General features: G+C 55.2%; 177 protein-coding genes, 2 tRNA genes and 1 pseudogene (2 of these 180 only partly in view). 73 read left to right on the forward strand and 107 right to left on the reverse strand.

Annotation, left to right across the window (positions count from 1 at the left end):
• Positions 1–812, reverse strand: partial view of a protein arginine kinase gene (locus tag HG15A2_RS14465; RefSeq protein ID WP_145060901.1) — the 5' portion only. It extends 277 nt beyond the left edge of the window; the window shows 812 of its 1,089 coding nt (coding positions 1–812); the start codon lies at positions 810–812; its stop codon lies off the left edge, out of view.
• A gap of 45 nt (positions 813–857) precedes the next feature.
• Positions 858–1,379: a UvrB/UvrC motif-containing protein gene (locus HG15A2_RS14470; RefSeq protein ID WP_145060902.1), complete on the reverse strand. Its 522-nt coding sequence runs from the start codon at positions 1,377–1,379 to the stop codon at positions 858–860.
• Between the two features lie 350 nt (positions 1,380–1,729).
• Here HG15A2_RS14470 and trpE point away from each other — a divergent pair, with 350 nt between their 5' ends.
• The 4 genes from trpE to HG15A2_RS14490 all read left to right on the forward strand — a co-directional run bounded on the left by trpE (position 1,730) and on the right by HG15A2_RS14490 (position 8,802).
• Positions 1,730–3,259 carry an anthranilate synthase component I gene (trpE, locus tag HG15A2_RS14475; RefSeq protein WP_145060903.1) on the forward strand — a complete coding sequence of 510 codons (1,530 nt, stop codon included), beginning with the start codon at positions 1,730–1,732 and terminating at the stop codon, positions 3,257–3,259.
• A 91-nt stretch (positions 3,260–3,350) separates the two neighbouring features.
• On the forward strand, positions 3,351–3,860 hold the full coding sequence (locus tag HG15A2_RS14480) for a YqgE/AlgH family protein (RefSeq protein ID WP_218931976.1): 510 nt from the start codon (positions 3,351–3,353) through the stop codon (positions 3,858–3,860).
• Between the two features lie 239 nt (positions 3,861–4,099).
• Positions 4,100–5,500, forward strand: coding sequence for an efflux RND transporter periplasmic adaptor subunit (locus HG15A2_RS14485; RefSeq protein ID WP_145060905.1), 1,401 nt, complete (start codon positions 4,100–4,102; stop codon positions 5,498–5,500).
• A 155-nt stretch (positions 5,501–5,655) separates the two neighbouring features.
• On the forward strand, positions 5,656–8,802 hold the full coding sequence (locus HG15A2_RS14490) for an efflux RND transporter permease subunit (RefSeq protein ID WP_145060906.1): 3,147 nt from the start codon (positions 5,656–5,658) through the stop codon (positions 8,800–8,802).
• A gap of 51 nt (positions 8,803–8,853) precedes the next feature.
• Here HG15A2_RS14490 and uxaC read toward each other — a convergent pair whose 3' ends face one another.
• A complete protein-coding gene (uxaC, locus tag HG15A2_RS14495; RefSeq protein ID WP_145060907.1) occupies positions 8,854–10,257 on the reverse strand; it encodes a glucuronate isomerase in 1,404 nt (467 codons plus the stop codon).
• 162 nt (positions 10,258–10,419) lie between these two features.
• Positions 10,420–10,491 (reverse strand) — tRNA-Cys (locus tag HG15A2_RS14500).
• A 283-nt stretch (positions 10,492–10,774) separates the two neighbouring features.
• Between HG15A2_RS14500 and HG15A2_RS14505 the strand changes: the two genes are divergently transcribed.
• Positions 10,775–11,152 carry a hypothetical protein gene (locus HG15A2_RS14505; RefSeq protein WP_145060908.1) on the forward strand — a complete coding sequence of 126 codons (378 nt, stop codon included), beginning with the start codon at positions 10,775–10,777 and terminating at the stop codon, positions 11,150–11,152.
• Between the two features lie 26 nt (positions 11,153–11,178).
• Positions 11,179–11,529 (forward strand): hypothetical protein, encoded by a 351-nt coding sequence (locus HG15A2_RS14510; RefSeq protein WP_145060909.1) that lies wholly within the window; start codon positions 11,179–11,181, stop codon positions 11,527–11,529.
• A 49-nt stretch (positions 11,530–11,578) separates the two neighbouring features.
• Here the strand turns inward: HG15A2_RS14510 and HG15A2_RS14515 are convergent, their stop codons facing one another.
• A complete protein-coding gene (locus tag HG15A2_RS14515; protein ID WP_145060910.1) occupies positions 11,579–11,956 on the reverse strand; it encodes a hypothetical protein in 378 nt (125 codons plus the stop codon).
• On the opposite strand from HG15A2_RS14515, the gene HG15A2_RS24120 reads away from it, so the two are divergent.
• The 4 genes from HG15A2_RS24120 to HG15A2_RS14530 all read left to right on the forward strand — a co-directional run bounded on the left by HG15A2_RS24120 (position 11,955) and on the right by HG15A2_RS14530 (position 14,971).
• Entirely contained in the window at positions 11,955–12,104 is a 150-nt protein-coding gene (locus HG15A2_RS24120; protein ID WP_218931977.1) for a hypothetical protein, read from the forward strand. The genes HG15A2_RS14515 and HG15A2_RS24120 overlap by 2 nt on opposite strands.
• 233 nt (positions 12,105–12,337) lie before the next feature.
• Positions 12,338–12,517 (forward strand): hypothetical protein, encoded by a 180-nt coding sequence (locus tag HG15A2_RS14520; RefSeq protein ID WP_145060911.1) that lies wholly within the window; start codon positions 12,338–12,340, stop codon positions 12,515–12,517.
• A gap of 190 nt (positions 12,518–12,707) precedes the next feature.
• Positions 12,708–14,111: an MATE family efflux transporter gene (locus HG15A2_RS14525; RefSeq protein WP_145060912.1), complete on the forward strand. Its 1,404-nt coding sequence runs from the start codon at positions 12,708–12,710 to the stop codon at positions 14,109–14,111.
• 146 nt (positions 14,112–14,257) lie between these two features.
• Positions 14,258–14,971, forward strand: coding sequence for a DUF2270 domain-containing protein (locus tag HG15A2_RS14530; protein WP_145060913.1), 714 nt, complete (start codon positions 14,258–14,260; stop codon positions 14,969–14,971).
• A 294-nt stretch (positions 14,972–15,265) separates the two neighbouring features.
• Here HG15A2_RS14530 and HG15A2_RS14535 read toward each other — a convergent pair whose 3' ends face one another.
• The 3 genes from HG15A2_RS14535 to HG15A2_RS14545 form a co-directional block, all read right to left on the reverse strand.
• Positions 15,266–16,918, reverse strand: coding sequence for a DUF7453 family protein (locus HG15A2_RS14535; RefSeq protein WP_145060914.1), 1,653 nt, complete (start codon positions 16,916–16,918; stop codon positions 15,266–15,268).
• A gap of 185 nt (positions 16,919–17,103) precedes the next feature.
• Positions 17,104–19,164 (reverse strand): excinuclease ABC subunit UvrB, encoded by a 2,061-nt coding sequence (gene uvrB, locus HG15A2_RS14540; RefSeq protein ID WP_145060915.1) that lies wholly within the window; start codon positions 19,162–19,164, stop codon positions 17,104–17,106.
• A 4-nt stretch (positions 19,165–19,168) separates the two neighbouring features.
• Positions 19,169–19,606, reverse strand: coding sequence for a ComEA family DNA-binding protein (locus tag HG15A2_RS14545; protein WP_145060916.1), 438 nt, complete (start codon positions 19,604–19,606; stop codon positions 19,169–19,171).
• Between the two features lie 143 nt (positions 19,607–19,749).
• Here HG15A2_RS14545 and nadC point away from each other — a divergent pair, with 143 nt between their 5' ends.
• From nadC to HG15A2_RS14565, 4 genes are all read left to right on the forward strand, one after another.
• Positions 19,750–20,691, forward strand: coding sequence for a carboxylating nicotinate-nucleotide diphosphorylase (nadC, locus tag HG15A2_RS14550; RefSeq protein ID WP_145060917.1), 942 nt, complete (start codon positions 19,750–19,752; stop codon positions 20,689–20,691).
• Positions 20,692–21,692: 1,001 nt separating this feature from the next.
• Entirely contained in the window at positions 21,693–22,541 is an 849-nt protein-coding gene (locus HG15A2_RS14555) for a PEP-CTERM sorting domain-containing protein (RefSeq protein ID WP_145060918.1), read from the forward strand.
• 635 nt (positions 22,542–23,176) lie between these two features.
• Entirely contained in the window at positions 23,177–24,424 is a 1,248-nt protein-coding gene (locus HG15A2_RS14560) for an Lpg1974 family pore-forming outer membrane protein (protein WP_145060919.1), read from the forward strand.
• 219 nt (positions 24,425–24,643) lie between these two features.
• The gene (locus HG15A2_RS14565; RefSeq protein WP_145060920.1) at positions 24,644–25,030 is read left to right on the forward strand and encodes an arsenate reductase ArsC; all 387 of its coding nucleotides are present in this window, start codon (positions 24,644–24,646) and stop codon (positions 25,028–25,030) included.
• An 81-nt stretch (positions 25,031–25,111) separates the two neighbouring features.
• Here HG15A2_RS14565 and rpsU read toward each other — a convergent pair whose 3' ends face one another.
• Positions 25,112–25,306, reverse strand: a complete 195-nt coding sequence (gene rpsU / locus HG15A2_RS14570) for a 30S ribosomal protein S21 (RefSeq protein WP_145060921.1) — start codon at positions 25,304–25,306, stop codon at positions 25,112–25,114.
• Between the two features lie 364 nt (positions 25,307–25,670).
• On the opposite strand from rpsU, the gene HG15A2_RS24125 reads away from it, so the two are divergent.
• A complete protein-coding gene (locus tag HG15A2_RS24125) occupies positions 25,671–25,838 on the forward strand; it encodes a hypothetical protein (RefSeq protein ID WP_218931978.1) in 168 nt (55 codons plus the stop codon).
• Here the strand turns inward: HG15A2_RS24125 and HG15A2_RS14575 are convergent.
• From HG15A2_RS14575 to HG15A2_RS14585, 3 genes are all read right to left on the reverse strand, one after another.
• Positions 25,804–27,462: an ABC1 kinase family protein gene (locus HG15A2_RS14575; RefSeq protein WP_145060922.1), complete on the reverse strand. Its 1,659-nt coding sequence runs from the start codon at positions 27,460–27,462 to the stop codon at positions 25,804–25,806. The two genes, HG15A2_RS24125 and HG15A2_RS14575, sit on opposite strands and share 35 nt — an antisense overlap.
• 151 nt (positions 27,463–27,613) lie before the next feature.
• Complete coding sequence (locus HG15A2_RS14580; RefSeq protein WP_218931979.1) at positions 27,614–28,111, reverse strand: HEAT repeat domain-containing protein; 498 nt, start codon at positions 28,109–28,111, stop codon at positions 27,614–27,616.
• A 109-nt stretch (positions 28,112–28,220) separates the two neighbouring features.
• On the reverse strand, positions 28,221–29,144 hold the full coding sequence (locus tag HG15A2_RS14585) for an alpha/beta hydrolase (RefSeq protein ID WP_145060924.1): 924 nt from the start codon (positions 29,142–29,144) through the stop codon (positions 28,221–28,223).
• A gap of 204 nt (positions 29,145–29,348) precedes the next feature.
• On the opposite strand from HG15A2_RS14585, the gene HG15A2_RS14590 reads away from it, so the two are divergent.
• A complete protein-coding gene (locus tag HG15A2_RS14590; protein WP_145060925.1) occupies positions 29,349–30,755 on the forward strand; it encodes an SLC13 family permease in 1,407 nt (468 codons plus the stop codon).
• A gap of 249 nt (positions 30,756–31,004) precedes the next feature.
• Positions 31,005–32,423, forward strand: a complete 1,419-nt coding sequence (locus HG15A2_RS14595; RefSeq protein WP_145060926.1) for an alpha-L-fucosidase — start codon at positions 31,005–31,007, stop codon at positions 32,421–32,423.
• A 239-nt stretch (positions 32,424–32,662) separates the two neighbouring features.
• On the opposite strand, the gene HG15A2_RS14600 is transcribed toward HG15A2_RS14595, so the two are convergent.
• The 9 genes and pseudogenes from HG15A2_RS14600 to HG15A2_RS25155 all read right to left on the reverse strand — a co-directional run.
• Positions 32,663–35,998, reverse strand: coding sequence for a PVC-type heme-binding CxxCH protein (locus tag HG15A2_RS14600; protein WP_218931980.1), 3,336 nt, complete (start codon positions 35,996–35,998; stop codon positions 32,663–32,665).
• Positions 35,999–36,280: 282 nt separating this feature from the next.
• The gene (locus tag HG15A2_RS14605) at positions 36,281–37,531 is read right to left on the reverse strand and encodes a LamG domain-containing protein (protein WP_218931981.1); all 1,251 of its coding nucleotides are present in this window, start codon (positions 37,529–37,531) and stop codon (positions 36,281–36,283) included.
• A 188-nt stretch (positions 37,532–37,719) separates the two neighbouring features.
• Complete coding sequence (locus HG15A2_RS14610) at positions 37,720–38,400, reverse strand: PEP-CTERM sorting domain-containing protein (RefSeq protein ID WP_145060928.1); 681 nt, start codon at positions 38,398–38,400, stop codon at positions 37,720–37,722.
• A 309-nt stretch (positions 38,401–38,709) separates the two neighbouring features.
• Complete coding sequence (locus HG15A2_RS14615; RefSeq protein ID WP_145060929.1) at positions 38,710–39,423, reverse strand: PEP-CTERM sorting domain-containing protein; 714 nt, start codon at positions 39,421–39,423, stop codon at positions 38,710–38,712.
• A gap of 168 nt (positions 39,424–39,591) precedes the next feature.
• The gene (locus HG15A2_RS14620; protein ID WP_145060930.1) at positions 39,592–39,906 is read right to left on the reverse strand and encodes a hypothetical protein; all 315 of its coding nucleotides are present in this window, start codon (positions 39,904–39,906) and stop codon (positions 39,592–39,594) included.
• Between the two features lie 191 nt (positions 39,907–40,097).
• Positions 40,098–41,228: a DUF1559 domain-containing protein gene (locus tag HG15A2_RS14625; RefSeq protein ID WP_145060931.1), complete on the reverse strand. Its 1,131-nt coding sequence runs from the start codon at positions 41,226–41,228 to the stop codon at positions 40,098–40,100.
• Between the two features lie 255 nt (positions 41,229–41,483).
• Complete coding sequence (locus HG15A2_RS14630) at positions 41,484–42,812, reverse strand: PEP-CTERM sorting domain-containing protein (RefSeq protein WP_145060932.1); 1,329 nt, start codon at positions 42,810–42,812, stop codon at positions 41,484–41,486.
• A 213-nt stretch (positions 42,813–43,025) separates the two neighbouring features.
• Positions 43,026–43,958, reverse strand: a complete 933-nt coding sequence (locus tag HG15A2_RS14635) for a LacI family DNA-binding transcriptional regulator (protein ID WP_246117746.1) — start codon at positions 43,956–43,958, stop codon at positions 43,026–43,028.
• Positions 43,959–44,015: 57 nt separating this feature from the next.
• A pseudogene (locus HG15A2_RS25155) lies at positions 44,016–44,150 on the reverse strand (LacI family DNA-binding transcriptional regulator); the annotation flags it as partial.
• Positions 44,151–44,563: 413 nt separating this feature from the next.
• Between HG15A2_RS25155 and HG15A2_RS14640 the strand changes: the two are divergent.
• Complete coding sequence (locus HG15A2_RS14640) at positions 44,564–46,732, forward strand: endo-1,4-beta-xylanase (RefSeq protein ID WP_145060934.1); 2,169 nt, start codon at positions 44,564–44,566, stop codon at positions 46,730–46,732.
• An 89-nt stretch (positions 46,733–46,821) separates the two neighbouring features.
• Here HG15A2_RS14640 and HG15A2_RS14645 read toward each other — a convergent pair whose 3' ends face one another.
• Positions 46,822–47,670: a sugar phosphate isomerase/epimerase family protein gene (locus tag HG15A2_RS14645; protein ID WP_145060935.1), complete on the reverse strand. Its 849-nt coding sequence runs from the start codon at positions 47,668–47,670 to the stop codon at positions 46,822–46,824.
• Between the two features lie 66 nt (positions 47,671–47,736).
• Positions 47,737–49,686 (reverse strand): sodium:solute symporter family protein, encoded by a 1,950-nt coding sequence (locus HG15A2_RS14650; RefSeq protein WP_145060936.1) that lies wholly within the window; start codon positions 49,684–49,686, stop codon positions 47,737–47,739.
• Positions 49,687–50,026: 340 nt separating this feature from the next.
• Between HG15A2_RS14650 and HG15A2_RS14655 the strand changes: the two genes are divergently transcribed.
• The gene (locus tag HG15A2_RS14655; RefSeq protein ID WP_145060937.1) at positions 50,027–50,236 is read left to right on the forward strand and encodes a hypothetical protein; all 210 of its coding nucleotides are present in this window, start codon (positions 50,027–50,029) and stop codon (positions 50,234–50,236) included.
• A gap of 267 nt (positions 50,237–50,503) precedes the next feature.
• Here HG15A2_RS14655 and HG15A2_RS14660 read toward each other — a convergent pair.
• The 3 genes from HG15A2_RS14660 to rho all read right to left on the reverse strand — a co-directional run bounded on the left by HG15A2_RS14660 (position 50,504) and on the right by rho (position 53,106).
• Positions 50,504–50,585: transfer RNA gene (locus HG15A2_RS14660), tRNA-Ser, on the reverse strand.
• Between the two features lie 12 nt (positions 50,586–50,597).
• A complete protein-coding gene (locus HG15A2_RS14665) occupies positions 50,598–51,761 on the reverse strand; it encodes an acyltransferase family protein (RefSeq protein WP_145060938.1) in 1,164 nt (387 codons plus the stop codon).
• Positions 51,762–51,807: 46 nt separating this feature from the next.
• On the reverse strand, positions 51,808–53,106 hold the full coding sequence (gene rho / locus HG15A2_RS14670; protein ID WP_145060939.1) for a transcription termination factor Rho: 1,299 nt from the start codon (positions 53,104–53,106) through the stop codon (positions 51,808–51,810).
• Positions 53,107–54,371: 1,265 nt separating this feature from the next.
• On the opposite strand from rho, the gene HG15A2_RS14675 reads away from it, so the two are divergent.
• Complete coding sequence (locus HG15A2_RS14675; protein WP_145060940.1) at positions 54,372–55,907, forward strand: thioredoxin family protein; 1,536 nt, start codon at positions 54,372–54,374, stop codon at positions 55,905–55,907.
• A gap of 259 nt (positions 55,908–56,166) precedes the next feature.
• Here the strand turns inward: HG15A2_RS14675 and HG15A2_RS14680 are convergent, their stop codons facing one another.
• Together HG15A2_RS14680 and HG15A2_RS14685 are read right to left on the reverse strand one after the other, a co-directional pair.
• Complete coding sequence (locus HG15A2_RS14680) at positions 56,167–59,292, reverse strand: right-handed parallel beta-helix repeat-containing protein (protein WP_145060941.1); 3,126 nt, start codon at positions 59,290–59,292, stop codon at positions 56,167–56,169.
• A gap of 195 nt (positions 59,293–59,487) precedes the next feature.
• Complete coding sequence (locus HG15A2_RS14685) at positions 59,488–60,201, reverse strand: tetratricopeptide repeat protein (RefSeq protein WP_145060942.1); 714 nt, start codon at positions 60,199–60,201, stop codon at positions 59,488–59,490.
• Between the two features lie 144 nt (positions 60,202–60,345).
• Between HG15A2_RS14685 and HG15A2_RS14690 the strand changes: the two genes are divergently transcribed.
• Positions 60,346–61,470: a hypothetical protein gene (locus HG15A2_RS14690; protein WP_145060943.1), complete on the forward strand. Its 1,125-nt coding sequence runs from the start codon at positions 60,346–60,348 to the stop codon at positions 61,468–61,470.
• Here the strand turns inward: HG15A2_RS14690 and HG15A2_RS14695 are convergent.
• From HG15A2_RS14695 to HG15A2_RS14710, 4 genes are all read right to left on the reverse strand, one after another.
• The gene (locus tag HG15A2_RS14695) at positions 61,467–61,769 is read right to left on the reverse strand and encodes a polyhydroxyalkanoic acid system family protein (protein ID WP_218931983.1); all 303 of its coding nucleotides are present in this window, start codon (positions 61,767–61,769) and stop codon (positions 61,467–61,469) included. The two genes, HG15A2_RS14690 and HG15A2_RS14695, sit on opposite strands and share 4 nt — an antisense overlap.
• Positions 61,770–61,852: 83 nt before the next feature.
• Positions 61,853–62,068: a hypothetical protein gene (locus HG15A2_RS14700; RefSeq protein ID WP_246117747.1), complete on the reverse strand. Its 216-nt coding sequence runs from the start codon at positions 62,066–62,068 to the stop codon at positions 61,853–61,855.
• Between the two features lie 117 nt (positions 62,069–62,185).
• Positions 62,186–62,968, reverse strand: a complete 783-nt coding sequence (locus HG15A2_RS14705; RefSeq protein WP_145060945.1) for a (5-formylfuran-3-yl)methyl phosphate synthase — start codon at positions 62,966–62,968, stop codon at positions 62,186–62,188.
• Positions 62,965–63,546 (reverse strand): hypothetical protein, encoded by a 582-nt coding sequence (locus HG15A2_RS14710; protein ID WP_145060946.1) that lies wholly within the window; start codon positions 63,544–63,546, stop codon positions 62,965–62,967. The genes HG15A2_RS14705 and HG15A2_RS14710 overlap by 4 nt, the downstream gene beginning before the upstream one ends.
• 351 nt (positions 63,547–63,897) lie before the next feature.
• On the opposite strand from HG15A2_RS14710, the gene HG15A2_RS14715 reads away from it, so the two are divergent.
• A complete protein-coding gene (locus HG15A2_RS14715; RefSeq protein WP_145060947.1) occupies positions 63,898–65,460 on the forward strand; it encodes a sodium:proton antiporter in 1,563 nt (520 codons plus the stop codon).
• Positions 65,461–65,670: 210 nt separating this feature from the next.
• Entirely contained in the window at positions 65,671–66,861 is a 1,191-nt protein-coding gene (locus HG15A2_RS14720; RefSeq protein WP_145060948.1) for a ribonuclease D, read from the forward strand.
• A 28-nt stretch (positions 66,862–66,889) separates the two neighbouring features.
• Here HG15A2_RS14720 and HG15A2_RS14725 read toward each other — a convergent pair whose 3' ends face one another.
• On the reverse strand, positions 66,890–67,171 hold the full coding sequence (locus HG15A2_RS14725) for a hypothetical protein (protein ID WP_145060949.1): 282 nt from the start codon (positions 67,169–67,171) through the stop codon (positions 66,890–66,892).
• A gap of 448 nt (positions 67,172–67,619) precedes the next feature.
• Here HG15A2_RS14725 and HG15A2_RS14730 point away from each other — a divergent pair, with 448 nt between their 5' ends.
• Entirely contained in the window at positions 67,620–68,453 is an 834-nt protein-coding gene (locus HG15A2_RS14730; protein WP_145060950.1) for a hypothetical protein, read from the forward strand.
• 86 nt (positions 68,454–68,539) lie between these two features.
• On the opposite strand, the gene HG15A2_RS14735 is transcribed toward HG15A2_RS14730, so the two are convergent.
• Entirely contained in the window at positions 68,540–71,104 is a 2,565-nt protein-coding gene (locus HG15A2_RS14735; RefSeq protein WP_145060951.1) for a COG1361 family protein, read from the reverse strand.
• Between the two features lie 117 nt (positions 71,105–71,221).
• Positions 71,222–72,271: a biotin synthase BioB gene (bioB, locus tag HG15A2_RS14740; protein WP_145060952.1), complete on the reverse strand. Its 1,050-nt coding sequence runs from the start codon at positions 72,269–72,271 to the stop codon at positions 71,222–71,224.
• Between the two features lie 209 nt (positions 72,272–72,480).
• Between bioB and HG15A2_RS14745 the strand changes: the two genes are divergently transcribed.
• Positions 72,481–73,026: a PSP1 C-terminal domain-containing protein gene (locus HG15A2_RS14745; protein ID WP_145060953.1), complete on the forward strand. Its 546-nt coding sequence runs from the start codon at positions 72,481–72,483 to the stop codon at positions 73,024–73,026.
• 41 nt (positions 73,027–73,067) lie between these two features.
• Here HG15A2_RS14745 and HG15A2_RS14750 read toward each other — a convergent pair whose 3' ends face one another.
• The 8 genes from HG15A2_RS14750 to HG15A2_RS14785 form a co-directional block, all read right to left on the reverse strand.
• The gene (locus HG15A2_RS14750; RefSeq protein WP_145060954.1) at positions 73,068–73,400 is read right to left on the reverse strand and encodes a tetratricopeptide repeat protein; all 333 of its coding nucleotides are present in this window, start codon (positions 73,398–73,400) and stop codon (positions 73,068–73,070) included.
• Between the two features lie 56 nt (positions 73,401–73,456).
• A complete protein-coding gene (locus HG15A2_RS14755) occupies positions 73,457–74,575 on the reverse strand; it encodes a hypothetical protein (RefSeq protein ID WP_145060955.1) in 1,119 nt (372 codons plus the stop codon).
• 88 nt (positions 74,576–74,663) lie between these two features.
• Entirely contained in the window at positions 74,664–75,251 is a 588-nt protein-coding gene (gene leuD, locus HG15A2_RS14760) for a 3-isopropylmalate dehydratase small subunit (protein WP_145060956.1), read from the reverse strand.
• A 60-nt stretch (positions 75,252–75,311) separates the two neighbouring features.
• Entirely contained in the window at positions 75,312–76,721 is a 1,410-nt protein-coding gene (gene leuC / locus HG15A2_RS14765; protein ID WP_145060957.1) for a 3-isopropylmalate dehydratase large subunit, read from the reverse strand.
• Between the two features lie 224 nt (positions 76,722–76,945).
• Positions 76,946–78,667 carry a serine/threonine-protein kinase gene (locus tag HG15A2_RS14770; protein ID WP_145060958.1) on the reverse strand — a complete coding sequence of 574 codons (1,722 nt, stop codon included), beginning with the start codon at positions 78,665–78,667 and terminating at the stop codon, positions 76,946–76,948.
• 164 nt (positions 78,668–78,831) lie between these two features.
• Entirely contained in the window at positions 78,832–80,601 is a 1,770-nt protein-coding gene (locus HG15A2_RS14775; RefSeq protein WP_145060959.1) for a DUF1559 domain-containing protein, read from the reverse strand.
• A gap of 149 nt (positions 80,602–80,750) precedes the next feature.
• On the reverse strand, positions 80,751–82,547 hold the full coding sequence (locus HG15A2_RS14780) for a glutamine--tRNA ligase/YqeY domain fusion protein (protein WP_246117748.1): 1,797 nt from the start codon (positions 82,545–82,547) through the stop codon (positions 80,751–80,753).
• Positions 82,532–83,044 (reverse strand): TspO/MBR family protein, encoded by a 513-nt coding sequence (locus HG15A2_RS14785; protein ID WP_145060960.1) that lies wholly within the window; start codon positions 83,042–83,044, stop codon positions 82,532–82,534. Before HG15A2_RS14785 ends, HG15A2_RS14780 begins: the two co-directional genes overlap by 16 nt.
• Positions 83,045–83,347: 303 nt before the next feature.
• Between HG15A2_RS14785 and HG15A2_RS14790 the strand changes: the two genes are divergently transcribed.
• From HG15A2_RS14790 to HG15A2_RS14800, 3 genes are all read left to right on the forward strand, one after another.
• Positions 83,348–83,668: a YbjQ family protein gene (locus tag HG15A2_RS14790; RefSeq protein ID WP_145060961.1), complete on the forward strand. Its 321-nt coding sequence runs from the start codon at positions 83,348–83,350 to the stop codon at positions 83,666–83,668.
• Between the two features lie 51 nt (positions 83,669–83,719).
• On the forward strand, positions 83,720–84,184 hold the full coding sequence (locus HG15A2_RS14795) for a YbjQ family protein (RefSeq protein ID WP_145060962.1): 465 nt from the start codon (positions 83,720–83,722) through the stop codon (positions 84,182–84,184).
• A gap of 101 nt (positions 84,185–84,285) precedes the next feature.
• A complete protein-coding gene (locus HG15A2_RS14800; protein WP_145060963.1) occupies positions 84,286–85,086 on the forward strand; it encodes a PrsW family glutamic-type intramembrane protease in 801 nt (266 codons plus the stop codon).
• Positions 85,087–85,095: 9 nt separating this feature from the next.
• On the opposite strand, the gene HG15A2_RS14805 is transcribed toward HG15A2_RS14800, so the two are convergent.
• The gene (locus HG15A2_RS14805) at positions 85,096–85,767 is read right to left on the reverse strand and encodes a DUF2238 domain-containing protein (protein WP_246117749.1); all 672 of its coding nucleotides are present in this window, start codon (positions 85,765–85,767) and stop codon (positions 85,096–85,098) included.
• Positions 85,768–86,409: 642 nt separating this feature from the next.
• Here HG15A2_RS14805 and HG15A2_RS14810 point away from each other — a divergent pair.
• Positions 86,410–89,820, forward strand: a complete 3,411-nt coding sequence (locus HG15A2_RS14810; RefSeq protein ID WP_145060964.1) for a S8 family serine peptidase — start codon at positions 86,410–86,412, stop codon at positions 89,818–89,820.
• Between the two features lie 51 nt (positions 89,821–89,871).
• On the opposite strand, the gene HG15A2_RS14815 is transcribed toward HG15A2_RS14810, so the two are convergent.
• The 12 genes from HG15A2_RS14815 to HG15A2_RS14870 form a co-directional block, all read right to left on the reverse strand.
• Positions 89,872–90,819, reverse strand: coding sequence for a transketolase family protein (locus tag HG15A2_RS14815; RefSeq protein WP_145060965.1), 948 nt, complete (start codon positions 90,817–90,819; stop codon positions 89,872–89,874).
• On the reverse strand, positions 90,816–91,649 hold the full coding sequence (locus HG15A2_RS14820) for a transketolase (RefSeq protein WP_145060966.1): 834 nt from the start codon (positions 91,647–91,649) through the stop codon (positions 90,816–90,818). Before HG15A2_RS14820 ends, HG15A2_RS14815 begins: the two co-directional genes overlap by 4 nt.
• Positions 91,650–91,658: 9 nt before the next feature.
• Positions 91,659–92,654, reverse strand: a complete 996-nt coding sequence (locus HG15A2_RS14825) for an aldo/keto reductase (protein WP_218931984.1) — start codon at positions 92,652–92,654, stop codon at positions 91,659–91,661.
• The gene (locus tag HG15A2_RS14830) at positions 92,651–93,286 is read right to left on the reverse strand and encodes a sugar transferase (protein WP_145060968.1); all 636 of its coding nucleotides are present in this window, start codon (positions 93,284–93,286) and stop codon (positions 92,651–92,653) included. The genes HG15A2_RS14825 and HG15A2_RS14830 overlap by 4 nt, the downstream gene beginning before the upstream one ends.
• A complete protein-coding gene (locus HG15A2_RS14835) occupies positions 93,283–94,182 on the reverse strand; it encodes a TylF/MycF/NovP-related O-methyltransferase (protein WP_145060969.1) in 900 nt (299 codons plus the stop codon). Before HG15A2_RS14835 ends, HG15A2_RS14830 begins: the two co-directional genes overlap by 4 nt.
• Before the next feature lie 114 nt (positions 94,183–94,296).
• Entirely contained in the window at positions 94,297–95,580 is a 1,284-nt protein-coding gene (locus HG15A2_RS14840; protein ID WP_145060970.1) for a glycosyltransferase family 4 protein, read from the reverse strand.
• 31 nt (positions 95,581–95,611) lie between these two features.
• On the reverse strand, positions 95,612–96,607 hold the full coding sequence (locus tag HG15A2_RS14845) for a glycosyltransferase (RefSeq protein WP_145060971.1): 996 nt from the start codon (positions 96,605–96,607) through the stop codon (positions 95,612–95,614).
• A 237-nt stretch (positions 96,608–96,844) separates the two neighbouring features.
• Positions 96,845–98,155, reverse strand: coding sequence for an O-antigen polymerase (locus tag HG15A2_RS14850; RefSeq protein ID WP_145060972.1), 1,311 nt, complete (start codon positions 98,153–98,155; stop codon positions 96,845–96,847).
• A gap of 9 nt (positions 98,156–98,164) precedes the next feature.
• A complete protein-coding gene (locus tag HG15A2_RS14855) occupies positions 98,165–99,574 on the reverse strand; it encodes a lipopolysaccharide biosynthesis protein (protein ID WP_145060973.1) in 1,410 nt (469 codons plus the stop codon).
• Between the two features lie 233 nt (positions 99,575–99,807).
• Positions 99,808–100,965 (reverse strand): DegT/DnrJ/EryC1/StrS family aminotransferase, encoded by a 1,158-nt coding sequence (locus HG15A2_RS14860; RefSeq protein ID WP_218931985.1) that lies wholly within the window; start codon positions 100,963–100,965, stop codon positions 99,808–99,810.
• Positions 100,962–101,576, reverse strand: coding sequence for an acyltransferase (locus HG15A2_RS24965; RefSeq protein WP_145060974.1), 615 nt, complete (start codon positions 101,574–101,576; stop codon positions 100,962–100,964). Before HG15A2_RS24965 ends, HG15A2_RS14860 begins: the two co-directional genes overlap by 4 nt.
• Before the next feature lie 52 nt (positions 101,577–101,628).
• Positions 101,629–102,627: a Gfo/Idh/MocA family oxidoreductase gene (locus HG15A2_RS14870; protein ID WP_218931986.1), complete on the reverse strand. Its 999-nt coding sequence runs from the start codon at positions 102,625–102,627 to the stop codon at positions 101,629–101,631.
• A 406-nt stretch (positions 102,628–103,033) separates the two neighbouring features.
• Between HG15A2_RS14870 and HG15A2_RS14875 the strand changes: the two genes are divergently transcribed.
• The 4 genes from HG15A2_RS14875 to HG15A2_RS14890 are packed head-to-tail and all read left to right on the forward strand — an operon-like array spanning position 103,034 to position 111,153.
• The gene (locus HG15A2_RS14875) at positions 103,034–104,119 is read left to right on the forward strand and encodes an SLBB domain-containing protein (protein WP_218931987.1); all 1,086 of its coding nucleotides are present in this window, start codon (positions 103,034–103,036) and stop codon (positions 104,117–104,119) included.
• 51 nt (positions 104,120–104,170) lie between these two features.
• Positions 104,171–106,528: a polysaccharide biosynthesis tyrosine autokinase gene (locus HG15A2_RS14880; protein WP_145060976.1), complete on the forward strand. Its 2,358-nt coding sequence runs from the start codon at positions 104,171–104,173 to the stop codon at positions 106,526–106,528.
• A gap of 18 nt (positions 106,529–106,546) precedes the next feature.
• Positions 106,547–109,246: an O-antigen ligase family protein gene (locus HG15A2_RS14885; RefSeq protein WP_145060977.1), complete on the forward strand. Its 2,700-nt coding sequence runs from the start codon at positions 106,547–106,549 to the stop codon at positions 109,244–109,246.
• A 50-nt stretch (positions 109,247–109,296) separates the two neighbouring features.
• On the forward strand, positions 109,297–111,153 hold the full coding sequence (locus HG15A2_RS14890; RefSeq protein WP_145060978.1) for a polysaccharide biosynthesis protein: 1,857 nt from the start codon (positions 109,297–109,299) through the stop codon (positions 111,151–111,153).
• Here HG15A2_RS14890 and HG15A2_RS14895 read toward each other — a convergent pair.
• Both HG15A2_RS14895 and HG15A2_RS14900 read right to left on the reverse strand, forming a co-directional pair.
• Positions 111,142–113,052 carry a DUF389 domain-containing protein gene (locus tag HG15A2_RS14895; RefSeq protein ID WP_145060979.1) on the reverse strand — a complete coding sequence of 637 codons (1,911 nt, stop codon included), beginning with the start codon at positions 113,050–113,052 and terminating at the stop codon, positions 111,142–111,144. The genes HG15A2_RS14890 and HG15A2_RS14895 overlap by 12 nt on opposite strands.
• Positions 113,053–113,126: 74 nt before the next feature.
• Positions 113,127–114,725, reverse strand: coding sequence for a sugar porter family MFS transporter (locus tag HG15A2_RS14900; protein WP_145060980.1), 1,599 nt, complete (start codon positions 114,723–114,725; stop codon positions 113,127–113,129).
• 397 nt (positions 114,726–115,122) lie between these two features.
• Here HG15A2_RS14900 and HG15A2_RS14905 point away from each other — a divergent pair, with 397 nt between their 5' ends.
• Complete coding sequence (locus HG15A2_RS14905) at positions 115,123–116,319, forward strand: nucleoside monophosphate kinase (RefSeq protein ID WP_145060981.1); 1,197 nt, start codon at positions 115,123–115,125, stop codon at positions 116,317–116,319.
• Positions 116,320–117,047: 728 nt separating this feature from the next.
• Here HG15A2_RS14905 and HG15A2_RS14910 read toward each other — a convergent pair.
• The 4 genes from HG15A2_RS14910 to HG15A2_RS14925 form a co-directional block, all read right to left on the reverse strand.
• Positions 117,048–117,659 (reverse strand): carboxypeptidase-like regulatory domain-containing protein, encoded by a 612-nt coding sequence (locus HG15A2_RS14910; RefSeq protein WP_145060982.1) that lies wholly within the window; start codon positions 117,657–117,659, stop codon positions 117,048–117,050.
• Between the two features lie 251 nt (positions 117,660–117,910).
• Positions 117,911–118,465 carry a carboxypeptidase-like regulatory domain-containing protein gene (locus HG15A2_RS14915; RefSeq protein ID WP_145060983.1) on the reverse strand — a complete coding sequence of 185 codons (555 nt, stop codon included), beginning with the start codon at positions 118,463–118,465 and terminating at the stop codon, positions 117,911–117,913.
• Between the two features lie 298 nt (positions 118,466–118,763).
• A complete protein-coding gene (locus HG15A2_RS14920) occupies positions 118,764–119,594 on the reverse strand; it encodes a hypothetical protein (protein ID WP_145060984.1) in 831 nt (276 codons plus the stop codon).
• The gene (locus HG15A2_RS14925) at positions 119,594–120,388 is read right to left on the reverse strand and encodes a tyrosine-protein phosphatase (RefSeq protein ID WP_145060985.1); all 795 of its coding nucleotides are present in this window, start codon (positions 120,386–120,388) and stop codon (positions 119,594–119,596) included. Before HG15A2_RS14925 ends, HG15A2_RS14920 begins: the two co-directional genes overlap by 1 nt.
• A gap of 475 nt (positions 120,389–120,863) precedes the next feature.
• Between HG15A2_RS14925 and HG15A2_RS14930 the strand changes: the two genes are divergently transcribed.
• Positions 120,864–121,211, forward strand: coding sequence for a carbon storage regulator (locus tag HG15A2_RS14930; RefSeq protein ID WP_145060986.1), 348 nt, complete (start codon positions 120,864–120,866; stop codon positions 121,209–121,211).
• A 19-nt stretch (positions 121,212–121,230) separates the two neighbouring features.
• On the opposite strand, the gene HG15A2_RS14935 is transcribed toward HG15A2_RS14930, so the two are convergent.
• Positions 121,231–122,352 carry a DegT/DnrJ/EryC1/StrS family aminotransferase gene (locus HG15A2_RS14935; RefSeq protein ID WP_218931988.1) on the reverse strand — a complete coding sequence of 374 codons (1,122 nt, stop codon included), beginning with the start codon at positions 122,350–122,352 and terminating at the stop codon, positions 121,231–121,233.
• 42 nt (positions 122,353–122,394) lie between these two features.
• Here HG15A2_RS14935 and HG15A2_RS14940 point away from each other — a divergent pair, with 42 nt between their 5' ends.
• Together HG15A2_RS14940 and HG15A2_RS14945 are read left to right on the forward strand one after the other, a co-directional pair.
• Entirely contained in the window at positions 122,395–123,534 is a 1,140-nt protein-coding gene (locus tag HG15A2_RS14940) for a GTP-binding protein (protein WP_145060988.1), read from the forward strand.
• A gap of 136 nt (positions 123,535–123,670) precedes the next feature.
• Complete coding sequence (locus HG15A2_RS14945; protein WP_145060989.1) at positions 123,671–125,920, forward strand: esterase/lipase family protein; 2,250 nt, start codon at positions 123,671–123,673, stop codon at positions 125,918–125,920.
• Positions 125,921–126,172: 252 nt separating this feature from the next.
• On the opposite strand, the gene HG15A2_RS14950 is transcribed toward HG15A2_RS14945, so the two are convergent.
• Positions 126,173–126,544, reverse strand: coding sequence for a carbon storage regulator (locus HG15A2_RS14950; RefSeq protein ID WP_145060990.1), 372 nt, complete (start codon positions 126,542–126,544; stop codon positions 126,173–126,175).
• 584 nt (positions 126,545–127,128) lie between these two features.
• Between HG15A2_RS14950 and HG15A2_RS14955 the strand changes: the two genes are divergently transcribed.
• Positions 127,129–127,848, forward strand: coding sequence for a PEP-CTERM sorting domain-containing protein (locus tag HG15A2_RS14955; protein ID WP_145060991.1), 720 nt, complete (start codon positions 127,129–127,131; stop codon positions 127,846–127,848).
• A 109-nt stretch (positions 127,849–127,957) separates the two neighbouring features.
• On the opposite strand, the gene HG15A2_RS14960 is transcribed toward HG15A2_RS14955, so the two are convergent.
• The 4 genes from HG15A2_RS14960 to HG15A2_RS14975 form a co-directional block, all read right to left on the reverse strand.
• A complete protein-coding gene (locus tag HG15A2_RS14960; RefSeq protein WP_145060992.1) occupies positions 127,958–128,698 on the reverse strand; it encodes a UvrB/UvrC motif-containing protein in 741 nt (246 codons plus the stop codon).
• 122 nt (positions 128,699–128,820) lie between these two features.
• The gene (locus HG15A2_RS14965) at positions 128,821–129,285 is read right to left on the reverse strand and encodes a hemerythrin domain-containing protein (protein WP_145060993.1); all 465 of its coding nucleotides are present in this window, start codon (positions 129,283–129,285) and stop codon (positions 128,821–128,823) included.
• Between the two features lie 550 nt (positions 129,286–129,835).
• The gene (gene arfB, locus HG15A2_RS14970; protein ID WP_145060994.1) at positions 129,836–130,261 is read right to left on the reverse strand and encodes an alternative ribosome rescue aminoacyl-tRNA hydrolase ArfB; all 426 of its coding nucleotides are present in this window, start codon (positions 130,259–130,261) and stop codon (positions 129,836–129,838) included.
• A 9-nt stretch (positions 130,262–130,270) separates the two neighbouring features.
• The gene (locus HG15A2_RS14975) at positions 130,271–131,089 is read right to left on the reverse strand and encodes a sugar phosphate isomerase/epimerase family protein (RefSeq protein ID WP_145060995.1); all 819 of its coding nucleotides are present in this window, start codon (positions 131,087–131,089) and stop codon (positions 130,271–130,273) included.
• Positions 131,090–131,981: 892 nt separating this feature from the next.
• On the opposite strand from HG15A2_RS14975, the gene HG15A2_RS14980 reads away from it, so the two are divergent.
• From HG15A2_RS14980 to HG15A2_RS14995, 4 genes are all read left to right on the forward strand, one after another.
• The gene (locus HG15A2_RS14980) at positions 131,982–132,614 is read left to right on the forward strand and encodes a response regulator (RefSeq protein WP_145060996.1); all 633 of its coding nucleotides are present in this window, start codon (positions 131,982–131,984) and stop codon (positions 132,612–132,614) included.
• 141 nt (positions 132,615–132,755) lie between these two features.
• Positions 132,756–134,561, forward strand: coding sequence for an AAA family ATPase (locus HG15A2_RS14985; RefSeq protein ID WP_145060997.1), 1,806 nt, complete (start codon positions 132,756–132,758; stop codon positions 134,559–134,561).
• Between the two features lie 216 nt (positions 134,562–134,777).
• Positions 134,778–135,464 (forward strand): hypothetical protein, encoded by a 687-nt coding sequence (locus tag HG15A2_RS14990; RefSeq protein WP_145060998.1) that lies wholly within the window; start codon positions 134,778–134,780, stop codon positions 135,462–135,464.
• Between the two features lie 129 nt (positions 135,465–135,593).
• Positions 135,594–136,457 carry a lysophospholipid acyltransferase family protein gene (locus tag HG15A2_RS14995; protein ID WP_145060999.1) on the forward strand — a complete coding sequence of 288 codons (864 nt, stop codon included), beginning with the start codon at positions 135,594–135,596 and terminating at the stop codon, positions 136,455–136,457.
• Here HG15A2_RS14995 and HG15A2_RS15000 read toward each other — a convergent pair.
• A complete protein-coding gene (locus tag HG15A2_RS15000; RefSeq protein WP_145061000.1) occupies positions 136,429–136,596 on the reverse strand; it encodes a DUF1328 domain-containing protein in 168 nt (55 codons plus the stop codon). The genes HG15A2_RS14995 and HG15A2_RS15000 overlap by 29 nt on opposite strands.
• 471 nt (positions 136,597–137,067) lie before the next feature.
• On the opposite strand from HG15A2_RS15000, the gene HG15A2_RS15005 reads away from it, so the two are divergent.
• The 4 genes from HG15A2_RS15005 (at position 137,068) to HG15A2_RS15020 (ending at position 140,608) form a co-directional block, all read left to right on the forward strand.
• Entirely contained in the window at positions 137,068–137,247 is a 180-nt protein-coding gene (locus tag HG15A2_RS15005; RefSeq protein WP_145061001.1) for a hypothetical protein, read from the forward strand.
• Between the two features lie 196 nt (positions 137,248–137,443).
• Positions 137,444–138,346, forward strand: coding sequence for a PfkB family carbohydrate kinase (locus tag HG15A2_RS15010; RefSeq protein WP_145061002.1), 903 nt, complete (start codon positions 137,444–137,446; stop codon positions 138,344–138,346).
• A gap of 26 nt (positions 138,347–138,372) precedes the next feature.
• Complete coding sequence (thpR, locus tag HG15A2_RS15015) at positions 138,373–138,960, forward strand: RNA 2',3'-cyclic phosphodiesterase (RefSeq protein ID WP_145061003.1); 588 nt, start codon at positions 138,373–138,375, stop codon at positions 138,958–138,960.
• 202 nt (positions 138,961–139,162) lie between these two features.
• Positions 139,163–140,608, forward strand: coding sequence for a hypothetical protein (locus HG15A2_RS15020; protein WP_145061004.1), 1,446 nt, complete (start codon positions 139,163–139,165; stop codon positions 140,606–140,608).
• Positions 140,609–140,855: 247 nt separating this feature from the next.
• Here HG15A2_RS15020 and HG15A2_RS15025 read toward each other — a convergent pair whose 3' ends face one another.
• A complete protein-coding gene (locus HG15A2_RS15025; RefSeq protein WP_145061005.1) occupies positions 140,856–141,698 on the reverse strand; it encodes a MarC family protein in 843 nt (280 codons plus the stop codon).
• Between the two features lie 816 nt (positions 141,699–142,514).
• Here HG15A2_RS15025 and HG15A2_RS15030 point away from each other — a divergent pair.
• A complete protein-coding gene (locus HG15A2_RS15030) occupies positions 142,515–146,642 on the forward strand; it encodes a beta strand repeat-containing protein (protein ID WP_145061006.1) in 4,128 nt (1,375 codons plus the stop codon).
• A gap of 406 nt (positions 146,643–147,048) precedes the next feature.
• The gene (locus HG15A2_RS15035; RefSeq protein WP_145061007.1) at positions 147,049–150,081 is read left to right on the forward strand and encodes a serine/threonine-protein kinase; all 3,033 of its coding nucleotides are present in this window, start codon (positions 147,049–147,051) and stop codon (positions 150,079–150,081) included.
• Here HG15A2_RS15035 and HG15A2_RS15040 read toward each other — a convergent pair.
• The 4 genes from HG15A2_RS15040 to HG15A2_RS24135 all read right to left on the reverse strand — a co-directional run bounded on the left by HG15A2_RS15040 (position 150,068) and on the right by HG15A2_RS24135 (position 152,208).
• Positions 150,068–151,564 (reverse strand): vitamin K epoxide reductase family protein, encoded by a 1,497-nt coding sequence (locus tag HG15A2_RS15040; protein WP_145061008.1) that lies wholly within the window; start codon positions 151,562–151,564, stop codon positions 150,068–150,070. The two genes, HG15A2_RS15035 and HG15A2_RS15040, sit on opposite strands and share 14 nt — an antisense overlap.
• 80 nt (positions 151,565–151,644) lie before the next feature.
• A complete protein-coding gene (locus HG15A2_RS24130) occupies positions 151,645–151,788 on the reverse strand; it encodes a hypothetical protein (RefSeq protein WP_218931989.1) in 144 nt (47 codons plus the stop codon).
• Positions 151,789–151,867: 79 nt separating this feature from the next.
• Positions 151,868–152,056, reverse strand: coding sequence for a hypothetical protein (locus tag HG15A2_RS15045; protein WP_145061009.1), 189 nt, complete (start codon positions 152,054–152,056; stop codon positions 151,868–151,870).
• A gap of 2 nt (positions 152,057–152,058) precedes the next feature.
• Positions 152,059–152,208: a hypothetical protein gene (locus HG15A2_RS24135; RefSeq protein WP_218931990.1), complete on the reverse strand. Its 150-nt coding sequence runs from the start codon at positions 152,206–152,208 to the stop codon at positions 152,059–152,061.
• 392 nt (positions 152,209–152,600) lie between these two features.
• Between HG15A2_RS24135 and recA the strand changes: the two genes are divergently transcribed.
• Together recA and HG15A2_RS15055 are read left to right on the forward strand one after the other, a co-directional pair.
• Positions 152,601–153,713: a recombinase RecA gene (gene recA / locus HG15A2_RS15050; RefSeq protein WP_145061010.1), complete on the forward strand. Its 1,113-nt coding sequence runs from the start codon at positions 152,601–152,603 to the stop codon at positions 153,711–153,713.
• Between the two features lie 140 nt (positions 153,714–153,853).
• On the forward strand, positions 153,854–154,972 hold the full coding sequence (locus HG15A2_RS15055) for an esterase/lipase family protein (protein WP_218931991.1): 1,119 nt from the start codon (positions 153,854–153,856) through the stop codon (positions 154,970–154,972).
• A 46-nt stretch (positions 154,973–155,018) separates the two neighbouring features.
• On the opposite strand, the gene HG15A2_RS15060 is transcribed toward HG15A2_RS15055, so the two are convergent.
• Positions 155,019–155,705, reverse strand: coding sequence for a metallophosphoesterase family protein (locus tag HG15A2_RS15060; RefSeq protein WP_145061012.1), 687 nt, complete (start codon positions 155,703–155,705; stop codon positions 155,019–155,021).
• A 159-nt stretch (positions 155,706–155,864) separates the two neighbouring features.
• Here HG15A2_RS15060 and HG15A2_RS15065 point away from each other — a divergent pair, with 159 nt between their 5' ends.
• From HG15A2_RS15065 to HG15A2_RS15075, 3 genes are all read left to right on the forward strand, one after another.
• Positions 155,865–157,262, forward strand: a complete 1,398-nt coding sequence (locus HG15A2_RS15065; protein ID WP_145061013.1) for a c-type cytochrome — start codon at positions 155,865–155,867, stop codon at positions 157,260–157,262.
• A gap of 212 nt (positions 157,263–157,474) precedes the next feature.
• Positions 157,475–158,821, forward strand: coding sequence for a phosphomethylpyrimidine synthase ThiC (gene thiC / locus HG15A2_RS15070; RefSeq protein WP_145064087.1), 1,347 nt, complete (start codon positions 157,475–157,477; stop codon positions 158,819–158,821).
• Positions 158,822–159,004: 183 nt separating this feature from the next.
• Complete coding sequence (locus HG15A2_RS15075; protein WP_145061014.1) at positions 159,005–159,385, forward strand: heavy-metal-associated domain-containing protein; 381 nt, start codon at positions 159,005–159,007, stop codon at positions 159,383–159,385.
• Between the two features lie 67 nt (positions 159,386–159,452).
• Here HG15A2_RS15075 and HG15A2_RS15080 read toward each other — a convergent pair whose 3' ends face one another.
• The 4 genes from HG15A2_RS15080 to thrC form a co-directional block, all read right to left on the reverse strand.
• On the reverse strand, positions 159,453–160,847 hold the full coding sequence (locus HG15A2_RS15080) for an MFS transporter (protein ID WP_218931992.1): 1,395 nt from the start codon (positions 160,845–160,847) through the stop codon (positions 159,453–159,455).
• Between the two features lie 88 nt (positions 160,848–160,935).
• A complete protein-coding gene (locus HG15A2_RS15085; protein WP_391483900.1) occupies positions 160,936–161,316 on the reverse strand; it encodes a hypothetical protein in 381 nt (126 codons plus the stop codon).
• 47 nt (positions 161,317–161,363) lie between these two features.
• Positions 161,364–162,158 carry a 4-hydroxy-tetrahydrodipicolinate reductase gene (gene dapB / locus HG15A2_RS15090; protein ID WP_145061017.1) on the reverse strand — a complete coding sequence of 265 codons (795 nt, stop codon included), beginning with the start codon at positions 162,156–162,158 and terminating at the stop codon, positions 161,364–161,366.
• Between the two features lie 63 nt (positions 162,159–162,221).
• A complete protein-coding gene (gene thrC / locus HG15A2_RS15095; protein ID WP_246117751.1) occupies positions 162,222–163,637 on the reverse strand; it encodes a threonine synthase in 1,416 nt (471 codons plus the stop codon).
• A gap of 677 nt (positions 163,638–164,314) precedes the next feature.
• Between thrC and HG15A2_RS15100 the strand changes: the two genes are divergently transcribed.
• Together HG15A2_RS15100 and HG15A2_RS15105 are read left to right on the forward strand one after the other, a co-directional pair.
• Positions 164,315–164,701 carry a TraR/DksA family transcriptional regulator gene (locus tag HG15A2_RS15100; RefSeq protein WP_145061019.1) on the forward strand — a complete coding sequence of 129 codons (387 nt, stop codon included), beginning with the start codon at positions 164,315–164,317 and terminating at the stop codon, positions 164,699–164,701.
• A 67-nt stretch (positions 164,702–164,768) separates the two neighbouring features.
• Positions 164,769–165,341: a signal peptidase II gene (locus tag HG15A2_RS15105; protein ID WP_145061020.1), complete on the forward strand. Its 573-nt coding sequence runs from the start codon at positions 164,769–164,771 to the stop codon at positions 165,339–165,341.
• 260 nt (positions 165,342–165,601) lie between these two features.
• Here the strand turns inward: HG15A2_RS15105 and HG15A2_RS15110 are convergent, their stop codons facing one another.
• From HG15A2_RS15110 to HG15A2_RS15125, 4 genes are all read right to left on the reverse strand, one after another.
• Positions 165,602–166,702 carry a hypothetical protein gene (locus HG15A2_RS15110; protein WP_145061021.1) on the reverse strand — a complete coding sequence of 367 codons (1,101 nt, stop codon included), beginning with the start codon at positions 166,700–166,702 and terminating at the stop codon, positions 165,602–165,604.
• Complete coding sequence (locus HG15A2_RS15115) at positions 166,689–168,710, reverse strand: hypothetical protein (protein WP_145061022.1); 2,022 nt, start codon at positions 168,708–168,710, stop codon at positions 166,689–166,691. The genes HG15A2_RS15110 and HG15A2_RS15115 overlap by 14 nt, the downstream gene beginning before the upstream one ends.
• Positions 168,707–170,386: a MotA/TolQ/ExbB proton channel family protein gene (locus tag HG15A2_RS15120; RefSeq protein ID WP_218931993.1), complete on the reverse strand. Its 1,680-nt coding sequence runs from the start codon at positions 170,384–170,386 to the stop codon at positions 168,707–168,709. The genes HG15A2_RS15115 and HG15A2_RS15120 overlap by 4 nt, the downstream gene beginning before the upstream one ends.
• A 550-nt stretch (positions 170,387–170,936) precedes the next feature.
• Positions 170,937–171,404: a 6-pyruvoyl trahydropterin synthase family protein gene (locus HG15A2_RS15125; protein ID WP_218931994.1), complete on the reverse strand. Its 468-nt coding sequence runs from the start codon at positions 171,402–171,404 to the stop codon at positions 170,937–170,939.
• A gap of 108 nt (positions 171,405–171,512) precedes the next feature.
• Between HG15A2_RS15125 and HG15A2_RS15130 the strand changes: the two genes are divergently transcribed.
• From HG15A2_RS15130 to HG15A2_RS15150, 5 genes are all read left to right on the forward strand, one after another.
• Positions 171,513–172,601, forward strand: coding sequence for a M24 family metallopeptidase (locus HG15A2_RS15130; protein WP_145061024.1), 1,089 nt, complete (start codon positions 171,513–171,515; stop codon positions 172,599–172,601).
• A gap of 51 nt (positions 172,602–172,652) precedes the next feature.
• Entirely contained in the window at positions 172,653–173,147 is a 495-nt protein-coding gene (gene accB / locus HG15A2_RS15135; protein WP_145061025.1) for an acetyl-CoA carboxylase biotin carboxyl carrier protein, read from the forward strand.
• Positions 173,148–173,242: 95 nt separating this feature from the next.
• Positions 173,243–174,586 (forward strand): acetyl-CoA carboxylase biotin carboxylase subunit, encoded by a 1,344-nt coding sequence (gene accC / locus HG15A2_RS15140; protein WP_145061026.1) that lies wholly within the window; start codon positions 173,243–173,245, stop codon positions 174,584–174,586.
• A 183-nt stretch (positions 174,587–174,769) separates the two neighbouring features.
• On the forward strand, positions 174,770–176,101 hold the full coding sequence (locus HG15A2_RS15145) for a 6-phosphofructokinase (protein ID WP_145061027.1): 1,332 nt from the start codon (positions 174,770–174,772) through the stop codon (positions 176,099–176,101).
• 81 nt (positions 176,102–176,182) lie between these two features.
• A complete protein-coding gene (locus tag HG15A2_RS15150; protein WP_145061028.1) occupies positions 176,183–176,815 on the forward strand; it encodes an inorganic pyrophosphatase in 633 nt (210 codons plus the stop codon).
• A 227-nt stretch (positions 176,816–177,042) separates the two neighbouring features.
• Here HG15A2_RS15150 and hisB read toward each other — a convergent pair whose 3' ends face one another.
• Positions 177,043–177,636: an imidazoleglycerol-phosphate dehydratase HisB gene (gene hisB / locus HG15A2_RS15155; RefSeq protein ID WP_145061029.1), complete on the reverse strand. Its 594-nt coding sequence runs from the start codon at positions 177,634–177,636 to the stop codon at positions 177,043–177,045.
• Between the two features lie 245 nt (positions 177,637–177,881).
• Here hisB and HG15A2_RS15160 point away from each other — a divergent pair, with 245 nt between their 5' ends.
• Positions 177,882–178,106, forward strand: coding sequence for a MerR family transcriptional regulator (locus tag HG15A2_RS15160; protein WP_145061030.1), 225 nt, complete (start codon positions 177,882–177,884; stop codon positions 178,104–178,106).
• Between the two features lie 104 nt (positions 178,107–178,210).
• Here HG15A2_RS15160 and rsmA read toward each other — a convergent pair whose 3' ends face one another.
• From rsmA to gnd, 7 genes are all read right to left on the reverse strand, one after another.
• A complete protein-coding gene (gene rsmA / locus HG15A2_RS15165) occupies positions 178,211–179,089 on the reverse strand; it encodes a 16S rRNA (adenine(1518)-N(6)/adenine(1519)-N(6))-dimethyltransferase RsmA (protein ID WP_218931996.1) in 879 nt (292 codons plus the stop codon).
• A gap of 58 nt (positions 179,090–179,147) precedes the next feature.
• A complete protein-coding gene (locus HG15A2_RS15170; RefSeq protein WP_145064089.1) occupies positions 179,148–179,756 on the reverse strand; it encodes a riboflavin synthase in 609 nt (202 codons plus the stop codon).
• Positions 179,737–180,681 (reverse strand): CDP-diacylglycerol--serine O-phosphatidyltransferase, encoded by a 945-nt coding sequence (gene pssA, locus HG15A2_RS15175; protein ID WP_145061032.1) that lies wholly within the window; start codon positions 180,679–180,681, stop codon positions 179,737–179,739. The genes HG15A2_RS15170 and pssA overlap by 20 nt, the downstream gene beginning before the upstream one ends.
• Positions 180,682–180,840: 159 nt before the next feature.
• A complete protein-coding gene (locus HG15A2_RS15180; RefSeq protein WP_218931997.1) occupies positions 180,841–181,764 on the reverse strand; it encodes a phosphatidylserine decarboxylase in 924 nt (307 codons plus the stop codon).
• A 126-nt stretch (positions 181,765–181,890) separates the two neighbouring features.
• Positions 181,891–183,342 (reverse strand): glucose-6-phosphate dehydrogenase, encoded by a 1,452-nt coding sequence (gene zwf, locus HG15A2_RS15185; RefSeq protein ID WP_145061034.1) that lies wholly within the window; start codon positions 183,340–183,342, stop codon positions 181,891–181,893.
• A 131-nt stretch (positions 183,343–183,473) separates the two neighbouring features.
• On the reverse strand, positions 183,474–184,250 hold the full coding sequence (locus tag HG15A2_RS15190; protein ID WP_145061035.1) for an SDR family oxidoreductase: 777 nt from the start codon (positions 184,248–184,250) through the stop codon (positions 183,474–183,476).
• Between the two features lie 424 nt (positions 184,251–184,674).
• Positions 184,675–186,114 (reverse strand): decarboxylating NADP(+)-dependent phosphogluconate dehydrogenase, encoded by a 1,440-nt coding sequence (gene gnd, locus HG15A2_RS15195; protein WP_145061036.1) that lies wholly within the window; start codon positions 186,112–186,114, stop codon positions 184,675–184,677.
• A 288-nt stretch (positions 186,115–186,402) separates the two neighbouring features.
• Here gnd and HG15A2_RS24845 point away from each other — a divergent pair, with 288 nt between their 5' ends.
• The 3 genes from HG15A2_RS24845 to HG15A2_RS15210 all read left to right on the forward strand — a co-directional run bounded on the left by HG15A2_RS24845 (position 186,403) and on the right by HG15A2_RS15210 (position 188,751).
• The gene (locus HG15A2_RS24845; protein WP_218931927.1) at positions 186,403–187,074 is read left to right on the forward strand and encodes an ISAs1 family transposase; all 672 of its coding nucleotides are present in this window, start codon (positions 186,403–186,405) and stop codon (positions 187,072–187,074) included.
• Positions 187,034–187,546 (forward strand): ISAs1 family transposase, encoded by a 513-nt coding sequence (locus tag HG15A2_RS24850; RefSeq protein WP_145057890.1) that lies wholly within the window; start codon positions 187,034–187,036, stop codon positions 187,544–187,546. Before HG15A2_RS24845 ends, HG15A2_RS24850 begins: the two co-directional genes overlap by 41 nt.
• A gap of 116 nt (positions 187,547–187,662) precedes the next feature.
• Positions 187,663–188,751: a sugar kinase gene (locus HG15A2_RS15210; RefSeq protein WP_145061038.1), complete on the forward strand. Its 1,089-nt coding sequence runs from the start codon at positions 187,663–187,665 to the stop codon at positions 188,749–188,751.
• 124 nt (positions 188,752–188,875) lie between these two features.
• On the opposite strand, the gene tnpA is transcribed toward HG15A2_RS15210, so the two are convergent.
• The 5 genes from tnpA to HG15A2_RS15235 form a co-directional block, all read right to left on the reverse strand.
• On the reverse strand, positions 188,876–189,331 hold the full coding sequence (gene tnpA, locus HG15A2_RS15215; RefSeq protein WP_218931998.1) for an IS200/IS605 family transposase: 456 nt from the start codon (positions 189,329–189,331) through the stop codon (positions 188,876–188,878).
• Positions 189,332–189,776: 445 nt separating this feature from the next.
• Positions 189,777–190,652 carry an HAD family hydrolase gene (locus HG15A2_RS15220; RefSeq protein ID WP_145061040.1) on the reverse strand — a complete coding sequence of 292 codons (876 nt, stop codon included), beginning with the start codon at positions 190,650–190,652 and terminating at the stop codon, positions 189,777–189,779.
• A gap of 30 nt (positions 190,653–190,682) precedes the next feature.
• On the reverse strand, positions 190,683–192,521 hold the full coding sequence (locus HG15A2_RS15225; RefSeq protein WP_145061041.1) for a hypothetical protein: 1,839 nt from the start codon (positions 192,519–192,521) through the stop codon (positions 190,683–190,685).
• 69 nt (positions 192,522–192,590) lie between these two features.
• Entirely contained in the window at positions 192,591–193,301 is a 711-nt protein-coding gene (locus HG15A2_RS15230; protein ID WP_145061042.1) for a transglutaminase family protein, read from the reverse strand.
• Between the two features lie 12 nt (positions 193,302–193,313).
• Positions 193,314–194,144: a lysophospholipid acyltransferase family protein gene (locus HG15A2_RS15235; RefSeq protein WP_145061043.1), complete on the reverse strand. Its 831-nt coding sequence runs from the start codon at positions 194,142–194,144 to the stop codon at positions 193,314–193,316.
• Between the two features lie 181 nt (positions 194,145–194,325).
• On the opposite strand from HG15A2_RS15235, the gene HG15A2_RS15240 reads away from it, so the two are divergent.
• From HG15A2_RS15240 to HG15A2_RS15265, 6 genes are all read left to right on the forward strand, one after another.
• The gene (locus HG15A2_RS15240; RefSeq protein WP_145061044.1) at positions 194,326–194,775 is read left to right on the forward strand and encodes an SRPBCC family protein; all 450 of its coding nucleotides are present in this window, start codon (positions 194,326–194,328) and stop codon (positions 194,773–194,775) included.
• A gap of 528 nt (positions 194,776–195,303) precedes the next feature.
• The gene (locus HG15A2_RS15245) at positions 195,304–199,827 is read left to right on the forward strand and encodes a beta strand repeat-containing protein (RefSeq protein ID WP_145061045.1); all 4,524 of its coding nucleotides are present in this window, start codon (positions 195,304–195,306) and stop codon (positions 199,825–199,827) included.
• 199 nt (positions 199,828–200,026) lie between these two features.
• Positions 200,027–201,439 carry an Lpg1974 family pore-forming outer membrane protein gene (locus HG15A2_RS15250; protein ID WP_145061046.1) on the forward strand — a complete coding sequence of 471 codons (1,413 nt, stop codon included), beginning with the start codon at positions 200,027–200,029 and terminating at the stop codon, positions 201,437–201,439.
• A gap of 400 nt (positions 201,440–201,839) precedes the next feature.
• Positions 201,840–206,672, forward strand: a complete 4,833-nt coding sequence (locus HG15A2_RS15255) for an Ig-like domain-containing protein (RefSeq protein ID WP_145061047.1) — start codon at positions 201,840–201,842, stop codon at positions 206,670–206,672.
• Positions 206,673–206,792: 120 nt separating this feature from the next.
• On the forward strand, positions 206,793–208,772 hold the full coding sequence (locus HG15A2_RS15260; RefSeq protein WP_145061048.1) for an ABC transporter ATP-binding protein: 1,980 nt from the start codon (positions 206,793–206,795) through the stop codon (positions 208,770–208,772).
• 27 nt (positions 208,773–208,799) lie between these two features.
• Complete coding sequence (locus HG15A2_RS15265; RefSeq protein WP_145061049.1) at positions 208,800–210,734, forward strand: sulfatase family protein; 1,935 nt, start codon at positions 208,800–208,802, stop codon at positions 210,732–210,734.
• Positions 210,735–210,755: 21 nt separating this feature from the next.
• Here the strand turns inward: HG15A2_RS15265 and HG15A2_RS15270 are convergent, their stop codons facing one another.
• From HG15A2_RS15270 to HG15A2_RS15305, 8 genes are all read right to left on the reverse strand, one after another.
• Positions 210,756–212,054 (reverse strand): Gfo/Idh/MocA family protein, encoded by a 1,299-nt coding sequence (locus tag HG15A2_RS15270; RefSeq protein ID WP_145061050.1) that lies wholly within the window; start codon positions 212,052–212,054, stop codon positions 210,756–210,758.
• Positions 212,055–212,531: 477 nt separating this feature from the next.
• Entirely contained in the window at positions 212,532–213,173 is a 642-nt protein-coding gene (locus HG15A2_RS15275; protein ID WP_145064091.1) for a carbohydrate binding domain-containing protein, read from the reverse strand.
• Positions 213,174–213,536: 363 nt separating this feature from the next.
• Positions 213,537–215,165 carry a family 16 glycosylhydrolase gene (locus tag HG15A2_RS15280; RefSeq protein WP_145061051.1) on the reverse strand — a complete coding sequence of 543 codons (1,629 nt, stop codon included), beginning with the start codon at positions 215,163–215,165 and terminating at the stop codon, positions 213,537–213,539.
• A 103-nt stretch (positions 215,166–215,268) separates the two neighbouring features.
• On the reverse strand, positions 215,269–215,724 hold the full coding sequence (locus HG15A2_RS15285) for a hypothetical protein (protein ID WP_145061052.1): 456 nt from the start codon (positions 215,722–215,724) through the stop codon (positions 215,269–215,271).
• Between the two features lie 80 nt (positions 215,725–215,804).
• On the reverse strand, positions 215,805–216,854 hold the full coding sequence (locus HG15A2_RS15290) for a DUF1559 domain-containing protein (RefSeq protein WP_145061053.1): 1,050 nt from the start codon (positions 216,852–216,854) through the stop codon (positions 215,805–215,807).
• Positions 216,855–216,999: 145 nt separating this feature from the next.
• Positions 217,000–218,634 carry a PEP-CTERM sorting domain-containing protein gene (locus tag HG15A2_RS15295; RefSeq protein WP_145061054.1) on the reverse strand — a complete coding sequence of 545 codons (1,635 nt, stop codon included), beginning with the start codon at positions 218,632–218,634 and terminating at the stop codon, positions 217,000–217,002.
• A 210-nt stretch (positions 218,635–218,844) separates the two neighbouring features.
• The gene (locus HG15A2_RS15300; protein WP_218931999.1) at positions 218,845–219,567 is read right to left on the reverse strand and encodes a PEP-CTERM sorting domain-containing protein; all 723 of its coding nucleotides are present in this window, start codon (positions 219,565–219,567) and stop codon (positions 218,845–218,847) included.
• 463 nt (positions 219,568–220,030) lie between these two features.
• A complete protein-coding gene (locus HG15A2_RS15305) occupies positions 220,031–221,083 on the reverse strand; it encodes a LacI family DNA-binding transcriptional regulator (RefSeq protein ID WP_145061056.1) in 1,053 nt (350 codons plus the stop codon).
• 177 nt (positions 221,084–221,260) lie between these two features.
• On the opposite strand from HG15A2_RS15305, the gene HG15A2_RS15310 reads away from it, so the two are divergent.
• The gene (locus HG15A2_RS15310) at positions 221,261–222,724 is read left to right on the forward strand and encodes an MFS transporter (RefSeq protein WP_145061057.1); all 1,464 of its coding nucleotides are present in this window, start codon (positions 221,261–221,263) and stop codon (positions 222,722–222,724) included.
• 38 nt (positions 222,725–222,762) lie between these two features.
• On the opposite strand, the gene HG15A2_RS15315 is transcribed toward HG15A2_RS15310, so the two are convergent.
• Positions 222,763–226,242 carry a hypothetical protein gene (locus HG15A2_RS15315; RefSeq protein WP_145061058.1) on the reverse strand — a complete coding sequence of 1,160 codons (3,480 nt, stop codon included), beginning with the start codon at positions 226,240–226,242 and terminating at the stop codon, positions 222,763–222,765.
• A 75-nt stretch (positions 226,243–226,317) separates the two neighbouring features.
• Entirely contained in the window at positions 226,318–227,361 is a 1,044-nt protein-coding gene (locus tag HG15A2_RS15320) for a glycosyl hydrolase family 17 protein (protein WP_145061059.1), read from the reverse strand.
• A gap of 340 nt (positions 227,362–227,701) precedes the next feature.
• On the opposite strand from HG15A2_RS15320, the gene HG15A2_RS15325 reads away from it, so the two are divergent.
• Both HG15A2_RS15325 and HG15A2_RS15330 read left to right on the forward strand, forming a co-directional pair.
• A complete protein-coding gene (locus tag HG15A2_RS15325; protein WP_145061060.1) occupies positions 227,702–228,940 on the forward strand; it encodes an efflux RND transporter periplasmic adaptor subunit in 1,239 nt (412 codons plus the stop codon).
• A gap of 57 nt (positions 228,941–228,997) precedes the next feature.
• On the forward strand, positions 228,998–230,239 hold the full coding sequence (locus HG15A2_RS15330; RefSeq protein WP_145061061.1) for an ABC transporter permease: 1,242 nt from the start codon (positions 228,998–229,000) through the stop codon (positions 230,237–230,239).
• An 11-nt stretch (positions 230,240–230,250) separates the two neighbouring features.
• Here the strand turns inward: HG15A2_RS15330 and HG15A2_RS15335 are convergent, their stop codons facing one another.
• Positions 230,251–230,686: the 3' portion of a TolC family protein gene (locus tag HG15A2_RS15335; protein WP_145061062.1), read on the reverse strand. Its footprint extends 1,577 nt past the window's final position; 436 of the gene's 2,013 nt are visible here — the last part of the coding sequence; the start codon falls outside the window, past its right edge; it ends in the stop codon at positions 230,251–230,253.

Here is a 230,686-nt window from a genome sequence, read left to right on the forward strand (position 1 = left end):
CGATCATGCAGCGTTTCCTGGCTCTCGTGGATCAGGAATTCGCGGGCTTGGCGCTCGTAGCTGATCAGCACGGGCACGACATCAGCAACCTTTTTTGCCAGCCCTTCCTCGGTTTGCCCGAGCGTGACTTGGTTGCTAATTTGGTAAAAGTCGCCTGTTGCTTGCGAACCTTCCCCATACAATCCGCGGACGGCCAAGTTAATCTTCTGCAAGCTCTTGAATACTTTTTCGATCTGCCGCGTGATAACCAACGCCGGCAGGTGCAACATGACGCTCACCCGCAAGCCCGTGCCCACATTCGTGGGGCAAGCGGTCAGATAGCCAAGCTTGTCGCTGAAGGCGTAGTTCACCTGCTCCTCGATCAAATCGTCGAGCATGTTAATACGTTGCAGCGCCGCTTCCAGGTCCAACCCGCTGTGCATGACTTGAATTCGCAGATGATCTTCCTCGTTGATCATGACGCTATAGCGCTCATCGGTATCGATGACCACCGATCGTGCACCGTCGCTCTCGGCATGTTCGCGACTGATGAGTTGCCGCTCAACGAGAAACTGCCTATCCACTTCAGCAAGGTCTGTCACATTAAGATACAGTGCATCGCCGGGCGCTTTGCCCGCTTCTTGGATTGCTTGAATTTGAGAATGGAGAATTCGCTCGATCTCTGCACGGTCTGATTCGGTGGTCTTCGAAATGAACGGAAAGTCTGCAAGATTGCGTGCCAGCCGAATGCGGCTGCTGATCACGATATCGGCCTCTGGGCCGGAGCCCCGCAGCCATTCGCCATTCGTGCTAACTAGATCGTCGAGATTCATGTTGTTGTTGGTTTCTAAGCTGGTTTCTTAACGGTGAGGGGCGGCTTAGCCATTGTCTTTACGAAACTGCTCCTCAAGAGCCCGAATCTCATCGCGAAGTTCCGAGGCCCGTTCATAAGACTCGGTCGCCACGGCTTCCTTCATCTCTCGACGCAAGCGTATGATTTGCGTTTGCTGATCGGCCCCGGCGGCGCCACATTTGGGGGACTTACCGATGTGCTGAGTGTCGTCGTGGATGTTCATCAACAACGGCTCAAGCTCTTCCGCAAAAAACGTATAATCGTGTGGGCAGCCAAGTCGTCCTTGCTTGCGGAATTCTAGAAAAGTGATTCCACACACAGGGCAAGCGCGTTGGTCGAGCCGTTTCAGATCGTCAGCCGATTCACCAACCGCAAGATGCTGGGCGAGCAATCCAGCCATGGCAGGCATCACTTCGGCGGCTTCTTCCTCTGTGGGCGTCAGGTACGTCTGCGCACACTCTTCGCACAGATGCAGCTCGTTGGGTTCACCGTCCACGAGATCCGTAATATGGAACGTCGCCGGGCGCTCGCAGCGTTGGCACTTCACGGCGGGTCTCTTTCGCGTGTGGGAAGTTATCAGGAAAGCGACAGCTATTTAGCGTCGCTGGGGGGTATGTCTAGTTGGACTATAGCGTATGGTCGCTTGGCCTAGGGATTCTAGCTAGGGCCTAGGGAGTGTCAAGGCAAACCGCCGCCCTGTAAGCCGTTATGAGAAAACAACATAAGTCCGTCTGTCCGGCCACGTCATCCCGTTGTGAGCCCGCCAGTGCAATGTTAGATTGGTTTGCTCAGAAATACTGCGAACTTTCCGCAGCAATCACTGGTCGCTTGTGTAGCTATAGCTGCCAACCGCCCCAGCTCCAACCAACTGGGCCAGCACCCAAACACCAAGACTCTATGTCACACCAGCCGCAACTCGATCGATTCACTTCTCTGGCTGGTGAATTTGACTATGTGCCGGTGTATCGTGAACTGGTGAGCGATGCGCTGACCCCAGTGCAAGCATTCCGTCGGCTAGACCAGGGCGTGGCAGCCGGGCTGTTCGAAAGCGTCATCGGTGGCGAAAAAGTCGGCCGCTACAGTTTCATCGCTAGCGACCCCTTCATGCTGCTCACCGCTCATGGCACTTCAGTGAAGATTCAACGCCGAGGGGATAGCCAGCAGTCCAGCATCGAAGATTGGTCACTGAAAGAACTCGAAGCGGACAACCCGCTGGAAACCCTCCGCGAGCAAATTAGCGCCGTGCGCGTGGCCCATCTGGAAGAGCTGCCACCCTTTATCGGCGGTGCGGTCGGCTACGCCGGCTACGACACGGTGCGCTACGTAGAAAACCTACCCAATGCGCCTGAGGATGATCGCAAGCTGCCGGACTTGGCATTTGGCCTGTTCGATCACATGGTCGTGTTCGACCACGTTCGCAAGGTCATCTATGTGCTGGTGCTCGTCGATGTACGCGGCATGAGGGGCAAACAGATTGCCGAGGCTTACCAAGCCGGTAGTGATCGCGTGGATGGTTTTGTGGAACAATTGGGCAATACCGCAGACTCAGTTGCATTGGCCGACATCCATACCGGTGGCGAAATCGAACTTGAGTATGCGTCGAACTTTACTCAGCAGGAGTTTGAATCTTCCGTCGAAAAATGTGTGGAGTACATCCGCGCTGGCGACATCTTTCAAGTGGTGATTAGTCAGCGATTGGAAGTGCCATTCGAGTTGCCGCCGTTTGAACTCTATCGCACCCTTCGCGTAGTGAACCCCAGCCCGTTCATGTTTTACCTGCGCATGCCCAACGTGACACTGGTAGGCAGCTCGCCTGAGATCATGGTGCGCGTAGTCGATGGCCGCGTTACAGTCCGTCCGCTGGCCGGTACGCGCAAGCGCGGCGAAACCGAAGAGGAAGACCAGCGCCTTGGCGAAGAACTGCTTGCCGACCCAAAAGAACGGGCCGAGCATGTGATGCTGGTTGACCTGGGACGCAACGATGTGGGCCGCGTAGCTGAGTTCGGCACCGTCGAAATCTCTGACGTAATGGTCATCGAACGCTACAGTCACGTCATGCACATCACGAGCAACGTGAATGGCCAGCTCACTGCTGATCGGGATTCGTTCGATGCTCTGGCCGCCTGCTTACCGGCGGGCACCGTTTCCGGCGCGCCGAAGGTACGGGCAATGGAAATCATCGACGAGATTGAACCCCACCGCCGTGGTCCTTATGCTGGAGCCGTTGGCTATCTCGACTTTGCGGGCAATATGGACACCTGCATCGCCCTCCGTACGGTGGTTATCGCCGACGGCAAAGCCTATGTGCAAGCTGGTGCTGGCATCGTGGCCGACAGCAACCCAGCAGCCGAATACCAAGAAACGCTCAATAAAGCCGGGGGATTGCTCAAAGCGATCGAAATCACAAGAACCCGGGCGCTCAAATAGCTTTTTCTCTCCCACTTCCCCAATAACCTACTCCCCATATCCTCCCTTAATGCATTCGCTCTCCGGCCACCTCCTTGTCGCATCGCCTCACATGAAAGACCCAAGCTTTGCGCGGACCGTCACGCTCATGTTGCGACATGAGGAAAGCGGAGCCTTAGGCGTTGTACTCACACAACCGGGCAACAAAACCGTCAGCGAAGTGTGGGAACTCATCGAGGCACCGCCAGTGGATTGTCACGACGATGTCTTTAACGGCGGGCCCGTGCCTGGCCCGATGATTGCTCTGCACGATTCCGAGTCGCACTCCGAGCAAGAAGTCTTGCCAGGGCTACACATGGCCATGCAGCGCGATGCCATCGACTCGCTCGTGCGCTCCGAGGACAGTGTGTACCGTCTCTACAGTGGCCACGCGGGCTGGGGTGGTGGGCAGCTCGAAGAAGAACTTCAGGCGAGCGGTTGGCTGAAGACCCCTGCATCGATCAACGAAGTATTCAGCGACCACGAAACCCTCTGGCAACGCACGATCAGCAAGATCGGCATCAGTATCGCCGCACCAAATATCGACCCTAGCCAGGTGCCCTCCGATCCTGGGTTGAATTGAACCGCCTCCGCCCTCCCTCCCCCCCCCCCGCCGCTTGCGGATTAGTCGACCGCACTCTGCAGGCGTTTTGCAAGTACACTAGTGCTTATGAGCTATTTCGAGTCGCTCAGCAGTTCAGAAAACCGGGCGAGTCATACTACTCGCGGGCTACTGTCGACAAGGGTCCGCTAGAACAAGCTCGAAATACCTTAGTACCCGCCGCCACCGAACCGATTGTTCCCATCAAGCGATCATTGACCATGCACTCTTGTAGAATTCTAGCGAAGTATTTCAAGAATTTGCTGTTCGCCTGCCTGCTGATCACGCTCGGCTGTCGTGGCGGAGACAATGCGCCCACCGGCCCGCCAATGCCCGAGGTGAGCGTTGCTCGGCCGGTCCGACAGACGCTGATCGAATGGGACGAGTACACAGGGCGCTTGGCTGCCGTAGATTCCGTGGAAGTCCGCCCCCGCGTGGGTGGTTACTTGCGTGAAGCCAACTTCAGTGAAGGCGAGATGGTCGAGAAGGGCGATCTGCTGTTTGTGATCGACCGCCGCCCCTTTGAGACCGAGCTTCGCCGAGCCAAAGCGCAGGTCGCCGAGGCAAAGGCGAATCTCTTGCAATCACAAGCCCAAGTCGAACAAACCAAAGCGAAGAGGATGCAAGCAGCGGCAGCCGTGGGACTGGCCGAGACAGAACTCCAGCGAGCAGCCGGGCTCGTGGGAAAGAATGCAATTTCTAAGGCAGAGTACGACACGCGCGCAAGTACTCTCACACAAGCTCGGGCGGATTTCGATGCGGCCGGATCGAACATTGCTGCTGCCGAAGCCCAAACCGGCGTTGCCCAGGCAGCCATCGAGACGGCTGAGGCCAACGTTCATACCGCCGAGCTGCAGCTCGGTTACGCTGAGGTGAAAGCGCCGATCACCGGCCGGGTTGGCGCGAAACTCGTCACCGAAGGGAACCTCGTCAACGCTGGCAGTAGCCAAGCCACCTTGCTGACGACGATTGTGGCGTTAAATCCGATCCACTGCTACTTTGACGCGAACGAACAAGAATTTCTCAAATACGTTCGTCTCAGCCAAAATGGTAAGCGTGAAAGCTCGCGCGATGCGAAAAACCCGGTATATCTCGCACTGGTTGACGAGCAAGGATTCCCTCACCTGGGGCACATGGACTTCGTTGACAATCGAGTCGATCCCAACACTGGTACCATGCGAGGGCGAGCCATATTCCTTAACGACGATGGCACACTGACTCCCGGACTGTTTGCACGTGTCCGCTTGCCAGGCAGTGCTTCCTACGAGGCGATTCTGTTGCCCGACGAAGCACTGGGGAACGACCTTTCCGAGCAGTTCGTCAACGTCGTTGGCGAAGGAAACAAAGTCAGCCGGCAACGGGTTGTCGCGGGCCCGGTGAGTCACGGCCTGAGAATCGTTCGCGAAGGGCTCACGGGTGACGAGCGAGTGGTGATTCGCGGTGGCCAGAACCTTCGTCCGGGAATGGAAGTAAAGACAGTCGTCGAGGAGCTCTCTATTGCAGATAAAGAAACGGCATTGCCAGATGAGTACGAACCTGTACCGCGAGATCGGTGGATCACGCGAGAGAACGCGAATTCACCAGAAATCTCTCACGACTTCAAGAGTAATAGTGGTAAGTAGCACGCCGCTTGTTGCTTGAATACTCTTCGAGAATCGTCAGCCACCGAGCTTGCTCGGCGCGGGCTAGGAAAACAAACCGAGCGTCGAGCAAGCTCGGCGGCTAACGAGACCTGTAACGCCAATCAACGTCACCGTAAGGCATATCTCACTTAAAGATGAAACTTCCTCACTTCTTTATCGACCGACCGATCTTCGCTTCTGTGCTATCGATCGTCATCGTGTTGATAGGGGCCATTGCCTACTTCCAGCTGCCGGTCGCGCAATACCCTGAAGTCGCTCTACCGACGGTCGTCGTGCGAACGTCCTATCCGGGCGCTACGCCTGAGACTATTGCCCAAACTGTTGCTACACCATTGGAGCAAGAGATTAACGGCGTCGAAGACATGCTCTACATGGAGTCTTCGTCTACGGGCGACGGTACGATGAGCCTGACAATTACTTTCAAACTGGGAGCAGATCTCGATCAGGCCCAAGTGCTGGTGCAAAACCGCGTGGCCGTGGCAGAGCCACGGCTCCCGGAGGAAGTTCGCCAGATTGGTGTGAGCACAACCAAAAGCTCGCCCGATTTGTTGTTGGTTGTCCACTTACTCTCGCCCGACAATACCCGCGATCAGCTGTACATCAGCAATTATGCGTATCTCCAGCTGCGAGATCGGCTGTCCAGGCTCGACGGTGTGGGCGACCTGCGTATTTTCGGCGGGCGAGAGTATAGCATGCGCGTGTGGCTTGATATGGACCGCATCGCGTCGCTAAACCTTACCGCTGGCGACGTCGTCGCGGCTATGCGCAGTCAGAATATCCAGGTAGCAGCCGGAACCATCGGCCAGCCACCGCTAGAGAATGCAGGAGCGAAGCAACTGATGGTCAGCACCAAGGGCCGCTTGCGCACGCCTGAGGAATTCGAGCAGATCGTTGTGAAATCGGGCGACAACGGCCGATTGGTGCGCGTGTCAGACGTTGCTCGCGTGGAACTAGGCGCCCAAGATTACAGTTTGAATAGCTATCTCGACGGTCAAAGCGCCGTGGCGATGGTCGTGTTCCAAAGGCCTGGCTCGAACGGCATCGACACTGCCAATAGCGTGATCGAGACGATGGATGAGTTGAGTGATGAATTTCCCGCAGGTCTCAATTACGAGATCGTTTATAACCCCACGCAGTTCGTGAGCGACTCGATCGACGAGGTGTTCGTCACACTGCTTCAAGCAGGTGCTCTTGTCGTGCTGACGGTGTTCATCTTCCTGCAAAATTGGCGATCGACGATCATCCCAGTAGTGGCGATTCCCGTCTCGCTGATCGGCACGTTCGCTTTCCTGCTGATGCTCGGCTTCTCGTTGAACATGCTCTCGCTATTCGGCCTTGTTCTGGCGATCGGCATCGTGGTAGACGACGCGATTGTCGTGGTCGAGAACGTCGAACGTCTCATGGCAGACGAGGGACTCAGTCCGCGCAAGGCCACCCACCAGGCGATGGATGAAGTCGCTTCGGCGCTGATCGCAACGACGCTGGTGTTGATCGCGGTATTCGTGCCTACCGCTTTTATTGCGGGCATCAGCGGGCAGTTTTACCAACAGTTTGCAGTGACCATTGCCATATCAACAGCTATTTCAACGCTCGTGTCACTGACGCTGAGTCCCGCTTTGTGTGCGATCTTGTTGAAACCCAAGGGAGCGAAACCCAACTGGCTCGACTCAATTAGCGACAAAACGCTCGGGTGGTTCTTCCGCGGCTTCAATCGCGTGTTCGACTTCCTTAATAATCTCTACGGCCAAACCGTGGGCAAACTGCTGAGGGTGAGCGCTGTTGCATTGATGGTCTACGGCGGGCTGCTAGTGCTAACGTGGTTGGGTTTCTCGCGCGTGCCCACCGGCTTTATTCCTGCACAAGATCAAGGCTACTTGATCGTGGCGATCCAACTGCCCGATGGCGCCTCGCTTAGTCGTACCGACGAAGTCACGCAACGCATCAAAGACCTCGCTCTGGAAACTCCTGGCATCGCCCACGCAGTCGCGTTTGCCGGTTTCAATGGGGCGACCCGAGCTAACAATGCCAACGGGGCGGCAATTTTCACGCCGTTTGAAGATTTTGAAACTCGCACCGCAGCCGGTCAAAGTGTCGATTCGATCCTCTCCGACCTACGCCAACGTGTGAGTGCGGTTAAGGATGCCCAAGTTTTTGTAATCGCTCCGCCACCAGTCCGTGGCATCGGTACTGGCGGTGGCTTCAAAATGCAGGTGCAAGACCGCAGCGGCGGAACGCCACGCGAACTGCAACAGGCGGCCTTCAATCTGTCGATGGCAGCGAACAAAGAGCCAGGACTCGTCCAGGTGTTCTCTAGCTTCCGTGCCGACACACCACAGATTTACGCGGATGTGGATCGCACCAAAGTGCGCATGATGGACGTGCCGATTGGCAACGTGTTTGATGCCCTGCAAATCTACTTGGGCTCGGTCTATGTGAACGACTTCAACTTTCTTGGTCGAACCTACCGGGTAACGGCCCAGGCAGAGCCCCGTTTCCGCGATGACATCAGCGATATTGCCCGCCTCCGCACGCGCAGCAACTCGGGGGCTATTGTGCCATTGGGTTCGCTCGTAAATATACAAAGGACTTCTGCGCCCGACCGTGTAGTGCGTTACAACCTTTTCCCTGCCGCTGACATAAGCGGCGATACGCTACCAGGCACCAGCTCCGGGGATGCAATCGCCACCATGGAACGCCTAGCGGAAGAAACCTTGCCCCCAGGATATGGCTTCGAGTGGACCGACTTGGCCTATCAGCAGATCGCAGCTGGTAACACAGCCATCTACATTTTCCCGCTTTGTGTGCTGTTCGTTTTTCTCGCCTTGAGCGCCCAGTATGAGAGCTGGCTATTGCCGTTGGCCGTAATTCTCATTGTGCCAATGTGTTTGCTTTGCGCAATTTTTGGTGTGTGGTTACGTGGCATGGACAACAACATCCTCACGCAAATCGGCTTCGTCGTGCTGATCGGATTAGCCTGCAAGAATGCGATCCTCATTGTGGAGTTCGCCAAAGCGGAAGAAGAGAAAGGCAAGAACCGCTTTGATGCCGCCATCGATGCCTGCCGCTTGCGTTTGCGCCCGATTCTGATGACAGCGATGTCGTTTGTGCTGGGTGTCATCCCGCTGCTGATCGCCACGGGCGCAGGCTCGGAAATGCGCCGCGCCTTGGGCACCGCCGTATTCGCCGGGATGCTGGGCGTCACGATCTTCGGGCTGTTCTTCACGCCGATCTTCTACGTGGTGCTGCGGAAGTTCTCGCCTGAGAGCTCAACTAAAAAATAACTGATTCGTGAACTCGTCTGCCCACCGCTCGTGACTTAGCCGTCCGGCGTTTCACACACCCAGCCCCAAGTAGTCTCGCGCGTTTCCGTAGCACAAGTCCCGCACCATGCTACCAACCATCTCCATATCGCGGGGCAGGGCACCGCGCTCGATGTCGCTTCCTAGCAGCTCGCACAGGCAGCGGCGGTAGTATTCGTGGCGGGGGTAAGAAAGCAGCGAACGGCTATCGGTAAGCATTCCCACGAAGCGAGAGAGAAGGCCCAGGTTGGACAGATCGTCCAAGTGACGCGTCATGCCGTCCCACTGGTCGTTGAACCACCAGCCGGCACCCCACTGGAGTTTGCCAGCGGCGCGGCCATCCTGGAAATTGCCGATTACTGAGCCCACCGAGAAGTTTGCTGACGGGTTCAAGTTGTAGAGGATCGTCTGGGGTAGGGCGTCCTCCTGATCGAGCTGGTCGAGATAGCTGGACAGCGCGGCGACCGAGGGCATGTCGCCAATGGAATCGCAACCTGCGTCGGCGCCCACTTCGCGCATCAGACGCGTACTGTTGTTCCTCAGCGCCCCGATGTGCAGCTGCTTGGTCCAACCCCGCTTGGCGTCCAGGCGTCCGAAGAACAGCATCATGAAGGCGCCGAACTGCTCCTGCAAGTCAGCATCAGCTGCCTTTCCTTTAAGAGCATTAGCAAAAATGCCCGCCGCGGCTTCCTGCGAACATGCATCGGCTAGCACTTTGGTGACATCGTGATCGGAGAGCCGACCACCCATTTCGTGAAAATACGCGTGTCGCTGGTCGAGGGCATTCAAAAACGCGTCGAAATCGGCGATTTCAATATCAGCGGCAGTCGCCAATTGACTTACCCAGGGATTGAAGGCATCAGGCCTATCGACCCACAAAGCACGATCGGGGCGGAATGTGGGATAGACTTCTGTCGGGCAATCGCCGTTGGCGATCTCCCGGTGGTGAGCCAAGTCGTCCACGGGGTCATCCGTCGTGCAAACGACCTTCACGTTGAACTTCTTCAGAATGCCGTGGGCGGAAAGGTCTTCGCTGGCAAGTCGCTCGTTGGCACGCTTCCATATCGACTCAGCCGTGTCCGGGCCGAGTAGCTCTTCGATGTCGAAATAGCGTTTCAGTTCCAAATGCGTCCAGTGGTACAGCGGGTTTCTCAGCGTGCGGGGCACCGTTTCCGCCCAAGCCAGGTATTTGTCGTACGGATCGGCATCGCCAGTAATGCGCTGCTCGTCAATTCCGTTGGCTCGCATGGCACGCCACTTATAGTGGTCGCCCCCGAGCCAAATCTCGGCGAGATTCTCGAATCGGTGATTCGTGGCAATCTCTTTGGGGCTGAGATGCGTGTGATAGTCGAGAATCGGCTCGTTCTCGGCAAAGTCGTGGTAGAGTCGTCGGGCCGTTTCTGTGGTGAGCAGAAAATCGTCGTGGATAAAGGGCATGGCAGTCTGTGGGTCGTTAGCCGTCGTCGTCACGACGACGTTGGAGGGATCTATACGAGTCCCCCCCATTTTGCCTGAAAACCGCTTTCTGAGAACTGCCCCCAGGCCACAGCCTACAAAAAAAGCCGCCCCCTGCGAGAAATCGCAAGAAGCGGCTTTAAGAGGCTCCGGGCGGATTCGAACCGCCGATGTCGGATTTGCAATCCGATGCCTTAGCCACTTGGCCACGGAGCCGTGTCTGTTTCGGTCGCATTTTGCGACGCGTCCTCTGCACACCCGAAAAATTAGGGAATCGGGCGGTCTTGGTCAAGTGCAACTATTATATCGGCTAGGAAGCCCGGGGGAACTGAGGAATTCTTGACAACCATTCCGACACCGACACCTCAGGAGCATTCTGCTGAAGGTGCCAGCCGTAGCGGTTCGATTCTAAGGGGCAGGCGATCAAACGCACGCGATCCTTGTCCTGAACCTGGGAAACCGGGCTCAGCGAACCATTCAGACCCACCGGGAAGAACTCATGTTCAAGCAAATTCTGAGTACGCTTACCTCGATTCAGTCAAAACAGGGCCAGCAACGGCAGGTCGAGCTACTCAGCCGTCAAGTTGCTGAGCAGAGCCTCTCAGGCGTCACACAGCTGATCGCCGGATCTACCTCGGGAATGACCCTCTGCGAAACCCGCGGCTACATTCGGGCTCGTAGCGGCAAGGAAATCCGCAGGCAGACCCGTCTCCTCCTGGCCAGCGGTACGACGGGTAGCGGTGATATCACCTCAGCTATCATACGGAAAGCGACTGAGCGGTTAGTCCCTCGTGTACTCCGGCAACTGGTTGCTGGCCAGATTGGTCATGCTCCTCAGGCGGTCAAGCCACAAGCGGCACTTCGCTTGGCTGCTTAACACGAATCACTTGCTACGGGGGAGTCATGGATTGCAATGCTTACCCTTCGCTGCCCAAGCTGTGCGTGTTGAATGCACGGCTCTCGCAGCAGAACGGTCGTGTTACGGCATGGGTTGCCGAGCGCGAAACGAACTTTGAACGCCTGCGTAGCGCTACAGCCTCGGACGACCGCCTAGCAATGCTGGACGCGGTTGAGGCCATACTCAGCGATCCGCGTCACAAAACCCACCGATCGCTGTTACGTTCGGGCGACAAACTGCGTGAAGCTCTCTCGACACGGCTAGCGCCCGCTGCAGTACGCAGACGCCTAGCCGAGGCCATGCTGTGCGAGTGCCGCCGTTCTCTGCAAGCCAGCCACGGTCGTACTGCCGCTTAGCTCCGCCCCCTTAACGATCTGTAACGCTGCCTATTCTGTAACGTCGTGGCTACCGATAACGCCCAGGGCTCACAACCACAATGGGGCGGTGCGCGGTGAACCAACCGAAGGGTCGGCCACCCGGCATTTGCCATGCGGGGCTGTACATTGAAGTAAACGCTATACCCGTTGCTGTCGGACGGCTTGGTGAGAAGCCATAGGCTTTGGCGGCAGCCAAGCGGGCCATGCGTTGTTCGGCACGCACCATCGATTTCCGCTGTGCGAAAGTCGGTTGAGACGCGTTCTTCGTGGCCGGTTCGTAATACCATCCGGAATTCTCTTCTGAACCATCGGCCGATGAGCCCGGCTCGCGATCTTGAGCCGTGGTAACCACGCTGATTGAAAGCACCAGAGAGAGCGTGAGTAGGGAGCGTGAGAAATTGGTCATGGTCGAGATCTTAGTCATTTTCATGGCGATGCCCAAAGTGTTGGCAATAATTGACGAGAAGCGACGAAATCCCCAACAGCCCCTCGTGGGTGCCGGAAAGATTGAGCGGTCACAACGATTCTTCGGCCAACATGCCGAGGAGCATTGAGCCAGATCAGCCCTCATGAGGCAATGCCTTAGAATTGTGGTATGGTCAGTCAAACTGAGTAAACTTTGACGGCTAATCGTGCGTAAACTCAGATTCTGGTTACCGATTCGCTAGCAATGCATTGTTTGTGGCTGGTGGCACTGGTACGCTAATTCGCACAGCTTTGAAGGGACGGTGGTCTGATCACACTCCAAGTGGCGGCGTCCCCCAAGCAGAACAAGGAGAAACAAGCTATGAAATCACTCGGAATTTGGATGCTGGGACTTTGCCTGACTATCGGTACTATTGGCCTAACCGGCTGCGCCGGCGGCGAAGCAGACACACCAGCAGACACAACACCTGCCGTTGGCGACGATGGTGCTGCCGACGCCGGTAGTGATGCTAAAGAAGCAGGTGACGAAACGGCTGAATAGGTTCGTTTCGAAGACAACAAAAATGAGAAGCGAGGACAGCTCTCACCAGAGGTCCTCGCTTTTTTCGTTGCCCTGCTCCAAGACAACGCTAGGGCTTACTCGCATTCAGGAAAGGGTTCTGGCCTCCCTTTCTGGTCCGGCCGCTGGCAAACTAAACATCCAGGGAACGCCGAAGACCTCGGAACATGAGATGACGGAATCCGATTACGACAATTCGTGGTGGGCCGTCGTCAAAGAAGCCTTTCGGGGATCGCAACGCGACTTCACGCAAGGCCCGCTGGGACTGGCTATCTTTCTACTCGCCGTCCCCATGGTCATGGAAATGGTCATGGAAAGCGTGTTTGCTGTCGTCGATGTCTTTTTTGTGGCAGAGCTGGGTGCGGATGCCATCGCAATCGTCGGGATCACCGAGACAATGATGTTCCTGGTCTACTCGGTGGCCATGGGTGTCGCGATCGGTGCGACGGCGACGGTGTCGCGCCGGATTGGTGAAAAAGACCGCGACGGTGCGGCACGATTTGCAATACACGCCATCTATCTCGGTTGCGTGGCGTCTATCGCCATGGCCATCATCGGAATTATTTGTGCGCCGCAGTTGTTGCGTTTATTGGGAGCCGAGCCGCAGGTCGTTCGCGACGGCGCACTGTACACACAACTGATGCTCGGCGGCAACATCGTCGTCGTCATGTTGTTTCTGTTGAACGCCATTTTCCGTGGTGCAGGAGACGCGGCAATCGCGATGCGTGTCTTGTGGATAGCCAATTTATTGAACTGTGTGTTGGACCCGCTGTTTATCTTTGGAGTCGGTTTCTTTCCCGAACTGGGCGTAACGGGCGCGGCAGTAGCGACGTTGATCGGACGATCGATCGGTGTCGCTTACGCTAGTTATCAATTGTTTTTTGCTGACAAGCAATTCGAGCTCCGAAAGGAACACTGGCAGGTCCGCTTCGAGATTTTCCGGCGACTGCTGAGTCTCTCGTGGGTGGCAACCCTGCAATTCACTATTGGCACGGCCAGCTGGATCGGGCTGATGCGAGTCGTAGCCGGGTTTGGCAGCGAAGCGGTTGCCGGGTACACGATCGCGATTCGCGTCGTTATGTTTGCCTTGCTGCCCGCGGTCGGACTGGCCAACGCGGCATCGACCTTGGTGGGTCAGAACCTCGGGGCACAGCAAACCGATCGCGCCGAGAAATCAGTCTGGAAAGCGGCCCAGTACAACGCAGTGTTCCAGACTGCCATTGGCATTGTGTTCGTAATCCTGGCACTGCCAATCGCCAAAATATTCACCGATCAACCCAACGTGCTGGCGTACGCGGCTGATGGACTACGCATCATTTCGTATGGATTCTTCTTCTACGGTGTGGGGATGGTGTTGGAGAATGCTTTCAACGGTGCAGGCGACACCTGGACTCCAACCTATTTAAACTTGTTGGTCTTTTGGGTCTTTGAGATCCCCCTGGCCTACGTTTTAGCGTACCAGTTTGGTCTGGAAGCCCACGGAGTCTATTGGGCCATCACGTTGGCATTTTCGATGTTAGCAGTCGTTTCAGCTATTGTATTTCGTCGAGGCAAGTGGAAGCTGGTGGAAGTCTAATTGAGGATGTCTAATTCATGTTGCTCTGATAGTACAAACACGCAGCGCCAGCAAGTGAATTGCAGCGAAACCGCAAAACCACTTGCTGGCGCTGCTTGCTTTGTATTGGCAAAGCTAGTACGGACACTTCCTGCGAGGAACAACCCTTGGATACCGAAACGACCTTTCCACAGTTCGAAGACGAGCCGCTAACTCGGGCTGAATACATCGCTGCGCTCGCGCATTTCTATCGGGCGGAAATGCAACGGGCGACTGATTGGCGGATCCGTCTCGACACAACAACCAACTGGTCGATTATCTCCGTGATGGCACTGGTTTCGTTTGCCATGGCTGAGACGGAGCGATCGCAGGTCGGCATTGTCGTCGGCATGCTCCTGGTCTTTACATTCCTGGTGATCGAAGCCCGCAGATTTCGCTTCTTTGATGTCTGGCGCTCTCGCGTGCGGATGCTCGAACAGAATTTTGTCGGCCCCATCTTGCTCCGCAACCAACAGAGCCCCGTTCAGGACTGGAACCGAAAAGTTGCCGCCGACCTACTTCGTCCCCGCTATAAGCTAACGTGGCGGCAAGCACTGCGGGTCCGGTTGGTACGCAATTACTTGCCAATGTTCGCACTGTTATTCGCTTGTTGGCTGATCAAGCTCGATTCACTCTACGCAAATCTCGATCACCCGAGCGTCAGCGACTTCCTCTGGCAACGCTCAAACGTTGGAGACCTGCCCATGTGGGTTTCGATTCTCGTGGTGGCGGTACTGTATGGCTATTTGGTCGGCATTGTCGCTCTCGTGAAGAGAGCAGATACCCCTGAAAGTGAGTACTGGAAGGAAGGGCTTCGGGAAGTTCGTGATTTGGATACGTAAGGGCTATATCCGCGTCTACGCTTCCGGCGTGTAAAATTGATCCCAACAACTACCAGCCGGAAGCGTAAGCGCCCGGATAGGCCAGCGCGCCGGATAGGCTGGCGATTTCTAAGGTTCTAATCCGTGCGTCGAAAAATCAGCGTGGCGATTAGGTTGTCGCGAGTGTTGAGCTATACGAGGCGTTGATTTATCCGGTCGCTTACGCTTCCGGCTGGTTTGCTTCATCCCCGGCGGGTGCCACTGTTGCCAGCAAACGGGAGTGCCCAATGCAATTCGCCACCAGGGCTATCAACTTCAACCTCGGAGCTTTCGTCGCTTCATCCGCCAGTTTACGACGAGCAACAGGCCTCCCAAAAGTGTCCAACTCGCCGGTTCCGGAACAGCGACCAGATTAGAGATAAACACGCCGCTTGTGCCGTCGGTAAACTCGGCTTTAAAGGCGATCTGACCGCGTGCGTTCCACGCTGCGTCGCCGGCAAAGGATAATCGTTCTACCGTGCTCAAATCTAGTTGTGACGGATCGTTACTGAGATTGAGTTCATCCCCGGTACTGGCAATCGTATGTAATATCCCCGCTGTGTCCTGAGCAAGGATGCTTCTCCCACCAAAGCTGTCGTCTATTTCCAGACTCGCCAACACGGCTATTTGCCCATTGTCGTTGAGAGCGAGTTGGCTGAAATCTCTCAGATAGGCACCATCGGACCGCCCGGGTGCTTCTTCACCGCTACGAGCAACTAGGTGAAGCTCGCCATCGCTCTCGCCACGAAAAATGCCCTGATTCGCGAATCCGCTAACGGGATCGGTACCGGTAAGACTGGCAATAAAGGCCGTCTGATCTACATCGTTGAAGCTTGGACCCTCCTCTCCGAAACCACCACGGACAACGGTGTAATTGAAATCGAACACCACAGCCTCGGGCATATCGGGGGCAGCGCCGCCGTCGCGAGCTACGATTACCGTGTCGCCGCTTGCAGTTGTGCGAAACAGCCCATAGTCAGTCGATTCGGTAACACTGGCACCAGCCAGCTCGGCGAAAAATGCAGAATGGCCCAGATTATTAAGCTTAGGAATGCCGAAGCGACTGAACTGCTCGCCATCTGGCAAGCTTGGCGCCGTCGAACCGCTCCGAGCAACGATCTCAACACCATTGCCGTTCCCCTCGCTGAAGATGGCTAAGTTATTGCCAGCGCCGGCTCCGCGACCAGTCAGAAGTCCGGCGAAAGCCGTCTGACCACGATCGTTCAACGACACCGTCCACAAGCCGCGAGCTGTCGCTGGAAAGAAGAATTGTAAGCTTGATTGAGGCAAGAAATCACCTTCCCGGGCGACAGTGGCCAACTCGCCAACAGCGTCCTCTCGAAACACTCCAAAGTCGTTTGATTGATCGACGCTGGTCCCGAAAAGCTCGGCCATGAAGGCTGCTTGTCCAGAATTATTCAGGTGTAGGCTTGGGATGAAATCGAAGCCCACTTCAGCACCAGGAACTGCGTCTCCGCTGGGCGCTACCAATTCCAAGGCGCCGCCGGAGTCGCGTAACACCGCATCTCTATTGAAGAGGCCTACCCCAGGTCCAAACAAACCAGCCGCAAACGCCGTCACGCCGGCGTTGTTGAGCGGCGGCGATGACGATTGGGACGCTCTGACGTCGTCAATCGTCACTCCTTCTCCCGGACCCGTGTCACCGTGTTGAGCTACCACAGTCAAGCTACCCGCACTTCGCTCTATTAACAGCGATGTCCGATTCGAGGCAGTGAAGAGCTCGGCATAAAAGGCACTTTGGCCACTACCATTTAGCGATGGCACGCCCAGGCTCTCGATAGCATTTCCGGAAGACTCATCGCCTGCCAAAGCCACGATTCGAAGAGCTTCTGCGGCAGCTAGGTTCGTGCTGAGATGCACTAGACAAGCGATGCAGGCAAACCCAAACGCGAAACACTTGAGAACCATACTCAGTTTGCTTCCTTAAAAAGTTAAGAGCAGAGAAGTCGATCCTGAGTACCACAATCTACCCACCCCCCCGTATGTCAAATCATCCCAACCCGCGTATGCTCCACTGACCACAGCTCGCCAGAGAGACGTAGGGTGCCCATTTTTCGCCGGGTGCCACTCAAATCAGCAGATCGTTTCGCACCTCACCCACGCTTCGGCCGCGGCACTTTGCTCCCACCTTTACGCCTCCCGCCCCGTTTCTTGCTGCTTGTCTCTTTCACCGAATCGATCGGCTCACCCAGCGAGCCTTGCATCTTCTCGATGCGATCGCGCAGCTTGGCCGCGCGCTCGAACTCCAGCTCATCAGCCGCCTCGAGCATTTCGCCTTCTAGCTCGTTGATGTAGTCCTGCGTGATGATTTCCGTCTCATCGGTGCGACCTACCGCCGCATTGGCCTTCGCGTGGGCAGACGCCTCTCCTTCTATCCCCTTGTGGATTGCTTTCTTGACGGTCGTAGGCGTAATGCCGTGCTGCTGGTTGTACTCGTGTTGAATTTTGCGACGGCGCTCGGTCTCGTCCATCGCCTTTTGCATGGAGTTTGTGACCTTGTCTCCATAAAGAATCACTTTGGAGTTTACATTTCTCGCCGCTCGGCCGATTGTTTGCATGAGCGAAGTCTCGCTCCGCAGGAATCCTTCCTTGTCGGCATCCAGGATTGCCACCATGGAAACCTCCGGCAGGTCCAATCCTTCACGCAGGAGGTTGATGCCCACGAGCACGTCGAACTTACCTTCGCGCAGGTCACGCAGCAGGTCCACCCGTTCGAAGGCGTCCAGCTCGCTATGCAGCCACTTGGCCAGTACGCCTTGCTCACAAAGATAATTGGCTAGGTCCTCAGCAAGTCGCTTCGTGAGGGTTGTCACCAGCACGCGCTCACCCAGCGCGGTGCGTTTCTTGACTTCCTCCAGCAAATGGGGCACTTGGCCGCTGGCCGGTACGAGCTCGATCACCGGGTCCAGCAGTCCTGTCGGTCGGATCACCTGCTCCACGACCTCGCCGCCGGTTTGGCCCAGTTCGTACTTGCTAGGCGTAGCCGAGACGTAAACCACCTGCCCGATGCGTTCCTGCCACTCTTCGAACTTCAAAGGGCGATTGTCCAACGCGCTGGGCAAGCGGAAGCCATGTTCCACGAGAGTCGTCTTGCGGCTACGGTCCCCAGCGTACATCGCGCCGATCTGTGGCACGGTGACGTGCGACTCGTCAACGAACAGCAGCATGTCTTTCGGGAAGAAGTCAAACAGCGTGGAGGGGGCTTCCCCCGGCGGACGTCCGCTGAGCGGCTGACTGTAGTTCTCGACTCCGGGGCAGTAGCCCACCTCCATCATCATCTCTATATCGAACCGAGTACGTGCGTTCAGCCGCTGGGCTTCCAGCATCTTCCCCTGCTCGCGGAACAACTCCAGTCGGCCAGAGAGCTCCTTGCGTATCGAATCCACCGCGCGTTCGACACGCGCTTCGGGCAGCACAAAGTGCTTCGCTGGGTAGATGTAGATTTCCTCCTGATCGTCAATCGTCTCGCCGGAAGTGGGATCGATGAACGAGAGCTTTTCGATCTCATCCCCCCAGAATTCGATCCGATAGGAGAATTCCTCGTAGGCGGGCCAGATTTCGACACAGTCGCCGCGGACTCGGAACTTGCCCCGTTCAGGATCGGTATCGTTGCGCTGGTACTGAATATCGACCAACCGAGAGAGTACATCGTCGCGATCCACATTCTGCCCCACACGCAGGCCGACCATCATCTCCTTGTAGTCTTCTGGCGAACCCAAGCCATAGATGCAAGAGACGCTGGCCACCACGATCACGTCGCGGCGACTCACCAGGCTGCTCGTGGTCGAGAGTCTCATACGATCGATCTCTTCGTTGATCGACGCGTCTTTCTCAATGTAAATATCCCGCTGGGGAATGTACGCCTCGGGCTGGTAGTAGTCGTAGTAGCTCACGAAGTAGCTCACCGCATTGTGCGGAAAGAATTCCTTGAACTCCGAGTAGAGCTGGGCCGCTAGTGTTTTATTGTGGGAGAGCACCAGCGTGGGTCGCTGCACCTGCTGGATGATGTTGGCCATCGTGAACGTCTTGCCGGAGCCCGTGACACCCATGAGAATCTGCTCGCGCTCCTTGGCGTTGAGCCCTTTCACGAGGTCTTTAATCGCAGCCGGCTGATCGCCGGCAGGTTCAAACGGACTTTCCAGTCGAAATTCCACGTGGCTAACTTCCTTTGTTGTTGGTCGTGGCGGCTTCCAAGCTCGACCCGCCTTGGGCTACTGCTTGACGATCGGGAATGGGAATCAAGTACGGGCGGATCGCATCGAGTGTCTTCGGGCCTATGCCGTCAACAGCGGTCAGCCCCTGGAGACTTTCGAATTCACCATGCTCCTGCCGATGAGCAACGATCCGTTCTCCCAGAACCGGCCCTACACCCGGCAGCTGAATGAGTTCCGGCCACTCGGCACGATTCACATCAACGAGGAACTCCGCTTGCAACGGCTCAGCGCGATCGATTGCTATGACCTTCCCCTGCATGCCCCCTCGGTAGCACCATAGGGCAACGAGCAACAACAACAGCGCAGCCGTGAGCGTCCACACACTCAGCTGGTCGCGTGGGTTCAATAGTGGCGGCTTCGTCGTTGGTTCTGCTGAACCCATAAACTACTGGCCTGGTGCGGAAAGCTGACTGGTTCGGGAAGCGAACGGGGAATGTGCGTGGACGTTAGTACGCCCAGCGTGGTAGAACCGACGCGGACGCAACCCACCAATATAACCCCTTTTGCCTCTCGCGTGAGGATGCCATGCCGAGTGATTTCGAGCAATTAACCTGGGATGACCGGATCAAGGACGACTGCCGCGCACTCGTCAAACTGGCTTGGCAGGAAGATCTAGCAGATGACGGAGATTGGACCACCAACGCGTTGGTCCCTGAATCGAGCCGTGGCGCTGCGGAAATCGTCAGTCGCGAGAGCGGTTTCGTCTGCGGAGTTCGCGCCATCGAGACGGCCCTGGCCACGTTGGACATTGAGCTGGATTTCTCACCGCAACTGCAAGATGGCGATCCATGTCGTAGCGGCACAACCATCGGCTTACTAGCCGGCAGCGCCAGGCATCTGCTTTCCTGCGAGCGTATTCTCCTGAATTTGATGGGGCGTTTGTCTGGCATCGCGACCTTGGCAAACCAGTACGTTTCCCGCGTGGAGGGCACGAATGCCCGCATCTACGATACACGCAAGACTACGCCCGGCTGGCGACGATTGGAGAAATACGCTACCCGCTGCGGTGGAGCTTGCAATCACCGGACGGGCCTGTTCGACGCGGTGATGATTAAGGACAACCATCTCGCCCACTATCAAGCCGAACGCAGAAGCAAAGCAGGCGAGCCTCAAACAGCTCAGGCGGTTGAATCCGTGCGAGCCTTCCTCGCGGCAAATGCTCCTGACACGACCCTGCCGATCGAGATCGAGGTCGATACGATCGAGCAGCTGGCAGCCGTACTCCCGGCAGCTCCCGATATCATTCTGCTGGACAACATGAGTGTGACGCAGCTAAGGGAAGCTGTCCAACTACGCGATGCGGCTTCCTTGGCGATACAGCTGGAAGCCTCCGGCGGCGTCACTCTGGACACTTTGCGCGAAATCGCAGAGACCGGCGTCGACCGAATCAGCGTTGGCGCACTAACCCATTCAGCCCGTTCGCTCGACATCGGTCTCGACTGGCAAACCGCAGAAGTGGGTGCTTGAAGGCCACCAATCTGGGATCTTGTAGCATTCCTACCACTCCCGTTGTGGCATTGCCGCAACATCTCCGGACAAACGACACGCTGTTTGGTGTGCAAGGTAAACGTCGGGATGAGCGCAGCGCTCAAAGGGCCTCCCCTTTCGAGCTTGATAATTTGACTGTTGGCTCCACTGATCTAGCTTTCCTGAGAACCGTCCTTTGGGGAGAGGCACGGCTCACGACGCGGCGGGATCGCTGGGAGCGAGGGGGACCCGCCGCGTCATTTTTTCTGCTTGCCAGAGTAATTTTGGCGTATCTCGGGTGACGAGCCTTTGTCGGCCCCTAACAAGCCCGATAGCAAAATGAGGGGCTAATCCGTCGAAACCTCCTATTCCTCGCGGTCTACGTGGCCGATGAATTGGCGTTTTTCCTATCAATTTGTTTGACAGCATTAGTTTACTAGCTATGATGAGAAAAGACGCGTGGGAGAACCACGCAAGCACACTTTTTTCATCTCTAGATTTGGGTAACTGACCTCATGAACATTCGATCGGCGGCGAGTCATCAAACTCAGCTGCTGTCCGAACAGGCAAGTAAGACTGCCGGGTCCGTTACACCATCTTTTATTCAATCAATCCGTTATATTCCGATTGATCATTCCAGGTGGCATTTTTAGGCCCCGGTGCATTTTCAGCTTCTCCTCAATGGATTGCCAGGTGGCGTTCCACAGGCGTGCTGAGCGTCTGCTTGTTTCTTCCTAGAACCGGTTCAGCTCGACCTCAATAGCTTAGGTCTCCTCCGCTGCCTGTTCGGCTGCCCCTGACGTTTCGGCGACTCGTCCCTCGCACTTCTGATAGTGACGCGTATGAAAATGCGCGCCAGGTAGGCGAATCCGTCGTTCGGATGTCGCTTGTGCGTGGCCTTGTTGGCGCGTTGCAAGCTCCCATGAGTTCTTTTCCCGCTGAGCACAGGAGTCGTCACACGGCCTTTGCAAAACGCGAATGCCAGGACGGGAAAGAGCACCATGACACTTACACAACTAAACACCACGCGCACCTCATTGGCAAAGGCGGCCGCACGGGCCGCATTCCCCTTATCCCTCGCCATGTTGTTGGCTCTCCTCAGCACCGCTCAAGAAGCTGCTGCTCAGAACGCCTATAGCGTGAACATCTCGTCCAGCGCTCGTTATCTGAACGCGCTCGGTACTCCCATGGAAGCAATCGTTAAAATGGAAGAGTCGTGCGACAATCCAAACAACCGCATTCAGCATCGCAATCGCCCTTCGATGCTCGTTGAGAACACCGGCACCGGCGGTACACTCACCTCGTTCACCCTCCGTATTGCCCAGGATGACTTTGTCTTCGGCACGGGAGATAATGCATTCGACGGATTCAATGGCAGTGCCGTTGTGTCCAGCGTCTTCAACATGCCAGGAATTGAGATCCTTGGAGCCTCAATCACCGACGTAGCAGGGCAAGGTGCAGAAGACGGCGTTGATCGGCTGCTCACCGTTAATTTCTCTGGCTTGGCCCCCGGCGAATCGGCCATTTTCACGATTGATCTCGATACCACTGATGCTAACGCATTCCAGCTACCTGACTTCCGAGAAGTCTTACTCGGTGCGGACCTGGGTAGTGGTACCGGCACTCCGGCCTATACTACCGCAGCATTCTCATCTGGTGATCCGGTCCCGGAGTTGCAGTTCGCCATCTACGACGATGCAATACCATACGCAGGAATGAACGTGCGTCCCTATCACGCCGCAGATCCCGTTTTCAATGTCGACCTCAATGGCTCTGCCATTCCCGAGCCATCGAGCTTCGCGCTGCTCGTAATGGGGCTTGCTGGCCTCTCCCGCCGCCGCCGAGGCTAAGCGAATGAAGTGATGCTTCAGGTAGCCTTGCTCGGGCTACTGGACATCAATGGCACCTGTGTGTCTAACGATCGAATAATGTGCTCCAAAAGCGGAGTTGGCAAAGTGCCGGCTCCGCTTTTGTCGTTGGCCGACGGAGCCGCCAAGGAGTAGCTCCACTCTAGTACTTCAGCCCAAAGTTCTTTTTGAACCTCCACAACACGACGGACACGACGCAACTCAGCCTGCATGCAGAAACAGCCGCAAGAGTACGCTTCCAATCCTACGAAATCCAGAAGTAAGGTAAGACAAGACAGCTCACAGTTCAGCTCTCAAATAACCGCTAGCAGCAGCCCTAAAGCGTTGTGCTCGTTGTGCCGTTGTGATTCAACCGTACGCTGTAGTAGGTGATGGTACTCTGTGCCGATTCTTCTGGACGTGCCAGATATACCCATAGAAGCTATTTTGCCGAATTTGCTAGATTTTCGGAAAGTGAGCCCCCTCTCGCTACCGAATTACACTCGTAGACCGACGCCACCTGGGTGAAACAAGCTACGTCCCGCACGTAGCGTGGGTCTAACTAACTTATCTCGCAGGCAAGCGTCCTGCTAAGAGCTGCGTAGCTCTTAAAACGCTCAATTGGGGGGGGAACTAGGATGAGACTCAAAACATGGGGTACCGCTGCGCTGGTACTCTGCCTGTCCGTAGCGGGCATGGCACAGGCGCAGCAAGAAAACAATCGCGAGTATCAGATGCCAGGCTTCGTCAGTGACGAATCGCTCGAGCTCGCTTCTTACAACACCTACGACGGCACCGACAGCGGCTACTGCGAAGCTGGCGGCTGCAATGCAAGCTGCGACTCAGGCTGCAGCAGCAGCGGTAGCGGCGGAATGTTTGACGGTCTTATGGACCGACAGTTGCAGATCATCGCCGGTGCAGAGTACATCTATGCCCGCGCCAACTTCAGCCAAGCGTTGTCCTACGTGGAGAACAACGTAGCGGACAATATCGTCACTTTTAACCAATACGATTTCGACTACAACTCTTCGTATGGCTTCTATGGTGGAATCGCTGATTGCTGCTGTGGTGGAGCCATCATGTTCGATTTCCAACGCCTGCAAAGCGATGCCGTCTACGGCCCCGTGTCGGATACTGCGAATACGAATATTCTCGTGCCTTACGAAGTCGATCCACCTGCCGGTGGATTCGTTAACGGCTTTGCTAGCGTTGACCTCAAGAGCTACGGGGCCAGCTTTGAGAAGACGATCCCACTGGGTTCGCCTCTCTGCGGAAGCGGCGGCGACTGTTGTGACACCTGCTGTGGTGACGACTGCTGCGGCGACGATTGCTGTGGTGATGATTGCTGCGGCGATTCGTGTGGCTGCTGCGGTTGGTGCCCTGCATGGGACCTCACTTGGAACGGTGGCATTCGTTACGCTGAAGTTGATTGGCAACGTGGTTCAAACGCCTTCCAGGACACAGGTACAGCGATCATTGCGGAAGACTCTTACGTGACCGAAATGAACTTCGATGGTTTTGGTTTCCGCACAGGTCTGCAAGGGCGCCGATACTTCGGCCGCAAAGGTAAGTTCAGCCTGTTCGCTCAGGGCGACATCTCCGTGTTGCTCGGTGACATCGACATTCGCACCTCAGTCGTCGAAGGTGGTGCGACAAGCGTATTCCAAGACAGTTGCACCCACATTGTGCCTGTTACGGAAGTCGAAATGGGCGGCACCTACCACATCGGTTGCCACGCTTCGATAACCGCCGGATACTTCTTCTCCGCATGGCATGACCTAGGCATGCGAGATGAGTACGACTTCGGTCTGCAAATGTCGCACTACGACGATGCCAATATCCTTGGATTCGATGGTTTCTTCGCTCGTGCTGAAGTCGCCTTCTAGGCTTCGATTCGACCTTTGAGAAACAGGCTGGATATTCGGGGCCTCCGTTTTAAGTCGTCTCGATAGCAAACTTTCGATCAGAGGGCCTGCCGCTTACTCAAGCGGCAGGCCTTTTTCGTTGCTGTCAACGAGTATCATCGGTAATAGCAATTCTACCGCCGCAACTTCTCGCCCTGATGTGCTCTTCCTATACACGGATAATTCTTGCCGTAGCCAAAAATGGCCGAAGGTTGGGGCGTGCTACTGGGAGAACGATGTGAATTCTACTCCGCTGGTATCGAAGCCCACGGGCTCAATCCGAATGCCGTGCAAGTGATGCAAGAGGCGGGAGTGGATATCACCGCGCAACGGTCGCAGATACTCTCCGAAATCGACAACACACTAGGCTTGGAGAAACTCGCCTGCGTGATAACCGTTTGCGGTCACGCTGGCGAAAACTGCCCAGTGCTACCTGTGGCCTGCAAGAAAATACATGCGCCGTTTGACGATCCGCCTAGACTTGCCAAAGATGCTGCTACTGAGGAAGAGGCTCTCCAGCACTACCGAAGAGTACGCGAGGAGATTCGCGATTACGTGGCAAGTCCCGATCTCGCCGAAATCACCTGAGCCGCACGCGCCTACCTCGGTTGAACCAGAGTAGAGCGCAGCCACAGAGACAACCCGATGCTTGGGTTGCTGTATCGCGATCTACTTACCGTAGAGACGCTCGCGACGGGCGCGGCGGGCAGCGCGGAGACGAGCGCGGCGCTTGGTTTCGCTGGGCTTCTCGTAGAATTCGCGAACACGGATTTCCTTCTTAATGCCGCTTCGCTCAACCAGTTTTCGGAATCGGCGAACCGCTTCCTGCGCTGTTTCTTTGTCTCGCAACGTCAACTTAACCACTCGAAAACCTCAATTCGGAGTTGCAGATTCCAAGGCCCCGCTGACAAGAATTGCCACGGGCTGCCCTAAGTCTTTTCGGTCAAACGACTAAGATATCATTGCCCATGACCCGCGTCCAGCCTCAAAAACCCCTCCGGGTAGTCTGCCTACGCGGAATCAGCGGATTAATCGTCATAGCCGGTTCTCCCAGGAAGAAATCGTAGCGATTTCCCGCTCGCCAGGCTCCCCAAGGAATCGCCAGCCGGTCGATGTTTCCTCCAGAGCTGCCCCCATTACGGCAGCAGAAAAGGCTGGACAACTGAGTAGCCCCCCTCCACGGCCCTCAAACTTACCAGCGACCTCCCCCCAGAATAGAGGCGGCCAAATGCCCGCTGGTGCCCAAAACCTCGATCGCGAAGGCCGGCTTCAAAAGATCGGTTGCCGTTACCAAGAACTGCTCGCCGAGATCGACGAGGTCGATGCCCGCGTCACGGCTGCTCTTGAGAAGCTCTCGCCCGCTACTTCCGACGATCTAAGTGGCCGCTCTTGTTGATCGCGCGCAGCAGCCTCATCCCCAATCCTCCGCTGAGGATCATTCCTAGCAGCCCTGGTGTGGAAACTCCGCGGATTGGCCAAACGTCGTTTGTCACTAGCGATACGGAACCGATAAACAGCGCACTGGTAAGCAGGCCTAGCACCAACCGATTCACTGACGGCTCTAACCCGCGATGATCGAGGTGCACATCAAAACTGCCTGACTGCACCTGCTGCAAGATATCGCGCAGCCTCCGCGGTAGCACTTCGGCAAGCTGCTCTAATTCGTAGGCAATTCGCCGCGCTTTTCGCAGTTGCCTCGTTGGAGAGAGCCGCTTGGCAATCATTCGCTTGCGATAAGGCTGCAGCACTTCCATGAGGCTAAATCGCGGCTCAAGTCGTTGGCCTGTGCCTTCAAGCATGACGAGCACTTTCAGCAGCAAGGTCATGGAGGAGGGCAGGGCAATCGCGTGTCGATTTAGCAAGTCCAGCAATTCGGTTAGTGCTGAGCCAAGCTCAAAACGATCTGCCGATTGGTGTGCATAGTGCCCCGTAAAATCAGCCAAGTCGAGATGCAGTGTTCGCTCGTTGAGTCCTGCAGGAGTTGCCGCCACTCGGGTGAGTACTGTGCCCAACTGTCTCGCGTCTTGATCCACTAAGGCCAGCAGCATGTCAACAATTTCTTCGCGAAGCGACTCATCAATCCGGCCGACTTGCCCAAAATCAAGCAGTCCGATTTGCCCGCCTCGCATGAGTAACAAGTTCCCCGGGTGGGGGTCTGCATGATAAAGCCCATTGTCGAAGATCATATCGAGATAGATCTCCGCCCCATGCCGGGCAAGCTCAGTCAGATCGACATCCTCTCGGTCAATCTTCGAGACAGCCGACAGGGGAGTCCCTTCAAGCCACTCCATGACCAGGACGCGATCGCTCGATAGCTCGGGATGCGGTTCAGGCACACGGAGGATCTTGTGGTCGCGAAAACGCTGGCGAAATTCATCCAGATGCCTTAACTCGCAATCGAAATCCAATTCTCTCCGCAAGACGCGCTGAAACTCGGCAACCGTCGCGCTCGGTCGATAGGGAGCCAGCTCCGGTAGTCGCTCTGCCAGTTGAGCGAGGCCGGTCAGGATGTCGAGATCGACATGCACCCGCTGCTGAATTCCTTCATGCTGCACCTTCACTGCGACAACCTGACCGTCCGGCAGCACGGCTCGATGAACTTGCCCGATTGACGCGGAGGCAATTGGTACGGGATCGAAGTCCGTGAACAATTGATCGACGGGCTGACCCAGTTCGCGCTCAATCGTTTGTTGAACCAAATCGGACGCATCAGCAGGCACGTCCGTCTGCAGCCGTTCGAGCTCGCTGGCCAGCTCGCCACCAACCAAGTCGGGACGAGTGCTGAGAATCTGTCCCAGCTTGATGAACGTCGGACCGAGCTCTTCCAATGCCATGCGGATACGCGTGCTGCGGCTCTCGTTTGCGAGTATTTGCCCAGCACGATTTTTCAGCCACGACTTGCCAAAGGAGAATTCAAATCGGCTCAACCAACCTGCCAGACCGTACTTGCTGAGGATCGAAAGGATCTCTCCCCAGCGGCCCACGTTGCGATAGATCTGTGGGATGGCACGTATTCGCATAGGAGGGCAGTAACAAACGGCTCGTCATGAACGCGACGAGACCGCTCGCCGCACAGTTGCCATTGTAATTCACCCACCGGGAACTCGCCATCGCACCGACTTGCCCCTACCGCGGGTTGAACTCCTCTAATCTGCCCGCTGCAGTCGTCTCTCACGCACTGGCAGCGCTAAGTTTCTCAAGGGCACGCTTTGAGTGGGTTGCCAATGGACCGGTCGTCGCAGCGGCCGATTGCAATGCGGAGATGGCCGGGGTTGAACCGCGTGCAATCTTGCCCAGTGCCCAGGCCGCACGTTCCTGCACCTGCGGTGAGCTATCGTCCTCAAGCCGCCCCAGCAAAGTGGGAATTGCCGCTTGGGCCTGCTCGCCCGCTCGCCCCAGCAAGGTCACTGCCCAATAAGCGACATCCGAGTTAGCCGCTTCGGCAAGCGCCGTCAGGTGTTCAAGCTGTCTCCCGGCCGGCGGCCCTACTTCTTCAAGTGCCGCGGTACACCAGTTGCGCACGCTCTCGTCGGCACTTGCACAGTGCTGAACCAGCGCGGGTATCGCCTGCTGCGCAAGTTCCCCCATTCCAGCGAGCGCCTCGGCAGCCGCCGCCTGTTGCGTGTCGGTGCCCGTGAGAAGCTGTTGGTGAGCGGTTTCCATGTCCATGAGAGTTTCTCCCAAATCAGCGTGCCGAAATATCCAGTAGGCGTCCAATTGGGGAATATAGCTACAATGCCAACAACGCACCAATAGCGATCTAGCCAATGTAGGCACGCTAGCCTGGCTGCTCTTCATCCGGCGTACCGCTCAGTACCTTTTCTAGAAATTGCAGAATGAGTTTCTGCTCCTGGTCGCTCATCGGTTTCCAGCCATGCTTTTTTCCGGCTTCCACATAGAGTTGAACCGGCAACTTGTTTTGCTGATACACCTCCTGAAGGCGCTCGGACTGTGAAATCTGCACGACTTGATCTTCCTCTCCATGCAGAATCAACAACGGCGGATCGCCTTTCCCCACGTAGAACACAGGGCTCGCCATGCGTGCAAGTGATTGCTTCTCTTTGACGGGTCCCCCTAGAAGTTGGTATACGCTTCCAGAAGGAGAATCGGTTTTCGCCGGATGTGTTTTTGAGCGAAGCAGAAAATCAGTCGGCCCGAAATAGTCGATGATACCTTGAACCGTTGACGACTGACCTTCGTTTCCAGCAGTGGTGCCTTCTAACTCCGGCACCCCACCGCTGGTACCCATCAGCGCCGCCAAGTGCCCGCCCGCTGACGATCCCGCAACGACGACTCTTTTCGAGTCGAAACTGAATCCGTACTCGTTCTCGTTTGCACGAAGCCAGCGTAAAGCGCCTTTACAATCGTGAATTTGTGCCGGGAAGATCGCCTCCTGGCTCATTCGATACTCGACACTCGCAACTGCGTAACCATGTTTCGCAACCCAAGCCAACCCACAATTCTTCCGGTCGCCAACCTTCCAAGCACCGCCATGAATATACATCACCAGCGGCGGCTTTTTGACACCCTCGGGAAGGTGCAGGTTTAAAAGTAATTTAACGCCGTCAACCTCAGCAAACTCCATGTCGAGTATCTGCCTGACTCCGTCCTTGGTTACAATTTTCTGTGCGTAACCAACGGCGGACAGCGTGAGTAGGGCACTCATTGTAAGCACGCAAACGAAGCTTTGTTTCAAGGTCACAGTAACTCCTCAGATTGAAAGAGTGTCATACGTAGAAGTTTCCTCAGAGTAACTTCCCTTAGCAGATTCTAGCCTAGCCCTCTCTCCATAACCAAGTACACAAAGTAGAATTACTTCCGGTCCCCACGACAGCCCTCCAACTTCTCCCCGCAGTCGTTTAGACTTCTACAAAGACACTCTTCAAACGCGCGGCAACTCTCTCGTATGCATAACCAAACAAAGCCGGACGAACAGGGCAATGCAATTAGGCTTGCGGCACTGGTCACAGGTCCGTGCATTGCCGGCCTGCTGGGATGGTATCTTCACGCGAACGAGTATGGCGCGTCGGTAGCCTGGACCGCCGCAATTACGCTGCTCACTGCCGTTTGGTGGATCTTTGAACCGATCCCCATTCCTGCCACCTCGCTCATCCCACTTGCGATGTTTCCCCTGGTCGGCGTTCTGAAACCTGTCGAAGTTGGCGCCGCCTACGGCGACAAACTGATCCTCCTGCTGCTCGGCGGGCTGATGCTCTCCTCGGCCATGGAGCGTAGCGGTGCGCACCGGCGTATTGCGCTCGGCATGGTCAACTTATTCGGTGGCGCTAGCGGACGGCGATTAGTCTTCGGATTTATGAGTGCCTCGGCGCTGCTCAGCATGTGGATCTCCAACATGGCCACCACGCTCATGCTGTTGCCCATCGTCATGGCTGTGGTCGAGAAGCTCACCGACCAGCGATTGCGAGTTGCCCTGCTGCTAGGCGTTGCCTACGCAGCCAGTGTCGGTGGCACCGGCACTCCTGTCGGCACACCACCCAACTTGATCTTCATAGACAGCTACCAGAAGGCGACGGGACTCGAAGTCACGTTCACCACTTGGATGACATGGGCGCTGCCAATCGTACTGATCATGATCCCACTCACCGGGCTCTGGCTCACCCGCGGTTTAAGCCGCCAGTCGAAAATAGAGCTCCCCGAAGTCGGTAAATGGCGCTCTGAAGAGATTCGCACTCTGGTTGTATTTGCCATCACCGCAGCATTGTGGATCACCCGCAAAGAACCCTACGGTGGCTGGAGCGAAGCACTTGGCATACCTGCCGCAAACGATGCGAGTGTCGCCCTGCTGGCCGTCGTGGCGATGTTCGTCATCCCCAACGGAAAGGGCGAGAAACTTCTCGTCTGGGAAACGGCGGTGAAGATCCCCTGGGGAATTCTCGTGCTCTTCTCTTCAGGCATTGCGATCTCCAAGGCGTTTGAAGCTTCGGGACTGAGCGTCATCCTAGGGCAGCAATTGGAGGCTCTGTGCAGCTTGCCACCCCTAGTGATGGTCACGCTCGTTTGCCTGTCCGTCACATTTCTAACCGAAGTCACCAGCAACACTGCCACAAGCAATCTGCTCATGCCGATCCTCGCCGCAACCGCTACCGAAGCCGACGTCGATCACAAACTGCTGATGGTCCCCGCAGCCATCAGCTCCAGCTTCGCCTTCATGCTTCCGGTGGCAACGGGTCCGAACGCCATCATCTTCAGCTCGAACTTAATCAGCGTACGACAAATGGCACGCGAAGGGTTTGCGTTAAACTTGATTGGCACTGCGGTGATCGTGATTTGCTCACTAGCGATGTTTGGGTAGCGCGAGCGAAGCAACTTAACAACTCTACGGCTTTTGACCCATGAAGTTCACTCCCGAATTTGGATAGCCATGTGAAATCAGAGCCGCGGGCTGAGTAGGGCAGTCTCCATTTGCGAGCCGGTTTCTAGGACTGCAAGGCTTTGTTAGAATTGTGGAAGCAAGGGAATCACTTCGTAGACGAGATCAAACGCTCTGATCAGCGATGAACTTCCCCTGTGGTGATGCCTCCGTACTGAAAGCGAGTTTAGAATGTTTTGCCGATTAGCAGTATTCATCGCGTTACTCGTGACGCTACCGACTCGCACCGTTTTCAGTAATCCCCCTAAGATTGATTCTCCCGAAGTCGTTGATTCTCCCGAAACCGCTAAATCTCCCGAAACCAATGCCGAACGTTTGGCTTGGTGGCAAGACGCGAAGTTCGGGATGTTTATTCACTGGGGCGTCTACTCTCAAGCAGGCGGCGAGTGGAACGGCACGACCGACCACCACGAGTGGCTGCAGCTCACGGCCAAAATTCCGTTGGCGGAGTACAAGGAGTTCTCACGAACGTTCAATCCTGTGAAGTTCGACGCCAATCAGTGGGTTGCGATCGCCAAGCAAGCGGGAATGAAGTATCTGGTCGTGACGGCAAAACACCACGACGGTTTCGCGATGTTTGACTCCCCATCAAACAAGCACAACATCGTCCAGGGAACCACATACGGCCGTGACCCGCTGAAAGCCTTAGCTGCTGCGTGTCATGAGCAGGATGTACGCTTCTGTGTCTACTACTCCCTGGGCCGCGACTGGGAGGACCCCGATGTGCCTACTGGGTGGGGCGACCGGCTCGGATGGCGCAGCAACCTCATCGACTTTCCCGACGAAGAAAACAAGGACTTCCAGAAGTATTTCGACCGCAAGGTCAAGCCGCAGGTGCGCGAGCTGCTCACCCAGTATGGGCCGATTGGCGTCATGTGGTTTGACACCTTCGAGCAGATCAAGCCGCACCAAAGTAAAGAGTTGATTGCAATGATCCGCGAGCTGCAGCCGAACTGCATCATCAACGATCGCGTCGGTCGGGGACTGGGCGACTACAAAACGGCCGAGCAGGAGATCCCGTCCGATTCGTCGAGCGTACCGTGGGAAACCTGCATGACGATTAACGGTCACTGGGGCTACAACAAGGCTGATGAAAAATGGAAGCGCACCGACCAGTTGTTGCGGAATCTGATCGACGTCGTCAGCAAAGGAGGCAACTATCTGCTCAACGTCGGACCTACAGGAGAAGGCGTCATCCCTGCGCCGAGCATCGAGCGTCTAGACGAAATGGGAAGTTGGCTGCGAGTGAACGGTGAAGCGATTTACGGATGCGGCATGACTCCGTTCGGTGAAGAGATCGGCTCGTTCCGTGAACCGAAGGGGAACAAACGCGATAAGCCGAAATTCATCACAAAGTGGCAGTGGCGAGCGACTACCAAACCGGGCAAGATTTACGTACATCTGTTCGAGTGGCCTCAAGGCGTGCTAAGACTCCCCGCAGTTGAGAAGAGTGTGACGAAGGCGTACCTGCTTGCCGATCCCAGCAAAACCGCACTCGCTTTTGAGCAATCCGCGGCCGGCGTTGCGATCACGCTTCCGGCAACACCGACGGACATTATCGCATCGGTGGTATGCTTGGAGCTAGAGTGATCTGGCACGAACGAATGAGCAGGATTGGAGGCTAGTCGATGCCGATCTGCATCAGGCGCGACTCTTACGCGTCCATACTTGACGGGCAAAAACCTCGGAAACAGCGCTGTCACACCTAGGAGATATTCTCTAGGTAATGTTGCCAAACATGCGAAGGGGATGGTGCAAGGTTCCAACCGTCGTAGATCGCTTCGCGGCAACGGGCAAACAAGCGATCGCACTCTTCCTGCCACCGGCAACTACTCTGCACCGTGGGATGAATTATCCGGTGCACTGCGCAAAGTGGTGAGATACTCGACCAGATCGCGAATGTCCGACTTGGGAAGCGTTTCCTTCAAGCCGTCGGGCATGCCGGAGAGCCCGATGGTGCGTTCTTCGATTTCCTCCTTGCGCACGAGGATCGTCTCGCCCGCGGGATTCACCAGGATGAGATTCTCTTCGTTCTCGTCGGTGATAATTCCGGTGACTGTTTTCCCAGTATCAAGGAACAGCACCGCCGTGTCAAAGCCCTTTGCGATGGCCTTGCTGGGGAGCACAATCGCCTCAAGCAGGTACTCGCGCGGATTGTCTTTGCCAACGCCGCTCAACTCGGGGCCGACTGCTCCTCCATTTCCTTGCACCTTGTGGCAGCGCTGACAAGAGGCGGCCGCGCTACCGAAGAAAATCTGCTTACCACGCTCAGCATTCCCGCCGGAGAGCAGCTCTCGGAAGCCCAGCAGGTCGTCCTCGGCGTCAAGCGCGCCTTGGTATTCAGCGATTGCTGCCTTAAACGATGGCTTGCCAATCTTTTCTGCCGCGGTTAGCAAATCTAACTTGATCTCCGGCTGAACCTTTCCCGCGATCATCAGTCGGAACCATTCCAATAGTAGAGCGCGTGCGCCTGTGGATTCCACTTCACTGAGTTTATGGATCGCTGCTTGCTTTTCACTGACGGATCCCTCGGAGAAGACATCCTTCATGATTGCCGCAGCCTGCTCAGGATGACGGCGCACGAGGATGTTGCGGCTCGTGGATCGTAACATTTCGGCTGGATCGTTAAGGCAAGTTTTCAGTAGTCCCTCGTGGCCGGAGCCTGACGCTCTATCCAGAGCTTCAAGTGCTTCCTGCCGTGCAACGGCTGATTGATTCGTATCCGCTACGATCTCAACCAACTGGGCTTCGAGTTGTTGGGCAGGGTACTCTGCAGCCAGTTCGAGTGCGGCAACTTTCAGTTCGGGCGTTTCCCGAAGGATGTCCGATATCAGCGGAAATAGCATCACCGCGAACGAGCCGTCACCCCGATCACCGGTCACAGGCCTCCATTTGTTGGTCACTCGGTCTAAGCTCGACGGTTGCTTCCAGTCCCTCAGCATGTGCAGAGCTTCCAGGCGAATCTCTCTCGATAGATCGGAGTTTCCCGCCATTTCAATCACAACTCTTGCGTGCTCTGCACTACCTAGACGAAAGTTTGCATGGAGAACTCGGTGGAGCAGGGCACCGTTGGTGGCAGACGAACCCGTATAGCTTGCCAATTGAGCCGTTCCTGACTCGATTGGTACGTCATTGATTGCGCGAGCGGCTTCGGTAACGACGCGCTCTTCCGAGTCAGCAAGAAAGTCGACAACTCGCTCGCTCTTGGCCCGCCGCAGGGCGACCACAGCTGCGAGCCGCACGCTTGTGGAGTTGTGTTTGCTGAGCTCTGCCAATTGCGCTTCATCCAGCGCACCAGCCAGCCCCATCATGCCGGCGTGACGCAGAACAGGATCTTTCCCGCTACCTTCTGCGATCATCTTCAGGAGCGCCGGCGCTGCAGCCTGCGATTTGAGCTTCCCCAGGGCCAGAGCCGCATGGTACTTCACGCGATCGGACTCATGCTCCAGAAGCCTGACTATTGGTTCGGCGTGCTTGTCGTCCCGAGCGCAATCTCCGAGGGTAGAAGCTGCCTGGACAGCAATCTCCGCATCGGCATCTTCCAGCAGCGGGTCAAGCTGATTGAGCACCTCGGGCTGAGAGCGTGAAATCTGCCCGAGTCCCCAGATCGCATGAATCCTGGCTAGTTGATTCGTATTACTCAGTGCACCAACGAGGGCCTGCACCTCTTTGCGAGCTGCGAGCTCGTACTGCGCTTTCAGTCGCAGGCGTCGATCTGTATGAGCGAGTAGTTCGACGAGTCGCTCGACTGATACTTGGGGCCAATCCGCTGCCATTAATCGGGGGACTTCGGTTGCTAAATCAGAGGGGTCCTTTTCCTTGAAAGCATAAATGCGCCCGCGGCTCGCGCCATCCCAGCCTTGCACCCAGTCAGAAAGAACGACTCGGCCGTCGTAGCCGAAGTCGACATCCGTGGCGAGGGTACCCCAGATGAAATTGTGCGAGTCGATCAACTCAAACCCTGCGCCTTTTGGCTTGACTGCGAAGGAGCGAATACCGCTCAACCCGGTAGTGCCTCGAAAGTCAGCCATAAAGAAATGCCCGGCGTATCGATCGGGAAGCCCCCAGCCGGGATAATACACAAGACCCGATGGGCCGTTGCCGAGGTTGGCGATTGGTGGCACGATGTACGACGGCTGCCGGGCAGTCGTTTCAGCATCCCACTCATAGGGTCGCCACATCCGTTCGCGATGCCACGGACCCCGGTCTTCTAGGTACTGATAATGCATTCTCCAGCCGGCATCCATGCCTTGGCAAACATGCACCCACCGCGCCTCATCCGCAGCGTCGGAATTGTTGTCGCCGGTGAATAGGTTGCCGTAATCGTCGAACGCCAATTCCTGAGGGTTGCGCAAGCCGTAAGCAAACTCCTCTAACTCAGATCCATCGGGCCAACAACGAAACACGGCCCCCGTATTGGGGCGGGCGAGCGTAGTGCCTTCTGCAGTTTGCACGTTATAACCACGGTCACCAATGCTGAAGTACAGGCGACCATCGGGGCCCCAGGTCAAGCCGTGTAGATCATGGCCTCGAAACGCGAATCTCACACCATAGCCAGAATGGAGTTTCTCCTTGCTGTCCGCACGTCCATCGTTATCTTTGTCGGTGAGCTTCCAAAGGTTAGGTATGCAGGTGTAATAGACTGAGTTGCCCGTAGCGAGCAGACCTGCTCCGGTTCCTTCCACAATTTGGTTGTAGCCGTCGGAGTAGACCGTTGAGGTGTCGTAGATGCCGTCATGATCGCTATCGGTAAGCTTACGAATGCGATCGTGATGCGCGGTGTACTTCTCCAAGTTATCAGATTCGTACTTGCGGATCATCGCTTCGCGATCTGCAACGGTTTGCGAGCGTAGATCGTCCTCCAACCAATCCATGTGAGAGCGATTGTCTTCAACGCCGTTGTTCTGCCGAAATGTCTCAGCAACGAACAAGTTGCCTTGCTCATCAAAACAAAAGACGACCGGATTGGCTAGGTCGGGTTCTGCGGCAACTAATTGCGACGAGAGAAAATTAGGAACTGTGAATCCCTGTAAAGCTAATTCCCCCTCATCGGACTTTCCAAGAACAGGAGGCTCGTAGTTTTCGTGCGCACTTCCATTGGTCGCTAGACAGCTAGCTGCTCCCAGCAGACTAACGAGGAATAGTAAACTCAGTTTAACCGACAACCATTGCGACGCGCCGAATAGCCTAAATACTCTATTAACCAATGTCCTGCCCTGACTCTTGGGGATAGTACGATCTCGTAAGAATGCATCCATTATAGGCGAAGAGACTAGGCGATTCTCCCCTGAAAACACCTCAAAACCATAATAAGGAAGCACGTCACCGCTGGTGAATGATCGAGGGCGTGGCGTGTAGCGCAAGCCGTGCCGAGTCGTTGAAGTCGCGCCCCTAGCTTCGCATGTTTGGCTACGTCCGATATCGATCAGTCGTGCTCTTGATCAGGACTACTGCAAGACCTTCCAAGCGCGGACGCTGCGAACTTTGACATCGTCCTTACCAGCCTTGACAAGCTCGCGATTCCCGGGAGTCATCGCATTGCGACCCCACAGGCCGGCGTCGCTGGGGATCTTCTCTCCATCGACCAGCAAGTTGTGGGCGTTATTGCCGTCGGATCTCAAGGCTCCGGTGTTTGCCTCGCGGCTGATGATCAGATACATGCCCACCTGCGGCACAAGCTGCGTGTCGCGCACTTTTGCCACACCGTCCACAAACCAAACGAGTTGGTCATGGGTCCATAGTAGGCCGATCTTGTGCCAACCCACGTTGATGCCAGGCACGTTGATGTTGGTGTTGAGATCTGGCACTAATTCATTCTCAGTGGCGTGCGGTGTGGTCGCTCCGCCAAGGCACTTCATCAGGAGCATGTCGTTAGGATTAGGGGTGAGCGACTCCGCGAGTTCAGGTTCAAGAGTCAACTCGTGTTCGTAGATGTCGATCTCAAGCCCGTTAGCTGGATCTTCGTCGTAGGCAACGAACTCAGTCGCGGTCGGCATGAGCCAGAAGGAATGGCGATGGGCCAGAGCTTGCATCCCCTCGAAGTTGACTTCGATTTCAAAGAACGTGCCGGGCGAGAAGGTGATGTTTGGCGAAGGCGTGTCCGACATGCCTGGCTGGCCCCAGTATTTGCCATGCGGCAGAACTTTGTCCTCTGCCTGTACCGGGACAAGTGCACCGTCGACCGCCTTCAAGGCATACGTCGTAAACCAAGAAGTGTGGAATTCGAAGTCCCCCAGGTTGACTGTGCCCTTGGCGGCGTCGCGAGGATCGGGATCGTCATAGGCATGATCGCGGGGGCCACCTTGGTCGCGACTTACAAAACCGGGAATGTCTTCGTCCGCAATGAAGCCGCGCTGCACGAGGACGCCATCGCGAATATACGAAGTCTTCTCGTGAAACTTATCGTACCAAGCCGTGTGGCGACGCCCTGGGGACATGCGGTGCTGCCCCGCGTTAACGGACTTGCCCATGCTCTCACGCCGCCAATGCCGCGTCTCGGGCTGGGTGCCGGTTGCCTTGGCAAAGTTGCTGTCGAAAACGAGAGCAAACTCGCCCCCCTGGCAGTACTCTGATTCATTGAGCGCAGGAGCGGGAGCCTGTGATGTCGCAACCTCTGCGGCCTGGCTGGCAGTGGGACAGAGTGCTTTCAATAAACCGATCAACAGCACTGGGAGCAAAAGTCGAGTAACAGGTTGCATTGAATTCATGGAGGTACTTGATTTCATTGTTGTAGTGGTCATGAAGGAAGAGGTCACTAACACAGCTGCTCTTACCTCTCGTCCGATAGGTACAAAAAGACCCCTCTCGGAACCTCCGAGAGAGGTCTAATCGGCTGGACGCATGTGATAGCACCGTGTCCTGTTAATGCAACCACATGATCAAATTACTAGCCGCGACGACGTCCCATTGAGAGACAACCCACCCCAGCCAGCGAAAGCAAGAGCAGCGATGCGGGCTCAGGCACTGGTGCTGTGGGGATGCGAATGTTGTCGAAGTAGCCAGTCGGCTGAACACCGGGCTGTGAATTGAATCCAAGGGTAATTTCAGAGTACGAATTGGCGGGGTTGGCAAGACCGGCAATAACCGCTGGGCTAAAGGTATACTCATAGGTGGTCGAGCCCGCGCCGAACGTGAAATCGTTTGTAGCACCTCCGTAGTATCCAACGAACCCGCCCATCTCGCTGTTAGCAACGACGACCGCTTTTGTGCCGTCGTGGGCATCGCTTGGATCATCGTCTACAGGAATTGTTACATCGAACTGAATTATCGGGTTCGCTTGCAACGCAGGGATAATTGCCGGATTGCTCAGTAAGTTGATCTTGAGCATGAACTTCGCACCAGCACCCTGAGTAGCTTCGACTGGGGTAACTTCGTAACTGGCCGCTCCATCTGTGACACCAGTCGCGCTAAACGCGCTGGAAACAACGTCTCCGAGCGTTGATACAGTAGTTGGGCTAGTCAGGTCGTTGTTCTCAAAAGACTGAACGAGTGTCGCGGCTGATGCAGGAACCGCCATCACTACCGTCGCCAGTACGGCACCAAAGATAAAGAGTGTGTTGCGAATCATTAGTATCTCCTCCCAAAACAAGTGAAAAAAGTGAAAGCCAGAAACGATTGACTTTCGGGTAAACAAAAACTCAAGGATGCTCTAACTGCCACGACGTCCTGAACCGAATCAACTGACTCCCTTCAACGCGAGAAAGGCAAAGGCTGAAGGCTCAGGGACTGCGGCCGATACTCGGCGAAGCAATGAGCATCAGCCCAGCAGTCGTCCCAATTACAGAAAAGCACTTCTTCAACATCAGTGACTCCCCTCGAAAAGTGTGTGACTGTCAGCTCGACCGCACACGAGAGACAAAGCAAAAATAAGGATGTACTAGTTGCGACGCTTACGTCCAACCAGCAAGCAAACGCTGCCAAGTCCAAACAGTATCAACGAAGTTGGCTCAGGAACCGGGTTGACATCAATACGCAAGGCGTTGATGTAACCGTAATCGACGCTTCCATTGACGAACTCGAACGTCAGATCGATGGTGTTGGTCGAAGAAGGTGCTATTCCAGAGAACAATTGGAGATCACCAACGTTGCCCATTACGTCCTGGGTTCCCGTGTAACTCGATGTGCCATTGTCTAAGGTGTACTCGGTGTCACGTGGGCCAGTGCCGTTGCGACTACCAAAGATTGAGAAATCATAGGTAGAGGCAGGATCAAGACCGGTGAACGTGTACGTTCTCGGGTTATTGGATCCCTGCAACCAGTGGAAGGTTTGGCCAGCGAAGTTGGTAATGCCTACAGCCGCGGCGGCGCCGCCAACAGTTGGAGTTCCGTTACCACCCCCGTAGACTACGCCATCTGGCTTCGTAATGGCGATACCTGTGGAATCGCCATTTTCGTCGTTCAGTGGGAGGACAACGTCTAGTGGAAAGACCGCACCATTACTGGAATTGGCAAATACGTTAAACTTCTCTGTGGTGGTCGCAGAAGCAGAAGTGCCTGGAGTGCTGAAACTAACAAAAATCGGTGCGGCCGATGCATTTGCGAACAGGCACCCTACCAACACGACACTTACAGATAAAAATCTCTTTAACATTAGATCTCTCCCCTCAAGATAGGTGTGACAATCACCTAAGGTCGCACACGATTAGTAATGAATGAGCAGGTTCAGGATTTCGTTCCCCAAACGCATGTCACTCACAAAGAACTGTTCAAACTATTTCCGGCGTAAGCGACAAGCCTAAACGCCAGCGAAACTGTCTCACTAGTACAATGACTTTTCGACTTTTGTGTTCTTTCGTTCTTCCGCGGTCGGTTTGCGAATTTTCAGTTCAAACGGTGATTCTTCTGCATCGATTTCCAATGGGGTGGTGTCAATGTTTCCATATTCAGATGGAATCAATAGTTTTCCCTGCGCGTCGGATGCACTGATGAGTATTTTGTGTTTCCCAACCGCGATACCATCTTTGTATTTATGGCTGGTGGCGGATTCGAAAGTGCCATCCGCATCCACATACGCTACGGCTGGTTTTTGATAGTATTTCCCGTCTATGGGTGGCGATTGAGAGGCGAATAACATTCTGGTTGTTCCAGAAAAAGGAATCGCGGAACCATCTTCGTAGGTAACTTTCCCAGTAGCGGGCACGTATTCAAAAGGACTGCTCGAGCCACAGCCGACTAGCATTGACAGTAGCAAGGAGGCTGTCAGCAGGGCTCGCAATGGTCGGAATGAATGAATATTGCCACTTCGGTGTAGTACTCTACCTTGCATCAAAATTCTCCTTCAATCGGATAAGCGTCATTGGAAACATTTAAGCGTTCCCACACCCTAAATTTGGTTGGGTCTTGATAGACTTCAGTATATTCATTTCCAACCGCTGCCTGGTAAGTCCCTTTGTCAACGAAATCACTAACCATGCGAGCGCTTCCGTCTGCCATCGCAATCATCGCACCGCCTGGGTGCAAACTGCGGACAACACTCTTGTAGCTCCAAGTTCCAGATGAATATGGATGCATGCATTCTGAGCGAAGCGTCTCGGCTCCAACGGAATCGATAATAGCTTTCGCGTTGACTAATACGTCCGTTGTGAACGGATCGCAGTTGTTGGGTGCGTTACTCCAAGATGTGGCATGGTGAGCATGAGCACTCGCTCCTGCTTGACCTAGGGCCCAACAGCCTCTTGGGTCCTGCTCGGATAGCCCTGCGCGCAATTCGGCCAGTAGGATGGTGTTGCTTGTACCGTCCGTAACGTCACCAATTTCCTGACTCTTGTTGATATACGAGATTCCCTTACGTGGCCCGAGTGACCCCTCTCTGGGACCATCGGTGTCATCCCAAGCACGATAACCCCAGAGATCGCCGCTTTGAACCATATTGATACCATAGTTGCCCCGCGCCCAGTTGCCTCCCTCGATCCCACAAGGAGTATCTAAATTAGGATCCGTTGGGCAACGCATGATCGCTAAGGACGTCCCACGAGCCTCCCTGTTGCTGTCATGGCCAATCCATACGTTAAAGTCATCAAGCACAAAGCTATCTCGCAATGCTTGTTGCTCCATTTGGGGAAGGATCATTATCGCCCAATTTTCGCGAGTAGGTCTGCCAAGTCCGGTGCCGCCGAATTTTTCCAACTCGCCCGTGGAGGGATCTTTCAGCGCGAGGTAAGCCGGGGGAAACTTTTGGCGGGAGCTCTCGTAGGTGAGCACAGCCAAAGCAACGTTTTTAATATTGTTCAAGCATTGCGAACGCCGCGCTGCCTCGCGGGCGGCTTGAACCGCTGGCAGCAGCAACCCGACAAGTACACCGATGATGGCAATCACGACGAGCAATTCCACAAGGGTAAAAGCTCGACCGGAAGACCTGTTGTTGTGCCTCTTCACGTGTGGGGTAGATTTAGACATCGCAGTTACCTTTCAACTCCTGTTTCCTATTGACCGTTATGACGCTGGCCCGCTGCAAAAATTATACGCCCGAGGGGTGCTCAAAATAAAAAGTACCTAGCCTGCTTTAGCCCTAAAAGCCTGGCAATAAGCTAATGCGAAAGGGGCTGATACTACAGAATAAGCAACGTGCCCAGGAGGGGAGGGGGCCCAGTTTCTGGACACGTCGCGATCTGTAGTTCAAACTCTGTCGCTTCCATCTTCCGTCAGTACCGTTCAACTACGACGACGTGACACGCCAAGCAAACCGCCTAACAGGCAAAGCACAGCCGAAGTTGGCTCGGGTACTGCCGAAGCGACTGGCGAAGCAGTCGAGGCCGACATGCCGTAATTGGCTTGCCAGTCGGCCAAGTCGCCGACACTGTTATCCGTTTGCCAAAGCAGGAAGTCGGCGCCATCGACGATATCGTTGCCGTCGAAGTCGCCCGCAAGGCCGACACTGGCCGTTGTGAACCTCATATTATCGACATAAAACGCTTTGATCGCTTCCCCACCATCACCAGCTTGGGTTAAGAATTTAAGCTGTACCCAATCGGTTTCAGGGTCGTAGAGCGGATGATCTGCGTACTTCCAGCTCACATGATAGGACGATCCTGTATCGTCGAAATTGATCGTGTTATAGTCGGCAGCAAAACCACCTAGTTGGTTAAGAACGAAAGCGATCTGAGTGAAGCTTCCTGGCAAGATCTCACCTGTTTCTACAAAGAGATCAAATTCGACCGTGTCGTTCGCTTTCATCGCTTGCAGGGCAAGAGGGTTTTCTGGAGCAGAGCTGTCTGGTGGACCAAGTGCTTCAACTTGAATCGTCCAGCCACCCCAATCTTCGGGGCTCACTTTGAGAGCATAGTCGCCGTCGGTGATCGCACCGGCTGGAGCACCACCGGCGACATTGACCGAGGCAATTGGCGTTATGCCAGTACCACTGTAACTGGAGGTCTCCGTCCAGCCTTCCAGAGAGGCGTCTTCCCAAGAATACTTAAAGGGAGCAACAGGCGTACCGCCACTGAGTCGGACATTGTCTATATAAAGTGGTGAAGTAGTCGTGGAGCCACCTGCAGCGCTAAAGTTCTCAAGGATGAAGGACGCATTGGCAGAACCCGATGCGTAGTTGGGGTCGTCCTTAAAGTTCCAGCTAAACGTACCTGTGTCGGATAGGACGGTTTCGCTGGAAAATCCTCCGCTGCCCGTCCAACCGTCTGCAAAGAAACGTGCACCAACATTCATGAAGGCATCAAAGCCGGGCACGTGATAGTCAAAATGTATTGTGCTGAAGTTGTCGAGCAACGCCGGATCAAGCGTCACCTTAGCAGGTTGCGAATATTCATTGGTCTGCCCTTCGAGACGCAGCGAATAGGTACCGTCGGTGGCGAAAGTACCTGTGTTGTCTGGTGTGATACTCGTAGCGGAATTTGTGCTGGTAAATTCGTAGCCCTCGTCAGTGCCTTCAAACGAATGGAGCAGCAGGTCGGTTTGTGCCTGTGTGGTGCTACCAACGAGCGAACAGGCGATCGCAGCGAGTGTAAAATACCTAGTAAATGTCTTCATCTTAAGATTCTCCTCTGCATCTCCCCTCAGGAAGTTGCAGCGTTGTGTGAAGGATCCACCCGAGACGGGTGCCCCGACGCCCCGGGTGGAATCGTTTCACGAGCAAAAAAAGACTAGGGGTGAAAATAGTTTCAGTGAATAGTGTTGTTCGCTGTGGGGTCTTTTTGTTGAGCACAGCGGGCTCAAAAAACGTTTCGGTCGGGCGATTTCTGATTATCCAAGTTGAGTTGTCGCTGGCGGTGCGGTTGATTGTCTGACTACCAACTGTGTAGCGACACGTGTGACACAGCCCTGGTAGTTCAAGCCGTCCTTGCAGGAATCGCGGATGGCCATTTGGCGAACCGCCTGCCGACCGATTTGCTGCATGGGTACATTTACCGTGGTGAGAGGCGGCGAAAGCAACGCTGCGACCGGGATGTCGTCGAAACCGATCACACTCAAATCCTCAGGCACACGAAGACCGCACTGCTTAGCGGCTTCAATCGTGGCCATCGCAGTCAGATCGTTCCCGCAGACCAGTGCTGTCGGACGGTCTTTGCGAGTTAACAACTTAGAAGTGCGTTCGGTGATTTCCGCCATTTTAAGCGTGCCGAGGTTAATCCAGTCGTCTCGAACCGACAGGCCGGCGTCCTGCATGTAGGCCATGAAGGCTAGGCGGCGCTCTTCGAAGTCCGGCATATCGCTTACGCCAACAAAACCGATGTCACTGTGCCCTAGCTCAACCAAGTGTTTGACTGCTTGGCGAATTCCACCGAAGTTATCGATGGTTACCGCATCATGACGGCTCGTATAGTTGACGCCCACGAGCACCATCGGTGCAGGGAATTCAGCGATAAACTGCTTCACTTCCTCTCGATAAGGCCCCACGAACAGCACTGCAGAAGCATCGCTGTTCTTGACCTGCCTCATCAAGCTTTTCGAGTCGAGGTGCGAACTCGCCTGAATCGTAGTTTCGACTTCCCAGTGACTGCACTCATCAAGCAGGCCATCGATAACCAAATGAAAGAAACCGTTGGAAAGCTGATAGCTAGAGGTCAGAATTTCTCGCTCATTGACTTGCTGGGGTGCATCGACATGTAACCCATCTTCGCCGCGAGTTACGAGCTCAACCGGTCCGGGGCGGTAAACATATACGACTGCAGACATGCTTTTGGTCTTACTGGCGCCGTTAGAGCGAACGCTTCCACGATGGACATACCCATGCTGACGGACAGCGCTTTCTACGCGCCCGCGAATCTCGTCGCTAACAGGCCCGCTGTTGTTCAGCACACGGGAGACAGTAGCCGGAGAGCAGCCTGCCTCTTGTCCAATATCAGTAAGCGTCGAAGCCACGAGCACGTCCTAAGCAAAGTTGGCTGATCTAGCCTGTGATTGAAAAGTTATTGACCATTTAATTGCTAAATCGTCTGCCCCCAGTATAATGCGAATTGCTGGAACACAACAGAAATTTGTTCTCTTTTTTCTGAAATATTCCATTTGCTTCCACTGTCGCCAGCCGGGGCGCAGTCTATCTCGCTCCTACGTTGTGGCTAAGGCTGGTGTACAGTGGGACGCATACACAAGTCGTTAATCCACAATGACTTGCGTAAAATACCGTGGCAGTTTCTACAGATTGCTTGCTTACAATCTCCTTGTTGCAACAAATTTGAGAAAGCAAATTCCCCGGCACTTAGCTCCAGAATTCGCGTGACTGGCATTCGTCATTTTTCACGTCGCAACCAGTGCAGTTCCCTGAAAGAGTGGAATAAGTCATGAACAGAATGAAATATTTGTCATTCACCGCTGTCAGTACGTTACCACAGCGAGAACTGCCCAGAACTCGCTCAGTTGTATTTAGACTAGCGCTAGCTATCACGATTGGAGTAGCCTTTGCGTCGCCTGTTCTAGCGGACTCCACATTTAAGGACTTCAGCGGCTACGGGAACTTCGGATTCAACTACGGAGGGTTTACGTCCACTCCCGGTGCAACGGCCAATCGTATTTATGACCCATTGGACGGTTACGGCGGCTCAGGGACTTACCTTGGTTCAACCGACTACAGTGCCGAACTGAACAGCTACCTCACCATCGATCTAACGGCCAATGTGGGAAATGAGGTCGATACTTTCAATTTCCAAATGACAGACGTCAATTCCAATACGGCTAGCTGGAAATTCAGCACCTCTGATCTCATCCCAGGCGTGTCAACCCAACTCGTCTCCTCCGCTCCGATGTCTTCGCCCCACTATGGCGACAATGGTGACAACGGACTACCAGGTTCTCCCCATTACCAGGACTTTGATCTTAGTCAAGTTGAGGTCTGGCAAATTCAAGGTGAATACGGATCGCCTTACCCAATTGACATATCTATCGAGAATATTGGCTTCTCGAGTTCCGTCACGCCACCACCGCTCTATACCGGTCGCGATGCCAACGCAGCGTGGCGTGCAGAAGCGGATACTCGCATTGATGCGGTTCGCAAAGCCGACTTGCTCGTGAACGTGACCGATGCCGCTGGCGTTCCGCTTCCTGGCGCCGCAGTCGCGATAGAAATGCAAGAGCACGAGTATCGGTTTGGAACGGAAGCTCCCTTCAATTCCTTCACTGGGTCTGGAAGCGTCAACAACACGCACAAGCAAAAGGTGCTTGAGCTGTTTAATACAGCCACGCCACAGCACTTCAGTTGGCGTGCTTGGGAGGATGAAGAGATCGCCAAGTACTCGCAAGCCAACGCGTTAGCAGCCCTGGATTGGATAGAGGACAATGGACTCGACGCTTACGGTCACGTCTATGTTTGGCCAGATCGCGTGCACACTCCCGATGCGGTGCAAGCAAAGATCGTTGAGTACTACGAACCTGGTACTACTCCTACCCGTCAAGCGCAGCTGGAAGGCGAGATTCGCCAGGATGTGCTCGATCATATTACGGATAAGGGCACGGCAATCGCTGGCAAAGTGCGTTACATGAACGTGGTCAACGAACTGCGCAACAATCGTGAACTGTTGGATATTCTCGGTGATGACGTAGTGACCGACTGGTTTCAAGCGGCACGTGCAGTTGATCCTAATATCGGGCTTCATATTAACGAAGCACCGATCCTCGTCTCGGCCGGAAGTACCAATACCAACAATCAAAACGGCTATTACAACGAGATTGAGACACTGATAAACAACGGTGCACCGATTACCGGCGTCGGCTTCCAATCGCACTTCACGGCTGGCACACTTACCGGACCAGAAGAGGTTTGGGCGATTCTCGATCGCTTCGACGATCTCGGCCTCGACATGTTTATCACGGAATACGACTTCGACACGGTTGACCGGCAACTGCAGGCCGACTTTACTCGCGATTTTCTCACGGCAGCATTTGCTCACGAGGGCACCGACGGATTCCTCTTGTGGGGCATCTCTGAATGGTACCATTGGCGAAAAGACGCGGCGTTCTACGATTACGGCTGGAATATCCGCCCACATGGGCAAGAGTACATCGACTTGGTCCTCAACGACTGGTGGACTGACGAAATGCTTTCCGCCGATGCTCTGGGCGAAGCCTCAGTGAGAGCATTCAAAGGTGAGTACCTTGTAACCGTAACTCTCAATGGCCAAGAAGTCACCGTGCCAGCGACACTTACGGACGGCGGCTTGGTGCTCGATGTGGAGCTCGCTCTACTTGCAGCTGACTTCGATGCTGATGGAGACGTCGATGGCGACGATCTCGGGCTCCTTCAAACCAACTACGGGAGCGCAGCTCCTGCAAACGGAGACGCGAACGGCGACGGCTCGGTCGATGGCAGTGACTTTCTTATCTGGCAGAGAAGCAACGGCCTAGACGTCACCTCCCTTCTGGCATCTGCCAGTTCCGTGCCTGAACCATCGACGCTTCTCTTGCTCGGCGGTGGCCTCGCTTTCCTAGGACTTTGTACGCAGCGACAGCGCTGCTGATCCTGCTACCGAAGAGCTGCGCAAACCAAGTCGATAATAGGCAAAGACTTTGCCGGTTGCTGGTAACCGGCGGCCTGACTTCAGCCACCTCACATTGCCAGTATTTTATCCATCGCTTGGCTGGTGTGCTCGAGCAGTTCAGGATCGTAGGGAAGCATCTCAGCAACAACCGTCTTATCGTATCCAATAGCTCTGAGTGCGGCGATTGACTCTTTCCAAGGTACGTCTCCTTCGCCGAGCTTGCAGAAGGAGTACTTTCCACTCCAGTCAAACTCGTGGCGGAAATCCTTGATGTGGACGCGTTTGATTCGGCTGCCCAACAACTCAATCCAGTGAGGCGGATATTGGTGGTAGCCCAGCACGTTGCCGACATCGAAGTAGATTCCGAGTCGCTCTGAGCCAAACGAATCGACGAAACTAGCCAATTCAACTGGTGAATAGAAAAAGCCGTTCCAGACATTCTCTAGGCACAAATCGACTCCGACACGTTCGGCCGTTTCTAATAACTCCGAAACGCACTCCCGGCAACGCTCTAGGGCGTGGTCGGTGCGGACGTGCTCGCCCGGGCAAATCGGGCTGGTGACGACCCCGGGAACAAACAACAATGCTTCACACCCTAGCCAACTTGCGCGCTCCAGCGCCTTCTTGTTTAACTCAACGGCCTTTCGTCGTACTTCGGCGTCGTTACTGACTGGGTTGCAGCCCCAGGTCATGCCACTGGCCAATGTTTCCATCGAGAAACCGGCATCTTCGACTCCGGAGCGAATGGACTCACAAGTGCCTTTGTCACTGTCGACGGTTAAGACACCTTCGGTGCCAATGGCAGGCTCTAACCTATCGAACCCGGCATCTTTCGCTTCGGCGAGTCCCGCTTTATCTAAGGGCTGGGTCCCTGCAAGACCATCCTTGAGAGACCAGTAGCTGATGACTTTTTGCATTGTTCATTTCCAGTAGTTTAAGGATTATCTCGTGAAACCGGACTTCGAGAGGCCCGGCAGATGGGTTCAAGAGAACTCGTCATCTTCAATGTTCATGTTCTTCCAGAGTGCGGCAATCGCTCCGGCGGACAAAGCGACTACGACAGTCAAAGCGATCGCCCAAGCATAAAGGCCATAAAGCCAATACCCCGCTGCAAACAGTGCGCAGTAAACCATTGCACAACCCAAGAGCATACAGCTGATTCCGGCAACTAAACCGGAGTTCTCTACAGGCTGTGCGCCATCACGTTCTGCAAACGCGGCAACGACCGGTTGCCAGCCGGGCCCTCCGGGGCGCGTCTTGGCATAAAACTGCTTAAGGACTGTCATGTCCGTCTTAGGTGTGAGCCAAGTTACAAGTAACCAGGCTACAGTTGTTGCCCCGACGACAAAGGGAAACTTCCAAACGCCCAGTGTGTCACCCAACGGCTGGCTATTGTAGGTTCCGAAGCTCACCCAAAGCGATGCGAGTCCCGACACCACCATGCCGGCGATTTCGGTCCAGGCATTGATCCGCCACCAGAACCAACGGAGCAGAAAGATCAGCCCCGTCCCTGCGCCAAACATAATGATAATGTCGAACAGTTGCTTCGCATTGGTTAACGCCAACGCCATCGCCCCCGACAGCACCATGAGCAGCACTGTGAAAGCTCGACCGGCCCAGACTTGCTCTTGCTCGCTGGCTTCAGGACGAGCGAATCTTTTGTAAAAATCATGGACGGCATACGACGCCCCCCAGTTGAGATGCGTTGAAATCGTAGACATGTAGGCGGCTACTAAAGATGCCACGACAATCCCCAGCCATCCTGAAGGGACGTTCGTGAGCATGGCGGGGTAGGCAAGATCGTGGCCGAATTTGTCGAACTCAACATCTTTATAAGCTGCGCGAAGTGCGGTCAGGCCTCGCTCCTTAATCTGAAGATCTTCGATTTTTTGCCGAAGTCCAGGAGAGACCGATTCTGGATCATCTGCCCATACGGCTACTTGCTCCTGCATCGCTTCAGAATGTAAAGCAGAATTGGCGGCTTCACGTTCGGATTGGTTGTCGAGTGGATAGACTACCAGGGAGCACAGCGCCACGATAATCCACGGCCAGGGTCTAAGTGCGTAGTGCGCGATGTTGAAGAAAAGCGTCGCTGCTACCGCATGTTTCGCGGACTTTGCTGCGAGCATTCGCTGTGCGATATAGCCACCACCACCCGGCTCCGAACCGGGATACCAACTAGCCCACCATTGCACGGAGAGGGGAATGATCAACGCTTCCACGAACAGTGCTTTGTTTGAGGAGTCGGGTAGAATCTTGAGACTCTGTTGCAGCGAATCGTTGGAGACAAGGCTTGCAAGCCCTCCTACTGATTCGTGGCCAAGGGCATAATAGGCCGCCGCCCCTGCGCCGATTAAAGCAGTGACGAACAGCACGCAGTCAGTCAGCACGACTCCACGAAACCCGCCTAAGCTCGAAAAAATGACGGTGATGATCGAAGCTATGAGTATCGTCTGCAGGGGTTCCAGGCCGAACATCACTTCGCCAACCTTCATGGCTGCCAAACAGACACCCGACATGGCCATAACATTGAAGACAACGCCCAAATAGAGAGCACGAAATCCCCGCAAGAACGCTGCTGATTTACCCGAATAGCGCAACTCATAAAATTCCATATCCGTCATCACGCCACTACGACGCCAGAGCTTGGCGTACACGAAGACGGTCAGCATTCCAGTGAGCAAAAAAGCCCACCATGACCAATTCCCCGCAACGCCGTTCTGACGAACGATATCGGTAACGAGATTAGGAGTGTCGGTAGAAAAAGTCGTCGCCACCATCGACATACCCAACAGCCACCATGGCATCGTTCGACCAGAGAGGAAGAACTCGCCAGTATTCTTACCAGCTCTCCGCGAGACAGCGACGCCAATGGCGAGCGTGAGCAGCAAGAAACCCGCGACGATCCCCCAGTCGAGTGTCGATAACGTCATGGGATTTGCTAATACTTGCCGGGCTAGTCTTCGTGGAAAACCAGCTTCTTGGCCGGCTGGTGTCGGTACATCTGGGACTACCGCCGTGAAGGCTAGCATAAGAACGTCAAGCGATCAAGAAACCCCTTACAGAAGTGGTGGTCGGCGCGCGGAGATCACTTTCACAAGGACTACCGCCCCGTGATGAAAGATCTTGAACGACCGCCCTAATCTAGTGGTCCAATGCAGCATCCTAATCTGACGCAACCCCTGCTGGTGGCTCTCTCGCAGAGGCTACAGTTAATTCCGCGTCGTATGCGGTTGCCGCTGGTAGTTCTGCAGTGCGCCTACTCAAGTAACGGTGTCAAGTTCCTTACCGCGATCCCTGACTCGCAAAACCGTAGGAAAGATGCTGAATGTGGAGACTTATCAAGCCAGGCACGACCGCGTCCATGGGCTTGAGGAGTGCGGCGACCTAACCTCGCAGGATTGCACTACTACGCTCCGTGTCGTATTCGGCCCTAGCGATACCTACTGTCGCGATATTCTGGAGCTGGCCAAGAAACGCTGACGAACCCACTCGCTTGAACCTCTAAGATAGCATTTGCAGCCTGCCAGGCGATTAACTTTCTACTGTTCGGGGGTGTTCAAGCACAACGGGCCACTGCGATGCAATGTTGCTCGTCGCCGGCATCGACAAAGCAAAGGTCCGGCAGGTTTAGGGACTTGAATCGCCACAAGTCGTGTGTCGACTACGAGAACCCATCGCGCAGAGAAAATGACAGAATCGGCTTTTGCTCGGTAAACACGATCTGCGAGCAAAATTACACAAACCGAGCGGAGGGCAAGGGACTCGAACCCTCAACCCCTTGCGGGGCACCTCAATTCCAATGAGGCTGCTAGCCATTCGCTTACCCTCCGGAGGTAAGGCACTATTCTAAATCCTTTCCGCCGGTTCGCAATGGCGTCTTTGCCGAGGAACGCTTCCTTTGTAGCAGGCGGAGCAGGGGCTTCTCGAGTAGCAAATGCCCCAATGCCGCCACGAAGCCGCAGGAGACTAGACAGAGTAACGTCCAACCGAATCGGCTCCACGTACTCAGTTCGGGCGACACTCGCCCCTGTAATTTGGCGACCAGTCCAATGACGTAGACATGCGAAAGGTACAAAGCATAGGAAGCATCGCCCCAGAAAGTGAGCCCAGGGAGCTTGCGCCAACGCCCTGCCAGCTCTAAACCAACGGCCCCGTACACAAGAAGAGCTGCCGAGCTTCCGAATACCGTCACGCGAACATAGCCGTATTGCGATTCGTCTGGAAAGCGGCTACCTATCAGGAAGCCAACCAATAAGAGCATTGCTGCTCCACTGCACAGCGCGGCAGCCGGAATGGGGCAACGCCGCTCGCAGACCAGCCAACCAATTCCACAACCGGCGAGAAACTCCAGAGTCAATAGAGACGCAGGCAGCGGCAAAAAGAGATTCCCCTTCAAGCAATGCCATTCCGGCCGATCGTAGTAGGCAAATAATCCGAGGGCCAGAAACCCCCAAGCCAGCAGAGCAGGGCGGACTGCCTTGCGGGGCAAGGCCAGCAGTGCCGCAAATACGACATAAAAATACATCTCAAAGACCAAAGTCCACCCCACAGCTACCGCAGGGAAGTCGTCTTGTGGCCACAACAGAAAGGATTTCCAAAAGTGGGAATCGGCCAACTTGTCGCGTATCGCCAACGACGGAACCGCCCAGGCAACAGCCAGGATGACGAGAGTCGCGATCCAATAGAGCGGATAGACGCGTGTGATCCGCCGCCAAAGGAAGCGAGGCGATTCGGAGACCGAACCGAAGCGATTGTAACAGGTGATCATCATGACCACGCCACTGATCACGAAGAACAGGTCAACGCCAGCGAACCCGATCACTCGATAGAAGTGCAACCAATTGGGCTGCGCCCCAGAGAACGACAAACGCTCGTCCGGGGTTTCTGCCAAGTGATAGAGAACCACGAACCAAGCCGCCACGGCCCGGAGAACCTGAATGCTATCAAGCCGCCCCAGTTGTGAATGGTCGAGCGAAGGTAGCTTGGGAGCGGATTTATCCACCATACCGCTCCGTGCTTATCCACCGAGAGTAACGTCAAACTGAGTCTTGTCAGTCTGCACCTTGGATGAGCGTAATGAACTCATCGTTCGACTTGAACTTGCCAAGCTTCGAGGTGAGCTGCTCCATGGCATCGACATGATGCATCGAGGAGAGCGTGCGCCGCAGCATGGTAGCCGCGTGCAGTGTTTCAGGCTCCAGCAACTTCTCTTCGCGGCGCGTGCCCGATTGCTCGATGTCGATCGCTGGCCAAATACGACGGTCGGACAATTTGCGATCGAGAACCAACTCCATGTTGCCGGTACCTTTGAACTCTTGGAAGATCAAATCGTCCATGCGGCTGCCAGTTTCAATGAGGGCTGTGCCAACAATCGTCAGCGAACCGCCTTCTTCGAAAGCTCTCGCGGTAGCGAACAGCTTCTTGGGAATGTCCATCGCCTTGATATCAACACCACCGCTCATGGTGCGGCCCGTGTTGCCGACCCATTTGTTGAACGCGCGAGCCAGGCGAGTAATCGAATCCATGAGCATGAACACATCCTTGCCCATTTCCGAAAGGCGTTGGCAACGCGCAACCGAGAGTTGCGCGAGGCGAACGTGGCTCTCTACGTCATTGTCGAGACTGCTTGCGAACACTTCGCCGCGAATGTTTCGACGCATGTCGGTCACTTCCTCCGGGCGTTCGTCGATGAGCATGACGACCATCGTTACTTCCGGATGATTCGTGGAAACCGCCTGGCTGATTTGCTGCAGCAACACCGTCTTGCCCGTGCGTGGTGGGGCGACGATCAGCGCTCGTTGGCCTTTGCCCAAGGGAGAAAGCAAGTCGATCACACGCGTGCTGATCGGTTCAGGACCCGTTTCCAGACGCAGCCATTCCTCGGGGGTAATAGGGGTGAGTTCTTCGAACGACTTCACGTTCAGGTACTCTTCTGGAGGCAGACCATCGACATCGAGCAGTTCCCGAAGTCGTGGGCCCTGCTGCTTCCGATGATGCTGGACCATGCCGCTGAGGAGTAAGCCCTCGCGCAGACCGAACTTTTCGATCATGGTGCCCGGCACGAAAGGATCGGTCCGTTCACGTGTGAAGTTGGTGGCCGGATCGCGGAGAAAACCGTACCCGTTGGGGTGCATTTCCAGCACGCCGGAACCGGCCGTCAGGGGCAGTGGTTCGCCATTATCCGGGTAATCATTCTCGCGTCGCGAGTCACGTCCCCCGTTGTTGCGCCGGCGTTGCCCGCCACGATTTTGATTGCGATTTTGGTTGCGACCACCGCCGCCGCCGCCGCCACCGTTGTTGTTATTCCGACCGCGATACCTGCCGCCGGAACGCTGCTTCTTCTTAGCCATAAATTTACTCTAGGTGAATCCTACAAAAATCGTTTGATCGAGCGTCCAACGCCCGAGAAAGCGTGTTGATAGCTGCGGAGTATGCTTACTTGCAAAGAGATCTCACTGCCTATGAAACAGGGCATCGCTCAACGTTCGGCGTCTCCCAGCCGATTTCCTTCCTCACTAGCCTTCCAGATCTGCTGTCAGCGTCGGCGTTCAATCTCGAACGCTCGGCATGGCAACTACCCAGATCGGCACCATCGTGGCCCATATACTTATTGGCCCATAGTTACCCAGCTAGTAGACCGCCACACAGAAGGATGGCGGCAAGTGGGTGAAACGCGTTTCTTCCGTGAATTCCTATGCGTTAATGAAGTTGTTGCTAACTCTCATTCAATTGCGAGGCCCAAAACATATCTTTGACGTCTCGCTCGGCAAAAACCGATTTAGATCAACTCAGCCGATTCAGACAAATCAAAAGAACGCTGTTATTTAGAGTGTTGTCGTGTACGGTTCGCAGCCGGTGTTCGCATCAAGCAAGCTTTCGAGCCTGGGCCCTCTAGCCGTCTATGAAAAGCATTCTTGCTGTCGCGATAGTCGATCTCGTATCAGGCCGATCCCGCCCCAGGCTGGTCTGCGCGAGTTTAAGGGAGAGATCAACTCGGGATTGCCACCGCAACTGTCAAAGGAGAGCTGCCACACAAAACCACTAATCTCACGCCATAAATCTCGACGTCACGATACTCGACAGATTTCTGTCACGGATGACAAAAGTGCCGTGCTCGGAAAAAGACGCTTGAGCCCTGATCGGCTGTGAAGAACTCACCGCAGATGCAGTGAGGCTTTGAACTACGCGCTAATATTAGTCATGCAAGCACTTGTGTCAAGCGAATCTCACTTGCAACGCTAAAGTTCTCGAAGAAAGTCGTAGCTACACGCCGGCGGACTCGCTTCAGGAAGGAGCTACGGCAGGGGGATCACCAGCAACTGGCTACTAGATGAGGGTTCTGAAAGCAACGAACGTCCCTCATATGCTGCCATCACCACATCATTCATCTATACGTAATCTTTTACCTCGTAAGGACTTACGTATTTCTCAAGAGGAACAAAGGGGGCCAGGCGAATGTTAGCTGTCTCGCAGAACCCCGATATTTCATGAAAACCGCAAACTTTGCCCAAAGCACCAAAGGCAGTTTCACCGATGACAGTGATGAGCGGGCGTTTTTCGCCTCGCTCCGAGACGATATGCGTAATCAAAGAACTCAACCGCGAACGGAATCGCTATGGCTGTCCGAACTCTGACTCTCTTCTGTGCGGCAATGACTGTCGTGCTGGCATCTTCTTCTCAAGCTGCGTTTGAGAAGGAAGCGGTAAAGTGGCGGAACAACCTGGACGCTGCCAAAATCGAAGCCGCCCAAAGCGGTCGGCTCGTACTATTGCACTTCTACACGAAGAGTTGCGGCCCGTGCCGGATGTTGGACAAGAATGTGTTCAGCCAACCAAGAGTCGCTCAATCGATTGAACAGAACTATGTGCCCGTGAAGGTAGATGCCGAAGTGTCGCCTGCACTGCGCGCAGCCTATCGCATTGAACGAGTTCCCACGGAAGTGATCATTACCGCTGAAGGCACTCCTGTTGGCAGCATGGGCAGTCCCGCCAAGGCAGGCGACTATGTCGATCGACTTAGCCAAGTGGCAAACCATTTCCGTCAAACCAATGCTCATCTCACCCAGACCAGTCATCAGGCCGCTTCACACGTCAACAGTGCCTATGCTGGGCTGGATGTTAAGAGCACGGCATCACCTACGCCACCTGCCGCTGGCCCCGTAGTCACTCAGAACCCTTACGTTGCGAGTAACAAGGCACCGACCTCGCAACAAATGGCAACCCAAGCCGCCCCTGCTGGTGGTCGCTATGCGTCGGAGCAAGTACCCGCGGCCGTGCAACCTCCTGTCGCTCAGCCGCCCACCTACGCAGCTCAAGCAACGGCGACCTCGCCCGCTCCTGCGGTAGCGCCCCCCTCGCCTGCACTTGCAAATTCAATGGCTGCTTCAACGGGTCCGCAAATGCCATCCAACGCGATGCCCCAGAGCTACCGCAACCCTTACGTCGCTGAGTCCAAACCTCCAGCAACTACGTCCATTCCAAAGCCTGCTATGACTACCCAGCAAGCACCGGCTCTAACGGCAGTCGCTGTCCAGCAGCCTGCTCCAGCCCCAGCACAGGCGGCACCGAACCAAGTGGCACCGGTTCAATCTGCTCCGACCAAGCCAATTGTCGCCACGCAACCGACTCCCATCAAAGCTGTTGTTGCCGTCGCTGCTAGTCCCACAAATTCTACCGTAGATAATACGATCACCCCGACTGTGGCTACACCGGGCGCTTCCGCGCAAGCAACTCTGGCCAGTAATACACAAGAGGTAGCTGCGGGCACAGCGACTTTGGGGTTCGATGGATATTGCCCGGTCTCTTTGAAGCACGCCAACAAGTGGGTTAAGGGCAAAGCCGAGTACGGACTCGTGCATCGCGATCGTCTCTACCTGTTCGTAGGCGAAAAAGAACGTCAGCAGTTCTTCGCTAACGCGGATGCCTACAGCCCGGTGTTCTCAGGTCTTGATCCCGTGCTGATGCTTGACCAGCAAGCCTCTGTGCCCGGCTCGCGCCAGTTTGGATATCGCCATAAGGGCGCCTTCTACCTGTTCGCGAATCAAGTCACCATGCAAAAATTTGCACAGAACCCTGATGTCTACTCTGCAAACGTACGCCAAGCCATGGCACGTATCGACGGCTTGGACACCGACGGCACCATTCGTCGCTAGGTGCTGCGTGTTCTTGAGGGACTGAATCGTTTCAAGTTACTTGAAACCAGGGGTTTTTCAACTTTTGTTGTTCAATCGGATACGAAGAGCTAATCTAACACTTAGCCTTTCCAGCCGAGATGTCGTCGGCTAACTGGACCTAAGACTCAGTAGACCCGCCGGGTACCTCGAGAGCCTGGCAAACCTGAGACGGCCCGACTGGAAAGGCTTTTTTGTTGCGCCAATGCTTTTCGGCATGGGAAGGCGAAACCGTATGCGATTAGCTGAACGTATTTTCTAGCAATGCATCCACAAGTTCGACCGATTCAGTTCCCGCCTCTTTCGAATTCGTTTCCTCAGTATCGAACTCAGCGAAATCGAACGGCGATAAGACTCGCTTGTCGGCTTCGCCGTAGCTGGCGAACACTGCTTCTGCGATTGGCTCCTGAGAGTTTGCCTGTCGATCATTGAGCGTTTCAAGAACGGCATCGGCCAACACAGCGGCGATCGCAAGTGACGGTGAAGGAGAAGACGCAAGCGATTGCCCAGCCTCTGAACTCGCAGTTGCGACAGCAGGAGGCGAGTTGGGTGCAACGCCGTAGCCACTATGCCAGGCGTCGAGGTCAGCGGCATCCACATCGGCGTCGTTGTCCGCGTCGCCATCAGCTTTGGTGGCATTGGGAGTTCCAAAGCCGACTTGCCACGTTAAGAAATCGAACCCATCGACGTGCGCATCGTCATTGAAGTCGGCCGGCTGGGCTTGGAGTTCGACCGCACCAATATCGATCACCACATCTGCTGGTGCATTGCCATCCACGACGCGTCCATAGGGAATGCCGCGCTGGTCGAAAGGCAGGGCATCGTCGGTCCAAGCAATACCGTCAGGATCATTCGGATTGAAGGCGATGTTCCCGGCATCCAGCACCGGGCTATCAACCCGTGGCATGTGCGTTGGAGTCGGCCCGCCATTGTGGCGAAGCGGTTCGAGCAGTGGATCAATCGCTCCGCCCGTGTCGCCGCCTACATAGTTGCCATTGGCGTCGTTGGAGATGAGGCCCGTTTCAGTAAGCCCGGCCACGCCCGAGTTGTGGCCGATAAAGGAATGCGAGTAGGCAGCATCTGGAAGGTAGTCGCCCGGCAATCCCGCCCCGAAGGTGTTGCCTGCCAAGATGGAGTGGCTAATCGGCAGAGAGGTGGGAGATGGGGAATAGATTGCCCCTCCTTCGTTCCCCGCATGGTTATCGACGATCGTGCTGTGAGCAATAGTTTGAAGAATATCTGGGGAACTAGGGAAAGAAATCGCACCACCCTGATCGCTGGCTGTATTGTTGGTGAGTGTTGACTGTAAGAGTCGCAAGCCGTCAACATGGATCGCACCGCCAGAGCCGTTGGTAGCTTCGTTGTAGGCGAAGGTGGAATTCAGGATGACCGCCAAATTGTAGCTACTATACAGGCCACCGCCTTCGCTAGCTTTATTATGCGAAACGTTGGAGTACTCCAGGATCAATTGAGTAATCCCCAAGATACCCCCACCGTACTGGGTTGCTGTGTTGTTGGTGACAATGCTATGGGATAGGTGCGGGTAGGGAGAGTAGATGTCACTACCTATGAGAGCTCCGCCGCCAGCCTCGGCCCTGTTGCTATCGATGAGCGAATCTCGAATTTGTATCCATCTTCCTAACGCATAGATTCCTCCCCCAGAACCTGTTGTGGAGTTTCGAGCAATTGTGGAATCAATCACACTGATTAGGTTTGGATTGTTAGAAGCAGCCTGGCTGTAGTAGTATATCCCCCCTCCAAGTGCACCATTGGGTGCGCTGTTGTCAATGACTTTCGTGTCGCGAAGGGTAATCAGCTGTGAATCCCCTGGCGAAGACAAACCGTCAGTGCCAAGAATCCCCAAACCTCCGCCACCTCCATCTGTTACGAAATCCATGGCCGAAATCTCATTGTCGGCGAACGTAGAACCAACAATATCTATCGCAACCGATTCAAATACCCTCTCAACATCAATAAACGCACCGCCACCTACATGTGCGGTATTTTGAACGAACGAAGTGCGGAGAACTTGAACCTCCGCATTCCCGTTGTCAAACTCTGAACCCAAGACATTGTCGGGGGCGTCATAGTAGAGTCCGCCTCCGCCACCTCTCAAGTTCGCTGCTGCTAAATTTTCCGCGAAGTGGCTATCTGCGATTGCAAAGAAATTTGCAATCACATAGAGACCTCCGCCTAAACCATCTCTAACAAAGGCCTGATTCTTCTCAAAGACTGAATCAGTAATAGTGACTGCTCGGGCTTCCAGAAATGCGCCACCTCCTGATGCTGAAAGACCTTCCGAAAAGGTAACGCTGTCGAGAACTATCGAATCGAGGTTGGTGGCGTGAACACCTCCCCCGTTTCCACCTTGAAACGTAGCGACATTAACGACACTGTTGTTGAGGAACTGGGTGTCTATGATCGTCAGCGATCGAGTCGCTAGACCCGATCTAGAGCCTACGACTCTCAACCCACCACCATGCGAATCTCTCGATCCCCACAGACCGCTGATTCGATTGCTAGAGAAAGTGGAACCCGAGACTACGACCGTTGAGTCGCGGGCGAATGCTCCAGCTCCACCACCTCCACTCACAAAGGGGGTTAACACATTGTCAGTGATCGTTGAGTCCATCAGCGTAAGGTCGCCGCCCTCCAGGTATACTCCCGCACCACTCTCCCCCTTGGAAGTGTTGGAGGACACGACAACATCAGAAAGCATCAAATTTCCGTCTCTCACATAAACACCCCCACCCGTGTTTTCTCTGAACGTCGATGAAAAGAGATCGAGTGAGCCAAAGCGATGATAGATCCCGCCACCAACAGTAGCCGAGTTTTCAAGGATGCTGACATTGCTTAGAGTAAGATTTGCCGACGACCGAATTGCCCCGCCTGCCTTGTCGGAATCACTGCCCGTGAGTGTGACGCCGCTGATCGAAACGTCCTGCGGAGCCGAAGATGAGACGGCAATATGAAAGATGCGCGCACCTTGGCCATCGTGCTCATCGGGCGTCACGTCCAATGGCGAGGCGTCGATCGTTAGCAGGTCGTCTCCAGGGCCGACGATTTCAACGTTGGTGCTTATCACTAGTGCCGAATTGCCATTGGAGGTGGAGTCTTCTCCGATAATCGCTAGCTCAAGCGTTTGTGGTCCGCCGGAAAACAGCGAGCTTGCGAATTCAATGCGGTCTGCATCGGGGTTGGCGTTGGCGAGGTCGAGTGCCTCGCGGAGCGTCGTGAACTGATCTACATCGACATTGTCGAGCAGCGAGTCAACCACGTGGGTGGCGAGCATGCGGCGGTCTTCAAGTGCTTCGACCCTGAGACGACGGCCTACACGAGAAGAGATCCCACTGTTTGGCTGAGGCATAGCGGTCAATCGCTGCGGAAAAGGTGAACAGGCGAACCGGGCCGTTCTGGCCCCGCATCGGCGCTGGCACCAATCAAGCAATCGGCGCACAACGCTTCGCAAGAGTGCATTTTAGCAGCGAATCTCGATATTGCACGCGATTGGCAGCTTGCGGCTTAGCAGCGTCCCGAACCAGCGACCTCTTATGGGACAATCCTACTCAGGCTTGTCTTGCTTGAGCGTTCGTTGCAATCGAATCACCTGGGCACGGACTTCTTCCATGCTCGGGTTGAGCCGCAGCGTGCGGCGGAAGGACTCCAGAGCAGAAAGGAGGGATCCCTGCGAGAGATAAGCGTGCCCCATGATCGAGGCGGCTTGGAAGTGGTAGGCGTTGATTTCCAGCGCCTGGTTGCAATCACGAACCGCTGCTTCGTACTGTCCTAGTTGGTAGTACGCCGCGCCACGCTGATACCACGCTTGAGCGATCCAAGGAGTTTGCTGAATGAGCTTTGCGGCCAGCGTAGCAGCGCGGTCGTATTCACGATCGTCGAGCTGCTCTTCGATGGCCACCAGCATCCGTTGGTCGGCTGCTGTGCCGACGCGCATCCACAGACGACAGATTGCTTGCTCCGCGAGAGTACGTACTCCGCGATCAGAGTCGGCAAGCGCACAGCCAACGATGTTGTTCGCTGTGTAGTCGGCCAAGCGACCGAGCGCAAGAATAGCTGCCCGGCGGGAGGAGCGATGTCCCTCGAGAGCGATCCGCTGGAGCGTACCGACGAAGTAACGACGGGAAGTGAGACGCACGAACGCAGTCACGTCTTGATCGACGAGGTACTGCTCGTACCATTCCACCAGCAACGGACCTGGGTGATAATCGTCTTCCACGGGACTGCTCGATCGATTGAAAGGGTTGGTCGGTCTTTGCATTACAATAAGTGTGCCACTACCCTCGATTCTAATTGCAGGATTTTGACTCACAACGGAAAATAGAGAGAGCAGTCGAAGTTGCGTTACTTTCCCACGGTCTTCAAGAAAATGCTTGACATCCCTATGCCTAGAAGGTTGTGCAAAATGTGGCGTTTCCAATTTCTGGGCACGCTCGTTTTCATACTCTTCATGGGAATGGCTACAAACGGCCTTACGAAGCCCACGGCGGCTGCCCGTGAGCTTTCGCGACGGCTAAGCACGCGTGTGTCGCTCTTGTGGCAAGGGCAAGAACTGCGAACTGCCCTCAGACGGCTGGAAGAACGTCACGGCATTGCCATTTGGCTGGATCGTCGCGTAGACCCGAATCAGCAGTTTGACCTCACGATTAGTGACTCAATGCTGTACGAGGCACTCAAGGCGATTGCGAATAGCTGCGATGCGCGGGCAGTGTGTTTCGAATCGCTCGTGTACTTAGGCCCGCAGGAAACGGCCGAGGAATTAGCGACGCTCAACGAATTAGCCAGCAAGAGCCTGCTTCGCACCCCTGCAGGGCGTCCAAGGCGCTGGCTGGAAAACAGCAGCCCGGCGTGGGATACGCCAACCGAGCCTAAGCAACTGCTCGAAAGACTTGCTAGCGAATGTGGGGCGAATCTTTCCGGAGCAGAACTCCTACCGCACGACCTGTGGCATCCTAACAATTATCCCGCCATGCGGCGCATTCAGTGGGCAACGCTATTACTTGCTGGGTTCGATCTACAATGTCGGGTGGATTTGCGAACAGGAAATTTACTCATCGAGCAACTAGAGCGACCGGTAGTTATTCGTAAGAAATACGCCAGCAAGCCGAAACTACAAAGCTTGCTAGAGGAACATCCGCCGGCTTCACAGCGAATCATTGGTAATGAGCAAGTTGTCGCAGGCACGGTCGAATACCACCAGCGCCTGCAAGACTTGTTAGATGGCAAGCAACCAACGTCACGTTCAGAGCCGTCACGTTCTGAGATTGGCAACCAGCCTGCGAATGACCAGCTGAAGTTCACGCTTACGATTAAGAACCAGCCGGTTGGGGCAGTGCTCGATCAGATCGCAAAACAGTTGAAACTTGAAGTCGAGTGGGACGACGAGGCCGAGGCACGTCGCAACGAGCTGGTAAACTGCCAAGTCAAGGAGGTGCCGCTGGAAGGGTTAATGCGCGCGGTACTCGCTCCGGCTAAGCTGCAAGCAGTGAAAACGGACAGCGGCTATCGCGTAGAATCCGCTGGCGGCTAACTCACCAAACGACCGAGTTGCTCTTTCATCTCGGATTCGATCTTGCCTTTGAACATCGCAGCCGCGAAGGGCAGATTGCCGCTGACTTGCAATGCTTTGTCTTCGGCAGTGATATCGCCAGCGATCTTGATACCAAAGGTCTTGAAGCCGAAACTCAGCGTGTTGTCGTTCCAGGTCTGGTCAAGATCGCTGACCTGATCCTTGAACTTCGCCTGCATGGATTCGGTGAAGCGTTCTAGGCGAGATTTCGCTTCTTCTGCAGTGAGAGAGTGAGGAATCGTTATGTTGAATTTGGGCACGAAAGACTCGGTCGAGATAAATAGGGCGTGAAATTCTGCTCGCCACAGGGTCAATAACCCCAGCGCGAACGAGCCCGATGCGGTTAGGGCTCGGTGTCGTCTTGATTCGTGTCATCGTAGTCGATTCGGTCCGCCCCGTGCCAGAGCGGTAGTCCGGCTTTTACACGAGCTGCCATGACTTCCAGCTTCTCGTCGGAGCCGGGCATCGCCTTCGTGCTGTCGAAATGTTCCTCGGGAGTCGAGGCCGGCTCGTAGTTCCACTTGCCTTCTCTGATTGCGTCGAGAACCGAAGTCAGCACAGCAAACCTCCTGGTCGGTGTAGCGATGAGGCGAGCCGGGAGGCCTATTCCGGCAGGCGAATTGTAAAGCTAGCAGCTTCACGCACTTCCGCGAGTATCCGGGTTTTTACGCACGTGTCAAGAAAATTTGCCATTTCTAGTGCGAATGAGTCTGACAAATTTGCTGACCTTGCCCGCGTCGAGCGGCCCACTCCGCTCACCGCGGCAGACAGCTCCGCGGACGGCAATGAGATCGATCAGCTCCAACGGCAGCTGCGTAACGTCTGCGAATCGTAGTTTTCCGGCAACCACGGTCCGCATATTATGCGATTTTGCCTCGCTCAGAATTTGGGCAAGAACCTTTGTGGAAAGGTGGGAACTCAGCGGGCCCAATGATTTGTCGAAGGTGTCGATTAGTAACGTGCTGCCTGAGAATTCGCCAGCAAGGCCAAGGACCTCGCTCGGGGAAGGAGCCCGAGCCGCCACGTAGTCAGCATAGCAGACGGCTACCAGCCCCTTGCCGGCTGCTGCAAGTTGTGCTGCGGCGTTGAGCCATAACTTCTGCCAGTGGGGTATCTCGCTACAGCCTGCTAGTCCCAACTTCAGTAAGTCGACTCCTGTAATGTTGAGAAGTTCCTGCGCTGGCGAGTCGGGCCAATCCAGCAGTTCCCCAGCTGCGGCTGACACGGGTGCGCGATTGCCGACAAGATTCACCACTTCCTCAGCGATCGCTGAAGCGACCGCTCCAAGGGCGCCGCGGCTCGGCTCTTTGAGATCGATCCAATCGACGCCGCCGTCCAGCGTAACTTGTGCTTCCAAGGCATCGCGAACGCTAACAAGTAATTGCGTTTGCCTGGAAGATTCCAGCGATTTCGAATCGAAAGTGCTTGAAACGTTTGGGCTAGAATCGAGACGACTCATGTGCGAGCTGCATCTCCGCTGTCGACTGGCTTGCTCTGCTCTTGAGAACTCTTCTCCTGGGCAGCGTTAGCCTCAGAGACTTCGCGCAATCTGCGATTCAAGAAACGCAGCAGATCAGGCGTAAGCGGTTCGCACCAGGTACCTCGCACCGTGGCGTAACCTTCTTTCCAGTTGCCGAGCGCCTGCTTCACTTCCACCTCAGCCCACTCGGGTGCTTTTTGCGAGAGTCGGGCCACAAGGTTCACGGTCTCAGTGGATTTTCCGGCACCGACGGGCAAACTTGCCGGCCCCTGCCCAAGGAAAAAGGCCTCGACGTGTTCAACCGGAACGGCCACGGGCTGGCGGGCTCGCAGGTGGAATCGCACCTGGCCGGAGTCGTAGGAAATTCGAGGACGCCGCAACTGGCTTGCAAGACCGAACAGCATGATGAGCCCCAAAACAACCAAACATCCAGCAAGAATTTTTAGCAGGGTAGCGGAGAAAGTCAGCCACAGCAGTGCACCAATAACAGCCAGCAAACCAGCTGGGACCATAGCCAGGGTGAGCACGCGACGATTGGGCTGAAGCCAGGTTTCCATCAAGTCGTTCGTTTGATTGGTGCCGTTGAATTGCGTTCAGGGGCAGAAAACACCCCCGTGAGAGCCGGATTCTAGCGGATATCAGGGTGGTAATCGACCGGGCTCTCCCGCATGTTGCCAGATCTTAGCAGGGCAAGGCGTCCCGAACGGCATACGTGACCTACTTTACTCCAGGCAGTCCCTGTGGGTGCCTAGCCCCGCCGGTGGACGCTCCGCCAAGAATCTGCCTGCCGAAAGAGCGGCGTAGACGATCACCCAATCAATACGTAACCTTGGAACCTCGTAACGGCTTGAGCCTTGAGGGGCTCCGCCGTCAAAGGATATCGAGTTGTGGCAACGGACATACTAAGCATGAGCAGAACTGGCGAACGACGAGGTAGCGTGGTCGTTTGGGTCATTTTCGGACTCTTAATGGCTTATTGTGCCGCGCTGGTGGCAGGATTGCCGCAAAGCTGGACGGCCGAAGTGGTCGGTGCCCATGCCGAGCACACGGACATTGATCTCCACCCCGAGGCAAGCGACGCTGGCCATCACGCCGCCGAAGCCCCTCCCTATTGGACGGTCATACCATTTGTGGTTCTGCTAGGTTGCATCGCGGTACTGCCTCTGATGCACAAGACGGAGCATTGGTGGGAAGAGAACATCAATCGCTTCAAAGTCGCCGTCGGGCTGGGCATCGTGACGCTCAGCTACTACGCCTTCCTGCATCACTCGCCCGTGGAAGCTCACTGGCCAGCGCATCATACACTCGAAGCAACTGATTCGGCCGTGCAAATAGGCTTTGTGGGTGCCGTGCTGTCCAACGCGATTCTTCAAGAATACATTCCGTTTATCGTACTGCTGTTTAGCCTCTATACCATCGCTGGTGGCATCCGTATTGAGGGCGACCTGCAAGCCAACCCGCTGACCAATGCGTCGTTCATGGCGGCCGGTGGACTGCTGGCGAGCTTTATCGGCACCACGGGGGCGGCTATGCTGCTGATTCGGCCGCTGCTGGAAACCAACAAAGAACGCAACCACGTGTCGCACACTGTGGTGTTCTTTATCTTTGTCGTTTGCAATTGTGGCGGCTGCTTGCTACCGATTGGCGATCCGCCCTTGTTCCTCGGCTATTTGGCAGGCGTCAGCTTTTTATGGACGCTTTCCTTGTGGCCACAATTCTTGCTGGTCAATGGCCTCCTGCTGGCGACCTACTGCCTTGTTGACCAACTCCACTTCTATCGCAAGGAAACCGTCTCTGATATCCAACGCGACGTCACCCAGACCCGGCGACTACGTATCAGCGGCTGGAGACTCAACGTCCCGTTGCTGTTAGGCGTAGTGTTTGCCGTGGCCCTGTTAGATCCCAGCAAAGCGTTGCCGAGCACGCACTGGCATTCTTGGATGTATCTCCGTGAGATGGTGCAGTTGGGGCTCGTCGGCATTTCCCTGTACTTTGGCTCCAAGCAAATCCGCCAGCTCAATCAATTCAATTACGATGCAATCGTCGAGGTCGCTGCATTGTTCATCGGCATCTTCATCTGCATGCAACCGGCCCTGCAAATCTTAGGTGTTATGGGCAGCCAGCTTGTCGAGAAATGGAACATGGGCCCGCAAGAATTCTTCTGGGCGACCGGCGGGCTGTCAGCATTCTTGGATAATGCACCAACGTACCTAGTGTTCTTCCAAACAGCGAAGGAACCAGGACTGGTCGGTAATACCGGCGGAGTGCCTGAGCCCATTCTGATAGCCATTTCCATGGGGGCCGTATTCATGGGGGCGATGACCTATATCGGCAACGGGCCGAATTTCATGGTCAAGGCGATCGCAGAGAAATCGGGCGTCAAGATGCCCAGTTTCTTTGGCTACATGGTTTACAGCTGCCTGGTTCTATTGCCGATCCTCGCCTTCACGACTTGGCAATTCATCGAGTAATAGAAGCCGAAGCTTGCAGCCTACCTGTACGGCAGAACTTTTCTAACCACAAAGCGAGCGATCTCTTTGTGATCTCTGTGGTTCTATTACTTTTTGCCCAAATACGTTGTCTTCGTGGTCAGCAGGGGTCATTGGTGAAAACAAGCTGGCATCGTAGAATGGCGAAAGTTTTCTAATTGACTTCCACTGACCTGACCGATCGCCAGCGCTTTGCCTGAATCAACTACCACTAAGCCGATAATACAGCAATCTGACCTCGAAGCCCTTTGCGAGCGTGTGGCGAAGTCGCCACTGATCGGAATTGACACGGAGTTCGTCTCCGAGCATACGTTTTATCCCGAGCTATGTCTGATCCAAGTCGCCACGGCCGACGAAATGGCCGTCATCGACCCGCAAGAAGTCGATGTCATGCCCTTCTGGGAGATGCTGACTGAAGGCAAGCACACCACGATTCTTCATGCCGGACGTGAGGAGTTCAACTTCATCCTGCGTGCCGTTGGCAAGCTGCCGCACGATGTGTTCGACGTACAAATCGCCGCCGGCTTGTGCAGCAACGAGTATCCAGGTGCCTACGGTTCGGTCGTCAACAGGTTCCTCAATCACAAGCCTCGCAAAGGGGAGCAACGCACCGATTGGCGGAAACGGCCACTCACTGATGCCCAGATCGATTATGCCTTGGAAGATGTGCGCTATCTCCTTTCGCTGCGGGAGAAATTGATCGAGTTGCTAGAAAGCCGCAACCGCCTCAGCTGGTTTGAAGCGGAGATGGCAAGCTGGTCGCAAAAGGTGGTCGATGCACAAGACCGTCGCGATTGGCGCAGGACCTCCGGCATTGGCAAGCTAAACTCCACGGGGCTCGCCATCGTGCGCGAGCTATGGAACTGGCGGCACGAAGAAGCTAAGCAACTCGACCAGCCTCAGAAGCGAATCCTACGCGACGACTTGATGGTCGAAATTGCCAACCGCAAGACGGACAATCCCGAGCGTATTCTCGGCATCCGCGGTTTACAAAAAGGACTGCTCAAGCGCAAAGTCGATGAGCTAGCCGCGTGCGTTCGCCGCGGCATCGAATCGCCTGAGAAACGCAACTCCAAAGGCCGCCGTCGCGAGCTGCCGTCGCAGCTGAATCTGCTGGGTCAGTTCCTCACGCCCGCCATGACCACCATCTGCCGCAAGGCGGAGGTCGCCGCCAGCATGGTCGGCACAGCCAGCGACTTTCGCGAGTTCATTGCCCATCGCATGGGCTATGCCGAAGGGGATGAGATGCCAAAGCTCTCCCAAGGCTGGCGTGGCGAGTTGGTCGGCAATCTGATTGACGACTTGCTCAACGGCAAGAAGTCGATCCGGATTGAGAACCTGCGCGATGAGGACCCACTGGTGTTTGATGAGCACGTGGGTTGAAAACCGCTAGGAACTAATTTAATTTCGGCTAAGCCGCAATCGGCAGTCCCTGCTCTACCGCTACGCTACCCGAGTACGCTGTGCTGGCGTCTTCCCAGCGGCGTTCATCCGGCAAGCACCGGGTGGTTTCCTCAGTGGCCAACTTCGTGCCGAGGTCTGTGCAGCCGACTTTTGCCCGGAAGACGTGCGTCCCCGGTTTTGAAGCCGCAGCGTGGATTTCCAACACAATCTCAGAAATGGTGTCAAGCGTGTTGATGGATTGGGACGAGCCCCAACTGCCTCGAAAGGAATGCTGGGCAATTCTTCTCAACCCGTGGATTCCTGAGGGCTCGCTTCGGAGCAAAGTAAGGCGGTATCAGGCGTTTAAAACCCGCCTTTACTGGCTCTAAAGGGTACATGGGGTCTCACTCAAGGTATCGTCGGTGGAGGCCGAAGTTAAGTTTAAGAGACCCGTAAGTGAAAGCTACGGAGTTTCTTCAAGGGAAAGACTGAACGAGCACCGGCAGAGCCGACGGGTTTGAGGGGGCGTGAGCTGACGGCTGAATTCCTCCGCTCACGAATTAATAGCCCCGGGATTTATCGCGGGATCTTCGGGGTTAGCGAACAATCGGCTGCCCAATACGGATAGCGAGCAGCGAAACGTTGCCGTGACCGAAATTATCCGCGGTACATTTCGCCCTCGGTAGTGATCCATCGGTAAAACCCCCGTCTGGCTCGGTCGATTACCATCTCTACCTTCCATTCCTCGAAGTGAATCAATGAAAATCGAATCGGCAAACGCTAGCATCGAAACGTTCTCCGATAAACGCGTTCGACTGGGCCACGACGTTCAAAACATTTTCAGTCAGGTCTTAGAAGCGGTTGGCCGCGAAGGCTATCAATCCGCCGAAGCCACTGCGACCGAAGAGCCGTTGACGGAGCAAATCGCTCAATCGGTTTCCAATTGGTTCGACTTGGAATTGAGCGGTCGGTACTCGTCGGTTGAAAACCGCCACCAATTGGAGCAGTCGTTCGGCGAACTTGTTGTGCGGGCTCATAGCGAAGGCGGCTACATCGATCCCAAGACCTTCTTGAATAACCTTACCAGCGATGAACTGGGCGTGGTTCAAGAAGTCAATTTTTTAGCCAAACCGATCCAGGTGGACTCGCTGACTGAAGAAGGGGCGTTGAACCTATTGATTCCGCCGCCGGCTCAGGTCGATTTGAATCGCGATGGCTTGACCCAAACGGGAATTGGCTATGGCATTCGCTTTCCTGACAGCTCAACGCCCGCCAATGTTGTCAGGGCCTGGGATGCAGCGACCCAAGGAATGACGTTCGAGGAAAAAGGGTTGCGTGAGTTGCAGATGGTCTTGCCGGTTCTGTTGGCGAATATTGTCACCGACGAGAACGGTGCCTACGTGCGTCATTATGATCCGGGCGATCCCGAGTGGGTGAATCCTATGGCTGTTGCCGGCTACTCTTATTCAAAAGTCTCGCAGGATCAGCTGGATTCGTTAAACTACTTTCGAAGCCAAATGAATCCACTCCGGTACGATGAGGGCATACAGTTTTGGAGCAGCTTCCAAGAACGCTTGAGTGCAAACGAATAGCGAAAACAATGTTGCAATCCTGGCCAATTGCTTGATGGTCGCTTCGCGAGACTCGGCCAGCAGTGGCACTCGCCAGCCTTCTCGCTCTACCGCTTCGCTTCGCTACCCGAGTAAGCTGTGCTGGCGTCTTCCCAGCGGCGTTCGTCTTTGAAGAACCGTGTGGTTTCTTCGGCGGCCAGCTTAATGTCGAGGTCCGGGCAGCCCACTTCCGCTCGGAATACGTGCGTGCCTGGCTGGGCGGCGCTGGCCTTGATCTTGAGCGTGAGCTCGCGACCAGCTGACAGGGTCTTGATCGTCTGGAACGAAACGCGACCGTCGCGGATGGAGTGCTGAGCACCTTCCACCGAGATTGGCTCGATGCCGGCAGAAAACAGTGCCGTTACATTCACATCATGAGCTGCGGTGGTGCCGCGATTCACAACGCGAATCTCATACTCCGCGGGCTCGCCCACGGGCAGAGGACCACGAGGGTCGGAGACGTGGAGTTTCAAGTCAGCCAGCGCAACGACATTCGTGATAATGGTTTCCTTGTCGCGAAGTTCTGCGTTAGCGGTTTCCGCAACGACGACGATCTTATTGTCGCCACCGGCGGAAAGCTGGCAACGCAACTGCAGGAAACGTTCCTGTCCTGGAGCAAGTGCTGGCGCCTTCCAGGAAACCTGTTTGCCATCAACGGTCTTACGGCCACCTTCGCTCGCGGAGACAAACTCACCACCTTCGGGCAAGTCAAGCTTCACGTCGAAAGGCTCCGTCGCAGCGGTGCCCGGATTGCGCACGCGGAAGTAGTACGTAGCAACGGTGCCTGAGTACTTTTTCTCTGGACCACGCCAATCGATTTCCAGTTCCGGCTTGCGGCAGAGAACGTTCTTTATCGTCTCGGCCGAAAGATCGCCGGCTGCAACAGCGGCGGCTTGCACGGTGAGCTCGCCCGCATCGCGGGCGGTAAGCTCCAATTCCAATTCCTTCGACTCACCAGGGGCGAGGATGCCCACCTTGTGATTGATGACTTCATCGACACCGCCACCAGGAGGAGTCAGCTGGATGGCGACATCTTCTGCGGAGCCCGTACCCGGGTTACTGATTGTAAGCGTGTAGAGTTGCGGACGACCGAAAAGCACATCGCTTGGTCCGGCGAGAATGAGTGCCAGCTTCGGCTCTTGCACCTCGACCATCGCCTGAGCGCCAACCGGGGCGTGCTTCCAATGAACGCCCAGTTGCAGCGGGCGGCCGGCACGTGGAATTAAGCGCAATTCGAGCGTTTGTTGCGAACGCCCGGCAAGATCGTGCAGACGCCACTCGATCTGGCGGGTTTCATCGGCGAGGCTCGCCTTTTCGGAACGCTCAATAATGCCGCTCGAAGAGGTAGCATCGACGACGTCAGCCCAGATGGGCACCTCAACCGTAGCGGTGACTTTCTCAGCAGACGTTTCGCCCGAGTTCTTCAAGACAACGCGATAGGTCGATTCGCGACCAACGACGATGCGACGTGGACCTTCTACATACGACTGAATAATAGGCTGGCTGTAGCTCAGAAGTACGTTATCTTGGCGGACTGGGTTGTCCAACGAGGTATTCGAACTGGCTTGGACTGGTAGTGCTGACGTGCCTGACGACACAGGCACAGATTCCGTGAATACAGGCTCGACGCGCTCAGCAAAAGCCTCTTGAGCTTCGCTGGTGGAGGAATCTGCCAGGTCGGTAACTGAACCTTCCGTGGGAAGGATTTCTTCAGCATTGGTTTCTTTTGTTTCGGCAGATGCTCTATGCGTCTCAACAGTGATTGGCACTGCAATGGGAGTAGGCATCGCTGCGGTAAGTGCCTCTTCCACCGCAGTTTCTGCGCCGATAGGCTCTGGGCTAGCGGTAGGTCCAGGGATGACGTCAAGCTTTTCACGGGAAATGGTGCCGAGGCTCTCGCTGATGGCGGTATCTACGTTCGGCAGTTCAGGCTTGGCTGATGGAGTTGCTTCTTTGGTCAGCTCTGCAGGAGCCAAAGCACCGTGCAGATCGAACGGGTTACTACGAGTACTCCTAGTTGCGGATTTCTTAGTTGCTGAATTTGCAGCTGTTTTGATCGTGCTTACTGGCTCGGGTTCTTCCTCGGCAACGAGCCCTTGGAGATAACTGGGAAGCTCTTCCCGGCCGGAAGCTGCTGGTGGCTGTGAAATATCGCCGCCGGCTGGAGCGAACAAGTCAGACAGCGCTTCGTCGAGTTCATCCTTGCGACTACCGAACATGGGAGAACGCCGCGTGTCGATCGCAACTGGCTCCGCGGCCGGTTTGGTGATAGGTGCTACCACTCTGGCGCTGACTTGTGATCGCGGATTGACCGAAATGTCTTCAGTGATGACTCTCGGTTGCTTTTGCGAAGCCGTTGCAGGACGCTTCAAGTCGGCCGGATCGTACGGCATAGGCGGACGTGAATTTCCCTGCTCCTGACCATTGCCGCCACCGAAGAGGCCGCTCGCCGAGAGTTTCGAATTGCTAGCGGCTGGTTTCTCATCGTCGCGACGGAAAACATCGCGAAAAGAGCTCAGCCGTGAAGCAAGCGAGGGCCGCCGCGTCTTCGAGTTCGAAGCGTTTTGGGCTTGGCAGGGCACCGCCGTGCAAAGGCTTAGTAACAGCAAACCGACTATTGATTGACGCAACATTAGAGCGCATCCCTAGAAAGCAGATAAGAGAGGGGGGTTCTATCTGCTTATCGGTCAGTAGGGTTGCGGTGATTGAGCCGATCGCTCGAAATATTTCGGTTTCGTGGAGTGGGCAATCTAGCTGCTTTGGATTGCCTCTGCTTCGACAGAGCCAGTGACCTCGAAACCTAGATCGCGGATGAGGGCGTAGTCCTCCTCAGGGATTTGCCCCTGAGTGGTCAGGTAGTCGCCTACAAAGATGGAGTTGGCCGCGTAGAGGCCCATGGCCTGCAAGCTTCGCAAGTGAATCTCGCGGCCGCCCGCGATGCGAATTTCCCGATCGGGATTCACAAAGCGAAACATTGCTAGCACTTTCAGGCAATAGTTGGGCGTAAGCTCGTCTTGCCCGGAGAGCGGCGTACCTTCAATCGGGTTGAGAAAGTTTACGGGTATCGACTCCACGCCCAAGTCACGCAGCTCGATGGCCATCGACACAACGTCCGCCGGCTGCTCGCCCATGCCTACGATTCCGCCGGAGCAAAGCTCCATACCAGCACCACGAACCGCCTTCAAAGTGTCGACGCGATCAGCAAAAGTGTGAGTCGAGCAGATTTCGCTGTAAAACTCCTCGCCCGTGTTCAAGTTGTGGTTCACGCGATTTACGCCGCACGCCGCCAATCGTTCAGCCTGATCGGGAGTGAGCAAGCCGAGACATGCACAAATATCCAGGCCGTACTGCTGCTTCACTTCGGGCACGATTTGCTCGACTGCTTGGATCTCACGTTCCGTGGGACCACGAGCAGAAATTACGATGCAATAGGTCTTCGCACCTCGCTCAGCAGCCACCTTGGCACCATCCAGCAGTTGCTTGCGGTTGAGTAGGTTGTACTTAGGAATCTCCGCGTCGGAAATCTTCGATTGCGAGCAATAGCCGCAATCCTCAGGGCAGAGGCCGCTCTTGGCGTTCATGAGGAAATAGAGCTGCACCGTCTTGCCAAAGTAGTGCTTGCGAAGCTCAAAGGCTCCCGCGATTAGTGCGGGTACTTGCTCATCTGGCGCCGCCAGGATCGCCATTGCCTCCTCGCGGGATAGTTGGTGCCCTTCGAGAACTCGGCTCGCAAGCTGGTTCCAATCTTGGTTCACTTGATGCTCTGCGGTCGAATTGTTCGTTTCGGTGGTGATCGACATAAAAAATTGCTTCTATCACTTCGTGGTTTATTGGATCCAGAGTGCCTGCTGCATGGGCTCCAATTGTACTATCCGTTAGCCATCGAGCTACGCCTCGACCGGTAAACGCCACAATTCTCGCTAGGCAATGGCACTTGAAACAGCAAGAATAAGGGCTCCACCGCTATTATTGCACTACTAAATCGCTGATTCAAATCGCTGATTCTTCAATGGCTCACCACTTCGTCCGCTACGGCTTGCTCGGCAACGTTGGTTGCTTTGTGGCAGTTGATGCGCTGCTGTACCCACGCGGGAAACGGGTGATCATCCGTAGCCCACGAGGCTTGGAAGTGGGCGAAGTGCTCAGCCAAACCGAAAAGTCGATGGAAGCCAGGGGGACTGACGGGCAAATTCTTCGGCCTATGGGCGTGGAAGACGATCTTCTAGAAGCACGACTCAACAAGCATCGCCACGCCGCTTTCGAGGCATGCAGCACCTTACTGGCGAAAAACCAGATCGAAGCCACGCTGATGGATGTCGAACATTTGTTCGACGGGCAGGGGCTGTTCTTTTACTTCTTTGGCGATCCGCCTGCGGCTGCCAAGAGCCTCACCCAGGAATTGGCAGCCACATACGAAACGAGCGTCGAGTTTCGCAAGTTCAGTGAAACGCTCGCGGAAGGTTGCGGCCCAGGTTGCGGCACTGAGGAAGCAATGGGGCAGGGGGGTTGCGCGAGCTGCACTTCGTGCGCTGTGGCCAGTGCTTGTAAGAAGTAATTGCCCCACAAGAAGTGCGCAGGTCTGGCATCCTCAGCGATTCACACGTCGCGTTGTTCTTCTGCGGAACCCAACGATGCGAGGAATTCGCTCATCTCACCCGCGGCGTGAGAGTCTTCTTGGATGCGAGCCGCTTCGATACCATCGCGCAGCACACTGCGGGCATCGCTGGTACGTCCTAGTCGTGCCAGTTGCTGGCCCATCATGAAGAACGCTGGTACGTAAGCGGGCTCCTCGCGAGTAAGCTCGACAAGATTGGAGAGGCTCGCATCGTGTTCACCTTCCTTGTCTTGCTCCATGGCTAAGCTGTACCGTAGAAAAATATCACCCGGCTCTTCGGCGAGCATGGCTTCGATCTTTTCACGTCGTGACATATTCTTGGTTCCTTTTTGCTTTGAGCACGTTAGTCGCAATTGAAAAACGCTGGTGGCTAAAACTCGCCAGTGACTTTGAGTATGGAGCCAGCGTTTTGGTCTTCTGAGGCTGCTCCATAAGCAGTGACGAAAAGCTGGTCGGTGTCAACAAACAGTAGCGAACTAGGTCGCGGCACGGAGCAAATCTTTACGGCACGGCAGGTCTGTTTTCCTTCGACCAGATGTTCGTCCAATCGGTAGACGCCGCCGGCCTGCTCGTCGTCCCAGGCCATGTCGGCCGCGTAGAGTTGCCCCGTGGGACTAAACGCCAGGGCGGAAATGTCTTGCAAGCCCGTATCCAAAGCAAGTGCTAAGCGGCCACTGTGGGGACTGTAAAAAGCGAGGCGGCTATCGCGGAGAGCTTCTTCGCCCGCCTCAGCACCAAGTCGCCCACATAGGCCAACCACTAAGTAGCCGCGGTCGCTTTCGACAAGATTCAGCGTTGCAGCGAGCGGCGTTTCGCACTGATTGGTTTCTCGTGTGGCGATAAACGGCTGCAGGTCGGAGGCGCGATTTTTGGCGATGGACGCCTTCAATAGCCAGCCGTGCCTAGAATCGCCGCTGGAAGTGGCGAACAGGGCAACGTCGGGCTTGGCGACCAGCGAAAAAAAGCCTCCTTCGCCTGTCATGCTGCGATTGCTCTCGCCAATTGGCCCCAGAACATAGTCAGACCTCTGAGAGCCAATCGGAGCTGCCGGCTCGTCTTGTGTAGTCGTAGGTAGATCGTATACGAGCATCTCGTCTTGCCCGCTGCCCGATCCACCACATCCGACCACAAGCTTACTTTTCTTCAGGAAAGCTAAGCCAAGGGGACCAACGGCTAAGTTCTCATCCAATGCCCAAGGGCCAACGGAAAATCCCTCTATTTGATCCGCAATCGCTTCTGGCGAATTGGTGCGAAAGCTGCAAACTTTGCCCGCACCACTCTCTGAAAAGAAGACTTCACTTCCTGCAGCAGCTGTGGAGCCCGGTCGCTCAACCAAGCCGCAAGGGTTGCTGAGCCCTTCTGCGACTACGGTGACCTTAAAACGTTCCGACTCATCATCAGTCTGCTGAGCCACGGCAGTGGTGAAGGCGAAGCAGCCGAAGTACATTAGAGCTGTAGCAAGAGAGACGAATTGCCAACTTGTGAGCATGGTTTCCGTTCCCCTTAGTCCAGACTGGACTCCTAGTTCGCTGTCGCTCGGTCGGAATGACATGAAATCACGTTGACAACGCTGACAACTAAGCGCGGGCTGCTTCAAAGGCATCAATCTTATCAACTTGTTCAAGCGTAAGCGCGATGTCATCGAGGCCATTCATAAGGCAATGGCGACGGAACGGCTCGACCTCAAAGCTTGCTGTGAAGCCATGTTCGTCGGTAAGCGTTTGCTTCTCAAGATCGGCCGTAAGCTGATATCCTTCATGCTTCGCGGCTCGCTGAAAAAGCTCCTCGATTTGCTCTTCGCTGAGCGGAATAGGGAGCAGACCGTTCTTGAAACAGTTGTTGTAGAAGATGTCAGCAAAGCTCGGCGCCACGATTACGCGGAAACCATAGTCCTCCAGAGCCCACGGGGCGTGTTCGCGACTCGAACCGGAGCCAAAATTACGGCGAGTGAGCAATATGCTGGCACCGGCAGCCTCGGGCCGATTTAGCTCGAAGGCCATATTCAAGGTGCCGTCGTCGCGGCGGGCCCAGTCCCAGAACAGGAACTCACCGAAGCCGGTTCGCTCAATTCGTTTGAGAAACTGCTTAGGAATGATTTGGTCGGTATCGACGTTGGCACGGTCGAGCGAAACGACTTTGCCGGCGTGAGTTGTGAAAGCGTTCATAGCGAAAGTGGAAATACGAAAGGGGAGAGGGAATTATTGAGATGCGGACCGGAGGAGAGCTTAGTTCCATTCCCGGACGTCAACAAAGTGACCGGCCACGGCGGCGGCGGCGGCCATTTCGGGAGACACAAGGTGCGTTCTACCGCCTTTGCCTTGTCGGCCTTCGAAGTTGCGATTGCTGGTCGAAGCACAGCGCTCACCCGGATCGAGTTTGTCAGGGTTCATCGCTAGGCACATGCTGCAGCCGGCTTCACGCCAGTCGAAGCCTGCCTCCTTGAACACTTGGTCGAGGCCTTCCTCTTCTGCCTGCTTTTTTACCTGGCCGCTACCAGGCACGACCATGGCACTCACGCTGCCGGCAACCTTGTGGCCCTTGGCTACCGCAGCAGCGGCACGCAGGTCTTCGATGCGTGCATTCGTACAAGAGCCAATAAATACTCGGTCGAGCTTAATATCGGTAAGCGACTCGCCACCGTTGAGGCCCATGTATTCGAGAGCCAGCGCAGTGGTTTTTTGCTCCGTCTCGTCGGAAAATTCCGCTGGCATGGGAACCTTCTTGTCGACCGAAGTGACTTGCCCAGGGTTAGTTCCCCAGGTGATTTGCGGGGCAATGTTGGCAGCGTCGTATACGAGCGACTTGTCGTAAGTGGCGCCCTCGTCGCTAGGCAACTTACGCCACTTGGCGACGGCTGCGTCGAAGTCCGCCGGGACGAACTCGCGACCTTTCAGGTATTCATAGGTCACTTCGTCGGGCGCGATCATCCCGGCGCGAGCACCCGCTTCGATCGACATATTGCAAACCGTCATGCGGTTTTCCATGGTTAACGCACGAATCGCTTCGCCTGTGTACTCCACACAATAACCGGTGCCGCCGCTCGTGCTGATTTGACCAATTAGATAGAGCACAATGTCCTTAGCCGTAACACCGCGACCAACTTGGCCGTCAACGCGTAGTTCGAGCGTCTTCGGCTTGTATTGCAGCAGCGTCTGCGTGGCGAGCACGTGCTCGACTTCGCTGGTGCCAATCCCAAACGCAAGCGCTCCAAAAGCACCGTGTGTAGAAGTGTGGCTATCGCCGCACACGATGGTCATGCCGGGCTGCGTGTAACCCATTTCGGGGCCGATCACGTGGACAATGCCTTGGCGAACGTCATTGAGGTCGTAGTACTTAACGCCGAACTCTTTGCAGTTGTTGCTGAGCGTGTCGATCTGTTGTTTGGAGATCGGATCGAGGATCGGCAAGCTGCGATCGCTCGTCGGCACATTGTGATCTGCCGTGGCGATTGTTAGCTCAGGCCGGCGAACTTGGCGGCCGGCAAGGCGGAGCCCCTCAAACGCCTGCGGGCTGGTCACTTCATGCACGAGGTGCAGATCGATGTAGAGAATCGTCTGCCGACCCTCTTCCGCGTGGACAACGTGGTTATCCCAGAGTTTCTCAAACAGTGTGCGGGGATGAGCGGCTTCTGACATATCGAATCTACCTTCTAACTTGAGAACTTCAACAAATGGCCCGGTGCTGGCGTAAACAGTACCAACGGCAGCTATGCACCGCGGCGAGCCCTGCATTCTACGCGGAAGCTAATCAGTGCGAAAGTCGCGCCGAGAAAGTCGCGCGAAACAGATTTGAGCCTCACCGTCCCGACGAGGTTCACTGTACTGGTCGCACAAACTAGGCTCTGGGTTCGCGCCGCAGCTCAAATGGCTGCTAATTCCTGCACCTGGCGGGCGAGTGCCTTGCGTTTCGGGCAGCCGAAGTCTTTCCACCAAGCGGCCGCATCAGCAACAGTCCAAATCGGCTCGACGGGGACTTCTTCAAGTGCCACGAGCAACTGAGCGACCGTTTGAAAGCGGTCTTCAGGCTGTTTTTCCAAGCATCGGAGGATTAGTTCTTCAAGCTCGAGCGGCAAATCGGGGCAGAGTTCGCGGGGCGGAATGGGCTCTTCCGACGCGTGGGCCACAATCACTCGCAACGGTTGTTCATACTCGAACAGGGGCCGACCCGTAGCCATGTAGTACATGACCGCGCCGAGAGAATAGACATCGCTGCGTTCATCGACATTAGGACTGCCAGTAGATTGCTCGGGCGACATGAACAAGGGCGAGCCCGTGATAGAGCCAGCGGCAGTCAGGCCCGCTTCGGTGACATCGCTCATCGGCTTGGCGAGGCCAAAGTCCAGCAGCTTTGCGACGTCGAAACGTCCGCCACGATACGCGCAGAAAATATTAGCCGGCTTAATATCGCGATGCACGAGCCCCTGGTCGTGCGCTTCGGCCAGCGCTTCACCGACTTGAAGCATGAGGTACACGATCCTCCCCGCTGACAGAGGGCCGTGCATTTCTACTAGCTCGCCCAAATTATGTCCGGGAAGATACTCCATGACGTAGTAGAAAGTACCATCGTCGGTGCTTCCGTAATCGTAGATATCGATTGAATTCCAGTGCGATAGCTTCGCCGTAGCGCGAACTTCGCGTTCAAAACGAGCGAGCACCTGCGGGTCGCCGGCCTTTTCAGGTCGGATGACCTTGATCGCACAAGGGCGTTTCATCATCTCGTGTTCGGCCAAATAGACTTCGCCCATGCCGCCGCTGCCAATGAGTTGCTTCAGACGATACTGGCCGAGCTGTTTCGCCAGGAATGCGTCGCGACGGAGTGTGCCGATTGTTTTCACACCAACCACCGCTGAAACACCAGTCATCAGTGCAATCAGGGCGTGCTCGATGAACACGCCGCGAAAGGCTTGCATCCCTGCGAGGTTAAGGAACGCGGGCGACTGCCAGGCAACCACTCCGATTACAACTAGCGGCCCCAGTGCCAGCAGCCCGATCACCACTGCTGCCCTTCGCCAAGTGTTGGGAACAAAAAGCGCGTAGCAGAAGATGAGAAACTGCCAAGGACCACCGATGTTGGGAATGTGGGTGTGCCCTTGGAGCGAGAGTGCGTCGTGTTCGAGACGCTGGGTTCCCAGAACGAAAAAGAAGGCGGCCGAGGAACCAACGATTAAGAGTTCGGCTATTCTTAATTTAGGAAGTGACAGGTCACACTTGGCGCACAGCTTCCACGAAATGAGCCCCAACAGCACGGTGACCGCCAAATGGGCGTAAGGGATACCGGCTGGTCCCACCGCTCCTTCGCCCCGCGCTGCCATTGCAAGTCGCCAGACAAGAAACATGGCAAACCCGCTCATGAGCACTACCGCTAAGATGCGGAGTCGGCCCCGTAGTAGCGCCCGCGTTTCCGCGGACATTTGCGGGCTGGAATCAGATACTAAGGCAACACGGCGTCGGGCCGATTTGCGCAGGCCCTCTTTCGATGATTGGTCGCCGGTCGAGGCCTCGCCGCTCGACTGATCGAGCAACGCTGGATCGGTTGCTCTGACGATCGTTTCGTCGTTGCTACCTGGAAGTTGCTCGGACATCAGTTTTGCTTTCGCTTGAGCAACATTGCACGCTGTGAATAAACTAGCCCGCGAGCTACGCCTCGCGTGGAATTATCGCCATACGCCAACACCGCGCGAGCTAACTCGTAAGCAATACTGTGTTCGCGGGCTAACTAAGTTTGTTTATTGGTTACGATAATTGACTACCAGTTCACGACTTCACCACCGTTGCGTGTGAGCAATGCCTTGAACATTTCCGGGTCGATGGCGAACGACATGGAGTGCACACTTCCATCGGCCAGCCCCGCCAGAAAGATCGCTGGATGAATTGCTTGGTCGAGCCCAGCCAATGGTTTCTTGGCGTTCAGCTCCCAGTCTGCCGGCTTGGTCCAAGTGACCGCCGCCGTGTTATCGACTTGCAAGAGAGCAATAGTATTCGATAGCCCATCGGTGAACTTTCTTAATGCTATCCCATTGCTCGTACCATCGAATGCAAGGCTTCCTCCAACAGGCGCTAAGTAATGGGTGTTGCCATCTCTTGGATCGACTGCAGCACTCGGCTCAGCGTAAACATCGGGCATTTTTTCGATGAGCGTCTTGTTGTGCTCGCTGTCCCACGGTTCGTCGAGATGAAACTGCTCATAGAGAGCCTGCTCCTCAATGAATGGCAGGATATGCACTCGCCAGCTCAGCAATGGATTGCCCTCGTCGTCATAGCTCGCATGCGCCGGGAACTGCCCCATAGTGTCGTGATAGTTGTGCATCGCTAGCATGATTTGCTTCATGTTGTTCATTGACATGTTCCGCCGAGCCGCTTCGCGAGCCGCTTGTACGGCAGGCAAGAGCAGGCCGACCAAAACGCCGATAGTCGCGTAATTCGTAAGCAATCCTCCACTGCCGTCAACTTTCGGATCGTGCTGAAATAGAGTCAACCTGACACCATCGCGATCGAACTGGACGCTTTCGTCCATCCTTTTCAGCATGCGCGTGCCGTATCGGCCCGAGGCTTGCTCAACTGGATCGTCCGAAGCAAGTGCCTTCTGAATCTCTGGCTGGGCTTTTGCCCTGACCAAGGCTTTCTTGCTCTCAACGATATGCATGAGTTTGTCGGCGGCAGCTTCATCGTTGGCAGTAACGACTAAGTTCGTGAGGCTCTGGTTCGAGAAGTTCACTCGGAATTCAACCGTGCTGATCAAATCAGGAAGTTCTCGCAAGTCATCCAGCTCCGGCGGCAAGTCAACCTGCTGCATTCCCATTTGCAATAGTGGTCGGATGGCGGCCACGTCGACCATAAGGAAAAAATCATCTCCCCGTGTTGCGGCTGCCACCTTAGCAGCAAGTGGCCCGACGCCGTTGATCCGATCGGGCTTGGTGAGCTCTTGCATGGAGAAGTCGGGCGTGAGCAGGAACGACTTTTCATCGGGTTGCAGGATGCTGGGTGCCATGAAATCTTGGCTTTTCAAGTAGTCCTTGCCGTTCACTTCGCCTGGCTGCGTGTGGCGAGTTAGCTGTTCCGAGTCGAGTGTTGCCGCTTCGGCGAAACGCACGAGTGCCGTGTAATTAGGTGGCCCGTTAGCGGGTGGAGAAACAGAGAGCACAATTTGATCTACCTTGAGCGGATCAAGCCCCGTTTCTTTGATCGAAGCAGCCTGGATGACTTCGGTGGGCATCATCTCCATCATGGCAGAGTTGAGTACCTGCCCGGGACGAGCAACGAGGATGACTGCCGCATCTGACAGAGCGTAGGAGAGATCGATTTCCGAGGCAGGCGCCATCGCCTTGTTCCCCAAAAGTGTCGTATCGTCGGTCGTACGTTGCGGATTAGGTGCCGGCTGCGTAACAGAGCGTGGTGGGACAGGACGCTGCACTTCTTGAGCGAGCACGGTCGTTGCCGGACCGCATGCCGTCAAGACTGCCAGCAGGCTACAGAGCCAACGGCTACTAGAACGATCAGGGCGAATTGACTCAGGCATTGCAAACCTCCAGAGTAAGAAACAGGTCGGAAACCGCTTCTTGCGGCCTGCCGTTGCGGTTCAGCCTAACGCTTGAGAAGGCCTGGAGTCAACTTACCTTCCGAGGCCCTAACCCATGGCCCGGGGTGCTCAAGCACCCCGGCCACGCATCAAGACTTCGACTTAGCCCAACTATCACGTAGGGTCGCCGTACGATTGAAAACGGGCTGCCCAGGGTTGGAGTCGATAGGATCAACATGAAAGTAGCCCAGGCGTTCGAATTGATACTTCTCGCCTGCTTCGGCATGCGAGAGTGACGGCTCTAGCTTCGCGGTGACTGTTTCCAACGAGCTGGGATTTAGGTTGTCCAGAAACGTGGAGCCCTCGGGCGCCTTGTTGGGGTTCTCCGTTTGAAATAGGTGATCATACAAACGCACCTCAGCTTCCACAGCCTGCTCTGCATTAACCCAGTGGATTGTTCCTTTCACCTTCTTTTCATTGTGCTTCGCCGTTGTATCAGGGTTGAAGGCACAGTGCAGCTCGACGACTTCACCCGCCTCGTTCTTGACGATCTCGTCCAAAACCGCGATGCCTGCTCCGCGGAGTCGCACTGCACCGTCGGGCTTGAGGCGGAAGAACTTTTTGGGTGCGTCCTCCTGAAAATCATCTTGTTCGATGTAAATCTCGCGACCTAGTTCTATTTTCCTCGTGCCGAACTCTTCGTTCTGCGGATGGTTGGGCAGCTCGCAAACCTTGGCCGTCTCGCCCTCGGGCACGTTGGTGAGCACCACTTTCAGCGGCCGCAGAACGCCCATGCGACGAGGTGCATTCTCGTTAAGGTCTTCGCGTATGGCGTCTTCGAGCCAAACCATATCGATGGTACTATTGACCTTCGTGACGCCAACTCGCTCGCAAAAGGACCGGATCGAGTGCGACGTGTAACCGCGACGACGTAGGCCGCGTATGGTTGGCATGCGCGGGTCGTCCCAACCGTTGACGTGCTTCTCAGTGACGAGTTGCAACAGCTTGCGTTTGCTCATGACGAGGTACGTCATGTTCAGCCGCGCGAATTCTATCTGCTGAGGGTGATGAATCCCCAGAGAATCGCAGAACCAATCATAGAGCGGCCGGTGATTCTCGAACTCAAGCGTACAAATTGAATGCGTAATGCCTTCGAGCGAATCGCTTTGACCGTGCGTGAAGTCGTACGATGGGTAGATGCCCCAGTCGTCGCCCGTGCGCTGATGGTGGGCTTTCTTAATGCGATACATGACCGGGTCGCGCAAGTTGATGTTCGGCGAGGCCATGTCGATCTTTGCGCGAAGCGTGCGCTCGCCATCGGCGAATTCGCCGGCTTTCATCTTGGCGAATAGTTCGAGATTTTCTGCGACCGTACGTTCACGATTGGGGCTCGGCTTGCCAGGCTCGGTTAGCGTGCCACGATACTCGCGCATTTGCTCTGCATCGAGATCGCATACATAGGCCTTGCCCGCCTCAATCAGTTGCACGGCCCAATCGTGAAGCTGCTGAAAGTAATCGGATGCGTAGAATAGGCGATCATCCCACTCGCAGCCCAGCCAGCGCATGTCGTCAATAATGGCATCGACGTATTCCTGCTCTTCGCGAGCCGGGTTTGTATCATCGAAGCGCAGGTTGAACTTGCCCTCGTATTGCTTCGCAATGCCAAAGTTCAGGCAAATGCTCTTCGCGTGACCAATATGCAAGTAGCCGTTCGGCTCCGGAGGAAAACGGGTATGCACCTGTCCTCCATTCTTACCCGCAGCCAGATCGGCGTCGATGATCTGCTCGATGAAGTTTCGTGAGGACTTGTCTGTGGCGTCGGTACCTGAGTCCATATCAGTTCGTTCTTGGTCGCGATGAAGTAGTGAAAGAATCGCACTATTGTACCTACCTGCCGGATTTGAGGTATCCCCGCTCGGCTTGAGAATCTCTAACGATTCAGCCACCAGAAGGCCGCGTTGAGAAGCGTCGCGAAACCCACCCAGACCCAATAGGGTAGAAACAAGATTGCGGCCGTTCTGCTAGCCGAACGGGCGGATAAGATTGTTGCTCCGATCGCCGACCAGAGCAGGACAATCTCAATCAAGGCCCACCCAGGCCTGTGGTAGCCAAAGAATACGATAGTCCACAGGACGTTGAGGATCATCTGAGCCCCCCAAAAACCCATTGCGAGAGACTTGGGAGCGTGTCTCCAAAGCAGCCACCCGGAGATTGCAATCAACATATAGAGTGGCGTCCAAACAACTGGAAACACCCAACTGGGAGGGTTGAAAAACGGCTTTGCCAGTGAGTCGAACCACGCATCGGGTGGGTAAAACTGGCCAATGGTGATTGCTGCCCCTGAGATCACCAAGAAAACACCCAGGCTGAGCCATTTACTGATGGACTTGGGTAGGAGACGCGTCTGCTCATGTCCATGATTACTGTCAGTGGAGTCTGTCATATTCTAAGGCACTTGCACGTCGGAGATGGAACAATTGGGGTAGTCACAGGACAGCCATCATACTCACAGGTATTGGACCGGAATTACAGCCTCTGATTCACCAATCCATGGATTTATCAGTGTCGGCTCTACGATCGAATATTTTTTATGAGCTCAATCTGTGGGTTCACTTCACCAAAGCTAGGAGGACTCCGTTTCTAGAGGCTTGCAGTGGGGGACGGGGATCACCACAATAGTGCCTACTTACTAGGTGCGACAATCTAAGAAAACTAATGCTCACTCCTATCTCTGGGATATCCTCTGATGATCGTCACGAATACCGAAACTGTCGCCGGCTACCATGTCGCCGAAATTAAGGGCCTCGTGCAGGGCAACACGGTTCGCGCAAAACATGTGGGACGCGACTTTGCCGCTTCCCTGAAGAACATCGTAGGTGGCGAGCTGAAGGGTTACACAGAATTGCTTACGGAGTCTCGCCGCCAAGCGGTCGAACGCATGATGGCCCAAGCTCAGCAATTGGGCGCGAATGCCGTGGTGAATGTACGATTCACTACCAGCGCTGTCACGGCAGGGGCCGCTGAATTGTATGCCTACGGCACGGCGGTGACTCTGACCGAGGCTTGAGCCCTTCTTCCCTGAGATCATCGCTAAGCAATCCAATAACGAGGTCCCGCAATGGGTGAAGTCTTATTCTTGTTCTTCCTGATCTTGGTGGGTTGGATATTTGGCCGAACTGCCGAACGTCGGCACTATGCCAGACTGCAAGGACGCGAATCAGCCAATGGCAGCTTTCTGGTAACCACCTTGAAGAGCTTTCCTGCTGCTACGGCTGGCACCACTCCTGGAATGGTGGTTGCCGAGACAGTTGTGGCAACGGACTACCTCAAGAGCTTTCTGGCAAATATACGCCGACTATTTGGTGGTGAAGTGCGCAGTTATCACTCGTTACTCGGGCGTGCACGACGCGAGGCGACTCAGCAATTAGTGGAGCAAGCACAAGCTTTGGGCCACAATGCCATCTGCAACGTGCGCATCCAAACTGCCGATGTTGGTGGCAGCACGGCATCTAAAAAAGGGGCGGCCATGGTTGCTGTGCTCGCCAGCGCAACGGCCTACACGTATGACGCTCCGACGGTTTAGCGCAGTCTAGCCGGATAAATCAGTCCCGGCGGTAGGATTGATCAATCCTGGATCACCTCGCGCTTACCTGATCGTCAGTCAAAGCGATTCGAGTCGATAGGATGAGCAAGCATTCTCGCAAAGATGGTATCGAATTCGAGCCTCACTTGGCCGACGCGGCTCCGCAGCTCGATCCGAGTGAAGCCCAGGCAGAAGATTTGCTTCAGCGTGAGTGGCAGAAATCCAAGCTAGCCGATCACGTTGAACACAACGTCTGGGAAGAGCCCACGCTAGCCGGCGAACTCAACGCTCCTCCCGAGGCAGACCAACTAACCTACGCGAATTGGCTCACGTTCGAGCTCCAACGTACAAGTAGAGAGAAGACGTGGTTGGTGGCACTTCTCGTGATCGCGGCTTGCGGACCACTGGGAATCATAGGTGCATTGTTCGGCGGAATTTCAATGGGCGGTGGTGGGATAGCGAATCTTGTCCAGCTCCTCGGTGCCGTGATTATGGGTCCGATCACCGAAGAGATAACCAAAGTGCTCTTAGCGCTGTGGATCGTTGAGAAACGACCTTACTTGTTCAGTTCGCCTTTTCAAATAATGCTCTGCGCAATAGCAGGAGGTTTGGCGTTCGCAGCAATCGAAAACCTCATCTACTTCAACATCTACGTACCGCAGCACACCGCCGCCTTCGAGCTTTTCCGCTGGACGGTATGCGTCGCTTTGCATGTGAGCTGTTCGACCCTAGCGGGAATTGGTCTCTCTAAGATTTGGCAAGGTGCCATCCAAGACCTCCGCCGGCCTCGCCTTGCCGACGGCATACCGTGGTTCTACGCTGCGATGTCGTTTCACGGGCTCTACAATTTTCCCGTGATCGTCGCGGAAACACTCGGCTGGCTTCAGTTCCTAAAGGAATAGCCTTAAAGCTTAATCTTCCGCCTGCAATGGTCTCTGAGTAGGCAGTATAGAGCGGGCCAAACTGAGCCCCGCCACTGCCAGCAGGCTACCCAGGCAAGCGAGAGCCATGTCTTTCTGGGCATCCCAATAGTCGCCCTGCTGCCCGTTGTAGCGTTCGGCAAACTCGGGAGCGGCAACGACGGCCAAACCCCATTCTAGGATTTCGTACGCTGCGCTGACGGCGGCGACAACCGTAAACGCAGCACCGAGCGCGAGCCAGCGATTCAACCCAGACAACTTCTTGACTGCCTCCGCAGTGGGTAACGTGAAGAGAAAGCCAAAAGCAAAGTGTACGAGTCGGTCGTAGTGGTTGCGTTGCCAGCCAAATTGATTGCTTAGGTTCCTTCCGAACAAGGCATCACACCAACGATCGTAGGGCACGTAGGAGTAGATCCAACGAGCACCGATAATGTGCATCAGCAGGAACACCGCAATGCAGGTCGCTGACGTGCAGCTAAAGTAGCCAGTGCGTGAAAACAAGAATAGGCTAAGCAGACCAACAACTGTGGGCATGTGTTGCAGCCATTGCTCTTTTGGATATACCGGAGAAAAGAGGCTGATCGCTAGTGCAAACAAACAGCCAATCGCTAGAGCGAGCTGATACTTTGAAGTTTGCCGTTGTTGTAAAGTCTGTTCAGGCAAGTTCGTGCTCGCTTGTGTGACTACGTAGATCCTCGCCAGGCCTATTAGTCAGCATGATTTGCGATGTCCAACACCGCTAGAGAAATTTGGATCAGCAAGCGTCTTCAAGACACACATTCGTTACCAGGCACGGGCTATGTCTCTTCCCGGATTCGCGTGCCAATGCGAACGCCTCCGGGCGTAAACAACTGTAATCAAGCTGTTCAACGGCTTTTCTGGACCTGAAGAGCGAACACTCTGGTTGCAAATCTCGTACGTCATGTTGCATCTAGGCAACATCAGGTTGCCTTCTGGCAGCGCCAAGTTTCGCGACGTGGAAGGTCGTCAACGCGCAGCCATCTATGGTTGGGTCGTAGGACTCAACCCGCATAGCTTTCCAGGCTTACCAAGCTTGCTTGATCCGCAACGCCTAGGAACTTGAACTAAGTTTCTAATGCTGCCCAAGCTACTACAAAGTTGTGATTTAGCTCAGTGCAGCAAGACGACTGGCAATAAAAACCACGTAGAACTCCCCACTGCGCTCGTTTGCCGGCAAGCTTTTCTGATCATTCTCGTTTACATTGAACTGCCGGTTGGACAAACAGGGTCGTCGCGAGGGAGCGCCGCCTGAATCCCAGCCAAGGCACAGAGGGGACCGGGCACATGCCCAAGCGTAAAACAGACACCAATCGAGTGATCAGCCAGATCGAATCACTTGAGGAACGGCTCGCGATGACGGCCGATCCTGTGAGCGGCTTCATGGGCGGTGCAATTGAGCACCACGCGATTGAAGAACCGCCAGCACTAGACCAGCACATACAGCAGCAGGTTGAAGCGACTGCTGACTTCTGGCGCGATGCGCAAGCCCCGGTTGATCTCGACGAGTATCTACGCGAGATCGAACAGCAGCTCAACAGTGCTCATAATACCACCGGCCTGAATGACGTTCGCGACGACTACGGCTTCACAGGTCGTGGCCAAACCGTAGCCGTGATTGATAGTGGTATCGCTTACGACCACTATGCTCTTGGCGGCGGACTGGGAAGCGACTATCGCGTGGTTGGCGGCTGGGACTTTACTGGCGAAAACGACGCTGATCCTTACGACGATGGCCCTTCTGGCTCGCACGGTACCCACGTCGCAGGCATCATCGGCAGTACAGACAGCACCCACGAAGGCGTTGCCCCAGGTGCTGATCTTGTTGGTCTGCGCGTGTTCGATGATGACGGCAATGGCTACTTCCACTGGGTAGAAGACGCCCTGCAGTGGGTTCACGACCACCGCAACGACTTTGAAAACCCGATTACCGCAGTGAACCTCTCTTTAGGAGTATCCAGTTGGAATTCGAGTGCTATCCCGAACTGGGCAAACCTAGAGAGCGAATTCGCCCAATTGGAAGCGGACGGCATTTTTGTCGCTGTTTCGGCCGGCAATAGCTATGCAGACTTCAACACGCCGGGACTCAGCTATCCAGCCGCAAGCCCGTACGTCATTCCCGTAATGTCGGTCGACGATAGCGGCAGCCTTAGCTATTACAGTCAGCGGCATGAGCGTGCCATTGCCGCCCCTGGACGTTCAATCTACAGCACCGTGCCTGACTATAATGGCAACAACAACGGCACGACTGACGACTTCCGCTCCAAGAGCGGTACCAGCATGGCTTCGCCTTATGTGGCGGGCGCCAGTGTGTTGGTGCGTGAGGCGATGGAATTTACGGGTATGACCGGCATTACCCAAGACACCATTTTCGATCACATGATCGCCACGGCTGATTCGTTTTTCGATTCGGCAACAAGTTCGTCGTACAGCCGACTGAATATTCAATCCGCTATCGATGCCCTAATGCCCGTCGACGATTACGGCAATTCAGTTGGTGCTGCCCACGATTTAGGAACAATCAGCGATACTGCTTCGGTCAGCGGCGTGATCTCCAAGCTCAACGACTCGGACTTCTTCAGCTTCACAGCCGGTGCCACCGGCACGGTAAGCTTCACTGCGTCCAATATGAGCCACGAACTGGCTGCCCAGTGGACAGCTTCAGGCGGAACTGTCTCGGGCGCCAACGGAGAGACGCTTACTCTAGATGTGGTAGCCGGCCAAAGCTACGCCGTGGGCTTCAGCACTGCTGATGGTCTTGGGTACTTCGACTTCGCAATTACTTCGGAATCGACTTCGACTTTCACATTCAGCGACTGGGGCACCTTCTCCTCTGGTAGCCAAGCAGACGTGAACGTTGCCGGCGAGGGTTGGTATCGCGTTGAGGCTTCGCAAGACGGTTACATGACGGTCCAGGCAGCGTTCAACGCAGCAGCCGGCAATGTGACTCTGGAGCTCTATAACGAGAACATGGATCTGGTCGATACGGGTGATCTGCGTGTCGATGTGCTGACCAATGCCGGCCAAGCATTCTATATCCACGCCGTTGGCACCAACGCTGATGTTGATTTCCTGATGACGAATCTTGTTGACATTGATAACGGCTTTGTGACTGTTAACGGAACAGATGCCGACGATGCATTTGAGTTCTTTGTTAACGAAGGATATTACCTGACGGTCAACGGTGTTGGCTACGGATTCGATGCGAATGAGGCAAGCAACTTTGTGTTCGAGGGCGGGGCCGGTACCGACGTTGCTACGCTCTACGACGGAGCGGCAAACGACGTTGCCACCTTCCGGGTGGGCAATACGATACTCTCTAGCAACGACTACCTAGTGACTGTGAATAGCGCCGAAGATGTCTACGTGAATAGCGGCGGCGGGTATGACCATGCCGTATTCCACGACTCAGCGGGTGACGACAAATACATTGGTTGGTCGGATCGGGCTTCCTACCGTGGTGAAGGCTTCCGCCACGATGCCGTGGGCTACTCGAACGCTGTTGTGCATTCCGATAGCGGCTACGATAGCGCTACGTTTTATGATACAGCCGGAGACGAATGGTACATTGGCTGGCACGACCGAGTGCGATTTGGAGGATCTGGCTTCCATCATGACGTCAGAAACTTTGAATCAACGCTAGCCACTTCTACTGGAGGAGCCGACGCATCTACTTTCTATGATACGGATGGCGACGATGTCTATGTGGCTTGGGCGGATCGGGCCATCATGGCAGGCGAAGGTTACCACAATGATACTCGTGGGTTCTCAGGAACCTACGCCTATGCGACGACCGGCTACGATCTAGTGAAATTCTACGACACAGCTGGCGACGACACCTATGTGTCGTGGTCTGACCGGGCCCTTATCACAGGTGATGGCTACTTCAACGACGCACGTGGTTTCGACCAAACCCGCGTTACTGCCAGCGGCGGAAACGACAAAGCTGTGTTCCACGACACATTGGGCGACGATAATTTCATCGGTCGTTCTGATAGTGCGACCATGATGGGTGCTGGCTACCGGAATGACGCCTTTAACTTCGATACTTATGATGCAATTGCTACCACAGGCTATGACCAAGCAACGTTCTATGATTCTGCCGGGGACGATCTGTACATCGGCTACTACAACCAAGCGAAAATGTGGGGTGAGGGATATTATCACACCGTTAACTCATTTGACCGCACGATAGCCTTCTCAACTGAGGGTTATGACCAAGCGACGCTCTACGATGCCGCAGGGAATGATAGCTATGTTGGCTGGAGCGACCGAGCACTCATGGCAGGTAGCGGCTTCTTTAATGACACACACGGATTCAGCCGAACGATCGCTTTCTCCAATTCCGGTAATGACACGTCAGTCTTCCATGGCAGTGACGGGAACGACAGCTATGTGTCATGGGCCAATCGCGCTCTGATGGCCGGCTCAGGCTACTTCAACGATGCTCACGGATTCGAGCAGTCCCGAGCATACTCTACCGGCAATGGCAATGACACGGCAACGCTCTACGACTCAGCCGGAGACGACCAAGTCGCCGCCGCTGCTTGGGGGGCCTATCTTGAGTCGAGTGTCTCCCGTACAGAGGTCCGAGGATTCGATCAAGTAAACGCATACTGCCAAAATGGTGGCATTGATGAGGCAACTTCAGAGGAAGCGTTGGACTACGTATTTAATCTTGTTGGAGAGTGGCATTAGACGACCAAAGCAACAGACGCTCGAAGAGTCGCTGGAATCCCAAAGCAAAGTTTAAGCCGCTTTCACTATTGCGAATCGAGCCGGCAGTGCGGTCGCAACTTGCCCAACGATCGCTTCTGCGTCTAAGCCATATTGCTGCCTGAGGTAGCTCTGGCTGCCGACGATCGAAGCAAATCCGCCGCGCAAGCCCATACGCCGGAAGAAGCCCGGCGCTGCGTCATTCTCTAGCAGCGTCTCTGCGACGGCGCTACCAAGGCCACCGTCAACTGTGTGTTCTTCGATCGTAATCACACCACCGGTTTGCTTAGCGGCTGCGATCACGGCTACTTGATCCAATGGTTTGATCGTGTGCAGACTTAGCACCCTGGCAAAAATGCCTTGCTCTTGCAGCGTGTCCGCGGCCTCCAGCGCTTCGCTCATGATTCCGCCGGTGGCAATGAGCGTCACATCCTGACCCTCGCGCAGTTGTCTGGCTTTTCCCAGCTCAAAAGTCTCGTCGGGTGACTGCTGATTCTCTGCAGCTGATTTATCCAAACGCAGATAACAAACTCCAGACTCTCGCGAGATCGCCTCGGTCGCCTCCGCGGCTTCCCAGTGATCTGCTGGCGATACCACTTTGACGCTGGGCAGAGAACGCATGATGGACAGGTCTTCGGTCGCGTGATGCGAAACCCCCAGTTGCCCGTAGCTGAATCCGCCCCCAACGCAAACGACATTCACATTGCAATTGTGATAGGCGGCGTCGTTTCGAATCTGCTCAAGACAACGCATGAACACAAAGTTAGCGATTGAGTACGTGTAGACGACATGCCCTTCCAGCGCCAAACCAGCGGCAATACCGGTCATATTCTGTTCAGCGACGCCCGCATTGATGAACTGCTTAGGAAAGCGCTCGCGGTACTCGTTGAGCACGCCGAAGCCAAGATCGCCAGTAATCAGCATGATCCGCGGATCGCGTTCTGCCATATCGCAGAGTCGTGCTACAAAATGATCTCTCATGCTACTTCTTTCAATTCTTGTGTCTCTAGTTCTGCTAAGGCTGCTTCCAACTCTTCACCACGAGCGGTGCGATAATGCCAAAGTACGCTGTTCTCCATGAACGAAATGCCCTTGCCCTTGGTAGTGTGAGCAATCAAGCAAGTCGGTTGGTCCGCGACAGGGCTGCTCTGGAGCGATTTAGTAATTTGCTCGTGATCGTGCCCGTCCAACTCCACAACATTCCAACCGAAGGCGCGCCACTTATCGGTGAAAGGTTCTAACCCGAGCGTTTCCTGGGTAGATGCGAGGCTCTGGATTTTGTTGTAATCAATGATCGCTGTCAGATTGCTCAACTTGTGGTGAGCTGCAAACAGAATGGCTTCCCAGTTGGAGCCTTCATCGCACTCGCCATCGCTGAGCATCGCGAAGACTCGGTGGTTGGCACCTCGCAACTTCGCAGACAGCGCCATGCCGGTCGCCACCGAGAGGCCATGACCTAACGAGCCCGTCGAGAATTCCACGCCTGGAACGCCCTTGTGAGAGACATGCCCACTCAAGTCGGAGCCGTCTTGATAGTGGGACTTCAGTTTTTCAACAGGGAAGAATCCACGCTCGGCAAGTGTCGCATAGACAGCCGCACCGGCGTGGCCCTTGCTGAGGATAAACCGATCACGCTCGGGCATGTCCGGGTTCTGAGGGTCGACATTCATGACCTGGCCGTAGAGGACGGCTAACAAGTCTGCAATCGAAAGTGCAGACCCCACGTGCGAGCTCCCACCTCGGCTAGTCATTTCCACGACGTGGCGGCGAATACGGTTCGCCAGATCTTCAGTAGATTGGGGGGTCTTCATAAGCTTATTCTAGGCACACATTGACGTGGGTTGGCTTGGTGTGGATTGGTGTGAATGCTCCAAGGAAGCATCCGCGCCCGCAAGAAAGTCTCTCAGCGTTTTGTAGTCGCTAGGCTCGAGCTTCCATCCTTCTGCAACGGCTGCGTTTTCTCTGACTTGTTCCGGCGTCTTTGCTCCAAACAGCACGGCACCAACTCCCGGCGTGTCGAGTAGCCAACGCATTGCCACCTGGCCGGGTGTTCTTCCGATGCGGCCGGCGATAAGCTGTAGCTGCTCGACAAGTTTTAGATTGGACGCGAGCTTCTGACCACGGAAGTTGTCATAGCGACTCCGTCGATCACTTTCGCCAAACTTCGAGTTCGCATCGTACTTTCCCGTGAGCAAGCCCTGGGCCAGAGAACCCCACGTCACGAGGGGAATGCCTAGCTGTTTGCTCACTTGAAGTAGCTCTTCCGCTTCTTGGCGATCCACTAAGCTGTATTGGATCTGCACGGCATCAATCTTTGCTACTTGAGCCACCTTAAGAAGCTGTTCGCTGGAAAAATTGGAAACGCCGATCGCTTTAATTTTCCCTTCGCAGCGGCAGCGTTCTAGTTCTCCCACGGCATCCTCTACCGGAGTATTCCGGTCTGGCCAGTGAATGTAATACAGCGGCAAGCACTCCAACTGCAAGCGTCGAAGGCTCGCTTCCAAGGCTTGGCGTAGATAGCTTGGGCTAATGTCTTTGATCGTGGTGCCCTCAGCGGTGCGCCGCACGCCAAACTTACTAGCGATGAGGACGTCTCTCCGTCGCTCACCTAAGGCAGTGCAAAGAACTTCCTCGGAATGCCCGAGGCCATAGACATCTGCTGTGTCGAAGAAGTTGACGCCCAAGTCCAATGCGGAATGGATCGCTCTGATCGAGTTCTGGTCGTCGACTTTACCCCAACCGTGACCGCCCAACGGGCAGCCCCCCAGTCCGACGCGCGAGGCGGTTTGGCCGTCGATTTGGAGGGTGGTCGTCATGCCGCACGATCTCGTTTGAAAGGCTTTTTCGCCAAGACAGTAGCCGTCTTGGCTAGGATCGCAAGATCGATTCCCCATGATTGCTCGTCGACGTACTTCAGACGCAACTCATTTTTTAGGGACAGAATTTGCTCCCGAAAGACTCGATCAGGATCGTCCTCACCGACGTGCTGTTGCAGGTCGTTGAATTCAATGCTCGACCAATCGGTAATCCCCGGCCTGACTGACAGAATGCGTTGCTCTTCACTAGTGTAGGCTTCTGTGTACTCAGGAACCTCCGGGCGAGGGCCGACAAAGCTCATCTCGCCAGCTAAGACATTGAATAGCTGAGGTAGCTCATCCAGCTTATACTTCCTCAGGAAGCTTCCCACGCGGGTAATACGAGGATCGTTTTTTCCCGTGGTCGTACCACCCCGTTGTTCTCCGTCCGCAACCATGGAACGAAATTTCCAAATTCGGAATGACTTCCCATGGCGACCCGTACGCACACCCCGATAGAACACGGGACCTTGAGAAGTCGCTTTGACGAGAAGAGCGATCGCAATCAACACCGGCGCGACAACAACAAGTCCGAGCAGGACGACGAATAGATCGAACGCGCGCTTTCCAAATTGCCAGCCGCGGGAGTTCATGCCGCTCCTCGCACAGAATCCGAGGCTGAGCCACCCTCAACCGGCTTTTGAAAGAAGCTACCGCCACGGCCGTCAGAAACCAGATCGACTGAGATTCCGCGAGTAGCTAGAAACTCGTCGGTCGCCTTACGAGCACCGTGGCAGCTGTAATAGTCGTCGATAATAACGTGACCGCCGGGAGTGACTTGATCGAAGAGTTCTTCGAGGCAGCACTTGGTTGATTCATACCAGTCGCCATCTACGCGCAAGAGTGCAATTGCGCCGATCTTCTCTCCAGTAACAGGAAGCGTTTGGTCGAACCAGCCTTTGACCAGCGTAATGTTTTCTCGCGACAGCTTGAACTGATCGAACAACAACTCGGAGACCTGCTCAATCGTTCCCAAGCAGGACCCCTTAGGTAGCGGGCGGATGTGATCGCCGGTTGCACCGTCTGCGATGTCTTCAACAGTCGGATCGGGCAGCCCTTCGTAGGAATCAAAGAACCAGCAATTCCGTGCCTGCGAGTCACTCGCGGCAACCGTAGCTATCAATGCTGCACAACCGCCACGCGCTACACCGCACTCGACGAAGGCACCTGGGATATTGTTCTTGATGGCATACAGAGCCAAGTCGTGCGTGTGTTCCAGGCCGGATGAGCCAATCAGTGAATGTGGCATCACCGCGTGAACTCGCTTGGTTCTGACTAACTTTGCTTCGTTACCGCTTTGTTCTAGCCGGCTAATCTGCTTGCCGTAGGAACGCCGCAGGGAGTTGTGGTAGATGTTGAAGGCCGGGAAGTAGAGCGCCTCATAAACTTTGCGAGGCAGAACGGCGTGTAGGCACTTCAGCGTCGTTTTTGCAACGCGTTTCCCAGTACTAAGATGTGCGTACGGATTTTGGGTCAATTCAGCTGTCATGGCGATTCTCAAAACCTCGAAATACTAGAAAGTAGTTGTCAAAGGCTGGACCGCTTTAGCGGTTAAGAGCTGTCCAACACCCCAACTCAAGCCGCCCTTTCAAGCCGGATGGCACTACGCGACGGCGGAAGAATAGCCAGATCGCCCACAGGACGCAATATCTTCGAGATGGCGAACCATGCCGCCGTAGACGCGGCTTGCCTCGTACCGATCTGCGAACACGCTTCGGGCGTTTCCTACTAGGGCACGGTGGGAGTCTGGGGATGCTAGCAGTGCCGCCAGCTTGGTTTCAAGCATTTTCGCACAACCCTGATAGGCGAAGCCGCATTGCTCTGTTTCCGCCAAACGATAGAGGGGTCCCTCTGACAGACTGCAGAGGATTGGTAATCCGCCGGCCAGGTATTCAATCGGTTTATTACCAATGCTGCCGCGGAAGCTAGGGCTGTCTACGTAGGGAGCCAGACCATAGGAACTTAGCTGCATGAGCTCCCAAATCTGCTCCGCGTTGACCCAGCCGGGAAAAAGAATATCAGGATTCCCAGACATCTGTTGGCGAAACTGCTCAATGGACTCACCTTTTCCACAGATCACTAGCTGAACACGTTTATTTTTCTGCAGTCGCTGGACCGCTTCGAAGACCGGCTTGAAATCAAACTGATGGTTGACCAACCCGAAGAAACACAGTACCGGAACACTAGGATCGACTCCCACACCTTGCGAAGCCCAGAACTTACTAGCGTCTGATTGTTGTGCGCTATCCAGATCGAGCGGTTGATAGCCAAAAGAAAATACACGATCAGAGTCCGACTTCTTCCGACGGCCCTGAGCCAACCCCCACTCCATGAACTCTTGAGTAATTCCACAGATTGATGTCGCGTCGCGGAATACTCGGCGCGCCATTCGATAGTACGGGGATAGCGCAACCCGCGCAAAAGGCTGCGCCGAAGCTGGCATCATATCGAGCATGGCGTGCGGCCAAATATCTCGCACGTCTAAGGCCACGGGCGTATTCGTTTCTCGAGAGTAGCGGACCGCTTCATCACACAGCTCAGGCACGGGATAGGAGCAAAGGATCACATCTGGCTTTGGTTCCTGACGTGCGAGCTTCGCAAAATTCCGACCCAAGTCCTGGTGATTGCGAATCCGAGTGAGCGAAATATTCTTTTCGTAGGGTCGGGCGTGCAAATAGTTGAGTCGCAGCTGCGGACTATAATCGATAGTACAAGACGTATCGAATCGTTGAGTCTTGTTGATGTGCAGGAATGTCGAATTCCACCACACGACCTCGTGGCCGCGTTGAATCGCTGCTTCGGCAAGCATGCCCATTCGTCGCAGCCGCATTTGCTGCTTGTCGCTCGGCGTAGGTTCGCCACCATGATGCACTAACCAAATTTTCATACCATTCCCCAGATCAACTATGCTAGTGCTGTTAGGCAGCAATCGGTGTGCGGCTAGAAACCTGCTCGTAAAGTGAGCGAATCTTCAGGGCTATTGCTCCCATGTTCATCGACTGCATTTGCTGATGAAGATCCGTGGGGCGAGGCGAATCAATCGCGTGAAGAATTCCCTTGGCAAGTGCACTAGGAGTGGCCTCAGCCACCGTGCAGCTAGCCTCGACCCGCGCAATCTCTACGAGGTCGCTCACATCGGTCGCGACAAAGGGCGTATTGCAGGCAATCGCTTCCTTGACCACGTTGGGCCAACCTTCGCGGGTGGAAGTCAGCAACAGAACATTTGCGGCGTTCATCCACAGGGCAACCTGGTCGTGCGATTGACCGGTCAGAGTCTTCAGAACGATTTCAGGTCGCTTTCCTGCTGCGGCAGCCACTGCCTCTCTTGCGAGTTGTGGCCGCTTAAGTGGATTATTGCTGTGCAGCGAGGCAAAGAGCACCCAAGGCCGTGTATCCTCTGTAAGGCCCAATCGATGACGAGCCTCCCTCCGATCCATCGGCTGAAATTGGTGCAAATCGATACCATCCGGTATCACTTCCACCTCGTGATTTCGGCGGTGATGGAGAGCAAGTTCGGCTCGCATTCTGTCGGACATAACGATGACACGTTCGTAAGCGGGAAGTGCACGACGAGTCATGTGACAAACCACACGCCCGTGCAAGCGAGCCACCAGCCCGCCTGTATCGCTGCCCAACAAATCCGTACCTCGAAGCGAAACGATCTTCGGGCAGACTGCTCTTGAGGTGACCAGCGAACAAGCAGAACCGAATTGAGCATGGGCGATATCGAATTTCCGCGACAGCTCAGCAATCTCCTCAGTAGTGCGACGCAATCGCCACGCATTGCGTAAAGAACCAGTGTAATGAAGATGAACATCAACCCCCACTTCCTTCATAGCATCGGCCAGCAGGAACATGAAGACACCGGAAGACTGACAGGTGGGTGAATAATTGTGAGTCCAAAGAACTTTCATGTTTCATACGTCCCGAGTCAAGAAACTACCTGTAGAAGATGCTTCCCTAGACAAGAAAGTTCTGTCTTATCCTACAAACAGGCCGGCAGAAGCATAGAGGAGCCTACAACGAGCATCAATACGACCCTAGTAGCTAGCGGTGGATGTCAACCAAGCAATAGAGGCTCAGCCACTAGCGGTAGTGACCAGCGACCCTGACAGTCCGTTGCGATCGCAGCAATCCTCAACCCTGGGAAGCTACAATGGCTTCGAACACAGCGACGGCGTCTGACTTAGTTTGCGTTTGGAACGGGAGGTCGCTCGTTGATCCAGCAGCCACAAGCAGAAAACAAACAGGGGAAGCTCTCGCAAGCAAGTCTGGACGATCACTGCCGTGTGATTGCGATGCATAGTCACTAACAGTTGAAAATGCAGTACCGAAAGCGAAGCAGCCCAGGTAGAAATAGCTCTTCGATTCTCAAACACGGGGTAGACGGCAAGCCAAACGCGATTGAGTAAAAACGCAATACAAAAATACTGTACGAAAATCCCGAAGTATCCGAAGTTCAAGTAGCCTTCGGCCAGCAGCGAGTACCCTAGCCCCATCCCAGGTTGCCAGCCCTCTAGGTTGTCGTAGGCAAACGTCTGCGCTAGATCGTAGGGTCGGTCAGGCCAAACTGAGCGTGGTATCCAAGAGACAAGAGCGTAAAGATAGCTTGAGCCGTAGAGCGGCTCCTCGTCGCCCGCCATGGCCGAAGAGAGACTCATCATCGGCCCATTGGCATCTTGATGTTCTAGCGTGTACGCGTGGAGGATCGCCTCCCAGTCGGGGGTAGCGTCATTCCGGATGGCGGAAAACACTGGCAACAGTACCGTTACGGCCAAAGCGCCGGCGCAATAGAGAGCTAAGAACCATTTTGACCGGCTACGTCCCCCGAGCCATATAGTTCCTGCTCCCATCGCTGCTACTAATAAGGGATTCTTCTCTGAAGTGAAGAAGCCCCAGAATATCAAGAAAGCGAGAGCAGCGAGAACTTCAGTGCGCAGAATGCGACCTTGAAACGCATAGGCGCCCGCCAGGAGCCCAATGCTCATAGTCAAGAGACTCGTAGAGAAGCTGAAGAATGAATCGCTGTATCGTAATACATTCCCTTCATGATAGGAAAGCTTCTGAAACAGCGAGAAGCCGTAAATAGCAAATAGCAATGCACAGAGCGAGAAAATGATCGCCAATAAGGATGTCGGTGCTCGCTCTTTTTGCGTAGTCCGAAGCGTCGCTAACTGTCGCTGCATGCCGGATAAGTGGTGCCCTGCAATATAACCCAAGAGGGCAATGATTGCAGCCAGGGCAATAGATATCCGCACTTCATTCGGCATATAGAACACCGCTGGCAGCACTGCATGAATGTCTTGCCCTTTAAGATGCAGTTCTAATGGCACGCTGAGGTAATAGTAGAAGCCAGATATCCCAAACAAGGTTACAGGGTGCCAAAACCCTGCTCGCCTCGCGTAGGCGTTCGACGCATAAAAGAAGACGATCAGATAAAGGCAAAGTAGCGCGAGAAACATAACGATTGACTAAGCAGCCCTCCCACGGTCCCAAGTGACTGCCACATCCTCGTACCTCTTGGCAGACTGACGAGCAATTGACATAAGTAAGCAGTAAGCCGTGATGCATGTTGAAAGAGAGAGGAAGACTATAGCCCAATAAAAGGGAACGATAACTGACGACCAAAGGTCATTCGCGCCGTGGCAACAAACTAAGGCTCCCAAAAACACGAAGAAAGCCCCAACGCAAAGATGGGGCGCGTATGCTCTTGGTGAAGCGCTATCCACGACGCCCCGCATGCACTGAAGTAAGTTGAGCGGAATCGCGGCTGGAACAAGCCACCGAATGGCTTCGATGCGACCAGAATTCTCGATTCCTAGGTGCAAATGGACAAGCTGTGGAGCAAGGACTTCAATGAATAGAACCCCTGTACAGGTCGTGATCAACGCAAAGGAAGCAGCAACGAAAATCCGTTTCGCGAGCCTCTGATGATTGTCCACCTGCAGTAGGTATACGGTCTCTGGCAAAAGAAATTGGTTCACCGGCACCGCAATCTGCATCAGCAGAGTGAGGACGATCAGAGCGTAGCCAATTTCACCGCCTCGTTCCAACCCTCCTACGCTCGAAGCTACCAGGGCGGGCATCGCCAACAAACCATAGTAAGTAGCGTCTCCGGGTGTTCTCGGCAATCCTTGAGCGACGAGTCCTCTCAAGCCTTTCCAGTCAAGCCTAGTGAATAGACGCGAGGGGGAGTCGAACGTAACGCTGTAAAAGACAAGATTCAGTGCAATAAGAGCGAGGCCGGTAACCAGGAGAAACATTTCCACACTATCAACAAGAATCAACACGAGCAGCGGGCAAATGGCTCCCCTGACTAGCTGGATGGCATTCGCACTATAGTAGCGAGTTTGTGCTAAACAGTAGGATGAGTTGCAGACTGACAGCAGAAGCCCCAACGCGTAAACCGCCAGCGCACTCAAGGACGGGCCAAACTCAGGAGAACCAGTTACCAGCCGAGACAACGGCCTTGGCACTACCAACGTCATCGCCAGGAAACTGAGGCAACTTAGCGTTGCTACTTGATACCCACAGGCAACCATTGAAATCGACTTTTGGCGATCTCCCGCAGCAGCCAGCTGTGAGACGGTTTTTAGTAGGGTGACTGCCAAGCCTATTGATAAGATGGGAGTGAGTGCAGAAAGAAAACGCCGCATTACGACGAGTTCAGAGAAGCCGAACTCGCCTAAGCCTTGACGAGCCCACCGCAGCAGCAGCAAGTTGCCACCCAAGAGCAGCACAGTGTTGCCGTAGCTAACAGCGTAGTGCCGTTTTGCTGATAGCGTTTTCCCATTCTTGGGTTGCTGCTGGACTTCTTTGTCTCGATTGCCGTCCCAAGACAGCCGGTTTTCTACAAATGTGGGGTTCGCCTTGGGGTTCATTGATTGCAAACTAACTGGGAAGTCACATTCAAAACAGCACCAACCCAGTACCGGGCGACACTTAGAATTCTTAGCCGTCGGAGTCTAGAAAGGACATAGCCCACAGGCAAGCCCGAACTGACCTGAGCTACCGAAGCCTGCACGTGGGTGATAGCACCACCTCACATCTCATACCTCTAGACCTCGCTGACCTGTATCGACCCAGCCTACGCAGGAGTCCAGCGAAGAAAGGTCTAGGCACAGAGCCGTGACTGAGGCGTTTGGCTACGAACGCTGCGCACAGCATCAATCACCATACGCTGCTGCTCTGCAGTGAATTCAGGAAAAATTGGCAGACTCAGGCACTCGTTGGCGGCGCTTTCCGCATGGGGAAAGCTCCCTTGCCCATAGCCGAGCGAGGCATGCACTTCTTGAAGATGCAGCGGCACGGGGTAGTACGGGAACGACTGGATGCCACGTGAAGTAAGCTTCTCGCGAAACTCGTCCCGCTGAGCAATCCTCAACGTGTACTGGTGGTAAACGCAACGGCTGCTCGTGCGGTCGAACTCTTCGGTCGGCACGACAATGGCTTCAAGGTTTGCTAGCTGACCGTTGTAACAATCCGCGATTTCACGGCGGCGAACGTTCCATGCGTCCAGATGCGGAAGCTTCACGCGGAGAATGGCTGCCTGAATTTCGTCTAGCCGGCTGTTGAGCCCTAGCTCGGCATGGTGGTATTTCACTTTACCGCCATGCCGTCTCAGCATTTCGACTCGTCCGGCCAGTTCACTATCGTGGGTGATGACCGCACCACCGTCTCCGAAACACCCCAAGTTTTTGCTAGGGAAGAAGCTAAAGCAGCCGATGTGGCCCCAGGTGCCAATTTTCCGGTTCTCATAAGTCGCTCCCAGTGCTTGCGCACAATCTTCGATGACCTTCACATCATGTCGCTCGGCAATTGCCATCACGCGATCCATTGCACATGGCTGCCCATAGAGATGGACGGGCAATATGGCTTTCGTCCGATCCGTGATCGCAGCTTCGATCTTGTCGACATCGATATTGAAATTGCTTGGATCAATATCAACAAAAACAGGAGTCGCACCCACCAGGCCAATCGCTTCGGTCGTCGCCACAAAAGTGAACGGTGTGGTGATCACCTCGTCGCCAGGGCCAATTTTCAGGGCTCGTAGTGCAAGGTGCAGAGCATCGGTCCCGTTGCCAACACCGATGGCGTGCTCAGCCGCGCAGTAGTCGGCGAATTCGCTCTCGAAGGCTTTCACCTGGGGGCCAAGAATGTAGTGACCTGAAGCAGCCACTGCCTGCATGGCATGGGCAAGTTCTTCCTGCAAGACTTCATGCTGAGCCTTGAGATCACAGAGCGGAATTGAAGTCAGTGTCGTAGTGCTCATGCGGTTCTCCTCAGTAGGGCGTTCGTCTCAGCTCGCTTCACAACTTGGTCCTCTTTCATATACTCGCGTAGGCAGTCACCACAGGTTGCTGCTTCAGATTGAAAATCCAGTGGGACACCACATTCGCAAGCCCAACCCTTTAGCCGAGCTGGATTGCCATAGACGATGGCATGGTCTGGAACATCACGAGTTACCACAGAGCCGGCCCCAATCAAGGCGTGGCGGCCGACGGTGCTTCCACAAACGATCGTGGCGTTTGCGCCAATGCTAGCTCCCTGTTGAACTAAGGTCGGCAGGAATGCATCACTCGTATTCCGTGGAAAGGCCGAGCGGGGAGTGAACACGTTCGTGAACACAACGCTCGGACCGACGAACACATCGTCCTCGAGGGTGACTCCCTCGTAGACCGATACGTTGTTCTGGATTTTGACGTTGGTCCCCACTGTTACGCGCGGCCCGAGAGTCACGTTCTGACCAACCTTGCACCGCTGGCCAAGACGAGTTCCGGTTAGCAAATGACAAAAGTGCCAAATCGCAGTGCCTTCGCCAATCTCTACGCCATCGTCTACGTACGACGATTCGTGGATACGAACAGTTTCATCCTGAGACATATAAGTCCTCAAATAGTGAACCCGATTTGTGGGCTGCTTCTCAGGCAACCTGCTAGGCCGCGTGAATCTTCATTGCAGGAAGCTTCACGCTGGAGGTCTTTGATACGAAGGGATGGGCATCGCGGAGGCTATGTTCTACCTCGCTGTTATTGATGGAATGAGCAAGATCAATCGACGGCCGCGCCTCGGTAATGCCAGTACCACGACCGGCAAGAATTTCCTCATAAACGCGTGTGTGCAGGTCTGTGAAACCTCCTGAAAATTCGATTTCCTGACCATCAAAAGTCATGGAACGGTGGGCGTAGCCACCTTGCTTCACCACATCTTCAGGTAAATCATCCGCGTCGGTGGACAGGAACCATCGTACCCGGGCGCGATTCATCTCCAATACTCCAGCCATCTTGCGAGGAGCATTGAGATGCACCTTGCTGCTTTCAGCCTCTCCGAAGAGCCAATGCAGCAGATCGAAAAAGTGAATCCCGATATTCAAGGCGACTCCGCCAGATTTCTCGAACGCACCCTTCCAAGAACTATCGTACCAGCAGCCTCTACGGGTAATGTAAGTAAGACAGATATCCGCTCGCTCACGTGCCACCTGAGCTTGCAGATCTTCCCTCAGCTTGAGTAGCGAAGGAAGCAATCGCAGTTGGAGCACGCTAAACACTTTGCGACCATGCTCGGCCTCTAACTCCTCAAGGGCATCGAGGTTCCACGGTGAGATGACCAATGGCTTCTCGCAGATAGCGTGCGCTTTCACGCGCAATGCGAGACGGACGTGAGCATCGTGCAGGTAGTTGGGAGAGCAGACGCTAACGTATTGAACCTGCTCTTCTTCCGGCCCACGTCGACGCTTCTCTAAGTAGCGGTCGAATCGTTCGATCTCTGTAAAGAAGCGAGCCTCGGGAAAAAAGCTATCCAGCCTGCCGACGCAATCATGGGGATCGGCCGCAGCGACAAGCGAGTTGCCCGTTTCGTGAATCGCCTTGATATGCTTTGGCGCGATGTATCCCGCGGCTCCGATTAACCCGAAGTTCATTATTTGAGCTTTCATCAAGAATGGTAATGACTGTCGCCAATCAAAGCAGTCAGACGTCAAAAGCTGACAAACAGGGTGGCGGCAGGAGAATAGAAGACCGCAGCAGCGGTCGCAAGCTCAGCTTCCCGTTGAACTTTTGGCGGTAGAACTCATCGCAAGACCTGGCGAGATAGACCTCTATTGCGTGGATACCGGTGGTTGAGTATCAACCCTGCTCGCGCTAGGTCCAACGCGATTGGATCGACGCGCGAAATGACTGTCTGTGAGCAGTTTGGAAGTGCCTAGGTGAACCTAGCACTCCGGTCTCGGCATGCTGGGAACAGCCGGCATCGCCGGATTATCATTCACTACGAACCCACTTTTGTAAAATACTCTGCCGATGCACTGCCCAAGTAAAGACGCTAGCACAAAGAAGCGCCGCTTGAGTTTTCTCCTGTTTGGTATTGCGCCGGCATGCCTGCTGCTAGGTTGTCAGTCCAGCGGGTACAACGCGAAGACACTCCCTCGTGACCTGCGAGTCAACAAGCCCCCCCAGAGCTCAAAGATTAATCTCTCCGGCGCTACCGTTGCTACCAAGGACTATCAAATCCTCGGACCTGGCGATCTTGTTGATGTGACATTGCATAGTGGTCGCGACGGCGAGGATCCACACGAAGCGACCGTCGAAGTGAGCGAGACCGGCGAAATCGACCTGCCGATCGTAGGTCCTGTCAACATTGCTGGACGAAGGCCTCTCGAAGCAGGGCAAAATATTGCTGCTGCTGCCCAACAACGCGGCATCTACCGCCAACCCAATGTGAAAGTCGAGATTGCCTCCAAGGCTGTCGTGCGGGTAACCGTACTAGGTGCCGTAACCGAACCGGGTGTCCATGAACTGCCCCGCACCGGAAGCGACTTGGTCAACGCACTCGCAATCGCTGGAGGAATGACCGAGGACGCGGGTGTGACTGTGGAAATTACGCGTCGCCCCTCTCTCCTTAGAGCTGCACAATCCCCGCAAGCCAGCAACAAAAATGGCGTCCAACTGGCGGGCTATCAATCGGCACATCAGGCGCACGACTCGGTGGGCCGCCCTGCCACAACCAGAATCGATCTCTCACAAGAGTCAAGCCTCGGCAACTTCCAACTCAACGAAGGCGACGCCGTGCTGGTGCTGCCTCGTGAGAAGGAATTGATCTATGTCACCGGTCTTGTGAGCGAACCGGGGCAATTTGAACTGCCTCGCGACCAGGAAGTCCGTTTGCTCGACGCAATTGCCATGGCTGGCGATACGAGCTCCCCCGTCGCAGACAAAGTCCTCATTCTGCGACGCATGCAACCCGATGCAGAGCCCACACCGATCATAGCCAGCATCGCTGCCGCGAAGAAAGACAGCAATGTAAATCTGCGACTCACCTCTGGCGATACGGTGACGATTGAGCGAACTCCTGCAACCGTCGTCGTGGATACCGTTGGAAAGTTCTTCCGCGTTTCGATGGGGCTCGCCAGTCGGGCAACGGTTTTTTAGCCACCTGAGGCAAAGAGTGGACCCAGTTAAACCCGCCTAGTACTACCTCTGATGAATATCGACCAAGATCCGGCACATCGCGAAGATAACGACTCGACTTCGACAAGCGAGCTCCTCAAGACGTTCATGCGTTTTGCTCGCATCCTGCGCCTTCGTCAGAAGACCGTCCTGGCTACCTTAGTATTGAGTTGTCTGCTGGGTGGATGCTACTACACGTTTGCTACTCGCTACTTTCAGTCGTCTGCTGAATTGCTCATTATCGAGCAGTACCGCGACCAACTTTCTTCGGCTGGCAACCATCGTAGTAGCGAGAATACGATGGCTACGCACAGCAAGATCGTCCGCAGCCCAAAGGTCATTCAGGGCGCGATTGAGCGGCTACCACAAAAGTATCGTGGTGATCTAAAGAACAAAGCCTCGAAGGATTGGGTGTCTGCGATATCAGCAAACCTTTCGACCTCAATTACCCGAAAAACCAACTTTATTGATGTTCGTTACCGCTCTAAGCAGGCTGAGTCCGCTGCAGCAGTAGTGCAAGCTGTCGTGAATTCCTACTTGGAGTTTGTCAGGCAGAACCATCGCAGCGCTGCCAGCGATCAACTGGTTCATCTGGAGAAACAGCGTGCGACTCTGGAAGCCGAGTTGGATGAGAAGCAAAACCAGTTGCAAGTGCATCGCGAACGCGTGGGTCACCTAGCGATTAGCTCAGAAGACAACGTCGTTGAGCCCATGATCCAGGCGGCAATGAGCTTGAACGAGGCAGCACTTGAGGCCAAGCAAAAACGGCTCGAACTACAAGCCAAGCTCGACTCGGTGAAAGAGTCTGTCGAGCAGGGTGAAACCATCAACCTGGGTGCCGATTCGACCGCAGGCCAAGAAATGCTGCTCGCTTCCTTGGGATTGAGCTCGCGGGATACGCGCGTGCTCGCCGAGCAAGACAAACGCTTGCTCACTGCCGAAGAGGAACTACGAAACATAGAACCGTTCTACGGTCCGAACCATCCACGCGTGCGAGAACTCCAGACTCAAATCATAAATATCAACCAGTTCCTAGCCAACTATGGCTCGAACGCAGGGAAGATTCTCAATGCCGAACGGCGTGACGAACTCGGGTCGATCGTAATCAACAAGCTTCAGCAGGACGTCTCTCAGGCCATGCAGCAAGAGCGCCAACTCACGAGTTCGTTTGAAGAGGCCCGAGACGTTGCCTCTAAGCACAGTGCCGACTTAGCGACACTCGAGAATCTCGAACGCGAGAAGGGACGCCTGGAATCCAGTTACGACGCCGTAAAGGACCAAATCCGCTCTGTGGGTGGGTTGCAAGTGCAAGCTCCCATTCGAGCCATTGCCGTTAGCGAACCACGCCCTGAGTATCGACCGGTTTCCCCCCGTTTAAAAAACGTGGTTCTGGGAAGTATCTTTGCTGGATTTGCGCTGGGCTGCTTAGTTGTCTACGTGCAAGACGTCCTCGACGATCGGTTTAGCTCGCCTGAAGAACTCACCGCCCAACTTGGCACACCTGTGTTAGCGATGGTGCGCAAGCTTGATCCACTTCCCGGCGAAGGCGTCGCTACCATCCATACGGCGACCATGCCTAATGCAGTCGAAACCGAGTCATTCCGCACACTACGCACTTCTCTTACCTTGAGCCCAACTTCCTGCGAGCGACTGCTGATCTCTAGCTCCGAACCAGGTGACGGTAAGACAACGGTTAGCGCCAACCTAGCTGTGGCATTTGCCAAAGCTGGCAAACGCACCTTGGTTATCGATGCCGATCTCCGGAAGCCTGGCATGACAGCCTTGCTAGGTCTGAAATCTCAGCACGGTGTAGCCGATTTGCTACTTTCCGATGAACCCATCGCAGAGCAGGTGGGCAACTACCTCCACCATACAGAAGTTCCTGGACTTGATGTAGTACCGGCAGGCATTCGCAGAACCAATCCAGCTGAACTTCTCAGTACCGATCAGTTTGTGGAACTGCTCGCTTGGGCAGATTCTCAGTACGATCAAGTCCTCGTCGATTGCCCACCTGTGCTTGCTGTTAGTGATGCCCAGATAGTTGGACGTCATGTCGATGCTGCCATCCTGGTCGTGCGTCCAGAGAAGAACCCGAGACATATGGTCATTCGTGCGGTGGAAAGCTTCCAATCGACGAATTGCGAAGTCCTAGGCATTGTTGCTAATGGACTAACCACCGAAATGGGCGGCTACGGTTACGGATATGGCTATGGATACGGGCATGAGGAAGAGGCGGAGGAATCTGCAGCGACTCGAGTGCCTGCCACTACTCACGAAAGGCCTCACTATGAAGTGCCTGCTGATGTCCAAACCGTGCAATATGCTCCTCCAGTCGTACCGCATTCTGCGACAGAACCAGCCGCACCCATTCGACCGCGAAAAGCAGCTTAGACCTTTTGCACGACTCGCATGAATTTCTCCGCAACCCCAGCCAGCTCGCCAGCCCAACGGACTCGTTCTGAGCGAGGATGGGGGCGATCTAGCCAAACTTTTGAGCCTTGGTTGCCGAAGGTTCTTCTGCAGACGGTTGATCTGGGCCTTTTAGGAGTGCTGTTTCTCGCGCCTCTGTTCTTGGGCGGCAGACACGACCTGGGTCGCTTAGTGTTGGTAGTGCTGATCGCGTTGGTAGCGATTGCTTGGCATGTCGGGCAGGCCTTGGTTAAAGAGGCTGTGACGAGCTCCAAATTAGTCAATGCGTTGGCGATTGGTGCCGCACTGGTCGTTCTCTTGCAGATCGTTCCGCTGCCACCTTCCTGGATATCCGTAATAGCGCCCCGCCACGCTGAACTCTTGCCAAGCGAGGTAGGGTTCGTTGTCCCACCATGGCGAACCCTGTCGCTCACGCCGGCATCGACAGAGACATCATTAGCAATGATCGTCGCCTACGGGTTGCTATGCACAACGGTCTTGCAACGACTGCGCTCTGTGGCTGATGTCGAACTACTACTTAAAGCCATCGGAGTTGCTTCTTTGAGCATGGCTGTGCTGGGGCTATTACAGTACTTCTTCAGCAATGGCAAATTCCTTTGGTTCTACGAGGTTGTGAATCGCACGACGCAACACTACGCGTCTGGGTCGTTCACAAATCGCAATCACTTCGCTCACTTTCTCGTGCTTGGCTTAGCACCGATCATCACCGGGCTACTGCTCGCCTGGAAAAGCCCGAAGGGTGCTTCGTCGGGCCGAAGTTTAAGAGCTCGCACTGGTTCTCAGCAGTCGAACTGGCAGGTCGCAGGGCTCCTGATTGCTGTCGCACTTATTGGCTTTGCGATCTTCCTTACGATGTCACGAGGTGGTGTCATCGCTTTGGCGGCCTCACTGCTTGTGACAATGATACTTTGTTATCGTGCACGCCTACTGGGCACGGAACAACTATTGGGCATAGCGATCTTGATCGCCGTATTATTTGGAATGCTCACGGCCCATGGTTACGAACGTGTTTCAGGCCGGCTCGACCTCCTTGCGAATAGCTCGATCGACGCTGTGGATTCGCAATCAGCGCGACGTGACATATGGGCGGCCAACTTGTCCGCAATCGAGTCTGGCGGGCTTGCGGGGGCAGGTGCAGGTTCCCATGCCTCGATCTATCCCGTGTACATGAACTCTCCCCACGAGGTGTGTTTTACTCACGCTGAGAATGGCTACTTGCAAATTGCCACGGAGTGCGGGTACTTAGGAGTTTGCTTGCTGGTCGTCGCTTTTCTGGCAGTCTGCTTTTATTCGTTCCGCGCACTCCGATATGCACCCGATAGTCGCCACTTCGTACTCGCCGGGTGTACGATCGCTGGCCTCGCTGCTAGCGCTGTGCATTCCTTATTCGATTTCGTCTGGTATATCCCCGCCTGCGCGGCGATGACACTTCTGCTGTTAACATGTCTGGTTCGCCTTTCTCAACTACACGTGCAGTCGGCGTGCACGACACCCGCCAGCAATGCTTACCGGAATGCCTCGCACTGGTTCGGACAAATCGCGGTCACGGCACTCGCGGGTGGCTGGGTAGTCATGACAATGTGGGGGCCCGGCTGGGCAGCCGTTCCTTGGAACAACTATCTGATTGCATCGCACGCTCGTGGTCTTGAAGTTCAAAAACGACTTGGCAGCAAGACTGAAGCGGAGCGGGATCTCATTGACGAGGCCCTGCAAATGCACGATGCGACGATGATTTCAAAGCTTCAGCACGTAGTCCAACACGACTCCAGACATGCTGAAGCGCACCTCCGGTTGGCCAAGCTCTACTTGCGTAAATTCGACGCTTTGCAGCAGGCATCCGATAATCAAATTTATGCAGAAGGCATTCGCGATGCCGCCATCGCGTCGAAATTTGAAACACAAGAAGCCCTGGTAACCTGGCTTAAACTTGCAGTCGGAGAGAACACGCGCTGGCTGCTCCGTGCCAACGCCCACATCCGCTATGCCCTACGACTGAACCCGCTGCTCGGCGAGGGCTACTTAGTCCTCGGGCAGGTCTGTTACCTAAACGGCCATGGAGACGAGGCCGTTTCGGCCCTTGCCGATCAGGCATTGCGAGTCAGGCCCTATAGCGGAAAGGTGCTCTACTCCGTAGGTCGCCAAGAATTGCTCAGCGGGAATTGGGATCGTACCTTAGAACTCTGGACTACGGCATTTGCGATTGCAGGGCCGCATCAGCAGCACATCATTACTCATCTCACAGCTCAATTACCTGCGCAGATTTTCTGCGAAACCTTTCACCCGGATTGGAAGTCGCTTTCTGCTGTCGAAAAAGCCTATCGCAACTTAACACGCCCTGAAGATCTCACTGCCTTGGCCAATTATGCCACGGAGATGCGACCCCCAGCAGAGGGGCTGTTAATGAGGCAGTGGTTGCGTCTCTCCATTCTGCAGCGTGACGCCGGTCTGATTGAAAGCTCATTGAAGACTTTACAGTTTGCCATCAAAGAGTATCCCTACGCCTACGAGCTACGGGCATGCTTGGCGCGTGATCTCGTCACCGACAAGCGATTCACTGAGGCAGAGCCGCTCTTACGCTGGTGCTCTCTGCAGCGTCCCGACGACGCAAGAACAGCTCGAGCCATCGACCGAATGACCGAAGCTCGTTTGGCCCGGAAACCCAGCGCAGGGACCCATTAACGCCGCAACTCGTTTGGCCTCAACCATTAGCACATTACCGTCTACGCACTATGATCCAAGCCCGTAGAATTATAAGTATCCTTTGGCGTACTCTAGCACTCTCCACGCTAGCTGTGTTTGCCTACTATTTGGCATTTCAGCTTCGCTTTGCGGGAAATATCCCCAGTACCACGAAGGACGTCTTGCGGGGGTCGATCCTCTGTGCGGCCCTTGCCAAGGCAGTTGCCATCGTCTGGTTCCGCCAGCACCAGGGCTGGTCTCGCTACGTCTCTTTCCATGATGTTGCTGCGCTAGCAAAAGCCGTTACCTGTGCATCCATCGGGCTCACGCTATGCGACGCATTTTTGCTGGGCAATCTGAACATTCCACGTAGCGTACTACTCCTGGACTGGGGAATCACACTCATCGCACTTGCCGCGGTTCGCGCCGTGCCTCGGATTCTACGCGATCGGCTATGGAACCCGTTGGCAAAGCCAGTCGGCATTCGTGCAATCATCGTCGGTGCAACTGACTCGGGCGAGCTCCTCCTGCGTGCCATCCAACGCAATACGCAGCTCGGTTATCAGCCTGTTGGTTTCGTCGACGATCGGCAGCGCCACCATGGACGGCGCATTGCAGGCGTTCCGGTTCTCGGACGACTTGACGACCTGGGACTGCATGTGAATCGAACTGGCGCGAAGGAAGTGCTGATCACCGCGGGTGAGTTACCCGGCACACGAGTCCGCCAACTGGTCGAAGACGCTGATCGCCTTGGCTTCCGCGTGAAAGTCCTCCCGAGCTACGATCAACTACTTGCTGAGCAAGTCTCCGTGCAGCCACGCCCAGTTGTGATTGCCGATTTGCTGGGACGGCCGTTCGTAGAATTGGACGACTCCGACACGCGCGGATGGCTCACCGGCAAGACGCTCATGGTGACAGGAAGCTCGGGGAGCATTGGTTCGGAGATCTGTCGCCAGCTCTTGAAACTCAACCCCGAGAAGCTGCTCGTGCTTGATCGATCAGAAACGGGGCAATTCTTCCTCGAACGGGAACTGCGTCGGTTGGATCCCAACGCATCGATTGAAGTCGTGATGGCAGACATCAACGATGGCGAGCGGCTAAGAGCTGTCTTTGAGCGTTACCGGCCTGAAATTGTATTCCACGCGGCTGCCTACAAGCATGTTCCGCTGATGGAATCTCACGCCGGCGAAGGCGTCAAGAATATCACGCTGGCAACGCGGCGGCTCGCAGATTTAGCGGACGAGTTTTCCGCAGAGGGATTCGTCATGATCTCCACCGATAAGGCTGTCAATCCGACGAGCGTCATGGGTTCGTGCAAACGACTCGCCGAACAGTATGTGCAAGCCAAGGCGACCGCCTCTGAGACGCGTTTCGTTACCGTCCGCTTCGGCAATGTGTTGGATTCGGCCGGCAGTGTCGTGCCTATCTTCCGCGAGCAAATCGCCCGCGGCGGCCCGGTTACGGTTACCGATGAAAACATGGTGCGCTACTTCATGATGATTCCTGAAGCGGCTCAACTGGTGATCCAAGCGGGCGCGATGGGGCAGGGCGGAGAGATTTTTGTCCTGGACATGGGCGAGCCCGTGCATATCGTCGACCTGGCACGGGACATGATTCGTCTCTCAGGCTTGCGTGTCGATGAAGACATCGAGCTGCAAATCACAGGGCTGCGCCCCGGCGAGAAACTATACGAGGAACTCTACGGAGAGGAAGAGCAGCACACAGCCACCCGGCATCCTAAGATCATGGTCGCAGAAAGCAACCCACGCACGATTCTGGAACTCATCTACGATCTCTCGCGTTTGGAAGAAGTGGCCAACGGACCGAACGAAGAGTGCGCCGCGATTTTGGGAGAAATCATCCCGCTCATGCAAAAGCCTGCTGCAGCGAAACGTCTAGCGGCTTAGGGGCTGGGTTCTCATTTCCAGCTTCTCTTCACTGGGATTCGCTTCAATGGCTTCGCTGCTCTGGGCGCCAACGGACTGCGTCAGGCGAGTCTCTATACGTATTCCAGTGGGCCGGTTGAATTCTTCGCTCGCTATTGCGGCCAGATCGTCAAGCAAACTCTGGTCCGCCTGGGCAGCGGCAGCGATCAACAGTTGCAATTCCTGGCCATCGCTCGATCTTGTGAGATTCATGTCCAGTAACTTGCTCGTTGAAGCTTGCTCGATCCGCTTGGTCACTGCTTTCTTAAATTCGCCGGTAAGTGTTACTGGTGAACTCGACTCGTAAACCCCAAGCCCTGCCATCATGATGCCAAGCGCAAGAAGTGCCCGCGGTGCCCAAGAGCTCATCAGGCTATGAGCGTGGTCGCTACGAATACCTACCGCCCACAAACTGCACGCAGCTCCAAGTACAATCGCAATGATATTGGTCAGAAATAGTAGCCCGGCACCAAAGGCCAGTTCGGTTCTCCCGACGGCTAGTAGAATACCTGCGGTTGCTATCGGGGGCACCAAGGCGGCGGCGATCGCGACCCCTGGCAAGGCGGCATACAAGTTGGGCCGCCCACTGGCGTAAGCAGCCGCTAACCCGCTGGCGAAGGCAATTACCAAGTCAGCCACACCAGGCGAGCAGCGCGCCAGCATTTCGGTCGTTGGTGCTTCGGGGCCCATGACGAGCCCCAGCAAGGCCCCGATCCCCAAGGCCACTAGAAAACCTCTCACGACAGCTCCGGCCGAGCACTGGGCAAGTAGCCGATTGCCCTGCACCAGCGCTAAGCCGGCTCCTAACAGTGGAGTCATCAACGGGGCAACTAACATGGCACCGATCACCACCGCGGCTGAGTTTTGCAGCAAACCCAACCCAGCGATGAGAGTTGAAAGACAGATCAGGGCGATGAAGTCGACATCCCACCTCGAGCTACGATGTACCCTTTCCACAAGATCGACGCGACTCTCGCGATCCAACTGCGGAACAATGTCACTAACCATGCGACGACTGGCCGCCACGATCCGACTTCGCCAAGGTGCTGCCGGTCGAATAATGATGACGGTCGGCAGAATGTCGGAAGAGACGACTTTCTCCGTTATCGAAGAGAAGAGAAAGCGATGCACAACAGAATGATAACTTGCGCCCAGGACGAGTACATCGGATCGCTCGTTTGCCTCCTTTTTAATACCTGCGATCACGTCATCGCACACGACCGATCGCGTTGCAACTCGACTCTCTTCGTCATCGGCATAACGCCGCACCAATTGCTCTATCATCCGCTTTCCAACGAGCGCAGCTGACTCGTCGACGTCCTCCTGCAGATACAAGGCTTCCACTTGTCCTTCACTAGCTTCTGCCAGATCGGTAGCCAAACGCAAAGCCTCAGCTGTATTTCTCGATCCACGAGTCGGCACCAAAATTCGCTTGCAATGAAGAGGCTCCCCTGCGCCCAAGCACAGTTGCAGAGTTGTGCAAGCCGACGACAGGAACAGATCTCGTTGTAAAGTAAAGTCTGCAGACGTACTCTTCGAGCCCCGGTGTCGCGGAAGCACGAGAAAGCTTGGCGAGCACTTCTGTATTTCCGCAAGAACCTCGTCGGAATTAAGGCTTCCGCATATCTGAATGAGTCGGCATTCTGCCGGCTTGGAAGGTGCGCTGGCGTGTTGCTCTCGTAAGACTTGAGTGAGCTCGGTCGGGGAATCGCCAACTTGGGAGTCGCCAGCCTGCCAATCGACTTCAGTCACGGAGGTTTTCTTCGAGGACTTCAGGTCGAAGACTACCAGCGCTACGTCTCGACTTGCAGCAATCTTCATTCCCCAAGCGAGGAAGTTCTCTTCTTGAAATCCCTCAGGGAGAATCAGGGCAATGCTCATAAGTCAACCGGAGTGAATAGCATGAAAAGTGTTGCGAGAATCGTTATGCCGGGACCACCCACTTAGTTTCTTACTTACGCGATGCCCAACTTCTTTTGCATCTCTTCAAGCGTGACCCCCTTAGTTTCGGGAACCATGGTGGCAACCCAGACTAACTGGAGGACCATCATTCCACAGAAGAAGAGGAACACCTGCCCTGGCGCAAAGGTGGAGATCATCCAAGGGAAGATCGTGGTCAGGCCTGCCGCAAAAATCCAGTGCGTGAAACTCCCAAACGCCTGCCCCGCGGCTCGGACTTGATTGGGAAAAATCTCTGAGATGAATACCCAAATTACGGCACCTTGCCCGATAGCGTGTGCCGCGATGAACGCAAAAATGCAAGTCATGACCAAGTTCCCACCGGACCCGGACTTTTCCGAAGCATCGTGCAGCGCGGCATCGGCGATTGCTGTGAGCGTCTCTTTATCCGCAGGGCTAGAAATCTCGATGGGTGCCCCTGCATAGCCTTCCTCCTGCGCTGCTGCGATCAGTTGCTGTTTGGCCTGTTCAACCGCTTCAGCAAACCGCTCAAGGTCACTAGCTACCGGTTGAGGCAGCGATTCTGCTCTCTCAAGGTTCTCTACGGCTGAACTTAGTGTGATTGCCGCATTAGCCACCTTGAACTGCGGGGCATAGGCAAAGAATGCCCAGGCACAGAGTCCCAACGAAGCGATGTAGCCCAGTGAACCAATGAAAAGCAACGTGCGCCTACCTGCGCGATCGATGAGATAGAGCCCAACGAATGTAAAAATGAGATTCGTCACGCCAATGCCTACAGAATTGAGCAAAGCAGCGTCCTCTCCAAGCCCAGCTAGTTTAAAGATACGCGGTGCAAAGTACAGAATCGCATTGATGCCGGAGAGTTGATTGAAAAAGGCAACTAAGAAAGCGAGCAGAAGCGGGACGCGAAAGCGACTCGACCACAGGCCTGCCGATGTTGCCTGGCCAGAGCCTGAGGCGGCAATCTCATCAACCTTATTGATAAGCTCCTTTTCGGTTGCTCTAGAGTCAATCAGCTTGAGTACCGCCAAGCCAGCTTCTCGATCTGCCCGTTTGCTGACAAGCCAACGAGGGCTCTCAGGTAGCGAAAAGCACATCAGCGTGTAGACCAGCGCCGGCACAGCTTCCACGCCCAGCATCCAGCGCCAGGCGTCACTCGGCACATTCTTTTTGATCAACCAGTTGGACAGGAAAGCAATGAGGATGCCGAACACGATATTGAACTGAAACAAGCCAGTCAGGCGGCCCCGTTTCTCGGGTGGTGCAATCTCTGAGATGTATAGCGGTGCCACGACCGTCGAGATGCCAACACCTAGCCCCCCGATGAAACGCGCGACCATAAAGCTATTCACATCGCCGGCCAACGCAGACCAAATAGCTGAAACAAAGTAAAGCATGCCAATCGATAGCAAAGTTTTCTTGCGTCCGAATCGGTCGGTCGGCCAGCCACCGACAAACGACCCCAACACCGTACCCCACAACGCCATGCTCATCGCCAAGCCATGCTGGGCGCTCCCCAGTCCCCATAGTGCCTGAATGGTTTCCTCCGCACCGGAAATAACCACCGTATCGAAGCCGAACAGAAAGCCGGCGAGTGCCGAGGTAAGTGCCCAGAAAAATATCCTATAGTCCATAGGGTTGTCTCGCGAAACCGGGATGAGGAACTATGCAATGACGGGCAGTTTAACAAGTTGTTGGAGACTGCCGAGTGAAAACCGGCTTTCTCTCGTTCTTTTATCCTCTTGAGAGCGTTAAGAACGCCTAGATCGCTATGAGCCAAGACATGAAAAAGCTGATTCGATGAAAACCCTGTCATGTGATTACTCCGAAAAAGCATTCTCACTCGAATATCCGTGCCATCTATCGACGGATTCGCATCTAGAAACGTTCGCTTTCACGATCCTTTAGCTTGCCGCTAAGCCCCCTCCCCATAGAAGTCATGATCTTTTCGACTATTGATGAACTCAAGTGGCTATGCCATCATCACCGTTTTAAGTTATCCACCTGTTGTACTACCTAGCAGTCATTCACATGCCCAATCCGAGACAAGGGAATCAGAAATCGGTTGATTTAGAAGTCAAAGACGCACAGCTCATCTTTGCCGCCGTCTGGGAAAGGCTCGAAGACGAAATCGGGCATGAAAACCTGCGTTTTCCCAAAGAACTCATACTTCTCGGTGGAGCACCGGGCGCCGGCAAGGGTACGCAGACCAACTTCTTGATGAATGCGAGAGGACTAACGTGTCCTCCTATCGTGGTAAGCGATCTGCTCGTTACGCCCGAAGCTCAGAAGATCAAAGACGAAGGCGGCATGGTGGGTGATAAAGAGGTTGTTGGAATTCTGCTCCAGAGATTGCTTCACGAAGAGTTCCGGGATGGTGCCGTATTAGACGGGTTCCCTCGAACCAAGGTGCAGGTTGAATGTCTGAAACTGCTCGTCGACAAGATCTCCCAACTTCACAGCGAATATGAAGACACCCCGCTCGCCACGAGTTTTCGCCGTCCAGTCGTGCATGCGGTGGTTCTATTTATTAGCGAAGCCACCAGCGTCGCACGACAATTGAATCGCGGAAGAGAGGTCGCTGCTCACAATCAGGAATTCGAGGATACTCGACTTGGAGAACGGATTGAGGAACGTGCCACCGATCTCAATGAAGAGACCGCCCGACGTAGATATCGTGTTTTCAAAGAACATACCTGGAGCGCATTGACCTCGCTGAAGGAAATCTATCACTACCATTACATCAATGCCGAAGGTCCTATCAAAGAGGTAGAGGAAAACATCCTCAATGAGTTGCAGTACCAGAGTTCACTAGAACTGGAACCGAGGACTTTTGACCGCTTGCGACCAATAGCCCTGGCGGAAGACATTATTCGCCACGCTCGCCAAGACCTAGTTCGCCGTCTCGACAGTTACGAGTTAGAACATACGGAATTATTTGCACGCACCGTGGAAATCATCAACGAGAAATTCACGCCGATCATAAAACGCCACGCGTTGTCCGGCCGGTCCATCGTGAATACCGAGGATCCTATTTTTGACAATCCGATAGCCCTGTTCATGCTTATCGACATTTTTTCAGAACGAGGATTCCACGCCACCGTAGACAAAAACAACCAGAAAGTTGCTGAGCGAGTGGATCTTAATACGGGGGAGATCATTGGGCGAACGAAAACGGTTTATCGTATTCAGATTCATTTTAAGGGCTCTGAGATACGTCGGCGCTAAGGACCCAACATTCGATTCAGCGCCGCGTGCAAATCATTTCTTCTGAAGAACTTGCGACTAAACTTGATTCCGTAGTTTAACTTTCTCGTTTCGCCAAGTCATGTGGCGGTTACTGAGAGAGAGTTGATCTCACTGGGAGTCATACCCAGACCGACCTCATAGCGATTCAGGACGACCCCGAATCTCAGGCTACGGGCAGCGAAATGGCTGACCCGCGCCTAGCTGTTTGGGACGTGCCTTCGAACTTTGCCTCACGACGAGCCCCGCTGCCTTGACAACGGCGGCACCTCGAACAGATGCTCGAGTGTTTGTGGAAACAGTTTTCACATGAACAGCTGTGCGATAGTTCGCCAAAAATACAGATTCCAATTGGCAACGCATCATTCATAGAGACTCCAGGGAAAACGAACGCAGGCTCGAAATCGCACCAAGTTCTATAACAAAGCGGCGTCCCTCATGGGCTAGACAACTCCCACAACGGGGCAAGACTATGGAAGGACAATATCCTATGGGGCTGCGGAACTTGCCAAACGAATCCAGAATCGATGAGCGTTTGAGAAATCGAACATTCTATCAACAAGCAATCTAACTCGATCAGCTTCTAGATCGTCTGCGCGTTGAAATGCTCGTGCCTCATTGGCTACCGGTTTTCACTCACAGCGCATGAAAAAGCCGTCTCACCCGCAGGCACGACGGCGGTATAGGCAATGAACTTGTATTGCGAGCAACTAGCTCGCGTCGTCATCGTCGTCATCGGAATTGTGAATAGCCACGGGAATCGCAATGGCAGCGGCGACCACGCCGGCAATTACTAGTGGATGGGTAAGCACATCTCCGACATTTGTAGGACTGCAGGAAACCGGACTACCGCAGTAGGTCTGGCCACGAACGATGTCATCGCCTGAAACGATGAGTACACCCTGAGTGGCGGCAGGCGGCGCGGCGAGTGATTTCCACACGCGACACTGCTTCATTTGAACGCCAACCTGAACCTGGTAGGTTCCACCAGAAACATTGTCCACTCGAAAGTCGCCACGCTCGTCGGTCACCGTCTTGTAGGTTCGGCGGGCATTGCTCACAACAACCGCTATGCCTTTGGTGGGGCGACCTTGTGCATCAACAACTTGCCCGACCAACGCGCCCTGCGCATCGAGTGCCACGTCACTGCACGCGGCTGCCGGTGTTTTCGCAGTGGCAGTGGCAGAGACAGGGGCCACGACTGGGGCTGATTTGGCAATCGGTGCAGCCAACGTAGGTAGCGGTGTAACTGTGCTGACCGTCAGGCAAATGGCCAAGCTCCGGCTCCACCATGTATGCCTCCACCAAGATTGAAGCTTCATTGCTAAGTCCTCCTAGGAATCCCCCGTAAAATCCAATGTTTCACGGTGCGGACTTTAGCAAACGGGTCATGCCGTTGCCAGCGGAGTCGCTAGGAAAACTCAAGTGCTATCAGAAGTGACTCAGTATCAACAAAAGAACCGCGGTTCGCTGTCAAAACGCGTTTCTCCTAAAACGAAAAAGCCGTCGCCCAATGATTGGGCGACGGCTTCGATTTGCTTCATTTGAAGTTGGCTACTAGGAGTGCATTACCTCAGCTAGCGTCGTCGTCATCGTCGATAGCAAGAGGAATCGCGATGGCCGCAGCAACAATACCCGCGGTCATGATTGGATGCTGGGAAATCCATCCCGTGACACTAGCAAAAGGGCCGGTACTTGCACAAGTTCCGCATGCAGGAGCACAATCAGAAGCATACTGTCCGAGAATTGCTTGATCGCCAGCGACAGCCATCAGGCCCGTACTAGCGGCTGGCGGTGCAGTCCGTGGTGCCCACATACGGTAGATCCCCTGATGACCAGGAGCAGCTACTTGGTAGACGCCACCCTTGAGACCAGCCACGGTAAATTCCCCCTTGTCGTTCGTCGCAACGCGAATCAACTCGCGTCCGTTTTGTTGAATCGAAACGGGAGCAGCTTCAAGAGCGGTTCCCTGAGGGGTGGTCAATTGACCAACCAGGACGCCACCGTCACGTAGGGCGATGTCCGAGGGAGCTGCTTGTTTTGCGACAGGAGCTGCCAAAGCAGGAGAAACAAGCATGCCAGCACAGGCAAAGGCAGCCGCCACAAACTGTAGGTTAAATCGTTTCATTGGTCCAAAATTCCTTTTGTAGTCCGCTCTGGATAATCGCAGAAGGGATTACCCCCTCATGAAGATGTTTGTTACTGAGAACAGCTCGCAGTTCTGTTCCGAAGCTTTGAGATGCCCCAATGCCCAACACAGGCAGAGTGGTCCCGCTTATAAGGTGATCGGCGCTTTGACGTGCCTTCTATAGCTAATGCTGAGAAGTTCACCCCATTCTTCTCAATCGTCAAAGTGCGTCAGTCGAGGGGTTGTTGCTAGCAACGCCTTGCAGGCTATTTGTCATGCATTGACGACGCAGGTGCTTCTACCGTCGCCAATGTTTGAAGTGCTGAGCCATGCGAGTCTCCAGATGCGGAACCTCGGCATTGAGTCGCTCGGAGAGGCGGCCCGGTGGGTTGCCCCGACGGATGTCGGTTAGAAAGGCAACCAGGGTGCGATGAGCAACCGCTGGACCGTGCAGCATGAAGTGCGTCCACGCCCAGGCAAACCGGTATTCGGCGGGCCCCATCTCGCGAAGGTCGCGAGCTTGCTCTAAAGAATTGATCTTGCGAATCCTACCCAGCCGCAGGTCCCAACGAAGCCGTGACAAATGGGGATGCCCAAACGCCCGCTGGGTGGCCGGCATTTCGAAGTACTCGGCGAGCCCCTCGTCCAACCACAGCGGAACCATCGCCAGATTTGAGTGCAGTAGTGCGTGCGTGCATTCGTGCCGGAGATCGACCGAGAGTTCTTTGTGTTGATAAGCGTAGACAGAGGCTTCAGTACCGCGCTGCACGTATAAGGCTCTGCGGTAGGGAACGCGTGGATACACTTGCTGCAAGTAACGTCGATGGGCTTGAGCACTTTCCAGCAGATAGACATCTACGGGACGCTTGGCGGGAGGGACGCTGAGGGTACGCTGTAATTCGAATTCCAGGTGGCCTAGTTCCGCGAAGTCGCGATCGTAGGCTGCAAGAGGGAAGGTGGCGGCTATTTGAAAGGGGCCGTATTGTCGGTGGTCGAGCCAACCGGGGTGTTTCGCAGAGGTAGCGATTCCCGGTGTTGCTGCTATACCGCAAGCGGCCAGGGCCGCGCCGCTTTCCAGGAGAAAGCCGCGCCGCGAGAGCTCTCGTCGACCATGCATTTCACCTGCCATCAAGCCACCCTTCGCGGAGAAAACAGCCGTTGCCAGAGAGAGGTTTGCGGCTTACGACGCCCGGGGGCAACCTCTTCACCAGCTGCTACCATTGCTGGATTGTCGCAGCAAAGTTCGATCGCCATCTCTTCTCCCGCAAGATCGCTGAGCCGCTTGAAAGCATGATGCATCCGTGGCCGGCGCGCACGAAGCCCATGAGCATCGGTTGCCAGAAAGTGGACCAACCCTTCAGCAACCATCCACTCGGCAAGCTTTTGAGGCGCTTTACCCATGCCGCCCACCAGACTGCCAGCGGTCACTTGCATGAGGCAACCGGCATCGACCAAACCGGGGAGCACGCCGGGGTCACGAAGCAAACCTTCGTTTCGCTCTGGATGAGAGAGGATGCCAACCAAGCCCATTCGTTTAAGTTGTTCCAGCAGACCTTCTAACGGAAAGTACAGTTCGTGTGGCAATTCTAGCAGAACGTGCCTCTTGCGGTCGGCCAGCGTGAGCACTTCGCCAGAGGCCAGTTTCTCGAACATGCCATCTTCGATGCGCACATCGGCCCCGGGAAGCACCTGTAGGCACGAACCTGTCTGCTCCAACTGATGCTGCAACTCGGCTGTCTTACGACGAAGATCGTCTCCGTGATTGTGTGAATTCGCCCCCAACTGGTGGGGCGTGAGAATCATCGCCCGCGTACCACTTTCGACGGCCATCTTCGCCATTGCGAGAGTTGTCGCCAGATCAGGCGAGCCATCGTCGACGCCCGGAAGCAGATGGCAATGAATATCAACAAACGCATGGGACATAAATGAGTACTTTCGCAACGATGAAGAGCGGCCTGAGTGACCACGCAACGAGAAGCCACACACCATGGAGCTAAACAGCATGAGACCGCACGCCAGAAACCTGAAGCGGCGGACTATAGCAACGTCCCCAGCAGGGTCAAGCCAAGAGGCTACGTGCGTCGCTCAAGCGACGAGGTCCTCACCGCTAGCGTCTCAATAGTGCGGCTACCGTCTCGATTTGGGACTGCAACTAACGGCTTTCCACCCAACCCAGACGAAATGGCCGAGACCTCAGACCAATCTTTGCAATGCAAACTATTACTAGCAAAAGACTTACAGTTCCGACAGAGGATTCGAGACAACCAATGGCACGCTGGTTGCTTACCTATATAACAGTCGCACCACGCGACGGGAGTCACTGAGCGGATAACTCTCACAGAAATCTAGTCTCAGCACGACGGCCCGATTCATCTACGGATAGTAAAGGAGAAATGTCATGTTAGTTTTGAGCCGCAAATCAGGCGAGAAGATTCACATCGGCGATGATATCGTCGTCGAGATCAAACGAGTCACAGGAACACGTGTGACGATAGCAATCCAAGCACCTCGCGATCTACGCATCTTACGGGGAGAACTCCTCGAAGCTGCTAACGAGTTTGTCTTCGAGACTGGCACGACTGGGCCGGAACAGCCTGAAGCGTCAGCGGTAGCTGCTGACGAAACTGAAAACGAACCGCAGCTAGTCAAACCTCAGATTCCAATGTCAATCCCTACTGACGAGGCATTCCTGAACGCTAGTCAACGACTTACTGGAGTAGACTTTGGCGGCTCTGCGCTAGGATAACTGTCTATTAAGTTTGCGTTCAAGCCATGAGGCTTTGAATGCAATCGACCAGCCGACGAGCCGACGATGCGGCGGCCCGCTCGTCGGCTAGCAGAATTGGGTGATGCAGTAGTAGCGTTGAGTGCGCGTAGCGATCAGACCAGACAAGAGGCACAGGCTTTCGGCACCTTCGTTCCGTTCGCTTCGCGAAACCGCGAAAGCCTACATCGATAGGCACGCCTTCTCGCCAGAGTTTCTCCAACAACCGTCCCCGCTCCTCCGGACAAGACTCCGCCGGCAAGTACGACCAAGCATGCTTGTAGAATGCCGGCTCATCGCCTGGGGTGATCGTCACCGGGCGAAGCATCTGGCCAGCTTGCTCGCCAATCTCTCTAGCTTGGTTGATCCGCCTTCGCCTCAGCACATTTCTTTCCGTCAACAACGACAGTTGAGGTAACAGGACTGCAGCCTGTATCTCACTCAACGGGAAAGCGTCGTTTCCGCGATCCTGATAAACGGCAATACGCTGACGGATTGCTGCATCGCCGGTCAGTACCGCACCGCCACGTCCCGCGGTCATCAACTTACTCCCACCGAAGCTCAGCACGGCAGCATGGCCCCAGGTCCCTGCGACTTTGTCGGCAACCGTTGCCCCCGGCTGTTGGCAAACATCTTCAACGACGGCCCACCCGTGCTTGGCCGCGATTTGGCAAATAGATTTCATGTCTGCCAGCCCGCCGTGAAGGTGCGATACTAGGATCGCTTTCACCGCGGGGCTAGCGGCATCCTCCAGCTGGCTTGGATCGATGGCCCAAGAGTGCGGCTCGATATCGACCAGCACAGGGCGAGCACCAATCGCCTCAATGGCCCGAAAATTCCCCGGAAAATCGTAGCCAGCCAGGATGACTTCGTCACCTTCGACAACTCCGCAACCGCGCAGGGCAAGCTCGACAGCAATCGTGCCTGAGCAGCACAACGCAACGTGCTCCAATTGAAACTCTCTTGCCAACGAGGCGGATAATCGCTCTCCATGAGGGCCATGATACGTACCCCAACTCCCGTCCTCGAAAGCTGCCTGAAGAGCTGACAGTACTGCTTTGTCAGGACAGGGCCAGGGGTACTGCTCGCCCTCGGTACTGGGTTGGGGTAAACTATCGGACATATTGGTCCAAGCTTTTAGACGACTAGTAGGATGGTTGAGAATATGCGTTTTCTTATGATCGGCGGTTTCCTTGGTGCAGGCAAGACGACGACACTCGCGCGTCTCGCAAGACATTACATCGATGCCGGCCAAAAGGTCGCTTTAGTCACCAACGACCAGGCCTATGGGCTAGTCGATACGGAAGCGCTCCGATCCCAAGGCTTTGATGTCGGGGAGGTCCCAGGGGCCTGTTTCTGCTGTAAGTTTGGCGATCTTGTGGAAACAGTCGCCGCGCTCGCTGAACAACATCGGCCGGATATTATTCTTGCAGAACCGGTCGGCAGTTGCACGGACCTTGCCGCTACAGTGATCCGTCCCTTGGCCGATCTCTATGGCCACGAGTACGAAATTGCACCGTTGGTGGTACTTTGCAAGCCGGAGCATGGGGCGAAAATCTTGGATGCAGCCCAGGTAGGCTTTTCACCGAAAGCCGCCTACGTTTTTCTAAAGCAACTGGAAGAAGCGGAAGTGATCGTCCTCAACAAGATTGACAAGCTTCAGCCGCCAGAAAGAGACCGTCTCCTGCTGCTACTGGAGGAGCGTTTCCCTGACAAACAGATTCTCTCTCTTAGTGCTCAGCAAGGGGAGGGATTCAACGAACTCGTCGAAGTGCTATCTCAATCCTCAACACCTGGCTTGCCTGCGCTAGAAATCGACTACGATACCTACGCCGAGGGCGAGGCTGAACTTGGCTGGCTGAACGCGACGGTGAAAGTTACTTCACGGAAAGACCGGCAAGACAAAAATCCTGACGAACCCTGGTCACTGGACTTGCTGGTGGAATCGCTAGTAGAAAAGATCGCCGAACAGTTTGACCGTACGGGACTGGAACCGGGGCATGTGAAAGTACTCGGTTCGTCGCTAGCAGGCGAATCTGGAGACCAGGGCCACGGACTGGTGACATCGGTCGCCAATTGGGTCGCCCTGGGCGAGCCAGCGGAACTTTCGATTGCTTGCACTACGCATGTTGTCACTGCCGACCTGCTGATCAATGCTCGCGTTGCTAGCGACCCCGAGACTATCGCTCACACGATTTCCCATGCCGTTGATTCGCTCGCCCAACTTCATGGATTAGATTGCCATATCACCGACCTGCAACATTTCAGCCCGGCGCGCCCCGAGCCAACCCATCGCTACAGCTAGCACTTCTGCGAAAGACAGCCGACGAGGTTGACACTTCTGAGGGGCTTTCTCTATTCTCCCGCGGCATTTCCCGCAACTCAGGCATTCGCTGCGCGCTTGTTTCTGAATTGCGACACCAAACGGAACTGAGGCCAGGATGGCCGATCCATTGGGATCAAAGATCGATCGATCACAAAACCCATCGCACGCCCGCTGGCTGCGAGTGGTGCTGTGCGCAATGCTGCTCGTTCAATTGGCCGGCTGCGCAACTTCTAGCAAGTGGGTCACGCTAAGAAACACGCCGCGGAATCCGCTCACGGAAACACTCGGGTTGGTGACGCGACAAGGGCCCAAGGCTACTCCTCGCACCATGCAGTTGCTGCGTCGGTATGACTTGAATGATGCAAAGATAAACGACGGCGGGGCGCTGCTCACCGAACTGAACAAGATTGACCAGACGGATCCCCAACGGGAGCATCTCTATGCACTGGCAGAACTTTCCTACGTCGGCGCAAAACGGGCCGAGCGTTCTAGCGAACACTCAAGAGCGTTAGAACTCTACGGATCCTCGGTTCTATACTCGTATCGCTACCTCTTCGATAACGATTATCCAGCGGCCAGTAATCCTTACGATCCCCAATTCCGCCGCGCGTGCGACCTCTACAACACTGCCTTAGAAGACACGCTGCGCATGGTAATGCAACAGGACCAATTGCTCCCAAATACCTCTCGCGTCATCAAGACGGCAAGCCACGATTGCCAGGTGGATGTCATTCTGAAAAGTAAGGGCTGGCACCCTGAGGACTTCGACAGCCTCGAATTCGTATCAGACTTCGAGGTTCACGGTCTGCGCAACCACTACCACAACTTCGGGCTAGGCGTACCGCTGATCGCAATCCGCAAACAACATGAGGAATCGGAGGACTCGGAGCATTCCGACCCACGAGAGGACTACTATCCACCGGCCCTCTCCTTTCCGGTGACCGCCTTCCTGAGAATCGATCCTGGAGAGAGCACCGTCGAAGACGATAACTTGGTAGATGAAGGTGGCGCGCGAGCGAACCGTCGAGTTCATGCAGTTCTAGAACTGCGCGATCCGCTCGATGAGCAATCCATCAGCATCGCCGGCAAACCGGTTCCGCTGGAAACCGATCTGAGTACGCCACTCGCCCATTACCTGAATCAGCCTGCGTTGGACGACAGTACGGTTTCCACCGCTGGGTTACTCAAACCTGAGAAGGTCGCCAAGCTCACCGGCCTGTACATGTTGGAACCGTTTCGCGCCGATAAGATCCCGGTCATCATGGTCCACGGCCTGTGGTCAAGCCCGGTGACTTGGATGGAAATGTTCAACGACCTTCGCAGCGATCCGGCAATTCGCGAGAATTACCAGTTCTGGTTCTACCTGTATCCCACAGGACAACCGTTCTGGTTTAGTGCATCGCAAATGCGTGAAGACATGGCCGCGATGCGGGCCTCCTTGGATCCCGAACGGCAGTACGCGGCTCTCGACCAAACCGTGTTGGTTGGGCACAGCATGGGCGGGTTGGTATCGCGACTGCAAACGGTTGATAGCCGCGATCACTTCTGGAAAACGCTCAGCGATCGTCCCTTTGGGGAACTTCAAGCTGAGGACGAAGTGCGTGACGAGCTGGCGAAGACCTTTTTCTTCACGCCGAATGCCTCGGTACGTCGTGTTGTGACGATCGGCACTCCCCACAAAGGGAGCGACGTTGCCAATGATGTAACGCGCTGGGTGGGACGAAAAATAATCAAGATTCCTGCCCTAATGCTGCAAAGGCGACATCAGTTGGTCGCCAACAATAAGGGCTATTTTCGCGACGACGCGCCCCTGGGTATTTCTACAAGTATCGATTCGCTGTCTCCCAAATCGCCGATATTGCCCGTTCTGCTAGCCTCGGAAGTGGGGCCTTGGGTAAAGTATCACAACGTTGTAGGACACTCCGAAGGCAAGGGGTTCACCGGCAAAGTGAGCAACTGGTTGGCTGGTGAAGGCGATGGCGTCGTTGCGCTAGCAAGCGCAAAATTCGACGCGGCCGAATCAGAAATTGTCGTTCCCTCAGACCACGTGAGCGTACACCGACATCCGGCGAGCATTCTGGAAGTACGCCGCATTCTTATGGAACACATCGACCAGCTAAGGTCTTTTCCCAATAGCCAACCAAGCGGGCAAGTAAGGCTTGCTAAGGGGACGCAACCCACGCAACCTTTAGTGGTGCCTTCCTTGGCAGGACGGAGCATCGCAGAAACATTGCCGACGGGATTGCCGAGCGAATCGCCAAGTGCGGGGCCAGTACGCACCGGAGTTCAACGCGAAGCGTTTCCCCGCAAAATCCCTACCTCCTCGACCACCGCAGGGCGGCCCCCCGCCGCTATAGTTCGATAGTAGGTAGTGCGCGGCTTAGGATGCCGACAAGTACCACTCGGGAGAGCGAACTGTGCAACGGGTTGCAGCTTTTGGCTTTCCACATGTAGCCATCTCTGAGCGGTGCAAATTAGAGCCGAACGTGCTAGCCTCGGGTGACCTAAGCATTCATCCGCACCCTAGACGCATCCCTGGGAGACGAATCCCTGGACCGTGCCCTTAACGACCCGAGGCTACCGCCTTCGGCTCAGTTTGAAGTTTTCAAACAACGGCTCAGACTCCGGCCCGTGCGGTGAGGTAGTCACTCATGGATATCGCGGATACCTTCGAGCTGCACAGCGAAGAGCTCTCACTGCGAGGCTGGGACCCGGGCCAGTGGGCAGTCGCCGATTCTTGCGAGGTCTTCTCGCTGATGAATGGAGAGCCATCAGCAACAGGAGCTGGCTGCCTGCCCTTTGCCAGCGGCTTCTCCGGTGCCGCCTCGGGCGATGTATCGTCGAAAACCAACTCGCCGCGAAGCACGCTGATTTCCGTGGGCGCTTCGATGCCTAGCCGAACGGCTTTCCCTTTGGTGCGAATCACCGTGATCTTGATATCGTTACCAATGCAAATCTGCTCGTTTTGTTTCCTTGTAAGAACCAACATTTGACACTCCCTTGGTTGGTGAGAAAAGTGAGACGCGGTTTCCAATAACCGGCTCGTGACACGCTAACTTGATACGCACGCCGCATGCCAACGTTCACAATCAATCAAAGAAATGTGAAATCTCGCCGTATTTCCTGTTGTGGTAAGAACTTACGCCCATGACGGCAGTGCCAGCATGTACACCCCAGTAGTGAACAATTGCCAATCCATTACAAAAATCGGCCAGAGAAATAGCCACATTAGGCAATCTAGGAAGAGGTGCCTAATAGGGTGGAGTGGATGCGGTGGTCCACCATTGGCGAAGCCAGCCGCAAATCGAGGCTATGCAGAAGACGTGCCGACACTTGTTTTGTTGACCTCGGCACTTTGGGGAATATTTGTGTTTCGCACCTGTTGCTATCGTTACAGCCGCTAACTACAATCGATGAGTTTGAAAAGCCGTTCTCCTTAGCCTGTTGGCTAAGCCTCAGCGAGCTGGAAGTTCGTTAGGGTGCGTGGCTCTTAGGAAGTTTCGTCGCGGTTCAGTGAACAAACGCGTCATATTTCACTACTCAACGGGCCTTTTCTTTTTCTGGAGTGGACTAATGATTCGCACCCAATGGATTTTTCTAACAGCATTTGCTGCGCTCAGCTGCGCCGTTACAGCCCAAGCTAGCATTCTTAGTGATGGAAATTTTTCCGCCGCTACCACAGGGACAACCACGAGCAATAGCAGTTGGCAGCTGATTGCGAACAACCCGGACGGCACCAACCGGGCCGCCCAGTTCCAAACAGGCTTCGCCAATGCCCAGAACACGGGTGTCGGTGGTCCAGAAGCCCCAGGCATAGGTACTGGTGTGTGGTTCCGCTCTTTTGAAGGCAACCAGGGCGGAAGCGGCGAGTCTCTGGCGCAAGCCGTACTCACGCAGTCGGTCTTTGCCCCAGCTGCCGGCGACTATACGCTCGACTTTGTTGCCGGCCGTGAACTCAATTTCACAGCCCGCGTATTTGAAGTCGTTCTCTCGACGAATACTCAGTCGTCTATGATCGACCTGCTAACCGCAGCGATTCCCGATGGCAACCTCGGTGGTGCTGCGAGCCCTAATCCGGGTGGCACGCCGTTTTCACTTACCCTCCCTGGTATTTCTGCGGGCGAACTTTTCACCGTGACCGCTGTCATGCTGGACGGCGAAGATTCGCAAATCCCAGGCGGCCAGAGCGGCTTCTTGGACGGCTTCTCACTGACTGGTGTTCCTGAGCCCGCTTCAGCTTCACTGCTTGCCCTCGGGCTCGTTGGGCTGATGGTTCGTCGCCGTCAGAGCTAACTTGCTCTTGGCACGATAACGATTGGGAACGAGGCTGGTGCCCATCCCTGCACAAAAATAGCACGCGCGAATGCCACTGCTGGCAAGCCAGCAGTGGCATTTTGCATGTCTAGTTCTGGTCGCTTTCACCGAGTTGGTCACGAAGCTGCGCAGCAAGCTCGTACTGCTCTGCAGCGATGGCGTTGGCCAGCTGCTCCGCCAATGTTGGGCCTATCTCGTAGTGCTCCATGACGGAGGTGCGCATCTCTCGGAGTTTGCTCACGAACAGGTCGTCGTCGAAGCGATCTGCTGCGTCATGCTCTTCAAAGACATGCTCCAAGGCGGCGAGACCCTCGTCAAGGATTTCTACCGCGGTACGTGGCTCGGTAGATTCCAGTTCTGATAGGGCAGCCGCCTGCGTGCGATGGAACATCACGAAGGGGCGGTATTGCTCGTGGAGCAGCGCCCACTGAGCGTCGGGCGCGTTGGCGCTACTGAAGTCCATGAGTCGTAGCGAGTGTTCTGCATCGGCCACTGCATTGCCGAATTCCTTGAGCGTCAGCCAAGCGATCCTGCGATGATAGAATTGGTAGAACTCGCGATCGATCTCCGAGCAGCGTTCTTCGTCGAGCTCGAAATCCGGCCCCTCTTCAAACGAGGCTGCCACAAGATACTCGTAGTACGTGGGAAAGCCTTCGGGGCGGTGACCGTCGGGACGGTCGGTCACTTCCATCTGCAAGACGCCCATGTCCACGCGAATTTGCAGGAGATCTCGTTGATCGGAACCTGTGGCACGCCGCACAATCGGCTGGCCCGGTTGGTAGTCCCACTGCCTGAGCAGCGCGTCGATATTTCTTACTTTTCGTGCCATATCACCGTTGAACGCTCGATAACGAAAGAAACGCTGAGCTCGCCAGCAATCGTGCCCGGCGAACCCAACGCTTCTATTTTACCCTGCACAGCTTAGCGCCGGCTACCCTTTGCCCCCGTCGATTAGCCTTCGCCACCCTCGTCGAAAAGTAGCGTTTCTTGCAGTAATTCGATCTCATCCGCGTCGTGGCGGTCGATCGAATCGAGCATTTCGCCGATTCGCTGGCATAGGCCATCGAATTCCTCCTCCTGAAATTCTGAGAGCGATTCGATCTCCGGTGCTAGCTCTTCCATCCATTCGCGGAACAAGCCGTGGTCACGGCGCAAGTGCTCGATGCGCACTTCCATGTTGGGCTTTGAATCAGCGACGATCGTCATGTAGCCGTCCCGCTCTTCCATCTCCATAACGCGCTGGAGATGCCTCTGAAAACTCTTCATAGTGAATTGCAGGCTCGACAGTTTTCGCGGCATTCCTACCGCAGGGACTTTCCAATCGAGCGTGACTCGCAAAGCTTGCTTCACGTGATCGAGAATTTGGTGTTCCATCCAAGTGGCGCTAGCTTGCGAGCGGCTATCAATCGCTTGCATGAGATTACTCCGTTGTTTGAGGGTGAAGATCGGTGCGAATAAAAACTCAAAGGCCGAGAGAATCGCGGAGATGCTGCCGGCCGTTGTTAGAAGAGTTCTCCTTTATTGTTGGTAGCTTCTGACGAGTGTGGCAAAACATGCGCACTTCAACCTGTGTAAGCACGCCCTGACTTACAGTCGCGCCTAATCCCGAATTTCTATGAACGCGAATTGTCGCGGACGCGGAAAGCTAAGTGACTGTGGCCAGTTCCCCCCCGGAATGACCGCCTTGGTACTTCAACCGCCCAATTGACTAAGCCAAATGGCCGAATTAACTAAATAGCAGAGACACCATACCGCTGTGAGTGCGACGCCGGTGTGGCTGGTTGGTTGCTGACGAGACAATTTAGCATACCCTACGATAGTACAATTCGGCTAGCCTCACCCCTCAAAAGGACTAGACATGTAACCTCTGGAAGGAAACGGCGTATGGTTTCCACCAGGCAACCTACTAGAAGTGCCTCTAGGCAAAGCAGAAACGCCCGGAGGACGAGAGATCGATCCGATGAGCTTACTCGGGGCGGAAGCGCCGCTGCTTCTTTTGATCTGAGCGCCGCTTTTTCTCTGCGATGCGGCGTTCTACCGAACCGCGCGTCGGTCGCGTACTACGGCGACGCTTGGGGGGATGCAATACCGGCAACAGCAATTGCCGCAGTTTGTCGTAGCAGGCAGCTATGTTGCGGATTTGCTCGCGATGAATGTCCGAGGCGAGCACCAACTCGCCAGCCTGATTCACACGATTGGCATATTGCTTGAGAAAGCGCTTCTTTACGGTCTCCGTTATCGCATCCGTAGCGGCGACGTTCCAACGTAGCACGGCCTTGGTGTTCACCTTGTTAACGTTTTGTCCGCCGGGGCCGCTGCTTCGTGCAAAGCTCAGCATCATTTCTTCGGCCGGAATGGTCGTGTCGGGGTCGATCAACAATGCTCGCGCCATCAGGGCACCTTAGCTTCCGACGTAAGAAGCGCAGGCCGATTCAAAACAGCGACGCGAGCCGGTTAGTAGCTCTTGATACCGGCTCGGGTGAATTTCGCTGCCTCGCAGTTCCACGTCGAAGTCTCCTTCGTACCCCGCTTCGAGCAAGCCTTGCACGAGGGTGTCGATCTCGACACGACCTTCACCCAACGGGCAACGGTTAGTATCGATACTATGAGGTTCATTGAAATCGCTTAAATGAACCACACCGACATAGGGAGCTAGCTCTTCCAAATTTGCCATTACGGAGCGATCGTGCCCGAAGTGATAAGCGTCAAAGACTAGCTTTAAGTGGGGCGAATCGTAACTGTCGATCAAGGCGATCGTGGATTCCAGATCGGAGAGAAACGTCCAATCGCCGGCACAAGCCGGGTGCATGGGCTCCAGGGCCAAATCAACTTCGGCATCTTCCGCTTCCCTAAGTAACTCGTCCAGCGCCCCGCGAAGCAGCTTCTCTGCGTTGCGATAGGTGTGATTATTTCGTCCGCCGGCGTAGATCACCAAGCAGCCCGCGTTGAGTGCTGCTGCAAGTCGTATTGCGTGGACGGCATCGTCGATGCATTCAGTAAGCCGGCGACCATCGTTGCCCGTAAACCCACCAGCCCACATGAGGTTGGTTACTTTCAATCCACTTTCGACGAGCAAATCGACGCCGCGTTCCTCACCATAATCTTCCAGCTTCTGCCGCCAAACACCGATGCCCTCATAACCTGCTTGCTGATAGCGCTGGATGTCTTCTTCGAGCGACCATCGGTAGGTCGTCAACTCATTCATTGAAAGCGTTGGCATGGCGAGAAACTTTCTCTATGTCATCCGCTAGCCTGTCGGAGCACTTACGCTATTGTTTTGCAACGCGGCGTAGACGCTTTGGCAGGGTTTAGCGGTGGGGAGTGGCCCGGGCCCACAATCTATATGAGTGCCGCGGGTGTTGAGAGTATGCGAGACGTCCCACCATGTGTAAAGCATTTTGTGAATTCAAAGCAAGATTAGTCTCTGAAAAACAAACTGCGTAAGGTCTCAATTAGAGGTAGCGTTAGGCCAAATTTCCGCAAAAGGCTTGCCCCAAGTGCAATCTTCACGCTACATGTTGTATGCAGACGCCAACCATAGAGCACCCTCGTGCCCTCAAGAAAAAAGCGTTACCAACTGCCTAGAGCAAAGTTGTTTTGCATAGAGGATGCAGACTCTCCGCCGACTTGCTAGCAAGTACCTACTTTGGGGTGTGCCACCATTGCTGGTAGGCAAGAAAACGTGTAGAGCATATTTTCTTTGCGCAATTTGAGGCTCTTACCTGGCACGAAACAAGGTAACTCCGCCCTGTTTTTTTGTCACTCGACTGGCAAAACCCAGTCAAAGGCTAGAAATTCCCTAGCGATAGTTGCCTCTCACCTTGAAGCTGCTATCGTGATTCTGGGAGGCGGGGCGGTGCAATCGCCCCAAGATTAGAGGATCGGCAAATTCTACACTCGCGACCAGTACTCGCGTTTGCATATCAAACCGCTCTTCGAATAAGCACGAGATCATGGGCAGAAGGCCGCGAGATCAAGCGATTTTCGCAACAGTTGCGGGAGTATTGATTTAGTAAGCTGGGAGAGTTGTTTTCAGGCTTGAGTGGCTCCTTGAGCTGCGCGACGAAGTCAACCTGTGGTGGTGGCAACAAGTCTAGCCCTGGAATGTGGTGATGCCTAAGCGTGTTCTCATTATCGACGACCATGAAGTGGTCCGCATCGGCTTGCGGAGCCTCCTCGAAAGTGCAGAGATGAAGGTCGTAGGAGAGGCCTCCGACGGCGAGCGGGGTATCAAGCTGGCCGAGTCGAAGAACGCCGATTTGGTGATTCTCGACATTCGAATGCCCGGCACCGACGGCCTCTCCTGTCTCACGACTCTCCGCAGCAAGCAGCCCGAATTGCCGGTGCTCGTACTTAGCGGGTATGACAATCCCACTTACTTCGCTCGGGCCCGTGCGCTCGGTGCAGTGGGTTATCTACTCAAGAGCATTCCCGCGCAAGAGATTGTCGCCGCCGTACAAAGTGCTGCTGCCGGAGAACAAGTCTGGACTCGCGAAGGCATGCGGCGCGTTACTGGAGCGCTGGCGACACCGCGCTCGCAGCTCGATCTGGAAGCGCCCCTCACCAAACGCGAGGACGAAGTTCTCAAGCAACTCGCCCTGGGGCTGAGCAATAAAGAAATCGCACTCGCTCTGGGGATCAGTTACGAAACGGTCAAAGAGCATGTCCAGCATATCTTACGAAAACTGGGAGTTGTCGACCGCACTCAGGCAGCCGTTTGGGCGGTGCGTCGCGGGCTTGTGTGAGAAGGATTGGGGCTGATCGTGCCGCTATCGCTTTTAGCCTACTGCTGTCGTACTTCTGGCGCGATGTAAATGTAGCTAGAATCGTGGTAGCGATTAAATACTTGCCGCTCCACCTTCTACCTCTATCCCTAGTCTTTGCCGATGTCTTCCTTCGAATTCCCCGACTTGCCATCTCAATTTCGGCAACTCCTAGGGCAGTGCCGCGATCTGTATGTCTCCAGCGGCGAGCGGGCTGCCCGCGAGCACGCTCACTTGCTACCTAGTCCTGCCGAATCATTCGTCACGCTGATGGACGACTTGCATCGCGCGCTTGCGGTGAAAGTGTTCGTTACGATTTGCGAAGCGGACCGTCGCTGGAGCAAGAACGAAAAGTTTCTCGCAGAAGTCCTACTGTTTCACCTGTGGGGACAGTGGCTTGAAGAAGACGCCCTGCACGAAGCACTCGCCGATATGTCGAAGCGGGCACTGGAATTGAAGTGGTACGCCACGGTGCGCCCCTTTGACGAGTTGGCACCGCTACGAGATCGGATTGGCGAGCTGGAAACCATTGTCACTCGCATGGCCAATGTCATCGCCCGCGCAGATGGTCCGCTGAAAAACAGCGAGGCAGGCCGCATCAAGATGATTCAGAACGAGTTGCAAATTCATCTGCGCGAAATCCCAATCGACGAAGCTGAAGCGCACGAAGAAAAAGATCGCATCGGCCAGCAAGCGATCGAGAAAATCTACGACGTGTTTGACAAGCTGCCAAAGACGTTGCGAAAAGACTCATCAGCCGATGCACAAAAATTGCCCGGCTCAGCTCAGCAACCCAGTTCACCCCAGCAACAGGGGGGAGTGAAAGTCAAAGCGAAGCAAACGCTCAAGCCGGAGGCTCCCAAACTCACTCTTGAGGAAGCGCTCGCAGAACTCGACAAGCTAATTGGCCTCGACACGGTCAAAGAGGAGGTCCGCACGCTCGCTAATTTCCTTAAGGTGCAAGAGAAACGAGTGGCGGCCGGACTGCCGACAACGAAGCTCAGTTTGCACATGGTGTTCCACGGCAATCCGGGCACAGGTAAGACAACCGTCGCGAGAATCGTAGGCAAGGTGTTCGGCGCCATGGGGGTGCTCGCCCACGGACACCTGATTGAGACCGATCGCAGCGGCTTAGTGGCAGAGTACTCTGGCCAGACAGGCCCTAAGACCAATAAGAAAATTGACGAGGCACTAGACGGAGTGCTTTTTATCGACGAAGCCTACACGCTCATCTCTGGCGAGGGTGAAGACCCATTCGGCCACGAAGCGGTCCAAGCCCTGTTGAAACGCATGGAGGACGATCGTAAGCGATTGGTCGTCATCTTGGCAGGATACCCTGTGGAAATGGACTCGCTCTTGCATTCGAATCCGGGCCTCTCCTCCCGATTCAGTCGTAAGCTGGAATTCATCGACTACACCCCACTCGAACTGGCCGGTATCTTCGGCTTAATGGCTGGGAAGAACAGCTACGAGCTAGGGGCCGTAGCCAGGGCCAAGGTGCTACTCGGCATGCAGTATCTTTACGAGCGTCGCGATCGCCACTTTGGCAACGGGCGGACTTCGCGCAATCTGTTTGAGCACGCTATCCGCAGAATGGCCAATCGTATCGCCGAGATTAGCCAACTTTCGGTCGAACAGCTCACCACGCTCGAGCCCGACGACATCGAATTCAACAGGGTCCCCGCAGAAGTGTTCGATCCGTTGGATTCGGAGGAAGGACGTAAGGAGCTGCGATTCCACATCACATGTCCCGAGTGTGAACATGGGAAAGACATCCCACTGAAGTTTCTCGGTCAAAATGTGAAGTGCCCGAAGTGCGATCACGATTTCCAGGCTGACTGGGGAGAACCCGTCGAGAGCGTGAAATCACCCGCAGAGAAAACGGAGCACCCCGAAAAGTCCGCGGAAAACAATGCAGGCCAACAGTGAGACGAGGCGTTATCGTTTTGACGACGACCGGCTACCGATGCTCCCGCGGTCGATTATTGCGGCATCTATCTACACGTGCGGGATTCCACGAAACTCTAGGTAAATCCCGGGGGATACGCCGCCGGGTGCTCACCACGTGTCGGATTGGCACGCCGCTTGCCTATTACCTGTGTAGAAGTTCAAACCATTTCACTTTCAACACACAGGAGCCCCGCCATGTTCCGCACACTCGCACTCACAGCCGTAACCGCCACACTCGCCGCTTCCTCGGCAACAGCCCAGGTGGTTTCCTACCACCACCACAGCACGGTCGCCGGTGATTACCTCGGTGGCTATGCCGAGGCTGTTCACGCTGAAGGCCTGAACGTGAGAAACCGCGCTTACGCCTATCGAGTCCTCGTTGCCGCCGAACGCGAACGCGAAGCACTCCGCCAAGAGCGCGACACTGCTTATCGTTATGAGTCGGAGCTCGATCGCAAGGAGATAGCTCGCCGGGCGGAAATCAATCGAGAGCGCCGTCGGTTGAAAGCAGAGCAACTCAACGAAGACGCCCAATACCTGTTGGAAGACGTCCAGAACCGACGCCATATTTGGCCTGAGGCACTTCGCGAGCCACAATACGCTGGCCATCGTTTGCAGATCGAATCGATATTGCGTGATTGGGACACCGGCTACCCAGGCGATCGTCGCTCCCTTGAGATCGTGGTCACGGAACTGCGAGACCAATTGGACGCGACCACCACTGCCGATCATCTCAGTCATCGCGACGCAGTAAGCACGCTACGTCAGTTAGAAGTACTTGCCTTGCGACGCGACTACGTGACAGCCGAGCAACCTGCCGCCGGTCGAGTCGCTAGTCGACTGCCCGCTCGACTCACGGATACCCATTTGGCGAGTGAGTGAGTCGTGCAGGGATCGCGGCCAACTAATGCTGGAGTTTCGCAAGCGGTGTGGGTTGTGGTACGGTAACGTGCCAATGGCGAACCCTACACCGCTTTTCCATGCGCCACACCTGGCGCGTAAATCCCACGCATGAATAACGAGCGAAGAACGACCCCCGGACTATGGCCAAGAATACGCCTTGGCTGGCGCATCGCCGCGTTTCTAACAGCGACTGTCGCGCTGTACTTAGGATTGCGGCTCGACGGACTGTTTCGCCGCCGGCTCAGCAAGATCGAGCGGATTAATCTCTGGGTGCCGCGCTGGGCCCGCACGTTCCTCTGGCTCTTTGGCGTTCATGTCGAAGCACGCGGGCCGCACCTTGATGCGAAACAGCTCTACCCAGGCTGCGATTCCAATGGCGTAGGGCGCATCTTTGTGGCAAATCATCGCTCTGCAATTGACATTCCCGTAGTGCTCAGCCTCTTTGCTGGGCATGCCATTAGTCGACACGACTTAGCGAACTGGCCACTGTTCGGATCGCTGGGCAAGCAAGTAGGCACGCTGTATGTGGATCGCAGCTCGCGCCGCAGCGGCGCAGAAGTCCTCGGCGAAGTCGATGCTTCGCTCAAGAGCGGAGAAGGAGTGGTCATGTTTCCCGAAGGAACTTCCCACTTGGGTGACGATGTCCACGCGTTCCGCCCCGGAGCTTTCAAAGCAGCTGAGCGCGCAGGGGCCCAACTCGTACCGTGGGCGATTGCTTACGAAGATGACGATGCCCACTACTATCATGAGAGTTTTACAAATCATTTGTTGAGAATCGGCACACGACGGCGACTGCACGTAGCAGTCGTCGCCGCGGAGCCCATTTCTCCAGACGGCCGAACAGCCATCGAAGTGCGCGATGCCGTCCAAGAACAAGTGCAGGCGATGGTCCATGAGGCGCGCAGCCTCATCCAGCCGTCATACACTAAAGCGGTTACTCAAGCTAAACCGCTGGCGGACGTTTCTCTGTGATCAATCCGATCACGAACAGGATCACAAAAATCAGCACGCACCATTTGGCGATGGTGGCAGCGGTCCCAGCAAGAACGCCGAAACCAAGCACACCAGCAATGAGTGCAATGACCAAAAAAGTTAGGGCCCAACTTAACATGACTATCTCCTCAAGTTAAAAACAGGTACTCGGTCTGCGCACGAAAAAAGCCCGGGCGCAATGATGCGCTCGGGCTTTCGTAGGCCGAGATCGGAAAAGGTGAAACTGCAGTTCCACCGCTTCTATCATCGTTGCCGACTATTGGATTTCAAGGCAACTAGTGCTAGATACTCTTGGCGGGCGTCAATCTGTGGCAATCTTTGGCACTCCGAGAGAGACAATTATTATTGCTGAATAGCGGTACCCATGTACGCTAGGGCAGCAAAATTGCCGTGATCCTCGCATTCGCCTGTTATCTGTTCACAGGTATTCCTGGAGAACGCCAGGGCGCTTGACCTTACCCTGAAATAGGTCAATGATTATGCAACCTAGCAAGGCTATGGCAGCCCGGCTTCTCGGAATTGTTTCGAGCACGCCGGGCTTGTTTTTATGCACGCAAATCGTGCTGAACAATGAAAGTGAGAAATGATAATGAAGGATAACAAACAGTGGTCAAAATGGCTGCTCACCCTAGCTCTGGTTCCCGCCGGCTTGTCGCTCGGTTGCAATGAGGAAAAGGTGCTCGATGTCGAAACTCCAGCTGGAGAAGTGGAAGTCACTGAAGATACAGAAACCGGCGAAGTGGATGTCGAAGTAGATGACAACGAGTAAGTGATGGCAGACCCCAAAGCCACGAGCCTCGCAGAGGTTCGTGGCTTTTTTCTTGCACAATACAGACGCGACGTCGGGACGAGGGCGGCTACCGAATCTTCCTTGAAGCTGGCGGCCCTTGCGGGCACCGGTTCGCAGCGTCCATAATCGTTCGCTGTTGTTCTTGCCTCACTACTGTTTCTAAGAAAGATTTGTCATGCCGTTGGTCGTCGTTGGCTCCGTTGCAATTGATCATGTTGAAACGCCCACCGAGCGCAGGAATAACCTGCTTGGCGGGTCGGCGACTCATTTCTCTGTCTCGGCCAGCTTCTTCACCGACGTGCGTCTTGTCGGCGTAGTGGGTTCCGACTGGCCTGAAGAGCATACCGCAATGCTCCAGAGCAAGGGCGTAGACACTTCGGGACTGCAAGTCGTTGAAGGAGGGAAGACGTTCACCTGGACGGGCCGCTATCTGCCGAACATGAATGATCGAGAAACGCTCGACGTGCAGCTAAACGTTTTCGGTGAGTTCGACCCGGTCCTCCCAGAGGATTACAAACGAGCCAAGTATGTCTTCCTAGCCAACGGCGTCCCTGCGGTGCAAATGAAAGTGCTCAGCCAAGTGCCCGGTCGTCGGCTCGCCGTGGCAGACACCATGGACTTGTGGATCAGCACGCAGCGCGACGATCTGGACCAACTGCTCGGCGAACTTGACGGGCTGGTGCTCAACGATAGCGAAGCGAAGCTGCTCACTGGCAATGAGAATTTGGTCGAGGCAGGGCGGGCGGTACAAGATATGGGCCCAAAGTTCGTGGTCATCAAAAAGGGTGAACATGGCGCAATGTTCTTCGGCGAACACGAGACTTACGTACTGCCTGCTTACCCCACGGAAAACGTGGTCGACCCCACGGGTGCCGGCGACAGCTTTGCCGGCGGCATGATGGGTTACTTGGCAGAGAAAGACAACTTCGACGCCGACACGCTCAAAACGGCGATGGCGTACGGGATTCTCGTGGCAAGCTTCAATGTGGAGGGCTTCGGCTTGGAGCACATGCACAATATCACACGCGACGATATTGAAGAGCGTATGGAAGAGTACCGGCGGATGTTAAGCTTCTAAGTAACTTGTAGGGAGCGATCGCCGCTATGAAAAGCTACCAGATGCCCAAGACACGTACGTTCATCGCGGTCCCCGCCGAGGGCGAGGTCCAGGGGGCGGCTCTTAACGCCATCGACCAACTACGATCCGTCGTAGACGGAGTCAAATGGGTTGAGCCTGAGAATCTTCACTGGACGCTCCAATTCCTGGGCGACATTGATGATGTCGAGATGGCCCAAGCTTGCCGAAGAGTCGTAAAGGTCGTTGCCCAACACGAACCATTTGTGCTGCACGGCAAGGGCATTTCGGCGTTCCCTAGTCCTGATCGACCGAAAACACTTTACCTGGCTTCCGACGTCGGTAGCAAAAAGTTCTGTGCGTTACAGGCAGACATCGAAGAGAGCCTCGACGACATGGGCTTCCGCGGCGAGCGCCGCCAGTTTGTACCGCACTTGACTCTGGGTCGCATTAACCGGGGCGGGCGTGGTGGCGATGCTCTCTCAGAACAACTTGTCGCCATGAAAGACCTCGAAGCCGGCGCCATGGCAGTCGACGAGGTGCTGGTATTCGCCAGTCGGCTTCATCGCCAGGGTCCTGGCTACCAAGTTCTCGCAACGGCCGCCTTAGGCAACTAAGTGTTGAACTCGCCGAGTCGGCAACCTTTGCCGAGCCGTTAAACTCGCCGCTAGCATTGGCTGAAAAACTCCTACAGCCGTTATTATCCGCTCACTCCCACCGCGGCAAACCACCGAATACTCCAGTAGCCGCCCGGGCTTTGCGAGCTTGCGCGTGGCTCGTGTTCTCTTCAAAATTCTTTTCAAATGAGGGTGGGAACTGATGAACGTTTCTCGGTATCTCAAGTTGGTGGCAGCTACGTTGGCTGTCGCGTTAATAGTACCAACCGCGTCATCTGCGCTAGGCCAAGCGGTAGGTACGGAACAATTCCTTGCCGCTTCGGAAGCCGCCTTCGAGGAAGCTCCTATAAGCACGCCTACCGACACTTCCGACTTTCAGTTTGTTGACGACTTCACTCTACCAACGACTTCAAACACATCGGTGATCGAAGATCGTTGGGTGCGCCCCACGCAGGCCCAAACACGCGGAAATCGCAACGATGCAGTTCGCGTAGCAAACCGTTCGCGCCGTTCCGCTCGTACGCCCTATATGATTGGCGATTCCCCTGGTGAAGAGTATGACATGTTCGGTCCTCATTCCAACGGCTTGACGGTCGATGGACTAGACATGCTCTCGGTAAATCATCCGGCGCTCACCGGCAACCGCTTCAATGCTTCAGAGGCGGGATCCTTCTTGCCGACAGATCGCGTTTTCTTCAGCTATCGTCACTTGCACAATGCTAGTGGTACCAACTTCTTCGGAAATGTGGACACGGTCGATATCGAACGTTTTCTCATCGGCTTCGAGAAAACGGCTCTGGATGGTCGCGTATCTGCTGAGTTACGCATCCCCCTCTTGCTGCAACTCGACTCCGATCTGTCTGGTGACAAGCTGCTCTCGGGTGATCGCAGTGGCGAGTTCGGCAACATGTCCGTGACTTTGAAAGCATTGATTGCGGCCCGCCGGAAGTTTGCTCTCGGTGCGGGTTTGGCTGTGAACATTCCCACCGCGGAAGATCTCACCGTACGACAGACTGTCGATACGCCCCTTGTGATCGATCCGGGTGCTGGTGTAACGGGCCTCGCTGACTTTTCAATCAACGGTCAGTTTCAGAACGACACGACGAGCCTGATTCCTTACCTTGCTTGGTTGTTCAAACCGACGGATCGATTCTTCCAGCAGGGCTTTCTCCAGATCGATGTGCCGCTGAACTCCTCCGATGCGAGCCTCGATGTCGACGGTGTTATTCTGCCCGATAGCGACTACGACACTCTTGATATCACCAACTCGCAAACGGGTAATATCGAGCTGCAGACTCTGCTTCGCTTGAACATGGGCTTTGGGTATTGGCTCAAGCAAGGCCGCAAGAACGGCCAAGCAACTGGCTTGGCTGCTCTCATGGAAGTTCACTACACGACGGACCTCGGCGATGGTTCCGCTTTTGAAATGCCACTAGGATCTCTGAACGATCCTTCGGCTACCCTACCAGACATTCCGCTGACTGCCCGTGCTGGTACTGGCGACGCGGACTTCGATGTTGTGAATCTTAGCTCGGGCCTCGCGCTTGACCTAGGCGGTTGCGTCATCACCAATGGTGTGATCGTACCGATCAGCGACGATCGCTACTTCGACTTCGAGTATAACCTGCAGATCAACAAGCGATTCTGAGTCGCTCAACGCTAGCGTACTGAGTGATTGAAACACAAAGAGCACGAAGAACACGAAGGACAACTCCTGGTGGTTTTCGTGCTCTTTTTCATCGTTGTGATTCTTGCAGATTGATTGCACAATCGCATGGTAAACCCACGACGGCATTCCATGATGGTTTTGCACGTAAAACGTGTTTCTACGAGCAAAACTCGTCTCGCTCGCAAGCGACCTTCCCGCGTTAACCCCTGCTGCAGCAAGACTTACGTCAAACTGCAATCCAACGCCCACTGACATTTGCTTTGCAATAGTCCGGCGCGTGCAAAACCCTCCGTACCTGCCCGGCACGTTTTCGCGTCCCAGCAACTGGTTGCCTGCTAAAATCTAATCGCGCGACGGGCAGCGAAGAACCATGGTAACGAAACGCTGCGACGTTGGCGCTGACGTTTTTTGACCAGTTGTGCGCAATGCCAGATTCCCCTCGATTCGGTTCCTGGAACACTTTCCTGGCCGAGGAAGAACCGGCGGCTAGCACCGTGCCGCTCACATTGCGCCATCCCCTTTGAGCGGATTGGCGCTCCCAGCGGCAGAACCGGTGTATTGCGTCGTGTACCGACATTTGCTGTACGGGCATGTCATGGAGCACTTTCAGTAGGATCATCACAGCAACGGAGATCATCAACGCCACGATGATCGCGCCGCATGCAGCGAGCGGTGACAGTGTCTTCCCCACGATCACACTAGCGCTCAACGTCCCAGGACCGATCAGCACGGGCATGGCAATCGCGTCGGAAAGATATTCCGGCTCGCCGCGCAACATCTCAATCCCGGTCGGTCCGCTAAACACAAACTGAAGACCGATCAACAAGAAGACGATACCGCCGAATACCTGAAAGGACGCAAAGTCTGCTTGTATGATGCCTGTAAGTAATGCGTCACCAGCTAGTGCGAAGTAACCGAAAACTGCCGCTGCGATAAGAGCAGCTCGGAGCAACACGCGACGGAAAGCGATGCGGTCGAGGGTCTGGACGACATCCAGTAAACAAACAATGACCAGGAATGGATTGAGAAGGGCTAACAAAATCGCAACGGCCCGGACGAAGTCGGTCATTGTTCCCGCGTACTGAACTTGGTATTGCTCACATTTATTGCAAGAAAGACCATGCGTGAGACGGAACAAGACCCCACGACGGACTCATCCTATACCGATTCGGAAGGCGTCGTAAATCGCTGCTGGCTTGAGCTTTAGGACGCGAAAAGCTGGCAGTAGCAGTCCACTGAATGCAGGCTGCGAAGAGCGAAAGGTACTGGCGAGCAGATCAGTACCTCTGATCTGCATGTGGTTCGGTCTCCAGCTTCTCTTCGATTGAAGTGACCATGGGGGAGAGCGTGCGTGTGCCCCTCCTACTCAGCCAGGATGGCCGAGCTACCATTCTGCGCGGGCTTGAATTAGAATCAACGCCGTCACTTCGTTCTTGCTTGGCCAGAAAAGGAATCAGGAAAGAATAGCACTGGCGCAATTAGGATGAAATTGTTACGTGAGCGTTTAATTTGGGGAGGGTTTTCCTCAGTTTTTTCCGCCGCTGGGTGCCTCAGGTAGAGCGCCCGCAGGTGGCAGACGGTGTCGGTAAGATCCTCGTGCTGCCGTCTGAGTCGGAAGTTAAAGCAAGCCCCCGACAAGTCAGCGCTAGTCGTCCTGCAGTCGATAAAAACTGTCAAGCACACCCACGAAACCATCGCTGACCTCATCCCCAGAATACGCCACGGCTACGCCGCGGGAGCAAGGGACGGCAAAGCATACGGTGGAGATGGTTTCGCGAGGCGGAGCGTTTCGATTGAAGAGGCGGAGTGACCATTTTTGCGAGCACAAGAAAACAGACACGAGCCCATGCACACAACGGACAGACCACACCCATTGAAAAAGACAATGAATAAGAAAGACGTTTCGTACTCCGCCCCTCGCCCTCTCACAAGTGGCGTCCTACTTCTGATGGTCGGTCTGCTGTCGATCTCGTCCGAGGTCATGGCGGCCGATGCCTTTTGGCGGCACATAACCAACGGTTTCTGGCAAAACGCGTCGGGCTGGGTCAGGGAAGGGCGGACTGGCGTGGTGCCTGTCGCGGGGGACATCGCGTACGTGAGGCCAGCGAACGGTGCAGACTCAAGCTTATATTTCGACGACACCACCGGCACACATTCTGTCGAGGAACTTTATATTGAAAACTACGCCGATAACCTTACGACGATTACGCTTTATCAGTCGGGTGGCACCCTCACCGTTGGTAACGAAACCATTGGTGAAAACTTCGCCGGCGCCTTCCTTCAGACCGGCGGCATACACAATGTAAGAAGTAATCTTTACCTAGGTTATCAGGGGAGCGGTCATGGCAACTACGAACTAAGTGACGGCACCCTCACGAGTTCAGGGACATATGCTGGCTACGGAGGCAAGGGAGTCTTCACCCACACCGGCGGCACACACGACGTTTCACACCTCACCGTCGGCTGGGGGTTTCTTGGCGACGGCAGATACGAGCTCAGTGGCGCCGGCGTCGTCACGGCCGGTTATGTGGATATCGGAAACTCAAGTAGGGGCAAGTTCTTCCAGAGCGGCGGCGTCATCGACGTAAGGTGGGTGTTTAGTGTTGGCGCTCGAACTGTTGGTAGCGGCAGCTACAATCTCAGCAGCGGCGCCCTCACCTCCGACGTGGAACTCGTTGGCGAGCTAGGAACCGGCGTCTTCCATCAGAGCGGTGGCACCAACGATGTCGCGAACGATCTGCATCTTGGTGAAGAAGACGGCAGTCGCGGCACTTACAATCTTAGTGGCGGCACGCTTACGGCTAAGAATGAACGTATCGGCTACGAAGGCACGGGCACCTTCAACCAAAGCGGCGGCACCAACGAAATCACGAACACTCTCGCGATTAGTGCTACCGCTGATGGTAGCGGTAGCTACGAGCTCAGTGAGGGCGTCTTAACGGCCAACGAGGAGCGCATCGGCAGTGCAGGCATAGGTACCTTCACTCACAGCGGGGGCACCAATAATGCAACCAATCTTACTCTTGGCCGTCTGGCCGGCAGTGACGGCAGCTACGACCTCAGTGGCAGCGGCGCCATCACGGCCGATCTTGTCACCGTCGGTGACGCTGGCACGGGTATCTTCACCCAGACCGATGGCACCAACGACGCAGCCGCTCTTGTTGTTGGTCGCCTAACCGGTAGTAACGGCCGCTACGACCTGAGTGGCGGCACTTTCACCACCAGCTATGAAATCATCGGCCTCGAAGGCACGGGCGTCTTCACCCAGAGCGGTGGCACCCATCTCAGTAACACCAATGTTTTCACCCTGGGCGCCGAGTCTAGCGGCAATGGCCGCTACAACCTGAGCGGCGGCGTTCTCACGGCCGGCAGGGAAGTCATTGGCAATCGCGGCACGGGCTCCTTCATCCAAACCGGCGGCACCAACGACATCACAGACGGGAACCTGGGGCTTGTACTTGGCAGCAATAACGGCGGTAACGGCACCTACAACTTGAGTGGCAGTGGCGCCCTCACAGCCAAAAGAGCACGGATTGGGTATAACAGCACGGGCACCTTCACCCAGAGCGGCGGCGAGGCCACGGTCACGGACACCATCACCCTCGCCGACAAATCCGGGAGCAACGGCGCCTACCATCTCAATGGCGGCATCCTGAACGCGGGCGCCATCGCCATAGGGGACGGCAACGGCCAGTTCAACTTCAACGCCGGCACACTGAACATCAGCGCCGACCTCAACACGGGCCTCATTCTGGGCCAGGACTTCACGCTTTCCGCCCCGCACACCCTGTCAGTTGCAGGCACGGCCACCCTGGACGGCGGCGACACCCTGACCCTGGACGGCGGTGTTTTCTCCGTCGGCACGCTGGTGGACAACGGCAGCTTCACGCTCAGTGACGGCCCCTTAACGACCCAGGAGGAGTTCATTGGCCGCGACGGCACGGGTACCTTCACACAAACCGGCAGCACCAACGACATCACCAGTGTCCTCGGGCTTGGTGTCACCTCCGACGGGCATGGCAGCTATGAACTCATTGACGGCGACTTGACAGTGAATGAGGCACGCATTGGCGACGCTGGTACGGGTGTCTTCACCCAAACCGGCGGCACGTACGAGACATCGAGTGTTTATTTTACTCTTGGCGTCCAGCCCAGTGGTAACGGCAGCTACAATCTGAGCGGCGGTGCGCTCAAGAGTCTTATTCAGTTCGTTGGCGACGCAGGCACGGGCGTCTTTACCCACAGCGGCGGCACCAACGGCAGCAGCGACCTTGAATTCTATCTTGTCCTTGGCGCCCAGCCAGGTGGCAACGGCAGTTACGATCTCAGTGACGGCGGCGTCATCACGGCAGGCACTGAGGTCATCGGCCGTGCGGGCACGGGCGTCTTCACGCAAACCGGCGGCGCCAACAACCTGGGTTACGACCTTGTTCTTGGTGAGTCGGCTGGCGGTAGCGGCAGTTACGATCTCAGTGACGGCGCCCTCACAGCCGAAGGTGAGTACATTGGCTATGTCGGCACCGGCATCTTCATCCAGAGCGGCGGCACCAACGACATCACGTACATTCTCAAGATTGGTGTCACCCGTGACAGCAGCGGCGGCTACGAACTAAGTGGCGGCGTCCTCACAGCCGATATGGCATCCATTGGCGACGAAGGCGCCGGCGCCTTCAGCCAGAGTGGCGGCGCCAACGAGGTCGCGAACGATCTTCATCTTGGTGAAAAAGTCGACAGTAGCGGCAGCTACGATCTCAGCGGCGGCGCACTCGTGGCTAAATATGAACGGGTTGGCTATGAAGGCACGGGCATCTTCACCCAAAGTGGCGGTACCAACAACATCACGAACAATCTCGCGCTTGGTGCCATCTCTGGCGGAAGCGGCAGCTACGAACTCAGTGATGGCGTGTTAGCGGCCAACGAGGTGCGCGTCGGCCAGGAAGGCATGGGCGTCTTCACTCAGAGTGGCGGCACCAACGACATCAGCAACCGGCTTTATGTTGGCAGGACTCCCAGTGCGGAGGGCAGCTACGATCTCAGTGGCGGCATCCTCACCGTTGGCGAAGAACATATTGGCTACCAGGGAACGGGCGCCTTCACTCAAAGCGACGGCACCAACAACATCACGAACCGACTTGTTCTCGGCTCTGTGGGGAATGGTAACGGGAGCTACGATCTGACAGGTGGCACCTTCATGGCCAGCTCTGCGCTTATAGGCAACCAGGGCACCGGCATCTTCACCCAGAGCGGCGGCGTAGCGACCTTCACCAACACCATCTCCCTTGGTGACAAATCTGGGAGTAACGGCACCTACCAGCTCAACGGCGGCACCCTGACAGTGGACACTATCGCCGTGGGTGACGGCAACGGCCAGTTCGAGTTCGACGGCGGCTCGCTCAGCGTCGCCCAGTTTCACGGCACGCTCGACCAGGACGGTGGAACCCTCTCTCCCGGCAACTCGGCCGGCGTGACCGACATCACCGGCGACTACAACATCAACGCCGGTACGCTAGAGATTGAACTCTTTGCCGGAGGAGCCTCACCGACAGCGGGAGTCGACTTCGATCAAATCAGTGCCGACACCGCCACCTTGGGCGGCACACTGCAGCTGGTTGTCGACGAGGGTTACACGCCAACTCTGGGAGACACCTTTCGGATCCTCACGACTACCAACGGAGTGTCGGGCAACTTTGCCAATGTCAGTGGCGATGATTTGAGCACGGTACTCCGCCTTCAAGTGCAGTACAGCGCCAACGACGTGATCGTGGAAGTGATCAACGCGATTGTCGGTGACTTCGATGTCGACGGTGATGTGGACGGCGCTGATTTCTTAGAATGGCAACGCAACCCGAGCTTGGGGCCATTAAGTGACTGGCAAGCCAACTTCGGTACGACCTCGTCGACACTGGCGGCTTCCACCACAGTCCCAGAACCGACGAGCTTGCTGCTTATGATGGGCGCTATTCTGTGCTGGTCGACCGTGGCAGCACGCCCTAATCGGCCACTGAGGTTTTGAAATCGAAGACCAAAATGCAAGTGTTCCCTGCTCATCGACAAGGTTGCCTCGCAGACCTGCAAAATGCCTGGAACCTTTTCCTCCTCCCTGCAACCTCTGACTAGCATAGCCTCATGGGAAGACCCCACCGAACCGCGCGTGGTGTCCTGTTGATCACGTCCTGAACCGCGCCAACGCGAACCTTGCTGCCCGCGCAGAGGCGTGGCGTTTCAATCGATCAGTACCTCTGGCGTGATTGTGGTTCGGTTTCCAGATTCTCTCCGCTTGAAGTGACATGCGGGAGTGAGTGCGAGCATCCCTGCAACTAAGCCTCCGATGGCCGAGCTACTTTTCTGCGCGGATTTGAATTAGAATCACAGTCGTCACTTCGTTCTTGCTCGATGCATCTCCACCCAAGGGCTACTCGGTGAGCCACTCTGATGCGGACCATAACCTGCTTGTCGGTGTGCTGGCTTTGCAGCTGGATTTCATTTCGCGCGAGCAGTTGATCGCTGCCACCAAAGCTTGGTCTGGTCAACGTGAGGTGCCACTGGTCGATCTGCTCGAAAGCCAGGGCGCGTTACACGCGGGGGAGCGAGAACTTCTCGCTGGACTCGTGGAGAAGCATCTGGCGAGGCATGGCAATAACGCCGTGGAGAGCCTCGCGAGCATCGACGCGGGTGCGGTGGTCCTCGAAATGGCGGACGCTCTGGGGGATCGTTCGCTGGAAGAAACGATTCAACTACTCAGCGTCGGCGGTGCCCAAACACCGATAGCACCGACTCCTGACGAACCACTCGACCGCTTCGCCACAGCAGCCCCAATACCACAGAGCCCTTCCGATGCCCTCACCACTGCGGAGTCTCCTTCGCCTGCCGCGGGGTCGGCCAACGACGAGACGCTGCCCTTTATCCCTCAGGGCGGCTCTAGAGAGATAAGCTTCAAGGTCAATGACGGCAGCAACCAATCCACCGGCGCAGCCGACCGCTACACGATCATCAAGCCATTCCAACGCGGTGGTCTAGGGCAGGTGTCGATCGCCCGGGACGAGGAAATCAATCGCGAGGTTGCGCTTAAAGAAATCCTTCCCAAACACGCCGACTCCACCGAAGCACGCTCGCGTTTCTTGCTCGAAGCGGAGATTACCGGCTCGCTCGAGCACCCTGGAGTGGTGCCGGTTTACGGCCTCGGTCAATACGCGGATGGTCGCCCGTTTTATGCGATGCGATTCATCAGGGGCGATAATCTCAAGCTGGCCATCGAATCGTTTCGCAATGACTTCCCATTGGACGCGCAAGGCGCTAAGCGACAGCAGGGAGGCGACTACGAGTTGCGATTTAGGCAGCTTCTGGGGCGTTTTGTCGACGTCTGCCATGCCATCGAATACGCCCATAATCGCTGCGTGCTGCATCGCGATCTCAAGCCGGGCAACATCATGCTTGGGAAGTATGGCGAAACGCTGGTCGTCGACTGGGGCCTAGCAAAAACCATCGATGCCGATGAGAACCCGACCGATACTGTTGAACTGCCTCTCCAGCCGCTTTCGTCCGATGGTTCCACGGCAACGCAAATGGGTACAGTCGTCGGCACCCCTGCCTACATGAGCCCCGAACAGGCCGCGGGGCAGCTTGATCGGTTGGGGCCGGCAACCGATATCTACAGCCTCGGTGCCACGCTGTTCCACTTGCTAACCGGGCAGCCGCCATTTTCCGACGCGCACCCGACCATGCTGCTGGAGTGCGTTCGTCAAGGTAAATTTACTAAGCCGCGTTTCTTCGATGCTTCGATACCGCGTGCCTTGGAAGCAATCTGCCTGAAAGCGATGCAACGCGACATCCCCGACCGTTATCTCACGGCAGGTGACCTCAGCGACGATATCGAGCGCTGGTTGGCCGACGAACCGGTGCGCGCTTACGAAGACCCGCTCTCAGCAAGAATATTCCGCTGGATGCGCAAGCACCGTTCGCTGGTGGTCGGTTCGGCAGGTGTGCTCACAGTCACAGCCATTGGCCTTACGCTCGGCGTCTTACTGCTGGGCGCTGCCAACCGCCGGGTTGAGGCCCAACGAGCCCGCGCAGAGCAGAACTTCACACTCGCTCGAGAAGCTGTCAACGATTACTTCATCAGCGTGAGCGAAGACACCTTGCTCAACCAAAGTGGCATGCAACCGCTGCGTGATGAACTCCTCAAGCAAGCACTCGCCTATTACGAGGAGTTTCTCAGTAGTGGCCAAGTTGACGACTCCATGCGCGACGAAATCGCTCAGGCAAACTATTATGTAGGCCGCATCAAACACAAAATTGATTCGCCTTCCGCTGCGATTCCGTTCTACGACTTAGCGATTCAGTCCTATCAGGCCTTGCTGCCCGCTGGTGAAAGGATCCCAGCGTCAGGAGACTTATCCAAATCAGATGAGCAACGCTTTTATGAATTCGGTCGCACACTCAACGCGAAGGCCACTTCACTGCTCAAGCTCTCCCAAATTGAGCAAGCCCGCAGCTACTTTATGCAGGCTCGTGTAATTCGTCAGCAACTACTTGCACGATTTCCGGAAAACGTTGAGTACTTACGCACCCTCGCCAACAGCATTATGAACATGGGAACGATGAAGCTTGGCGAAGGCGATCAAGCGGCGGGTCTCACACTGCTGGACGAAGCACAAACGATGCGAGAGGAGCGTTTGAACACGGAGTCGTCCAATGCCAAGCTGCTCAGTGACGCAGGAAAGGGAAGCTACAACTTGGGCCGACTTCATGGTGAAATGGAAGAATATGAGTCAGCCTTTCAGCACTACCTGCAAGCCGTCAAATATTTTGAGATGCTGGGAGAGCTCGACCTGAATGATATGGACGCTCAGTTTAACTTGGCGATCTGTTATCGAACTCTAGGCGACCAGCAAGACTTGGCGGAAGCAGAGCAGGTTACTCAAGCAGATGCCTATTACGAGAAAGCGGTCTCGCTACTGAATAGGTTAGCGATCCGTAATCCGCAAGAACCGCGATACAAAGCCAATCTTGCTACGACGGAGATCAATAGGGCGTGGATGCTCGTCGATTCGGGAAATAGCGAGGCGGCTATCAAGCCACTCACCAAAGCCATCGAAACGCTCAAAGGCATGGTTGAGCAATTCCCCAATGTCCCGCTTTACGTTATCGATCTTGCGCATGCGGAGCGCAACTATGGAGAGATACTTATCGAGCTTGGCCAAGGCGAAACCGGCCTGGAGCAGTTAGAGCGATCTCGCGATCGCTTTGCCGAACTGGCACGGCAACATCCGGCAAACCGCGAATACAAACAGCAAAGCGAAGAGGCGGAGGAGCTTCTTGAGGAAATACGGAATATGGAAAAATCGCCCGATGAGTCCGGGAATAAGAGTGAGGACAAAGAGATAGCGGACGAAGAAATAGAGCGTGAAGAAGCAATGAAGGCAGATGACAAAATATCGGCTAGCGATCCTTAGCCTTCACACCGAGATTTGCTTCTAGAAACTCAAACCACTCGCTCTCAGTGGTAGGAACGCCTTTCACGAGTCCCTGCTCGAGAATCACCACGGGCAACCCAGTCTGCAGCGCAGCTAAGCCACCACACTGGATAGCGAATCGGCGCTTAATGTCCTGCCTCAACTCGTCGCTGTTGAGCAAGTCGTTCCCGGCCAGTGCTAAGGCTTTTCTGCGAGCATCGCGTATCGATGGGGGTTTATCCCCTTTCATCAACCACTCGTGAAACTCAGAGAATTTCTCCGGCGCGAGCTTCCACACACCAATCGCCAGATAGGCGTACTCGCACGAATTTGCCGTCGTGACGGTACTCTTCTTCGAGTAGCGATTGCACTTCTTACTGAGAGGAGTGTGGTAGATCACATAGGCTAGATCCTTGCCGTAGCGTTCCTGCGAAGCGTGAACCAACGCATGCAAGTGACGACAATGCTTGCACGTGTAGTCGAGCATTTCGACGACGACGTACTTCGCTTCCGGATCGCCCATAATCGGCATGTCACGAACGTCCAGCAACTCACGCAACCCTTTGAAACTCATCATTCGCTCGGTTGCAGCCGGCAGCGCGGTGGAGTTCTCTCCTTCTGCCGGACTTAAAATTGCCTCATCACCAGGCGGATCATCCGAAACAACCACGGCAGGTGCGTCCGGCTCAACGTCCTCCGCTTGCGTTGCGCCGGTCGGAGCACCTCCCGCTGGACTCTTGCTCTCAGTCCCTGCGCCTGGGTTGACACTAGGGTTGCTGGCTTCTGTATCGGCCACGTCTTCGACATTCTTGTTGGGATATTCTCTCTCGGTATCCCCGTGCTCAGTCACTTCCTCCAGGGTAGCGAACTCTACGTCAGTCTCGAATCTCATTGTGGGTGACGCAAAGAACACCTGTCCCCCCATCAACACAGCGAGGCCCAACGATGCCATCACGCTGGACTTCACCAGTAATTTGACAACACTAGAGCTGTCCTCGTCGAAATCGTCGAACTCTTGCGAGGTATTCCAAAGAGCGAATTCTCGTTCTTCTTGCGTGCCAATCGCGAGCAGCAAAGACAGCACGCCAATCACAATGCCGCACGAGTGGACTGTTAAACAATAGCTGCAAAAGCTCTTTACCATCACGATCTGTAAGCCGACAAACCACAGCCCCGCACCCGCAGCCAGAAGCCCTAACGCTAGCAACACCGTGGGTGCCCACGACGGCTGTCGCCTCGCCGCGAGCCAACAGATCGCGGCAATTCCCAGATAGACGACGAGCCCGAATAGGCTCACCGGCAAGCCCAACCATTTCGACCACTGACTACTGAGTACGGTATCGCAATCAAAACCCACTTCACCCGTGCAGCCGGCAACGTCAGTGGAGTTGAAAGTCGCCCAAGTCAAATACCCAGCAACTCCCGCTGCCGCGAGGGACAGTAGGGAGATCAGTGTGGCTAGGATTTTTGAGCGGGTGGACATGGTGAGTAGGTGTGTGAAATCAATCGGTAGAACCGGCCAATGCAGAATTTCCGAGCCACATTTTGCGAGAGCGATGGCAATTAGAGCCGTTCGTCGAGTGCTCGCTGCAATTTCTCCGTAACATTCAGCTTCCTAGCCCAGAGATGCAAGTATGCTTCGTCAATATCGCCTCGCATGAAGAAAATGTCCTGAACATCACCCAGATTACGATGCCGACTCGCCATAAGCGTCAGGAGAATGATATCCTCGGCCTAGCTACCCAAGCGTCAAATCCATCGACTGGGAGACGCTGCCTTCTGTTCATCAAACTCGCTTGGAAAGGTGTTTCAGCAAGGCATAGATCGGCAACCAGAGTCCGCCCATCGACAAAGGTATTTGCACCAGCGGCATCCCAGCCACTCCGTTCGTCCAACCACCGATCATGGCGTAAGGAAGTTCTCGGTCGGCCAACAGAGTCACTAGGTCGCTCAGCAACTGTTCCACGGGCGTCATCGCTACTTTCCCGCTCGCACATTCACCGAGTCAGCCAATTTCCTGAGAATATTACGATTTCGCAGGTCGTTCTCGCGATTGAGCAGCTCGAATCGCCGGTCAATCTCCATCGCTGTCCCACCCAGCATTGCAGGCCCCTGTTCCTCAGTCATCCGCAGGGACAACGAGCTTCAGTCTCCGGGAGTCATCCGTCGGTAGGTCTCAAGTTGTTCCAGACTAAGCATCTAAGTCGTTACCTCGCTTTGATATGCGTTTTTTTAAGCCCTCACTCTATTCTTGCTCGCAGAAATCCTGAGGGAAAGGCCTTGCCACAGACACTGTACACGCTTATAGTATTCGTGCGTACACCACCCGGCCGTGTTTTCACCGCCTGAGACGCGGAATTCTCGGTCGTCGCCTTTTCTAATGCAGACAGTCTGATACAAACAGGAGCAAATCAATGGTTGCCACCGCCACAAAAGAAGCCAATAACACTAAAAACACAACTGCAGCATCACAAGCTGAAGCCACAAAACCTAAAACACGAAAACCTCAAGCGAAGGCCATGGCCAAGAAGTCCAAAGCAGGTAAAAAGTCCAAAGGCACTGACAAGCAGTCTGCCGTCCAGGCGCTGATGGCCGGTAGCCCTGAGCTTAAGAACACCGTCGCTGCCATCGAGAAGCAGTTTGGCGAAGGTTCCATCATGCCATTGGGAGCCGATAAGATCCGCCGCATCGAGGGCATTCCTACCGGGAGCCTCTCACTGGATATTGCCCTCGGGGGACAAGGGATTCCCCGCGGCCGAATCATCGAAGTGTACGGCCCTGAGTCGAGCGGCAAGACAACTCTCGCACTGCACGTGGTAGCCGAAGCTCAAAAGACGGGCGGCATCGCTGCGTTCATCGACGCGGAGCACGCTCTTGATCCCACCTGGGCAAAGAAACTGGGCGTCGATCTGGAAACACTGCTCGTCAGCCAACCCAGCCATGGTGAAGAGGCGATGCACATCACTGAGATGCTCATCAAGAGCAACGCGGTGGATATTATTGTGGTCGACTCCGTAGCGGCACTGGTGCCGAAGCGGGAACTCGACGGCGAGATAGGTGACTCTCACGTCGGCCTTCAAGCACGCCTTATGAGCCAAACCATGCGAAAGCTCACCGGTGCCATCGCTAAGAGTAAAACCAGCGTGATTTTCATTAACCAAATCCGCGAGAAGATCGGCGTCATGTTCGGTAGCCCCGAAACCACGCCAGGTGGCCGCGCGCTGAAGTTCTACTGCTCCTGCCGAATCGATGTCCGTCGCATTGGCGCACTCAAAGATGGCGAGGAAGTCGTCGGGCAACGTGTGCGAGCAAAAATTGTCAAGAACAAGGTCGCCCCGCCGTTCCGCATTGCGGAATTCGACATGATGCACGAAAACGGAATCAGCTATGAGGGAGACATCCTCGACATGGGTGCCGAGCAAAACATTGTCCAGCGGAGTGGTGCTTGGTTCCGCTATGGCGAGATGCAACTCGGCCAGGGTAAGGAAAAATCTCGCACATTCCTGAAAGAAAACCCAGAAATTGCAGAGGAAATCCGGCAAAAACTGCTCGCCGCGGGTGGTTTTAACGACCTGCTCACCGCACCTGTAAGCAACGGGGAAGCGGACACTGAGGACTCAGAGAAATCCTAATACTGCCGCCTCTCTGGCGGACACGTTCTGGGGCGAACCGTAAGCGAACATTTTGCGTACTAGTACCTAACCGGTAAGATATGCCGGTAGGGTTGCGCATTAGCGTTGCCCACAAGGACGGGCCACTGGAGCTAATGGCTATGCTTAGGTTTCTTCACTTCAATACTCGTCAATTCGATACTGGTCGTCCAGCGACTGCTTCGCGATTCACGACCGCAACGATACTGTTCGCAGTGATACTATCCACCTGTGCCGGCCAACTGCAAGCTGCAGATGCATCTGCCGAGGTTGACGCCGAATCGCAATGGATAACTGTTGCGAAACCAGTTGTCCGCGAAGCAACCGACTACGGGTTCAAGCGTTGGCTTCGTAGCCGGGTCTACAAACATGCAGACGACGCAAAGTTTGGGCTCTCGCTGCACGAATGTTGCAAGGAAGCTGAGGAATCGCTACCGCTAGTGATTCAAGTCCACGGATTTAATTCTTGCTATGAACGAAACGCCGCAGTCATGGAACCGTTTATCGAGCGGCAGTACCCGTGCGGCGGGTTCACTTACCCCAACGATTTCAGCTTAAGCGAATCGGCAGAGCGTCTTTCACGTGAACTAAGGCAGCAAGCCAAGGAGTGCCCCGAACGTCGCGTGGCTTTGATCACCCACTCGATGGGCGGCCTAGTCGCTCGTGCGTGCTTGGAAGACCCCGAGTTGAACCCGGGTAATGTCGATCACCTACTCATGCTTGCGCCACCTTCGCAAGGAACGATGGTGGCTCACTTTGCCGTGGCCACTGATGTTTGGGAGCATTGGCTCAGTCGCAAACAGGGCGGAGCCTGGGCCCGTTGGCGTGACTCGGTGGTCGATGGCCTAGGCGAAGCGGCCGACGATCTTGTGCCTGGCTCACCCTTCCTTACGCAACTGAACGCGCGACCTCGTAACCCTGACATTCAGTACAGTATTTTCCTGGGCACCGCAGCAACCATGTCGAATGACGAAATGGCGTGGATACGTAACGCAATTCGCAAGACCGGCAGCAAGCTACCAGGAATCAGCGGATCGGCTGAACGCCTTGAACGTCTTTTGGAAGACATGGATGAGGTAGTCGAGGGCAAAGGAGACGGCATCGTAGCCGTGGAGCGTGGCAGACTTAAGGGAGTTGATGATATCGTCATTCTCCCTTTCGGCCATCTGTCGGTCACCGGCAAAGCTGAGACCGATCCGATACGGCAAGTGCAGGCCGCGTTGCTATCTCGACTTGAGTAGCTATCTCGACTTGAGTAGGAGTGGGCCGGCAACAATCGCCAACAGCCTAAAGCTTTTTTTGCCGCATCTCTCCCGATTCATTCGCCTGCCAAACATGCCCTGTTCTCGCCTCCAAAGCCGTTAGCCAACCTCCGCCGTGGCAGTAAGTGTCGATGCAGACAAGATGCCCCGCGTCGACGATTTTCCCCGCCTTGTTTGAAGTGTGGCCCAGGACTGCCCGTTTTCCAGACTTGTGAGGGCCAGGCGAATACTGGTGCAACGATAGCCAGCGCATTTCTTCCCAAGCCTGTTCGCCTAGATCAATCTTCGGCTGAAAGTTACCGTGAGCGAAGAAGTGTTCCTCCGTCTCGTAATAGTCGCCCCAAGTGCGAATCCAATCGAAATGCTGCTCAGAAAAAGAACCGAGCGTCCCATCCTTTTGATAGGAATCGAGTGTTTCCTCACCCCCAAAGCCAAGCCATTGACGGAGAGGCATTTTGCCGTCAACCACGTCTAAGAGCATCTGTTCGTGATTGCCCAGTATGCAAGTCAGTTGACATTGCTCACGTAGTTCAAGAAGCAAATCCAATACCGTACGACTACCCGGTCCACGATCGATAACGTCACCCAAGATGACCAAGGTATCCTCAACCTGTAGTTCGATCCCTTCCAACAAAGTGTGAAACGCGGTGTCGCAACCATGGATATCGCCTATGGCAATTACGCGAGAGTTTGGCGATGATTGAGTGGCCATGGGCGAGGTGGGTTGGCGAAGCACTTGAGATAGTGGACAAGACAAGCACTAGGGGCTGCCCTGTCGCGTGAATTCGATTGAATTGTCGCGGTTTGAGGTGATGATTCAATAGCGCGCTCTCTCGACCGTGCCTATTCAAGCAGCGAGACAACCAACAAAATGCCCCGATACATACCAATTGCTGCCGTCCTCTGCTGCTTCCTAGGGAACCAATTCTCGATAACTCGTGCAGCTCCCCCGTCCGCTGATCGCGGCTACGAATTGCTCTTAAACAAGGCGTACGTAGAGAGCGCGTTCGACCAGGAAACATTTGACCAAGTTTGGCAGACGTGGGAGCCCTCTCTACGTGATCAAGCTGCGAAGGCGAGTCCCGAGGAGCGTCGTCGGATGGCTTATCGGAGATATGGACTCGTGGAGCGTCCCGACGATCCCCGGCACCGACCAATCCAGTACGTGGTCGATGATCGAGGGCGCTGGACGATCAACTGCCTCGCTTGTCACCAAGGTACGGTTGCGGGTGAGCTTGTGCCCGGTGCTGCCAACACGCAATTCGCACTTGAGACTTTAGTCGAGGACACGCGGGCAATGAAGATCAAGCTCGGCAAGCAGCTCAGCAGACTCGACATTGGCTCGTCTTTCTTTCCACTGGGCAGGACTGTCGGAACGACCAACGCGGTGATGTTTGGTGTGGCTCTGATGCACTACCGCGATCAGGATCTCAACATCCACTCCGACCGCTTGCCACCCCGCTTGACGCATCACGATCACGACGCGCCTGCTTGGTGGAACACGTCGCTCAAGGAGCGGCTTTACTGCGACGACTTCGCTCCGCAGGGCCACCGCGCTCTCATGCAATTCATCGCTTCTCGAGAAAACGGCCCGGAGAAGTTTCGCGAATGGGAAGACGACTTCCGACACATTCAGGCGTACATCCAGTCTTTGGAAGCTCCTAAGTACCCGCAGAAAATCGACCAAGAGTTAGCGGAGCAGGGCAGGGCGGTGTTCGATAAAAATTGCTCTGAATGTCATGGCACCTACCATCCTGATCGGTCCATTGCAGAGCAATACCCCGAACGCATCGTCGAATGGGACCTGGTGAAGACAGATCCCATAAGGCTGCGCTCATTGACTCCGGAACATCGCGAAAGTTATGGTCGGAATTGGATCAATGAGTACGGGCAGGCTGGCGAGGTGGTGGCGGACCCGGGAGGCTACCTTGCCCCTCCGCTGGCAGGAGTGTGGGCATCGGCTCCCTACTTGCACAATGGGAGCGTGCCTACTTTGTGGGATGTGCTCAATCCAAGTGAGCGTCCGGTCACCTGGCTGCGTAAGATTCGCTCTCCCACGACGTCCTCCGAACAAGACTACGATTTCGAGAAAGTAGGGCTTTCGGTGGAAACAATCTTGGAAATGCCCGCTGAGGGGCTCAATTCGTCGGAGCGTCGGTACTATTTTGATACCCGAAGGCACGGCAAGAGTGCCGGCGGTCACGATTTCCCAGAGAAGCTAAAAATACGTGAGCGACGGGCGGTGCTTGAGTATCTAAAAACTCTCTAGTAAACCTTCCAAGACGCTGTATTCATTGACAGTCCGTAGGGGGGCGATAGGATGGAGCGTTCGCTGGGTGCGCAAATACGCAAGTCCCTTCGGGCGACGGGTTTCCGCCCAGCGAGCCCCCTAATGAGTACCCGAAATCCGAACAGCCTGTCCAAAACGGGCCAAATGTGTAAGCCAGTCCTAAAGGAAGTAATTGATCGATGCCTAACCCCATCACGCAGCTTGAGTTTGCCCGCGCAGGCGAGATTACCCCTGAGATGAACTACGTGGCAGAGAGAGAACAACTCGGCCCCGAACTCATTCGCGACGAAGTGGCTGCCGGTCGCATGGTGATCCCTGCTAATACGGTTCATGCCGCAGGTCGGCTGGAGCCCATGGCTATCGGCATTGCATCAAAGTGCAAAGTGAACGCCAACATTGGCAACTCCGCAGTAACCAGCGATCTCGATGGCGAACTGGAAAAGCTGCACACGGCCGTTCACTTCGGTGCCGACACAGTGATGGACCTGTCGACCGGTAGTAATATCGACACCATCCGCAAAGCGATCATCGAAGCCTCACCCGTTCCCATCGGAACGGTGCCGATTTATCAGATGCTCGAAGAACTTGGCGGCGAGATCGAGGAGATGCGTCCCCAGCACTTCCTGGACATGGTCGAGCATCAGGCAAAACAGGGCGTCGATTACATGACAATCCACTGCGGCGTCATGTACGAGCACCTGCACATGACGACTAATCGCGTGACAGGCATAGTTAGCCGGGGCGGTTCGCTGATCGCTAAGTGGATGATGACGCACCGCAAGCAAAACCCGCTGTATGAGGCGTTCGACGATCTGTGCGACATCATGCGTCAGTACGATGTGACTTGGAGCTTAGGCGACGGTCTGCGTCCTGGATCGCTGGCCGATGCGAGCGACGAAGCGCAGTTTGCCGAACTCGACGTGCTGGGTGAATTGACAGCTCGTGGTCAAGAACGCGGCACACAAGTCATGGTTGAGGGTCCTGGGCACATTCCCATGGACCAAATCAAGATGAACGTCGAACGCCAAATTGAAGTTTGCAACGGCGCTCCGTTTTATGTACTGGGACCGCTCGTCACCGACTTCGCCCCTGGTTACGACCACATCACCAGTTGCATCGGAGCATCGCTTGCCGGTTGGGCGGGAGCTGCCATGCTGTGCTACGTAACTCCGAAAGAGCATCTGGGCCTTCCTGAGCCTGAGGATGTTAAGCAGGGCATGGTCGCCTACAAGATCGCAGCCCACTCCGCAGATATTGCTCGCCAACGTCCAGGTGCCCGAGATCGTGACGATGCGCTCTCTAAGGCTCGCTTCGAGTTCGACTGGAACGAGCAATTTCGTTTGGCGCTCGATCCAGAGACCGCCCAACGCTACCACGACGAAACGCTGCCACAAGACACCTTCAAGAGCGCCCACTTCTGCAGCATGTGCGGGCCGAAGTACTGCTCGATGAAAATCACCCAGGATATTCGGGAAATGGCCGAAAACGGCGAGCTCGTGGAGCTCAGTACGCCGCAACCGAGCGGTTCGGAGGGCTGAGCCTGCTGGTTTTTAAGCACGATTTCGGGTCGCTTTTGCCAAAAGTAGATGCGCCTGGTAGACTTTATGGTGTAGAGAGTGCAATCGGATGAAGTCCCACCGGCGTGACCTCCTGTGTCGCGTTACATCGTACCTGCCCCCCACAGACCCATTTTTTTGGGCCCACCCATTGGAGAGTTTAGTATGAAACGTCTTCTTGCATTGGTCGCACTGACGACCATTGGCTGCCAAGCGGAAACATCCACAGAGCCCATTGCTGCTGGACTAGCTACTTCCAGCCCCAACGCTGAGGGCTCGGAGCAATCCGCTGCGGTGACTCAGGTTGCCTTCAATGTCGAAGGAGCCCCTACAGTAGAGTTTAGCGTGCCGAACATGCACTGCGAGTTTTCTTGTACACCAGCAGTCAAGAAAACGCTTGCCGCTCAGCCAGGCGTCAAGGATGTGAAAGTTGATCTTGATACCAAGACCGCTGTAGTTTCTATCGACAAAGAACAGTTTAACCCTGAAGCAGCCGTCGCTGCGTTAGTTGATATTCAGTTTGTCGATACGAAACTTGTGCAGTAAGTTCGGACGACTGGCTCTTAGTCGCCCTAGGCATTCTTAAAAACCGCAGCAAACGAGCTGCGGTTTTTTATGCGCTGACCTTTGGGGAGTCGGGGTGCGGCTCGTTCTTGGGACGATAGAACAGTACGATCGGCAGCATGAGCAACCCAATATACAAGAAAATGAGGCTGCGAGGTTGTTGCGTCGATTTGATCGTTACTATTGCGCCTTTGTAAAGCAAGCCGGAAATAGCTATACCAATCCAGTTGGCTTGGTTCATGACGGCAATCATTCGCCCTTTCTTGTCGTCTGGCGGACGAGTTTGCATAAAAACTTGTAACGGAACTGCGAACAGCCCGGTAAAGATGCCCGCAGCACCCAAGACACCGATACTGCCAAAGTAGCCAAGCCACTGAGCGCTCTCCCCGAAACCTGGCAGGCGCATAAGTTTGCCATCAGGACCTACTAGCTGCGTGATATCTCCGGCGGACGGCACTGCCATGATCGCCAGGCATACCACTAAACCAATCGCTCCCAAGTGCATCAGCCGAAAATCAATTCTTCCCTTCGATATCAAACCGCCCAGGACGCAACCTGTAGCAATTCCAAGGCTCACCACAGCCGAGAGCATGCTCGTTTGAGTTTCACTTGCCATGAATTGAACCTTCCCTAGAGAGTTCAAGCCCAGTAGGACCATGTTGGCCATCATCCAAAAGATGCTGGAGACTACCAGAGCGGCGAGCAATGGCTTGTCGAGTCGCAAGAGACGAATCATGTCGGGTGGCACTAAGAAGGAGGAGACCTTCAATTCGAGACCTGGATTTGCCACAGGCGTCTTGCGAACAAAGAGTGACGAAATCGTCCCGACAGTGGCAATCGCAATACTAATGATCGACCCGATCCACTTCTTCTCAGGAAATATGTCCAGCAGCGCACCGGCTGCCGCGATGCCAAGAATGATGGCAATAAAAGTGGTCATCAAAAAGAAGCCGTTTGCGCGCGGTAGATCTTCCTCGGCGAGCATCTCAGGGAGAATTCCGTACTTCGCCGGGCCGAAGAAACCGCTTTGAGCACCCATGAGAAAGAGGACGAGCAGCAACGGCACGAGGCTCTCGCTTTGCATATAGGCGTAAAATGCCATCGCTCCGAGTCCCATCACGACGATCTCAGCAACTTTGCACGCGATGATGATGCCACGCTTGGACAATCGATCAGAAAGGTATCCAGCAAAGCCCGTTACCACCAGGAATGAAGCGGAGAATATCGCGGTAGCCATGCCCTGTCGATCAACCGTCGAGCCGTCCGCGAGAGTCACAATCGACAGCAACAGCACTAACTGCTTGAACAGATTGTCGTTAAACGCCCCCAGAAACTGCGTGACGGTCATGCCCCAGAAGGAACGGTCCGCGTAAAGAGTCGGCAATTCCTGCTTATTAATGGTCTGCTTAATCGCAGTTTGATTGGCTGCAGGAAAATTGCTCATGCGGGCGATTATGGGCGGCATCGACCAATGCTACAAGAGAAGTGTTGTCGGCTATATCAGCGTAAGAGATGAGCACGCCGAGAGTTACTCACTCGACTTGGTCGAATTTTGCTTGTTCGCTGATACGCTGACGAACCTCAGGTAGCGGATAATCGATGATCGGCAGGTCTTGTTTTGCTAGTTCTTGAAGGCGTTGCCAGCTCCGTGTGATGAGCGATTCTCGCTCTTCGACAAACTGAGCATCAAGGTTCTCTTTTGCGAAGTCGCCCTCAACGGCCACCGGCTCGAACCCCTCGGCAACGATATATTGGGCGAGCGTTGGATTACAGCGGATGTGCCTTTCCGGCGTAGTGTGAAGGACTTCGGGATCGAGCATTCCGGCAACATAGCGAAGGTAGAGATCGCTGCCCGTGAGCTTCGCGACGTCTTGGCCACATACGTCGCAGAGGTATCCTTCGTCGCATTTCATAATAGGGCTATTGGCCTTTGGCGATTGGCTCTAGAAGGGAAGTGTGACTAGAATCCTAGCACTTCGGCCATGCCGTACAGGCCGGCCGGTTTGTTGAGAACCCACTTTGCCGCCATCAGTGCTCCTTGCGCATAACAATCGCGATTGCTGGCGGCAACGTTCAGTTCGATAGTCTCGCCGAGCATGCCGAAGATGATCGTATGCTCGCCCGGATTGTCGCCCGTGCGGACGGCATGGTAGCCGATCTCGCCTGCAGACCGTTGCCCGGGGCGCCCCTCACGACCGTGGGTGACATCTGGCTTATCCATCGCGTTGGCGACGATCTCGCCAAACTTGAGGGCAGTACCGCTGGGGGCGTCTTCCTTGAAGCGGTGGTGGCGCTCGATGATCTCCACATCCACGCCGGTCGGCAAATCCTTGAGCGCGCCGCCGGCGATTTCGGTGAGTTTCATCACCAGGTTCACCGCAGGACTCATACTCGGCGCGAACACGACAGGTATGGTTTCAGCTGCCTGGTGAATGGTATTGATCTGTTGATCACTGAACCCCGTGGTCGCGATCACCAGCGGAGTCCCTTGCTTCACACAATGCTCAACAATCGTGATGGACGCGTTGGGCACCGAGAAATCAATGACCACTTCCGCATCCGAGTCAGTAACGGCAGAGAGCTGCAAACCAAGCTCGCCAGCACCAGCTATCGTGCCGGCATCTTGTCCAAGTTGCGGATGATCGACCGACTCGTGAGCGGCTACGATCTGGAATCCTTGATCCGCAGCGGCACAAGCAACCACCCGTTGCCCCATTCTTCCGGCAGCACCGTGTACAGCTAGTTTGATGGGCATCTTCAGACTAATTCTTACTTAGAGGGACTTTGGTGGGGAGGCGGTTCGCACAAATGTTGTGCCTTAGCTATTGAGTTGAATCGCTTGAATGATCTCATCAAGATTATTCTCTACCTTCACAGCCCGATTGGCAAACTGGGCACGGCTAACTCCACGGCTGCCGAGCACGCGTTCAAACTCATCTTGGTCGGCCGTATGGTAGGCGACCGTTGCGGTGGGGTCTTTCAGCTGGTGGCCGGTAAGGATGCATACCACCCGGTCGCTGGGGGCGATGACGCCCTGCTCCCGCAGCAACTTTGCGCCCGCGACACTGGCCGCACTGGCCGGTTCACACCCCATGCCGTTCGCACCGACTTGGCTCTTGGCGTCGAGGATTTGCTGATCGGTTACCTCACGGACTACGCCATCGCAACAGTCGAGGGCACGCAAGCATTTAATGAGATTCACCGGTCGATTGATCTCGATCGCGCTGGCAATCGTGTCTGCCTTGCCTTGGGCAGCGTCGAGCTCAGCATAGTATTTGTCGATAATGGATTGGTCTGGGCTTCCCTCGTTCCAACGCAGGCCGCGCCCTTGGTACAGCTCGTGCAGCGTGTTGGCTCCCTGGGCATTAATTACCGCTAGGCGAGGGATGCGATCGATCAGGCCCAGCGTATGCAATTCGTGGAACGCTTTGCCAAAGGCACTGCTGTTTCCGAGATTGCCACCGGGGACCACAATCCAATCGGGCACTTCCCAGTTGAGACTTTCTAGCACACGCAGCATGATCGTTTTTTGGCCTTCCAGCCGAAATGGATTCACGCTGTTCACCAAATAGATTCCCAGTTTCTCGCTCACTTGGCGAACGCGGTGCATCGCGTCGTCGAAGTCACCAGAGATTTGCACCGTGAGTGCCCCATAATCGAGTGCTTGGGAGAGCTTGCCGTAGGAAATTTTCCCCGAGCCGATGAAGATCACCGCCTGCATGAGCTTGCTCGAGCAGCAGTAAAGCGCTAGTGAAGCACTCGTGTTGCCGGTCGAGGCACATGCCGCTTTGGTCGCGCCAATCGTGCGAGCATGGGTAAAAGCGGCGGTCATGCCGTTGTCTTTGAAGCTGCCCGAGGGGTTCATGCCCTCGTACTCCAGGTACAGTCTCCCGGGGTCCATGCCGATGTACTTGCCAACTCCGTCAGTTTCGATCAGCGGGGTCTGCCCCTCGCCAATCGTGACGATCTGCTCTGGCTTGGCGAATGGTAGGAGCTCGTGGAATCTCCAAACACCGCTGCGGCACAGGGGCTCGTTGCGGCGGGCCCATTTTTGCTCAAACCACTTGAGAGAATCAGGGACCGGCAGTTGGTCCCACTGGTAGGTTACATCCAGCAGGCTACCACAGGCATCGCACGAGGTACGGACCTCACCCACGTCGTAAGTCGCGGCACAATCGGGTGATACGCACTGTTGGTAGGCGTGAGTCGTGTTGATGTTAACAGAGCTTGCCACCAGAATCGGGTCTCCAGAGTGCTTCATGGCCAGCTAGCAGCCGGCTTCCGCAGTCGCTCGAAGTAGGGAATGGCAGGGGTTAAATGCCAATGAGAAAACAACTTATAGAGTCTACTAGGCGACACCAGAAGTGGCAACGTGGGCAGGCAGACGTGTCCGGCAAGAATTATTGGCACTTTTTTTGACCTGCGGAAAAGGTGTCAGGAACGAATGGCATTAACATTTGCGCAACAATTTAAATGCAGAGGCTGATATTCGGCACGCACTCGGCCATAGGCGGTGCACCCTGGGAGGGCGATAAGCCTACGGGACACACAGAAACAAACGACCGCATAAAGTGCGATGGACCACGACTTACGGACAGCCGCGGCCCAGACTTCCTGCTACGCCGCGGGCGGCTTTTCCGAGTGGCCAGCAAGACTCCTAAACACTTACCTAGAAACAACTTACGTTGACAACATGCCTACCTGCCGGTTTGACGTTTTCGAAAGGGAGGCTTATGATGGCAAGTCTCTGCCGAGTGTGCAGAGATCAAGCAATTACAACCACTCTCACCGAAGACAGCAGAAGGAACATGCTGATTCAAAGCTGATCTCGTCGGATAGCTTGCACCTCTGCAATGAGGCGAAGGGGCGAGTTAAGAGTCTGAAGAGATGAACAGGGGACTGAAGAGCGCTATGAAGAAAGCAGACATGAAAGTCTATCGCGAGCGTTTGCTCGATCTCAGGGCTCGCCTGCGTGGCGACGTAAGCTCGATGGCAGATTCCGCCTTGAGAAAATCGGGGATGAATGGCGAAGGTACCGCGAGCATGCCCATTCACATGGCCGAATTGGGCAGCGAGAATTACGAGCAGGAATTCACGCTAAGCCTGCTAGCGACCGAGGGAAACCGCCTCGAAATGATCGAATCGGCTCTGGATCGCGTCGAAGCAGGAACTTACGGCCAATGCGTGCATTGCGAGAAGGTTGTGCCAAAGACTCGCTTGAATGCCATTCCCTACACGCCGCTCTGTATTAAATGTGCCGAGCTTCGTAGCCAGGGCAAGCTCGAAATGAAAGACTAGCTGCGGGCACGTAGCTAACCCCTACGTTGCTCAGACAGAGAGCACCTAGCGTTCAAGGAGGACGAATGTGACCGAAGCCCCAGCAAGACTGCCCGCCTCACGTTACGTCCTATTCTTAGCCCCCGCCGTTTTGGGCTGCCTGCTTGATCTGTGGACCAAGTCCTGGACGTTCGCTCACCCGGAGCAGTTTCAAGGCAAGGGCTGGTGGCTATGGGAGGGACACGCTGGGATTCAGTTGAGCCTTAACGAGGGCGCCCTGTTCGGCATGGGGCAAGGCCAGGTTTGGCTATTCGCTGTGTGTGCACTGGTTGCCATCGTAGGAATTCCGCTCTGGTTGTTTCGCTACCGAGCCGCGGAAGACTCTAGGCTCACATTCGCTATGGGCGCAATCATGGGCGGAGTGCTCGGGAATCTCTACGATCGGATGGGCATGCATGGGCTCACCTGGGATCGCTTCTACGCGCAACGCGAGGGCCCCGTTTACGCGGTTCGAGACTGGATACTCGTGCAATGGGATGATCGTTGGGTATGGCCCAACTTCAATATCGCGGACACCTTGCTGGTGTGCGGAGCGGGGACACTCATGTTGCTCTCCTTCTTCGGCGAGCGAGATCAGCCCCAGGGTGATGACGAAGCTTAGTCACTCGGGGCAGCGAAGCTCACGGTGTGCCGCACCTTCTTCCCCTCCTTGCGATTGCTAGTAACTGATCCTGAGTCTTCCAGTCAGTGCCCCGGCGGAGAACTTATTGAGTCCTCGGATGTCGTGTTGCTTCCTCTGAGAGCCTTCCAGTGGAAGGCGGATATTGCCTAGCTAAGCCAACCTCGCAGATAACTCTTCTGGCTATCGTCGAAGCCACGCAACTCCATCGCGGCGTGAAACTGATTCCCGGAAATCGGGAATCACTGCGCCGAGGCTTTCACGCCTTCTGAGGAAAAGACAATATTATCGTCGTTGTCCAGCGGGAACACGGCCAGCGGCACGCCCTCTTCCCACAACGAGCGTTTGAGCTGCCTGAGATCTTCATAGGCATCCGGGTAAACCCAGGCGACTACACTCTCGGTGGTCGAGCGACGGCGGCGAAGTCGTTGCGTGAACTTTGAATTCGGCATGAGGGCTTGCTCGATCGGCTGCCCGACCTGCTCAGAGGTAGGCATGAATTCTCCGGTAATCACCTGCTTGACCTTTGCAGAAGCCATCAGTGGCGTAGCGGTCACAGGGATCTCGGAGTACTGCGAGAGCGTCAACCGCATCCGAAAGCCGTCGATCGGGCCTGCAATATCAACGGCCTGGCCACGCTCTCTCACGCCTTGACGAAGGTAGGCCGCTCCGTTGCGAATCTCGTCCAGCAGTTCGTCAGCTGGCACAATCGCCAGCCTACCGTTGCGGAGCCGTACGTGGATCGAATCATCCTCAACTTCTCTCGCCAGAGGCGTGGGAACACAAATCAGCTCTTCGGACTCCTCGGTCTGCCCAACCAGAGCCATCTGCTGCTCGGAGAGTTTTTGTAGTTCTAGCTGGGCAGTGACCAAGTCCCGCTGGACATCGAAATCCTCGCGGGCCTGCTCGTCGAGTAATTCGCGCCGCCTAGCGAGGTCTTGCTCTTGGACGCTTTGCAGGGTGAGGAGTCTCTGTCGCTCTGCTTCTAAGGCCAAGCGGTCTTCGATCACCTGCCTAGCTCGCTCGACCTGTTTGGCGTTCTCACGGTCCGCGAAGGCTATCTCGCGCCGCAAGGCAAGCACTTCTCCTGCAATATCTTGTGGGTTTGCAGTGAGAGCATTTATGTCTCCCTGGTCAGGACTAGGACCTGTTTCCAACGAAACCTGTTGGAGCTTCCCATCAGTCTCAGGAGAGGCGAGAAGCACACCTTGGGAAGCTCGCACGCCGACGACCATAACCAAGATAATGAGGATGCCGACGATGTTCGCTACGATATCGAGGAACGAGTCCTCACCGGGCATCCCCTCATCGGATTCGGCGCGTGCTTCTCTAGCGTGTGACACGAGGAGTTCCTTCCGAGGATGTTCTCGCCACGGTAGACGACCTAATGTCCACACCGCTGCCTGACAGCAGTCGAGCTAGGTTGTCTGCCTGGCGCTGTGCATCGGGATCGACATTCAACATGAGCACTGGCTTCCAGTGCATGCTGCGTCCAGCCAATCCCCACTCTTTGGTACGGCGCTGCAATTGCACCGCGAACTCGTCCAGCACGCGGCCGGTTGGTTGATCGAAGGAAACGAAGCCGCTAGGTCCGCTCGAACGGCGCCCATCGCCCGAGAGCAGCTCGAAACCTTCTCTGCTCACGACCACGGCAATCGGCCGCCGCATGGCCATTGATGTCTGGCGCGATTTCTTGAGGGCCCAATCCGCTCCTCGCTCGCCGGCAGCACTTTCGGCTTGTGGCGTGTTGGAGAAGGTTTGTGTCGAGCCGGCTTGCTGACCACTCTGGCCGGGGGAAGGCTGACCGCCGCCAGCGCCCCCTGAGGCCTGCTCCGAACCGGCGGAACCGCCTGCTGACCCCTTCGACGAACTACCCCCTGCGGCCCCCTGATCGGCTGTAGAGCCGCTCGCTTGCGAACCACCAGGTGAGCCGCCGGTACCATCCCCAGAGCCGCCTCGCCCTGATTCACCTGCCTCCGAAGAATCGCCGGCTTGATTCTGCCCCTGGGCATTCGGATCGCCGGAAGTACCGGACTCCCCAGGATTACCAGCCCCATCCCCAGCCACGCCGCCCCCTCCAGTCCCACCACTGCCCGAACTCGCAGAACCGCTGCCTGGAAAATTAGGTCCCGAACTGCCGGCGTTGCTTCCGCTTCCTTGCCCGCTACCGAAACGATTGTCGCTTTCCGATGCCACTGACGTGCTCAGGCCATCAGCGCTTGCGGATTCCCCGTACCGATCGGATGCTCCGCCATTGCCAGTTCCGCCGTAATCGATGTTCGCATAGTTCTGCCCACGATAGTGCTGGCCGCCGGAGCCGGGCCCAGAGCCGTAGCCCCCACCCGTTCCCCCGCCACGCCCAACAGCAACGCGAGCGAATCGACGTGGGGCCGCCTTCGCGAGCCGCTCCTGCTGAATGCGAGCAAACTCTACAGCGTGACTCTGAGTGTTAGCCAGACGCGGTTCGACAGCCGGGAACTCGAGCTGCTTTCCCTCTGCAATGAACTCATAGCCGAAGGAAATGTCCGCCACCTTCAACGCAGCCAGAGCCTGTCGGTAAGCATTTCGTCCCGAAGGACGTACGATCAGCAGGGGATAGGGATCCAGCGGCTCCTGGCCCGTTGCGGCTGCTTCCTTGTTGTAGTGGGCCTGCGTCGCACGCAGAGCGGCAGCCAGAGCGTTACCCGGTCGGAGAGGCTTCACAAAGTCCTTCTCGGTAAGTTCGATTCCGCCTGGCTGCACGACGATCGCCTCTTCCAGACACTCGATGAATACCGGCGGGCGGAATGTGCCGTTGGGGCCACGGTAAGGGAGAATGGCATACGTCTTCGGCCGCTTCGCCTCCCCCTGCATCTCTTCTACTTGGTCGCTCGTCTCTTCGATGAGTTGCTGCAATCGGGCCAGTTCGCTCTTCGCTTGCTCGCTGTCGACTGTGAGATCGCCCTCAGCCGCTTTGAGTTGCCCATTGTTGATGTATAGTTCCGCCACGATATGCTCAAGCCGCCTAGCGTGTTCCTCAAGGTGGGCTAGCTGAGCTCGCTCGTTGGCAACGCGTTGGGAAAGCTCCCGGGATTGCCGAGCTTGCTCGTCGCGAAGCTTGCGCAGCAGCTGCAACTCGGCGATCTTGGAGTCGAGTTCGCCGGACGTTTTCGCCTTGGAGGGCGCAGCTGCCGCCGCGACATTCGCCGTCGAGTCAGTAGCCGATTGCGTGGCGCCCTCTTTGGCAACGCGCGACGCCTGTTCGGCGAGCACGACCAACAGGACGAGCAATGCGCCCATCGTGCAGAGCAGCACTGCTAAAAAGGGAAACAGGCTGACCGCTTTCGAGTTATCTCTAACCGCGCGGCTCATGCAGCGTAGCTCGTTGGCTCCCCAGCTTCCGTGTCATCCACACTACTCAAGGCAATCTCAGTCGCCTGCGGCGATGGTTGGCCCAGACGCGAGCTGAGCATCTGTAGCGTTGCGGAAAGGCTCATCACGGTCTGCTCGAAGTGATGCGAACCGGCCAGCGAGCGGAGATTGCTATTTAGCGCCTCTTCCAATTTGCGAACTTGCCCTGTGGCTTCCACCACCTGCAGTAGAACGTCGCCCTGCTTAATAAGTTGTTGCTGCTGGGCTACTGTCGTACCAGCGGCCTCGATGAGCGCGGCTTGCATGTCCTTCAGCAGTTGCTCGCTGCGAGCAACCAGTTCTTCCTGCCGCGTGGACGCGACCAGGACTGCTTCGCCAAGGGCACCTTCAACGTCGGAGAGATGCTGTCGGTTTTCGTTGGCCAATTGCGTTTCCGATGCAATAAGCGTTTCGGTATGCACTTCATAAGCCTCTGCCAGAGCAGCAACGTACTGGGTGGCACCTTGTTCCATGACTTCTGTCAGCTTCAACGTACCCGTGTTGAGTACGCCTGCGTGATGCTGCATGCCATCGTTCATGACGGCTGAGTGCTGTTCGAGCCCTTCATTGAGGATTTCCGCGTGGCGAATGAGTGTCTGTTCGAGCTGCTCCGCAAAACGGCCCACGCTCTCATTCAAGCCCGTCGAGTGTGTCTTTAAGCCACGCGAAAGCCCGTTCGCCAGCGCTGTGCTTACGGTCTCAGCTGTGTGATCGGCAAGTTTGGACCACTTTTTGCTTGTCTCCTGCAGCGAGTTGGTCAGTAGGTCTGTCTGCTGCTGGCAAGCTGTATCTACAACAGCCAGAAGTTGTTCTGAAGCGCGCAGAATCGAAGCCATGTGTGGATCGTGCGACGAGCCATATTGCTTGAACCGCCCCACAAGCTGCTCTTCGGCTCGTTGATCTACGGTCGATAGGAGGTTGACTTCCACCCGTTCGACAAGGAATTTTGAGAACAGTAAGACCATCGACAATGCCAGCGCCAGCGCGGTTGTATCAAATGCCACGCTCAAACCAGAAATGACCTGGGGGAGCGACTGCTCCATCTGGCTACCCGAAAGCTGCGCAATGGCCATCGTGATACCGATAACCGTGCCCAAGAATCCTAGAATGGGTATCGTGGAAGCGATGATCCGTACCGAAGCATAGCTATGATGCATTCGTCCCAGGTCAATGTCTTGCAGATGACGCAAGTGTTCTTCTAACGCGTCTGCCGTGCCCCGCTTGCTTACGTACTGCAAGGCATTTCGCAGTCGCCGCACAAGGTAGCTGTCTTGCAAGCTAGCCGAGCCACTGTTGACCTGCCGCAACAATTCACCCGTGTTTTCGACACTCTCTCCTTCGGCTGACGGCGTCGCAAGCCCCGTGCGTTCCAACGACCCGAACTGAATCGCCAGCCCAAGAAGCTTGATGACCAATACCGCAGTACCAATGCAGAATAACGCAACCGTGACATTCTCGATCCAGTACCCATTGAAGTACCGCTGGACAGCGCTACCCTCGGGAAAGCTGCGAACGAACACCGCGTAGAAACCAAGATAGGCGAGCCCACCCCAGATGATCGACTGCCGAAGCAGCCATTCAGAAATGCTAGTAATACGCGACACGGCGACCAATCCTTTGTTAGTAGTCTTTCTCATCCGACGTCTACTGACGCCACAAACAGCTAAAGCTGGGAGCTGGTTGCTCCCCCTCATAAATCCCGCTTAGCCTTCCCTACCAACCAACGCGCACGGTGATCGGTCGGAGAGGACCTTCCCTTATAGAATCGGCACAACCGTCAAAATTTACTGAGCCGAAATCGACGAAAACTGCCCATCGATTGCTAGCACTGATTGCTGGGGATTTCAGAACTAAAGCCGGATAGTGTTGGGCGGGTTCTGGCAAGCGAGGTGGTTAGCAGGTTCCTGCCAGAACTTGCTCCACTGTTTCCTTCCTACCCTTGGTGCGAATTCAAGCGAAACCCTGTTGCAATGCGGCCCAGAAGACCAAAAATCGGATTTCCTTGACCAACCGGCAAAGATTGCCAAAGCCCCAGGCACGTGAGGGACGATACCGTTCTTACTGAATAAAACACACGCCCGCGACAATCAAACTGACGCGGCGACGAAACATCCCAGGGGGGATAGCAGCCCGAGCTCGACCATCGTCGACCGGGCTGCTTTTGTTTACATGCTCTTGAAGAATGGCCTACTCTGGAACGTAAGTCGCGTAACATTTGGGTGTTTCCCACAGCCGCACTTCAACGATGGGCACCGCCAGATCGAGGCCTTTCGTTTCCGTATAGATCAGCTTCGCAATATTCTCGGCCGTAGGATTCTCGTCCACCAGGTAGAGCGGTTCGCCCATTTCCTCGAGGATCGGGACCACAGGATCGGCCCGATTAAGTAGCATGCGGTGATCGAGATTGTCGTCGATCCAGGTGCTCACAGCCTTCTTGATGTCCGAAAAATCCACGACCATGCCGCGATTGTCCAACTCGGGGCCCTCAATTGTGATGACCGCCGTACCATTGTGCCCATGCAGATGCCGACACTTGCCGTCGTAGTTGAGTAGCCGATGGCCGTAGCAGAAGTCGATTTCTCGGGTAACGCGGAACATGTTCTGAGGCTTCGGGAAGAAATTGAGGGAAATGGAAGCTGGTTTTGCTCCTGCCATTCTCCCTCCTGAGCCAGTCGTTGCAAGCCGGCGCTTGCAAGCATTGCCCCGGGCTTCGATACTGTTACTCACGCCTTGAACCTCAAAATGCAACTGATGCGATCAAATATGAATCACGCTCCCCGTCGCTCCAAGATCCGCCGACAACTCAAGAAGGAGGGGCTCGACGCACTACTGGTCACTAATTTCGTGAATGTGACCTATCTGACCGGTTTCACAGGGGACGACAGCTATTTGCTCGTGACCACGGATCGCGATATTCTCATTAGCGATCAACGATACTCACAGCAGCTGGAGTCGGAGTGCCCGGATGTCGATCTCCAGATCCGCGGCCCCGGCCAGAAGATGATCGACGATGTGGCCAAGACGCTCAAGAAGTGTAAAGTCAGTAAGTTGGGCATCGAAGCCAGTTCGATGACTGTTGCCCTCCGAGACAAGGTTGAGAGAGCCGTGCCCAAGGCTCGTTTGGAGCCCACCGACGGCTGGATCGAAGCGCTGCGAATGATCAAAGATCGCGATGAGATCGCTGCCACACGGCGAGCTTGCGAACTGGCCCGACGGGCATTCGAGGTCGTGCGAGCAAAAATCACAGGGGAGACCAAGGAGTCGGAGATCGCAGCCGACTTGGAGTACCAAGCTCGTCGATTTGGAGGCAAAGGGCTGAGCTTCACCCCAATCGTGGGCGTACAGGAACGTGCTGCCTTGCCCCACGGCACGGCGACAGAGCGGAAAATTGGTAGTGGCGACTTTGTTTTGATCGATTGGGGAGTCAACGAATCTCTCTACATGAGCGACTTGACGCGTATTTTAGCCACCGGTAAGATTTCGACGAAACTCCGTAAGCTGTATGGAGTTGTGCTTAAAGCGCAGCTGGCCGGAATAGCCGCCATCAAGCCGGGTGTGACCTGCGAGAAGGTTGATGCCGCAGCTCGCAAGGTCATTGAACGAGCCGGGCATGGCAAGTACTTTGGGCATGGGTTGGGACACGGCACCGGATTGGAAATCCACGAAGCACCGCGGCTTGCCAAGAATCAGGAGACGAAGCTCGAGGCGGGTATGATCGTAACGGTCGAGCCGGGCATTTACTTCCCTGAATGGGGCGGCATCCGCATCGAGGACGACATACTTGTCACGCGTAGCGGGCACGAAGTGCTGAGCAATGTACCCAAAGAACTCGATGAATGCATCGTTGGCTGAGTACCTTAGCCAGCGATAGTTAGATAAGACACATTCCAGGAGTATTGTTTAATGGCCAGCGGCGGAACCAACCCCAGTGATGTATTCGATGTTCGCAAGGTGCGACGTCTTGTCGAACTGATGAATGAGTACGAACTGGGCGAAATTGACCTCAAGCAGGGCGATCAGCGCATTCGTCTTCGTAAGGACGGCGACTTGCCCGTTTATTCCGCCCCAACAGCGGCAGCAGCACCCGCTCATGCGGCTCCGCAAGCTGCGCCCGCAACTGCCGGCGGAGAAGCGAGCGGTACGGCACCAGCAGTTGCCGACAACGCCAACTACATCACTAGTCCGATGGTTGGCACCTTCTACGCCACCGCCAACCCAGACTCCCCTCCCTTCGTAAAGGTGGGTGATCAAGTCGGCGGCGATACGGTCGTCTGTATTATCGAAGCCATGAAGGTTTTCAACGAAATCGCTGCCGAGTGTTCTGGCAAGATCGCCGCGGTGCTAGTCGAAAATGGCGACCCGGTGGAATTCGGCCAAAAGTTGTTTCAAGTTGAATAGGCCCATTGAGTTGCCGCTAGTCGTCCTCGCTGCCTACCGTTTTGTAGCAGACTGAGTTTTCGCCGCATTGGCCCGAAACCGATCGCCCCCAAGTCATGTATCAACGAATCCTCATTGCCAATCGTGGAGAGATCGCCCTCCGCATCATGCGTGCCTGCCGCGAGCTTGGCATCGAGACGGTCGCCATTTATAGCGAAGCAGACCGTGGAGCGAATTATCTCGACTTGGCCGACGAAGCGTATTGTGTCGGGCCGGCCAAGCCTGCCGATAGCTATCTGAAAATCGCCAACGTGATCAGTGCTGCCGAAGTAGGCAACGTGCAGGCGCTGCACCCAGGCTACGGTTTCCTCGCTGAGAACGCCCATTTCAACGAGATCTGCCGCAGTTGTAACATCGATTTCATCGGCCCGAGCCCCGAGGCCATGGCACAACTCGGCGACAAGAACGCCGCACGCAGCTTAGCGCGCAAGGCAAAGGTGCCGGTGGTGCCCGGAAGCGAAGGGCTCATCGAAAATGAAGAAGAGGCCCTCAAGTTCGCTCACGACGTCGGCTTTCCGGTCATCATCAAGGCCGTCGCCGGTGGAGGGGGCCGCGGCATGCGAGTAGCGGCTAATGATCTCTCGTTGAAGTCCGCATTGCAGCAAGCCAAGGCGGAAGCAGAAGCTGCTTTTGGTAACGGGGCTGTCTACCTCGAAAAATACATCGAACAACCACGGCACGTGGAAGTTCAAGTTCTGGCCGATACCCATGGCAACGCTGTGCACCTGTGGGAACGCGACTGTTCCGTACAGCGTCGCCACCAAAAGCTCATCGAAGAGAGCCCCAGCCTGAATGTCACGCCGAAGTCACGTAAGGCGATGTGCGAGGCAGCTCGCCGATTGATTATTGAAGCCAAATACACAAACGCGGCGACTGTGGAGTTCATCGTCGACAAGGACGGCAACTACTACTTCATCGAAGTGAACGCCCGCATCCAGGTGGAGCATCCGGTCACCGAACTCATCAGCGGCGTAGACCTGATCAAGCAGCAGATCCTCATCGCCAGCGGCGAAAAGCTCTCCCTAAGCCAGTCGGACATCAAGTGCACCGGAGCGGCAATCGAATGCCGCATCAATGCGGAAGATCCCAAGAAAAACTTCCAGCCCTGCCCGGGCAAAATTGAACGACTCATCGCTCCCGGCGGTTTCGGCGTGCGTTGGGAATCCCACGCTCACAGCGGCTACATCGTGCCGCCATATTACGACTCGATGATAGGCAAGCTGCTCGTACACCAGCCGACTCGCGAAGAGGCAATCGCAACCATGCTGCGAGCCCTGGCGGAGCTCAAGGTCGATGGCATCAAGACTACGGCCAGCCTGCACCAGGAAATCCTCAGCCACAGCGCCTTCGCTGAAGGCCGAATCGACACGACCTTCGTCGAACGGACGTTTGGAGGCTGACCTACTAGGGCGAGTTAAACAGCATCAAGTGTGGCATGGGGAGCTTGCCACCCAGCCCATTCTCACACAGGCAAATCTGGCTTAGAATGGGCTCAATCGATCTCGCCACTATCCGTGCTTGCAGGCTCTCCGCATTCACGTTTTCTAACCTAGAATCTCCGTCTACAAACTTCCGGACTCCAGATGGCTGAAACTCTCTCCCGACCTCCTCGCACGACTCACAACTTCCGCAAAGCAGCCATCCTGTTCGCAGGCGGCCCCGCACCGGGAGCCAATGCAGTGATCTCCGCTGCTGCTACTTCGTTTTTGCGGCACGACATCGAAGTCGTTGGCGTGAAGCATGGCTACTCAGGACTAGTGCAGTTCGGCCCAGACCATCCTTTGGTCGAGGGTGAAGACTACGTGATGTTCGATCACAAGATGCTCCGGCGTACGCGCAACTCCCAGGGCATCATGATCGGCACCGCACGGGCCAATCCCGGCAAAATGATATCGCATCCGTCTCACCTAGCTGACGAGGAACGCTCTGCCCCGTTGAAGACCGTTTACGAGGCACTACGTTCCATAGGGGTTGATGCACTCGTTTCGATTGGCGGCGACGATACACTGAAGACCGCCAACAAGTTCAAGATGTATCAGGACCGTCTGCCTCTCGATGCACACCGCATACCCGTGGTACATCTGCCAAAAACGATCGACAACGATTATCGAGGCATCGACTTCACTTTTGGGTACTTTACGGCGGTAAACTTCATCGCTGAAGAAATCCGCAACATGCTCGCCGATGCAGAAGCCAACCGCAGTTACTTCCTGGCGGAATCCATGGGCCGTAGTGCTGGCTGGCTCGCCTACGGTGCGGCGATTGCCGGTGAGGCGAGTCTCGTGGTGAGTGTCGAGGACATCATCGGTAAGTACCGGGCACAGGAGGAGTCGATCAACTCGAAGACTGGTGAGAAGACCACTCGCACGGTCATGAATCTTGACGAAGTGATTCCCCGCATTGTGGCCACCATGACCGCCCGCGAACGCGAAGGGAAAGAGTACGGCGTGGTCGTGATCGCCGAGGGCCTCGCAGAGTTCCTACCGAACAGCTATGTGGAAGGCATCGATCGCGATGAGCACGGTCACATCAACATTTCGGCGATTAATCTCCATGACTTGTTCGCCGACCTAATCGCCAAGGAATACAAACGCCAGTCTGGCAAGGATCGCAAGGTCAATGCCGTGCAGCTTGGCTATGAGGCTCGCTGTGCCAAGCCACACGCCTTCGATGTCATGCTCGGTAGTCAACTGGGCGTGGGTGCTTACCGGGCACTCGTGGAGCAACGGCTCAACGGCGTGATGGTTTCTGTTTCAGGCCAGTTACAACTCGAATACGTGCCTTTTGAAGATTTGGTCGACCCAGAAACACTCGTGACAATGGTCCGTTATATCGAGCAAGATAGCGATTTCCAGCGGCTGACTCGCTTCCTGGAAACCTACGTGAACGAAGGCGACGTGCTGGGCAATGCCTAATAAAGTTTTCGAAATTCTTGCAGCCGCATAGCCGATAAGCAATTGCATCGGGCCGATCACACTATTGAACGCTAACGAGCCATGTCTTTCCCAACACCGTTTTATCGCTGGCGACCCCATCCCTGGCACGGACTCAATGTCGGCCCGGATCTCAATAAGCTGGGTCCCGAAGCGCCCGTAGTCGTTCACGCCTATATCGAGATAACGCCCTTCGACCGTATCAAGTACGAGCTCTCGAAGAAAACCGGTTACCTGATCGTTGACCGGCCCAATCGAACGTCCTCGTTTTGTCCGACACTCTACGGCTTTATTCCGCGCACGTATTGCGGCGATAAGGTCCAGGCACTGATGGAAGGGGCGGAGCGAGGCGATGCCGATCCGCTGGATATTTGCGTCATCAGTGAACGACCCATTACCAAGTCGGAAATCATCCTCAAGGCGCGTGTCATAGGTGGCCTCCCCATGATCGACGACGGCGAGGCAGACCATAAGATCATCGCCGTGTTGGAAAATGACTACATGTGGGAAGGGATTAACGATGTCAGCGAATTGCCCGAAGTACTTGTCGATCGACTGCGACACTACTTCAGTACCTACAAGATGACCTCGCCGGACGAAGAGAAAGTACCCATCGACAAGGCCTACGGCCGGGAAATGGCTTCCAAAGTGATCAAAGCGGCTATGGCCGACTACGAAGAGCATTTTGGGGAGTGAGATTTACATCAGAAATAACCACATGAACTGGCCGGCTATTGCGAATCCCTCAATTCCAATGAATAGCCAATATTTGGCAGGACTTTCGGCACGTGTCAGTTCCCTGATTTCGCCCTTTTCAATCTCGTATGTAGAACCGCAAACTAATTGGATGCTGAAACAGACAGCAAAAATGCAAAACAGGGCGTACGAAAGCATTAGATAGCTCGAAGTTAATTCCAAAACTTTTAGCCGTCCAACGTCCCCTTGGTACTCGGCACGCCCGGCATCCGTGGATCGCTCTCTACTGCCATCCTCAGAGCGCGGGCCGTCGATTTGAACACCGCCTCGGCAATGTGGTGGCTGTTGCGACCGTAGTGCAGCATCACGTGCAAGTTGCACAGCGTGTTCGCGGCAAACGACTGCCAGAAGTCTTCTAGCAGTTCGCTATCAAAGTCGCCAATTTTGGCCGCTGGAGTAGGCGCGTTGTATGCGAGCGCGTAGCGACCGCTCAGATCGAGCGCCGTCGTGACGAGCGTCTCTTCCATGGGCAGTGTGAAATGACCGTAGCGGCGGATGCCCGCCTTGTCGCCCAGGGCCTGCTTGACGGCTTGTCCCAAGGCAATGCCGGTGTCCTCGACCGTGTGATGCTGGTCAACGTGCAGATCGCCATCCGCCGTCACCGTCAAGTCGAACGCACCATGCTTGGTAAATAGTTCCAGCATGTGGTCAAAAAAGCCCACGCCGGTCTTAATCTTCGCGATGCCGCTGCCATCGAGGTTGATCTCAACCTTGATCTTTGTCTCGTTGGTCTTGCGATCAATTTTGCCAATGCGGGTCATGCGTACACTCTAAACCTTAGCTTCAGTCATTGCAGGAGGCGGAAAACACTCTGCTTAATCGTATCACGGACAACGCACAGCGGCGAATGGTTCGAGGGACCTGAAACCGCGGGAATTGCCGATCTTGGGGCCCTCAGCCAGATAGTTCGCTACAATCGGAGGTTACGGGACCGTAGAAGCAGCAGTGCGGGCCCTTCCTCTCATCGCTCGACTCATCCTATCGATCTACCTCGGAGACCTTCAAGATGGCTCCCATGAAGCGACCGGCAACGAAGCCTTACCTCGAAGATCGCGAAGACACTTTGTCTCTCGACGCCCTCGCGCGCCGCTGGCACATCACGCACAACGAAGCTCGCCAACTGTTGGCTGAGGGCGAACTTCCCTTCGTACAGATCGCCGGGAAGATTCGCGTTCCTTGTGAAGCGATCGCCGAGCAAGAAGAGAGCTGGCCGTCACCTATCGAGAGCTAAGAACAGAACGCGGATGAACGCCGATCGGGCGGATACTCACGGATCAATCTATCTTCAAAATCTACTTTGATCCGCTAGATCCGCGTCCCATTATTGAGCTGTCGCTAAAGCGTCCAGTCGGGTGCTTGGGCACGCACCAACTCGGTCAACTTCAATAGCGTTGCCACATCGATTTGCTCGGTGCGGCAGTCCTCCGCAAAGTTCATCTCCGTGAGGATCGCATCGACCTCGACTTTGCTTAAATGCTTCTTCATGGCCGCTACGACATTCGCGCGCAGAAACTTGCGACGATGGATGAACAGCGCCTTGGTGAATTGGTGGAAGTACTTGAGGTCGGGCACACTCGCACGCTTTTCTGGATCCACCGCAATTTTCACGATCGCCGACTGCACCTTCGGTGGCGGCCAGAAAACCGAGGGCGGCATGATGCGGACGATCTGAGCATCAGCCTGGCTCTGGATCCACACACTTAGTGCGCTGTAATCCTTCGACCAAGGCTCCGCGATTATTCGGTCGCCCAGTTCTTTCTGTATCGTGACAGACATGCTGTGCGGCACGAATTCGCAAGCCAGCAGGTTACTAATGATGGGCGTGGCTATGTTGTAAGGCAAGTTTGCTACGAGCTTCAGTCGCCGCTCGGGTGCCACTTCTAATTGCTTGCCGATATGGGCCAAAACTTCCGGAGCGAACGTATTCTTGTTCTTTAACGCATCCTGTTTGAGCATCACAACGTTGTCGTACTTGAATAGCAGTTCGTTAGCGAGCTCGAACAGGTGACCATCGATTTCAACAGTCACCACAGATGCAGCCTGCTGGGCCATGAGTTCGGTGAGCGCGCCAGTGCCCGTGCCGACCTCTAGCACCACATCTCGCTCATCGAGATCGGCAGAATCGACGATCATGTGCTGCAGATTCAGGTCAATCAGAAAGTTCTGCCCGTGCCGCGTCGCAGGCTGAATGCCCATTTCACGGAAGCGCTTCATTAAGAAGCTTTTGGTCTGGCGATTGACTGGAGGTTTAGGTGGCACGGTGATTATTCTTCTATTCTTCAATGTTAGTGCGGAAACCGCCGAGTTGACGCTCGACATACTTGGCGAGAACGTCGGTCTCCAGGTTAATTGTGTCGCCCACTGCCCGCTGTCCGAGAGTCGTGACGCTCAGCGTATGTGGGATCAGAGCAACACTAAATGCTTCGTCACTCACATCAACCAAAGTCAGGCTAATCCCGTCAACGGCGATTGAACCCTTACTGGCCATTTGCTTGAGCAGTGGCGCGGGAGCGTTGAACCACATGGTACACCACTGGCCGTCGTCGTCCCGTGATTTTACCGAGCCTAGCCCATCGATGTGACCCGTAACGTAGTGCCCGCCCAGTGAATCGCCTACTTTGAGCGACGATTCCAGATTAACACGAGCGCCGGGAGCGAGTTCACCAAGATTCGTACGACTAAGGGTTTCCTCACCCGCCTCAAACGAAAGCCTTGCTCCGTCGATTTCGACGACTGTCAAACAACACCCATTCACGGCGATGCTCGCCCCAATCTCCGCAGCAGGTGCTAGGCTCTGCGTTTCAACAATCAGACGCGCACCGGGATCTTCGAGGCGAAATTCGCCCACGGTGCCGAGATCTTCAACCAATCCGGTGAACATGCGGCTCGCCCTCTTCTTCGGGTTCATCAGAAGGGTCCCCGGGACGGGACTCACCTGCTGCTGCTCTTTTGCTTGACTCATCGGTGGTGGGGCGAATTCTTGTTCGCCAGAGGTGCAGCACTGCGGGAGCCGCTGCATAGACGCCGCATAGAATGGGGACCGCGTACCAACGCACAGCGATTAACGCCAGCAGTGCAAACACGATCACCACGAGCTGCGAAAAGGACTTCTGCCCTTTCAACGCTATCGTTACCAAGTGAGGATAGGGCACACGGCTGACCATGAGCAAGGCGATAATCATCGAGTAGGGCGGCAACAGCCATTGCAGCCAAGCATCGTAGTCGTTGAAGTTCACGTAATTCAGCTCGTTGCGAAGCGTATACGAGAACATCGCACAACTTGCGACTACGGCGGCCGCGGCAGGAGTGGGGAGTCCCTCGAAGGAAGTATGGTCGTCCTCTTCGTCCGTCTCGACGTTAAACCTTGCCAGTCGTAACGAAGCACAACAAGCAAACAGCGCCGCGATGCACCAAATGGTTTGGCGGTGGAGCTCCGTGAATTGCGGGCACATCTTCACCAGCAGGATGGCTGGAGCGACGCCAAAAGAGACCAGATCGCAAAGGCTATCAAGTTGCCCACCAAAGTCGCTGGTCGTGCGAGTCATCCGTGCGACTTGGCCGTCGAACATATCAAATAGCATGGCTAAAAAGATTAGCATGCCGCACAACATGAGATTGTGCGTAGGATCTTGACTGCCGAGGATGGCTCCAAATTCCTTGATGGACCCCAGTGTCGGAGCCGGTTGAGCATCTACCAAGCCCGCCTTATCGATCCGAGAGGCCACAACAATTGCGAAGAACCCGCACACGAGGTTGCCCAGCGTGAACAGTGTCGGCAGAACGGCAACGGCTCGGATACGTCTCATCGAATTATTTCTATTTCACCACGGAGACACGGAGGTTTCGAGTCAGGTCTAGCGATCAGCACACAAACACTTAGTTAATAAACACGTTCTGCAGCACGTTTTTCGTCGATACCAAGAAGCCCATCGAGCAGTTTCTTCGTGCCCTCCGTGACTCCGTGGTTAATCAACAAACCTTGCAATAATTGTCGACCCAGCCTGAATCTTCTGTCCGATCTCGACTTCTGCCTTCACTGCGTCGCGGGGAAGAACGATTTCGGTCCTTGAGCCCAGCTTTATCATACCAAACTTTTCACCTCGTTGGACCGATTGCCCAGGCTTGAGGGCACACACGATGCGTCGGGCGATGAGGCCTGATATTTGTCGCACCGCAAATCGTACCGCCGGGCGCAGGTCATCTTGGAAGCCGATCCACATGAATTCATTGCGGATCGCACTCTCAGGGTTCATCGCGTTGAGAAACTCGCCCGGTTTGTAGTTTAGATCCACAACCTTCGCGTCGCGAGGCGATCGATTGATATGCACGTTGAAGATCGAGAGAAAAATGCCAATCCGCAGGGCAGGGCCATCGAGGAAGTCGTAGTGATCCAGCTCCGTAATCTCTGCAATGGTGCCATCCGCTGGCGATACGATTGCATCTGTATCGTCTGGCACCTCACGATGCGGGTCGCGAAAGAAGTAGACGATCAAGCAAAGGATAATGCCGGGGACCACAGCCAGACATTTCCACCAGCCGGGAAGAAAGCAGGTAGCCACGGTCAGCCAGAAGAGAGGCCACCCCATCAGCTGCAATTCAGCCAATCCCCAGCGCGCAAACGGAATATCTTCTCGGCTGCGGAAAGGGTCATCCTCAGGCTTCCAGTGAGCCGTGCAAAGATTGCAGCAGTATTTCAGATCGCGAGGATCAAGGATTTCATGCGGTGCGCCTTCGGTGTCACCCAGTCGGAGCGCCGCCATCTTGTCGACGTAGCTCTTACAAAACAACTTGAGATACCAGCGTCGCAAACGCCCCCAGGCGAGTTCGATCGAATAGCATTTCCCGCCGCCGGGCTGCACGCTCTTGATATTGTCGGGGAGTTTGTTCACGTCAAGTTGCGATCGAAGGTCTAAGTGAAAACGTAGGGTACTGCCGAGTGGAGCGAGGCATACCATAAACGAGGGGCAAGGTATGCCTCGCTCCACTCGGCAGTACCTTACACTTGGAAAACTTCACTACAACACCGGGCAAGTATCAAACCAATCGCGACCTTGCTCGCGCATCCATTCCGTGCATTCGTCAGGGCCCCAGAAGCCAGGGTCGTACATGTAGAGTGTCGGCTTGTCGCTTGATTTCCAACCTTCCAGCACCGGGTCGATAATCTTCCAGGCGGCTTCGACTTCGTCGGCGCGGGCAAACAGGCTCGCGTCTCCCTCCAACGCATCGAGCAACAGACGCTCGTAGGCCTCAGGCATCTTGCTCTTAAATTCTTGCTGGTAGTTGAAGTCGAGATCGGTCTGCCGCATTTTCATACCAGCGTCCGGGACTTTGGTTTGAAAATGCATCTGAATGCCCTCGTCCGGCTGCACTTGGATGACTAAGCGATTAGATTCGCCCAAGTTTTTCGGGCTATCGGCGAACAACTTGTGTGGAGGCTCGCGAAACTGAATAACGATTTGCGTTGTACGGCACGACATCGCCTTACCGCTTCGCAAGTAGAATGGCACCCCCTGCCAGCGCCAATTGTCGATCCACAACTTCAAGGCAGAGAACGTAGCCGTGCGACTGGTGCTCTCCACACCTTCACACGCTGTGTAGCCACGATACTGGGCACGGAAGGTATCTTTGCGAATTGCCCGCTCATCGAGTGGTCGTATCGCATGCAGGACTTTTACTTTCTCGTTGCGAATGGCATCGGCATCGTAACGAACTGGGGCCTCCATCGCTGAGATCATCACCAATTGCATGAGGTGATTCTGTACCATGTCTCGCATCACACCAGCGGAATCGTAATAGCCGGCACGGCTACCAACTTCGACTTCTTCAGCGACAGTTATTTGTACGTGGTCAACGTAATTGCGATTCCAAATCGGCTCGAAAATAGTATTCGCAAACCGCAGGACCATGAGGTTCTGAACCGTCTCTTTGCCGAGATAGTGGTCGATTCGATAGACCTGCTGCTCTTTAAAAACCTCGTGGACTGACTCGTTGAGCCGCTTCGCCGACTCAAGATCCGTTCCGAATGGCTTTTCAATCACGACACGACGCGGGCAATCGCAATCGTCGTTCAGGCCGCTCGCGCCAAGTTGTTGGATTGCAGGCTCGTAGAATCGAGGAGCCATTGAGAGATAGTAGACCCGTGGGCAAGGTTTGCCCTCCTCGACTTCAGAAAGGAACGAAGCGAGCGTCGCAAAATCTTCCGCCTCGCCAATGTCGCCCGGATGGTAGTAGATGTGCCCGGCAAACTCGGTCCACTTCCCTTTGTCGAACCCATCACCCACGAATTCTGCCGTCGTCTCGGCGAGGCTTTCTCGCCATTGATCGTGCGAGAACTTGCTCCGCGAGAACCCCACAACCCGCACGCCAGAAGGCAAACGACCTTTGACAAATAGCTTGTAGAGTGCCGGTATGAGCTTGCGACTGGTCAAGTCGCCTGAAGCACCAAAGATCACGAAGGTGGGAGGCATGGGAGGGAGGCGTTAGTTGGAGGGGGCGCAAGGCGCTGGTTTTGAGTGGAAGGGAGACGTACGCAGTTTTCCGCCTTCGCCCAAATTTTAACGGCATCCACGAGAACAACTAGCGCCCAATAACCAGCGCCTTAGATCGTCATTGCCGTAAAGCCGCCATCGACGTAGATCGCCTCGCCGGTGATGAAGCTGCCTGCCGTATGGGAGAGCAACAGCAGGGTGGCCCCGTTGAGCTCCTCTGCGTCGCCAAAGCGGTCCATGGGCGTGTGACGCATGATGTCGGCGATGCGATCCTCGCTGAGTATCTTGCGGTTTTGCTCGGCAGGGAAGAACCCTGGGCACAAGCAGTTTACTCGCACCTTATGCGGGGCGAATTCCCGAGCCACGTTCTTCGTAAGGTTCAACACGGCCGCTTTGCTGGCGGCGTACGTGTAAACCTTCGACAATGGCAGGAAGCTGGTCACGCTGCCCACGTTGAGAATCGCCCCACGGCCCGCATCGATCATCGCCTTACCGAACACCTGACAGGAGTAGTGCACCCCATTGAGATTGCTGCGAATGATCTTGTCGAATTCTTCCTCTTCGATCTCGAAGTACGGGGTGGCGGAGTTTACCCCCGCCCCGTTGACCACCGCATCCACCCGGCCATGCTCAGCGAGAACCTTGTCGCAAAGTTCTTGAATCGAAGCCTTGCTCATCGCATCGACCGAGGCGAATGAAGCGGAGCCGCCCTTCTCCTCAATCGACTTCACCCGCGCGTTGCCCCGTTCCTCACTGCGCCCGGCGACGACAACGTGCGCCCCGGCTTGACCTAGCCCCTCGGCCATCTCACCGCAAAGGACACCGGTACCGCCAATCACCACGGCGACTTGATCTTGGAAGCTGAATAGTTTTTCTAGGTAGGACATGGTTGCTCAGGGTTACGATTGTTCAGGGTTTGGGCGTTATTTTTTGAACCACAGAGGGCACGGAGATCACGGAGGTCTGTTTGGGACCATTTCCTAAGCATAGATCGTATAGGCCATGAAAGATATTTGTGTGGTTTATCCGCTGCGCTCTTGTTCTAAGACTGATAACTCTTTGGCAAGCAACTCGAGATTGATCTTATTAAAATCCCAGCTATATCTTGTGAGTAATAAATGCAATCGCTCATAAATCGGTGAGTTATTAGGCAATTCTTCAACAAGCACCCTTATTCGCTGATCGATTTCCGCGGAATACACAGTTAGATTGTTGTGCAAGATGTCGGTTAGCGGGTGATCCCCAGGTTTCCCATTTGGCATCTCCGTGTTCTCCGTGCCCTCTGTGGTTCAAAAACAATGTGGCCACAAGCTAAACAGGCTCCTTGCGCTCCTGCAGCCACTCCGCATGAAACATCTCACCCCGGGGCTTATCCGTTCGCTCGAACGTATGAGCACCGAAGTAGTCGCGTTGGGCTTGCAGCAAGTTGGCAGGTAGGTCCGCACGGCGGTAGCCGTCGTAGTAGGCTAGGGCTGTGGCAAACGCGGGCACGGGGATGCCTAGCACAGCGGCTTGGGAAACCACGTGGCGCCAGGCGTCTTGAGCTCCGTCGATCGCCTTTTGGAAGTACGGGGCGAGTAGCAGGTTCTCTAGGTTGGGGTCTTTGTCGAACGCTTCCTTGATCGTGTCGAGGAAGACCGCACGGATGATGCAGCCGCCACGCCAGAGCAGGGCACAGTCGCCATAGTTCAGCGGCCAATCGTGTTCCTTAGCTGCCGCTTGCAGTTGAACGAAGCCTTGGGCGTAGCTGACAATCTTTGAGGCGTAGAGCGCTTGGCGAATCTGCTCGACAAACTCTTTCTTATCGCCAGAATACTTTGGCTCAGGACCGGTAAGCACCTTGCTCGCTCGGACGCGTTGATCTTTGAACGAGGAAAGCCCGCGTGCGTAGACGGCTTCGGTGACCAGCGTACTAGGCACACCGAGATCGAGCGCCAGCTGGCTCATCCATTTGCCGGTGCCTTTCGCGCCGGCGCGGTCGAGGACTTTATCGACCAAGTGGCTGCCGTCATCGTCCTTCACGCTGAAGATATCCCGAGTGATTTCGATGAGGTAGCTATCAAGTTCGCCCTTGTTCCATTCAGCGAACACGTCGTACAACTCGTCGTTGGAAAGCCCGAGGCCCTCCTTCATCATCGAGTAGGCTTCGCAGATGAGCTGCATGTCGCCGTACTCAATGCCGTTGTGCACCATCTTTACGTAATGGCCAGCACCGCGTGGGCCGACCCACTCGCAGCAGGGGATGTCGTTGTTTGGGCCTACCTTGGCGGCAATTGCTTGGAAAATGGGTTGTACGTGCTCCCAAGAATCGGGGCTGCCGCCGGGCATCATGCTGGGGCCTTTCAGCGCCCCTTCTTCACCACCGGAAACGCCTGTGCCGCAGAATAGCAGGCCCTTCTCTTCAACGTACTTCGTGCGTCGCTCGGTGTCGGCGTAGTAGGTATTGCCGCCGTCGATGATGATGTCTCCCTCATCAAGTAGCGGAACCAATTGTTCGATAACGGCATCGACCGCTGGCCCAGCTTTGATAAGCATCATGACTTTGCGGGGGCGCTTGAGATTTTTTACCAATTCCTCGACCGTGTGGCAGCCAACGAACTGTTTCCCCTTGGCTCGGCCCGCCATGAAATCATCGACAACACTATTGGTTCGATTGTTTACAGCGACCTTAAAGCCGCGGCTTTCCACGTTCAGAGCAAGGTTTTCGCCCATCACGGCGAGGCCAATCAGGCCAAAATCACAATCAGACACAGCGGGGACCTATTCTTCTCGGATTATTTGGAGGTGAGTTATCCTATGATGATCGTTTGCCCTGGGCATTTGGTCAATATCCCGCTCCCTGTTCGTGGGACCGAAGTGCAGACTGACGACGTATTTGTCCTGAGATTGCGCACGTTCAATTCCGTTTTTCTGACTCTCCTGTTTACTTAACCGCTTCACTCTCCCCAGGACTACGCAAAGAATGAACCTGTGCAGATCAGGTTGCGTACGTGTTTTAGAGCAACTAACGTTTCGTCCTTAATTTCAGGAGGTTTTACTGTGAATGCCGCTCACGCGGAGAGTCTGCTAGCTCACTTGCAGCAGATTCCCGACCCGCGTGGGGCTAAAGGAAGGCGCCACTCATTGCAGGCCATGCTGGCCACCGTTGCCTGTGCCGTATTGTGCGGTGCGCGAGGCTATGAAGCCATTGCCCAGTGGATTCACGCTCAAGAGAAGAGCGTTTGGTATCTGCTGGGGTACTTTCGCACGCCGCCCAAAGAAGGCGCGTTTCGTTACTTACTGAACATGATGGACCCGGAGCAACTCGAACAAGCCTTGCGTGCTTGGATCACTCCTCACGCAGAAGTCGACCCCCAAGCAATGGCCTGCCTAGCCATTGATGGAAAGACGCTTTGTAAGACCCTGGATCGGTACGGCAAGTCGGTCCATCTCTTGAGCCTGTTTGATCAGCAGACCGGCTGCGTACTCAGCCAAATGCCTGTCTCGGGAAAGACGAACGAGATTAAGACCGCCCCCGAAATTCTCCAGACGCTTGTCTTGGAAGGACGTGTGGTGACCGGAGACGCGATGTTCGCACAGACCGAGATTTGTAGGACCATTACCGATTCGGGCGGTGACTTCCTGATTGTCGTAAAAGGCAATCAGGGAAACTTAGAAGAAGACATCGCCGGTGATTTCTTACCGGCCTTTTCCCCCCGCCAGTCAGCATAAAAAAGAGGCGTTCCAAACCGAGGTCCGGACGCACACCAAAGAGCATGGTCGCGTTATCACGCGGCATCTTCAGGCCAGCACGCGGATCGTTCCGCACCTCTCTCGCTGGCCCGGACTTCGGCAGGTGATTCGCTTAGAGCGTACGAGTCGTCGCAACAACGAGACGATCACCGAGGTCCAGTATGCCATCACCAGTCTCTCTCCGCAGCGTGCCGATGCGGAGAAGCTGCTTGAGATCTGGCGTAGCCATTGGGGCATTGAAAACCGTTTGCACTGGGTTCGTGATGTCCTCTGGCAAGAAGACCGTTGTGGGGTCCGTCATCACCGTGGAAGCCAAAACTTAGCCTGCTTCCGCAATGCGGCTATCAATCTGCTCCGTTTAGCCAAAGTCCCCAGCCTCATCGGTGCTATCAGAGAAAACGCTTACCGAGTCGATAAGCTATTCGCCAAGCTGGGTATCATGAAACTTTGAATCGCCCTGTCACTCTCCCGCTGGCCTTTGACAGTTCGCGACTGCTTAGATTAGGGTGGTGGATTCGCTGAAGTTCGGATGTCCCAAGCTAGAATTAACTCATTTAAGGACCAGAGATGGCTGCCCTTTCGATCAAACCGGCTGATGACTGCCAAATTGACTTCCTCTCTCTTGGGGCGATGGTTCATCGGCTCGATCCTGGAATTACTCCATTTCGTCGAGCTCGGGAGTTCGCGGTCCACGTATCCGGCGGCGAGTACAACTGCGCTGCCAACCTTGCCAGTTGCTTTGGCCAGCGGACCGGCATTGTCACTGCGATGGTGAATAACGGCATTGGCGAGCTCGTGCAAACACGCATTCGCGAAATGGGCGTGCGGCCATTCTTCAAGCACTTCGAGCACGACGGCGTGCGTGGACCGAACATCGCCACAGTCTATAGCGACCGCGGCCACGGTGCGCGTGCCCCGGTGGTGTTCTACAACAGGGCAAACGAAGCCGCCGCCATGCTCAAGCCGGGCGATATCGATTGGAAGAGCATTTTCGATCAAGGCGTTCGCTGGTTCCACTCTGGCGGTATTTATGCCGCTTTGGGCGAACACACGTCCGACCTAATCGCCGAAGGCATGCAAGCCGCCAAAGCGGCGGGCACGGTCACTTCGTTCGACTTGAACTACCGAGCCAAACTGTGGGCCACACTCGAAGGTGGCGAGACCAAGGGCATCGACATGAACCGGCAGATTGCCAGCCATCTCGATTGCCTCATTGGCAATGAAGAGGATTTGCAGAAAGGCCTGGGTTTCAAAGGGCAAGACGTCGAATCGAAGTCGAAGCTCGATCCCGAAGCGTTCTTCAGAATGATCGAGAATGTTAAATCGGAATTCCCCAACGTGAAGGTAGTTGCCACGACTTTGCGACAAGTGGAAAGCACCAGCCGCCATCGTTGGAGCGCCGTGCTGTGGGTCGACGGTGAGAAGCTGACGTGCCCCACGATGCAGCTCGATGTGATCGATCGCATCGGCGGTGGCGACGGTTTCTGCAGCGGCATGATCTATGGCATGCTCGCAGGTGAAAAGCCCGAGCAATGCCTACGATTAGGCTGGGCTCACGGGGCGCTGCTTACGACGTATCCTGGGGATGTTTCTCAGGCAACACTGAGCGAGGTTGAGGCATTAGCCGAGGGTGGTTCGGCCCGGGTGCAAAGATAATAGCAACGCAGCTTACTTCCCTGGCCCGGAGGGCCAACACATCCCCAGTCGGCACCGTCAGGTGCCGGAACCGGTGCCCCCAATATCAAAGCCCCAGAGGGGCGACACAACATCAACGCTGCGATCAATCGAAAACGTACCGGGCATCGTAGTCGACCCCATGACATTTCAATAACCGAACGTATTCTTCTTGGAATGATTCACGAGAATGATGTTCGGCCTGCGTCTTGATGTATTCGGCAACGGCATCCTTCTGCGAAACGCTGACCGTAAACGCACCGAAACCTTCCTGCCAACCGAACTTATGTAGCGAATCGCTCGTCTCGTTGACGTGCTTGCTGGAATTGGCCTTGAGGCGTCCAACGAAATCGGACACGGCTACTTTGGCCGGAATGCGCACCAACAAGTGCACATGATCAACCCAGCCGCCGATTTCTAGCGCGAATCCATCGAGATTCTTCGTAATGCCCGCCATGTACGCGAACAGGTCAGTTCGGAATTGTTCATTCTGGAGGTAGGGTTTTCGATTCTTGGTGCTAAATACGATGTGGTAGAGGAGTTGTTGGTGCGTGCTTGGCATGGTGGCGACCTTGGGTTGTGTCGCCACTCCGTGGCTAATTTGTTCTCGGCTCGGGGACCGGCGTCTGACGACACCGGCTAGGGTTGTGACGGCCCTCCGGGCCTTGGCACTCATTCGTCCTTGATATGAGTTGCAAAGTCATCCCATGAATCGGCTACCAGTATGGCATACCGAGGCTTCATGCCAATCAACGGCAACGAGTATATTTTGCCGAGATCATCGAATACGAAGACGCGCCACCTCCATCACTAGCGAAAGCGAGTAAGCCTGGAGCGTGCTCTTCAATTTCGATGTCTTTATTTAGTTTTTCGACCAACTCAAGTGGTTCCAAATGGAAGTACCCGCCGAAATCTAAATCCGTGAACCCGTGCATCGTCTGACTGGACTGGACTGGACCCAACGGATGTATTCTGATGGCAATCTCATAAGAGATTTCCATGCAGTCCTACACTTCCACCACATCCCACGGCGGCTCGCTTGGCAAATATTTTTCGTACATGGTTAGCAGCTGCTTCTGGTACTCGCCGCTAAACGTGCCGAACAGGAAGCGATCAATTCCTTCATCGTGCAAGCGTTGCCAGCTGCGTTCTTCGCTCCCTGGATTAATCGGGAAGAATAGGCACTTGTTCGCCAAGGCCGCTTTGTAGTCGCCGGGGGCGTCGCCGATCATCAGCGTATGATTCGGCTCGTAGTGGCTTGCCAGGGAAAGGGTCTCCTGCTTGGTGCTCGTCTCTTGGCCGTACATGCCTCGGACGAATCTTGCAACGCCGTGTTCTTGCCATTCGCTTTCGAGTGCTTTGATGGGCGCGGCGGAGACGACCAGCATGTCAGCCGCTTCGTCGAAACGTTGCAGGCACTTTTGCACAGACGGGAAGGGAGGCACGTTGCGCACCATGGTTGCCATTGCGGAGTTGACGTCTTCCGACCATCTGAGCGCCTGCGCCAGATCAGGATCGCCCGTCGCCTCGACAGCTTCGCTGAGCGCTGGGTTTCCCAGCCTAGTCGCCTGCGCGACCCAGTTAATCAGGCCCTCCGGCTTGGGGATATACGTTCCCCGCTCTATCACCTCGGGCCTACGTCGCAGCCAATCGAGCTGTTCGATGAGCGCCACGAACCGATTTGAGCTACGGCTTTTCGAATACAAATTCACAAACTCTGCGGCCTGACGAGCGTAGTTGCTCACACTTTGCAGTTTGTAGTGTCGAATGAACGCAGGAATAAAGCACTCCTTGTGCTTCAGTTCCATCGTGTCGAACACGCAACCGTCTGAGTCGATTCCGACCAAGAAGGGCTTCTGAGGCTTATAGTTTTCTATGGGCATTGTTGGCTTGCCTAACCTTGGGTTGATGAGCTAGTTGGATTCAGTCGTAGTCTTCGACTTGGTGGGCCACTTCGTTACCAGTGCTGTAACGCGGCGTTCGATGCGGGCCAATTCGGCCTTGAAGCGGGGGTCGCTTACGCCGCCGTAGTTTTCCAGGAAGTCTTGATTGTCTAGACCTTCGGCCAAATCGTCGATTGCCGGAAGGAATTCCTTCACGGTGAAGGATCTCGCGATTTCGTCAAGCGAGAGCCGTTTGTTCAAGACGGCTCCGGCAAACACGATTCCCGCCCGATTGGCAGCCATGTCGGCAAAGCTAAAGCCGGTACCGCCCTGGGAGTCAAGCATCTCCTTCGCAAGTCCCGCACTACGCGCGGCATTCGATCCCACCAACGTGGCCAAGTGTGCCGAAACGAAGAAATGCTTCGTGAGATCAGCCCGATCATTCATCGTTGGCTTACCCATGGCGGCTAGACGTTGCCTGCGTTGGACTGTGTCTTCCACGCGACTCAATAGATTCCCTGCAACCGGCAAGATCGCCAACGAATCGGTATCGTCCATGGCAATGCCGAGGGCGAGTAGGAACGCTTGGGTCGATGATTCTCGCCGCACGCGCTTCGCTGCCAAAGCTGCTTGCTTCACGTAGAGTTCGGTGAGCTTGTCGCCGTGGACAGGCTTTCTCGAACCGCTGAGTTCGCCGTTGGCTTCCTCACGCGCGAGGCGTTGATTCAATTCACCGACGCGTACTAAATGATCAAGCACGCGCCGCACATCTTTGACGATGGGCGTAGTGCCTGCCGAGCGGACAATTTTGCGATAGTGCCCAGCGGCCGGGTCGTCTGGCAGAGCCGGCTCCAAAGCGGCATAAATGGTGTCGAGCCGGCGACGTGATTCGAGCGAGAAGTCTGTCACTTGCTTCGCGCGATTGCGACGAATCTCTTCCCCCATGAGCGACATGAGTAAGGTGTTGACCGGATCGAACTTGATGGTCGCATCCACAGCACGCTGCAACCCACCTGTGAGCACCGGCCGCATGACGCTGTGTTGCTCGGGACTGTGGGCCGCGCCCAAGTGGTGCCCCAGTTCGTGAACGAGCAACTCCAATCGCTCAGCCTCAAGAATGTTGGTGGCTCGTTCTTTGAGGAGAATATGAGAGTAAAGCGGCCCGCGCGTTCCTCCCAAGTGATAACGTCCTTTCTCAATGCGATACTGGCTGGTGAATCCAATTGCTACGCGACCGGGTGAGGGGTCGACCTCACGTTCAAACTCCTTAAGCGTGCGATTGAAGTCTTTCTGCTCTTCTGATGAATTCCAAGTTTCGATTGCTACGACCTTAAAGCGAACTCCGCAATGGGCTTCCAACACGTCAGAAGCTGAAGCAAGCCGAGCTCGCAAGAGCGGTTCCCAAACAGAGCGATGTGTTCGCTCGTCATCGTCGACCAGTAACTTCACAGGGATCATTCCCGCGTTGGGCAGAGCTGGAAGCCTATCATCGTCAGCGGAACGCCTCACCTTATGCCGACCGAGCCCAAGCTCTTGCAACGCTAACGCATCTGTCACCTGATCGCGAGCAAAGTAGTAGGCCGCACCGTGCTCGATCTTAAAGTCGTACACCTCTCGCGAGTCACGAACACGCACTTTTGTGGCGACATCAAAATAGATAGGCCGTGAATCCTTCGGCTCGATGGTTATAGGCTGCATTTTGCTGCCTCTGGGCAGCGTGCTGACGCGAAGGGGCTTATCCGTGCGGTTCGTAAGCACGGCCACATCGGCAGAACACGGCAGGGTAAATAGCCCAAGCAGAATCAGCAACGACAGGTGCGGTAAGAATCGTGGCACCAATGGCAATGAGTAGGTAATAGGGTAGCGCATAGTCCCATCATAGAAGATGATTCACCTGCCGACGAGCATCCAAGTTAAGCAGAGTCACAAACGTTGCCGTCACAAGCCCCCCAAGTAGTCCTGAAACTCCTGCATAGCATAGACATCACGCTCACGCCCTGCTGCTGCGAATGCTCCCTGCAGATTGACAAGCATGCGCGACAGCCATTGCCTTGGAGTCGCGCGAACCAAGCAACTGGGCACGGCGATCTCACTCTTGCCTGTACATTGGGCAACCTTCACCAAGGCTTCGGCTTCGGTGACAATACCACCGCCGCAGTACGGATCGACAAACATGGCATTCTCTCCGGGTGCTACAACCTCCACCAAGAAATGACCCGGCGAGTTGATTCCGTAGACATCAATATCCAACTCACAAGCGACCCGGCCGTAGACTAGTGCGAGCGTGATCGGAATCCCACATCGCTGTTGCAATACCGTTGGTAGGTAACTATTCACAGGGTTGTAATAGTCTTCGTCATTTCCTTTGAGACCAATCACTTCAAACAGCAAGTCGTGCAAGTGTGCGAGACGTGCATCGAAACCCTCCGAACGAATTCGCCGTCGCACAGCTTCGGCAAGATTCTCAACAACTGTCTCGCCAGCGGTAAAGTCGGAAGCTGGCAGCTCGTGACAAGCGATCGCCCAAGCGGCTTCAAATAGCCAACGAAAGCTGTCTCCTACGACAGGCTCGTCCAGTGACTGTTCGTGCAACGACTCGGTGAACTGCCGGAAAGCAGTAGGGCGGCAGTAAGCGGGCTGAACGGTCAAAGGGCTATATCCTCAACTCGTAGCGAAAGTTGGTAGTGTCGATTCTGAATCGAGCGAGCTTTCATCGCGCCGCCATTCGCTGCGCTTCCGCTCAATAAAATTGACTAGTAGTTGTTGCTCCTCATCCCCCCGCCCGCTTACTGTCAATGGCGCTCCGAAGGCGAAACGCACTTTTCGCGACGGGTCGAGCCGACCCACTTCGGAAATCCTCTCGCCCAGCGGCCACGCCCAGGTATCGAGTGCGAGGGGTACTATCGGCACATCGTTGCGTTGGGCGACCTTTACACCGATGGTATTGAATCGCTGGGCGTTGAATTCTTCCGCTCGTACTCCTTCGGGGAAAATCACAATGCTCGAGCCGCGCTGGATTCTTTCCTGGGCACCGCCAAGCATCCGTTTAAAATCTCCTCGTGGGTCGCTTTGCGTGACCGCAATGGGATCGCGTGAACGCATCACATGCTTGAAGATCGGATAATCGAGCAGCGCCTGCTTCACGACAAAGGTGACTTCTTTTATCGGTTGAATCACTGCTGGCAACACGGTTGTTTCAAGACTGCTTTGATGGTTGCCAACAATCAGGCAGGGCCCATCGACGCTTTCGATATGCTCCCGGCCCGTTACTTCAAACTGCATCCCGACGCTTTCCAAAGCCCGTATAACTTCCACGCTACTGTCTGACCAGGCTGTGCTATCGTAAGTAGCGAACTTCGCTCTGCTGCTCGCCTTAACCACGATCCAGAAGAACTTGGTGTAGAATACCAGCGAAGGAAAACGACGCGCAAACCACGACACCTTCCGCCGGGGCGAGTGGTATTCTCCGTTGTGAAACTCAAGCGAGGGCATGAAGTGGAATTCGTAAGAGTCAATACTTCAACGTTAATCTCTTGAAAGCCAATCTTGGGGCAGCAAACATGATAGACGATTAGCGAGAAGTGATAAACATCGAGAACACCGACTGCCTCGCGGCGATCATGTTCGGCAGCTAACGCCCCACTTAAGGCGGGTTTCAATCCAAACGAGTTCTATGGCTATTTTCGACTATCAATTCATTGTCAACGCTCCACTGGCAACTGTGGTGGCATTTCATCACGACACGAGTGCCCTGAGAAAGCTCACGCCACCGCCCACCTATGTTCAACTGCACGATATCGAACCGTTGGGCGAGGGTTCGGTCTCACGCTTCACCCTCTGGGTAGGGCCTTTGCCACTACACTGGAAGGCGGTCCATCGCGATGTGAGTCCGCACGGATTTACCGACGTGCAGGCTGAAGGTCCGGCAAAGCGTTGGGAGCACACGCACACTTTCGCTGAAATCTCCGCAAACGCAACTCGTGTGAGTGAACACATCGAGTACGAACACGCCGGCGGCTTCTGGGGACTAGTCACGCGTGTGTTGTTTGCCAAATGGAATCTCTTTCTGATGTTCACTTATCGAAAGTTCGTGACCCAGTGGTGTTTGAGGAAGGCTACTTGATATGCGTGATATTCACCCGAGCCGACATGCACAAGTAGTCGGGTAGTTTCTGTTCGGACCTTTGCTTTTGCACTTTTGCACGCACAACGTGTTTTATCGAGCAAAAGCCGGGGCTCTTGATCGGGTGGCAACTGCGTTACTACTTGTGGGAACAAGACTTACGCCAAATGAAGGTTCCAACACGCGGTGACTTTTGCTTTTCAACCGTGCAATAGAGTATGTCGTATCCAGTTTCATAAATCCTGCAGCACCGTTCCTCACCACAATCTCTACTAGCGGGCGTAGCGACGGAAACCGGGGTAAGACTATTTTACTGAAACCGGCGGCCACGTTCTTCCCAGAAGTTTGGCCGGTATAGATGAAGATCCACCGTGCTATTAGGGACGTTTTTATTGCAGTATTGTCTGCCCAAACGAACAGCTTGTGTGCGGTCTTCCGAAGTGATAGGTTTGGCACCAATGGGGTCCTATTCTTCTCTATTGGGTCGCCCTTCCTAACAACTCGTCTTACCTAGCTAGTGAGGATGCTATGGTTTTCTTGCGTTTCGTTCTTCTCGCCTTGCTGATTTCCTTGCCCAGCGTCGCAGCCGCACAAGTTACCGCTCTGTGGACCGGCAGCGGTGACGGCAGTAGCTACAACGATCCGGCCAACTGGGATATTAACTTGGTTCCGATCAACGGGTTGAACGGGGCGGATACGTATGAGGTGGTGATACCGGGTAGTCAAAGTGTGCTCTTCGATGTCCCAGGGACTGGTCACCAAGTGTTCCAGCTTTCAGTTGGTAGTTCGAGTGACTTCCAGGTTAACTCAGGTCGCGACATCGAGGTTCAAGATGAAGCTTCGATCTTAGGTCGCGTCATCGCAGATGGCGGTACTTTTTCAGCCCCCTCGAATGCCTCGATTTTCCCTGGCAGCGCTGCTCGTGCGACGGTTCTCGATAGTGGCCAACTCACGCTTGCGGCCACCAGCTATTGGGCGACAGGCCTAGCGAGTAATCAGACGCTCTTTTTAGCCGATGGTTCAGGATCGCTTCTCGACCTGAGTTCGCTGGAGAGCATCAACGCCGGCTGGGATGACGGCTCTGGCGCTACACGCGTCAACACCATCGAAGCCTCCAACGGCGCAACGATTGATCTGTCGAGTGTCGCGAGTATTGAATCGCCCGATCGTGGCGAAGATCGTCTCGACATTGTCGTCGGGGTTGATTCGCAGATTAATCTAGCCGGACTAACGACGCTGGTGAGTGATTCTTCTGGGGATACGCGGTTTGTCATCAATCGACCCGACTATGCGCTACCCTCACTGGAAGATGCGCGTCATACGCAGTTCCTGCCTGCAGCCGGGACAACGCTCAATTTATCTGCCCTGATGAATCATAATTCAGGAAGTTATACGATTCCCGATGGGGCGGTGGTCAATGCGCCGCAACTCGAAAGCATGGTGAGCGTCACGATGACGATCAATCAGGGAGGGACGTTCAGCGCTCCGAATCTTACCGATATCTCCGGAAGTGTTGTTGAGGTAACGCCGACCACAACATTCGAGTCGGGCGAGTTAACCAACATCAACAATGCTCGCCTGCGAGTCCGCGAAGGAGCGACCTTTGGTGTTTCGACAGGCGATATCGCGGCCACCAGCTATTCGGCGACAGGCTTGCCGAGCACTCAGACTCTCTTTTTAGCCGATGGTTCAGGCTCGCTTCTCGACCTGAGCTCGCTGGAGAGCATCAACGCCGGCTGGGATGATGGCTCTGGCGCTACACGCGTCAACACCATCGAAGCTTCCAACGGCGCAACGATCGATCTGTCGAGTGTCGCGAGTATTGAATCGCCCGATCGTGGCGAAGATCGTCTCGACATTGTCGTCGGGGTTGATTCGCAGATTAATCTAGCCGGACTAACGACGCTGGTGAGTGATTCTTCTGGGGATACGCGGTTTGTCATCAATCGACCCGACTATGCGCTACCCTCACTGGAAGATGCGCGTCATACGCAGTTCCTGCCTGCAGCCGGGACAACGCTCAATTTATCTGCCCTGATGAATCATAATTCAGGAAGTTATACGATTCCCGATGGGGCGGTGGTCAATGCGCCGCAACTCGAAAGCATGGTGAGCGTCACGATGACGATCAATCAGGGAGGGACGTTCAGCGCTCCGAATCTTACCGATATCTCCGGAAGTGTTGTTGAGGTAACGCCGACCACAACATTCGAGTCGGGCGAGTTAACCAACATCAACAATGCTCGCCTGCGAGTCCGCGAAGGAGCGACCTTTGGTGTTTCGACAGGCGATATCGCGGCCACCAGCTATTCGGCGACAGGCTTGCCGAGCACTCAGACTCTCTTTTTAGCCGATGGTGCAGGCTCGCTTCTCGACCTGAGCTCGCTGGAGAGCATCAACGCCGGCTGGGATGATGGCTCTGGCGCTACACGCGTCAACACCATCGAAGCTTCCAACGGCGCAACGATCGATCTGTCGAGTGTCGCGAGTATTGAATCGCCCGATCGTGGCGAAGATCGTCTCGACATTGTCGTCGGGGTTGATTCGCAGATTAATCTAGCCGGACTAACGACGCTGGTGAGTGATTCTTCTGGGGATACGCGGTTTGTCATCAATCGACCCGACTATGCGCTACCCTCACTGGAAGATGCGCGTCATACGCAGTTCCTGCCTGCAGCCGGGACAACGCTCAATTTATCTGCCCTGATGAATCATAATTCAGGAAGTTATACGATTCCCGATGGGGCGGTGGTCAATGCGCCGCAACTCGAAAGCATGGTGAGCGTCACGATGACGATCAATCAGGGAGGGACGTTCAGCGCTCCGAATCTTACCGATATCTCCGGAAGTGTTGTTGAGGTAACGCCGACCTCAACATTCGAGTCGGGCGAGTTAACCAACATCAACAATGCTCGCCTGCGAGTCCGCGAAGGAGCGACCTTTGGTGTTTCGACAGGCGATATCGCGGCCACCAGCTATTCGGCGACAGGCTTGCCGAGCACTCAGACTCTCTTTTTAGCCGATGGTGCAGGCTCGCTTCTCGACCTGAGCTCGCTGGAGAGCATCAACGCCGGCTGGGATGATGGCTCTGGCGCTACACGCGTCAACACCATCGAAGCCTCCAATGGGTCCACCATTGATCTGTCGAGTGTCGCGAGTATCAACGGCCCTTCTCGAGGTGAAGACCGCATCGATTTTCGGGCAGAAGGCGCATCAACAATAGATCTCTCATCACTAACCACGGTTACAAATCGGTCAGCCGGGCAGACGCGGCTAATTGTTGGGGGCGGCAGTACAATCCGAGTCGGCTCGCTAGTATCAAGTGACAACTTGCGGGTCATTCTCAGCGACTTAGACTCAACGCTTGATGTTGGCGGTTCCCTGACACTCGATTCAGGAACACTTTCAGTCGGTTTGGGCGCGAAAGTTCAAGTCGGTAATAATTTCAGTCATAGCTACACGACCGAAAGTAACTTCGTCGTAGATGAAGGCATCATCCAATTCAACGGTTCCGGCGCTCAGCAATTCGAGGTCGCTAGCCTTGACTCCGGTGCTAACGCCTTCAACTCGGGTAACTTCGGCATCGGCCAACTTGTTATCGGTACTACGACTCAGCGTACTAGTGTTGAGTTGATCGACGTGGTTGACAACGGCAACCAAGGCGGAGCGGGTGAACCCGAGGCACTTTACCTTTACGGTCTCGGTGGGCCTGCTGGGTTGCGGATTTTCAACAACTCGGCGCTCATTCTCAATGGGCTGAATGTTTACTCACACGATCCCCTTTCTGGCGACCAAGTGCATTTGAATAGCCTGTTTGGCCCCGGTGAGCTGCGGATCGCGTACGATGACGGCTTCTTGCAGCTTGTGCCGTTGGACTTCCAATGGGGCAACAACGCAGGCGGAGACTTCAACCTTGCTGGTAACTGGAGCGATGGCCTCGTGCCGCTTGGCTCGGACGCGGCGATTTGGAATCTCGGCAGCGTGAATGGTTACGATGCGCAGTTCGGCACGAACGTGGCGACCGACAGCGCGATCGTCAACAGCGACAATGTGACCTACCAGCTAGGAGGTTTCACCTATTCGCTGGCTGGAATCAACGCCACGACAGGACTCGTTGTGGGACAGAACCCCACAGACAATGCCAAGCTGACCATCGCCAATGGCACACTAGCTACGCGCGACGGAAGAGTTGCTGCGGCGGGAGGGTCGCAGGGCTTATTAACGGTTGCAACAGGAGGTCTCTTGCAAGTCGATGAGAGCCTTCTCGTGGGTGGAGGGCAGGGTACCTTGCAAGTTGACCTTGGCGGCAGTGTGCAGGTGGGCGATGTACTCACACTGACCAATAGTGGGCGGCTTGCGGGTAGTGGCAATGTAATTGCAACTGTGGACAATCAGGCCGGGGCCATCTCGCCAGGTTCTGCTGCTGGTCCTTCGGCGGGATTGCTGTCTGTTACTGGCAGTGTCCTACAGGGAACTAGTGCTACGCTGGAAATCGAGCTAGGGGGAGTCGACAATTCCAACCTTGCGATTCCTGAGTTTGATACGCTGCAAGTTGATGGCTCGTTGATTCTCGATGGGGAGTTGTCCGTTTCCTTAGTAGATCTCGGTGGCGGAGAGTTCACTCCCAGCGATGGCGACATGTTCACCATTGCCACTGTCACGAGCGGAATCTCTGGGGAATTTAATTCGTTCGCACTCCCCGAAATCGCCGGACTCACTTGGCTCCTAGGTAACAACGATCAAGACCTTGTCTTGGCTCTGACCGATTCTCCTGCAGACTTTGCGGGTGACTCCGAGATCGATGGAGCCGACTTCCTCGCCTGGCAAATAGGGTTCGGGATCAACTCAGGAGCAAATCCCAGCGATGGCGACTCGGACAGCGATGGCGACGTGGACCCCGACGACCTCGCCAACTGGCACGCCCAGTACGGGTTCGAGGTGATCGCCAACACGCCGAGCGTAGGAGCCGTTCCGGAACCTTCGGGTCTAGTTCTGCTGGGTACTCTTTTGGTGGTACAGGCTACGAGCGTGCGTAGAAGGGTTCTGAGCTAAGCCCTCAGCGGTCCCCTGTAAACTGCGTAATCTAGGCAAGATCTGCTGACTCCACATAACCGGATTGATCCTTGCTAGCCGGACAATCCGAATAGGTTCACATACCCGCAACTTTTCTAGCAACTGCTGAGGGCCCCGTTTGCCCGCCTCCGCATCCCGTGCGGCAGCCGTTTGCGACCTGAACCTTGAAGGGGAAATCATGAGGACCTCACTCGCAAGACTGGCCATTGCGTCAGTCGTATTACTTGGCTTGATCGCTCACGGCACGAGTGCCGAAGCGTCTAGTCCGCGATTTCGCAGTGGCCTTTCTGGTGGGCAACGCACGAAGGCGAGCAGTTCGCAGCAAGTCAACAGTAAGTCAGCACCCAAACCAAGCAGCGTCGCTCGCGACATGTTTGACGATGCCCAAGCCGACTACGAGCCCAGCGGCGTGGTGTTTGCGACCGATGTCGATACTCGCACTGGTCGGCAGCCCGCACCAACGAATGCTCAGCGTAGCTTGCAAAACGTGGCGCTTGCCCAATACTACCCGTCGTCCGACTGCACGATTGCCAGTGACTGCGGCAACTGCAGCGACAGTGGTTACTGCGACATGAACGCCGGTGGCTGCGATCTGGGAAGTTGCTGTGATAGTGGCTGCTGCGACAATGGTTGTTGCGATGGCGGTTGCTGTGGATCGTGCTGCCCCAGCGATTGTTGGTGGAACCATCGTACCCGTGTATGGGGCGAGTTCCTCTATCTACAGCCTGGCGATGCCGACGTGAGCCATGCTCAACAGCAGAACGGCATCGGCGGTGCAGGCACCGTGCCTTTCGGCACGATTGGCCGCGTTGATCCCGACTTCGAGCCTGGCTTCCGTGTCGGTGCAGACATTCGAATGTCTGACTGCTCGAGCGTATTTGCTGCCTACACGCACTACGAAAGTGCTGCGGTTGGCTTCCTCGATCCTCCTGTCATTCCTGGTGGCGGTGGTGCGGTTGGCTCGCTCATTCACCATCCTGGTGCTGCGATCACCGCTTCGGTAGGCCCTGTGTTAGCAGCCTATGACATTGATTTCCAACTGGCAGACTTTGGCGTGCGTCGCCTCTGGAAAACTGGTTGCGACTACGCCATTAATTGGAGTCTTGGTGGGCGCTACGCTCACCTGGAGCAAAGCTTTGTGCAAACCGGCATCTATGCCGGTGGCTCGGCCGGACGAATAAATACGAACAGCAACATCGATTTCGACGGTGGTGGTGTGCGTGCTGGCCTCGACGGCGAGTACCGCTTCGGTTGCCGCGGCTTTTCGCTGTACGGTAATGTGAACGTGTCGCCGATGATCGGTACCGTGCAGGCGGACTACACCATGCGAAATATCTCGACCGACGTACTACTTGCCCAATCGGTTTGGAAAGACGATCGCTTCATCACCACTTTGGATTACGAAGCGGGCCTCGCTTGGACCAGCAAGAAGGGCAAAGTACGCCTGTCTGCTGGCTGGAACGCGGCTCATTGGTTCAACGCGGTCACGACCGACTCGTTCATCAATGGCGTGCAGAACAACAACTATGTTGATATCGATGGGGCGCTGAGCTTCAGCGGCCTCAGCTCGCGTATTGAATACCGGTTCTAAGTCCTTCGATTCAAGCGTTGTTTGGCGGGATCGGCTAAGCCGCAAGCGGCGGGCTGGAGCTGATAAAGTTGAACTAGATTGATTTCCCAAGGCGGCCTGCACTACCTAAGTGCAGGCCGTCTTTTTGTTTGCGCCGACTGAAAAAACCATCATCCCCCCCCACACCCAGCTTGCTCTGAGGGCTACGGAATCGCCATAACCAGAAATATCAGGCAAATCCATACAAAACTCTTGTATTACCCATCTTACCCAAGGTACACTCACCGCCGGTTCTCTGCGGGCACCCGAACGCTCTCGAAGAGTAGACGTTTCGCTCGCATGGCCTCCCCGCCGTGCCACTTGGCTAGCGGGAATAGCACATCTAGTGAGTTTCACGCACCTTGTCTTGGGTTATTGTGTCATGTCATTTCTCCGTCGCGATTGGTTTGGTCGTAATGTCTCAGGAAACGGGGCCTCTCAGCTAGCTAAGGGAGTGCGGCGTAAAGCTAGTCGCTCGACTAGTCAGCCCAACGCTACGCGATTGGGTGTCGAGCAGTTGGAAGACCGGCGGATGCTTGCGATTCTTGTAGGTGGCGGCGCAGGGGGTGGCGGTGATGATCTCGAGGCACTAAACGACCAGGCACCGCCCGCTGGGCAGAATGTTGGATTCGAACCAACGGTAGCGATAGAGAACTTTCGCCTCAACGATGGCGTTGGCGACACGCAAGATGTCTTCATCTATCGCGCCAGCTCGACTGGAAAACTCCTGGTCAGTAGTGTCACCGACGGCTTCGCAGGTTTCACTCTGGATGTTCAGGATTCGGCAGGGAATTCACTACTAGGTGGTGCCATCACACAGGGACAGGACAGAACCCTACCAGTAATCGAGTCGCAGATTTACTATGTCGTTGCCACAGATACAACCGTCGACGCTGCTGGTGGAGTTTACACGATTGACCTCAGCAACAGTTTAGCTCCAACTCCGGCCAATGTTAGCCTCTCCCCGGCTTCTGATACTGGAGCATCAAACAGCGACGGCATCACTGGCGATAACACACCCACGTTCTTCATCCAGGATGACATTGCCAGTTTCTTACCCGCCCTACCGGCCGGAACCAATCTAGGTGCTATCGATAGCAATGGTGCCAACGGCTACGACGTGGAACTGGTCGCCACAAACCTGACCACCGGTGCCCAAACGGTGGTCAACGCTACCCGACTGGGAACAAGTGCTACCTGGACGGTAACTACCCCAGTTCTCCCTGATGCGCAGTATTTGATCTCCGCACGAACTAGGGTGGACGATGCGACTTCGGCCGGTGCCGGCGGAGCAAATACCGGGTTCTCGCAGCTCTCGGTGCCAATCTTCGTGACCATCGACGCCGTGGCTGACCCGGTCACGGGAACCATAGTACTGACGCCGACCAGCGATACGGGAATGCTGAGTACCGACGGCGTAACTAAGATCAACGAACCTTCTTTCGTAGGTGTAGGACCTGAAAACTCAACGGTCCGCCTGTTTGCCCAACCACTTACCCCGGCAGGTGCTGTTGTAGGTTCGCCGGTGCTGGTGGCTACTGGTACCGTCGGTTCAGACAATACCGACAATGTGGCAGGCGACGGACAGGGAGCTTATGCGCTGACTTCCGATCCGCTGACTGATGGGCGGTATAGCTTCTTCGTACAATTCGAAACCGACGCCGGGTTGCTGAGCCCTCAGATCGCTCTCCCTACCGATCTCTTCATCGACACGGTCGAGCCCAACACGCCGTTTCTCGACTTGACAAGCGACACGGGTCGTAGCGACGCCGATGAAATCACGCAATCTTCGCTACCGACTTTTGTCATGCGATCCAACGCAACGCTTGCGGGTGGGGCAGCGAATCCATTTGCCAACGATGTGAAGTTCCGCCTCTACGCTCGCCCTGATGGCAATATCGGTGCGCCGGAAACGCTCGTGTACGATAGCTTCACCGATGCGACTCTCGGTGGAGGCTTCACGACGCTTGCTTCTTTGACACGAACCGTCTCACTGACAATAAATGATCCAGCGGGCGCGCCTTTCCCAGATGGCGTTCACAACTTCACGCTAGAGATCGAAGATCGTGCGGGCAATATTAGTCACGACTTCCTGCTACCAGTAACCATCGACACAACGGCACCGACTGTGAACTTTGGCCAACCGGCAACCGACGGCGATGGCCTCTTCGACGGTAGCGATACCGGAGTGAACGGCACCCCCGCGACGTTTGCCGATCGCATCACCAGCGACACGACACCAACCGTGTGGGGTATCGCCGAGGCGAACTCGGTGGTCATGCTCTTCCACGACACAACCGGCAACGGGTTCACTGCGGATGATACCTTCTTGGGACAAACCGTCTCCAATCCGTTGGATGGCAATCTCGCTTTCCCTGCTGGGTATTGGCAGATTTCATCGGCTCTCAACCTGAAGCAACTCAATGGTGGTGATGGTGCTATTCCCTTGTTGGCGATTGCCCAAGATGTAGCGGGCAACGTCCTACCACCGACCACCAACATCGACGCACTCACGATCTTACTCGACACGCAGGGCCCGCAGATTGATGCCGTGACCGTCGTTGGTGCGACTGGCTACGACCTGTTTGATCCTAAGCCTTCGGTCAATGGACCTACTCCGCTGATCAATGCCCTGCAGATTGACATCGTCGATTTGCCAGCAAGGGTTGTCGCTGCGATCGCAGGCGATCCGAATTTTGAATATGCCGCCTTTGAAAACAACGCATTTACTCCAGGCAACTTCCAACTGGTAGGCGATCACGTGGGAATCATTCCCATTGAGAGCATCACTCCGTCGCTCCTCGGAAATGTCAATGGACAGCCAGCAACGGGATCGATCGTCCTTGCATTCGCTCAACCTCTGCCGGACGATCGCTTCACGCTTACCATCCTAGACAACATCAGCGACGCAGCAGGAAACGCGCTCGATGGCGAGTCGAATGCCAGCGAGCCCCTGGAAGATCCGACTTTCCCGACAGGCGATGGCATCCCCGGTGGCAACTTTGTCGCACGCTTCACGGTCGATAGTCGACCAGAAATTGGCTCGTTCGTCGCTCAGAACATCGATCTCGATATTAACGGCAACTTCGTTTGGGATCCAACCAATGCCCAAATCGGCAACGATGCCACCAATGTCGATCTCACGTTCAACATGAATGTTGCTGATCCAGCAACCGGGGCTATTGCGCCTGGTGGCTACTCAGTGCACGACCTTGTCTTCGCCGGCTTGTTCGGCGGTGGCGGTGGAGTGCTCATCAACGACAACGCGGTGTTCGTAATCGATATCTCTGGCAGCACTACGAGTAACTTCGGGGGCGATCCAGTCGGCGATGTCAATGGAGATGGCTCTGCGAACGAAATCATCGACGCTGAAATCGCTGCCTTTAAAGTACTCAACCAGCAGTTGATTGATCGAGGACTTGGGAATACGGCAAAGGTGTCGCTCGTTGCCTTTGAGAGTGCGGGCTCGATTATCGATGTCGATCCAGTTACCGCTGGGGTGCAAACCGTCACCACTCCCCTGGCCGATCTCGACTCGAACGGGATGCGAGATATTGAAGAAGCACTCATGTCGCTTGACAGTACTGGTGGTACCGACTTTGAGAGCGCGTACCAGACTGTGCTATCTGCACTAACCATGGGCGGCTACGCTGCAGGCTCAGCCGACGTGATCTTCCTTTCTGATGGGCAAGCGGGAGGTGGATTTGAGGACGAAGTGACTCAAATACGCGATACGCTCGGCCACAACGTGCGAGCCTTTGGCGTCGGTACTGGATCGTCGCTTGCGCAGCTTACCCTCATGGACCCCGCCGCTGAGCAGTTCACTAACACCAACGAGTTGCTCGCTGCCTTTGGTGGCGGTGGTGGAGGGGGAGTTGGTGGAGACTTCCGCGGCTTCGACCAGTTGGCTGTCTTCGGTTGGTCAACGGAACTAGGCGGCAAGCGCTGGTTGATCGACACGAATAGCGATGGCGTTATCAATACGGGCGAAGGCGATATCCTGACTATGCAGCCTCTGGTTGCAGGCTTCGACATCGCCGGTGCACTTCCGATTGCCGGCAACTTCGATGGCAACGCCGATAACGGCGACGAGATCGGCCTCTACTTTGCGGGACAGTGGGCGCTTGATACCAATCGTGACTTTGTGATCGGTGCCGGGGATCTCTTCCTCAGCGGAAATTTACTTGGACACCCTGTGGTTGGCGATTTCGACGGAAACGGCGACGACGATCTGGCCGTGTTCAATAATAACGTGCTGACCTTCGACATGAATGTCGCCGGTTTCGATGGAAATGCTGATCAATCCTTCAACTGGGGATTCCCAGGCGTACTCGATCGCCCGGTGGCGGCCGACATGGACCAAGACGGCATTGATGACATTGGACTGTGGGTACCTCGCAACAGCGCCCAGGCGAATCGACCCATTGCTGAGTGGTACTTCCTTGTATCCGCGGGAGCCACACCGGTCCCGGGAACGGTTGCTGCACTCAATCATCCGTTCGAGATTCCACCGTTTGGCAATGACATCTACGCAGAGTTCGGTGACGAGTTGGCCCTACCCATCGTCGGGAACTTCGATCCACCGGTTGCCGCTTCGACAGACAACAATGGCGGACTCAACACGCAAGGGAACGACGAGTCGGCGGATATCAACGACGATGGTACTACTGACGGTTTCGACTTCCTGATACTACAGCAGAACAATGGGGACGGAGGACCTTCCGGAGGCAGTGTTGCCATGTGGCAGGACGAATACGGGCAAGGTGTGGCAGCCACGGCATCTGTGAATGACTCCGACTTCAATGCCGATGGCACGGTCAACGGCGATGATCTCGGCATGTGGCAGTCGGACTTCGGCCAATCGCTTGGAAGCGAGAGCTTCCTGGCTTGGCAACAAGACTTTGTCAGCACGCCGACTGTTGCTGCGGCGACGGCACCCAGCTCGGCACTCAACCTAAACTCTGGACTCAACTTGGCTGGGGTTACGGGGCTTGGCCAACCCGGCACTTTGACTGCAGCCGTTTTGGAGTCCGCCTTCGAAGGAATTGCAATCGATCTGACGCCAGTAGAGGTTGAGGGTGTCTGGGACGAAGCTCCTCAATCACCAAGGGATGAAGCATTTGCGGACGAAACTCTCCTTAAACAGGACAAGGATGCGACAGAAGAGTCCGAAGCAGAGCTGGCCGAACAGCTCGTTGTCACCTACTTGGTGTAGTAGCGGATTCGCGAATTGCCACCTCTGAAATCCGCGTTGGGCGTGGCAGGGGAGCAACTCGCCGTCAATAAGCGGTATAATGGACGCTTTCAGCTCCAACTTCGTATACCGCTGCTCCTGATGAAGAATCCCCCCGCTCCTGAACAATCTCCGGCTGACCAATCCCCCGATGGCCAAGCTCCGCACCGGCCTCTTCCTAGCCGCAAGCGTTTTGAAGCATACAAAGCGAAGTTTCGCGCGAATGAACTACCCGCCAGACGACACGAAAGGCTTCCTGGGGATCACAAGAAACGTGATCGTTCCGCCAAGGAATTGCTCGTGCGATTCCTGCTCATCATTCGAGAGCACTGGGCAAGTTTAGCTTTCTCGCTCACCACGCTGACAGTCGCCACGCTACTGGCACTGATTCCGCCAGCTGCCACAAAGTTTTTAGTAGACAACGTGCTGGGCGGCAATCCGCTGCCGGCGGCAACACCAGCTTGGGTTCCACGCGAGCCCTGGCCACTCTTGCTAGTGATCGTGGGCAGTGTCGTGGCTATCTCGTTCTTAGAAACAGCGTTACACATCTGGGGACGCTGGCACGCTACACGGATCACGAAGCTCACGCAACTTTCCGTGCGTAAGCAAGTCTTCGACCATGCACTTCGTCTCCCGTTGCATCGCATACAGGAACTCAAGTCGGGCGGAGCAGCAAGCATCCTAAGACAAGATGCTGGCAGTGTTGGTGAGCTCGTCTTCGGTATGATCTACAACCCATGGCGGGCAATCATCCAGCTTCTGGGCAGCATGGGTGTACTTGCCTGGGTAGATTGGCGACTACTGCTTGGCGCCCTGGTGCTCGTGCCGCTGGTGTACTTTACGCATCGCACTTGGATTAGTCGCATCCGCCCGCAGTTCCGCGGAGTGCGCGCTCAGCGAGAGCAAGTCGATGCGATGGCTACCGAATCGTTTGGTGGCATGCGGGTGGTGCGCGGGTTCAGCCGACAACGAGCGGAGACCAACCGGATTATGCGAGGCAACCACTTAATGGGACGCCAGGAGCTGTTCGTGTGGTGGTGGATGCGAACGGTAGAAGTCATTTGGGAAACGCTTGTGCCATTGGCATCTGCTGCACTTATGGTGTACGGGGGCTGGCGCGTTCTACAAGGAAGCCTCACGCTGGGCGATCTGATGATGTTTCTCGTGTACTTGCTCATGCTGCTGAGCCCACTGGCAATACTCGCGCAAAGTGCCGCCGCATTTCAAAACAGTCTCTCTGGATTTGATCGCGTCCTCGACCTGCTGGAAGAGCCCCGAGAAATGCAAACTAGCGAGAGTACCCGCCTCCTCTACGCTAGTGATTTCCTTGGAAATCTTTCTTTTGAAGAAGTGAGTTTCAGCTACCCCAATTCGGACGCTTTGGCATTGAAAGACTTTTCCTTGGAAGTTTTGCCAGGCGAAACGATTGCTCTTGTGGGCCCAAGTGGCGCCGGAAAGACGACCCTCTGCAATCTTGTCGCACGTTTCTACGATCCTACGAGCGGTCGCATTAGCCTCGATGGGCACGATCTGCGAGATTACGATGTAGAGAGTTATCGTTCGCTCATCGGCATCGTCGAGCAGGAGGTGTTTCTCTTCGACGGGACCGTGGCATCTAACATTGCCTATAGCAATCGCGATGCAACCGAGGATGAGATACGCCACGCTGCGGAAGTAGCCAACGCGGCTGAATTCATCGACCAACTTCCCGATGGCTACAGCACCCTGGTCGGTGAACGCGGGGCGAAGTTGAGCGGAGGCCAGCGGCAACGCTTGGCGATCGCGCGAGCCGTACTGGCCGACCCTTGCATCTTGATCATGGATGAAGCCACAAGCAACTTGGACACAGAGAGCGAGCGCCTGATTCAGGCGAGCCTAGCGACAATCACAAGCGAGCGTACCTGCTTCATTATTGCCCACCGCCTGAGCACCATTGCCCACGCAGATCGGATCGTGGTGCTGGAGGAGGGCAGAATAGTCGAGGTGGGCAATCACCAGACGCTCATGCAATCCGGTGGAAGATATCGCGATATGGTCGTCTTGCAGACACACCCCACCGAACAATTCCCCGCTTCAACGTAAGGAACGCTGCGTGCAGCGCACAAACTCATGCGAAGAAACCCTTCGGTTCCGAATCCTATCCGCAATGCTGCCAGCGCCGCCCTGCTGCTATTTGGGATCGCGCTTGTAGCTGGCATTCTTAGTGAATCGGCTGAGGCTGCTGACGAAAAGGCTCGACCGAACATTCTCTGGATCACCAGCGAGGACAATGCAACACAGTGGCTTGGCTGTTATGGCAATGAGCAGGCACAGACCCCTCGCTTGGATTTGCTGGCAAAGAGGAGTGTACTGTTCACAAATGCCTACTCGAACGCGCCGGTTTGTGCTGTGGCACGCTCGACGCTGCTCAACGGTGCCTATGCGGTGACCCTTGGCACGCAGAACATGAGAAGCCGCCACCGGGTTCCGCACCTCTACAAACCTTATGTTACCTCTCTCCGAGAGCTGGGTTACTACTGCACGAATCGAACGAAGACTGACTACAACCAGCTGGGCGACGATAAGGCTCTTTGGGACGATTCCACGTCAAGAGCACATTACAAGAACCGGCCTGAAGGCGCCCCGTTTTTCTCCATTTTCAACTTAACCGTATCGCACGAAAGTTCACTCTTCCCCGAGAAGATAGCCAAGCAGCGCAAGCGAGGAGTTATTCCCAAGAAAACGCGACTCGACCTCGCGGGAATCGAAGTGCCTCCCTATTTGCCGGACTTGCCAGAAGTGCGTTCCGACTTTGCCATTTACCACGACACCATCACCGCACTCGATCGGGAAGTTGGCGAACTGCTTGATGAACTCGTCGAGAGCGGGCAGGCTGAGAACACGATTGTGTTTTACTACGGCGACCACGGCGGTCCCACGCCGCGCGGCAAACGCTATCTCAACGACACAGGGGTGAAGGTTCCGCTGTTGATTCATGTGCCGGAGAAGTTCAAGAGCCTGAGCCCCTTCGTAAACGGAGAGAGCATCGACGAGCTTGTGTCGTTCGTGGACTTTGCGCCGACCTTGTTCTCACTCGTTGGCAACGAGACGCCAGAACAGATGCAGGGCCGTCCCTTTCTAGGCCCGCACCGCAGGGAGCCGCGCGAGAACGATTCAGTTTTCCTCTATGCCGACCGCTTTGACGAGATCATCGGTATGCGCCGCGGGCTAACGGATGGCCGATTCAAGTACATCCGTCGTTTCACACCACAACTTCCTGCTGCTCCCTATAGCAACTTCCAGTTTTCCATGCCGTCTTGGGTCGCTTGGAGAAAGGCTTGGCAGGAAGGGAAGCTTGAACAGCGATTTAGCGCGATCTGGGAATCCCCCCAGCCGGTCGAATTACTCTTCGATACACTGGCAGACCCCTGGGAGATCAATAACTTGGCCTGCGACTCCGCATATGCCGAGAAACTCCAATCGATGCGCGAGCGTTTACGCACGACGATGCGTGATGTTCGCGACACAGGACTCATCCCCGAATCGCTCTTTGAGTCATTGTCGGGTGAGCGCACGATCAACGAATTCGCTTCATCAGGTAAATTCAACTTGGACGAAGTACTCGGAATCGCCTTCGTAGCGAGCGAGCGAAATCCGAATAACTTGCCCGTACTCAAGGCAGCTTTGACGGACACGGACCCCTTAAAGCGTTACTGGGGAGCACAGGGCTGTGCGATTCTAGGCGACGCAGCCGCGAACGCCGTGCCAGTGCTCCAGTCGCTTCTCGATGATCAGCATGCTGGCGTCCGAGTTGCCGCTGCTTGTGCATTGCTCGCGGTTGGCGAAACCGACCAAAGGAAGCAAGTCTTGCTGGCGGAACTAGACAAGCCGCTCAACGACGAAGCGGCAATTCAGCTAATGAATGCCCTTGTCGGAATCAATGCACTGAGCGAAGTACCCGCACTTTGGGTCCAGCGCACACTTCGCGACAAGCAAGCGAACGACTATCTCAAGCGTTTCGCCAATCGCGTGAAACTATCACGCGAGGAAACGGTGGATAACTAGTTGCTCGCTACACCGTGTGAGCTACACCGTCTCTGGCACAATAAACGGAGCGCGGTACTCACGAGTGAGCAGGCGATTCGCTTCTTCGTCGTTAGGGAACTTCTCAGTCGCAGGATCGAACTCGAGCTGACGATTCAATCGATACGAAATGTTGCCCAGGTGGGCAAGCGCGGAGGAAGTGTGTGCCGTTTCCACGGGGCCGTTCAACGAACCAGCGTCTCGACTGCGGATGGCATCGACCCAGTTTTGAAAATGGGCAGTTAACTCGCCTTCTGACTTTCGCTTGGGACCAGGCTCGTTCTTCCTTCCCAGGAAGATTTCATATCCCCCGTAGCCCTGCACGACCAGATAGCCTTCGGATCCGTAGAAGATATTACCGACCGAGGCACCGGCTTCGGAATTGGTAATCCACGGTCGAACTTCAAACTGTAAAATTTGGTTCGACTCAGGATAGAGGTAATTGGTGGTCAGTTGCTCGGGCGTTTCTTTGTCGTCATCCCAGAGAAACTTCCCGCCCATTGCATTAATTTTCGATGGCAGGCCCACGTCGAGGCCCCACAGGCACATGTCCGTTTGGTGAACCCCCTGGTTGCCCACATCGCCATTGCCATAGTCCCAATGCCAATGCCAGTTGTAGTGCACATAGCGCTTAGAGAACTCTCTCTCAGTCGCCGGGCCCTGCCATAAGTTCCAATCAAGATTCTCTGGGGCTTGGGAATCGGGCTGATTGCCAACCGAGGGACGCCAGCGATAAACCAAACCACGCGCCATGTACACATCGCCGATCGTTCCCTTGCGAAGGTGATCGACCGCTTCTTGGATCGTATCCGAGCTGCGCATCTGAACGCCATGCTGCACTATGCGTTTGTACTTCTTGGCCGCCTCGACCATCTTGCGACCTTCGAAGATATTGTGAGACCCAGGCTTCTCTACGTACACATCCTTACCAGCCTGGCAGGCCCAGATCGTCGCGAGTGAGTGCCAGTGGTTGGGTGTGGCCACGCTTACGGCATCGACGTCGCTGCGCTCGAAAATCTTCCGCATGTCGGCTTCGAGTGCCGGCTTCTTGCCCGTTTTTTCTTCCACCCAAGTGGCTTTGTCGGCAAGGACCTTACTGTCTGGGTCGCAGAGCGCGACGATCTCAACACCGTCGATCTCGTTCAGTATGTCGAGGTGAGTCTGACCACGGCCATTCAGGCCAAGGACCGCTACGCCGATTTTACTATTTGCGTCTTCAGCGCGTGCAGTAGAAGCCATGACGCCGGTGGCAAGTGCACCACCTGTGGTTTGCAAGAACGAACGACGATTGAATTGTGCCATGTTTATCTCTCTTTTCGTGAAATCATTTTTGATCGTGAGCTTGCCCGGGAACAGCGCGAGCAGACGTTCGCCGTTGGCAGACCCGAACAGTCATTCTATCCAGTCGACTGATAGATGTCACCTAGGGCACGAGGAAGGTGCGGCAACCCCGTAGAGCAAGGTATCACTGACCACGATTTGTGTGAATCTAACCTCAATATCGAGTCGAAAGTTGTGAAAATCCAGGAACTTCCTCACAGTTTCCGCAAGGACCTGGCTGTCATTCAATCGATTCGTGGCCAAAAAGCGACAACAATATGCGGCGCCCACGAGTCCGTCGTGAATGAAGACCAAAACTCATAAGCGTCGCAGCGGCGATGCCTCGCTACACAGTTACCTGTGCTCGTCAACCAAAAACAGCGGGGTTGAGCTTGGCTCAACCCCGCTGTGCGATTTTCTACGGTTGCTTAGCTAAGCAACCATGCCGGCGAAAAGTGCTTACCTGCGGCGACGACCTGCTAACCCCAGTCCAGCAAGGCTAAGCAGTGCCAGCGATGTGGGTTCGGGAATGCCCGCCACGGAGATCGACACATCGTCGATTTCAAGTATTGAGAAGCTGCCAAGGTTTGCACCTGTCGCAGCATTGAATTGCAACGTCACGCCACCGGAAACATCGGGACCTAGTGTGGTGTTGAATGTGTATTCGGTCCATGTTGTGTCCGATGGTGGGAACAGCGGCGCACCCGATAGGATCTCGCTCTTTGAAGTACCACCGCCGTCGAGTTCGGAGAATAGCTCGGCGAAATGAACGCCTCCTGCTTCAGCCGATCCGCGCGCCCAGAAATTGATCGTAATATCTTGCCCCGGGGTAACCGTCCCCACGCCCACATTGGCCTGCTTAATAACGGCCGCGCTACCGGTGGCAGTATTTTCAAGCTTGCCGTTGAAGCTACCTGTATTGGGGCTTACCGATTCGGCGGTGAAGGTGCTGGATCCGCTTGGAAACGAAACCCAGTCGCTGGTGTCACCAGCTTCAAAACCACCGTTGATCGCCAACTCAACGGCCGAAGCATCTAGGCTTAGGCCAGCCAGAATCAACATAGCAAAACTGGCACGAAGGATCCCTCTTGAAATAGACATTAGACTCTTTCTCGGGCAGAACTGCCCAGCAAATTGCTTTCTCACATGGGCAACGACATCGTCGCCAACAGGATTAAGCAGGGTAAGAAATAAGTTCGCCAGAATTTCTGAGCGATTGCCTCAGGGGACCGCGGGACCTCACGCCGCTGGCCAAAAAGTTCGGATCTGGTCACAAAAACCGTACTTCGATCCGTCCCTTGCTGAAGGATGCACTGAGCCCAGTGGCGCAGTGCGGGGTATCAATTACTGAAATAGTTACATTCGATGGCTGAGGACATTTGGTGGGGGTAGCCTACTGCATCTCACCTTTCAGGTTCTGTGGGGTGTAACTTACTGCGTGTTCGTAAGTGAATCTGAACAAGGCTACTGGAGGCGGGTTTTGCGGAATCCCATGGAAAGCAGCGCCAAGCAAAGCACAAGGGTACCTGGTTCAGGCACAGCAGTGATCGATGCGGGAATAAGCGTGCCATATTGTTGTTGCCACACCGCTAGGTCGGTTGCGTCGACAGTATCGTCGTGGTTGTAGTCGCCATCGGCTACCGACGGTGTGCCTGTTAAACCAAGGCCAAGCTGCCAGTCGAGGAAGTCGCTGCCATCGACGCTGCCATCGTCGTTCGCGTCGGCGTTGGGCTCGAGGGCGAGTGCCGCGAAAGACACATCATCAATATGAATTGCGCCGCCACCGTTACTTGGTTGATCGAAAAGAAAGACGAGTCGAGCTTCGACGGCGCCTTCAGGAGCAGTAGCGGCGAGGGTGTGTTCCAGCCACATGTCGTGATTAGTCGCCGTATCACCAATGGTGATCGGTGCCGAGCTGGAGAGATATGCCGAAGTAGCGAACTCGCCTCCGAAAACGCTGTAGTAATCGAACTTCATAGTAACGACGTTGCCATTCTCAAGGGCATCCGCTGAACGAACGTAGGCACTCGCAGTGGCGGAAAGACTATCACCGCCTTCGACAGAGATACCTTGCTGGGCACCGGAGAAGTTTTGCCCTCCGTTGAACTGGCCAAATATCTTTAATGAGTGAGAGCCGTCGAGTACCGCTTCGCTCTGTGCGGACACGTTGGGAATCGAATTTCCGAACAGCGTCCAACCGTCAAGCGATCCGCCCGCGTCTTCAAAGCTACCGTTCACAAAAGGCGTTGGCGTGGTATCGCGTTCAAAAATTCGCACGTAATCAATCAACATCTCTTGCGGCCAATTGCTACTGCCATTGGGTTGCGCTCCGCCTAGAAAATCTCCACCGACGGCTACATTCAGCACGGTTTCCATCGGGGCCGTTTGTTGACTCAGGAACCCGTTGGGGTAGTGAACATTAGCAGTTTGAGCATTGGTGATGGTGTGATAGTTCACATCATCCACGAAGAACTTCAACGCGCTGGCGTCCCACTCGACAGCATAAACGTGAAAATCGTTGTGGTAGTTGCCGGAGGCGGGGCCGCTGTAGGTTTCTTCAGCGAAGGTAAACTGGCGCCCGTTGAAGTTGGGCCCCCAATGATGCGCGCTGCTGACGAGATTGGGCTGGTTGCCCCGGTTTTCCAGGATGTCGATCTCGCCCTGCGTGGGCCAATTGTAGACATCAGTATCAGGTAGCAGCCAGATCGCGGGCCAGGTGCCCAGCGTGCCCGGAAGTTTTGCGCGTACTTCCCAACGGCCGTAATGCTGAGTGTAGGTACTTTCCACTTTACCGGACGTGTATTGCTTGCCGCCATTGGGCGTATCATCAGCGGTCAGTACCAGGTTACCGCCACTGACGGTCGCGCGGTCTGGGCGGTATGCCTGCTGCTCGTTATTGAACGGCGTATTCCAGTAGATGCGATCCCACTTAGCGGCGTCGACAGAGGTACCATCGAACTCATCGCCCCAAGTTTGCGTCCAGCCGGGTGGGGCCGCGATAGCGAGAGTGGGTGCGGCGACTAGGAAATTGACAAGCACCAGCACCGCGTAGCGGTGGCGTCTCAGCTGGTTAGTCGATTGTACAGGGATCATCTTTGCCTTCTCTTTCCAATGCCTGAGCAGGCCCGTTCCGACGAGGCGCCATCCTCACTGAGAAATGCCTTAAGCTCAACATGTCTTCGTATCAATTGTACGCTCAGCGACGACCTCGGGATTTACCTTTTGGCTCATCGCCACCGGACTCCAAGGCAATATCGTAGGTATTTTCGCCCGACTGAATGTCTACAGACAACCCAGAGGTCTTACCACTGCCATAACGGTTGGGAATGAGCAGCTTGCCTGGCATGGGAGGACCACCATTAGGGTCGGGCTTGCCGGGGCCATAGGCGCGTACGGAAACACCGTATTGGCCTGGGACCATACCTGACTCGCCCGTGGTGATTACCTCGTAGGTTCCGTCTGGCTTGATCGAGGCGGAAGCAATCTTGCCCTCACCCGTAGGTGCGAGATTGACGCGACCTACATTGAGTGGTTGACCATCTAGTGTGACCGTGCCGCTGAGGGTTGCTTCGTAGCCGCCGCAACCGACAGTGAACAGCGTAGCCATTAGCGCCAAGGCTAGGCCGTCGCTCTGTTTTCTTTGAAAACTCATTGTTTGAATTTCGTGGATAGATGAGTTGAGAGGGGATAAGTGACCATCACATGACGATAAGCGTACCCCCAAATGACGCGTTATTCGTTGCTGACCACCTCAGCTCCGTTGCGCGTTGAGAATGCGCGATAAGTCTCGTGGTCGACCGAGTCGGATACGAATTGTACCGAAGAATCGACCATTGCCATATGGGCTCCCCCCGGATGGAGACTGCGGAAGCCGCGAACTTCTGGCCAAATTTGGGTCGATTTTAGTGATTCAACACTGGTATCGAAAGGAAAAAAGTTTAAGGGCTCGCCGCAAGTGGCCCAGTCACCATCGGAGAAAAAGGCAACACTGTGAAAGTCGATAGAAGCCACTGCTTCGCCTACGACATAAGTGTTGCTCGTTCCATCGGGTACATCTTTCATCTTGAACGGATTAAAATAGGTATTCCGCCACATAAGTCCGTTGCAGCCTGTCTTGTCATGGCAGTCAGGCGTGCTGCCGATATCGGGTTTAAGATCAAGTATAGAAGTATCACCAATAACACCTTTGTAACTTGTGAGTGCGACCTCGATACTGGGAAACCAAAATTGATCTGTGGAGAGTTCGCTCGAGGAGACATCAGAAGGGCAGGAAAACATTGGCAAGACGGTGGCCATGCCCTCTCGAACTGCGGAGTTACTGGATCTCATCCCCTTTTTCCCACTGAAGTTACCTTCGAAGGCACCACCATTTTTGAACTGGTCGTAGAGTCCTTGTTGCTCCATGTAGGGCAGCACTTCCACTATCCAACCGCGGCCTGTTCTACCAGTCTTGTCGAGTTTATTGCAATTCCCAGGCCCCACATATTCCACAGTGGGAGGGTTCGCGTCGTAATCCACAAAGAGGTCGCCTTCGCAGTCCAAATCGTAAGGTGTACTGATAGGAAAAGTCTGCTTTGCGGATACGTGATTCTGGATTGCGAGCGAGATGTTTTTCACGTTGTTTGCACAGCTGATTCGTCGTGCCGCTTCGCGTGCTGCTTGAACGGCTGGCAGGAGTAAGCCGACAAGCACACCAATGATGGCAATAACGACTAGCAGTTCCACCAGTGTAAAGCCACTGCGATTTTGCGAACTTGCGGGAGAGTAGTGACGCTTCGACATGACTGGGGGCTCCGTCGTATAGACTGGGTGAAAAGTGTTTCGTGTATCGAATGTTTTAAGATAACAAATATCGGCCAATTCATTAAAAAAGACCGAAGCAGTGCGGCTACTGAAGGGGCCAGACACTGCTCGGTCTATCTAGTCTCTATCGAACGCGTCGGCGAGTTCCACCAAGGCAAACCATGCCTAATAATACTAATGCTGCCGAGGCAGGCTCAGGCACTCCAGCAATCGATGCAGTAGCTTGAGGTACCGGACCGTACTGTGCTTGCCAAACTGCTAGGTCAAGTCCATTGATCGTGCCATTGCCGTCGGCATCACCATCAGCTAACGCCCCAGTGGAGCCTTCATTTTCCTGCCAAGTCAGGAAGTCTTCACCATTGACAATCAAGTCACCATTGAAGTCGGCATTAGCAGAGCTCGCGTCGCCCATGTTGAGGTTATCCAAGAAAACTCCGGTAGGATCAAAATTACTCGCGGTGCTTTCGATTCCGAATTGGAACACGTCCCCAACCATATCCGACGTAATGGCAAAGTTGAGGGTGTGGTTAGTCCAGGTCGCGTCATTCAAACCGGCAATCCCTGTGAGAATGTCTACGTCCGTCCTGCCGGTTTCTGAAAAATCGTTCGGATCGAGTGTTTTGATGAACATCTCGGCCGTCGCGCTGCCCGACGCGCCCAGCGCGTTTGCGGCTTGGTCGCCGCCAGGGAGCTTGATATCGAACGAGAACTCGATAGCCCTGCCAACGTCATCCGAACCAACTTCGTACTCTTGAAAGAGATTCGTCTGGACCATATCCGTGCCGTTGCCGTGACCTTGCTGCGTTGGTTCCGCCAAATCGCAGCAGCCGTAATCGCTGAACGCATTCAGGTACTGGTCTGTCGCGCCACCAGCACCCTGGCCTGCGACAACTTGCGAGAAACCTGCCGGGGGGTCTTCATTGGGAGCGGGGTTGGTGCCGTAGCCAAACTTGTAGTTATCACTACCGTCGAACACGTTAACAAAGGTAGACCAGCCGTGCTTGCCGTCTGATCCCGGTTGGATATCACCCTCCGAGCCACTGGCCAAGGCAGTCGGGTCGGTCCCCGCGAGGCCCACCGATTCGAAATTCTGCGAGTAGGACCCGAAGCTCGGTGTCGGAGGAGCTGCAACGGCATCAATCGATATAGAGCCGAACGGGGCAACATCTGTCGACCAGACATTCTCACCAACTGTTTCAAAACCATACTGCACATGGTTGCCCGGGATGTCGTCTATTTCCAAACTAATGGTAAATGCTCCCGCTGTGGTTAGCTCCATGGTCGACGAAAACAAGAGATTGAACGCGCCATCGAATTCTTTAATGAATGCGGTAGTGGTGTGCGCGCTCGTGAAGGAATGGGCGTTCACGTTGCCTGAAAAAATTACGTTCTCACCAAGGAGCGAGTCATCCTGGATATACATCGAGGCTGCCATGTTCTTGTTGCCCCGTTGACCTGGTCCGCCGGGGTTCGAAGGGTCTGGAGCCGTGCCTGTGGTATTTTGGTACCAGAACTCATTGGGGTCATTGATCACATTGGGGGAGAGTCGCAAGTCATCCCCTGTGAATTCTGCGACGAGATCGGGCACTCCCCAAGCATCACCGAACACATACCCACCACCATTTTCAGGCAGCTCGAAGACGTTCATGAAGCCGAGCCATGGATCGCTGGCATCCACTCCGACGTTTACCTGGGCGGACGCTTGTGATGCAAAGCTTGTAACTAAGCAAAGAAGTGCGGTTGATAGTAGGCGTTTCATGATAAGTTACCTGTCAATATAAGAGTTGAACAATCTGTCTTTTGCAGACTGGATACGAAATGATTTTGTTCTGCTGTTCCTTGTTAAAAATTAGTCGTCCTCAAACTCGTTCGTGCTGCTAGCTAAGCCAATCTCCAAGAGCAAAGCTTGAGCAGCCACCGCCCGCCCAGTTCGCTGGGCGGGCAGCAACCGATTCTTCTTTCTTTAAATCTACTTACGACGACGTGTCACAGCCAAACCGACCATGCCGAGCCCGAACAGAGCAAGCGAAGTTGGCTCAGGTACGGTGCCGAGAACAATGGATCCGAAAGGAGCTGTGTCGGTCACCCAAACGTTTTCGCCGACCGTCCGGAAACCGTATTGGACGTGACGTGCTGGATCGTTAATCGTAGGCAAGCTAATGCTAAATGGCCCAGCGGTGGTGAGCGGCACAAACAGATCGACGCTACTGGAGTAGTCAGGAGCAAAGTCGCGAATGAAAACGTCCGTCACGTGAGCGCTAGTGAAAGTGTGGGAGAGCACGTTTCCGGTAAAGGTTACGACTTCGCCATTGAGCGTGCCAGTATCTTCGATGTAAAGGCTGGCGGTCATTTGCTTATTGCCTTTTTGACCAGGGCCACCTGGGTTCGCTGGATCAGCAGCCATACCGGTTGTGTTTTGGTACCAGTATTCGTTCGGATCACCAATGGTATTGGGGCTGAGCGTTAATGTTGCATTTGGATCATCGAAGGTGGCCACTAGATCGGGGACACCCCAACCACCTTCAAATTGATACGCGCCATCACCGTCTGGGGCAGGTAAGTTGGTAACAAGCATGTAACCAAGCCACGGGTCGGTTTCAGAACCAACGGTGACAGTAACGGCCTGGGCCTGGGCTGCTGAAAAGGCCAGCATGGCCACTAGTGCACAAGTGAGAATTCTAAATCGCTTCATGAGCTTTCTCCCTCTCATTCAAGGAAATGCCGGGCAGGTAACTGAACGTTGCCCAAGATCGGAAAAGTTGCAGGTTGCTAAAAGCGGGACCTGCCGAGTGACAAGACTTCAAACATCGTAATCCACCCCAAGATCTGAGCGTGCTTGCCTTCACGCCAGGTCCGCTGCCACGCGGGAGGTGATTTCGTGTTACTGAAACTGTTTCAGTCCATTGAGAAAAGCGTCGGCACCTAAATGGTACTGTTTCCGTATCGTTTCATTTTAACGGTCGTTGTATCGCTGTCAATCAAAAAATATCTATCTTTTTGGAGATTCTTCAACTCGCACGAAAAGATGTACTATGCGAGTCCAACCCACTAATTCCATCCTGTGGGCACTCTGCAAAGGAGTCAAGAAAAAAACCCAGAATTGCGTGATGCAGTAACTAAGCTCAGGCCGATTCTACGGACTTTTCATCGTCAAATCAGGGGCCAACCGCTTCCAGGCGTGTCCCGTCGGGCAGAATGCCCACGGATTTTACAGGTGGCGGGCCGGTGGAATTGTTGATCTCGAACCAGCTCGATGAGATACGGTGCTGGCAGCGTTCCCCATTGCCTGCCTCGATAGCGCGGGCCAACTCTATAAATGCTTCGTGGCCTAGCTGGCGAGCATCTTGGCAAACGGCGGTCATTTTCGGGAAAACGAAGTTTCGAGAGTCGTTGTCGTCGAACCCCACAACTGAAAGGTCGCGGGGAATGTCCATTCCCAAGTTTCTCGCCTCGTTGATCAGACCCATCGCAATCGGAGGGTCGGTGACGTAGATGGCTGTGGGAGGCTTGGGGACGCTCATCACGTTCCTGAGCAACTGCGCTCCGTTCACCCGGCGCGCGGGTACGCGATACACAATACTGCGGTCGATCCCGATGCCAGCTCCGTCCAGGGCCTCGCAGTAAGCAGCGTAGCGGTCGACGTGATCGCCGTCTTCATGTTCATTGGCGGCAAATGCAATCCGCTGGTGCCCAAGCGTGATGAGGTGCTCGATCGCCTGCCGACTGGTGGTTTTGGAGTCCGCATAGGCAAACGCAAGGGTAGGGTGCTCAAAATGGTCGCCGATACCCATAGCGGGAAACTTCTCGTCAGCAATCGTTCTGCATATCTGACGCCCCTCGACCGTCGAACGCAGAATGGCTCCACGAACCCCTTTGCGAAGGAAGAATTGGGTATATGACTCGTCAGGCCGCTTGTCCCGTGAAGGATTGAGGATGACCAAGTCGAGATCCGTGAGGTCCATCGCCTGAACCATCCCCTCAAGGAGGGCTGCATCGTAGGGAGACCCCAATGAGGAGGGCCCCGAATAGACCAGTGCAATGAATGAAGTCGTTCTGCGCCCTACATTGGGCACATACCCGCAGGAATTCACAGATTCTAGCACTTTCGCTCGAACCTCATCCGTGACTGCAGGACTGTTATTGATCACGCGTGAGACCGTGGCAATCGAGACACCAGCATGCTTTGCAACTTGTCTAATCGTAGCCACGAAGTTATGATCCTGTAACGTTTATGAAAATGTTTCCCAGCTGTATCATAACCTGCTAGGAACGGCTGTCAAATCCTTTCTCAGGGCGACTTCCAACGCTCCTCGGCCAAGTAGTACCTGGCTAGGCGGCTGATACCTGGCTTTTCCACCTGACTCTCTTCTACCCACCGCTGAAAAATGCCTGAAATTGAAACGGACTCTGAATCACATGTAACGGCTCCTGAAGATCGCATTCCCCTGGATCAGAAGTCGGCCTACGCGGTGGGCATGTTGGTCAACAACCTGCAGGCCGCTGCTTTGCCAGCGATGATGGTCATTCTGAACCTGGGACTGAAAATGCGAGCCGAGTGGGTAGGAATCATCGCCTTTGCCCCACGAATCATTGATGCCGTGACCGATCCGATGATGGGGTACATCTCCGACCATACCCGAACCCGCTGGGGACGGCGTCGCCCGTACATTTTCGCAGGAGCCATTCTCGCCGGGTTGATATTCGCAGCGATGTGGCAACTACCGGAAGGTCACTCAGAGCAGTTTTACTTCTGGGTGTTTCTCAGCGTTTCGTTCTTGTATTTCGTCGCTTACACGATTTATGCGACGCCTTTTGTGGCACTCGGGTTCGAGATGACGCCCGACTACCACGAACGGACTCGCCTGCAAGCCTTTGCCAACACGGTGGGACAATTGGCTTGGATCGGAGTGCCATGGTTCTACGCCATCATGGCCAGCGACAGGTTTGAAAACACGGTTCACGGTGCACGTGTGTTGGCTCTATGGGTGGGCGGTACGATTTGCTTACTGGGTCTTTTTCCCGCTGTGTTTTGCCGCGAGCCTAAGACGATGGGGGGTGTTGAACCAGTCAAAGATGCTACCCAGGCTAACGCGACAGGGATCGTGGCGAATTTGATGGATTTCTTCCAGGGGCTCGTCACCACGTTCAACTGTAAGCCATTTGTTAAGATATGTGCGGCAACGTTTCTAGTATTCAACGGGTTTCAGCTGGGTGCCTCGTTTTCGCTGTACGTAATTCAGTACTACTTATATGCGGGCAATGAAAAAAGCGCGGGCATCCTGCAGGGCAAGTTTGGTACTCTCACCGCGCTCTGCACGCTGGCAGTGATCCCGCTAACCGCCTGGATCTCTACAAAGATTGGAAAGCGGAATACATTCCTGATTACGATTTCGCTCTCGCTGTTCGGCTATGCCATCAAGTGGTTTGGTTACAACCCTGATCATCCCGAATGGCTGCTGTTTTCTTGCCCGTTTGTCGCTTTTGGAACGGGATCGCTGTTCACGCTAATGGGATCGATGGTCGCAGACGTGTGTGACTACGACGAGTTGGAAAGCCACGAACGACGCGAGGGGGTATTCGGCGCGATCTACTGGTGGATGGTAAAAGTAGGAATGGCATTGGCTGGCTTGCTTACCGGATACATGCTGCTGTGGTCCAACTTTGACGTGAACCTGGAGACCGCACAGCCCGATCAAACGCTCTTTCTACTGAGAGTCTTCGATGTGGGCGTGCCGCTGGCGACTTCTGCTCTCGCATTGTTTATCATGTTCACCTACGAGCTCACGGAGACGCGGTCTCACGAAATTCGCGCAGAGCTTGTGGCGAGACGCGGCAAGCTGGATGATTGAGCGCGGAGATTGAACCCAGTGGACGTCAGGCCAGGGTGTCAGGCGCGAACAATCTGCTCGTCGGGAATGTTCACGTCAATGCGCGCGATTTCGCCTGATCTTTCGAAGACCAGGGAGCTGACCTCCTGGGAAAGTGCGCTGTCGTCAATTGTTTCGCTCTTCTCATCCGCGTAGGTCACTTCTATTGACAACGGACGATCACCCAGACGGTAACGCACGGGCGTTTGGCAAACGGTGAAAGCGAGCGAACCGGCCGGGAGTTCCAGGCTTTGAGTTTGCCCTGAGAGATCGAAGTATTCGAAAGTGGTAGCAGTCTCTAGGAACTCACGTCGACGCAGCAAAATCGGCTGAAAATGCAGGCGGCCGTCGAGCGCTCGAACGCCCAATTCGCCCAGGCGAGTGAGGATTTCTTCTTTGACTTGCCCAGTCATGCCCGGTTGTTGAGCGCCGCTGTGCGATGGGGAATGCGAGTAGGGGTCGGTCGGGAAAGCGCCATACTGGCTGGGCGACTTGTCCGAACTGAGCCCGCCTCGAACGAGGTAGTAGGCATCGACCAGTGCCTGAATTTCTGACTTGGATGCCTGGCGGTCGGCGACGTTAAACACGTTCTCCTGCACTGCCAACAGCAACTTGGAGACCATGTGCCAGTAAATGCTGCCCAAGCCCTCGTAACCATACATCGTACCCGATCGGCCTGTGTAGGACTTGTGAGCGAAGACCATCTCAAAAACATCAAACACACTTTGCCGATCACTCGCAACAAGCTCTGCCCAACGCTCCTCGCCTGATAGCTGGGATAGCCGCTGTTCGAGATCGGCTTGTTGATGGATGGCGGCGTTGAAGTGATAATCTCCTTGAACATCGCGTACCACAACGGAGTCATTTCCCGCCGCGATTAACTCGCGGAGCAATTCGATAGGCTCCAACCAGCCAGCTTCAATCCTGTTGCGATCCAGAAAGCTAGGCAACTGCCGGTTGGGGTAGAGCATGAAGCTATTCTGATCGGCACGGTACAACTGGCTCTCGAACATCGCGTCAATAAGCTCAATCGCTTGCCCAGCGTCGAGCAAACCACTGCTGAGCACGGCAACCTGGCCCTCGAGCATTTCATATAGTGATGAGACACTTGCCGCGCCGTTGGTTAGATCAAGTTCCAGAAGGTTATAAGCATGGTAGAGGCTGTCTTCGCGACGATTTGCTCGAATCGAATGCTCCAGATATTCCATACCTAGGCTGAGGAACTCGACGAGCTCTGCACCGCTGACGGTGTGTTTTCCGGAAAAGCCGTCGTCGTAGACCTTCAAACGATAGTCGGAGAACGCTTGCCCGGTAGCTTCTAGCATGTGGGCGCGAGCCTCGTCGTCGATGGTTGCTGACTGGAGCAAACTACGATTCTCATGCAGGACCTTGCGTATCTTGCGATACCACTGCTCGACTTCCACCGAGATCGCAAATCGATGGTCAGAGAATCCCTTCAATAAGTCGCTTAGAAGTTGGAGGTGCCTGCGCAGTTGACAAACCGAAACCATCGAGAGGCCAGCGCCGACGAGCGCATTGTTGGCATCATTCCACTCGGGTCTCTGGGTATTGAGCCAGATTCCACCATCGACGACTAGGTTTGAGATCTTGGTGAGTACCGGGACGAGTAGCTTTTCCAGCAGATTTGCGTAGTAGGTTTTCCCACGGGAGTCTGTGACCAGTTTGCCATCTGCTCCTAGGGTTTCGACCCGGTTCTCAATTTCTTGGGCGGTAAATTGGTCGAATTCGATCGTGTCGCTGCTGTTGGCGGCGAGTTCCTCGAACGACTTGATGCGATAAGGTACGTTGGCATAGCAAAACACTTGCTCGTCCAGCATACGTTCCAGTTCGCCCGGATAGTAGTTGCGCAGGGCTTCCAGAAGTCTCGTGAGATAAACGATCTGATGATCGCCCCAATAGCCGATATTGCTCCACGGGTCTTCCGGATCGGGCTCCTCCCAATCGATGCCGTCGCGTGTGATGCGGTACGGATTGAAGCCATCGATGGTTGATGCGTTCACAAATTTCGCGACGATACTGGGCAAGAACCCGGGGAAACTTGCAGAGAGGGCCTCCCAGTTTTGGAAGATGTCTCGCCAATTGCCTTGGTAATTGTAGATTTGCGATCCATCGTCATTGTGAACGCGAATTTCAAACGCATTCCACGGACGACTGGGATCTCCGTGTCGCCGGCTGAATGTCAGGGGCAAGTATTCTGTAACCAGTCGTAACAGATCGGTGTCGTTCTGCTCACGTACTCGGGCGACGAGTTGCGAGTAGTCAATCTGCTTCGGCAGAGTGCGCAGAAAAGCCTGCTGGGCCTGATGCACCTTGCTGTTTCTCTCTCGCAAGAATCCGTGCAAGTCTTGTGTATCCACCTGATAATTCGAGGCAAACACACCGCCACGCATGTTATTGTACAAGACGTTAGCGAAGTGGTGCGTCGTGGAAAGCTGGCTCCCGGTGGTCTGTAATCCGTCTGAACTGGCAATATTCTGCAGCAGCCCTTGATGATCTTGCTGGATTGCTTGCTCGAGCGTTGCTTCGAGCGAATCGGGGGAAGCAAGGTGGTTTTGCAGGCGAGCAATCTGTTGATGATCGCGAGCTACGTCCGCGATGAGATGCCAATGGATAGATTTGCCAGGAGACAACTCCAGAGTAGCGAAGGCAAAGTAGTTGCCTCGTTTCCCCGTGCAAAGAGATTCAACCGCGGGTGTTTCTCCCGCCAGAAAAGCATCGATTCCTCCAGTGGAAAGAAACAAAGTGCTCTCCGGGAGGCCGCATTTCCAGACGGTTGTTGCCCGCAAAGCTTCCACGGCTTCTGCGCGATCCGAGATTTGCGAGGTCAGACTGTAGATACCCATTCCCGATTGCGTGTCGCACTCGTTGTGCTTGTAGGCATCGACGAGGCAACTCGCCTGCTGGTAGGTTCCTAGTGGCACTCCGTGAGGGAGAAGGTTTTGCAGACCATCGACGACATCAAATTCGATAGCGTCGGTACCCTCGTTGAGTATTTCAACTGTGCGAATAAAGCCGTACCGTCTTGAAGTGCGCCAGCGATATCGAAAACGCAATCCGGATATCGCATGAGATTCTTCGAAGACGACTTGATCCCCTGCCACATGTTTCAGCAAACGGCGCTGGCCAGCTGGTCCGTGCACGGAATCGACGAAAGGCTGCCAAAAGGAATACCCCCCCGCTTCTTCGCGGAAACGAATCGTCGTGAACGGCCCGGAATAACGATGACAGTCGTGCAGCCTATCGACGGTTTCGTACGGAAATAGACTATTCGCTGCCGAAACTCGCCCGGCGGTGAGTCCACCTCCTGAGGAGAGATACATCCAATGATCACCCGAACTGACAAGGCTCATCAAAAAAGATGGCATTTTATCGTAGTTCTCGATCTCGTAGAAATCGTCGCCCTCAAGATCGACGAAGTTTCCTCGGACTGCAGTGTTCATGTTGCTCGAAGTCGTCATGGTAGCGGATGGACTACTCATAAGTGGTTTTCCTAGTCGGCAGTTAGAATCTACTTCTCATCACTTCTCGGACCCGTCAATTGGAGACGATTCCCGCTATGGATCGTTGTGCAATGAAGCTTGCTTAGGCTTGCGATCAACTCGATAAAGACCCCAGTGCTTTTCTACTTCATTCGGATGGGGGCCACCCTTCCAGGGCTCGTCGAAAGCTTCAAAGTAAAAAGTGCATATCTTGTTATTGCTAGCCCAACTTGTGAACTCCTGGTAATAGGCTAGCTGCTGTTTCTCTCCCGCTTTACCCTTAATCAACTTGGCCTGCTCCCCCTCGTTGTGAACTTGAGTCGCCCAGCCGGCCTCGCCGATGACAACGGTTTTGTCAGGATGATGCTGACAAACCTCCTTATATACCTTTTGGGTCCAAGGCATCGCGTCGTGGAGTAGGTTACCGGCCCAATGAGCATGTAAGTGGGTCACAATAAAATCGATTTCCTCGGCAACGGCTTGGCTCTCAGGCTTGTTCCAGAAGTTAAAATCATCGGCGGTCGTCACCGGGATCTTGGTTGCCGATCGGACTTCTCGCAGGCACCTGATGAGTACTTCGGGCTTGGTTATGTGATCGGACCAGTACACTTGCGACTCGTTGCCGACACTTACCGCGATAACCACGTCAGGGTATTCATTCGCAAGCTGGATCGCCCCGGCAACTTCGTCTTTATTGGCTTTTACTGCCGCTGGAAACTCGCCCATGTCTTGTCCAGGGACATCGTTTTCACGGGTAATCCAGGCACCCAGCATGACCTTCATAGACAACTTTTCCTGGCGAATGATCTCCAAAATGTCCGAAGCGACCCCACGAGAACCGTAGATGCGCAACAGTTGCCAATTCTTGGAGAGCAGGACTAAGTCCTCCCTCATCTGCACCTTGGTAGGCTGCTCTCCGTTGGGGGCCTGCCCCTTGCGATAGGGACCGTAGGAGATGCCCTGGCCGATCCATTTGCCGTCGATCTTCGGCTCGAAGGCTCGCTGTTTGAACTGCTCACTAGGCTCACCGTCGTCGGCCGATGCAGTTCCCGCGACTCCGTAGATTCCCACCGATAGCAGCAGCGCCCATTGCATCGCAACCATTACAAGCTTCAACATGATAGAATGACTCACCGCTAAGCTGATAAAAGATTCAGAATTGCTTGTCGAAACTGCCGCTGTTTCCGACTGCAACTTCAGCTTAGCAAGAACACCCAAGCGCCTGACCGGGCAATCTCACAAGAAAGTGGATGTAAATTTGTTACAAGAAAATCCATGTTTGAAATTGGCCATCGCGCGTGGTTCCCACGAGGCCAAACGTTACTCCCATGATGGCGGACGAACTTGCCGTCAGCGTCAATTTGCGTTTGGTGCACTACAGAAACACCGCTTTGGATTTCGGTCTATAATGAGAATCTGAATGTCAAGTCTCTGACGCCTATCTCCCTGGGCTGTATCCATGAAGAAGTTTTATCTATTGCTAGCGGTGCTGACGATCGGGGCGATAGCGGCCTACAAGCCTCTAGCGAGAGGCTGGGAGGAGCGAAGCAAGCCGGCTTATAAGACCGCCGAGGTCGATCGCAGAACCATCAAGCTCGTGGTCAACTCCACTGGTGAAGTGAAGCCAGTTCTAGAGGTTGCGATCGGATCCTTCGTCTCGGGACCGATCAAAGAACTCTACGTCGACTTCAACGACCGAGTTTCCAAAGGCCAACTTCTGGCTGAAATCGATACTAGAATCTACGACGCTGCCGTTGCCAGGGACCGGGCAACTCTCGTGACTCGCCAGGCGGACGTGAAACGTGTGCAAGCTCAACTCCAACAGGCGACCAACGACGAAGCGCGCTCGGTTGCACTGCGTTCTGAGAGCGTGGACTACATCTCGCAAACAGAAATTGATCAGTTCCACTTTACGCGAATGTCGCTAGCGGCGCAGCTGGAAGTCGCCGAAGCTGCTGTTGAGCAGGCAGTAGCAACCTTGGAAAACTCCGAAGCGAATCTCGGTTACGCGGAAATACGATCTCCAGTCGATGGCATTGTCATCAAGAAGATGATCGACCTTGGGCAAACCCTTGCCGCGCAGTTTCAGACTCCTGAACTCTTTGTGATCGCGCCTGAAATGGACAAGCGCATGCACGTTTTTGCTTCAGTCGATGAAGCGGACATCGGGCTTATCCGCCGGGCACAAGTCGGGGGGTTATCCGTGCAATTCACGGTCGATGCCTATCCGGACGATCTGTTTGAGGGCAAGATCGAGCAGATCCGCTTCAGTCCCACTGAGAATCAGAATGTAGTGACGTACCCAGTCGTCGTGTCGGCAGCTAACCCCGATCTCAAGTTGCTGCCAGGCATGACGGCAAGCCTCTCCTTCACGATTGAGGTGAAGGAGGACGTCTTGTGCGTGCCCAACGCTGCACTGCGATTTTATCCGGAAGAGAAAGAGTTAGTTCGAGAGAAAGATCGCAAACTACTAGAGGCCGGCCAAGAGCAGGATCGAGAGTCGAAAGAAAATGCCTCTGCCGAGCAAAAGGTAGACGATGGCAAGAAACGCGATAAGCGACATGTCTGGGTCGCAAACGATGGTAAGCTTAGGGCGACCGAGATCACGACTGGCATCAGCGACAATCGCTTCACAGAGATTGTGTCAGGCGATTTAGAGAAAGATCAGGAACTTGTCACTGGCAAGAAAACCAACTAATCGTGGTACCTACGCGCCCGCATCGCTCAAACAACGACGCACTCCAAGAGCCTCTGAATGAACTTACTGGCTACCCTGCGCATAGCGATTCGTGCACTTGCGAAGAACAAAATGCGCGCCAGCCTCACGGTGCTTGGCGTTGTGATTGGTATCGCCGCGGTTACGGCAATGGTTTCGATTGGCCAGAGTGCGAGCAGTTTGGTTCAAGGGCAGTTTGATTCACTCGGCACCAACGTCGTGATTGTGAGGCCTGCTAGCCGGCGTCGATTCGGAGTCCGCCAGGGTACGACCGTCACGCTAACGGCGGAGGACTCCGATGCCATCGCCCAGGAGTGCCCTTCGGTAGTGTCGTCGTCTCCGATCGTAGGATTCGCTGCCCAAATGATCTACGGAAACTCTAACTGGAGCCCTCGCGAACTGTACGGCGTCGGTGAGCAATACCTTGCAGTTCGTAATTGGGGTCTGGGAACAGGTGGTTTTTTCACGGAACGCGATATCGATTCTGCCTCGAAAGTATGTGTCATTGGCCACACACTCGTTGCTAAACTCTTCCAAACCACTAATCCCATTGGTGAGAAGATTCGCATCAACAACATTCCTTTCGAAGTGATTGGCGTGTTAGAAGCAAAGGGAGCCAATCTTGTGGGCGAAGATCAGGACGACATTGTTCTCGTCCCTGTATCGACGATGCAGAAACGACTTTATGGCTCTCACTTTCAAAATGTCCACGCCATTATGGCGACTGCAAAATCGAGCGACAGTATGTCCGACGCAGAGTTCGACATTCGACAACTACTCCTAGAGCGTCATCGTATCGGTCCCGATGAAATGGCCGACTTCCAAGTGCAGAACATGACTGAAATCGCAGACATCCTGGGCGTGGTCACGGGCACCATGACACTCATGCTGGCATCAATCGCTGGCATCTCGTTGGTCGTCGGTGGAGTCGGGATTATGAACACGATGTTGGTCTCCGTAACGGAGCGAACTCGCGAGATTGGCATCCGCATGGCCGTGGGTGCGCAATCGAAAGACATTCTACTACAGTTCTTAGTCGAATCTGTCGTGCTTTCCTTCGTTGGTGGAGTCATCGGATTCGCCCTGGGCGTGGGTGGATCGGTAGCACTGACTACGGCCATTAACTCGTTCTCCAGCGGTACCGATTGGCCGGTGGTGATTTCCATTCCAGCGGCAGTCGTGGCGATTGTCTTCGCCGCAGGGGTTGGGATATTCTTTGGCTTCTACCCGGCTTTGAAAGCAAGCCGTCTCGATCCGATCGATGCTTTGAGATACGAATAGCAGAGGAGCATCTATTGACGAGCGACCGATTCGGGAAATGCAAGAACTGCTGTGGCGCTACCGCTTGATTTGGGCAACAACTCAGGTGTCTTCTGAGGTGTTTCTGCTGGCGGTAGGGGCAGCGGAGGTGGTGATCGCTTTGCCGGCTCGTCGGTGGTGGGTGGTAGACGCTTGAGGGAGTAGTCGAGATCGAAGAATTCCTCTGCCGGCTCGTCTCCGATGGGGTACTGGGGTTCATTCTTACTTGGCCGAATGTCACGCGGGTAGAGCTTTCCCTGTCGAGCGGCCCACAATGGGCCGAGCGAACAGTAGCGATCCTCCCAAAAGAACACGCCGTGCGTTTCCAGGATGGTTCCCGACTGGCGTTCGAGATTGGCCAGTTCTGTGTTGTACTGGGCAAGTGCTTGGGCTTCCTGACTCACCGAGTTACCCCAATCGCCCAGGGCC

The sequence above is a fragment of the Adhaeretor mobilis genome (assembly GCF_007741515.1).
GTDB classification, from domain to species: domain Bacteria; phylum Planctomycetota; class Planctomycetia; order Pirellulales; family Lacipirellulaceae; genus Adhaeretor; species Adhaeretor mobilis.

What these genes read in the sequence shown, in the direction of transcription:
- HG15A2_RS14965 (WP_145060993.1), bottom strand. Translation starts at nt 129,285, where the DNA reads ATGCAAGCGATTGATAGCCGCTCGCAAGCTAGCGCCACTTGGATGGAA.
- HG15A2_RS14840 (WP_145060970.1), bottom strand. Translation starts at nt 95,580, where the DNA reads ATGAAAATTTGGTTAGTGCATCATGGTGGCGAACCTACGCCGAGCGAC.
- HG15A2_RS15085 (WP_391483900.1), bottom strand. Translation starts at nt 161,316, where the DNA reads ATGAAATGCGACGAAGGATACCTCTGCGACGTATGTGGCCAAGACGTC.
- HG15A2_RS14900 (WP_145060980.1), bottom strand. Translation starts at nt 114,725, where the DNA reads ATGGACTATAGGATATTTTTCTGGGCACTTACCTCGGCACTCGCCGGC.
- HG15A2_RS14715 (WP_145060947.1), top strand. Translation starts at nt 63,898, where the DNA reads ATGAGCAGAACTGGCGAACGACGAGGTAGCGTGGTCGTTTGGGTCATT.
- HG15A2_RS14645 (WP_145060935.1), bottom strand. Translation starts at nt 47,670, where the DNA reads ATGCAAAAAGTCATCAGCTACTGGTCTCTCAAGGATGGTCTTGCAGGG.
- HG15A2_RS14610 (WP_145060928.1), bottom strand. Translation starts at nt 38,400, where the DNA reads ATGATTCGCAACACACTCTTTATCTTTGGTGCCGTACTGGCGACGGTA.
- HG15A2_RS14995 (WP_145060999.1), top strand. Translation starts at nt 135,594, where the DNA reads ATGAATAACGAGCGAAGAACGACCCCCGGACTATGGCCAAGAATACGC.
- HG15A2_RS14920 (WP_145060984.1), bottom strand. Translation starts at nt 119,594, where the DNA reads ATGGCAGGTGAAATGCATGGTCGACGAGAGCTCTCGCGGCGCGGCTTT.
- HG15A2_RS14975 (WP_145060995.1), bottom strand. Translation starts at nt 131,089, where the DNA reads ATGCCAACGCTTTCAATGAATGAGTTGACGACCTACCGATGGTCGCTC.
- HG15A2_RS15290 (WP_145061053.1), bottom strand. Translation starts at nt 216,854, where the DNA reads ATGTCGAAGCGTCACTACTCTCCCGCAAGTTCGCAAAATCGCAGTGGC.
- pssA (WP_145061032.1), bottom strand. Translation starts at nt 180,681, where the DNA reads ATGAGACGTATCCGAGCCGTTGCCGTTCTGCCGACACTGTTCACGCTG.
- HG15A2_RS15315 (WP_145061058.1), bottom strand. Translation starts at nt 226,242, where the DNA reads ATGAGTAGTCCATCCGCTACCATGACGACTTCGAGCAACATGAACACT.
- HG15A2_RS14675 (WP_145060940.1), top strand. Translation starts at nt 54,372, where the DNA reads ATGGCTGTCCGAACTCTGACTCTCTTCTGTGCGGCAATGACTGTCGTG.
- HG15A2_RS15055 (WP_218931991.1), top strand. Translation starts at nt 153,854, where the DNA reads ATGCTTAGGTTTCTTCACTTCAATACTCGTCAATTCGATACTGGTCGT.
- HG15A2_RS14485 (WP_145060905.1), top strand. Translation starts at nt 4,100, where the DNA reads ATGCACTCTTGTAGAATTCTAGCGAAGTATTTCAAGAATTTGCTGTTC.
- HG15A2_RS15120 (WP_218931993.1), bottom strand. Translation starts at nt 170,386, where the DNA reads ATGAGAAAGACTACTAACAAAGGATTGGTCGCCGTGTCGCGTATTACT.
- HG15A2_RS15100 (WP_145061019.1), top strand. Translation starts at nt 164,315, where the DNA reads ATGAAGAAAGCAGACATGAAAGTCTATCGCGAGCGTTTGCTCGATCTC.
- HG15A2_RS14705 (WP_145060945.1), bottom strand. Translation starts at nt 62,968, where the DNA reads ATGAGTCGTCTCGATTCTAGCCCAAACGTTTCAAGCACTTTCGATTCG.
- HG15A2_RS14950 (WP_145060990.1), bottom strand. Translation starts at nt 126,544, where the DNA reads ATGTTGGTTCTTACAAGGAAACAAAACGAGCAGATTTGCATTGGTAAC.
- HG15A2_RS14890 (WP_145060978.1), top strand. Translation starts at nt 109,297, where the DNA reads ATGATCCAAGCCCGTAGAATTATAAGTATCCTTTGGCGTACTCTAGCA.
- bioB (WP_145060952.1), bottom strand. Translation starts at nt 72,271, where the DNA reads ATGTCGATCACCACCGAAACGAACAATTCGACCGCAGAGCATCAAGTG.
- HG15A2_RS14665 (WP_145060938.1), bottom strand. Translation starts at nt 51,761, where the DNA reads ATGGTGGATAAATCCGCTCCCAAGCTACCTTCGCTCGACCATTCACAA.
- HG15A2_RS15255 (WP_145061047.1), top strand. Translation starts at nt 201,840, where the DNA reads ATGTCATTTCTCCGTCGCGATTGGTTTGGTCGTAATGTCTCAGGAAAC.
- HG15A2_RS15235 (WP_145061043.1), bottom strand. Translation starts at nt 194,144, where the DNA reads ATGCCCTCGCTTGAGTTTCACAACGGAGAATACCACTCGCCCCGGCGG.
- HG15A2_RS24135 (WP_218931990.1), bottom strand. Translation starts at nt 152,208, where the DNA reads ATGACTGAGGAACAGGGGCCTGCAATGCTGGGTGGGACAGCGATGGAG.
- HG15A2_RS15240 (WP_145061044.1), top strand. Translation starts at nt 194,326, where the DNA reads ATGGCTATTTTCGACTATCAATTCATTGTCAACGCTCCACTGGCAACT.
- HG15A2_RS14690 (WP_145060943.1), top strand. Translation starts at nt 60,346, where the DNA reads ATGTGGCGTTTCCAATTTCTGGGCACGCTCGTTTTCATACTCTTCATG.
- HG15A2_RS14580 (WP_218931979.1), bottom strand. Translation starts at nt 28,111, where the DNA reads ATGGACATGGAAACCGCTCACCAACAGCTTCTCACGGGCACCGACACG.
- HG15A2_RS24130 (WP_218931989.1), bottom strand. Translation starts at nt 151,788, where the DNA reads ATGGCGAGTCGGCATCGTAATCTGGGTGATGTTCAGGACATTTTCTTC.
- HG15A2_RS15265 (WP_145061049.1), top strand. Translation starts at nt 208,800, where the DNA reads ATGCGAAGAAACCCTTCGGTTCCGAATCCTATCCGCAATGCTGCCAGC.
- HG15A2_RS14520 (WP_145060911.1), top strand. Translation starts at nt 12,338, where the DNA reads ATGAAATCACTCGGAATTTGGATGCTGGGACTTTGCCTGACTATCGGT.
- HG15A2_RS14800 (WP_145060963.1), top strand. Translation starts at nt 84,286, where the DNA reads ATGAGCAAGCATTCTCGCAAAGATGGTATCGAATTCGAGCCTCACTTG.
- HG15A2_RS15005 (WP_145061001.1), top strand. Translation starts at nt 137,068, where the DNA reads ATGAAGGATAACAAACAGTGGTCAAAATGGCTGCTCACCCTAGCTCTG.
- HG15A2_RS14650 (WP_145060936.1), bottom strand. Translation starts at nt 49,686, where the DNA reads ATGACGTTATCGACACTCGACTGGGGGATCGTCGCGGGTTTCTTGCTG.
- HG15A2_RS14595 (WP_145060926.1), top strand. Translation starts at nt 31,005, where the DNA reads ATGTTTTGCCGATTAGCAGTATTCATCGCGTTACTCGTGACGCTACCG.
- HG15A2_RS15330 (WP_145061061.1), top strand. Translation starts at nt 228,998, where the DNA reads ATGAACTTACTGGCTACCCTGCGCATAGCGATTCGTGCACTTGCGAAG.
- HG15A2_RS14710 (WP_145060946.1), bottom strand. Translation starts at nt 63,546, where the DNA reads ATGGAAACCTGGCTTCAGCCCAATCGTCGCGTGCTCACCCTGGCTATG.
- HG15A2_RS14960 (WP_145060992.1), bottom strand. Translation starts at nt 128,698, where the DNA reads ATGGCACGAAAAGTAAGAAATATCGACGCGCTGCTCAGGCAGTGGGAC.
- HG15A2_RS14810 (WP_145060964.1), top strand. Translation starts at nt 86,410, where the DNA reads ATGCCCAAGCGTAAAACAGACACCAATCGAGTGATCAGCCAGATCGAA.
- HG15A2_RS14750 (WP_145060954.1), bottom strand. Translation starts at nt 73,400, where the DNA reads ATGTCACGACGTGAAAAGATCGAAGCCATGCTCGCCGAAGAGCCGGGT.
- zwf (WP_145061034.1), bottom strand. Translation starts at nt 183,342, where the DNA reads ATGCCTCCCACCTTCGTGATCTTTGGTGCTTCAGGCGACTTGACCAGT.
- HG15A2_RS14880 (WP_145060976.1), top strand. Translation starts at nt 104,171, where the DNA reads ATGAATATCGACCAAGATCCGGCACATCGCGAAGATAACGACTCGACT.
- HG15A2_RS14590 (WP_145060925.1), top strand. Translation starts at nt 29,349, where the DNA reads ATGCATAACCAAACAAAGCCGGACGAACAGGGCAATGCAATTAGGCTT.
- HG15A2_RS14545 (WP_145060916.1), bottom strand. Translation starts at nt 19,606, where the DNA reads ATGGGTTCAGCAGAACCAACGACGAAGCCGCCACTATTGAACCCACGC.
- HG15A2_RS15065 (WP_145061013.1), top strand. Translation starts at nt 155,865, where the DNA reads ATGCCCCGATACATACCAATTGCTGCCGTCCTCTGCTGCTTCCTAGGG.
- HG15A2_RS14735 (WP_145060951.1), bottom strand. Translation starts at nt 71,104, where the DNA reads ATGTTGCGTCAATCAATAGTCGGTTTGCTGTTACTAAGCCTTTGCACG.
- HG15A2_RS14730 (WP_145060950.1), top strand. Translation starts at nt 67,620, where the DNA reads ATGAAAATCGAATCGGCAAACGCTAGCATCGAAACGTTCTCCGATAAA.
- HG15A2_RS24125 (WP_218931978.1), top strand. Translation starts at nt 25,671, where the DNA reads ATGCCCGCTGGTGCCCAAAACCTCGATCGCGAAGGCCGGCTTCAAAAG.
- HG15A2_RS15025 (WP_145061005.1), bottom strand. Translation starts at nt 141,698, where the DNA reads ATGACCGACTTCGTCCGGGCCGTTGCGATTTTGTTAGCCCTTCTCAAT.
- HG15A2_RS14940 (WP_145060988.1), top strand. Translation starts at nt 122,395, where the DNA reads ATGCGTTTTCTTATGATCGGCGGTTTCCTTGGTGCAGGCAAGACGACG.
- uxaC (WP_145060907.1), bottom strand. Translation starts at nt 10,257, where the DNA reads ATGCCCTTTATCCACGACGATTTTCTGCTCACCACAGAAACGGCCCGA.
- HG15A2_RS14910 (WP_145060982.1), bottom strand. Translation starts at nt 117,659, where the DNA reads ATGAAGCTTCAATCTTGGTGGAGGCATACATGGTGGAGCCGGAGCTTG.
- HG15A2_RS15075 (WP_145061014.1), top strand. Translation starts at nt 159,005, where the DNA reads ATGAAACGTCTTCTTGCATTGGTCGCACTGACGACCATTGGCTGCCAA.
- HG15A2_RS14985 (WP_145060997.1), top strand. Translation starts at nt 132,756, where the DNA reads ATGTCTTCCTTCGAATTCCCCGACTTGCCATCTCAATTTCGGCAACTC.
- nadC (WP_145060917.1), top strand. Translation starts at nt 19,750, where the DNA reads ATGCCGAGTGATTTCGAGCAATTAACCTGGGATGACCGGATCAAGGAC.
- arfB (WP_145060994.1), bottom strand. Translation starts at nt 130,261, where the DNA reads ATGGCGCGAGCATTGTTGATCGACCCCGACACGACCATTCCGGCCGAA.
- HG15A2_RS14885 (WP_145060977.1), top strand. Translation starts at nt 106,547, where the DNA reads ATGAATTTCTCCGCAACCCCAGCCAGCTCGCCAGCCCAACGGACTCGT.
- HG15A2_RS14575 (WP_145060922.1), bottom strand. Translation starts at nt 27,462, where the DNA reads ATGCGAATACGTGCCATCCCACAGATCTATCGCAACGTGGGCCGCTGG.
- HG15A2_RS15170 (WP_145064089.1), bottom strand. Translation starts at nt 179,756, where the DNA reads ATGTTCACCGGATTGGTTGAAGATCTCGGCACCGTGGGCGAATTTCGC.
- HG15A2_RS15130 (WP_145061024.1), top strand. Translation starts at nt 171,513, where the DNA reads ATGAATCACGCTCCCCGTCGCTCCAAGATCCGCCGACAACTCAAGAAG.
- HG15A2_RS15275 (WP_145064091.1), bottom strand. Translation starts at nt 213,173, where the DNA reads ATGTCTATTTCAAGAGGGATCCTTCGTGCCAGTTTTGCTATGTTGATT.
- HG15A2_RS14560 (WP_145060919.1), top strand. Translation starts at nt 23,177, where the DNA reads ATGAGACTCAAAACATGGGGTACCGCTGCGCTGGTACTCTGCCTGTCC.
- HG15A2_RS14615 (WP_145060929.1), bottom strand. Translation starts at nt 39,423, where the DNA reads ATGTTAAAGAGATTTTTATCTGTAAGTGTCGTGTTGGTAGGGTGCCTG.
- HG15A2_RS14565 (WP_145060920.1), top strand. Translation starts at nt 24,644, where the DNA reads ATGGCCGAAGGTTGGGGCGTGCTACTGGGAGAACGATGTGAATTCTAC.
- HG15A2_RS14915 (WP_145060983.1), bottom strand. Translation starts at nt 118,465, where the DNA reads ATGAAACGATTTAACCTACAGTTTGTGGCGGCTGCCTTTGCCTGTGCT.
- HG15A2_RS15125 (WP_218931994.1), bottom strand. Translation starts at nt 171,404, where the DNA reads ATGGCAGGAGCAAAACCAGCTTCCATTTCCCTCAATTTCTTCCCGAAG.
- recA (WP_145061010.1), top strand. Translation starts at nt 152,601, where the DNA reads ATGGCCAAGAAGTCCAAAGCAGGTAAAAAGTCCAAAGGCACTGACAAG.
- HG15A2_RS15030 (WP_145061006.1), top strand. Translation starts at nt 142,515, where the DNA reads ATGAATAAGAAAGACGTTTCGTACTCCGCCCCTCGCCCTCTCACAAGT.
- HG15A2_RS14630 (WP_145060932.1), bottom strand. Translation starts at nt 42,812, where the DNA reads ATGAAGACATTTACTAGGTATTTTACACTCGCTGCGATCGCCTGTTCG.
- rho (WP_145060939.1), bottom strand. Translation starts at nt 53,106, where the DNA reads ATGGCTAAGAAGAAGCAGCGTTCCGGCGGCAGGTATCGCGGTCGGAAT.
- HG15A2_RS14755 (WP_145060955.1), bottom strand. Translation starts at nt 74,575, where the DNA reads ATGCTCACAAGTTGGCAATTCGTCTCTCTTGCTACAGCTCTAATGTAC.
- HG15A2_RS15040 (WP_145061008.1), bottom strand. Translation starts at nt 151,564, where the DNA reads ATGTCCACCCGCTCAAAAATCCTAGCCACACTGATCTCCCTACTGTCC.
- HG15A2_RS14635 (WP_246117746.1), bottom strand. Translation starts at nt 43,958, where the DNA reads ATGTCTGCAGTCGTATATGTTTACCGCCCCGGACCGGTTGAGCTCGTA.
- HG15A2_RS15320 (WP_145061059.1), bottom strand. Translation starts at nt 227,361, where the DNA reads ATGTTGAAGCTTGTAATGGTTGCGATGCAATGGGCGCTGCTGCTATCG.
- HG15A2_RS15285 (WP_145061052.1), bottom strand. Translation starts at nt 215,724, where the DNA reads ATGAGTTTTCAAAGAAAACAGAGCGACGGCCTAGCCTTGGCGCTAATG.
- HG15A2_RS15020 (WP_145061004.1), top strand. Translation starts at nt 139,163, where the DNA reads ATGAACGTTTCTCGGTATCTCAAGTTGGTGGCAGCTACGTTGGCTGTC.
- rsmA (WP_218931996.1), bottom strand. Translation starts at nt 179,089, where the DNA reads ATGAAGCGCTTCCGTGAAATGGGCATTCAGCCTGCGACGCGGCACGGG.
- trpE (WP_145060903.1), top strand. Translation starts at nt 1,730, where the DNA reads ATGTCACACCAGCCGCAACTCGATCGATTCACTTCTCTGGCTGGTGAA.
- HG15A2_RS15060 (WP_145061012.1), bottom strand. Translation starts at nt 155,705, where the DNA reads ATGGCCACTCAATCATCGCCAAACTCTCGCGTAATTGCCATAGGCGAT.
- HG15A2_RS15190 (WP_145061035.1), bottom strand. Translation starts at nt 184,250, where the DNA reads ATGTCCTACCTAGAAAAACTATTCAGCTTCCAAGATCAAGTCGCCGTG.
- HG15A2_RS15280 (WP_145061051.1), bottom strand. Translation starts at nt 215,165, where the DNA reads ATGATCCCTGTACAATCGACTAACCAGCTGAGACGCCACCGCTACGCG.
- HG15A2_RS14505 (WP_145060908.1), top strand. Translation starts at nt 10,775, where the DNA reads ATGTTCAAGCAAATTCTGAGTACGCTTACCTCGATTCAGTCAAAACAG.
- HG15A2_RS14905 (WP_145060981.1), top strand. Translation starts at nt 115,123, where the DNA reads ATGCCCAATCCGAGACAAGGGAATCAGAAATCGGTTGATTTAGAAGTC.
- HG15A2_RS14870 (WP_218931986.1), bottom strand. Translation starts at nt 102,627, where the DNA reads ATGAAAGCTCAAATAATGAACTTCGGGTTAATCGGAGCCGCGGGATAC.
- HG15A2_RS14525 (WP_145060912.1), top strand. Translation starts at nt 12,708, where the DNA reads ATGACGGAATCCGATTACGACAATTCGTGGTGGGCCGTCGTCAAAGAA.
- HG15A2_RS15310 (WP_145061057.1), top strand. Translation starts at nt 221,261, where the DNA reads ATGCCTGAAATTGAAACGGACTCTGAATCACATGTAACGGCTCCTGAA.
- HG15A2_RS14945 (WP_145060989.1), top strand. Translation starts at nt 123,671, where the DNA reads ATGGCCGATCCATTGGGATCAAAGATCGATCGATCACAAAACCCATCG.
- HG15A2_RS15245 (WP_145061045.1), top strand. Translation starts at nt 195,304, where the DNA reads ATGGTTTTCTTGCGTTTCGTTCTTCTCGCCTTGCTGATTTCCTTGCCC.
- HG15A2_RS15160 (WP_145061030.1), top strand. Translation starts at nt 177,882, where the DNA reads ATGGCTCCCATGAAGCGACCGGCAACGAAGCCTTACCTCGAAGATCGC.
- HG15A2_RS15045 (WP_145061009.1), bottom strand. Translation starts at nt 152,056, where the DNA reads ATGACGCCCGTGGAACAGTTGCTGAGCGACCTAGTGACTCTGTTGGCC.
- HG15A2_RS15150 (WP_145061028.1), top strand. Translation starts at nt 176,183, where the DNA reads ATGTCTTTCCCAACACCGTTTTATCGCTGGCGACCCCATCCCTGGCAC.
- HG15A2_RS14990 (WP_145060998.1), top strand. Translation starts at nt 134,778, where the DNA reads ATGTTCCGCACACTCGCACTCACAGCCGTAACCGCCACACTCGCCGCT.
- HG15A2_RS14680 (WP_145060941.1), bottom strand. Translation starts at nt 59,292, where the DNA reads ATGCCTCAGCCAAACAGTGGGATCTCTTCTCGTGTAGGCCGTCGTCTC.
- HG15A2_RS14855 (WP_145060973.1), bottom strand. Translation starts at nt 99,574, where the DNA reads ATGAACCCCAAGGCGAACCCCACATTTGTAGAAAACCGGCTGTCTTGG.
- HG15A2_RS14480 (WP_218931976.1), top strand. Translation starts at nt 3,351, where the DNA reads ATGAAAGACCCAAGCTTTGCGCGGACCGTCACGCTCATGTTGCGACAT.
- HG15A2_RS14625 (WP_145060931.1), bottom strand. Translation starts at nt 41,228, where the DNA reads ATGTCTAAATCTACCCCACACGTGAAGAGGCACAACAACAGGTCTTCC.
- HG15A2_RS14925 (WP_145060985.1), bottom strand. Translation starts at nt 120,388, where the DNA reads ATGTCCCATGCGTTTGTTGATATTCATTGCCATCTGCTTCCGGGCGTC.
- HG15A2_RS15000 (WP_145061000.1), bottom strand. Translation starts at nt 136,596, where the DNA reads ATGTTAAGTTGGGCCCTAACTTTTTTGGTCATTGCACTCATTGCTGGT.
- HG15A2_RS14860 (WP_218931985.1), bottom strand. Translation starts at nt 100,965, where the DNA reads ATGAGCACTACGACACTGACTTCAATTCCGCTCTGTGATCTCAAGGCT.
- HG15A2_RS14980 (WP_145060996.1), top strand. Translation starts at nt 131,982, where the DNA reads ATGCCTAAGCGTGTTCTCATTATCGACGACCATGAAGTGGTCCGCATC.
- HG15A2_RS15300 (WP_218931999.1), bottom strand. Translation starts at nt 219,567, where the DNA reads ATGAAGCGATTTAGAATTCTCACTTGTGCACTAGTGGCCATGCTGGCC.
- HG15A2_RS14745 (WP_145060953.1), top strand. Translation starts at nt 72,481, where the DNA reads ATGGCTCACCACTTCGTCCGCTACGGCTTGCTCGGCAACGTTGGTTGC.
- HG15A2_RS14895 (WP_145060979.1), bottom strand. Translation starts at nt 113,052, where the DNA reads ATGAGCATTGCCCTGATTCTCCCTGAGGGATTTCAAGAAGAGAACTTC.
- HG15A2_RS14515 (WP_145060910.1), bottom strand. Translation starts at nt 11,956, where the DNA reads ATGACCAATTTCTCACGCTCCCTACTCACGCTCTCTCTGGTGCTTTCA.
- HG15A2_RS15080 (WP_218931992.1), bottom strand. Translation starts at nt 160,847, where the DNA reads ATGAGCAATTTTCCTGCAGCCAATCAAACTGCGATTAAGCAGACCATT.
- HG15A2_RS14535 (WP_145060914.1), bottom strand. Translation starts at nt 16,918, where the DNA reads ATGGTTCTCAAGTGTTTCGCGTTTGGGTTTGCCTGCATCGCTTGTCTA.
- HG15A2_RS24965 (WP_145060974.1), bottom strand. Translation starts at nt 101,576, where the DNA reads ATGTCTCAGGATGAAACTGTTCGTATCCACGAATCGTCGTACGTAGAC.
- tnpA (WP_218931998.1), bottom strand. Translation starts at nt 189,331, where the DNA reads ATGCCAAGCACGCACCAACAACTCCTCTACCACATCGTATTTAGCACC.
- HG15A2_RS14490 (WP_145060906.1), top strand. Translation starts at nt 5,656, where the DNA reads ATGAAACTTCCTCACTTCTTTATCGACCGACCGATCTTCGCTTCTGTG.
- HG15A2_RS15270 (WP_145061050.1), bottom strand. Translation starts at nt 212,054, where the DNA reads ATGGCACAATTCAATCGTCGTTCGTTCTTGCAAACCACAGGTGGTGCA.
- HG15A2_RS14930 (WP_145060986.1), top strand. Translation starts at nt 120,864, where the DNA reads ATGTTAGTTTTGAGCCGCAAATCAGGCGAGAAGATTCACATCGGCGAT.
- HG15A2_RS15225 (WP_145061041.1), bottom strand. Translation starts at nt 192,521, where the DNA reads ATGCGCTACCCTATTACCTACTCATTGCCATTGGTGCCACGATTCTTA.
- HG15A2_RS15220 (WP_145061040.1), bottom strand. Translation starts at nt 190,652, where the DNA reads ATGCCCATAGAAAACTATAAGCCTCAGAAGCCCTTCTTGGTCGGAATC.
- HG15A2_RS15295 (WP_145061054.1), bottom strand. Translation starts at nt 218,634, where the DNA reads ATGAAACGCCTACTATCAACCGCACTTCTTTGCTTAGTTACAAGCTTT.
- HG15A2_RS14605 (WP_218931981.1), bottom strand. Translation starts at nt 37,531, where the DNA reads ATGCAACCTGTTACTCGACTTTTGCTCCCAGTGCTGTTGATCGGTTTA.
- HG15A2_RS14790 (WP_145060961.1), top strand. Translation starts at nt 83,348, where the DNA reads ATGATCGTCACGAATACCGAAACTGTCGCCGGCTACCATGTCGCCGAA.
- HG15A2_RS14785 (WP_145060960.1), bottom strand. Translation starts at nt 83,044, where the DNA reads ATGACAGACTCCACTGACAGTAATCATGGACATGAGCAGACGCGTCTC.
- thpR (WP_145061003.1), top strand. Translation starts at nt 138,373, where the DNA reads ATGAAAAGCTACCAGATGCCCAAGACACGTACGTTCATCGCGGTCCCC.
- HG15A2_RS14815 (WP_145060965.1), bottom strand. Translation starts at nt 90,819, where the DNA reads ATGAGAGATCATTTTGTAGCACGACTCTGCGATATGGCAGAACGCGAT.
- HG15A2_RS15325 (WP_145061060.1), top strand. Translation starts at nt 227,702, where the DNA reads ATGAAGAAGTTTTATCTATTGCTAGCGGTGCTGACGATCGGGGCGATA.
- HG15A2_RS15250 (WP_145061046.1), top strand. Translation starts at nt 200,027, where the DNA reads ATGAGGACCTCACTCGCAAGACTGGCCATTGCGTCAGTCGTATTACTT.
- HG15A2_RS15260 (WP_145061048.1), top strand. Translation starts at nt 206,793, where the DNA reads ATGAAGAATCCCCCCGCTCCTGAACAATCTCCGGCTGACCAATCCCCC.
- HG15A2_RS14685 (WP_145060942.1), bottom strand. Translation starts at nt 60,201, where the DNA reads ATGCAAAGACCGACCAACCCTTTCAATCGATCGAGCAGTCCCGTGGAA.
- HG15A2_RS14555 (WP_145060918.1), top strand. Translation starts at nt 21,693, where the DNA reads ATGACACTTACACAACTAAACACCACGCGCACCTCATTGGCAAAGGCG.
- HG15A2_RS14820 (WP_145060966.1), bottom strand. Translation starts at nt 91,649, where the DNA reads ATGAAGACCCCCCAATCTACTGAAGATCTGGCGAACCGTATTCGCCGC.
- HG15A2_RS15115 (WP_145061022.1), bottom strand. Translation starts at nt 168,710, where the DNA reads ATGAGCCGCGCGGTTAGAGATAACTCGAAAGCGGTCAGCCTGTTTCCC.
- HG15A2_RS15145 (WP_145061027.1), top strand. Translation starts at nt 174,770, where the DNA reads ATGGCTGAAACTCTCTCCCGACCTCCTCGCACGACTCACAACTTCCGC.
- HG15A2_RS14620 (WP_145060930.1), bottom strand. Translation starts at nt 39,906, where the DNA reads ATGTTATTCGCCTCTCAATCGCCACCCATAGACGGGAAATACTATCAA.
- accB (WP_145061025.1), top strand. Translation starts at nt 172,653, where the DNA reads ATGGCCAGCGGCGGAACCAACCCCAGTGATGTATTCGATGTTCGCAAG.
- HG15A2_RS15210 (WP_145061038.1), top strand. Translation starts at nt 187,663, where the DNA reads ATGGCTGCCCTTTCGATCAAACCGGCTGATGACTGCCAAATTGACTTC.
- HG15A2_RS14955 (WP_145060991.1), top strand. Translation starts at nt 127,129, where the DNA reads ATGATTCGCACCCAATGGATTTTTCTAACAGCATTTGCTGCGCTCAGC.
- HG15A2_RS14825 (WP_218931984.1), bottom strand. Translation starts at nt 92,654, where the DNA reads ATGACGACCACCCTCCAAATCGACGGCCAAACCGCCTCGCGCGTCGGA.
- hisB (WP_145061029.1), bottom strand. Translation starts at nt 177,636, where the DNA reads ATGACCCGCATTGGCAAAATTGATCGCAAGACCAACGAGACAAAGATC.
- HG15A2_RS14830 (WP_145060968.1), bottom strand. Translation starts at nt 93,286, where the DNA reads ATGAACTCCCGCGGCTGGCAATTTGGAAAGCGCGCGTTCGATCTATTC.
- HG15A2_RS14835 (WP_145060969.1), bottom strand. Translation starts at nt 94,182, where the DNA reads ATGACAGCTGAATTGACCCAAAATCCGTACGCACATCTTAGTACTGGG.
- accC (WP_145061026.1), top strand. Translation starts at nt 173,243, where the DNA reads ATGTATCAACGAATCCTCATTGCCAATCGTGGAGAGATCGCCCTCCGC.
- HG15A2_RS14850 (WP_145060972.1), bottom strand. Translation starts at nt 98,155, where the DNA reads ATGTTTCTCGCGCTACTTTGCCTTTATCTGATCGTCTTCTTTTATGCG.
- dapB (WP_145061017.1), bottom strand. Translation starts at nt 162,158, where the DNA reads ATGCCCATCAAACTAGCTGTACACGGTGCTGCCGGAAGAATGGGGCAA.
- HG15A2_RS14510 (WP_145060909.1), top strand. Translation starts at nt 11,179, where the DNA reads ATGGATTGCAATGCTTACCCTTCGCTGCCCAAGCTGTGCGTGTTGAAT.
- HG15A2_RS14770 (WP_145060958.1), bottom strand. Translation starts at nt 78,667, where the DNA reads ATGTCCGAGCAACTTCCAGGTAGCAACGACGAAACGATCGTCAGAGCA.
- HG15A2_RS14775 (WP_145060959.1), bottom strand. Translation starts at nt 80,601, where the DNA reads ATGCCTGAGTCAATTCGCCCTGATCGTTCTAGTAGCCGTTGGCTCTGT.
- HG15A2_RS24120 (WP_218931977.1), top strand. Translation starts at nt 11,955, where the DNA reads ATGGTCGAGATCTTAGTCATTTTCATGGCGATGCCCAAAGTGTTGGCA.
- HG15A2_RS15010 (WP_145061002.1), top strand. Translation starts at nt 137,444, where the DNA reads ATGCCGTTGGTCGTCGTTGGCTCCGTTGCAATTGATCATGTTGAAACG.
- HG15A2_RS14935 (WP_218931988.1), bottom strand. Translation starts at nt 122,352, where the DNA reads ATGTCCGATAGTTTACCCCAACCCAGTACCGAGGGCGAGCAGTACCCC.
- HG15A2_RS14845 (WP_145060971.1), bottom strand. Translation starts at nt 96,607, where the DNA reads ATGAAAGTTCTTTGGACTCACAATTATTCACCCACCTGTCAGTCTTCC.
- HG15A2_RS14640 (WP_145060934.1), top strand. Translation starts at nt 44,564, where the DNA reads ATGAACAGAATGAAATATTTGTCATTCACCGCTGTCAGTACGTTACCA.
- leuC (WP_145060957.1), bottom strand. Translation starts at nt 76,721, where the DNA reads ATGTCAGAAGCCGCTCATCCCCGCACACTGTTTGAGAAACTCTGGGAT.
- leuD (WP_145060956.1), bottom strand. Translation starts at nt 75,251, where the DNA reads ATGAACGCTTTCACAACTCACGCCGGCAAAGTCGTTTCGCTCGACCGT.
- HG15A2_RS14795 (WP_145060962.1), top strand. Translation starts at nt 83,720, where the DNA reads ATGGGTGAAGTCTTATTCTTGTTCTTCCTGATCTTGGTGGGTTGGATA.